Origin of the sequence: Baekduia sp. (genome assembly GCF_035685985.1) — a bacterium.
Classification (GTDB): domain Bacteria; phylum Actinomycetota; class Thermoleophilia; order Solirubrobacterales; family Solirubrobacteraceae; genus Baekduia.
Genome location: NZ_DASRZV010000029.1, coordinates 1 through 228,298 on the forward strand (window position 1 = coordinate 1; position 228,298 = coordinate 228,298).

200 protein-coding genes, 1 tRNA gene and 1 pseudogene (1 of these 202 cut by a window edge) are annotated in these 228,298 nt (G+C 72.3%); 135 read left to right on the forward strand and 67 right to left on the reverse strand.

Features of this window, described 5'->3' with window-relative positions:
* Positions 1-57: 57 nt before the first annotated feature.
* Positions 58-1,884, reverse strand: a complete 1,827-nt coding sequence (locus VFG42_RS19285; protein ID WP_324910412.1) for a methyl-accepting chemotaxis protein — start codon at positions 1,882-1,884, stop codon at positions 58-60.
* Positions 1,885-2,096: 212 nt separating this feature from the next.
* On the opposite strand from VFG42_RS19285, the gene VFG42_RS19290 reads away from it, so the two are divergent.
* Positions 2,097-3,563, forward strand: a complete 1,467-nt coding sequence (locus tag VFG42_RS19290) for an MFS transporter (protein ID WP_324910413.1) — start codon at positions 2,097-2,099, stop codon at positions 3,561-3,563.
* Positions 3,564-3,574: 11 nt separating this feature from the next.
* Positions 3,575-3,859, forward strand: coding sequence for a TfoX/Sxy family DNA transformation protein (locus VFG42_RS19295; protein ID WP_324910414.1), 285 nt, complete (start codon positions 3,575-3,577; stop codon positions 3,857-3,859).
* A gap of 45 nt (positions 3,860-3,904) precedes the next feature.
* Here VFG42_RS19295 and VFG42_RS19300 read toward each other — a convergent pair whose 3' ends face one another.
* Positions 3,905-5,458 (reverse strand): MFS transporter, encoded by a 1,554-nt coding sequence (locus tag VFG42_RS19300; RefSeq protein ID WP_324910415.1) that lies wholly within the window; start codon positions 5,456-5,458, stop codon positions 3,905-3,907.
* An 82-nt stretch (positions 5,459-5,540) separates the two neighbouring features.
* Between VFG42_RS19300 and VFG42_RS19305 the strand changes: the two genes are divergently transcribed.
* Positions 5,541-6,116, forward strand: coding sequence for a TetR/AcrR family transcriptional regulator (locus VFG42_RS19305; protein WP_324910416.1), 576 nt, complete (start codon positions 5,541-5,543; stop codon positions 6,114-6,116).
* Here VFG42_RS19305 and VFG42_RS19310 read toward each other — a convergent pair.
* On the reverse strand, positions 6,113-6,805 hold the full coding sequence (locus VFG42_RS19310) for an SDR family oxidoreductase (RefSeq protein ID WP_324910417.1): 693 nt from the start codon (positions 6,803-6,805) through the stop codon (positions 6,113-6,115). The genes VFG42_RS19305 and VFG42_RS19310 overlap by 4 nt on opposite strands.
* A gap of 36 nt (positions 6,806-6,841) precedes the next feature.
* On the opposite strand from VFG42_RS19310, the gene obgE reads away from it, so the two are divergent.
* The 6 genes from obgE to VFG42_RS19340 all read left to right on the forward strand — a co-directional run bounded on the left by obgE (position 6,842) and on the right by VFG42_RS19340 (position 12,622).
* Entirely contained in the window at positions 6,842-8,179 is a 1,338-nt protein-coding gene (gene obgE, locus VFG42_RS19315) for a GTPase ObgE (RefSeq protein WP_324910418.1), read from the forward strand.
* A 17-nt stretch (positions 8,180-8,196) separates the two neighbouring features.
* Complete coding sequence (proB, locus tag VFG42_RS19320) at positions 8,197-9,300, forward strand: glutamate 5-kinase (protein ID WP_324910419.1); 1,104 nt, start codon at positions 8,197-8,199, stop codon at positions 9,298-9,300.
* A gap of 62 nt (positions 9,301-9,362) precedes the next feature.
* Positions 9,363-10,610 (forward strand): glutamate-5-semialdehyde dehydrogenase, encoded by a 1,248-nt coding sequence (locus tag VFG42_RS19325; RefSeq protein WP_324910420.1) that lies wholly within the window; start codon positions 9,363-9,365, stop codon positions 10,608-10,610.
* A 4-nt stretch (positions 10,611-10,614) separates the two neighbouring features.
* On the forward strand, positions 10,615-11,250 hold the full coding sequence (nadD, locus tag VFG42_RS19330; protein WP_324910421.1) for a nicotinate-nucleotide adenylyltransferase: 636 nt from the start codon (positions 10,615-10,617) through the stop codon (positions 11,248-11,250).
* 20 nt (positions 11,251-11,270) lie between these two features.
* Positions 11,271-11,690 (forward strand): ribosome silencing factor, encoded by a 420-nt coding sequence (gene rsfS, locus VFG42_RS19335; protein ID WP_324910422.1) that lies wholly within the window; start codon positions 11,271-11,273, stop codon positions 11,688-11,690.
* Positions 11,691-11,845: 155 nt separating this feature from the next.
* Positions 11,846-12,622, forward strand: coding sequence for an SGNH/GDSL hydrolase family protein (locus VFG42_RS19340; RefSeq protein WP_324910423.1), 777 nt, complete (start codon positions 11,846-11,848; stop codon positions 12,620-12,622).
* Here VFG42_RS19340 and VFG42_RS19345 read toward each other — a convergent pair.
* Together VFG42_RS19345 and VFG42_RS19350 are read right to left on the reverse strand one after the other, a co-directional pair.
* A complete protein-coding gene (locus tag VFG42_RS19345) occupies positions 12,619-13,815 on the reverse strand; it encodes a helix-turn-helix domain-containing protein (RefSeq protein ID WP_324910424.1) in 1,197 nt (398 codons plus the stop codon). The genes VFG42_RS19340 and VFG42_RS19345 overlap by 4 nt on opposite strands.
* Before the next feature lie 199 nt (positions 13,816-14,014).
* Complete coding sequence (locus VFG42_RS19350) at positions 14,015-14,266, reverse strand: hypothetical protein (RefSeq protein ID WP_324910425.1); 252 nt, start codon at positions 14,264-14,266, stop codon at positions 14,015-14,017.
* A gap of 62 nt (positions 14,267-14,328) precedes the next feature.
* On the opposite strand from VFG42_RS19350, the gene VFG42_RS19355 reads away from it, so the two are divergent.
* Entirely contained in the window at positions 14,329-14,544 is a 216-nt protein-coding gene (locus VFG42_RS19355; protein WP_324910426.1) for a helix-turn-helix transcriptional regulator, read from the forward strand.
* A gap of 130 nt (positions 14,545-14,674) precedes the next feature.
* Here the strand turns inward: VFG42_RS19355 and VFG42_RS19360 are convergent, their stop codons facing one another.
* The 7 genes from VFG42_RS19360 to VFG42_RS19390 all read right to left on the reverse strand — a co-directional run bounded on the left by VFG42_RS19360 (position 14,675) and on the right by VFG42_RS19390 (position 22,282).
* Positions 14,675-16,012 carry an HDOD domain-containing protein gene (locus VFG42_RS19360; protein WP_324910428.1) on the reverse strand — a complete coding sequence of 446 codons (1,338 nt, stop codon included), beginning with the start codon at positions 16,010-16,012 and terminating at the stop codon, positions 14,675-14,677.
* Between the two features lie 93 nt (positions 16,013-16,105).
* Positions 16,106-18,790 carry an SMC family ATPase gene (locus VFG42_RS19365; RefSeq protein ID WP_324910429.1) on the reverse strand — a complete coding sequence of 895 codons (2,685 nt, stop codon included), beginning with the start codon at positions 18,788-18,790 and terminating at the stop codon, positions 16,106-16,108.
* The gene (locus VFG42_RS19370) at positions 18,787-19,932 is read right to left on the reverse strand and encodes an exonuclease SbcCD subunit D (RefSeq protein WP_324910430.1); all 1,146 of its coding nucleotides are present in this window, start codon (positions 19,930-19,932) and stop codon (positions 18,787-18,789) included. The genes VFG42_RS19365 and VFG42_RS19370 overlap by 4 nt, the downstream gene beginning before the upstream one ends.
* Positions 19,929-20,549, reverse strand: coding sequence for an ImmA/IrrE family metallo-endopeptidase (locus tag VFG42_RS19375; RefSeq protein ID WP_324910431.1), 621 nt, complete (start codon positions 20,547-20,549; stop codon positions 19,929-19,931). Before VFG42_RS19375 ends, VFG42_RS19370 begins: the two co-directional genes overlap by 4 nt.
* 4 nt (positions 20,550-20,553) lie before the next feature.
* Positions 20,554-21,219, reverse strand: a complete 666-nt coding sequence (locus VFG42_RS19380; protein ID WP_324910432.1) for a hypothetical protein — start codon at positions 21,217-21,219, stop codon at positions 20,554-20,556.
* Positions 21,216-21,656, reverse strand: coding sequence for a hypothetical protein (locus VFG42_RS19385; protein WP_324910433.1), 441 nt, complete (start codon positions 21,654-21,656; stop codon positions 21,216-21,218). The genes VFG42_RS19380 and VFG42_RS19385 overlap by 4 nt, the downstream gene beginning before the upstream one ends.
* Positions 21,653-22,282: a sigma-70 family RNA polymerase sigma factor gene (locus VFG42_RS19390; RefSeq protein ID WP_324910434.1), complete on the reverse strand. Its 630-nt coding sequence runs from the start codon at positions 22,280-22,282 to the stop codon at positions 21,653-21,655. The genes VFG42_RS19385 and VFG42_RS19390 overlap by 4 nt, the downstream gene beginning before the upstream one ends.
* A gap of 131 nt (positions 22,283-22,413) precedes the next feature.
* Between VFG42_RS19390 and VFG42_RS19395 the strand changes: the two genes are divergently transcribed.
* Positions 22,414-22,632, forward strand: a complete 219-nt coding sequence (locus VFG42_RS19395) for a helix-turn-helix transcriptional regulator (protein WP_324910435.1) — start codon at positions 22,414-22,416, stop codon at positions 22,630-22,632.
* A 43-nt stretch (positions 22,633-22,675) separates the two neighbouring features.
* On the opposite strand, the gene VFG42_RS19400 is transcribed toward VFG42_RS19395, so the two are convergent.
* Positions 22,676-23,908, reverse strand: a complete 1,233-nt coding sequence (locus tag VFG42_RS19400; protein WP_324910436.1) for an NAD(P)/FAD-dependent oxidoreductase — start codon at positions 23,906-23,908, stop codon at positions 22,676-22,678.
* A gap of 72 nt (positions 23,909-23,980) precedes the next feature.
* Between VFG42_RS19400 and VFG42_RS19405 the strand changes: the two genes are divergently transcribed.
* On the forward strand, positions 23,981-24,862 hold the full coding sequence (locus VFG42_RS19405) for an exodeoxyribonuclease III (RefSeq protein WP_324910437.1): 882 nt from the start codon (positions 23,981-23,983) through the stop codon (positions 24,860-24,862).
* A gap of 95 nt (positions 24,863-24,957) precedes the next feature.
* Here VFG42_RS19405 and ligD read toward each other — a convergent pair whose 3' ends face one another.
* A complete protein-coding gene (gene ligD / locus VFG42_RS19410) occupies positions 24,958-26,016 on the reverse strand; it encodes a non-homologous end-joining DNA ligase (RefSeq protein WP_324910438.1) in 1,059 nt (352 codons plus the stop codon).
* Between the two features lie 573 nt (positions 26,017-26,589).
* On the opposite strand from ligD, the gene VFG42_RS19415 reads away from it, so the two are divergent.
* The 11 genes from VFG42_RS19415 (at position 26,590) to VFG42_RS19465 (ending at position 48,006) form a co-directional block, all read left to right on the forward strand.
* Positions 26,590-30,276, forward strand: coding sequence for a nitrate reductase subunit alpha (locus VFG42_RS19415; RefSeq protein WP_324910439.1), 3,687 nt, complete (start codon positions 26,590-26,592; stop codon positions 30,274-30,276).
* Between the two features lie 3 nt (positions 30,277-30,279).
* Positions 30,280-31,824, forward strand: a complete 1,545-nt coding sequence (gene narH, locus VFG42_RS19420) for a nitrate reductase subunit beta (protein WP_324910440.1) — start codon at positions 30,280-30,282, stop codon at positions 31,822-31,824.
* The gene (gene narJ, locus VFG42_RS19425) at positions 31,821-32,426 is read left to right on the forward strand and encodes a nitrate reductase molybdenum cofactor assembly chaperone (RefSeq protein WP_324910441.1); all 606 of its coding nucleotides are present in this window, start codon (positions 31,821-31,823) and stop codon (positions 32,424-32,426) included. The genes narH and narJ overlap by 4 nt, the downstream gene beginning before the upstream one ends.
* Before the next feature lie 55 nt (positions 32,427-32,481).
* Positions 32,482-33,180, forward strand: a complete 699-nt coding sequence (gene narI, locus VFG42_RS19430) for a respiratory nitrate reductase subunit gamma (protein ID WP_324910442.1) — start codon at positions 32,482-32,484, stop codon at positions 33,178-33,180.
* Positions 33,177-34,415, forward strand: a complete 1,239-nt coding sequence (locus tag VFG42_RS19435) for an MFS transporter (RefSeq protein WP_324910443.1) — start codon at positions 33,177-33,179, stop codon at positions 34,413-34,415. Before narI ends, VFG42_RS19435 begins: the two co-directional genes overlap by 4 nt.
* A gap of 116 nt (positions 34,416-34,531) precedes the next feature.
* Positions 34,532-34,972: a hypothetical protein gene (locus tag VFG42_RS19440; protein ID WP_324910444.1), complete on the forward strand. Its 441-nt coding sequence runs from the start codon at positions 34,532-34,534 to the stop codon at positions 34,970-34,972.
* Positions 34,973-35,018: 46 nt separating this feature from the next.
* Positions 35,019-35,786 (forward strand): hypothetical protein, encoded by a 768-nt coding sequence (locus tag VFG42_RS19445; RefSeq protein WP_324910445.1) that lies wholly within the window; start codon positions 35,019-35,021, stop codon positions 35,784-35,786.
* 32 nt (positions 35,787-35,818) lie between these two features.
* Positions 35,819-35,891 (forward strand) — tRNA-Ala (locus VFG42_RS19450).
* Between the two features lie 757 nt (positions 35,892-36,648).
* Positions 36,649-46,257 (forward strand): DNRLRE domain-containing protein, encoded by a 9,609-nt coding sequence (locus VFG42_RS19455; RefSeq protein ID WP_324910446.1) that lies wholly within the window; start codon positions 36,649-36,651, stop codon positions 46,255-46,257.
* Positions 46,254-46,580, forward strand: a complete 327-nt coding sequence (locus VFG42_RS19460) for a hypothetical protein (RefSeq protein WP_324910447.1) — start codon at positions 46,254-46,256, stop codon at positions 46,578-46,580. The genes VFG42_RS19455 and VFG42_RS19460 overlap by 4 nt, the downstream gene beginning before the upstream one ends.
* Positions 46,581-47,226: 646 nt before the next feature.
* Positions 47,227-48,006 carry an SDR family NAD(P)-dependent oxidoreductase gene (locus tag VFG42_RS19465; RefSeq protein ID WP_324910629.1) on the forward strand — a complete coding sequence of 260 codons (780 nt, stop codon included), beginning with the start codon at positions 47,227-47,229 and terminating at the stop codon, positions 48,004-48,006.
* A gap of 28 nt (positions 48,007-48,034) precedes the next feature.
* Here the strand turns inward: VFG42_RS19465 and VFG42_RS19470 are convergent, their stop codons facing one another.
* Positions 48,035-48,301, reverse strand: coding sequence for a ferredoxin family protein (locus VFG42_RS19470; protein WP_324910448.1), 267 nt, complete (start codon positions 48,299-48,301; stop codon positions 48,035-48,037).
* 313 nt (positions 48,302-48,614) lie between these two features.
* Between VFG42_RS19470 and VFG42_RS19475 the strand changes: the two genes are divergently transcribed.
* Positions 48,615-50,030, forward strand: a complete 1,416-nt coding sequence (locus VFG42_RS19475; protein ID WP_324910449.1) for an MmgE/PrpD family protein — start codon at positions 48,615-48,617, stop codon at positions 50,028-50,030.
* Between the two features lie 18 nt (positions 50,031-50,048).
* A complete protein-coding gene (locus VFG42_RS19480) occupies positions 50,049-50,873 on the forward strand; it encodes a Crp/Fnr family transcriptional regulator (RefSeq protein ID WP_324910450.1) in 825 nt (274 codons plus the stop codon).
* Here VFG42_RS19480 and VFG42_RS19485 read toward each other — a convergent pair.
* Positions 50,785-52,251 carry an MmgE/PrpD family protein gene (locus VFG42_RS19485; RefSeq protein ID WP_324910451.1) on the reverse strand — a complete coding sequence of 489 codons (1,467 nt, stop codon included), beginning with the start codon at positions 52,249-52,251 and terminating at the stop codon, positions 50,785-50,787. The two genes, VFG42_RS19480 and VFG42_RS19485, sit on opposite strands and share 89 nt — an antisense overlap.
* A gap of 88 nt (positions 52,252-52,339) precedes the next feature.
* Between VFG42_RS19485 and VFG42_RS19490 the strand changes: the two genes are divergently transcribed.
* Genes VFG42_RS19490 through VFG42_RS19505 form a run of 4 tightly spaced genes read left to right on the forward strand, consistent with a single transcriptional unit; the run spans position 52,340 to position 56,324 of the window.
* Positions 52,340-53,404, forward strand: coding sequence for a TIGR03619 family F420-dependent LLM class oxidoreductase (locus tag VFG42_RS19490; RefSeq protein ID WP_324910452.1), 1,065 nt, complete (start codon positions 52,340-52,342; stop codon positions 53,402-53,404).
* Positions 53,401-54,273: a sugar ABC transporter permease gene (locus VFG42_RS19495; protein ID WP_324910453.1), complete on the forward strand. Its 873-nt coding sequence runs from the start codon at positions 53,401-53,403 to the stop codon at positions 54,271-54,273. The genes VFG42_RS19490 and VFG42_RS19495 overlap by 4 nt, the downstream gene beginning before the upstream one ends.
* A 2-nt stretch (positions 54,274-54,275) precedes the next feature.
* Positions 54,276-55,109 (forward strand): carbohydrate ABC transporter permease, encoded by an 834-nt coding sequence (locus VFG42_RS19500; protein ID WP_324910454.1) that lies wholly within the window; start codon positions 54,276-54,278, stop codon positions 55,107-55,109.
* A 6-nt stretch (positions 55,110-55,115) separates the two neighbouring features.
* Positions 55,116-56,324 (forward strand): sn-glycerol-3-phosphate ABC transporter ATP-binding protein UgpC, encoded by a 1,209-nt coding sequence (locus tag VFG42_RS19505; RefSeq protein WP_324910455.1) that lies wholly within the window; start codon positions 55,116-55,118, stop codon positions 56,322-56,324.
* A gap of 100 nt (positions 56,325-56,424) precedes the next feature.
* Here the strand turns inward: VFG42_RS19505 and VFG42_RS19510 are convergent, their stop codons facing one another.
* The 4 genes from VFG42_RS19510 to VFG42_RS19525 all read right to left on the reverse strand — a co-directional run bounded on the left by VFG42_RS19510 (position 56,425) and on the right by VFG42_RS19525 (position 61,527).
* Positions 56,425-57,708, reverse strand: coding sequence for an ABC transporter substrate-binding protein (locus VFG42_RS19510; protein ID WP_324910456.1), 1,284 nt, complete (start codon positions 57,706-57,708; stop codon positions 56,425-56,427).
* Positions 57,709-57,854: 146 nt separating this feature from the next.
* Complete coding sequence (locus VFG42_RS19515; protein WP_324910457.1) at positions 57,855-59,012, reverse strand: nuclear transport factor 2 family protein; 1,158 nt, start codon at positions 59,010-59,012, stop codon at positions 57,855-57,857.
* Between the two features lie 53 nt (positions 59,013-59,065).
* On the reverse strand, positions 59,066-60,472 hold the full coding sequence (locus tag VFG42_RS19520) for an MmgE/PrpD family protein (RefSeq protein WP_324910458.1): 1,407 nt from the start codon (positions 60,470-60,472) through the stop codon (positions 59,066-59,068).
* Positions 60,469-61,527, reverse strand: a complete 1,059-nt coding sequence (locus VFG42_RS19525) for an LLM class flavin-dependent oxidoreductase (protein ID WP_324910459.1) — start codon at positions 61,525-61,527, stop codon at positions 60,469-60,471. The genes VFG42_RS19520 and VFG42_RS19525 overlap by 4 nt, the downstream gene beginning before the upstream one ends.
* Before the next feature lie 249 nt (positions 61,528-61,776).
* Between VFG42_RS19525 and VFG42_RS19530 the strand changes: the two genes are divergently transcribed.
* The 5 genes from VFG42_RS19530 (at position 61,777) to folD (ending at position 64,977) form a co-directional block, all read left to right on the forward strand.
* A complete protein-coding gene (locus VFG42_RS19530) occupies positions 61,777-62,499 on the forward strand; it encodes an alpha/beta fold hydrolase (RefSeq protein WP_324910461.1) in 723 nt (240 codons plus the stop codon).
* 28 nt (positions 62,500-62,527) lie between these two features.
* On the forward strand, positions 62,528-62,989 hold the full coding sequence (locus VFG42_RS19535) for a nuclear transport factor 2 family protein (protein WP_324910462.1): 462 nt from the start codon (positions 62,528-62,530) through the stop codon (positions 62,987-62,989).
* On the forward strand, positions 62,986-63,147 hold the full coding sequence (locus VFG42_RS19540) for a hypothetical protein (protein WP_324910464.1): 162 nt from the start codon (positions 62,986-62,988) through the stop codon (positions 63,145-63,147). Before VFG42_RS19535 ends, VFG42_RS19540 begins: the two co-directional genes overlap by 4 nt.
* A gap of 79 nt (positions 63,148-63,226) precedes the next feature.
* Positions 63,227-64,123: a formyltetrahydrofolate deformylase gene (gene purU, locus VFG42_RS19545; protein WP_324910465.1), complete on the forward strand. Its 897-nt coding sequence runs from the start codon at positions 63,227-63,229 to the stop codon at positions 64,121-64,123.
* On the forward strand, positions 64,120-64,977 hold the full coding sequence (gene folD / locus VFG42_RS19550; protein WP_349260440.1) for a bifunctional methylenetetrahydrofolate dehydrogenase/methenyltetrahydrofolate cyclohydrolase FolD: 858 nt from the start codon (positions 64,120-64,122) through the stop codon (positions 64,975-64,977). The genes purU and folD overlap by 4 nt, the downstream gene beginning before the upstream one ends.
* A 1-nt stretch (position 64,978) precedes the next feature.
* Here the strand turns inward: folD and VFG42_RS19555 are convergent, their stop codons facing one another.
* The 6 genes from VFG42_RS19555 to VFG42_RS19580 form a co-directional block, all read right to left on the reverse strand.
* Positions 64,979-66,430 (reverse strand): nuclear transport factor 2 family protein, encoded by a 1,452-nt coding sequence (locus VFG42_RS19555; protein WP_324910467.1) that lies wholly within the window; start codon positions 66,428-66,430, stop codon positions 64,979-64,981.
* Positions 66,427-66,909, reverse strand: coding sequence for a hypothetical protein (locus VFG42_RS19560; protein WP_324910468.1), 483 nt, complete (start codon positions 66,907-66,909; stop codon positions 66,427-66,429). The genes VFG42_RS19555 and VFG42_RS19560 overlap by 4 nt, the downstream gene beginning before the upstream one ends.
* A 6-nt stretch (positions 66,910-66,915) precedes the next feature.
* A complete protein-coding gene (gene pcaH, locus VFG42_RS19565; protein ID WP_324910469.1) occupies positions 66,916-67,584 on the reverse strand; it encodes a protocatechuate 3,4-dioxygenase subunit beta in 669 nt (222 codons plus the stop codon).
* A gap of 89 nt (positions 67,585-67,673) precedes the next feature.
* Positions 67,674-68,462 carry an alpha/beta fold hydrolase gene (locus VFG42_RS19570; protein ID WP_324910470.1) on the reverse strand — a complete coding sequence of 263 codons (789 nt, stop codon included), beginning with the start codon at positions 68,460-68,462 and terminating at the stop codon, positions 67,674-67,676.
* The gene (locus tag VFG42_RS19575) at positions 68,455-69,780 is read right to left on the reverse strand and encodes an NtaA/DmoA family FMN-dependent monooxygenase (RefSeq protein WP_324910471.1); all 1,326 of its coding nucleotides are present in this window, start codon (positions 69,778-69,780) and stop codon (positions 68,455-68,457) included. Before VFG42_RS19575 ends, VFG42_RS19570 begins: the two co-directional genes overlap by 8 nt.
* Positions 69,777-70,505 carry an N-acyl homoserine lactonase family protein gene (locus VFG42_RS19580; RefSeq protein ID WP_324910472.1) on the reverse strand — a complete coding sequence of 243 codons (729 nt, stop codon included), beginning with the start codon at positions 70,503-70,505 and terminating at the stop codon, positions 69,777-69,779. The genes VFG42_RS19575 and VFG42_RS19580 overlap by 4 nt, the downstream gene beginning before the upstream one ends.
* Positions 70,506-70,697: 192 nt before the next feature.
* Here VFG42_RS19580 and VFG42_RS19585 point away from each other — a divergent pair, with 192 nt between their 5' ends.
* From VFG42_RS19585 to VFG42_RS19605, 5 genes are all read left to right on the forward strand, one after another.
* Entirely contained in the window at positions 70,698-71,930 is a 1,233-nt protein-coding gene (locus tag VFG42_RS19585; protein WP_324910473.1) for an ABC transporter substrate-binding protein, read from the forward strand.
* 98 nt (positions 71,931-72,028) lie between these two features.
* Complete coding sequence (locus tag VFG42_RS19590) at positions 72,029-72,892, forward strand: hypothetical protein (RefSeq protein WP_324910474.1); 864 nt, start codon at positions 72,029-72,031, stop codon at positions 72,890-72,892.
* A gap of 58 nt (positions 72,893-72,950) precedes the next feature.
* Positions 72,951-74,126 (forward strand): CapA family protein, encoded by a 1,176-nt coding sequence (locus VFG42_RS19595; protein WP_324910475.1) that lies wholly within the window; start codon positions 72,951-72,953, stop codon positions 74,124-74,126.
* A complete protein-coding gene (locus VFG42_RS19600; protein WP_324910476.1) occupies positions 74,123-74,833 on the forward strand; it encodes a protocatechuate 3,4-dioxygenase subunit beta in 711 nt (236 codons plus the stop codon). Before VFG42_RS19595 ends, VFG42_RS19600 begins: the two co-directional genes overlap by 4 nt.
* Positions 74,834-74,880: 47 nt before the next feature.
* The gene (locus VFG42_RS19605; RefSeq protein WP_324910477.1) at positions 74,881-75,351 is read left to right on the forward strand and encodes a hypothetical protein; all 471 of its coding nucleotides are present in this window, start codon (positions 74,881-74,883) and stop codon (positions 75,349-75,351) included.
* A 15-nt stretch (positions 75,352-75,366) separates the two neighbouring features.
* Here the strand turns inward: VFG42_RS19605 and VFG42_RS19610 are convergent, their stop codons facing one another.
* Complete coding sequence (locus VFG42_RS19610; RefSeq protein WP_324910478.1) at positions 75,367-76,284, reverse strand: zinc-binding dehydrogenase; 918 nt, start codon at positions 76,282-76,284, stop codon at positions 75,367-75,369.
* Between the two features lie 87 nt (positions 76,285-76,371).
* Here VFG42_RS19610 and VFG42_RS19615 point away from each other — a divergent pair, with 87 nt between their 5' ends.
* The 4 genes from VFG42_RS19615 to VFG42_RS19630 all read left to right on the forward strand — a co-directional run bounded on the left by VFG42_RS19615 (position 76,372) and on the right by VFG42_RS19630 (position 80,655).
* The gene (locus VFG42_RS19615; RefSeq protein ID WP_324910479.1) at positions 76,372-77,193 is read left to right on the forward strand and encodes a VOC family protein; all 822 of its coding nucleotides are present in this window, start codon (positions 76,372-76,374) and stop codon (positions 77,191-77,193) included.
* 188 nt (positions 77,194-77,381) lie between these two features.
* Positions 77,382-78,557 carry a homogentisate 1,2-dioxygenase gene (locus VFG42_RS19620; RefSeq protein ID WP_324910480.1) on the forward strand — a complete coding sequence of 392 codons (1,176 nt, stop codon included), beginning with the start codon at positions 77,382-77,384 and terminating at the stop codon, positions 78,555-78,557.
* A complete protein-coding gene (locus VFG42_RS19625) occupies positions 78,557-80,092 on the forward strand; it encodes a long-chain fatty acid--CoA ligase (RefSeq protein ID WP_324910481.1) in 1,536 nt (511 codons plus the stop codon). The genes VFG42_RS19620 and VFG42_RS19625 overlap by 1 nt, the downstream gene beginning before the upstream one ends.
* Positions 80,089-80,655, forward strand: coding sequence for a carboxymuconolactone decarboxylase family protein (locus VFG42_RS19630; protein WP_324910482.1), 567 nt, complete (start codon positions 80,089-80,091; stop codon positions 80,653-80,655). Before VFG42_RS19625 ends, VFG42_RS19630 begins: the two co-directional genes overlap by 4 nt.
* 9 nt (positions 80,656-80,664) lie before the next feature.
* Here the strand turns inward: VFG42_RS19630 and VFG42_RS19635 are convergent, their stop codons facing one another.
* Both VFG42_RS19635 and VFG42_RS19640 read right to left on the reverse strand, forming a co-directional pair.
* Entirely contained in the window at positions 80,665-81,957 is a 1,293-nt protein-coding gene (locus VFG42_RS19635) for a hypothetical protein (RefSeq protein ID WP_324910483.1), read from the reverse strand.
* Between the two features lie 71 nt (positions 81,958-82,028).
* Complete coding sequence (locus VFG42_RS19640) at positions 82,029-82,817, reverse strand: Crp/Fnr family transcriptional regulator (protein WP_324910484.1); 789 nt, start codon at positions 82,815-82,817, stop codon at positions 82,029-82,031.
* A 155-nt stretch (positions 82,818-82,972) separates the two neighbouring features.
* On the opposite strand from VFG42_RS19640, the gene VFG42_RS19645 reads away from it, so the two are divergent.
* A complete protein-coding gene (locus VFG42_RS19645) occupies positions 82,973-84,181 on the forward strand; it encodes a cytochrome P450 (protein WP_324910485.1) in 1,209 nt (402 codons plus the stop codon).
* Positions 84,181-85,041 carry an LLM class flavin-dependent oxidoreductase gene (locus VFG42_RS19650; protein WP_324910486.1) on the forward strand — a complete coding sequence of 287 codons (861 nt, stop codon included), beginning with the start codon at positions 84,181-84,183 and terminating at the stop codon, positions 85,039-85,041. The genes VFG42_RS19645 and VFG42_RS19650 overlap by 1 nt, the downstream gene beginning before the upstream one ends.
* Before the next feature lie 13 nt (positions 85,042-85,054).
* Here the strand turns inward: VFG42_RS19650 and VFG42_RS19655 are convergent, their stop codons facing one another.
* Entirely contained in the window at positions 85,055-85,858 is an 804-nt protein-coding gene (locus tag VFG42_RS19655) for a Crp/Fnr family transcriptional regulator (RefSeq protein ID WP_324910487.1), read from the reverse strand.
* Between the two features lie 251 nt (positions 85,859-86,109).
* Here VFG42_RS19655 and VFG42_RS19660 point away from each other — a divergent pair, with 251 nt between their 5' ends.
* The gene (locus tag VFG42_RS19660) at positions 86,110-87,384 is read left to right on the forward strand and encodes a cytochrome P450 (RefSeq protein ID WP_324910488.1); all 1,275 of its coding nucleotides are present in this window, start codon (positions 86,110-86,112) and stop codon (positions 87,382-87,384) included.
* A gap of 2 nt (positions 87,385-87,386) precedes the next feature.
* Positions 87,387-88,163 (forward strand): SDR family NAD(P)-dependent oxidoreductase, encoded by a 777-nt coding sequence (locus VFG42_RS19665; RefSeq protein ID WP_324910489.1) that lies wholly within the window; start codon positions 87,387-87,389, stop codon positions 88,161-88,163.
* Positions 88,164-88,226: 63 nt separating this feature from the next.
* Here the strand turns inward: VFG42_RS19665 and VFG42_RS19670 are convergent, their stop codons facing one another.
* Positions 88,227-89,537 carry a glycine cleavage T C-terminal barrel domain-containing protein gene (locus VFG42_RS19670; protein WP_324910490.1) on the reverse strand — a complete coding sequence of 437 codons (1,311 nt, stop codon included), beginning with the start codon at positions 89,535-89,537 and terminating at the stop codon, positions 88,227-88,229.
* 176 nt (positions 89,538-89,713) lie between these two features.
* Between VFG42_RS19670 and VFG42_RS19675 the strand changes: the two genes are divergently transcribed.
* The 18 genes from VFG42_RS19675 to VFG42_RS19760 all read left to right on the forward strand — a co-directional run bounded on the left by VFG42_RS19675 (position 89,714) and on the right by VFG42_RS19760 (position 107,262).
* Positions 89,714-90,709, forward strand: coding sequence for a VOC family protein (locus tag VFG42_RS19675; RefSeq protein ID WP_324910491.1), 996 nt, complete (start codon positions 89,714-89,716; stop codon positions 90,707-90,709).
* Positions 90,706-91,035 (forward strand): hypothetical protein, encoded by a 330-nt coding sequence (locus VFG42_RS19680; protein ID WP_324910492.1) that lies wholly within the window; start codon positions 90,706-90,708, stop codon positions 91,033-91,035. Before VFG42_RS19675 ends, VFG42_RS19680 begins: the two co-directional genes overlap by 4 nt.
* A gap of 3 nt (positions 91,036-91,038) precedes the next feature.
* Positions 91,039-92,061, forward strand: a complete 1,023-nt coding sequence (locus VFG42_RS19685) for a dihydrodipicolinate synthase family protein (RefSeq protein WP_324910493.1) — start codon at positions 91,039-91,041, stop codon at positions 92,059-92,061.
* Positions 92,058-93,020 (forward strand): hypothetical protein, encoded by a 963-nt coding sequence (locus VFG42_RS19690; protein ID WP_324910494.1) that lies wholly within the window; start codon positions 92,058-92,060, stop codon positions 93,018-93,020. The genes VFG42_RS19685 and VFG42_RS19690 overlap by 4 nt, the downstream gene beginning before the upstream one ends.
* Positions 93,021-93,024: 4 nt before the next feature.
* Positions 93,025-94,128, forward strand: coding sequence for a zinc-binding dehydrogenase (locus VFG42_RS19695; protein WP_324910495.1), 1,104 nt, complete (start codon positions 93,025-93,027; stop codon positions 94,126-94,128).
* A gap of 12 nt (positions 94,129-94,140) precedes the next feature.
* Positions 94,141-95,007, forward strand: coding sequence for a VOC family protein (locus VFG42_RS19700; RefSeq protein ID WP_324910496.1), 867 nt, complete (start codon positions 94,141-94,143; stop codon positions 95,005-95,007).
* Positions 95,008-95,012: 5 nt separating this feature from the next.
* Positions 95,013-95,465: a DoxX family membrane protein gene (locus VFG42_RS19705; protein ID WP_324910497.1), complete on the forward strand. Its 453-nt coding sequence runs from the start codon at positions 95,013-95,015 to the stop codon at positions 95,463-95,465.
* Between the two features lie 23 nt (positions 95,466-95,488).
* Positions 95,489-96,868, forward strand: a complete 1,380-nt coding sequence (locus VFG42_RS19710) for a hypothetical protein (protein ID WP_324910498.1) — start codon at positions 95,489-95,491, stop codon at positions 96,866-96,868.
* Positions 96,865-97,734 carry a fumarylacetoacetate hydrolase family protein gene (locus VFG42_RS19715; RefSeq protein ID WP_324910499.1) on the forward strand — a complete coding sequence of 290 codons (870 nt, stop codon included), beginning with the start codon at positions 96,865-96,867 and terminating at the stop codon, positions 97,732-97,734. Before VFG42_RS19710 ends, VFG42_RS19715 begins: the two co-directional genes overlap by 4 nt.
* Complete coding sequence (locus VFG42_RS19720; protein WP_324910500.1) at positions 97,731-99,200, forward strand: NAD-dependent succinate-semialdehyde dehydrogenase; 1,470 nt, start codon at positions 97,731-97,733, stop codon at positions 99,198-99,200. The genes VFG42_RS19715 and VFG42_RS19720 overlap by 4 nt, the downstream gene beginning before the upstream one ends.
* Positions 99,201-99,293: 93 nt before the next feature.
* Positions 99,294-100,289, forward strand: a complete 996-nt coding sequence (locus tag VFG42_RS19725) for a hypothetical protein (protein WP_324910501.1) — start codon at positions 99,294-99,296, stop codon at positions 100,287-100,289.
* A gap of 108 nt (positions 100,290-100,397) precedes the next feature.
* Positions 100,398-101,132 carry an SDR family NAD(P)-dependent oxidoreductase gene (locus VFG42_RS19730; RefSeq protein WP_324910503.1) on the forward strand — a complete coding sequence of 245 codons (735 nt, stop codon included), beginning with the start codon at positions 100,398-100,400 and terminating at the stop codon, positions 101,130-101,132.
* A gap of 190 nt (positions 101,133-101,322) precedes the next feature.
* Positions 101,323-104,064, forward strand: a complete 2,742-nt coding sequence (locus VFG42_RS19735; RefSeq protein ID WP_324910504.1) for a branched-chain amino acid ABC transporter permease/ATP-binding protein — start codon at positions 101,323-101,325, stop codon at positions 104,062-104,064.
* On the forward strand, positions 104,061-104,786 hold the full coding sequence (locus VFG42_RS19740; protein ID WP_324910505.1) for an ABC transporter ATP-binding protein: 726 nt from the start codon (positions 104,061-104,063) through the stop codon (positions 104,784-104,786). Before VFG42_RS19735 ends, VFG42_RS19740 begins: the two co-directional genes overlap by 4 nt.
* A gap of 66 nt (positions 104,787-104,852) precedes the next feature.
* Positions 104,853-106,112 carry an ABC transporter substrate-binding protein gene (locus VFG42_RS19745; protein ID WP_324910506.1) on the forward strand — a complete coding sequence of 420 codons (1,260 nt, stop codon included), beginning with the start codon at positions 104,853-104,855 and terminating at the stop codon, positions 106,110-106,112.
* Positions 106,113-106,193: 81 nt separating this feature from the next.
* On the forward strand, positions 106,194-106,559 hold the full coding sequence (locus tag VFG42_RS19750; protein WP_324910507.1) for a hypothetical protein: 366 nt from the start codon (positions 106,194-106,196) through the stop codon (positions 106,557-106,559).
* A complete protein-coding gene (locus VFG42_RS19755; protein WP_324910508.1) occupies positions 106,556-106,867 on the forward strand; it encodes a hypothetical protein in 312 nt (103 codons plus the stop codon). Before VFG42_RS19750 ends, VFG42_RS19755 begins: the two co-directional genes overlap by 4 nt.
* Entirely contained in the window at positions 106,828-107,262 is a 435-nt protein-coding gene (locus VFG42_RS19760) for a nitroreductase family deazaflavin-dependent oxidoreductase (RefSeq protein WP_324910509.1), read from the forward strand. The genes VFG42_RS19755 and VFG42_RS19760 overlap by 40 nt, the downstream gene beginning before the upstream one ends.
* On the opposite strand, the gene VFG42_RS19765 is transcribed toward VFG42_RS19760, so the two are convergent.
* A complete protein-coding gene (locus VFG42_RS19765; RefSeq protein ID WP_324910510.1) occupies positions 107,247-108,014 on the reverse strand; it encodes an SDR family NAD(P)-dependent oxidoreductase in 768 nt (255 codons plus the stop codon). The genes VFG42_RS19760 and VFG42_RS19765 overlap by 16 nt on opposite strands.
* An 84-nt stretch (positions 108,015-108,098) precedes the next feature.
* Here VFG42_RS19765 and VFG42_RS19770 point away from each other — a divergent pair, with 84 nt between their 5' ends.
* The 3 genes from VFG42_RS19770 to VFG42_RS19780 are packed head-to-tail and all read left to right on the forward strand — an operon-like array spanning position 108,099 to position 111,451.
* Positions 108,099-110,153 (forward strand): aminodeoxychorismate synthase component I, encoded by a 2,055-nt coding sequence (locus VFG42_RS19770; RefSeq protein WP_324910511.1) that lies wholly within the window; start codon positions 108,099-108,101, stop codon positions 110,151-110,153.
* Positions 110,150-111,013, forward strand: a complete 864-nt coding sequence (folP, locus tag VFG42_RS19775; protein WP_324910512.1) for a dihydropteroate synthase — start codon at positions 110,150-110,152, stop codon at positions 111,011-111,013. Before VFG42_RS19770 ends, folP begins: the two co-directional genes overlap by 4 nt.
* A 21-nt stretch (positions 111,014-111,034) precedes the next feature.
* Entirely contained in the window at positions 111,035-111,451 is a 417-nt protein-coding gene (locus VFG42_RS19780; protein WP_324910513.1) for a nuclear transport factor 2 family protein, read from the forward strand.
* 312 nt (positions 111,452-111,763) lie between these two features.
* Here the strand turns inward: VFG42_RS19780 and VFG42_RS19785 are convergent, their stop codons facing one another.
* On the reverse strand, positions 111,764-112,273 hold the full coding sequence (locus tag VFG42_RS19785; RefSeq protein ID WP_324910514.1) for a flavin reductase family protein: 510 nt from the start codon (positions 112,271-112,273) through the stop codon (positions 111,764-111,766).
* 268 nt (positions 112,274-112,541) lie between these two features.
* Between VFG42_RS19785 and VFG42_RS19790 the strand changes: the two genes are divergently transcribed.
* Both VFG42_RS19790 and VFG42_RS19795 read left to right on the forward strand, forming a co-directional pair.
* The gene (locus VFG42_RS19790) at positions 112,542-115,535 is read left to right on the forward strand and encodes a BTAD domain-containing putative transcriptional regulator (protein WP_324910515.1); all 2,994 of its coding nucleotides are present in this window, start codon (positions 112,542-112,544) and stop codon (positions 115,533-115,535) included.
* Positions 115,536-115,684: 149 nt separating this feature from the next.
* Positions 115,685-116,461 carry a Crp/Fnr family transcriptional regulator gene (locus tag VFG42_RS19795; RefSeq protein ID WP_324910516.1) on the forward strand — a complete coding sequence of 259 codons (777 nt, stop codon included), beginning with the start codon at positions 115,685-115,687 and terminating at the stop codon, positions 116,459-116,461.
* Here VFG42_RS19795 and VFG42_RS19800 read toward each other — a convergent pair.
* Positions 116,416-118,725 (reverse strand): FdhF/YdeP family oxidoreductase, encoded by a 2,310-nt coding sequence (locus VFG42_RS19800; RefSeq protein WP_324910517.1) that lies wholly within the window; start codon positions 118,723-118,725, stop codon positions 116,416-116,418. The two genes, VFG42_RS19795 and VFG42_RS19800, sit on opposite strands and share 46 nt — an antisense overlap.
* Positions 118,726-118,895: 170 nt before the next feature.
* On the opposite strand from VFG42_RS19800, the gene VFG42_RS19805 reads away from it, so the two are divergent.
* The 5 genes from VFG42_RS19805 to VFG42_RS19825 all read left to right on the forward strand — a co-directional run bounded on the left by VFG42_RS19805 (position 118,896) and on the right by VFG42_RS19825 (position 122,324).
* Positions 118,896-119,270: a DoxX family protein gene (locus VFG42_RS19805; RefSeq protein WP_324910518.1), complete on the forward strand. Its 375-nt coding sequence runs from the start codon at positions 118,896-118,898 to the stop codon at positions 119,268-119,270.
* Positions 119,271-119,279: 9 nt separating this feature from the next.
* The gene (locus tag VFG42_RS19810; protein ID WP_324910519.1) at positions 119,280-120,152 is read left to right on the forward strand and encodes a VOC family protein; all 873 of its coding nucleotides are present in this window, start codon (positions 119,280-119,282) and stop codon (positions 120,150-120,152) included.
* A 61-nt stretch (positions 120,153-120,213) separates the two neighbouring features.
* The gene (locus tag VFG42_RS19815) at positions 120,214-120,711 is read left to right on the forward strand and encodes a MarR family winged helix-turn-helix transcriptional regulator (protein ID WP_324910520.1); all 498 of its coding nucleotides are present in this window, start codon (positions 120,214-120,216) and stop codon (positions 120,709-120,711) included.
* Positions 120,712-120,880: 169 nt separating this feature from the next.
* Positions 120,881-121,681, forward strand: coding sequence for a hypothetical protein (locus tag VFG42_RS19820; protein ID WP_324910521.1), 801 nt, complete (start codon positions 120,881-120,883; stop codon positions 121,679-121,681).
* A gap of 103 nt (positions 121,682-121,784) precedes the next feature.
* Entirely contained in the window at positions 121,785-122,324 is a 540-nt protein-coding gene (locus VFG42_RS19825; protein WP_324910522.1) for a TetR/AcrR family transcriptional regulator, read from the forward strand.
* A gap of 146 nt (positions 122,325-122,470) precedes the next feature.
* On the opposite strand, the gene VFG42_RS19830 is transcribed toward VFG42_RS19825, so the two are convergent.
* From VFG42_RS19830 to VFG42_RS19845, 4 genes are read right to left on the reverse strand one after another with little or no spacing between them, the layout of a single operon-like run.
* A complete protein-coding gene (locus VFG42_RS19830) occupies positions 122,471-123,232 on the reverse strand; it encodes a hypothetical protein (protein WP_324910523.1) in 762 nt (253 codons plus the stop codon).
* Positions 123,229-123,531, reverse strand: coding sequence for a hypothetical protein (locus VFG42_RS19835; protein ID WP_324910524.1), 303 nt, complete (start codon positions 123,529-123,531; stop codon positions 123,229-123,231). Before VFG42_RS19835 ends, VFG42_RS19830 begins: the two co-directional genes overlap by 4 nt.
* Entirely contained in the window at positions 123,528-124,934 is a 1,407-nt protein-coding gene (locus tag VFG42_RS19840; RefSeq protein ID WP_324910525.1) for a hypothetical protein, read from the reverse strand. The genes VFG42_RS19835 and VFG42_RS19840 overlap by 4 nt, the downstream gene beginning before the upstream one ends.
* A gap of 6 nt (positions 124,935-124,940) precedes the next feature.
* On the reverse strand, positions 124,941-126,035 hold the full coding sequence (locus VFG42_RS19845; RefSeq protein ID WP_324910526.1) for a hypothetical protein: 1,095 nt from the start codon (positions 126,033-126,035) through the stop codon (positions 124,941-124,943).
* A gap of 621 nt (positions 126,036-126,656) precedes the next feature.
* Between VFG42_RS19845 and VFG42_RS19850 the strand changes: the two genes are divergently transcribed.
* A complete protein-coding gene (locus VFG42_RS19850; RefSeq protein ID WP_349260442.1) occupies positions 126,657-127,301 on the forward strand; it encodes an NAD(P)-dependent oxidoreductase in 645 nt (214 codons plus the stop codon).
* 11 nt (positions 127,302-127,312) lie between these two features.
* Here the strand turns inward: VFG42_RS19850 and VFG42_RS19855 are convergent, their stop codons facing one another.
* A complete protein-coding gene (locus VFG42_RS19855) occupies positions 127,313-128,947 on the reverse strand; it encodes an MFS transporter (protein ID WP_324910528.1) in 1,635 nt (544 codons plus the stop codon).
* Between the two features lie 143 nt (positions 128,948-129,090).
* On the opposite strand from VFG42_RS19855, the gene VFG42_RS19860 reads away from it, so the two are divergent.
* The 3 genes from VFG42_RS19860 to VFG42_RS19870 are packed head-to-tail and all read left to right on the forward strand — an operon-like array spanning position 129,091 to position 132,191.
* Positions 129,091-130,098: an NAD(P)-dependent oxidoreductase gene (locus VFG42_RS19860; protein WP_414642419.1), complete on the forward strand. Its 1,008-nt coding sequence runs from the start codon at positions 129,091-129,093 to the stop codon at positions 130,096-130,098.
* Positions 130,099-130,108: 10 nt separating this feature from the next.
* Complete coding sequence (locus VFG42_RS19865; RefSeq protein WP_324910530.1) at positions 130,109-131,419, forward strand: NAD(P)/FAD-dependent oxidoreductase; 1,311 nt, start codon at positions 130,109-130,111, stop codon at positions 131,417-131,419.
* Between the two features lie 19 nt (positions 131,420-131,438).
* Entirely contained in the window at positions 131,439-132,191 is a 753-nt protein-coding gene (locus VFG42_RS19870; RefSeq protein WP_324910531.1) for a trimeric intracellular cation channel family protein, read from the forward strand.
* 130 nt (positions 132,192-132,321) lie between these two features.
* Here VFG42_RS19870 and VFG42_RS19875 read toward each other — a convergent pair whose 3' ends face one another.
* Positions 132,322-133,617: a glycosyltransferase gene (locus VFG42_RS19875; RefSeq protein WP_324910532.1), complete on the reverse strand. Its 1,296-nt coding sequence runs from the start codon at positions 133,615-133,617 to the stop codon at positions 132,322-132,324.
* Complete coding sequence (locus VFG42_RS19880) at positions 133,614-134,210, reverse strand: TetR/AcrR family transcriptional regulator (RefSeq protein ID WP_324910533.1); 597 nt, start codon at positions 134,208-134,210, stop codon at positions 133,614-133,616. Before VFG42_RS19880 ends, VFG42_RS19875 begins: the two co-directional genes overlap by 4 nt.
* A 229-nt stretch (positions 134,211-134,439) precedes the next feature.
* Between VFG42_RS19880 and VFG42_RS19885 the strand changes: the two genes are divergently transcribed.
* The 12 genes from VFG42_RS19885 to VFG42_RS19940 all read left to right on the forward strand — a co-directional run bounded on the left by VFG42_RS19885 (position 134,440) and on the right by VFG42_RS19940 (position 147,759).
* Entirely contained in the window at positions 134,440-135,549 is a 1,110-nt protein-coding gene (locus VFG42_RS19885; RefSeq protein ID WP_324910534.1) for an amidohydrolase family protein, read from the forward strand.
* Between the two features lies 1 nt (position 135,550).
* Complete coding sequence (locus VFG42_RS19890) at positions 135,551-135,910, forward strand: metal-sulfur cluster assembly factor (RefSeq protein WP_324910535.1); 360 nt, start codon at positions 135,551-135,553, stop codon at positions 135,908-135,910.
* Positions 135,907-136,725 carry a 3-keto-5-aminohexanoate cleavage protein gene (locus tag VFG42_RS19895; RefSeq protein ID WP_324910536.1) on the forward strand — a complete coding sequence of 273 codons (819 nt, stop codon included), beginning with the start codon at positions 135,907-135,909 and terminating at the stop codon, positions 136,723-136,725. The genes VFG42_RS19890 and VFG42_RS19895 overlap by 4 nt, the downstream gene beginning before the upstream one ends.
* 4 nt (positions 136,726-136,729) lie before the next feature.
* Entirely contained in the window at positions 136,730-137,908 is a 1,179-nt protein-coding gene (locus VFG42_RS19900) for a flavin reductase (RefSeq protein WP_324910537.1), read from the forward strand.
* Complete coding sequence (locus VFG42_RS19905) at positions 137,908-138,360, forward strand: SRPBCC family protein (RefSeq protein ID WP_324910538.1); 453 nt, start codon at positions 137,908-137,910, stop codon at positions 138,358-138,360. The genes VFG42_RS19900 and VFG42_RS19905 overlap by 1 nt, the downstream gene beginning before the upstream one ends.
* A 65-nt stretch (positions 138,361-138,425) precedes the next feature.
* Positions 138,426-140,138: an NAD(P)/FAD-dependent oxidoreductase gene (locus VFG42_RS19910; RefSeq protein ID WP_324910539.1), complete on the forward strand. Its 1,713-nt coding sequence runs from the start codon at positions 138,426-138,428 to the stop codon at positions 140,136-140,138.
* 3 nt (positions 140,139-140,141) lie between these two features.
* Entirely contained in the window at positions 140,142-141,047 is a 906-nt protein-coding gene (locus tag VFG42_RS19915; protein ID WP_324910540.1) for an alpha/beta hydrolase, read from the forward strand.
* Between the two features lie 10 nt (positions 141,048-141,057).
* The gene (locus tag VFG42_RS19920; protein WP_324910541.1) at positions 141,058-141,879 is read left to right on the forward strand and encodes an SDR family NAD(P)-dependent oxidoreductase; all 822 of its coding nucleotides are present in this window, start codon (positions 141,058-141,060) and stop codon (positions 141,877-141,879) included.
* 171 nt (positions 141,880-142,050) lie between these two features.
* Positions 142,051-144,774: a branched-chain amino acid ABC transporter permease/ATP-binding protein gene (locus tag VFG42_RS19925; protein ID WP_324910542.1), complete on the forward strand. Its 2,724-nt coding sequence runs from the start codon at positions 142,051-142,053 to the stop codon at positions 144,772-144,774.
* Positions 144,771-145,481, forward strand: a complete 711-nt coding sequence (locus VFG42_RS19930) for an ABC transporter ATP-binding protein (RefSeq protein ID WP_324910543.1) — start codon at positions 144,771-144,773, stop codon at positions 145,479-145,481. The genes VFG42_RS19925 and VFG42_RS19930 overlap by 4 nt, the downstream gene beginning before the upstream one ends.
* A 22-nt stretch (positions 145,482-145,503) precedes the next feature.
* Positions 145,504-146,853 (forward strand): ABC transporter substrate-binding protein, encoded by a 1,350-nt coding sequence (locus VFG42_RS19935; protein WP_324910544.1) that lies wholly within the window; start codon positions 145,504-145,506, stop codon positions 146,851-146,853.
* 3 nt (positions 146,854-146,856) lie between these two features.
* Entirely contained in the window at positions 146,857-147,759 is a 903-nt protein-coding gene (locus VFG42_RS19940) for a TIGR03620 family F420-dependent LLM class oxidoreductase (RefSeq protein WP_324910545.1), read from the forward strand.
* Here VFG42_RS19940 and VFG42_RS19945 read toward each other — a convergent pair.
* The 9 genes from VFG42_RS19945 to VFG42_RS19985 all read right to left on the reverse strand — a co-directional run bounded on the left by VFG42_RS19945 (position 147,743) and on the right by VFG42_RS19985 (position 158,039).
* Positions 147,743-150,052, reverse strand: coding sequence for an ATP-binding protein (locus VFG42_RS19945; RefSeq protein WP_324910546.1), 2,310 nt, complete (start codon positions 150,050-150,052; stop codon positions 147,743-147,745). The genes VFG42_RS19940 and VFG42_RS19945 overlap by 17 nt on opposite strands.
* A 21-nt stretch (positions 150,053-150,073) precedes the next feature.
* A complete protein-coding gene (locus VFG42_RS19950) occupies positions 150,074-150,829 on the reverse strand; it encodes an SDR family oxidoreductase (RefSeq protein WP_324910547.1) in 756 nt (251 codons plus the stop codon).
* Entirely contained in the window at positions 150,829-151,761 is a 933-nt protein-coding gene (locus VFG42_RS19955; protein ID WP_324910548.1) for an alpha/beta hydrolase, read from the reverse strand. Before VFG42_RS19955 ends, VFG42_RS19950 begins: the two co-directional genes overlap by 1 nt.
* Positions 151,761-153,419, reverse strand: coding sequence for an NAD(P)/FAD-dependent oxidoreductase (locus VFG42_RS19960; protein WP_324910549.1), 1,659 nt, complete (start codon positions 153,417-153,419; stop codon positions 151,761-151,763). The genes VFG42_RS19955 and VFG42_RS19960 overlap by 1 nt, the downstream gene beginning before the upstream one ends.
* Positions 153,420-153,529: 110 nt before the next feature.
* Positions 153,530-154,189, reverse strand: coding sequence for a response regulator transcription factor (locus VFG42_RS19965; protein WP_324910550.1), 660 nt, complete (start codon positions 154,187-154,189; stop codon positions 153,530-153,532).
* Positions 154,186-155,661: a histidine kinase gene (locus VFG42_RS19970; protein WP_324910551.1), complete on the reverse strand. Its 1,476-nt coding sequence runs from the start codon at positions 155,659-155,661 to the stop codon at positions 154,186-154,188. The genes VFG42_RS19965 and VFG42_RS19970 overlap by 4 nt, the downstream gene beginning before the upstream one ends.
* 5 nt (positions 155,662-155,666) lie before the next feature.
* A complete protein-coding gene (locus VFG42_RS19975; RefSeq protein ID WP_324910552.1) occupies positions 155,667-156,626 on the reverse strand; it encodes a PDR/VanB family oxidoreductase in 960 nt (319 codons plus the stop codon).
* A complete protein-coding gene (locus VFG42_RS19980; protein ID WP_324910553.1) occupies positions 156,589-156,831 on the reverse strand; it encodes a ferredoxin in 243 nt (80 codons plus the stop codon). Before VFG42_RS19980 ends, VFG42_RS19975 begins: the two co-directional genes overlap by 38 nt.
* Positions 156,828-158,039, reverse strand: coding sequence for a cytochrome P450 (locus VFG42_RS19985; RefSeq protein ID WP_324910554.1), 1,212 nt, complete (start codon positions 158,037-158,039; stop codon positions 156,828-156,830). Before VFG42_RS19985 ends, VFG42_RS19980 begins: the two co-directional genes overlap by 4 nt.
* Before the next feature lie 141 nt (positions 158,040-158,180).
* Between VFG42_RS19985 and VFG42_RS19990 the strand changes: the two genes are divergently transcribed.
* Positions 158,181-158,486 carry an EthD family reductase gene (locus tag VFG42_RS19990; protein WP_324910555.1) on the forward strand — a complete coding sequence of 102 codons (306 nt, stop codon included), beginning with the start codon at positions 158,181-158,183 and terminating at the stop codon, positions 158,484-158,486.
* A gap of 177 nt (positions 158,487-158,663) precedes the next feature.
* Here VFG42_RS19990 and VFG42_RS19995 read toward each other — a convergent pair whose 3' ends face one another.
* A complete protein-coding gene (locus VFG42_RS19995) occupies positions 158,664-159,467 on the reverse strand; it encodes an SDR family oxidoreductase (protein ID WP_324910556.1) in 804 nt (267 codons plus the stop codon).
* Positions 159,468-159,712: 245 nt separating this feature from the next.
* Between VFG42_RS19995 and VFG42_RS20000 the strand changes: the two genes are divergently transcribed.
* The 16 genes from VFG42_RS20000 (at position 159,713) to VFG42_RS20075 (ending at position 182,647) form a co-directional block, all read left to right on the forward strand.
* Positions 159,713-160,534, forward strand: a complete 822-nt coding sequence (locus VFG42_RS20000; protein WP_324910557.1) for an acetoacetate decarboxylase family protein — start codon at positions 159,713-159,715, stop codon at positions 160,532-160,534.
* Positions 160,535-160,541: 7 nt separating this feature from the next.
* On the forward strand, positions 160,542-162,605 hold the full coding sequence (locus tag VFG42_RS20005; protein WP_324910558.1) for a hydantoinase/oxoprolinase family protein: 2,064 nt from the start codon (positions 160,542-160,544) through the stop codon (positions 162,603-162,605).
* 1 nt (position 162,606) lies between these two features.
* Positions 162,607-164,424: a hydantoinase B/oxoprolinase family protein gene (locus VFG42_RS20010; protein ID WP_324910559.1), complete on the forward strand. Its 1,818-nt coding sequence runs from the start codon at positions 162,607-162,609 to the stop codon at positions 164,422-164,424.
* Between the two features lie 47 nt (positions 164,425-164,471).
* Entirely contained in the window at positions 164,472-165,968 is a 1,497-nt protein-coding gene (locus VFG42_RS20015) for a PucR family transcriptional regulator (protein ID WP_324910560.1), read from the forward strand.
* Positions 165,969-166,206: 238 nt separating this feature from the next.
* Positions 166,207-167,364, forward strand: coding sequence for a sugar ABC transporter substrate-binding protein (locus VFG42_RS20020; protein WP_324910561.1), 1,158 nt, complete (start codon positions 166,207-166,209; stop codon positions 167,362-167,364).
* Positions 167,349-168,911, forward strand: a complete 1,563-nt coding sequence (locus VFG42_RS20025; RefSeq protein WP_324910562.1) for a sugar ABC transporter ATP-binding protein — start codon at positions 167,349-167,351, stop codon at positions 168,909-168,911. Before VFG42_RS20020 ends, VFG42_RS20025 begins: the two co-directional genes overlap by 16 nt.
* A complete protein-coding gene (locus VFG42_RS20030) occupies positions 168,908-169,855 on the forward strand; it encodes an ABC transporter permease (protein ID WP_324910563.1) in 948 nt (315 codons plus the stop codon). The genes VFG42_RS20025 and VFG42_RS20030 overlap by 4 nt, the downstream gene beginning before the upstream one ends.
* 41 nt (positions 169,856-169,896) lie before the next feature.
* Positions 169,897-171,381, forward strand: a complete 1,485-nt coding sequence (locus VFG42_RS20035; RefSeq protein WP_324910564.1) for a PucR family transcriptional regulator — start codon at positions 169,897-169,899, stop codon at positions 171,379-171,381.
* Between the two features lie 240 nt (positions 171,382-171,621).
* Complete coding sequence (locus VFG42_RS20040; protein ID WP_324910565.1) at positions 171,622-173,124, forward strand: PucR family transcriptional regulator; 1,503 nt, start codon at positions 171,622-171,624, stop codon at positions 173,122-173,124.
* 110 nt (positions 173,125-173,234) lie between these two features.
* Positions 173,235-175,319: a hydantoinase/oxoprolinase family protein gene (locus VFG42_RS20045; RefSeq protein ID WP_324910566.1), complete on the forward strand. Its 2,085-nt coding sequence runs from the start codon at positions 173,235-173,237 to the stop codon at positions 175,317-175,319.
* Positions 175,320-175,337: 18 nt separating this feature from the next.
* Complete coding sequence (locus VFG42_RS20050) at positions 175,338-177,128, forward strand: hydantoinase B/oxoprolinase family protein (protein WP_324910567.1); 1,791 nt, start codon at positions 175,338-175,340, stop codon at positions 177,126-177,128.
* Positions 177,129-177,361: 233 nt separating this feature from the next.
* On the forward strand, positions 177,362-178,993 hold the full coding sequence (locus tag VFG42_RS20055) for an ABC transporter substrate-binding protein (protein WP_324910631.1): 1,632 nt from the start codon (positions 177,362-177,364) through the stop codon (positions 178,991-178,993).
* Between the two features lie 7 nt (positions 178,994-179,000).
* A complete protein-coding gene (locus tag VFG42_RS20060; RefSeq protein WP_324910568.1) occupies positions 179,001-179,951 on the forward strand; it encodes an ABC transporter permease in 951 nt (316 codons plus the stop codon).
* The gene (locus tag VFG42_RS20065; protein ID WP_324910569.1) at positions 179,948-180,829 is read left to right on the forward strand and encodes an ABC transporter permease; all 882 of its coding nucleotides are present in this window, start codon (positions 179,948-179,950) and stop codon (positions 180,827-180,829) included. The genes VFG42_RS20060 and VFG42_RS20065 overlap by 4 nt, the downstream gene beginning before the upstream one ends.
* Positions 180,826-181,827, forward strand: a complete 1,002-nt coding sequence (locus tag VFG42_RS20070; protein ID WP_324910570.1) for an ABC transporter ATP-binding protein — start codon at positions 180,826-180,828, stop codon at positions 181,825-181,827. The genes VFG42_RS20065 and VFG42_RS20070 overlap by 4 nt, the downstream gene beginning before the upstream one ends.
* On the forward strand, positions 181,790-182,647 hold the full coding sequence (locus VFG42_RS20075) for an ABC transporter ATP-binding protein (protein WP_414642420.1): 858 nt from the start codon (positions 181,790-181,792) through the stop codon (positions 182,645-182,647). The genes VFG42_RS20070 and VFG42_RS20075 overlap by 38 nt, the downstream gene beginning before the upstream one ends.
* On the opposite strand, the gene VFG42_RS20080 is transcribed toward VFG42_RS20075, so the two are convergent.
* A complete protein-coding gene (locus tag VFG42_RS20080; protein WP_324910572.1) occupies positions 182,635-183,417 on the reverse strand; it encodes an acetoacetate decarboxylase family protein in 783 nt (260 codons plus the stop codon). The genes VFG42_RS20075 and VFG42_RS20080 overlap by 13 nt on opposite strands.
* A 185-nt stretch (positions 183,418-183,602) precedes the next feature.
* On the opposite strand from VFG42_RS20080, the gene VFG42_RS20085 reads away from it, so the two are divergent.
* The 7 genes from VFG42_RS20085 to VFG42_RS20115 all read left to right on the forward strand — a co-directional run bounded on the left by VFG42_RS20085 (position 183,603) and on the right by VFG42_RS20115 (position 193,488).
* Positions 183,603-185,150: a PucR family transcriptional regulator gene (locus tag VFG42_RS20085; RefSeq protein WP_324910573.1), complete on the forward strand. Its 1,548-nt coding sequence runs from the start codon at positions 183,603-183,605 to the stop codon at positions 185,148-185,150.
* Positions 185,151-185,193: 43 nt separating this feature from the next.
* Positions 185,194-186,828, forward strand: a complete 1,635-nt coding sequence (locus VFG42_RS20090; protein WP_324910574.1) for an NAD-dependent succinate-semialdehyde dehydrogenase — start codon at positions 185,194-185,196, stop codon at positions 186,826-186,828.
* Between the two features lie 66 nt (positions 186,829-186,894).
* Positions 186,895-188,391, forward strand: coding sequence for an aldehyde dehydrogenase family protein (locus VFG42_RS20095; RefSeq protein WP_324910575.1), 1,497 nt, complete (start codon positions 186,895-186,897; stop codon positions 188,389-188,391).
* Positions 188,384-189,814, forward strand: a complete 1,431-nt coding sequence (locus VFG42_RS20100; RefSeq protein WP_324910576.1) for an FAD-dependent oxidoreductase — start codon at positions 188,384-188,386, stop codon at positions 189,812-189,814. The genes VFG42_RS20095 and VFG42_RS20100 overlap by 8 nt, the downstream gene beginning before the upstream one ends.
* Positions 189,815-189,830: 16 nt before the next feature.
* Positions 189,831-190,670 (forward strand): acetoacetate decarboxylase family protein, encoded by an 840-nt coding sequence (locus VFG42_RS20105; protein WP_324910577.1) that lies wholly within the window; start codon positions 189,831-189,833, stop codon positions 190,668-190,670.
* A 24-nt stretch (positions 190,671-190,694) separates the two neighbouring features.
* A complete protein-coding gene (locus VFG42_RS20110) occupies positions 190,695-191,858 on the forward strand; it encodes an MFS transporter (RefSeq protein WP_324910578.1) in 1,164 nt (387 codons plus the stop codon).
* A gap of 94 nt (positions 191,859-191,952) precedes the next feature.
* Entirely contained in the window at positions 191,953-193,488 is a 1,536-nt protein-coding gene (locus VFG42_RS20115) for a PucR family transcriptional regulator (RefSeq protein WP_324910579.1), read from the forward strand.
* A 40-nt stretch (positions 193,489-193,528) separates the two neighbouring features.
* Here VFG42_RS20115 and solA read toward each other — a convergent pair whose 3' ends face one another.
* Positions 193,529-194,665 (reverse strand): N-methyl-L-tryptophan oxidase, encoded by a 1,137-nt coding sequence (solA, locus tag VFG42_RS20120; RefSeq protein ID WP_324910580.1) that lies wholly within the window; start codon positions 194,663-194,665, stop codon positions 193,529-193,531.
* A 45-nt stretch (positions 194,666-194,710) separates the two neighbouring features.
* Positions 194,711-195,337 (reverse strand): TetR/AcrR family transcriptional regulator, encoded by a 627-nt coding sequence (locus VFG42_RS20125; protein WP_324910581.1) that lies wholly within the window; start codon positions 195,335-195,337, stop codon positions 194,711-194,713.
* Between the two features lie 135 nt (positions 195,338-195,472).
* Between VFG42_RS20125 and VFG42_RS20130 the strand changes: the two genes are divergently transcribed.
* On the forward strand, positions 195,473-196,306 hold the full coding sequence (locus VFG42_RS20130) for an SDR family NAD(P)-dependent oxidoreductase (protein WP_324910582.1): 834 nt from the start codon (positions 195,473-195,475) through the stop codon (positions 196,304-196,306).
* Positions 196,307-196,316: 10 nt separating this feature from the next.
* On the opposite strand, the gene VFG42_RS20135 is transcribed toward VFG42_RS20130, so the two are convergent.
* The 3 genes from VFG42_RS20135 to VFG42_RS20145 form a co-directional block, all read right to left on the reverse strand.
* Positions 196,317-197,351: a hypothetical protein gene (locus tag VFG42_RS20135; protein WP_324910583.1), complete on the reverse strand. Its 1,035-nt coding sequence runs from the start codon at positions 197,349-197,351 to the stop codon at positions 196,317-196,319.
* Positions 197,348-198,535, reverse strand: coding sequence for an acyl-CoA dehydrogenase family protein (locus VFG42_RS20140; protein ID WP_324910584.1), 1,188 nt, complete (start codon positions 198,533-198,535; stop codon positions 197,348-197,350). The genes VFG42_RS20135 and VFG42_RS20140 overlap by 4 nt, the downstream gene beginning before the upstream one ends.
* Before the next feature lie 90 nt (positions 198,536-198,625).
* Entirely contained in the window at positions 198,626-199,261 is a 636-nt protein-coding gene (locus tag VFG42_RS20145) for a TetR/AcrR family transcriptional regulator (RefSeq protein ID WP_324910585.1), read from the reverse strand.
* Between the two features lie 197 nt (positions 199,262-199,458).
* Between VFG42_RS20145 and VFG42_RS20150 the strand changes: the two genes are divergently transcribed.
* From VFG42_RS20150 to VFG42_RS20175, 6 genes are all read left to right on the forward strand, one after another.
* Positions 199,459-200,946, forward strand: a complete 1,488-nt coding sequence (locus tag VFG42_RS20150) for an aldehyde dehydrogenase family protein (RefSeq protein WP_324910586.1) — start codon at positions 199,459-199,461, stop codon at positions 200,944-200,946.
* Positions 200,947-200,966: 20 nt separating this feature from the next.
* On the forward strand, positions 200,967-202,268 hold the full coding sequence (locus VFG42_RS20155; RefSeq protein ID WP_324910587.1) for an NAD(P)/FAD-dependent oxidoreductase: 1,302 nt from the start codon (positions 200,967-200,969) through the stop codon (positions 202,266-202,268).
* A 12-nt stretch (positions 202,269-202,280) separates the two neighbouring features.
* Positions 202,281-203,081: an acetoacetate decarboxylase family protein gene (locus VFG42_RS20160; RefSeq protein WP_324910588.1), complete on the forward strand. Its 801-nt coding sequence runs from the start codon at positions 202,281-202,283 to the stop codon at positions 203,079-203,081.
* A 2-nt stretch (positions 203,082-203,083) separates the two neighbouring features.
* Entirely contained in the window at positions 203,084-203,824 is a 741-nt protein-coding gene (locus tag VFG42_RS20165; protein WP_324910589.1) for an SDR family oxidoreductase, read from the forward strand.
* A gap of 156 nt (positions 203,825-203,980) precedes the next feature.
* On the forward strand, positions 203,981-204,295 hold the full coding sequence (locus tag VFG42_RS20170) for a hypothetical protein (RefSeq protein ID WP_324910590.1): 315 nt from the start codon (positions 203,981-203,983) through the stop codon (positions 204,293-204,295).
* Positions 204,296-204,486: 191 nt separating this feature from the next.
* The gene (locus tag VFG42_RS20175) at positions 204,487-206,073 is read left to right on the forward strand and encodes a long-chain fatty acid--CoA ligase (RefSeq protein WP_324910591.1); all 1,587 of its coding nucleotides are present in this window, start codon (positions 204,487-204,489) and stop codon (positions 206,071-206,073) included.
* On the opposite strand, the gene VFG42_RS20180 is transcribed toward VFG42_RS20175, so the two are convergent.
* From VFG42_RS20180 to VFG42_RS20190, 3 genes are read right to left on the reverse strand one after another with little or no spacing between them, the layout of a single operon-like run.
* Positions 206,043-206,831, reverse strand: coding sequence for an SDR family NAD(P)-dependent oxidoreductase (locus VFG42_RS20180; RefSeq protein WP_324910592.1), 789 nt, complete (start codon positions 206,829-206,831; stop codon positions 206,043-206,045). The genes VFG42_RS20175 and VFG42_RS20180 overlap by 31 nt on opposite strands.
* A complete protein-coding gene (locus VFG42_RS20185) occupies positions 206,828-207,025 on the reverse strand; it encodes a hypothetical protein (protein ID WP_324910593.1) in 198 nt (65 codons plus the stop codon). The genes VFG42_RS20180 and VFG42_RS20185 overlap by 4 nt, the downstream gene beginning before the upstream one ends.
* Positions 207,022-207,774, reverse strand: a complete 753-nt coding sequence (locus tag VFG42_RS20190; protein WP_324910594.1) for a hypothetical protein — start codon at positions 207,772-207,774, stop codon at positions 207,022-207,024. Before VFG42_RS20190 ends, VFG42_RS20185 begins: the two co-directional genes overlap by 4 nt.
* A gap of 223 nt (positions 207,775-207,997) precedes the next feature.
* On the opposite strand from VFG42_RS20190, the gene VFG42_RS20195 reads away from it, so the two are divergent.
* Both VFG42_RS20195 and VFG42_RS20200 read left to right on the forward strand, forming a co-directional pair.
* Positions 207,998-208,789 (forward strand): SDR family NAD(P)-dependent oxidoreductase, encoded by a 792-nt coding sequence (locus tag VFG42_RS20195; protein WP_324910595.1) that lies wholly within the window; start codon positions 207,998-208,000, stop codon positions 208,787-208,789.
* A 185-nt stretch (positions 208,790-208,974) separates the two neighbouring features.
* Entirely contained in the window at positions 208,975-210,474 is a 1,500-nt protein-coding gene (locus VFG42_RS20200) for a sugar ABC transporter ATP-binding protein (RefSeq protein ID WP_324910596.1), read from the forward strand.
* A 187-nt stretch (positions 210,475-210,661) separates the two neighbouring features.
* On the opposite strand, the gene VFG42_RS20205 is transcribed toward VFG42_RS20200, so the two are convergent.
* Positions 210,662-210,871 (reverse strand): hypothetical protein, encoded by a 210-nt coding sequence (locus VFG42_RS20205; protein ID WP_324910597.1) that lies wholly within the window; start codon positions 210,869-210,871, stop codon positions 210,662-210,664.
* Between the two features lie 18 nt (positions 210,872-210,889).
* On the opposite strand from VFG42_RS20205, the gene VFG42_RS20210 reads away from it, so the two are divergent.
* From VFG42_RS20210 to VFG42_RS20250, 9 genes and pseudogenes are all read left to right on the forward strand, one after another.
* A complete protein-coding gene (locus VFG42_RS20210; protein WP_324910598.1) occupies positions 210,890-211,426 on the forward strand; it encodes an acetoacetate decarboxylase family protein in 537 nt (178 codons plus the stop codon).
* The gene (locus VFG42_RS20215; protein WP_324910599.1) at positions 211,423-212,613 is read left to right on the forward strand and encodes a sugar ABC transporter substrate-binding protein; all 1,191 of its coding nucleotides are present in this window, start codon (positions 211,423-211,425) and stop codon (positions 212,611-212,613) included. Before VFG42_RS20210 ends, VFG42_RS20215 begins: the two co-directional genes overlap by 4 nt.
* A gap of 65 nt (positions 212,614-212,678) precedes the next feature.
* On the forward strand, positions 212,679-213,632 hold the full coding sequence (locus tag VFG42_RS20220; RefSeq protein WP_324910600.1) for an ABC transporter permease: 954 nt from the start codon (positions 212,679-212,681) through the stop codon (positions 213,630-213,632).
* Positions 213,633-213,810: 178 nt separating this feature from the next.
* Positions 213,811-215,610, forward strand: coding sequence for a hydantoinase B/oxoprolinase family protein (locus VFG42_RS20225; RefSeq protein ID WP_324910601.1), 1,800 nt, complete (start codon positions 213,811-213,813; stop codon positions 215,608-215,610).
* A complete protein-coding gene (locus VFG42_RS20230; RefSeq protein WP_324910602.1) occupies positions 215,607-216,920 on the forward strand; it encodes an NAD(P)/FAD-dependent oxidoreductase in 1,314 nt (437 codons plus the stop codon). The genes VFG42_RS20225 and VFG42_RS20230 overlap by 4 nt, the downstream gene beginning before the upstream one ends.
* Positions 216,921-216,981: 61 nt before the next feature.
* Positions 216,982-218,505 (forward strand): PucR family transcriptional regulator, encoded by a 1,524-nt coding sequence (locus VFG42_RS20235; RefSeq protein ID WP_324910603.1) that lies wholly within the window; start codon positions 216,982-216,984, stop codon positions 218,503-218,505.
* 347 nt (positions 218,506-218,852) lie between these two features.
* Positions 218,853-219,635, forward strand: a pseudogene (locus VFG42_RS20240) (acyl-CoA dehydrogenase family protein); the annotation flags it as partial.
* Between the two features lie 76 nt (positions 219,636-219,711).
* Positions 219,712-219,945, forward strand: a complete 234-nt coding sequence (locus VFG42_RS20245; RefSeq protein WP_324910632.1) for a hypothetical protein — start codon at positions 219,712-219,714, stop codon at positions 219,943-219,945.
* 123 nt (positions 219,946-220,068) lie between these two features.
* Complete coding sequence (locus tag VFG42_RS20250; protein ID WP_324910606.1) at positions 220,069-220,638, forward strand: YceI family protein; 570 nt, start codon at positions 220,069-220,071, stop codon at positions 220,636-220,638.
* A 74-nt stretch (positions 220,639-220,712) separates the two neighbouring features.
* On the opposite strand, the gene VFG42_RS20255 is transcribed toward VFG42_RS20250, so the two are convergent.
* The 3 genes from VFG42_RS20255 to VFG42_RS20265 form a co-directional block, all read right to left on the reverse strand.
* The gene (locus VFG42_RS20255; protein ID WP_324910607.1) at positions 220,713-222,173 is read right to left on the reverse strand and encodes an MFS transporter; all 1,461 of its coding nucleotides are present in this window, start codon (positions 222,171-222,173) and stop codon (positions 220,713-220,715) included.
* A gap of 93 nt (positions 222,174-222,266) precedes the next feature.
* Positions 222,267-222,614 carry a hypothetical protein gene (locus VFG42_RS20260; protein WP_324910608.1) on the reverse strand — a complete coding sequence of 116 codons (348 nt, stop codon included), beginning with the start codon at positions 222,612-222,614 and terminating at the stop codon, positions 222,267-222,269.
* 209 nt (positions 222,615-222,823) lie between these two features.
* Positions 222,824-224,209, reverse strand: coding sequence for a dihydrolipoyl dehydrogenase family protein (locus VFG42_RS20265; protein WP_324910609.1), 1,386 nt, complete (start codon positions 224,207-224,209; stop codon positions 222,824-222,826).
* Between the two features lie 148 nt (positions 224,210-224,357).
* Between VFG42_RS20265 and VFG42_RS20270 the strand changes: the two genes are divergently transcribed.
* Positions 224,358-225,155, forward strand: a complete 798-nt coding sequence (locus tag VFG42_RS20270) for a helix-turn-helix transcriptional regulator (protein WP_324910610.1) — start codon at positions 224,358-224,360, stop codon at positions 225,153-225,155.
* On the opposite strand, the gene VFG42_RS20275 is transcribed toward VFG42_RS20270, so the two are convergent.
* Entirely contained in the window at positions 225,142-225,708 is a 567-nt protein-coding gene (locus tag VFG42_RS20275; protein ID WP_324910611.1) for a hypothetical protein, read from the reverse strand. The two genes, VFG42_RS20270 and VFG42_RS20275, sit on opposite strands and share 14 nt — an antisense overlap.
* Positions 225,709-225,801: 93 nt before the next feature.
* Between VFG42_RS20275 and VFG42_RS20280 the strand changes: the two genes are divergently transcribed.
* The gene (locus tag VFG42_RS20280) at positions 225,802-227,406 is read left to right on the forward strand and encodes a hypothetical protein (RefSeq protein WP_324910612.1); all 1,605 of its coding nucleotides are present in this window, start codon (positions 225,802-225,804) and stop codon (positions 227,404-227,406) included.
* Between the two features lie 61 nt (positions 227,407-227,467).
* Here the strand turns inward: VFG42_RS20280 and VFG42_RS20285 are convergent, their stop codons facing one another.
* On the reverse strand, positions 227,468-228,157 hold the full coding sequence (locus VFG42_RS20285; RefSeq protein WP_324910613.1) for an anti-sigma factor: 690 nt from the start codon (positions 228,155-228,157) through the stop codon (positions 227,468-227,470).
* Positions 228,154-228,298 carry the 3' portion of a sigma-70 family RNA polymerase sigma factor gene (locus VFG42_RS20290; RefSeq protein WP_324910614.1) on the reverse strand. It continues 443 nt past the right edge of the window, so the window shows 145 of its 588 coding nt (coding positions 444-588); the start codon falls outside the window, past its right edge; its stop codon occupies positions 228,154-228,156. The genes VFG42_RS20285 and VFG42_RS20290 overlap by 4 nt, the downstream gene beginning before the upstream one ends.

Here is a 228,298-nt window from a genome sequence, read left to right on the forward strand (position 1 = left end):
TGCGCGGCGTTCGCGCGCACCACCGCCGGCCGCGGCCCGAGGGGCGGCCCGGCCGCCTCAGCGCGTCAGCTGGAAGCGGCTGACCAGCTCGGCCAGGTGGCCCGCGGTGCCGGCCAGCTCCTGCGCGGAGGCGGCGATCTCCTGGGCGGAGGCGCTGGTCTGCTCGGTGCTGGCGGAGACCTCTTCGCTGGAGGCGGAGGATTGCTCGGCGATCGAGGCGACCTCGCCGATGTCCTGGGTGATGGCGTTGGACGCCTGGGCGATCTCGGCGGCGGTGTCGGCGACCTGGCCGATGCGGTCGTTCATCGACGTCACGCGCTCGGTGATGCGCTCGAACGCCTCGCGCGCCGCGTGGACGGTCTGGGCGCCCTCGGCGGTGCGGGTCGCGCCGCTCTCGACGACCGTGACCGTGTTGGCGGTCTCGGACTGGATCTCGGCGATGAGCGTGGAGATCGAGGCGGCCGCCTGCTGGGACTCCTCGGCGAGCTTGCGGACCTCGTCGGCGACGACCGCGAAGCCGCGGCCCTGCTCGCCGGCGCGGGCGGCCTCGATCGCCGCGTTCAAGGCCAACAGGTTGGTCTGCTCGGCGATCGTCGTGATCGTGTCGACGATCCCGCCGATCTGCTCGCTCTTGGCCCCGAGGGCGCGGATCGCGTCGCTGGCCTGCTGGGCCGAGCCGGTGACCTCGGCCATCATCTCGGTCGCCTGCGCGACCGACGCGGCGCCCTCCGTGGCGACGCGGCCCGCGTCGGCCGCCTCGCCCTGGGCGTCCCGCGCGGCCTGCGCGGACGCCGACGCCGACGCCGACAGCTGCTCGACGCTCGCCTTCGTGGACTCGACCGACCGGACCTGGCGCTCGGAGCCGGCGGCGACCTCGGAGACGGCCTGGGCGATCTCGCTGACCGCGCGGCCGGTCTCCTCGGAGGTGCTCGCCATCTGCTCGGACGCGGTGCTCATCGTCGACGACGCGCCCGCGACGTTGGAGATCATGTCGCGCAGGCCCGCGGTCATCTGCGACAGCGCGTTGCCGAGCACGTCGCGCTCCGAGCGCGCCTGGATCTCGACGGTCAGGTCGCCCTCGGCCACGCGGCTCGCCGCGCCGGCCATGTCCTTGAGGTAGTCCACCATCTCGCCGAACGAGCGGGCGGTCGTGCCGAGCTCGTCGCCGGAGCTGTCGGTGACGTCCTGCTGCACGTCGCCCTGGGCGATGCCCTCGGCGGCCTTGGCGATGCGGCCGACCCGGGAGACGATCGAGCGCGCCAGCAGCCACGCGACCCCGAAGCCCAGCAGCAGGGCCAGGACCGACACGATGATCATGGTCGTGCGGACGGTGCGGTAGGAGGAGGCGGCCTTGCGGACGTCGCCTTCGGCGATCTTGGTGTTGTAGGCGCTCCACTCGGCCACGTGCGCGTCGAGGGCGTCGAAGGACTTGCGGACGTCGGCCCCGAGGAGGACCGCCTTGAGGCGCTCGATCCGGCCCGCCTTGGCCAGCGCGGGGACCGACGCGGTCGTCTTCGTGTAGGCCGCCCACTGGGTGTCGACCTCGTCGTAGTAGCGGCGGTCGGCGCTGTCGCGCAGCAGCTTGCGGTAGTCCGCGAAGTCCCGCGTGAGGGTCGCGCCGCGCTTGGCGAGCTTGGAGAGGTAGCTGTCGCGGATCGCGGGATCCGACGTCGCGGCCAACGCGATCTCGTAGCGGCGGTAGGCCTGCACGTCGGTCTGGAGGTGGTCGATCGCGTCGACCGAGGGCAGATCGCCTCTGGCGATCGTCGTGGCCGACGAGTTGACGCTCGACGCGCCGGTCAGGCCGACGACGGCCACGACCACCAACAACGCGAGCACCGCCCCGAAGGCGGCGAACAGCTTGGAACGAATGGAAAGACGCATGGAGGGCTCCTGGGGAAGGCGGGTGCGGCGAGCCCGCACCTAGGCTGCAGAGATCGGCCAAGCCGCCCTCGGATGGAGAAGTTCCTCAACAAGATCCCCCGGTCGAGGGATGCGGTTGGCACGGGCGAACATGTGTCTGACGCGCGCGGCGTGTTCCGCGCGCGAGCAAGGCGGCGCCGAGGCGATAATTGCGTTTGCAACAATGGACGGGAGTGACCCCCGCCTCCGCCTCTCCCTCCGACGCCACCGCCGCCCGCGCCAAGACGCTCACGCTCGTCCTGTGCTGCCTGGCGCAGTTCATGGTGATCCTCGACGTCTCGATCGTGAACGTCGCGCTCCCGTCGATCCGCGCCGACCTCGACTTCTCCGCCACCGGCCTGCAGTGGGTGGTCAACGCCTACACGTTGGCCTTCGGCGGCTTCCTGCTGCTCGGCGGTCGGGCCGCCGACCTGCTCGGGCGCCGCGAGGTCTTCGCGGGCGGGCTGCTGCTCTTCGGCTTCGCGTCGCTGCTCGGCGGCATCGCCCAGAGCGACGGCCAGCTGATCGCCGCGCGCGCCGCGCAGGGCCTCGGCGGCGCGGTCGTCGCGCCCGCGACGCTGAGCATCCTCACCACCACCTTCACCGAGGGCCGCGAGCGCAACCGCGCGCTCGGGCTCTGGGGCGCGATGGGCGGCGTCGGCGGCGCCACCGGCGCCCTGCTCGGCGGCATCCTCACCCAGACGCTGAGCTGGCGGTGGATCCTGCTCATCAACGTCCCGATCGGGATCGCGGTCGCGCTCGGCGCGCTCGCGGTCGTGCCGCGGACCAAGCGCGACGGCGCGGCACGGCGCTCGTTCGACCTCGCCGGCGCGCTCACGGTGACCGCCGGCCTCGTGGTCCTCACCTACGGCATCGTCGAGACCGACGTCCACGGCTGGGGCTCGGGCCGCACGCTGGTCACGCTCGCGCTCGGCCTGGCGCTGCTGGCGACGTTCGCGTTCATGGAGGGCGCGCTGGCCGATCAGCCGCTGGTCCCGCTGCGGATCTTCCGCAACCGGACGGTGACCGCGGCCAACCTGGTGGTCTTCTGCATGGGCGCCGCGGCGTTCGCCATGTGGTACTTCCTGTCGCTCTACCTGCAGCAGGTGCTGGGCGACGACCCGATCGAGGCGGGGCTGTCGTTCCTGCCGATGACCGCGACGATCGTCGTCACCTCGCAGCTGGCCAGCCGCCTGACCGGGAAGCTCGGCGCGGGCGCGGTGCTCGCGGGCGGCATGGTGCTGATCGCGCTCGGCATGGCCGGCCTGAGCCGCGTGTCGGCCGACGGCAGCTACTGGGCCGAGGTGCTCGTCCCGTCGGTCATCACGGCGGGCGGCATCGGGTTCTCGTTCGTGCCGGTGACGATCGCGGCGACCGCGGGCGTCAAGGGCTCCGAGGCGGGCCTGGCCTCCGGCCTGGTCAACACGTTCCGCCAGGTCGGCGGCTCGATCGGCCTCGCGCTGCTGGCGACGATCGCCACCCAGAAGACCGCCGACGCGCTCGGCAGCCACGGTCCGGCCGCCGCGCTGACCGAGGGCTTCCGCGCGGCGTTCCTGGTCGGCGCCGGGTTCGCGGCGGTCGGCGCGATCCTCAGCGCGACGCTGCTGTGGCGGATCACGTCGCCCCGCCGGGCGATGGCCGCCAAGCGCGAGACCGCGTAACCTTCCGCACAATGCGGGAGCGGTTGGAGGACGCGGTCAACATCGGCCCGGCATTGGCCCACGACCTGCGCGCGATCGGCGTGACCGACCTGGAGTCCTTGCGCGCGTTGGGCGCCGACGAGGCCTGGGTGCGCATGCACGCCGCGGGTGGCCACGACTGCCTCTCGTCGCTGCTGGCCCTCGAAGGCGCCGTCCGCGGCGTCCCCTGGATGCGGATCTCCGCCGACGACCGCGACGCGCTGGCCGCCGCCGCGCGAGCGAAGCTCGCGGCAGCGGCAGCGGCGGCGCTGGCCTAGCCGCCGCCCGGGGGTGCGTGTCGTCTCGTGGTGATCAGCTCACCATCAGGCGACATGGGCCGCGGAGAGGCCGGGACGCTGGGGCTCGCCGGCGCCGGCGCCGGCCTCGGCCGCAGCCTCGGCGTGCGCGTGCGCCGGCACGCCGCGCAGCGTGACCCAGGCGACGGTCGCCGCCAGCGCCATGACGACGCCCGCGCCCAGCGCGGCGACCTGCAGGCCGTGCGTGAACGCCGTGCGCGCGGCGACCAACAAGGCGTGGTCGCCGATCGCCACCGCGCCGCCGAGCGTGTCGTGCGCGGCGCGGGGGACGCCGGAGCCCAGGTCGCCGCGGTAGACCGCGGTCCCGAGCGACCCCAGCAGCGCGACGCCCAGCGCGCCGCCCAGCTCCTGGCCGGTCTCGGCCACCGCGGACGCGGCGCCCGCGCGCGAGGGCGGCGCGGCGGCGAGGATCAGGTCGGTCAGCAGCGTCATCGCGCCGGCCAGGCCCATGGTCGTGATGACCGTGCCGATCAAGGCCACCCACAACCCGTCGGTCTGGGTGAGGATCGCGTAGCCGGTCGCCGCGAGCACGAACGCGGCGGCGACCACCGCGGCCGGGCGGACGCGGGTCGACGCCCACATCGCCAGCGGCGCCACGAAGCCGACCGACAACGGAGCGGGCAGCGTCAGCAGCGCGGCCTCCAGCGGCCCGTAGCCGAGCACCGACTGCAGGTACTGGGTCGTGAACAGCGCGAAGCCCACGAGCCCGAGCATGGCCATCAGGTTGACGCTCAGGGCCCCGCTGAACCGGACGTCGCGGAAGAGCGACAGGTCGATCATCGGGTCCTCGAGCGCGCGCTGGCGGCGGACGAACGCGACGCCGACGGCGGCGCCGATCGCCATCGCCACCACCGGCAGCGCGGCGAGGCCGTCGACCGCCGCGCGCTGCAGCCCGTACACGAACGGCAGGATCGCCGCGAGCGACAGGGCGGCGCTCGCGAGGTCGAAGCGGCCCGCGCCGGGGTCCTTGGACTCGGGCAGCAGCAGCGGCGCGGCGACGACCAGGGCCACCATCACGGGGGCGTTGACGAGGAACACCGAGCCCCACGAGAAGTGCTCCAACAACAGGCCGCCGAGCAGCGGTCCGAGCGCGGCGCCGCCGCTGACGACGCCGGTCCAGATCGCCACGGCCTTGCGCCGCTGGGCGTCGTCGACGAACAGGTTGCGCAGCAGCGCCAGCGACGACGGCATCAGCGTCGCGCCGCCGATGCCCATCACGGCGCGGCAGGCGATCAGCTGGTCGGCGGTCTGCGCGAAGGAGGCCGCGGCGCTCGCGCAGCCGAACAGCGCCGCGCCGAGCAGCAGCACGCGGCGCCGGCCGGTCCGGTCGGCCAGCGAGCCCATCGTGATCAACAGCCCGGCCAGGACGAACCCGTACACGTCGAGCATCCACAGCTGCTGGGTGCCGGTGGGCTCGAGGTCGGCGCTGACGTAGGGCGCGGCGAAGTAGAGGATCGTCACGTCCATCGACACCAACAACACGGCGAGCATCAGGACGCCGAGGCCGAGCCATTCCGCGCGACCGGCGCGGGCGGAGGGGAGAGGGGTCTGAACTTCCATGCCGGGCACCGTACACGAGATTCATACGTTTGTATAGAACGTACGTATGAATGGATCGTCGCGCTAGGATCGTCACCACGACATGGGCCACAAGGACGACCTCCTGGACGGCGCCAAGCGCTGCCTCTACGAGAAGGGCTACGCCCGCACGACCGCGCGCGACATCGTCGCCGCGTCCGGGACCAACCTCGCCTCGATCGGCTACCACTACGGGTCCAAGGAGGCGCTGCTCAACCAGGCGCTGATGAGCGCGACCGAGGACTTCGGCGAGGCGCTCGATCGCCTCGTCGCCACCGCGCCGCCCGCCGCCGACCCGTTCGAGCGCTTCGAGCAGATCTGGGAGCGCGTGATCGCGCTCTACGCCGACCACCGCCCGCTGTGGTCGGCGACCTTCGAGTCGCTGTCGCAGTTGGACCACGCCGAGGAGGTCCGCGCGTTCTTCGCCGGGGTCCAGGGGCTCGCCCACACCGGGCTGTCGGAGCTGTGGTTCGGGCGCGCGGCGGAGGGTGAGGAGGTGACCGACCCGGCGCGGCTGCGGGTCGGCGCGTTCCTGCAGGCGATCCTGATCGGGTTGATGGGGCAGATGCTCATCGACCCGGCCCAGGCGCCGACGGCGAAGGACCTCGCCGCGGCGCTGCGGACGATGGTCGAGTCCTAGTTCGCCTGCGCCGTCGGGCGCACCAGGATCTCGTTGACGTCCACGTGCGGCGGCTGCGAGATGGCGTACATGACGGCGTTGGCGATGTCCTCGGGCCGCAGCCGCCCCTCCGGGTTGGGCTGGTCGAAGAACGGGGTCTCGACGCCGCCGGGCTCGATCACGGTGGTGCGGATGCCGGTGTCGTTGACGTCCTGGCGGATCGCCTCGCCCATGCCGGTCACCGCCCACTTCGTCGCGCTGTAGAGCGAGCCGGCCACGCCGCGGCGGCCGGCGACGCTGCCGGTGATCAAGATGTGGCCCTTGGTCTCCTTCAGCGCGGGCAGCGCGGCGCGCACGGTGTAGGCGGCGCCCAGGACGTTGGTCAGGACCATCGCGCGCCAGTGCTCCGGCGTCTCGCTCAGCCAGCCGCGCGCGGCGCCGAAGCCGGCGTTGGCGAACACGACGTCGAGGCGGCCGAAGGTCTCGGTCGCGGCGGCGACGACCGCCACGTTGTCGTCCCACTCGGTGACGTCGGTGGCGACGGCCAGCGCGCGCTCCGGGCCACCCAACTCGGCGGCCAGCGCCTCGAGCCGGTCGGTCGACCGGGCCGCCAGGACGAGCCGGTGCCCGGCGGCCGCCGCGGCCCGCGCGGTGGCGGCGCCGATCCCGCTGGAGGCGCCGGTGATGAGGAAGACGGGGTCGTCGGCCATGTCTGCGCTCCTTCCCGACTACCGTATTGGCCGAACATGCTGTACGACAAGGCGCGCATCTACGTCCAGGCGGGCGGTGGCGGGAACGGCTGCATGTCGTTCCGACGTGAGGCCCATGTGCCCAAGGGCGGGCCCGACGGCGGGGACGGAGGGCACGGCGGCGACGTCGTGCTGCTCTGCGACGACTCGCTGCGCGACCTGCAGACCTTCAAGCGCAAGGCCCACTACAAGGCCGACCGCGGCCGTCACGGCGAGGGCGCGCTGCGCCACGGCGCCGACGGCGACGACCTCGTCGTCCGCGTGCCGCCGGGCACGCAGGTGACGTCGGAGGACACGGGGGAGACCTGGGACCTCGTCGTGCCGGGGACGCGCGCGGTCGTCGCGCACGGCGGCTCCGGCGGCAAGGGCAACAAGAAGTTCGCGGGCTCCACGCGCCAGGCGCCGCGGTTCGCCGAGCGCGGGCTGGAGGGCTCCGAGGACTGGCTGGACCTGCGCCTGAAGCTGCTGGCCGACGTCGGGCTGGTCGGCCTGCCCAACGCGGGCAAGTCCTCCATGTTGGGCCGGATGACACGCGCCGCGCCGAAGGTCGCCAACTACCCGTTCACGACGCTGGAGCCCGTGCTGGGCACGCTGGACGGCGACGACCGCCAGCTCGTGCTGGCCGACATCCCCGGGCTGATCGAGGGCGCCGCCGGCGGCGCCGGCCTGGGCCACGACTTCCTCGCGCACGTGGAGCGCACGCGGCTGCTCGTCCATGTGCTGGATCTCGCTCCGCTGGACGGCTCGTCGCCGGAGGAGAACTGGGCGACGATCGAGCGCGAGCTGGCCGAGTACGACGAGCGGCTGGCGTCGCTGCCGCGGATCCTCGCGCTGAGCAAGGCCGACCTGGTCTCCGACGAGGAGGCCGAGCTGGCCGCCGAGGTCTGGCGCGAGCGCTTCGCCGCGCAGGCCCCGCCGCGCGAGGCGTGGGAGGAGCCGGCCGACGTGACGCCGGTGCTGATCACGTCGTCGGCGACCGGGCTGGGCCTGGACGAGCTGCGCACCGAGCTGTTCCGGCGCGTCCCGGTGGTCGAGGAGGCGCCGCCGCTGGAGGGCGCCGAGGACCTCGACGAGCACCGCACGTTCCGCCCGCAGCCGCGCCGGCGCCGCGCCGAGTTCGAGATCGCGCGCGACGGCGACGGCGTCTGGCAGGTCGTCGGCGAGGGCGTGGACCGGCTGATCGCCCGGCACGACCTGGAGAACCTGGACGCGCTCGCCCACGTCGAGCGGCGCCTGCACCGCATGGGCGTGATCCGCGCCCTGGAGGAGCATGGGTTCGAGCCAGGGGACGATGTGGCGATCGGCGGCGTCGTGTTCGAGCTGGATCCCTCGTAGGCTTCCGGGCCGTCCCTATGGCCCGCTACGTCATCAAGCTGGGGTCCGGCATCACCGCGTCCGACGACGGGGCGCTGCGGGCCGAGGTCCTGGAAGCGATCTGCGCGGAGGTCGCCGCGCGTCGCCGCGCGGGCGACGACGTCGTGGTGGTGTCGTCGGGCGCGATCGTCCGCGGGCTCGACACGATGGGGATCGCGGGGCGGCCGTCGGCCATCGACGACCTCCAGGCGGCGTCCGCCATCGGCCAGGGCCGGCTGTTCCGGTTCTACGACGAGCTGCTCGCCGCTCGCGGCGTCACGGCCGCGCAGGTGCTGCTGACGTTCTTCGACCTCTCGCACCGCACGCACTACCTCAACGCGCGGCAGGCGCTGCGGCGGCTGCTGGACTGGGGCGTCGTCCCGATCGTCAACGAGAACGACACGACCGCGACCGACGAGATCACGTTCGGCGACAACGACTTCCTCGCCGCGCAGGTCGCGATCCTCGTCGAGGCCGACCGCCTGGTGCTGCTGACCGGGGTCGACGGCGTCTACACCGCGGACCCGAGAACCGACCCGGACGCCGAGATCGTCCGGGAGATCACCGACTTCGAGGAGCTCGCGTCGCGGGCGCGAATCGGCGAGTCGACGAGCGCGCTGGGCAGTGGCGGCATGCGCTCGAAGGTCGTCGCGGCCGAGATGTCGACCGCCGCGGGCATCCCCGCGGCGATCGTCAACGGCCTGCGCCCCGGCGCGCTGCCGCGCGTGCTCGACGGAGCGGTCGACGAGGGCACGCACTTCCCCGCCCGCGACCTCGGCATCTCCTCCTTCAAGCTCTGGCTGCGCTACGCCAAGCCCGCGCACGGGACGGTGACCGTCGACGTCGGCGCCGCCCGCGCGCTGCGCGAGGGCGGGACCTCGCTGCTGCCCGTCGGCGTGACCGGCGTGTCCGGCGACTTCGCCGCCGGCGACGCCGTGACGATCCACTCCGCGCCCGACGACCGCCTGCTCGGCAAGGGCATCGCGAACCTCTCGGCGGCCGAGCTGCGCCGCGTGCGGGGCCTGCAGTCGGCCGAGGTCCGCGAGGTCCTGCCGCACGCGGCCGAGGAGGCCGTGCACCGGGACTACTTCGTCCTGGCGTAGGGGGTGCTCGGCCACTTGGGGTCGGGGTCGTAGAGCGCGGAGGCGGCCGGTACCCTTCGGCCATGGCCATCGCCACCCCTTCCGTGACCGACGTCTGCCGCGCCGCCAAGGCCGCGTCGCGCCGGTTGGCCGCGTTGCCGACGGCCGAGAAGGACGCGGCGCTGCTGGCGATCGCCGACGCGCTGGTCGCCAGGACGCCGGAGATCCTGGAGGCCAACGCGCGGGATCTGGAGGCGGGCCGGGAGGCGGGGCTGAGCGACGCGCTGCTGGACCGGCTGCTGCTGGACGAGGCGCGGGTCGCCGCGATCGCCCAGCAGGTGCGCGACATCGCCGCGCTGCCGGATCCCGTGGGCGAGGTCATCGACGGCTTCCGGCTGCCCAACGGGCTGGACGTCGCCAAGACGCGGACGCCGCTGGGCGTCGTCGCGGTCGTCTACGAGGCGCGGCCGAACGTGACGATCGACGCGGCGGCGCTGTGCCTGAAGTCGGGCAACGCCATCGTGCTGCGCGGGTCGTCGTCGGCGACGCACTCCAACGCGGTGCTGGCGTCGATCGCGGCGGACAACGCGCCGGTCCCCGGCTCCGTCGGCCTCGTCGCCGGCGGCGGCCGCGAGGAGCTGAAGGACCTCGCCACCCAGGACGACCTCGTCGACCTCATCATCCCGCGCGGGGGCGAGGGGCTGAAGCGGGCGCTGACCGAGGTGGCGACCGTCCCCATGATCTTCGCCGCGTCGGGCAACTGCCACGTCTACGTCGACGCCGACGCCGACCTCGCGATGGCGCGCGACATCATCATCAACGCCAAGACCCAGCGGCCCGGCGTGTGCAACGCGGCGGAGACGCTGCTGGTGCACGAGGACGTCGCGGACGCGTTCCTGCCCGACGCGCTGCGCGCGCTGCGCAACGCCGGCGTCGAGCTGCGCGGCGACGAGCGCGTGCGACGCCTCGACGACGCGGTGCTCGCCGCCGGCGATGAGGACTGGGACACCGAGTTCCTGGCGCTGACGCTCGCGGTCGGCGTCGTCGGCTCGGTCGAGGAGGCCATCGACCACGTCAACCGGCACGGCTCGGGCCACTCCGAGGCGATCGTCACCGGCCGCTACGCCTCCGCCCGCGCCTTCGAGCTGGGCGTCGACGCGGCCTGCGTCTACGTCAACGCCTCGACGCGCTTCACCGACGGCGGCGAGTTCGGGTTCGGCGCCGAGATCGGCAACTCCACCCAGAAGCTCCACGCGCGCGGGCCGATCGGCCTGCGCGAGCTGTGCTCGTTCAAGTACGTCGTCCGGGGTGACGGGCACGTCCGCTCCTGACGCCGTGCCGCCGGTCCGCCGCCTGGGCATCCTCGGCGGCACCTTCAACCCGCCGCACCTCGGGCATCTGCTGATCGCCCAGGAGGCCTACGACCAGGTCGGGCTCGACGAGGTCCTCTTCATGCCGGTGGCCGCGCCGCCGCACAAGGAGGTCCACGTCGACCCGGGCGCGGAGGCGCGGCTGGCGATGGTCGCCGCCGCGATCGACGGCGACGAGCGCTTCTCGGCCTGCGACCTGGAGATCCGCCGCGGGGGACCGTCCTACACCGTCGATACGCTCCGCGCACTGCATGCGACGCATCCGGATTCGGAGCTGACGTTCATCGTGGGAGGCGACATGGCCGCAAGCCTTCCCACGTGGCATCGCCCCGCCGAGATCGTGGCCCTGGCGCGCTTGGCGGTCGCCGAGCGCGAAGGCGCGCGCCGGACCGATATCCTGGAGCGGCTGGCGACGATCCCCGGCGCCGTCCAGCGGGTCGACTTCTTCGACCTTCCGCGCATCGACTTCTCGTCCTCGCTGGTTCGGCGGCGGGTGGCCGCGGGCCGGCCGATCACGTACCTGGTCCCCGATCGGGTGGCCGAGTACATCGCGCAGCACGGGCTCTACCAGAGCCCGGTGGGGAGCCCAACATCCGCATGACACGAGAGGAAGCGCTCGTCTTGCCCAGCAGCAGCACCGTCCCGATGACCGACCACCAGCACAACGACGAAGAGATCACGCCCGAGCGGCTCGCCCAGCTCGCGGCGTCCTACGCCGCCGACAAGAAGGCGATCGACCTGCAGGTGATCGACCTGCGGGGCGTCTCGTCCTACACGGACTTCTTCGTCATCTGCTCCGGCAACACCGACCGCCAGACCAAGGCGATCCACGACGCGATCCACGAGGGGCTGAAGAAGGACCACGGCCAGCTCCCGCGGCGCGTCGAGGGCGTCGGCGAGTCGCGGTGGATCCTGATGGACTACTTCGACGTGGTCGTCCACGTCTTCGTCCCCGAGGTGCGCGAGTTCTACCGGCTCGAGCAGCTGTGGGGCGACGTGCCGCGCCTCGACGTCGACCTGCTCGAAGTTCCGCAACGCTGAGACGCGCGGGACGTCGTTTGTGACGCGCCCGACAAGTTCTCGCTCCTGAATCGCGGCGCGCCGGTCAAGAACTCACACCGGCGCGTGCGTAGGCTCGCCGATCGGGTCGCGGTCCCGCGGCCCGGTCCATTTCAGGAGGAGAGAACATGCGGCACATGCTGCGGCGGCTCACGGGAGCCGTCATGCTGGTCTGCGCGCTGGGCGGCCTGGTCACCGCCTCGGCGGTCGCGGACAACTACGTCGCGCTCGGCGACAGCTACTCGGCGGGCACCGGAACGCGCGACTACTCGCTGAACTCCGGCTGCAACCGCGGCCCCTACGCCTACCCGGCGCTGATCAAGGCCGACCGGCCCAACACGAACCTGACGTTCGTGGCCTGCAGCGGGGCCAAGACGACCGACGTCCTCAACAACCAGGTCCAGTCGCTGAGCACGTCCACCAACATCGTGACGATCACGATCGGCGGCAACGACGCGGGCTTCTCGAACGTCATCACGCAGTGCGCGCTGCCGCTGGTGTCGTGCAACAGCGACATCACCAACGCCAACAACTACATCTCCAACACGCTGCCGGGCCAGCTCAACAGCGTGTACTCGCAGATCAAGACGCGGGCGCCCAACGCGACCGTCGTCGTCCTCGGCTACCCGCGCCTGTTCATGGGCGTGGACTGCAACGCGGGCACGTTCTTCTCGACCGACGAGATGACCAAGCTCAACGCGACGGCCGACCTGCTCAAGAGCGTGACGGCGGCGCGCGCGGCGGCCTACGGCTTCACGTTCAAGGACGCGATCCCGTCGTTCACCGGCCACGCGGTCTGCTCGTCGAGCGAGTGGCTGAACGGCCTCTCCAACCCGATCAGCGACAGCTACCACCCCAACCGCACGGGCCACAAGTCGGGCTACGAGGCGCTGGTGCGGCAGGTGATCGGCTAGGGCGCGTCGGCGCCCGCGCCGCGGGCGGCCCGGGCGCGCAGGACGACCTCGAGCTCGAAGCGGGCCTCGGGGTCGTCCAGCGCCGGGCCGAGCAGCTCGCGCAGGCGCGCGAGGCGATAGCGGACGGTCTGCGGGTGGACGTGGAGGTCGGCGGCCATCCGCGGGCCGTTGCCGCGGTGGCGCAGGTAGGCCAGCAGCGTCTGCTCCAGGCGGCTCCGCGCGGAGGGCGTGAGCGCGGCGAGCGGCGCGAGGCGCAGCCCGGCGAGGTCGTCGACCAGCGACGGGTCCTCGGCCAGCAGCAGCTCCAGCAGGTGGTCGTCGGCGTGGTGCAGGCCGTCGGCGGCCTGCCCGCCGCCGGCCACCAGGCGGCGCAGCGCACGGGCGCGGGCCCAGGAGCGGGCGGCGTGCTCGACGGCCACCGGCGGGCCCATCGCGGCGGTGACGCCGCGCAGCGCGGCGGCCAGCTCGCGCGTCCGGCCCGGGCCGTCCGGGTCGGCGACGACCAGGCAGGCGCAGCCGTCGGCAGTGCCGGCCAGGACGTCGGCGGGCAGGCGGTGGGCGCGCAGCTCCTCCGGGTCGCCGAGCGCGATCGCCGCCACCCGCCGCGGCAGCGGCCAGCCGGCCTCCAGCGCGGCGCGCTCCAGCACGGTGCGGTCGGGCGCGGGCGTGGCGACCAGCAGCGCGAGCAGGCGGGCGCGGCGGCGCTCGACCTCGCCCGCGGCGGCGGCCTGGGCGGCGACGAAGCCCTCGACGGTGAGCGCGGCGATCTCGTCGAGGTAGGCGAACAGCGCGTCGGCCAGGACGGCGACGGTCGCCGCGGTGGCGTCGGCGCCGGTGGCCACCGCGGCGATCCGCCGCCAGACCACGCGCGCGCCGACGTGGTAGCCGGACTGGAGGTCGTCGAGCGAGTGGCCGGAGCGCAGCCAGCGCTCGCCGACCGCGACGTAGAGCGCGCGGTCGGGCGTCGGCGGGCGGTGCTGGATGACCGCGGCGAAGTCGTGCAGCGCGTCGGCGACGGCCTGGACGACGTCGCGCCCGAACGGCCCGTCGAGCGTCCGGTAGACCGGGATCGCGGGGCCGAGGACCTCGACCAGCTCGTCGGCGATGCCCGGGATCGCGGCGCTGACCAGCGCGCCGAGGTCGTCCGGCAGCGCGTGCCAGGGGCGCGGGGTGGACCGGACGTCGGACGCCATGGGGCACTCTCGCAGCGCGCCGCTCCGGAAGGCAAGCGATCGGGTTCGCGCGCTCTTTGCGAACCTATGTTCGATCTGACGTGGACACGAACACTTGTTCGTGTCAACCTGTTCGGGTGACGTCGGAGGCCCAGCAGAATCGAGGATGCGGTGTCCCGCCGGGACGGGCCGGCGGGACCTCCACGGAGCGGCCCCGGTCTCAGTCGACCGGACCGCTGGCGATGATCGCCTCGAGGACGTCGTTCAGCGGCCGCCAATCCGCTCGGGCGACGAACTGGTCGTCGTCGTCACGGGTCAACAGGCCGGCTTCCTCGAGCACGGCCAGATGTCGCCGCGCCTCGGCCTCTGACAGGCCGAGGTCGTCCAATGCCCGCGGCGCGACCGAGCACGCCAACAGGATCGGAAGCCGCGCGGGGTGCATCGCCGCGCGGTACGCAATCTCATCGATCACGCCTCGACCCTACGTCATATCTGACGTGGCGCGAACTGACGACCGGCAACAGGGTCGCGACGGTGCTTGACCCGCTCAGAACCTTCACCACTAATTTGCGCCGGAGACGGGCGGAGCTGGGGCTGTCCCAGGAGGCGGTCGCCGCCGAGGCGTCGATGGACCAGAGCCAGTACAGCCGCATCGAGCGCGGCGAGGTCGATCCGTCGATCCGGACGCTCACCCGCGTCGCGCGGGCGCTCCAGTCGACTCCGTCGGAGCTGCTCCGAGGGATCTCGTGACCGCGCGGGCGTCGGGCGTGCCGCCGCCGTGCGGTGGAGGCGACCGGAGGGATGCGCGGGGTGGCGTCCGAGCGCGGGCCGGCGTTCGGACGCCTCGCGGCGCGTCAGGCCGCCCGTCGGGCCCGGCGCGTCAGGCCGCGCGCTGGACGCCGCGCCCGGCGCCCTTGGCCGAGTACAGCGCCTCGTCGGCGCGGCGCAACAGCTCGCTGAGGTCGGCGCCGGGCTCGAGCGCGGTCGCGGACCCGATCGAGACGCTGACCTGCAGCGCCGGGTCGGCGAACGCCGAGTTGACGGCGGCCAGGATGCGCTCGGCGACCTCGCGGTCCGGGTCGGGCTCGGCGGTGATCACCGCGAACTCGTCGCCGCCGAGGCGGCCGGCGAGGCCGTTGGCGCTGAGGATCCGGCCGATCTCCGACAGGACGAAGTCGCCGGTGTGGTGGCCGTGGAAGTCGTTGATGCGCTTGAAGTGGTCGACGTCGCAGATGAGGACGCTCGCGCCCCGCGCGGAGAGCTGCTCGCGCGCGGCCAGCGACCAGTAGCGGCGGTTCAGGAGGTCGGTCAGCTCGTCGGTGCGGGCCTCGCGCTCCAGGCGCGACACCTGCTCGGCGAGGCTCGACGGCTGGGCGGCCTCGGCGACCGCGGTCGGCAGCGCGGTGGTCGCGACCTGGTCGATGTCCTCCATCGTCAGGCCGAGCTCGACGAGGCCGGCCTGCAGCAGCTCGTGGTCGGCGGGGTGGCCGCCGATCAGCGCGACCATCGCGTTGGCGACCTGCACGCAGCGGGCGACCGGCGAGTGGTCCGGCCCCGCGCCGTGGTGGGCGGCGATCGCGTCGACGATCTCCCCCGGCAGCCCGGCCGAGGTGGCGAAGCGCGCGCCCGCCAGCGCGTGGTCCACGCCGAAGGCCTCGCGCTCGGCGTCCGGCCGCTGTGGGCCGGCCGGGGTCGCGCCGGCGATCTCGTCCACGGCGGACGCGCCGAACGCCACGGGCAGCACGAGCTTGCCGAGGTCGTGCAGCAGCCCGGCGAGGTGCGCGGCGCCGGCGTCGGTCCCGGCGCGGCGCGCCAGCTCCGCGGCGCACGCGCCGACCTGCACCGCGTGGACGTGCAGCTGCCCGCGCGCGATCCCGCCGCTGCCGGGCGCCTGCTCGAAGAACGTGCAGACCTGGGCCTCCAGCGCGATCCGGCCGACCGACCGGCGGCCGATCAGCATCACGGCCTGGTGGATCGACGACGCGCGCACCGGGTGCGCGTTGGCGGCCGAGTTGGCGAAGACCAGCAGGTTGGCGGCCAGCGACGCGTCGCTCTGAAGCGCCTCGACCAGCTCGTGGGTGGACGCCTCCGGATCGTCGGAGAGCTCGCGGACGCGCAGAAGGCTGCGATCGAGGACGGGCAGCTCGCCGAGCTCGGCGATGGCCTGGTCGATCTTGGGCAACGCGACGGCGCCGATGGTGGTCGACGGACTGCTCACGGCCTGATGCTCGGCCGGAACGTCCGATGGTTGACACCTCCGGTCGGTTTGCACGGCCTTTGGGCGCGAAGGCGCTCGCGGGCGGACGGGTGTTCAGCGGTGCGGCCCGGACACGGCGCTGACGGCGTCCGGGCCGCGCGCGACGTCGATCGTCAGGTCGCAGTGCTGGACGACGTCGTCGGTGTGGGAGATCACGAAGACCTGGCGGAACTCGGAGTCGGCGATCGCGTGGAGCTGCTCCAGCAGGGTGCGCCGGCGGTCGAGGTCCTGGCTGCCGAAGACCTCGTCGAGCAGGATGAAGCCGGTCTCGGCGCCGCGCTGGCGGGCCAGCGTGCGCGACAGCGCCAGCCGCAGGCAGAGGCCCGCCAGGTCCTGCTCGCCGCCGGAGAAGCGCCGCAGCGGATGCAGGCGGCCCTCGTCGACCAGCTCCAGCTGGTAGTCGGCGGTCAGCGCCACGCCGCCGTAGCGGCCGCGCGTCGTCTGGGCCAGCAGCAGCGCGGTCTCGTGCTCCAGCGTCGGCCGGGCCGCGCGGGACGCCTCCTCGCGGTAAGCCGCCAGCGCGTCGGCGACCTCCTGGCGGACGCGCAGCTCGCGGCGCTGCTCGCGCAGCCGCGCGGTCAGCCGCCGGCCGTCCTGCAGCCGCCGTCGCGCGGCCGCGACCGCCTCGGACTCCGCCGACGCCACGCGGTTGGCCTCGATCAGCGCGGCGGTCGCGGCGTCGACCGCCGCGTCGGCGCCGGCCCGCTCGGCCTCGGCCGCGCTCACGGCCTCCGGCGCGACGCCGTCGGCCTCGGCCGCCGCCCGCAGGCGCCGCGCCGCCGCCTCGGCGTCGGCGCGCACCCGCTGCTGCTCGTCGCGCCGGCGCGCCAGCAGCGGCGCGCCGTCGGCGCGGGCCCGCAGCGCCGCCGCCTGGTGGCGCGCCGCGTTGGCCCGCGCCAGCTCCTCGCGGACGCGCGCGAGCGCGTCGGGGTCGAAGTCGTCGACGCCCAGCTCGGCGCGCTGCGTGGCCAGCCGTCGCGCCTCGCGCTCGGCGGCCGCGCGCTCGGCGACGTAGGCCGCCTGCTGGGCCGCGGCCTCCTGCAACCGGGTCGCCTCCGCGCGCAGCGCGCCGCGCTCGGCCTGCAGCTCGGCGCGGCGGTCGCGCGCCCGGCCCTCGTGGAAGACCAGCTGGGTCAGCTGCTCGTCCAGCGCCGCGCGCTCCTCGCGCTGGGCGGTCAGCTCCTCGGCGCCGGGGACGTCGTCGCCCAGCGCGCGGCGGTCGGCCTCCAGGTGGCGGACGCGCTGCGCGCGCCGCCGCGTCTCGCCCGCCAGCGCGCGGCCCGTCACCAGCTCGGCGTCCAGCTCCTTGAGCCGCTGCTTCGCCGCCGCCAGGTCCGCCTCGTAGCGGGCCAGCACCTCGTCGCGCTCGTCCGCGGAGAACGGACGCCGACAGGTGGGGCAGCGTGCCTCGCGGTCGCCGGCCAGGACCGCGTCGCGGTGCTCGGCGTCGTGGCGGATCGCCTCGGCGAGCTGGTCGCGGCGCGCGCGCTGGGCGTGCAGCGCCTGGTCGGCGGCCTCGGCCGCGGCCTCCGCGTCGCCCAGCGCGGCCAGCTCGCCGTCGATCGTCGCCGCCCGCGCGCCGCGCTCGATCGCCGCGCGCAGGACCGCGACCCGCCGCTCGGCGAGCGTCCGCGTGCGCGCGACCTCCTCCAGCGTGCCGTCCAACCCGTCCAGCTCGGCGTCGATCGCGTCGCCGCGCTCGCGCGCCGCCTCCAGCGCGGCGGCCGGATCCTCGCCCAGCGCGGCGGCGCGGTCGGCGAGCTGGGCGGCCCGCCGCAGCGCCTCGTCCTGCGCGGCGCGCAGCGCCTGGGCGCGCTCGCTCTCGGCCCGCTGGGCGTCGAGCCGCCGCTCCAGCGCGGCCAGCTCGCCGGCGCGCGCCGCGACCGGCTCCAGCTCGGACAGCTGGGCGGTCGCCGCCTCGGCCTCGGCGGCCTGCGCGGCGAGCGTCTCGAACGCCGCCGCCTGGCGCGCGGCCTCCGCGGCGGCGGCCTCGGCCCGCCCGCGGCGCGCCGCGTCCTGGGCCTCGGCGGCGCGCAGCGCGTCGAGGGCGTCGCGCGCCGCGTCGCGCCGCTCCCGCGCCGCGGTCAGCGCCGCCTCGGCCTCCTGGACGACCGGCGCGGCCTCCCGCGCGGCGCGCTCGATCCGGTCGGCCTCCTGCTTCAGGGCCGGGACGTCCGGGGCCTCGGCCTCCAACGACTCCACCAACAAGCGCTGCTCGCGCGCGGCGGTCGCCGCGTGGGCGGCGGCGCGGCGCAGACGCTCGATCCCCAGCAGCAGCTCGACCTGCGCGCGCCGGCGGTCGTTGTCGGACTCCAAGGCCTGGACCTCGCGCTGGCGCGCGTAGAACGTCGCGCGGAACATGTCGCGCGTGAGCCCGAGCAGGATCGCGACCTGGCGGCTGACCGGCTCGCGCCCGCGGACGATCGGCTCCTCGTCGGCGCCGAGGTCGGTCAGCGTCGCGTCCTTGCCGTCGACCCGGTGCGCGCGATAGGCGCGGCCGCCGACCTCGAACTCCACCGCGACCCAGGTGTCCTCGTCCTCGGGCGCGCCGTCGCGCCGGGCGGGCAGCGCGCCGCGCCCGCGCGCGCCGCCGTACAGCCCCCACTCGATCGCGTCGAACAACGTGGTCTTGCCCGCGCCGTTGGGCCCGACGACGGCGATCAACCCATCCACGTTGAGATCGACGTCGAGCGTCGCGAAGGACCGGAAGTGCTGAACGCGCAGCCCCAGCAGCCTCACGTGGCCAGCTCCTCGTCGGCCAGCGCGACGAAGCCCTCGGCACGCGCCACGAAGTCCTCCGGGTCGACGCCGCGCGCCTGCGCGCCCGGCCAGCGCAGCAGGAACTCGCGCAGCGCCGGGACCGCCACCGCGTCGGCGGCGCGCGCGCCGGCCAGCGACCCGCGCGGCTCGGCCCGCCGCTCGAAGTGCAGGCACGCGGCGTAGGCGGCGGCGATCGCGGCGTGGTCGACCGCGTTCCAGTCCGCGGCGGTCACGTTGCGCACCCAGAGGCGGGCGATCGCGCCGCGCAGCGCATCCACGCCGACGTCCTCCGCGCGCGCGACGATCGCCGCGGTGAGGTCGTCGACCTCCGACGCGTCCACGGGCTCCAGCTCGAGCTGCGCCCGCGCGGGCACCGCGTGGCGCCGCAGGTATTCGCGGTCGGTCGGAGCGCGCGCGAGGTCGACCTCGACCAGGCCCTTGACCGGCGCGTCGTCGGCCCACGACAGGCGCTCGGTCGACCCGGCGTAGGCCGCGTTGTCGGCGACCGGCGCGAACTTGTGCAGGTGGCCGAGCGCGACGTAGGAGAAGCCGTGCGCGCCCGCCAGCGCCTCGCCGGAGATGGCCAGCGACGCCTCGGGTCCGACCACGCCGCCCAGCCCGGCCAGGCCGACGTGCGCGACGAGCACCGAGGCCTCGGCGTCCGTGTCCGGCCGCGCGGCGCGGATCGCGTCGGCCATCCGCGCCAGGTCGTTGTCATAGGGGATGCCGTGGACGGCGAGGCCACCGACACGCACGGTCTCCGGCGCGGCGTGGATCGCGTGGACGCCCTCGCCGAAGCGCTCCAGGACGCCGAAGATGTGCTCGGCGGCGGTCGCGCGCGGGGTCTCGTGGTTGCCGGCGATCAAGATGATGGGGATGCGCGCCGCGCGCAGCCGGGCGAGGCCGTCGAGCGCGGTGCCCAGCGCGGCGGCCGACGGGTGGTGGGAGTCGAAGAGGTCGCCGGAGTGGATCACCGCGGCGGGCGCCAGCGCGATCGCGCGGTCGATCGCCGCCGTGAACGCGCGCGCGACGTCCTGCTCGCGGACGTTGCGCCCGGCCTCGTCGACGCGGTTGAGCTGGCGGAAGCCGAGGTGGGTGTCGGAGAGGTGGACGACCCTCATCGCCCGGCATCATCGTCCACGACCGGCGCGGCCGCCATCCACGGCGGCAGCAGCCCGAGCGTCAGGAGCCGCAGCCGCAGCGCGGGGACCGAGACGTCGAAGCGCTCCGCGAGCATCGGCAGGTTGCGCCCGGTCTCCGACGCCTGGGCGACGACGAGCACCTCGGGCATCAGCAGCTCGCGGGCGAACGCGTTGGCCTCGGACTCCAGCCGGCGGCGCCCGCGCGCGCGGGCCGTGCCCTCGTCGTCCTCGGCGACCTCGCCCGCCCGGCAGCCGGGCTCGTGCCGTGCGCCGGTCGTCGCGGGCACGTGCAGGACCCAGTGCGCGATCTCGTGGGCGATCGTGAAGCGGCGCCGGCCCGGGCTGCGCGCGGCCTCGCGGCGGTCCAGCCAGATCGTCTTGGTCGCCGGGTCCAGCAGGCCGGAGAGGCGGCCCTGGTCGGTCGGCGCGCCGGGCAGCGCGCGGACGTCGTCGACCTCCTCGACCAGCAGGCCGAGGTGCGACTCGGCGATGCGCTCGACCGGGACCGGCGGCAGCGTGCCGGGGTCGAAGCGGGACTCGAAGTCGCGCAGCAGCGCCAGCGCCGCCTGGCGGGGATCGGGCTTGCGGATCGCCATCGCGTCAGGCGTCGGGACCGCCGCAGAACAGCCGGGCGACGCGCTCGGCGTCGGGGTCGGGCGCGTCGGCGGCCCGGCGCGGCTCCGACCGGCCGGCCGGGGCGCCGCCGCCCGGTCGCGGTCGCGCGTCGTCGCCCGCGCCGCGGGCCAGCGCCGCGGTCGGCGGGGCGCCGCCGCCCGCCGTGCCGGTCGGCTGGATCGCCGCCACGAAGTCCTCCAGGCGCGCGCCGAGCCGGCGCGCGAGGCTGGCCAGCACGCGGTGCGAGACGCGCGACCCCAGCAGCGTCCCGGTCTCCAGCTGGTGGTAGTAGCGGCGCAGCGCCGGGCGGCCGCCGGGGCCGATCTCCAGCTCGGCGGCGAGGTGGTCCAGGACGTCGTCGCGCTCGACGCCGCGCGCGCGCCGCAGCGCGATCAGCGCCTCGGGCAGGATCCCGGACGGCCCGCCGGCCGCGCGCGTCGCGGCGACCGCGGCCAGCGCGCGCTCGTGGGCCTCGTCCGGGGACACGCCGGCGGGCGACGGCACGCGGCCCGCCATCGCGGCGGTGAGCCGGTCGACGAACTCGTCGCGCCGGTCGGCCGGGACCATCGTGAGGTACTCGTCGGGGTCGGCCAACCGGTCGTGGGCGAGGTCGTCCAGCGCCCGCGCGAAGGCCTGCTCGAAGCCGCTCATGCCGCGCCTCCCTCGATCACGCGCAGGTGGGGACGGCGGTCGGCCAGGCGCGGCGGCGCGGGCGCGGCGCCGGGAGCGGGCGCGGCTCCGGGACCGGAGCCGCCCGCGTGCGCGCGCACGGCGACCGCCGCCACAGTTCGCGCCAGCTCGGTCACCGGCGCCAGCGGCTCGGGCGTGTGCAACCGCATCAACAACGTCACCGCGGCCTCCTCGCCGGCCAGCAGCACCGCGGCGCGCGACAGCCCCGCGGCGTCGCCGAGCCGCACGGTCGTGCGCGCGACGGTCGGCATCGCGCGCGTCATGAGGTGGTCGATGAGCAGCCGGCGGCGGTCGTCGCCGGCGCGCACGAGCGTCCAGCGGCGCCGCTCCAGCGTCGCCTCGTCGGCGGCGGCCAGCGCGGCCTCGTCGTAGCGGACTGGGGTGGAGGGGTCGGTCATGCTGCCTTTCCGTCCGAAGGCGCGGCGCCCGGTCTTTCACCGTCGGCGGGATAGAGCCGCTTGAGCGCGCGGTGGGTCGCGGTGTCCACGGCGCCGCGCGACATGTCCAACAACTCGGCGATCTCCTCGATCGGCCGCCCGACGAAGAAGCGCTCGGTGAGGATCCGCTGGTCGCGCCCCGACAGCTCCTCGATGCGATGGGCGAAGTCCCGCGCCTGGTCGGCCAGCGTGTCGGGATCGGGATCGGCCAGCTCGGCCAGCTCCTCGACCTCGCTCGGGGTCTCGGCGCCGTGGCGCATCCGGCGGCGCACGACGTCCTTGACCTCCCAGTCGACGTTCGCCGCGACCACGTAGCGAAACGCGGTGGTGAACCTCGTCTTGCGCTCCAGGATCTGGGCGAGCCGCAGCAGGACGCCGTTGGCGATCTCCGCGCGGTCCTCCTCGGTGGCGCGCCAGGCGTGCGTCTTCCAGCGGATGCGCTGGTCGATCGCGCCGACATGGCGCTGCAGCAGCTCGGTGGTGACCAGCCCGGCGCTCAGCCCGCCGTCGTCGCGGCGGCGCGCGACGGCCAGCTGCTGGAGCAGGAAGGCGTCGGGATCGTCGGGGAGGTCGTCGTGAAGGGACATGCGCGAAAACAGCCGTTCGGCTACGAACCGTCTGACCTTCCGCACGTCTTACACCGTGCGCGCAGGTCTCATGCGTCCTGACCGGCGGTGAGATTACGGCCAGGCGGCACGGTCGTTCAGCGGCGCTGATGATGCCCGACGACCCACTGGACGCCTTCACGACGAACCTCGCGCGCCGCCGACGCGCGCTCGGCCTCAGCCAGGAGGCCGTCGCGGCCGCTGCGACGATGGACCAGAGCCAGTACAGCCGCATCGAGCGCGGCCGCGTCGACCCGTCGATCCGGACGCTGACGCGCGTGGCGCGGGCGCTGCGGACGACGCCGTCGGAGCTGCTGCGCGGGATCGGGTGAGGCGCGTGCTCGGGATCGGGTGAAGCGTGCGCGGGGTCGCGCGTCAGGCCGGCGCGCGCTCCGGCTTGCGCAGCCCGCCGCCGCCGAAGCGGCCGTGGTCCGCGGCCAGCTCCATGATCGGGTAGGTCGCGGCGCGCATGTCGGCCTCGTAGGCGGCGAGCGCGTCGGCCGTCGGGCGGTCGCCGCGGGCCGCGGTGACGAGCGCGTCGCGCAGCGCGGCGGCGTTGCGCATCGCCATGTTGGCGCCCTTGCCGAGCGTCGGGAGCATCGCGTGGATGCTGTCGCCGACGAGCGTCACGCGCGAGGTCGGCCACGCCGGCGTCGGGTCCAGGCGGCGGAAGGGGTGGGCGAAGATCGAGCCCGGCTCGACGCGCTCGACGAGCCCGCGGATCGCCGGATGCCAGTCGGCGACGACGGCCATCATGCCCGCGTGCATCTGCCGTGGCGTGTCGGCCGTCCACGCGCGCGGGTCGGGCACGGTCGTCCCGGGCCGGATCCCGCCGAGGATCATCATGTAGGGCTCGATCGGGTCGACGCGCACGCCAGGCGCGACTGCGGCCGCCGCGGCGTCCGGGGCCTGGCGCGGAACGTAGCCGCCCATCGCCAGCAGGCCGCCGCGCTCGTCGCGCGCGATCGTGAAGCCGGAGGCGATCGTCTCGGGCAGCGCCGCGAGGATCGCGTCGTCGACCGGCGAGCGCCCGAAGAGGTCCAGGCCGCCGACCGGCGCGGGGACGATCGCCACGTCGGGCAGCAGCGCGCGGCGCACCGCTGAGCCGACGCCGTCGGCGCCGACCAGCACGTCGCCCGTCAGGGTGGATCCATCGGCGAGGATCGCATGCACTCGGTCGTCGTCCTGCTCGAAGCCCGTGACCGCCGCGTCGTGGCGCAGCGTGCCGTCGTCGGCCAGGCCCGCCTCGAGGATCTGGCGGAACACGCGGCGGTCGATCGCGGTGTGCGGGCGGTCGCCGTCGTTGGGCGGGCCGAGGTGGGGCGCGGTCGTCAGCTCGCGGCCCTGGCTGTCGATCACGATCGCGACGTCGTGGCGCTTCGGCGTGACGTGCGACGCGCGCAGGTACAGCTCGTAGAGCGCGGGCGGCAGGCAGGCCTCCAGCGCGTTGCCGCCGTCGGCGTCCAGCGTCAGGCGGTAGCCGGAGCGGCGGCGGTCGGCCGGCTCGCGCTCGAGCACCACGCAGTCGATGCCGGACCGCTTCAGGCCCTGGGCGAGCAGCAGGCCGCTGATGCCGCCGCCGGCGATGAGGACGAGCATGGAGGACATGTCGAGCTATTGCATACAGTTCAGCCAACTGTGTCAAGTCGTCGTCCGTGAGCGGCGGATAGCGTTGCGGGCGTGCGCATCGCGACCTGGAACGTGAACTCGCTCAAGCAGCGGATGCCGCGGGTGCTGCCGTGGCTGGACGAGCGGCAGCCCGACGTCGTCTGCCTGCAGGAGACCAAGCTCAACGACGACGCGTTCGCGGAGGTCGTCGGCGCGGAGCTGGCCGACCGCGGCTACGAGGTCGCCGCCCACGGCGAGTCGGCGTGGAACGGCGTGGCGATCCTCTCGAAGGTCGGGCTGGAGGACGTCGTGCGCGGGATCCCGGACGGGCCGGGCTTCCCGGAGCCCGAGGCGCGCGCGGTGTCGGCGACGTGCGGCGGCCTGCGGATCGTCTCGGTCTACGTGCCCAACGGCCGCTCGGTGGGCAGCGACCACTACACCTACAAGTTGGCGTGGCTGGAGGCGCTGCGCGCCTTCGTGGCGCCGGACGCCGAGCGCGCGGTCGTCTGCGGCGACGTCAACATCGCGCCGACCGACGACGACGTCTTCGACCCGGCTGCCTACGAGGGCCACACGCACGTCACGGCGCCGGAGCGCGAGGCGCTGGCGAGCATCCAGGCGCTCGGGCTGCGCGACGTCGTCCGCGACCGCTGGCCCGACGACGACCGCGTCTTCTCCTACTGGGACTACCGCGCGGGCATGTTCCACCAGGACCTCGGGATGCGCATCGACCTGATCCTGGCCGGCGGCCCGGTGGCCGAGCGCGCGAAGGCGGCGTGGATCGACCGCAAGGCCCGCAAGGGCAAGGGCCCCAGCGACCACGCGCCGGTCATCGTCGACCTCGACGAGGCGCCCGACGGCGACGTCGGCCCGGTCGTCCCGCCCGCCAGCGCGCCCGCGCCGCGCAGGGGCGGCAAGAAGCTGCCGCAGGGGCCGGCGGCGGGCGGGGAGTAGCGCTCGCGGCGCGTCCGCGCCGCGTCGGCGCCGCGTGGCGGCCGTCCGCTCGTGCCGGTCCGGCGGCGCGCCGCTGGCCGCGGACGCGCCGCGCGTCAGTCCCGCGCGCGATCCGTGTCCCGCGACGGCTGCACGCGCTTGGGCTCGCCGGGCATCTTGGGGTAGTCGGGCGGGTAGGGCATGTCGCCCGCCTCGTCCTTCTCATACAGGTCGAGCAGCGGCGTGAGGTCGTGGGCGACGTCGTCGATCGCGGCGTGCTTGTCGCCGACCTCGGCGAAGCGGGCGGGCATCGACCCCACCGTGAAGTCCTCGGGCGCGACGTGCGGCAGCTCGTCCCAGTCGACCGGCGCGGAGACCGGTGCGCCCGGCTTGGGGCGGATCGAGTAGGCGGAGGCGATCGTGCGGTCGCGGGCGTTCTGGTTGTAGTCCACGAAGATCCGCTCGCCGCGCTCCTCCTTCCACCACTTGGTGGTGACCTCGCCGGGCAGGCGGCGCTCCAGCTCGCGGCCGAAGGCGATCGCGGCGTGGCGGACGTCGGTGAACGTCCAGCGCGGCTCGATCCGCACGTAGATGTGGACGCCGCGCCCGCCGCTCGTCTTCGGGAAGCCGACGTAGCCGAGGTCGGCGAGCAGCTCGCGCGCGCACGCGGCGACGCGGACGGCGTCGGTGAAGTCGGTGCCCGGCTGTGGGTCGAGGTCGATGCGCAGCTCGTCGGGATGGTCGACGTCGTCGCGGCGCACCGGCCACGGGTGGAACGTGATCGTCCCCATCTGCGCCGCCCAGCCGACGACCGCGATCTCCGTCGGGCAGACCTCGTCGGCGAAGCGCCCCGACGGGAACGCGATCCGCGCGGTCTCGACGTAGTCGGGCGCGCCGCGCGGGATCCGCTTCTGGAAGAACGCGTCGCCGCCGCCCCGCTCGCGCGTCGAGACCACGATGCCTTCGTGAACGCCCTTCGGCCAGCGCTCCAGCGTCGTCGGCCGGTTCCGCAGCGCGCGCAGGATCCCGTCGTCGACCGACAGGTAGTAGCGCACGACGTCGAGCTTGCTCACCGCCGCCGTGCGCTCGGTCGCCGGGAAGATCACGCGGTCGGGGTTGGACACGCGCAGCTCCCGCCCGCCCGCGTCGATCGTGATGGCCTCGGAGGTCGCCATGATGGACAGGTTCTACCGGCAGGGCCGGTCTCCCGCATCTCCTCGCCTACTCGGCGCTGAGCGGGATGACCGTGATGTGTCGTGCCGTCGTAGGCGGCGAAGACGTCGGGGACCACGGTGGTGCCGTCGACGAGCGCGCCGAAGGTGGCGTTGCCGTTCCCGCTGCCGCAGGCCGGCGTGAGGTCGCCGGTGAGGATCACCAGCGCGCCCGGCCCCTGCGCACCGGCGGCGTCCGCCGGGCCCGGCCGCGCCGGCCACACCCGCCTTGTCCAGCTTCTTGACGACCGCCTTGGCCAGCTTGCCCTCGGTCACCGCGTGGGCCTTGATCCGCGTCGAGCCGACGCTGTTCCTCGGCGGCTTGGCCGCCGCGTAGGACGTGCCGCCCAAGGCGATGAACAACGCGAGCAGGCCGATGTGGTGGCGCTTCAGGTACTCGATCATTCGCGCGCGTGAGCGCATAGACGCCGGCCGACGGCTCGCCTCCGATCGCCCGGAAGGCGGTCTGACACGCGCGTACGCCAACGTACCCACGCGTCGTGTCGGCGCTTGCGCGCGGGGTAAGGTCGGCTCACCATGACCTCCTCCCGGACGGCCGTTGACGGCGCGGTGGTGGCGGCGCACGAGTTCTTCCGGCGCGGCGAGGCCAGCGCGGAAGGGTGGAGCATGCTCATCGGCCGCGGCTGCGACTGGGAGCGCGCGTACCGGGACCGGTGGGCGCACGACAAGGTCGTCCGGTCCACCCACGGCGTCAACTGCACCGGCTCGTGCTCGTGGAACGTGTACGTCAAGGACGGGCTGATCACCTGGGAGACGCAGGCCGTCGACTACCCGCGCACCGACCCGGGCCGTCCCGACCACGAGCCGCGCGGCTGCCCGCGCGGCGCCTCGTTCTCCTGGTACACGTACTCGCCGGTCCGGCTGCGCCACCCGTACGTCCGCGGAAGCCTGCTCACCGCCTACCGCGCCGCGCTGGCCGAGGTCGACGGCGACCCCGTCGCGGCCTTCGCCCGCGTCGCCGCCGACGGCACCTACCGCTCCCACCGCGGCCGCGGAGGGTTCGTGCGCGCCAACTGGGAGGAGGCGGTCGACCTCGTCGCCGCCGCGACCGTCCACGCGATCCGCGAGCACGGCCCCGACCGCGTCGCGGGCTTCACGCCGATCCCGGCGATGTCGCCGGTCTCCTTCAGCGCCGGGAGCCGCTTCGTCTCGCTCATCGGCGGCTCGATGCTCACCTTCTACGACTGGTACGCCGACCTGCCGCCCGCCTCGCCGCAGGTGCTCGGCGACCAGACCGACGTGCCCGAGTCCGCCGACTGGTGGGACGCCGGCTACCTGATCATCTGGGGCACGAACCTCCCGATGACGCGCACGCCCGACGCGCACTTCATGACCGAGGCGCGCTACCGCGGGCAGAAGGTCGTCGTCGTCTCGCCCGACTACTCCGACCACGTCAAGTTCGCCGACGACTGGCTGCCCGCCCAGCCCGGCACCGACGGCGCGCTGGCGATGGGGATGGGCCACGTGATCCTCAAGGAGACGTGGGTCGACCAGCCCGTCGCGCGCTTCTCCGAGTACGGGCGCAAGTACACCGACCTGCCCATGTTGGTGTCGTTGACCGAGCGCGACGGCGCCTACGTCCCCGCCGGCTTCCTCACCGCCGCCGACCTCGGCGAGACCGGCGAGAACGCCGAGTGGAAGACCGCCGTGCTCGACGCGGCCACCGGCGCGCCCGTCGTCCCCAACGGGTCGATCGGCTTCCGCCACGGCGAGGCGGGCGTCGGCCGCTGGAACCTCGACCTCGGCGACGTCGAGCCCCTGCTGACGCTGCTGCACCGCCCGGACGGCGAGGCGGTCGAGGTGCTGCTGCCGCGCTTCGACGTCGGCACCGGCGAGGACGGCGGCCAGGGCGGCGGCGTGATGCGCCGCGGCGTCCCGGCGATCCGCGTCGGCGACCGCCTCGTCACCACGGTCCTGGACCTCACGCTGGCCACCTACGGCGTGCGGCGCGACGGCCTGCCCGGCGCGTGGCCGGCCGACTACGACGACGCCTCCCAGCCCTACACGCCCGCCTGGCAGGAGGCGATCACGACCGTCGACCGCCACCTGGCGGTCAAGGTCGCGCGCGAGTTCGCGCGCAACGCCGAGGTCTCCGGCGGGCGCTCGATGATCTGCATGGGCGCCGGGACCAACCACTGGTTCCACTCCGACCAGACCTACCGCTCGTTCATGTCGCTGTTGCTGATGTGCGGGTGCATCGGCGTCAACGGCGGCGGCTGGGCGCACTACGTCGGCCAGGAGAAGATCCGCACGTTCGCCGGCTGGCAGATGGTCTCCGGCGCGGCCGACTGGGGCGGCCCGCCGCGCCAGGCCCAGGGCACGTCGTGGTTCTACACGCACACCGAGCAGTGGCGCTACGACCGCCTGCGCCCCGAGCGCTTCGCCTCGCCGCTGGGCGACGGCCTGCTCGCCGGCCAGACCGCGATCGACGCCCACGCCAAGGCCGTGCGGATGGGGTGGATGCCGTCGTTCCCGACCTTCGACGCCAACCCGCTGGACCTCGGCGACGAGCTGCACGAGCAGGGTGTCGACGCCGGCGCCGAGGTCGCCGCGCGCCTGAAGGACGGCCGCCTCACGTTCGCCGTCGACGACCCCAGCGCGCCGACGAGCTTCCCGCGCGTCCTGTACGTCTGGCGCTCGAACCTGCTCGGCTCCTCGGGCAAGGGCCAGGAGTACTTCTTCTGGCACCTGCTCGGCGCGCCGCAGGAGCACCCGCTGGCGCAGGAGCTACCTCCCGACGAGCGCCCGCGCGACGTCGCCTGGCGCGACGAGGCGCCGCGCGGCAAGCTCGACCTGCTCGTCACGCTCGACTTCCGGATGACGACGACCGGCTCGTTCTCCGACGTCGTCCTGCCGGCGGCCACGTGGTACGAGAAGCACGACCTGTCGATGACCGACATGCACCCGTTCGTGCACGCGTTCTCGCAGGCCGTGCCGCCGCCGTGGGAGGCGCGCAGCGACTGGGACTGCTTCGGCGCGATCTCGCGCCGCTTCTCCGAGCTGGCCGCCGACCGGCTCGGCGTCCGCCACGACGTCGTCGCCACACCCGTCCAGCACGACACGCCCGGCGAGATCGCCCAGCCCGGCGGCGTCGTGCGCGACTGGCGCGCCGGCGAGTGCGAGCCGATCCCGGGCCGGACGATGCCCGCGATCGCCGTCGTCGAGCGCGACTACGGTGCGGTCGGCGACAAGTGGGCGGCGCTCGGCCCGCGCGCGGAGTCCGTCGGCTCGACGGTCAAGAGCGCGAAGTGGATCCCCGACGAGGAGGTCGCGTGGCTGGCGCGGCGCAACGGCCGCGCGGTCGGCGGCGCCGCCGACGGCCGCCCGTCGCTGGCCCGCGCCGAGCACGCCGCGGAGGCCATGCTGCGGCTGTCGGCGGTGACCAACGGCCGCTTGGCGGTCGCGGGCTTCCGGACGCTGCAGGAGCGCTGCGGCGTCGAGCTGGCCTCGCTGGCCGAGCCCGCCGAGGACGTGCGGATCACGTTCCAGGACACCCAGGTCCAGCCGCGCCACGTCATCACCTCGCCGGAGTGGTCGGGCATCGACGAGGAGGGCCGCGCCTACGCCGCGTTCACCATCAACCTGCGACGCGGCAAGCCGTGGCACACGCTCAGCGGCCGCATGCACTTCTACCTCGACCACGCGTGGATGCGCGAGCTGGGCGAGGCCCTGCCCGCCTACCGGCCGCCGATCGACCCCAGGATGATGCTCGCGGGTGGGGTGGAGGTCGGCCCCAACGGCGCGCCGGAGATCGCGCTGCGCTACCTGACGCCGCACTCCAAGTGGTCGATCCACTCCGAGTACCAGGACAACCTGCACATGTTGACGCTGTTCCGCGGCGGCTCCGGCGTCTGGCTGAGCCCGGACGACGCGGAGGCGATCGGCGTCAAGGACAACGACTGGGTCGAGGCGTTCAACAAGAACGGCGTCGTCGTGGCGCGCGCGGTCGTCTCGCACCGCGTGCCGCGCGGCGTGTGCCTGCTCTATCACTCCAAGGACCGCCAGATCAACACGCCGCGCAGCGAGATCGACGGCCGCCGCGGCGGGACCGAGAACGCGCTGACGACGATCGCGATGAAGCCCACGCACATGATCGGCGGCTACGCCCAGCTGTCGTTCAGCCCCAACTACTACGGGCCGACCGGCTCCAACCGCGACTCGGTCGCGGTCGTCCGACGGCGCGCGAGCGAGGTCAGGTTCTAGGCCATGAACGTCAAGGCGCAGATGGCGATGGTCATGAACCTCGACAAGTGCATCGGGTGCCACACCTGCTCGGTCACCTGCAAGCAGGTCTGGACCAACCGGCCGGGCACCGAGTACGTGTGGTTCAACAACGTCGAGACCGCGCCCGGCCAGGGCTACCCGCGCCAGTGGGCGTCGCAGGACCGCTGGCGCGGCGGCTGGGAGCTGGACCGCCGCGGGCGGCTGCGCCTGCGCGCGGGCGGGCGCGTCAAGAAGCTGCTGACGATCTTCTCCAACCCCGACCTGCCCGGGTTGGACGACTACTACGAGCCGTGGACCTACGACTACGAGACGCTCGTCACCGCGCCGCTGGGCGACCGCGACCCGGTCGCGCGACCGCGCTCGCAGATCACGGGGGAGGCGGTCGACCTCGCCTGGGGCCCGAACTGGGACGAGGGCCTGGCCGGCGCGCCCGAGCACGCGCACAAGGACCCGCACCTGGACGGCCTGCAGGAGCGCGTGCGCATGACCTACGAGCAGGCCTTCATGTTCTTCCTGCCGCGGATCTGCGAGCACTGCCTGAACCCGTCGTGCGTCGCGTCGTGCCCCTCGGGCGCGATGTACAAGCGCGAGGAGGACGGGATCGTGCTCGTCGACCAGGACCGCTGCCGCGGCTGGCGCTACTGCGTCTCGGGCTGCCCCTACAAGAAGGTCTACTTCAACCACAACACGGGCAAGGCCGAGAAGTGCACGCTCTGCTACCCGCGCATCGAGCACGGGCAGCCGACGATCTGCTCGGAGACCTGCGTCGGGCGGATCCGGTACCTGGGGTTGGTGCTCTACGACGCCGACCGCGTGGAGGCGGCGGCGTCGACCCCCGACGAGCGCGACCTGCTCGCCGCGCAGCGCTCGGTCTTCCTCGACCCCGAGGACCCCGAGGTGATCGCCGCCGCGCGCGCGGCCGGGATCCCCGAGGACTGGCTGGACGCCGCGCGGCGCTCGCCGGTCTACGACCTGGCGATCCGCTGGGGCGTGGCGCTGCCGCTGCACCCGGAGTTCCGCACGCTGCCGATGGTCTGGTACGTGCCGCCGCTGTCGCCGGTCGTCTCGACGCTGGAGCACGACGGCTACGAGGCCGACCCCGACGACGTCTTCGGCGCGATCGACGCGCTGCGGATCCCGATGGAGTACCTGGCCAACCTGCTGGCCGCCGGCGACGTCGAGACGATCCGCGGCGTGTTGCACCGGCTGGCGTCGATGCGGGCGTTCATGCGCAAGCGCGAGGTCTTGGGGATCAAGGACGACATGTTGCCCGACCACGCCGGGCTGACCGCGGCCGAGCTGGAGCGGATGTACCACCTGCTGGCGATCGCCAACTACGAGGACCGCTACGTGATCCCGCTCGCGCACGCCGAGCTGGGCGACCGGCTGATGGAGCAGCAGGGCGCCTGCGGGCTGGACTTCGAGGACGGGCCGGGCAACTGCGGCGCGGTCGAGCGACCGCCGGTGACGTCGTCGCCCGAGGTCACCAACTTCCACCTGATCGACCTCCTGGAGGGCGGGCGATGAGCCGGGCGGCCGCCGCCCCGCCGCCGTGGGCGTTGTTGTCGCTGATGCTGCGCTACCCGGAGGACATCCCGCCGGGCGCTTTGGAGGCGGGCGTCGCTGAGCTGCCGCGACGCGGCGCGCCCGCGCGGGCGCTGTTGGAGCGCTTCCTGGCCGAGTGGGACGCGGACCCCGCGACCTACGTCGCGACGTTCGACCTGCGCCGTCGCGCGTCGCTGGAGCTGACGTTCTACCGCTACGGCGACACGCGCGAGCGCGGCCCGGCGCTGTTGCGCATCAAGAAGCTCTACCGCGCCGCCGGGCTGCCGCTGGACAGCGCGCAGCTGCCCGACCACCTCACGGTGATGCTCGCGTTCGCCGCGCTGGCGCCCGACGGCTACGGCGCGGCGCTGCTGGCCGAGCACCTGCCCGCGCTGGAGCTGCTGCGCCGCTCGCTGCACGACCTCGACAGCCCGTACGCCCACGTGGTGGACGCGGTGATGACCGGCCTGCCGCCGCTGGACGTCCACGAGCGGGCCGAGGTCGTCAAGCTCGCGCGCGAGGGGCCGCCGGAGGAGGCGGTCGGCCTCGAGCCCTACGGGCCGCCGGAGGCGATGCCGCGATGAGCTTGGCGCACAGCCGCTCGGCCTCGCGGCGCCCCTTTCGGAGGAGGTGGCCGGCATGAGCGCCGGGGCGATCCTGTTGTGGATCATCCTGCCCTACGTCGCGATCGCGACGTTCGTCGTCGGCCACTGGTGGCGCTATCGCACCGACCAGGTCGGCTGGACGAGCCACTCCACGCAGATCTTCGAGCACAAGATCCTCGGCTGGGCCGGGCCGTTGTTTCACTACGGCGCGCTGGCCGCGGTCGGCGGGCACGTCATCGGCCTGCTGATCCCCAAGTCCTTCACCTCGGCGATCGGGATGTCGGAGTCGACCTACCGCTGGTTCAGCGCGATCGCCGGCGCGATCGCGGGCGCGATCTGCGTGGTCGGCTTCGTCGGCCTCTGCTGGCGGCGGTCGACCAACGCCCGCGTGCGCAAGACGACGTCGCGGACCGACCTGGTGGTCTACGGGTTGTTGACGATCTTGATCGGGCTGGGCTGCTGGATGACCTACGCCCACAACCTGATCGCGGCCTCGCCCTACGACTACCGCGAGACCGTCTCGCTGTGGTGGCGCTCGCTGTTCACGCTGCGGCCGAACGTCGGCGCGGTGCAGCACGCCAACACCGTCTACCAGGTGCACGCGATCGTCGCCTGGGCCTTCTGGGCGCTGTTCCCGTTCTCGCGGCTGGTGCACGCGTGGTCGATCCCGCTGCAGTACCTCGGGCGGCCGTACATCCTCTACCGGCGCCGCTACCCGGCGCGAGCGCGATGAGCGACGACGCGACGGCGGCGGCGGCGGCGGCGACGACGACGACGGCGCGCGACGCCGAGGCCACGCGCCAGCTCGTCCTGGCGACCGTCGCCTTCACCGTCTGCTTCTTCGCGTGGTCGCTGCTCGGCCCGCTGGCGCCCGACCTCCAGGACGACCTGGGGCTGTCGAACTTCGAGTCCTCCGTGATGGTCGCGGTCCCGGTGCTGCTGGGCTCGGTCATGCGGATCCCGCTGGGCTGGCTGACCGACCGGCTCGGTGGCCGGCCGATCTTCATCGCGCTGATGGCCTTCACGGTCCTGCCGCTGCTGGGCCTCATCGTCTGGCACGACTCGCTCGGCGTGCTGCTGCTCTTCGGCCTCCTGCTCGGCCTCGCCGGCGCGTCGTTCGCGGTCGGCGTCCCGATGGTCAACGGGTGGTACCCGCCCGCGCGCCAGGGCTTCGCGCTCGGCGTCTACGGCATGGGCATGGGCGGGACGACGCTGGCCGGGCTGATCGCGCCGCGCATGGGCTCGATCACCGCGCCGTTCTGGGTGGCCATCGGCGCGTTGTTGGTGACGATGGCGTTGTTCGTGGCCTTCGCGCGCGACGCGCCGCGCCCGCCGCGCGAGGGTCCGGCGCCCGGCATGTTCGCCGCGCTGGGGATCTTCAAGACCTCGGGCCGCGCGTGGGCGCTGACGTTGTTCTACTTCCTGGCCTTCGGCGGCTTCGTGGCGATGTTCCTGTACCTGCCCAAGCTGCTGACCGGCGTGCACCACCTGTCGAAGTCCGACGCGGGCGCGCGGGCCGCCGGCTTCGCGCTGCTGGCGGTGATCGGGCGGCCGACGGGCGGCTGGCTGTCGGACCGCATCGGCGCCGCGCGCGTCCTGCACGTCTGCTTCGTCGGGACCGCCGTCCTGGCCGCGGTGCTGGCGTTCACCTACAAGCACATGGTGCCGCTGACGATCGCCTGCCTGGCGATGGCCGTCGTCCTGGGCCTGGGCACCGGTGCGGTCTTCAAGCTCGTCCCCGACTGGTTCCCGGACCGCGTCGGCTCGGTCACCGGCGTCGTCGGCGCCGCGGGCGGGCTGGGCGGCTTCTTCCCGCCGCTGGTCATGGGCGTCGTGAAGTCGGCGACCGGCAACTTCATCATCGGGTTCCTGCTGATGGCGCTGGTCGCCGTGGTCTGCGAGCTGGTGCTCTCCGTCGTTATGCGCAGCAAAGCTGCGCAACCGGCGGTCCGCGCGCGGTCGGCGTGACGGTCGACGGGACCGTGCGGCCCGGGCGGCGGCGCGCGGCGCGTCCGTAGTTCGCCGCAGCGGGTTCGCGGGTCGTCGCCGATGGCGGGCGGGGCGAGGGCTGCGAGGGTTGGGGCATGGTCGCCAAGCCCATCGTCGTCGCCGTGGCCGCCACCGGGCGGTCCGGGACGCCGGACGTCCTCGCCTGCGCCGTCGCGGCCGCGCGCCTGCTGCGGGCGCCGCTGGTGCTGGCCGGGATCGCGGTCGGCGAGCGGCCGGCGGACGCGGGGGAGCGGCCGGACGCGCTGCGCGCCGCGGTCGCGCGCGAGCTGCACCGGCAGGCCGACGTGGTGCCGGACGACGTGCCGTGCACGGTCCACGCGCGGCGGGCGGCGAGCGTGCCCGAGGGGCTGCGCGCGGTCGCCGCGGAGGAGGACGCGCAGCTGCTGGTCGTGGGGAACGGCGATCGGGTGCCGCGGGGCGCGAGCTGCCCGGTGCTGGTGACGCCGGCGGGAACGAGCGCGCCGGAGCGGCCGGCGGTGGCGGCGGCCCCGGCCCCGGCGGCCGCCCCGGCCTGACCGCGTTCTTGCGGGCGCGCGGGCGCCGCGCGCCTACCATCGGGGCATGGCCTCCGACGACGGCCGAGACCCCGAGCTGGACGAGCCGCTCTCGTCGCTGGACGACGAGGCGGGCACGCGACGCCTGTCCGAGATCTCGGTGGCGTCGGCGAAGGTCGCCGCGATCGTCGAGGCCGCCGAGCGCGCCGCCGAGGAGATGCGGATCAAGACCGAGGAGAAGGTCCGGTCGCGCATCGCCGAGGCCGACCGGGCCGTCGACCTGCGCGTCGAGGCCGCCGAGGCCGAGGCCCGCGAGATCCTCGACGCCGCCCGCGCCGAGGCGGCCGGGGTGGAGGCCGAGGCGCGCGAGAGCGTGCGGGCGATCCACGAGCGCGCCGCGCAGGCCCGCGAGGAGGGCGAGCGGCGTCGGTCCGAGCTGATCGCCGAAGCTCAGGCCGAGGCGACCCGCCTCCGCGACGACGCCGCCATCGCCGCCGAGCAGACGACCCGCGACGCCCGCGACGAGGCCCGCGCGATCCTGGCCGAGGCCAACGCCGCCGCCCGCGGGGTGCTCGCGGACGGCACCGAGCTCTCCGGCCACCTGTCCGAGCTGAGCGAGTCCCTGCGCCGCAACGCCGAGCGCCTCCTCAACGACGTCAAGCTCGCCCACGCCCGCCTGACCGCCGACCTCGACCAGGGCACGCCGCCCGGCACCTCGATCGACACCGCGCCTTCCGCCTCACGCCCTTCCGCCACACCCTCCGGCCGCCGCCGCGCCGTCGGCCCATCCGACGACGACTTCGAAGTGCCGGAATTCGTGCCCGGCCGCCGCTGAGCCGCCGACGCTGTTAAGATGTCTCTCTACCTGGGGCCATAGCTCAGCTGGGAGAGCGCCTGCATGGCATGCAGGAGGTCGGGGGTTCGAGCCCCCCTGGCTCCATCGGTACGAAAGCCCTGCATATGCGGGGCTTTCGTCGTTCTTGGGGCGGTGGTTTCGGGGCGGTCGATCGCGCTTGGTCCTGCGCGCGGTTTTCAGGCACTGGTGCCTTCGTTCGCGAACTTGGCCGTGGATTGCGGTCGATCGCGGTCGTTTCGGCTACCGCTTTCTCGTCCGCCGAGCCAGCGCCGGCGCTCCGGCCCGATCGTCGGCGAAGAGCGTCCCGCGACCGTTGGAGCAGCCCGGTGGCATGGCCCACGGAGAACGACCTCCATGGACGACAAGAACCGTACTTGCTGTGCCACGGCTGCTGCGTGTGACTTCGGCGAATGGGGAGAGGACGTGCGCGCACACGTGTCGCACGCTGCGCGGACGCTCGACGTCTTCCGGTTGGTGACCCCCGACCGCCTTCCAAGGCGCTTAGCTTGCCGACAACGCGCTGCGATGGGCCGAGTACCCGCGCGAGCAGCCACTGACCCTGGAGACGGTCGGCGACTGCTCGTCCGACTTGGCGAGCTCAGGGAGCTGGTCAAGGTGCGAGACCGGGCGGCCCGGCACCTCGGGCTGGTCGCGTATGTCGCACGCGGTGGTGGTCGGTCCGCTGCTGACGTTGGGCGGCACCGCGGAAGGAGCGCCGCTCGCCGGGGCTGGGTCCATACGATCGGGGGAGGATCCTTGACTAAGGAGTCCTTAGCGTAGAGGGTGTCGCACTGTCCACCGCGGCACGCGGTATCTCTCACCAGGGAAGGTCTTGACTCCGATGAATCTCGTCACGGAGCGACTCGGTTGTCGCGCGCTGGCCGTTCTCGCGCTGCTCGTGATCGGTTCGGGCGTGCTGGGCGTGTTCCTGTTGGGTGTGTCGCGCTCCTCGGCGCAGGAGGGGAACGCGGTGCCCGAGCCGCGTGGCTCGGTCGACCGGTTGCTCGATGGCGCGGAGCCGGTTCCGTCGATGTCGACGGCGACGTCGCGGACGTATCGGCGTGGGGACGGCACGTACATCTCGCGGGTGTTCGCTCAGGCGCCGACCTACAAGGCCGCCGACGGCGAGGAGCGCGAGGTCGACGACACGCTGCGGCCGGTCTCGGGTGGGTTCGAGACGACGGCCGATCGTTGGACCACCTTCTTCCCATCGAGCCTGGCGGAGCCGATCCGCATCCGCCGTGGTTCGGACTGGGCGTCGATGGAGCTGCAGGGCGCGAGCGGTGCGGGCGCGGTCGACGGCGAGAGGATCACCTACGCGGGGGCGTTGCGGGATGCCGATGTCGAGTACCGCGTGTCCAGTGGTGCGATCGGTGAGGAGATCCACCTCCATGGCGCCGACGCGCCTTCCCGGTACGTCTTCGATCTCCGGGCGGCCGATGGCGTGCGCGCCGAGGAGCAGAAGAACGGCACGATCTCTCTCGAGGACGCCGACGGCGACACGGTGCTGGCGTTGTCGCCCTCCTATGCCTTCGCCGACGTGGACCGCACGGCGACCAAGAAGGTGTCGACCGATCTCGATCGCACCGAAGACGGTTGGCGGGTCACGCTGACCGTCGAGGACGAGGCGTGGCTGCGGGAGGCGCTGCGCTCCGGCTCTGTGACGATCGACCCGACGGTCGCGCTGCAGACCCCGACCAAGGACTGCGGGCTGAGCTCCGACACGCCGGCGACGAGCTTCTGCTCGGGCAGCCAGCTCTGGGCCGGCTGGTCCGGTGATCACGATCATCACACGTTGATCCGCTGGGATCTCAGCGCGGTGCCGGCCGATGCGGTCACGCTGTGGGGTGACGTCGGCCTCTATCAGCCCAGCGGGTGGAGCATCTCCACCAGCAAGCAGCTCACGCTGCATCCGCTGACGCGCAACTGGACCAACGGCGCGTCGTGGAGCACCTACGACGGCACCAACACCTGGTCCACGCCCGGCGGTGACTTCGATCCGACCCCCGCGGCGAGCACGACCGTCCCGGCGCATCACACGGGCTGGACCGACTGGTCGGTCACCGGGCTGGTCCGGCGCTGGGTGGAGGGATCGCTGCCCAACTACGGCATCGCGATCCAGGACAAGGCCGGCCCGCACGTCGTCGGAGAGGAGGACTTCCTCTCCACCGAGGGCAGCACGGCCAACCAGGCGCCCGAGCTCGACATCGTCTGGATCCCGCGGACCGGTCGTCCCACGTCGTCGACGTTCGAGGCCCAGCAGCTCGACAGCAAGACCAACGCCGCGGTCAACGTCGCCAACGGCAACCTGCTGCTGGACACCAGCGACCTCGCCGTCCCCGGCACGGGCCTCGATCTCCGGCTCGACCACTATCACAACAGCCTGGCCAGCGCGACCGAGCTGCAGGGCATCGGCATCCGCGGCACCGCCAGCCTCGGTCGTGATCTGCACCTGAAGGCCTTCGACGCGCAGACGATCGCCTTCTACCGCGGCGACGGCCTCGCGCTGCCGTTCCTGGACCCGCAGGCCGACGGCACGATCACGACCTACAGCAGCCCTGCCGAGTTGGCCTCGGCCACGCTCACCAAGAGCGCGACGACCAACAAGTACACGTTGCGCCTGCCCGATGGGCTGCCGACCTACCCGAACGCCGACCTGACGCTGACCTTCGGCTCCGACGGCCGCCTGCTGACCCTCGCCGACGCCGCCGGCCACGCGATCGCGTTCTCCTACTACAGCGACGGCGACACCGAGATCCCCGCGTTGAACGGCATCACCGATGCCAACGGCGCCGCCTACCGCGTCACGCGCAACTACGTCGGCGACGGCTACATCCAGGACATCTTCGACACCGCCGGCCACACGTGGAACTTCCTCTACGGCCACGTCGACAGCGACTACCTGACGCGCTACACCGCCGGCGACGGCGCGATCAGCCGCTACGCCTACGACGCGCGCAACCGGCTGAAGTCGATCACGACGCCCGACGGCAACGTGACGCTCGTGACCTACAACGGGACGACGTCGCAGGTCGCGTCGATGGTCCGCACCAACAACGCGACGCACACCACCGGCCCGACCACGACCTTCACCTACAGCTCGCCGAGCACGCCGTGCGTGACGACCGGCGCGGACTTCGCCAAGACCGTCGTCCAGCGGCCCGACGGCACGTCCACCACCTACTGCGCCAACAACCACGCGCAGGTCACGTACGACAGCGACCCGCCCACCGCCTCGCCCTTCGGGGCCTGGCACGATCTGCGCGACCACTACACCAACGGCACCGGCACGCAGTCGATCACGCTGGCCGGCACCGACGCGGGCTCGGGCGTCAAGAAGCTCGCGCTCGAGGTCGTCGGCGGCGCCGAGGTGGCTGCCTCCACGCTGCCCTGCGACCCGCGCGCCGCGACCGACCCCACGGCCTGCCCCCACAGCACCAGCGCGACGCTGACCTTCGACCCCAGCGCCATCGGCGAAGGCCACCGGCCGTTCCGCCAGACCACGACGGACTTCGCCGGCAACGTCAAGGGCTCGTCCGCGTGGACGGTCGCGATCGATCGCACCCCGCCGCCCGCGCCGACCAACATGCAGGTGGAGTCCTACAACTCGACCACCGACGTGGCGCGGATCACCTGGGAGGCACGCGTCGATCCGGCGCTTGCCGACGGCAGCGCCGGCTCTGGCCTGGACCACGCGCAGGCCCGCTACCGACGAGCCGGTGGCGACTGGACCGCGTGGGCGACGGCCGACGCGCTGGGCCACTTCGACCTGCCCAGCGCTGCCACCGGCCAGCCGGTCACCGTGCAGGTCCGCACGGTCGACGCCGTCGGCAACGCCTCCGACAGCGCGTCGCTGGACGCGAGCGTCGACATGTCCGCGCCCGCGAACACGACCGAGCCCTCGATCTCCGGCACGCCGATCGACGGGCAGGCGCTGACCGTCGATAGCGGCGCGTGGGCCGGCACCGAGCCGATCGCCTACGCCCGTCAGTGGCAGCGTTGCGATGCGACGGGCGGTGGCTGCGTTCCGATCTCGGGCGCGACCGACGACACCTACACCTTGACGCCGGACGACGTCGGCGCGCGGCTGCGGGTCGCGGTCACGGCGAGCAACGCGGTCGCGTCGGTGACGGCGACGAGCGCGCCGACCGCTGCCGTCGAGGCGCTTCCGCCGGCCAACACGCAGCGGCCGACGATCGTGGGTTCGGCGATCGAGGGTCATACGCTCACCACGCACAACGGCACCTGGCAGGGCACCGCGCCGTTGACGTACGCCTACCAGTGGCGCCGCTGCGCGGCCGACGGCACGAGCTGCTCGGACATCGCCGGCGCGACCGACGCGAGCTACGTCGTGACGACCGCGGACGTCGACTCGGCGCTGCGCGTGGCGGTCACCGCCACCAACATGGCCGGTACCGACGCCGGCGAGAGCGAGCCCACCGCGGTCGCGACCGGCGCGCTCGCCGTGCCCGCGCTGCCGCGTCACGAGACCACCGACGTCGGCGATGCCACGTCCTTCCTGTACTCGGGCGACGATCCGGTGCAGCAGGGTGTCGCCGCGGGCACGATCGTCCACCAGCGTGCCGCGGTCGTTCGCGGCCGTGTGCTCGACGCCGACGGCGCGCCGCTGGCGGGTGTCACCGCCAGCGTGGTCGATCACCCCGAGCTGGGCAGCATGGCCACGGCTGCCGATGGCCAGGTGTCCCTTGCGGTCAACGGCGGTGGGCGCCTGCGCATCCGCCTGGAGCGTGCCGGCGACCTTCCGGTCGAGCGTCAGGTCGACGTGCCGTGGCAGGACTACGCGTGGTTCGACGACGTGCGGCTGGTGGCGCTGGACACGCACGTCACCGACGTCGACCTCTCCTCGCCGTTGGCGCCCGCGCAGGTCGCCCGCGGGTCGCAGGAGACCGACGATGCCGGCACGCGCCGCGCCACGCTGCTGTTCGGCGCCGGCACGCAGGCGACGATGAGGTTGCCCGGCGGCGGCTCGCTGCCGCTGTCGCACCTCAACGTGCGCGCGACCGAGTACACGGTCGGCGCGCACGGCGACGAGGCGATGCCCGCGCACCTGCCCCCGACCAGCATCTACACCTACGCGGTCGACTACACGGTCGACGAGGCGCTGGCCGCGGGTGCGACCGAGGTCGACTTCGACAAGCCCGTCGTCACCTACACCGACAACTTCATCGGCTTTGACGTCGGCGCGCGGGTGCCGGTCGGCTACTACGACGCCCAGCGCGGCGCGTGGGTGCCGTCCGACGACGGGCGCGTCGTCAAGGTGCTGTCGGAGTCCGACGGCGTCGCGACGCTGGACGTCGACGGCGACGGCGATCCCGCGACGACCGCTGAGCTCGAAGATCTCGGCGTCACCGACGACGAGCTGGCCCAGGTCGCCGATCTCTATGCGCCCGGCGACACGCTGTGGCGCGTCGCGGTCACGCACTTCACGCCCTACGACTACAACGCGGGCGTCTGGTGGCCGGCGGGCGCGCCCAACCCGGACGGGTCGCCGATCCTGGGCCTCTTCGGTGGCGGTGGGTGCTCCAGCGGCGGCTCGGTCATCGGATGCGACGACCAGACGCTCGGCGAGGACGTCGCGCTTTCGGGCACCGGCACCGCGCTGCACTACCGCAGCGACCGCGCGCCCGGTCGCGTCGTGGGCAACACGATGGAGTTGCAGGTCACGCCCGACGACCCCGGGCCGTTGCGCCGCGCGCAGATGACGATCGACGTCGCGGGCCAGCGGATCGTCCGGCAGTTCGACAACCGGGCCGGCCAGTTCTCGAAGTTCATCTGGGACGGCAAGGACGGCTTCGGTCGCGACGTCAACGGCGCAACCGAGGCGACGGTGACGCTGAGCTGGATCTACCAATCGCAGTACGCGCTGGACGACCGGTCCGGCGGCCGGGCCTTCGCCCAGGCGGGCGGCGCTTCCACCGGCATCCCGTCCCGCATGGAGGGCGGGATGGACGAGACGTTCAAGGTCACGCTCGGCGGCGCGGACGAAGCGCCCGACGACCTCGGCGGTTGGACGCTGGACGGCCACAACAGCTACGACCCGACGGCCAAGGTCCTGCGCCTCGGCGACGGCTCGCAGGTCAGCACCGACGAGGTCGGCTCGTCGGTCACGCGGATCGCGGGCGACCCGAGCTCGGTCATCATCAACAACCGCGCCTCGACCGCGCACCGCGACGCCGGCGACTCCGACGGCTGGGGCGACGGCGGCCCGGCGAAGGACGCGCTCTTCCTGAACCTCGGCGGCGGCGCCGCAGGCCCAGACGGCAGCCTCTACATCGCCGACACCGGGCACCATCGCGTGCGGCGGATCGCGCCCGACGGGACGATCTCGACGTTCGCGGGCGGTGGCGATCCGGGCCCGGACGACGCCGACGCGGGCGACGGCGGGCCGGCGACCGACGCCTACATCGACGCGCCGCTGAGCGTCGCGGTGGGCCCGGACGGCACGGTCTACATCGCCGCCCTCTTCAGCGTCCGCGCGGTCGGGGACGACGGGGTCATCCGGACGGTCGCGGGAACCGGAGGGGGCGGGACGCCGTCGGGCGACGACGGCCGGGCGACCGACGCGGTCCTCAGGGCCAACGCGGTTGCGGTGACGCCCGACGGCACGCTCTACATCGACGACTTCAACCACCACCAGATCCGACGCGTCGCGCCCGACGGCATCATCAGCCGCTTCGCGGGCACCGGCACATCGGGCTTCTCCGGTGACGACGGCCCGGCGGATGACGCCGAGCTCAACTACCCCTCGGGCGTGGCGGTCGGCCAGGACGGCGCCGTCTACATCGGCGATTCCTCCAACTATCGCGTGCGGCGCGTGGGCACCGACGGCATCATCACGACGGTCGCGGGCGACGGCGGACCCGGCCGGTCGGGCAACGGCCTGCCCGGGACCCAGGCGCATCTGCTGTACCCGGCGACGGTCTCGGTCGGCCAGGACGGGACGCTGTACATCGGCGAGACCGGTGACATCCGGCGACTGGACTCCTCCGGCGTCATCTCGGCGCTGGCCGGCGGCGGCAACCAGGACCCGGGCGCGGGCGGCGTCGCCGGGGCCGCGTGGCTGGAGTGCCCCAATGCGGTGATCCCGATGCCGGACGGTGCCAGCACCTACGTGACCGACAGCTGCGACGCGTCGCTGTACCGCGTCGGCCCAGCGCTGCCCGGGGTGGGCGCGGACGGCTACACGATCCCGTCGCCCGACGGCACCGCGGTGTTCCAGTTCGACCGCCACGGCCGCCAGACGCGCACGCTCAACGCGCGCACCGGCGCGGTCGCCGGCACGTTCGCCTACGACGGCGCGGGGCGGCTGACGTCGATCACCGACGGTGACGGCAACCAGACGCGGGTCGAGCGCGCCTCCGACGGCCACCCGACCGCGATCGTCGCGCCGTTCGGGCAGCGCACCGACCTGCACCTCGACGCCCACGGCCGGCTGTCGGGCGTCGAGGATCCCAACGGCCACACGACCTCGATGACCACGTCGAGCGACGGGCTGCTGAGATCGTTCCAGTCACCGCGCGGCGCGACCAGCACCTTCCAGTACGACGACGAGGGCCGTCTGACGCGCGACGCCGACGCGGTCGGCGGCGCCAAGTCGCTCGCTCGTGCCACGCACAACGGCGGCGCGACGGTCACGATGACCACCGCGGGCGGCCACGCGAGCAGCTACGCGCTGACCCGCGACCGCGACGGCGTCACGACGCGCGGCTACACCAGCCCGCAGGGCCAGACCGGCGGCACCAGCAAGGGCACCGACGGCGTCCTCACCCGCACGCTGCCCGACGGGTCCACCGTGACCAACCAGCGCCAAGCCGACCCGATCTTCGGCCTGGCGGCGCCGCTGACCAGCGGCTCGGTCTCCACACCGGGCGGCCGGACCTACTCCGTGACGACCAGCCGCGACACCGAGCTGTCCGACGACGACGACCCGCTGTCGCTCTCGAGCTCCGACGACGAGGCGGAGATCAACGGCAAGACGTGGCAGGTCCGCTTCGACCGCGGGACGACGACGCTGACGACCCTCTCCCCCGAGGGTCGGACGACCACGGCGGCGCTCGACGGGCAGGGGCGGCCGACCGCGAGCACGCAGCCAGGCGTCCTGGCGGCGACGACGAGCTACGACGACCGCGGACGGGTGAGCCAGACCGTCCAGGGCGCCCGAACGAGGACCTACCACTACAACTCGGCCGGCCTGGTGTCGGAGGTCGACGCGCCGCTCGGCGCGGTTACGTCGTACCTGTATGACGCGGGCGGCCGTGTCACGTCCAAGACGCTGCCCGGCAGCGCTTCGATCGCGTACACCTATGACGCCGACGGCAACCTCGCGTCGATCACGCCGCCCGGCCGCCCGGTGCACGTGTTCACCTCGACGGCGCTCGACCAGCCCAAGAGCTACACGGCGCCCGACGTTGGCGACGGCGCGACGCCCGTCACCTACCACTACGACGCGGACCGTCTGCTGACGTCGCTGGACCGCGCGGACGGCACCTCGCTCCAGTACGACTACAACGCCCACGGGAGCCTGGCGTCGATCGCTTCCGGCGGCGACGAGGTCCACTACCACTACAACTCCACGACGGGCCAGGTCACCAGCATCGACGGGTCCGACGGCGAGGACCTGTCCTTCGGCTACGACGGCGGCCTGGCGACGAGCGACACGCTGTCCGGCGCGGTCTCGGGCACGGTGACACGGACGTTCAACGACGACTTCCGCGTCTCGCGCGTGCAGGTGGCCGATGGCGCGACGGTCGACTACGCCTATGACGACGACGGGCTGCTGACGCAGGCCGGGCCGGTCACGGTCACCCGCGCCCCGGCTACGGGGATCATCACCAGGACGATCGCGGGTCGGGTGGCCACGACCGCCACCGTGGACGACTACGCCGAAGGCACCGGCTGGAGCGCGTCGGGCGCCCAGACGACGCTGCTATCCGCGACGTACGCACGCGACGAGCGCGGGCGGATCGTCTCCGAAGACGAGACCGACGAGGACGGGACGACCCACCGCACGTACGGGTATGACGACTCCGGGCGGCTGGAGGAAGTCCATCAGGACGGAGCGCTCATTGCGCACTATGCCTACGACGCCAACGGCAACCGCACGGCGGTGACGACGCCCGACGGCACGACGTCAGCGACGTTCGACGCGCAGGATCGACTGATCGGCGCCGGCGACGTTGCCTATACCTACGACAAGAACGGGCAGCTGACCGGCCGCCAATACGGCAGCGCGGTCACCACCTACACCTACAACCGCTTCGGAGCACTGCACGGCGCCCACCTGGCCGACGGCCGCGAGGTGGAGTACGTCCTCGACGGGCAGAACCGCCGTGTCGGCAAGAAGGTGGACGGGGACCTGGTCGAGGGCTTCCTGTATGGGAAGGCGCTGAACCCGGTCGCGGAGCTCGACGCCGATGGCGACGTGCGCAGCACGTTCGTCTACGGCGCCGACGGGACGACGCCGTCGCTGATGGTGCGCGGCGACACGACCTACCGGTTCGTAACCGACGAGCACGGCAGCGTCCGCTTGGTCGTCGATGTCGCCACCGGGACGGTCGCTCAGCGCATCGACTACGACGCCTACGGGCGGATCACGCTCGACACGAGCCCGGGCTTCCAACCCTTCGGCTACGCGGGCGGGCTCTACGACGCGGACACCGGCCTGACGCAGATGGGCCAGCGGCAGTATGACGCCGAGACGGGGCGGTTCACGACCAAGGATCCGGCGGGCTTCGGATCGGGCGCGACCAACCTCTATGAGTACGCGTTCGGCAACCCGATTAACCTCGCGGACGCGACCGGCGACGGGCTGGCCGACGCGATCGGCGGTCTAGTCGGGAGCATGGCTGGGGGTGCGGCGGGTGCCGTCTCGATGGTCGGCAACGCGATGGCGACGGCGGTCAACGCCGCGCCGGACTTCGCCGCCGGGGCGCTTGACGGCCTCACCGCGGGGCTCAGCACCCAGATCGCCGGCAGCCTCTTCGGGTTCAACCCGTCCTGCGCGGACTTTGGCACCGCGGGCGGCGTCGGCCAGGGCATCGGCATGGTCGCCTCGATGTGGGACGGCGCCGGCGCGGCGCGGCTCGCGGAGGAGGCGGCAGAGGAGACGGTGCGTGTCGGACGGTGGATGTCGGCCGAGGAGGAGGCGGCGATGCGCGAGAACGGTGTGGTCCAGGTCGGGGGCGGCGGCACCACCCACGTTGCCTATCCGGCCAACCCCAGCGCGTACGAGCGCCAGGCCAAGCCTGGCTCGCGATACGTTGAGTTCGACGTCCCGTCCGGCAGCGTCCACCCCGGCGGCCGCGCGGACTGGGGGCAGATCCCCAGCCCCGACAGCCCGGCGGGCCGGAATGCGGCGAGGAAGGGCAAGCCGGTGCAGTACCCCGTCCCCACAAGCAACGTCTCGCACGTCTCCACGAAACTGCCATGACCGACCCGTTCCTCGACTACCTCGAGCGCTGGACCACCAGTTTGCAGCGCCCAGAGCTGATGGTGCAGTTCACGGCCGGCCCGACTGACCGACCTAAGCGCGCAGCGTGGGCCGAGCTAACCGGCCCGAACGTCACGGGCGGCTTTTCGGTCTGGGAGTCCGGCGAGGTCGAGGTCGAGGGCTTCGAGGTCGCGACCGGCCGACGGATCATGGTGAAGAGCACGAAGGTCGGCTCACCGGCTGAGCTAGACCCGCTGCTGGAAAGGTTCGCCGAGACGTGCGCGTTGCGGCGCGAGGCGGCGGCGAAGCTGGAGAGTGTGTAGGCGGGCGTCGAGCCGCGATCCGGCATGTCGCGGCTGCTCGCAGCGGCTTGCGCCTGCCGTGGACGCGCACGCAGAAGTCTGAGGGCACCGCAGGAACATCCCGCTGGTCGAGCGCGAGCTCATGCCCGACAACCGCCGCCGGTTGTCCTTGTTGCGTGCGGTGCCGTTGGAGGTCGGGAAGACGGGGTCGTCGCGGCCGCTGTGCGCGCTGCGGGCCTTGTGCGCGAGCAGCTCGAGATGCAGCGCGGGGACCATCGGGATCTCGCGCAGGCCGGCCTGGGTCTTTGAGCGCCCGATGGAGATGCGCCGGTTGGCGAAGTCGATGTCGCGCCAGAGCAGGTGGCAGAGCTCGGTCGCGCGCGGGGCCGGCCCGTGCTGACCGAGGACGTCGACACGCGCGAGCTGGTGATGGCCTAGTCATGTCCTACGCCTTGATGATCGCCGGCGCCGTCGCGGACCTCGGGTAGCTCATCGCCACCGCGGTCGGCCTGGCCCTGGCCGTCTGGGTGGCCGGCGGCGTCCTGTCGCGCGTCGGCGGCGCCTGCCTGGTCGTCGCCGGCGCCCAGCTGCTCGCCGCATTGCCTCGGAAAGCCGGCCGGACCGGACCTAGGTCACGGTTTCTCGTAAGACGGGCCACTAGGTGTTCATGATGCGCTTTCGAGACAAGGTGGCGATCGTCACCGGTAGCAGTCGGAACATTGGACGGGAGATCGCGGCCGGGATCGTCCGCGAAGGGGGACGAGTCGTGATCAACGCGCGCGAGTCGGCCGATGAGCTCGACGGGACCGCCGAGGAGCTGCGTGCCGCCGGCGGCGACGTGTTGTCCGTGCTCGCCGACCTCGCGGTGCGTGGCGCCGTGGACCGCATGGTGGCTGAAGCGATCGAGGCCTACAAGAAGATCGACGTCCTGGTCATCAACCACTCGATCCGGCCGGCGAAGGGCCTTCTGGACATCACCGACGAGGAGCTGGACCTGGTGCTCGGCGTGAACCTGCGCGCGACGTTCCATCTGCTGCAGGCGGTGCTGCCGGGGATGGTCGAGCGTGGAGCGGGCTCGGTCGTGATGCTCGGCTACCCGCCGGCCGGCGGTCGCGCCGGCGTGGTCGCCGAGCCGCGGGCCCACTCGCTCGCATCGCTGGCGGCCAAGCACGCCGTGATCCGGTCGGCGATGTACGAGTTCTCGCCGCACGGGATCCGGTTCAACTGGGTCAGCCCCGGCATGACCGACACCTTGCGCAAGCACCCTGAGTGGTACCCGGACGCGGGCGGCCAGCTTCAGGCGCGCGAGGACATGCTTCGCCTCGTTCCGATGCGCCGGCCGGGGCAGCCTGGGGAGGTCGCAGCCGCGGTGCTGTTCCTCGCCTCCGACGACGCGTCGTACGTCAACGGCACGATGATCGGGGCGGACGGGGGCTTTCCGCTGTAGGCGATCAGCGACCAGGCACCGGCCGGGTTCAGCTCCCGTGCCCGAAGTGCTCGCGGTTGAGCGCGGCGAAGCGCGCCCACTCAGGTGGGAGCATGTCCTCGGCGAACGCCGCGTCGACAGGACAGGCCTCGACGCACGCGTCGCAGTCGATGCACTCCTCCGGGTCGATGTAGAGCTGCTCGGCCTCGGCGAATCCGGGCTCCTCGGGCGTGGGGTGGATGCAGCTCACCGGGCAGACTTCCGAGCAGGACGCGTCCTTGTTGCCGATGCACGGTTCGGCGATCACGTAGGCCATCGGGCGACCCTAAAGGCGGCGCGGCTCACCGCACGGCGACTCAGGTCACAGGCTCGGGACGCTCGTCGAGCAGTGAACCGGGTCCTCGCGCCGCACGGCGGGCGAGGGAAGCCGGCGACTGATTCCAACATCCGATCCGCGACGTCATGGTGTCCCTGACGCCCGCGTCCAGACGAGCGCCCGCTCATGAACCACCACGAGGTCATCGACGTGACGACGCTGCCGTGACCGCTCGCGGGGTAGGGACATCGTCCCTGCCCCGCAGCGACTTTGGTCGTTTGTCGGAGGCGGGCCGCGGGCTACCGTCGCGACGATGGACGCCCGACCCGTCGCCGAGGCGCTCGCGGACTTCGCCGCGGGCTTCGACCTGACCACCGACGATCGCCGCGACGCGCTGCTCGCCCGAGCGCGCCTGCACGTGCTCGACACCGTCGGTCTCGCGCTCGCCGGCTGGCGGGCCGAGGACGGTGTCGGCGATGCGCTCGTCGCCGGGCTTCTGGGTGCCGAGGAGCGCGGTGGTTCGACGATCATCGGCTCGGATGTCGGGGGCACCGCACCGATGTCGGCCATGGTCAACGGCGCGCTGGCCACGGTCTGGACCTTCGACGACATCGACCCAGGCACCGTCATGCACTGCGAGGCGTTCGCGACCGCCGCGACGCTCGCGGTCGCCGAGCAGACGGGCGCGTCCGGCTTGGAGCTGTTGGAGGGCTTCGTCGTGGCGACGGAGGTCGCGTTGCGGCTGGCGTCCGCCGCGCACGGCGAGTCCGGCCTGTACTTCTCCGGCTTCCACGGGACCTCGGTCTTCGGCACGGTCGGTGCGGCGGCCGGAGCGGCCAAGCTCCACGGTCTCGACGCGAATGGCATCGCCGACGCGATCGCGCTCTCGGCGAGCATGGCCGGCGGGACGTCGGCGGGGTGGACCGCGGCGTCGGGGCGCAACAAGACGATGCACCCGGGCTGGGCGGCGCAGGCCGGCGTGGTGGCCGCGCGTCTGGCGGCGGCCGGCTACGGCTGCAGCCACGACACGATCGACGGCGAACGTGGTCTGCTCGAGGCGCACACGTGGCGCGAAGGCTGGTCGCCGGAACCGATCCTCGCGGGCATCGGCGAGGACTGGCGCCTCTTCGACCTGTACGTCAAGCTGCATCCGACGGGCTCGTCGACGCAGGCGACCGCCGACGCCGCGTCGATCCTCTTCGAGGAGCACGGCATCCGCGCCGGCGACGTCCAGAGCGGGACGATCATCGTGCCCGCGCAGCTCGCTCAGATCCTGGAGGACATCGGCGACAGCCTCTACCGGCCGTCCACCGGCTCCGCGTCGATCGGCGCGTTCCCGCTGCTCGTCGCGCGCATCTTGATGGAGGGCGGCTACACGCTCGCGCATCGCACCGACGCGGCGGTCCGCGAGCCCGAGCTGCTCGCGCTGGGCGATCGCTTCGCGGTCCGCGCCGACGACGAGCACCTCGACCTGGCGCCCGAAGACCGGCCGACGACCGTCGAGGTGGTCACCGCCGACCGAACGGTGCGTGCGACGACCACGTCGAAGGCCAAGGACTTCCCACACGACTCGATCGTGCGCAAGTTCCACGCCAACGCAGGGCTCGCGCTCGGACCGGCGCAGGTCGACGACCTCGCGGCGACGTTGCTCGCGCTCGACGAGCTGCCGGACGTCCGCGAGCTCACCGCGCGCCTGGCGGTGCGTGCTGACGCGACCGCGCTCGGCTAGCGCGCGCAAACCCGGGACGTGACCGCGGTCACGGATTCCACGCCGTCCTTCGCGCTAGTTGTAGGACGCTGTCGTCGTTGTCGGAGGGAGTCGGAGATGAGCGTTGCCGTTGCGGCAGACGTGGGCGCGGACGAGGCGTGGCGGGATGGACCGTTGGCCGGCCTGCCGCCGTCGACCGTCGCGTTGCTGCTGGAGGACGCTCGCGTGCTGGAGCTCGCGGCGGGCGAGAGCCTCTACAGGAACGGGGCGGACCCGGTGCAGCTGATGCTGATCGCCGACGGGATGATGCGCATGTGCATCACGCGCGACGACGGCCGCCGCCTGACGATGCGCTACGCCGACCGTGGCGCGCTCGTCGGCCTGTCGGCGGTCCTCTCGACCCCCACCGATCATCGGCAGGAGCGGACGTGGTCGGAGATCAGCGGAGCGCGCCGCAGTTGCGACGCGCTCCGCGACACGGTGGTCCTCGTCCTGCGCACCGAGCGCTTCCTGCGTCTCCTGCGCACCGATCACCAGGTCGCCGACGCGATGCTCCGCTACCTCGCGCGCCTGGTGGACGAGGGGCAGCGCTGGCTCGGGTCCGACGTTCTGCTCTCGGTGCGCGAGCGCCTCGCCCGGCACTTGCTGAGCCTGGCCGAGCGGGTGGACGGCGAGTTCGCCGTGCGGGCGACCAACCAGGAGCTCGCTGACTCGGTGGGCTCGGTGCGGGACGTGGTGTCGCGCGTGCTCGGGGACCTGCAGGCCGATGGGCTCGTCAAACGCCGCGGTCGCCGGCTCGTGCTGCTCGCGCCCGCGAGCCTGCATCGCCTGGCGGTCGGTCGGCCGGTCGTGTCAGGGCCGTGAGCTCTCGGACGTCGCCGACCTGCGAGAGGCCGAGCGCGAGGCGCTCGATCGGCTCGGGGTCCGGCGAGAAGGGGGCGAACGCCGCGCACTCGCGGAACTTGGCGACGACCCCCTCACGGTCGAGCCGCCGGGGATGGCCGGGCTCGATCCCGACGGCGTGGGTGACCGTGCCACGCGGGGTCGTGATCGTCACGGTGACCGGGTGCTCGTCGGTCGGCACGTCGTCGCGTGGTGTGTCGAGTCGCAAGGCGAAGCGGTCGGCCAGGGCCTGGAGCTCCGGGCTGCGCACGGACGCGTCGGTGCGGTGTTCCAGCTGGTAGCGCCCGCTGAGCACGATGCGCGCGGCCGTGCACGGCACGGAGTAGAACGACGCGGCGGCCGACGGCGGGCGGTAGAGCGCATCGCCGAGAGCCATGATCGCGCCGTAGCGCGGGGGCAGCACGATCTCGGCTTCCAGCACCTCGTCGGGCCGGATCTGATGCTCGGCCACCAGCGTCGTCACGCACTCCGGGATCGACTGCGCCGCGCCGCCGGGCAGGAGCAGCTTGATGCCGAGGTCGAGGACGCGCCAACGCTCGCCGAGACCGTCCACGACCGGCCCGGGGTCGATCGAGCGGCCACGGAGGTGGCTGAACACGAGCCCGCGCGGCCCGGAGAGCGTGTCAGCGCCGACGCCTATGCCGCAGGCGGCCATCTGCGCGGCGATCACCCCCGATCGTGCCGCCCAGCCCGCGTTGAGCGGCTTGTTGCGTGCCGTGCCCTGCATCCAGCCGACAGCCGAGCCGCTCGCGAAGCTCACGGCGAGCGCCAGCGCCTCGGCGGATCGACGTGCGTCCAGCCGAAGCAACCGGGCCGCGGCCGCCGCGGCGCCGCACGCCCCGAAGATCGACATGTTGTGGAACCCGTAGCGTGCGGTGCCGTGCTCGATGCCGTCGCTGGTGGTCGCCAGTCGCTGAGCGACCTCCGCGCCGATGATGTAGGCGTCGAGCAGCGCCGCGCCGTCGGCTCCTCGCAGCTCGGCGATCGCGAGTGCCGCCGGCAGGACGGTCGGCTCGCAGTGCATCGCCGTTCCGATGGCGATGTCCTCGAAGTCCCAGCTGTGGATGAGCGTCCCGTTGACGAGCGCCGCGGTCGCCGCGCCGGCGCGGTCGGTCGTGCCGATGATCGTGCACGGCCGGTCGTCACCGACGTCGTCGCCCTGGGCGCGCAGCAGCTTCTGGGCGAAGCGGTCGTCGGCCGACCACGCCGCGAGCGCCAGGCCCAGGCCGTCGAGGACGAACCACCCGCCACGCTCCAGCAGGGCCGGTGTCGACGCGGCGCGCGGCGCGCTGCCGGCGACGAACGCGCCGAGGCGCTGGGTGAGGTCGACGGTGCTCATCGCGGGGCGGCGACGGTACAGGGGGCGGCGCTCGCCGGCATCGACTTAGGTCATGGAGTCGCGGTGGGTGCGCTCGTACGCTCGCCCGATGAAGTTCGGGGTCAAGCTGCCACACACCGGGCCGTTCGCCAGTGCGGAGGCCATCGCTCGCACGGCGGTCGCCTGCGAGGAGCTCGGGTACCACTCGCTCTGGGTGCGTGACTCGCTCACCCGCAAGCCGATGGACGTGAAGTTCCATTTCACCGCCGGGTCGATGGCGGCGTGGGAACGCCACGAGGGGCCGATCGTGCCCGACATGTATGAGTCGGTGTCGACGCTGTGCTACGTCGCGGGGATGACGAGCCGGATGGAGCTGGGCAGCTCGGTGGTGATCCTCCCGCTCCGCCATCCGGTGTGGCTGGCCAAGACCTACGCAACCCTCGATCGCTTCTGCGGCGGCCGCTCGATCCTCGGCGTCGGCATCGGGTCGCCGCCGTACGCCAAGCAGGAGTTCGCCGCCCTTGGCGAGACCCGCTTCATGGGCAGGCGCGGTGCGGTCGTCGACGAGTGGATCGCGATCATGCGCCAGACCTGGGAGCAGGACTCGGTCGACTACGACGGGCAGTTCATCACGATCCGGGACGCGGTCGTCTACCCGAAGCCCGTCCAGGATCGACTGCCCATCGTCTACGGCGGGATGGGCGACGCGGTGATGCATCGCATCGCCCGCGACCTCGACGGTTGGTACATCCAGTGGTTGCCTCCCGAGCGTCTGGCCCGCGAGTGGGCTGAGCTTCAGGGCTTGGCCGCCGGGTACGGGCGAGCCCCGTCCGAGTTGGTGCTCTACACGGAGTACTGGATGGCGATCGACGAGGACGGCGACCGGGCGCGCGCCGAGGAGCAGGCGATCAGCCGTGCGTCGTTCGACTACGGCGGCACCCGCGACATGCCGACGCTCACGCCCGAGCAGCGGGAGATCTTCGAGCACGCGTCGCGCGTGAGCCTCGCCGGGAACGGCCAGGAGGTCTTGGAGAAGGTCGTCGAGTACGGCGACGCCGGGGTCGATCACATGGTCCTGCGGCCGGTGGCGGACGACGTCGAGCACATGATCGATCGGCTCACGCAGTTCAAGGAGCAGGTGATGGACCGCTACCCGGGCACCGTGGCCGCGTGAGCGCCGGCCCGCGCCGGGTCCCGTGGCTGGTCGCTCTGCCGGGCGTCCTCTTCCTCCTCGCGTTTCACATCGTGCCGACGATCGTCGGCGGTCGCTACGCGTTCACGGACTGGAACGGCATCGACCAAGCCCATGGTGTTGGGCTGGGCAACTTCCGTGAGATCTTCCGCGACCCGGTCACCGAGCACTCGCTCTGGAACACGCTGAAGTTCGCGGGCGTGTTCTTCGTCGCGGTGAACGCGATCGGCCTGGCGCTGGCGCTGGCGCTGCGGCGGACGCTCAAGTCGCGCAGCGTCCTGCGCGCGCTGTTCTTCGCGCCGGTCGTGATCAGCCCGCTGGCCGTCGGGTTCCTGTGGCGGTACATCGCCGACGCCGAGGGCGGCTTCAACGACGTGCTCGGAAAGCTCGGCCTCGCGTCGTGGGAACACGCCTGGACGGGAGATCCGAAGTGGGCGATGTGGACGATCGTCGTCGTCCTCGTCTGGCAGTACTCGGGCCTGACGATGGTCATCTACCTGGCTGGGCTGGAGGGGATCAGCGATGAGCTGATCGAGGCCGCCACGGTCGATGGTGCCGGGCCCTGGCTGCGGTTCCGTCGCGTCGTGTTGCCGCTGCTGGCCCCGGCGATCACGGTCGCGGCGACCATCAGCCTGATCTTCGGGCTGCGGCTGTTCGACCAGATCCTGTCGGTCACCGGCGGTGGTCCGGCCAACGCCACCGAGACGCTCGCGACCCAGGTCTACACGCAGACCTTCGTCAACGGACGGTTCGGGTACGGGGCGGCGCTCGCGCTCGTCCTGACCGTGCTGATCGCCGCGCTCTCGATCGTGCAGATGGTCGTGCTGCGGCTCCGGGAAAGGGCGATGTGACGATGTTCCGCTACACCATCAAGAGCTTCGGGCGCGAGCTGACGGTGCTGGCCGGCGCGGCGGTGTTCGCGTTCCCGGTCTACGTGCTGGTCGTGATGGCGTTGAAGGGCGATCAGCAGGCGGCGTCCGATCCGCTCGGACTTCCGTCGCCGGTCAGGGCGAGCAACTTGAAGGACGCCTGGGAGGGCGGTGGCACCGCCGGCCTCGGCCACGCGTTGACGAGCAGCTTGATCATCACGATCGGCTCGGTGGTCTGCCTGGTCGCGATCGGGTCGCTGTGCGCCTACGCGATCGCGCGACGCCCCTCGCGGCTCGGCACCGGCCTGTACATCTTGTTCATGGTCGGCATCATGCTGCCGCTCCAGCTCGGCGTCGTGCCTCTGTTCGTCGCCTTCCGCAACCTCGGGCTGACCGGCAGCTACGTCGGCATGATCGTGCTCTACACCGGGTTGTTCATGCCCTTCACCGTGTTCCTGTACACCGGCTTCATCCGGGCGCTTCCCAAGGAGTACGAGGAAGCCGCGCAGGTCGACGGCGCTGGGTTGGTGCGGACCTACCTGCGCGTCGTGTTCCCGCTGCTGCGCCCGATCACCGGCACCGTGGGGATCCTCGCCGGGCTGCTGATCTGGAACGACTTCTTCGTCCCGCTGGTCTTCCTCTCGGGCAGCGACAAGGAGACGCTGCCCCTCGCGCTGTACTCGTTCGTCGGGGAGAACACCTCGGCGTGGAACCTCATCATGGCGGCGGTGGTCATCTCGATCGCGCCGATCATGGTGTTCTACCTGTTCGCCCAACGGCAGCTCATCAAGGGCTTCGCGGGCGGGCTCCGGGGGTGATTCGCGTTGGCGACGCTGACGTTCGACGGCATCGGCAAGGTCTACCCGGGCGGCATGCGCGCGGTGAAGGACCTCAACTTGGAACTGGACCACGGCGAGTTCATGGTGGTCATCGGGCCGTCCGGGTGCGGCAAGACGACCGCGCTGCGGATGGTCGCTGGGCTTGAGGAGATCTCCGAGGGCGAGTTGCGCGTCGACGGCGAGGTCGTCAACGCGCTCGATCCACGGCGGCGCGACGTGGCGATGGTCTTCCAGAACTACGCCATCTACCCGCACATGTCGATCTTCGAGAACATCGCGTTCCCCCTGCGGGCGCAGCGAATGCCGAAGGACGAGGTGCGCGACCGCGTCGAGCGCGTCGCCGGCCTGCTGGGCCTGGAAGCCGTCCTGTCGCGCAAGCCGCGGACGCTCTCGGGCGGGCAGCGCCAGCGCGTTGCGATGGGCCGCGCCTTCGTGCGACGCCCGCGGGTCTTCCTGATGGACGAGCCGCTCTCGAACCTCGACGCGAAGCTGCGCGTCCAGGTGCGCGCGGAGATCGCCCAGCTGCAGCGCGAGCTGGAGGTCACGACGCTGTACGTGACACACGACCAGGTCGAGGCGATGACGATGGGGACCCGCGTCGCGCTCATGCGCAAGGGCGTCCTGCAGCAGGTCGCGGCGCCACAGGACATCTACGACAACCCGGTGAACCTGTTCGTCGCGACGTTCATCGGGTCGCCGGCGATGAACCTGGTCACCGCCACGCTCGACCGCGATGACACGGGCCTGATCGTCCGGGTCGGCGAGCAGGTCGTCCGCGTGCCCGCCGCCACGGCGGCACGGCGCCCCGCGCTGGCCGGTCAACGGGACCGGCCGATCGCGCTGGGCATCCGCCCGGAGCATCTGAGCGACGCCGCGCTGAGCGGTGGGGGCGAGGCGGATCTCCGACTGCGCGGTGACGTCACGCTGGTGGAGACGCTCGGATCCGAGCGCCTCGTGCACTTCGGGGTGCCGGGTCAGCCGGTGCTCACCGACGAGGTCGTGGAGGTCAACCGCGACGCCGACGCCGCGCTGGCCGACGCGGCAGAGCGCGGCGCGCAGGAGAGCACCGTCCCCATGGTCGCCCGGGTCGACATCCGGTCGCGGCTCGAGCGCGGTGAGACCGCCGAGCTGGTCATCGACGCCGGGCACCTGCACTTCTTCGACCTGGCCACTGGCGCCGCGATCACCGGCTGACGCGCGGCTCGCATGCGGCGCCAACGCACGAACGGCCCGGGCTGAGCCCGGGCCGTTCGCGTCGTCCCAACAACAGGACAGGTGACGTGCGCGGAGTCGCTCAGCCGACGGGGCCCTTGTCCCAGGCCTGGTCCATCGTCTTGAGGACCTGCTCGGTGCTCATCTGGCCGGTCAGCACGCCGGCGGCGCCCGTCGCGGCCGCGAGCGCGACGTCGGGGCTCTGGAACAGCCCGAAGTTGCTCACCGCGACCCTGTCGGCGTCGATGAGCTTCTGGAACGGCGCGAAGTCGGCCGGGTACTTGCCCGCGTTGATGTCGTAGGGCGACACGCTCTGGTTGGCCTCCGCGAACTGCCTCGACGCGCTCGGCGAAGCGAGGTAGTCGAGGAACGCGTCGGCCGCGGGGAGGTTCTTGGCATGGGCGTTGATCGAGAGGGCCGCCGACGGCGTCGAGGCGATGATCTGCGACTCGGCGGTGTCGCCCGGCAGCGGAGCCAAGCCGATCTCGCCCTTCTTGCCGAGGGCGGTCGAGGCCGTTCCCAGCTGGTTCGGCGTCGCCATGACCGACAGCGCCTTGCCCTGGGCCAGCTCCTGCATGCTCTGGTCCAGCGTCTGCACGGTCTGCGGCGACCGTCCCAGGCACCTGGCGTCGTTCATCGCCTTGGTGTGGTCGAACACCGCCGTCCAGCCCTTGTCGCCGGCGAAGGTGACCTTGTTCGCCTTGCGCTGCTCGATGAAGTCCGGCTCGGCGGCGGAGACGAGCTCGGCCGACCAGCCCGCGGGGTAGCTGACGACGTTGGTCGACAGCAGGTACTTGCCCTTGGCGGCGACCTGCTTGCACTGGGCCAGCAGCTCGGAGAACGTGGTCGCCGGCGTCAGACCGTACTGCTGGTACAGCGTCTTGTTGTAGAGGATGGCCGCGATCGAGGTGTCCAGCGGCCAAGCGTAGATCTTGCCGTTGGCGGTGATCAGCGGCTTGGCGATGCCGAGCACGTCCTTCGCCCACGGTCGGCTGCTGAGGTCTTGGACCCGACCGGCCTGGGCGAGCGGCAACACCGCGGCCGCGTCGGCGCTGCCGGGCCGCGTGAAGAACACGTCGGGCCCGCCGCCGGACGCGAGCTGCGTGCGGATCAGCGTCCCGGCCTGCGCCGACGGGACGTACTGGACGTTGAGCTTCACGCCCGGGTACTTCTGCTTGAAGCCGGGCAGCACGCTCTCGAACCCGGCCTTGCGCGAGGACTCGAGGAGCACGCGCAGCTGGCCGGAGGGCTGCTTGGCGTCGGCCGCGGTGGACTTCGAGCTGTCGTCGCTCGATGACCCGCAGGCCGACAGCGTCCCGGCGATCGCGGTGGTCAGCACCGCCCCGACGAGCACGTTCTTGTTCACGGGATCTCCTCCCTGATGCGCGGTGACGGCCCGGCGCGGTGCTCCTGCGCACCGCCGGCCTGCACGACGCTGGTTGACCCCGGCGACTCTCGTCGGCGGCGCCGCTCATGGCCATGACATAAGTCTCGACGGACGACGCGACCGGTTCAGCCGCGCGCGTAGGTCGGATCGTCGCGGTCGCGACGGGCGCGCGCGCCTCGCGCGTGCAGGAAGGCCGCCATGCCCGCGTCGTCGAGGTCGGCGCGCCAGAGCGGGGTGGAGGTCGCGCTCGTGATGCGCCAGACGTCGTTCGTCCGCTCCAACTCCACCAGCTCGCGCGCGCCCTCGAGCGTCGTGGCTCCAGGACCGGCGCTGCGCATGACGAGGACCGGCGCCTCGTGGCGGGCGTAGTCGCCTGCGACGTCGGTCGTCCCGTCGAGCACATGGTGCTGCGTGGCCGCGGCGTCACGCGCGCGTTCGAGGACGGATCGGCCGGCTCCGGGGTAGGCGTGCACCTCGTCGAGCAGTTGGGTGTCGAGGCGATCCAGCGCGCGTGCTCGCGCAAGGACCCGCTCTTCGACTTCGGCGACGTCGTGCGTGTGTCCCTGTTCGTCGCGCCTGGTCGTCTGGCCGGTCACCGCCGGCGTCTGGGCGGTGATCTCGCCGGTCAGCTGGACGGCCCAGTCGGCCACGGAACGGCGCTCCTCCAAGACCCATGCCGAAGGGCCGCGCACCCAATCGGCGGAGATGCGCCCGCCGGCCATCGTGAGGCCGTCGCGCGACGCGCGGACGTCCAAGCTGTAGGACTCGGTGTTGGCGTGCTGATCTCCGAAGCAGTCCAGGCTGTTGCTGGTGCAGGCTGCCGCGGCCGGAGCATCGCCGGGCTCGAGCGACGGCGCGGTGGCGTGCCACTCCGCGATCATCTGACGATGGGCGATGCGCCACTGCCCATCGCGCCGCTCGAAGCGATCGGCGTAGCGCCCGGCCATGAACGTCGCCGTCCAGGGGACCTCGGCCGCGCGCAGCGGGAGCATCGTCGCCAGGTAGTAGGCCTCCGACCAGGCGACGTCACCGGACCGGTCGACGCGGTGGTTGGTGATCACGTGGCGACCGAGGGTCAGCGTGCCGGAGGCCGCGACCATCGCTTCGGCGAAGCCGTCCACGGTGATCTCCGTCCCGACCGGGCCCATCTCGATCACGGCGTGGGGGTGGAACGAGGAGCGCAGCAGCGCCTCGTCTCCTTGGTCGATGGCGCGTCCGTAGCGCATCAGGCACGTGCGGATGGCGGTCCGGTCCGTGACGGCAGGCAGGGCGGTGTCGGTCATCGGCCCATTCGAGCCGCTGGAGGGCGCACCCGCCATGACATACATCAGAGTGTTCAGCAGTGTGGTGCAACCAGGTGCAGGTCACCGAAGACGGAGCGTGCGTCCGCTGCCTCGTCGCATCGGAGGACGCGGTCCTCGACGGCCGTCACCGCCTCCGTGTCGAGGACCGCGCCGGCGGTGCGTCGGAACTTGCCGATGACGCGCTCGCGGGTGAGCACGCCGGGATGTCCGCGATCGCGTTCCATCCGGCCCTCGAACGTGCCGCGCCGGGTGCGGACGGTGATGGTGACCGGGCGCGCCGCGGGGTCGGCGGCCGGGGCCGGAGGTGCGGTGCTCAGCTCGATCCGATCGGCGAGCGCGAGCATCACGGGGTCGCGCACCGCGGCATCGGTCCGGTGCTCCAGCCAGAACGATCCGTCGAGCAGGACCCGCGCGAGGATGCACGGCACCGATCCGATCGACGCGGCTCCGGTCGGTGGGCGCCAGAGGCTCTGGCCGACGTCACGGAGGACCGGGGCGTAGGCGTCCGGGAGCACCACCTCGACGCTGAGGACCTCGTCGGCGGCGATGCCGTGCGTGGCGACCATCTCCTCCATGAGCTGTGCGGCCGGCTGCGGCAGCGTGCCGCAGGGCAGGAGCTTGATGCCGACGTCCATGGTGCGCCAGCGATCGCCGAGGGCGGCCAGCGCCTGCGCTCGCCGAGGCGCCTTCCCGCGGGTGTGAGCCTCGTAGAAGCCGCGTGGTCCGTCGAGGGTGGAGTCCGGGCAGCCATACCCGGTGGCGGCGAGGTGCGCGGCGGAGATCCCGGCGTGTGCGGCCCAGCCCACCTGCGCCGGCTTGTGGCGCCCGGTGCCCAGCGTCCAGGCGGCCGACGTTCCGCTCGCGAACGAGGCGGTCAGCGCCAACGCGTTGGTCGCCTCGCGTTCGTCGAGGCCGAGCAGCCATGCGGCGGCGGCCGCGGCGCCGAAGGCGCCGAACAGCGAGGTGTTGTGGAAACCCGCCGAGTAGGTGCCATGCTCGCCGGCGGCGCCATCCGCCAGGCGCACGGAGACCTCGCACGCGAGCACGATGGCGGCCAGCAGCGCGGCGCCGCTGCGCTGCTGCTCCTCGGCGACCGCGAGCGCGGCGGCGACCGCGAACGACTCGCAGTGCATGATCGTGTCGAGGAAGAAGTCGTCGAAGTCCCAGCCGTGGGCCAGGGTGCCGTTGACGAACGCGGCGGCCGGAGCGCCGAGCGGCCGGGGGCTGCCGATCACGGTGCACGGGCCGAGGTGCCCGGCCCGCGCCGAGGCCGTCCTCGCCGCGAACCCGTCCTCGGCCGTCCAGGCGACGAGCGCGAGCCCTGCGGTGTCGAGCAGCAGCCAGCGGGCGCGTTCGAGCAGCTCGGCGCGGTGAGCAGAAGCCTCGAGGTCGAACCCCGCGACGAACGCCCCCAGCTCGGCGGCGAGCGGCGTGCTCACGCTCCGACCGGAGCCTTGGCGCGCGGGATGAGCTCGCCCAGCAGCTCGAGCTCGCGCGGAGAGTCGACGAGGCAGGTGATCTGGTCCACACCGCGGGCCGCCAGCGTCCGCATGCGCTCGACGACCTGGTCCGGAGTCCCCACGATCGCGAACCGCTCCAGGAAGTACTCCGTCAACCCGAGCTCGTTCATCAGGTCGACGTTGTCGTAGCCCGAACCCGGGAGCGGGTTCTTCCGTGCCCAGTCGTAGCGGCGGTGGTACTCGGCGAGCGGCTCCCAGAGCTCGGGCGGTACGCCGCGCTCGGCGAAGTCGGCGCCGCGCAGCGAGTGGTTGCCCATCGACGTGAGGCTCTCGGCGATCGTCGCCACGGCCTCCTCATAGGTGTCGCCGATCGCGAACCGCGTGACCCACCACACGTCAGGACGGGCCCGCCCGGCGGCGTCGGCGCCGGCGTCCAGCCACGCATGCGCGCGGGCGATGTTGTCGGGCGTCACGCCCGTGGCGACGTATGCGCCATCAGCGACCTCGCCGGCGACGCGCATCATCTTGGGCCCGCCGGCGACCAGGTAGAGCGGGACGCGCGGTCCGGGCGCGTCGGGCCACGGCAGTCGGACGTGGCGGTCTCCGATCCGGGCTTCGCGGTCGGTCAGCAACGCGCGGATCGCCAGCAGCGCCTCGCGCGTCTCGCGGATCGTGTGGGGCCTCAACCCAAGGTTCTTGACGACGCCGTCGCCGCGGCCGAGCACCATGAACGCGCGCCCGCCGGTGACCGCGTCCAGCGATGCCAACGAGGCGGCGTGGAGACCGGGATCGCGCGTGGCGGCGGTCGTCACGAACGCGCCGACCGCGGGCCGGCGTGCCAGGGCGGCGAAGTACCCGAGGCCGAGGTACTGCTCCAGCGAGTAGCCCTGGACGTCGCCGGTGGACAGCCGGTCGACGTCATAGGCGTCGATCGCCGACAGCATCGCCTCCAGGCTGGACGTGCCTGGCAGGCCGTCGTGATCCGGGCGGGCGACGATCGGGACGTGGATCGCCTTGACCGGAGCTTGCTCCATGCCGCGAACGTAGGGAGGCACGCCGGACAGGGCGATGACGAAAGTCGTTCTCGGACTCGCGAGCGGGAGACCTCCACCTGAATCGGAGATCTCCCGCCACGGGCACGGGCCGCGCTCCTGCGCACTTGGGGCACGCCCGCGATGGCCGGGCCGTCCGCGCAGGTCATGAAGTACCCGGTCGGTGGGGTCCTGGGACCTATGTCACGGACCGCGGCCGACGGCGCTGCGATGGTGGCGAGCAACCTCATCATGTCGGTCCGAACCGTCTACATCCCGCCCGTCGGGCTCGACGCCGGGAGCTGGTGGCTGGTGCCCGAGGCTCGGGACGGCGTCCTGCACGAGCTGCCCGGCTTTGGTTCCGCGCGGCGAGCTGATGTCCAGCCCACGATGGGCGATCTCGCCGATGCGCTCGTCGAGGCGCACGACGGTGCGCTCCACTTGGTCGGCGTCTCGATGGGCGGCATGGTCGCCCTCCACGCGGCGGCGCGGCATCCGGACCGTGTCGTGTCCGTGCTCGTGGCCTGCACTGGCGCGCGTGCGAACCCGGACACCATGCTCGCTCGCGCGGCGGCGGCCGAGAGCGGCGGCATGGCGGCGGTCCTCGACAGCACGCTCGCGCGCTGGTTCACGCCGCGGGCGCTCGCGACGCCGGGGCACCCGGGGGTGCGCTACGCCCGGCGGACGCTGCTGGCCCTCGAACCCGGCGCGTACGCCGACGGCTGGCGTGCGATCGCGACGCACGACGTCACGCCGTGGCTCGGCGAGCTCCGCGTTCCGGTGACGGCCGTGGCCGGCGCCTGCGACACAGCGTCGCCGAAGGCGCGGTCGGCGGCGATCGCCGAGCGGGTGCCGGGCGGGAGGCTGGTCGTCGTCGACGACGCCCCGCACATGATCCACCTCGAGCGGCCGAGGCAGTTCTCCGCGGTCGTGCGCGAGCACCTGGCACGCGCCATGACCTCGGTCACTGACTGAGCGCGTGAGCGCATCCAGGATGGTGGTCATGGCTTCGCAGACGCCGCCGTCCACGCTGGAGGAGCAGGTCCGTTGGCTGCTGGACCGCGCGGCGATCAACGACCTGCTCGTCGAGCACGCACGATGCCTCGACGACAAGGACTGGGACGGTTTGCAGGCGCTGTTCACCGAGGACGGGTACCTGCAACTGCCGTTCGGGCGGATCGAGGCTGACGCGATGGGCTCTACAAGCGCCACGCACCTCGACAGCTACTTCGCCACCCACCACATGAGCTCCAACTACGCGATCGAGCTCGACGGCGACACGGCCAACGCGCGGTCGTACTTCTCGGCGGCGCACGTGCCGTCGAGTGAGGATCTCTGGGCCCATGGCGACATCGGCGGCTGGTACCAGACGACGTTCCGGCGTGTGGACGGGCGGTGGCGGATCGCGACGATCGACGAGACGTTCCTCTGGCGCATCGGACGCGGGGCGCCCGACGACCGATGAGCGTCGCGGTCCTTTGCGGCAACCCGAACCCGCGGTCGCGCACGCTGACGGTCGCCGAGGCGGTCGCCGGCCGGATCGCGGATGCGCTCGGCGCGCCGATCGGACCGGTGATCGACCTCCACGACCGTGGGGCCGCCCTCGCGGCCCGCGCCGGGTGACAAAAGTCGCTGTCGGTGAGGGCGGGCGTTGGTTGCATGGCCTGGCCCATCCGGGCCAAGACCCGACCCACCTCCTCGCATGACCGACACCACCACCTTGACCATCGACCCTCAGACCGCCGCTCCCGCCACGACGCGGATGCGGTTGCTCGTGACGTGTCCCGACCGCCCGGGGATCGTGGCCGCCGTCTCGCGGTTCGTGTTCGAGTCGGGCGGCAACATCATCAGCTCTGACCAGTACTCGTCCAACCCGAGCGAAGGGACGTTCTTCCTGCGCGTCGAGTTCACGCTGCCCCAGGGCGACCGCGCGTCGTTCTCGGAGCGCTTCGGGCTCACGGTGGCCGAGCGGTTCGGCATGAGCTGGCGCCTTTGGGACGCCGGACACAAGAAGCGCATCGCGGTGCTCGTCTCCCGCTACGGCCACTGCCTGCAGGACCTGCTGTGGCGCTGGCGCCAGGGTGAGCTGGACGGCGAGCTGGTCCTGGTCGCCTCCAACCACGAGGACTTCCGCGCCGATGTCGAAGCGGCCGGCCTCCCGTTCCACCACGTGCCGGTGGAGAAGGGCAAGAAGGCCGAGGCCGAGCGCGAGCTCGTCGAGCTGCTCGAGGGCCGGTGCGACCTCGCGGTGCTCGCCCGCTACATGCAGATCCTCAGCGGCGACTTCCTCGAGCAGGTCGGGGTGCCGGTCATCAACATCCATCACTCGTTCCTGCCCGCCTTCGCGGGCGCCGGGCCGTATGAGCGGGCCAAGGAGCGCGGCGTCAAGCTGATCGGCGCCACCGCCCACTACGTCACCGAGGAGCTCGACGCCGGCCCGATCATCGAGCAGGACGTCGCCCGCGTCACCCACCGCCAGAGCGCCGAGGAGATGGTCGTCGCCGGCGCCGACGTCGAGCGCAACGTGCTCGCGCGAGCGGTGCAGTGGCATTGCCAGGATCGCGTCCTGCGCCACGGCAACACGACCGTCGTCTTCTGAGCGTGGCCGACATCATCGACGGGCGGGCGGTCTCGCAGCGCCTGCGGGCCGCGATCGCCGCCGACGTCGCGCGGCTGGACGAGGCGCCGGGCCTCGCGACGATCCTGGTCGGCGACGATCCCGCCTCGGCGGTCTACGTGGCATCGAAGCGCAAGGCCTGCGCGGAGGCCGGGATCACGAGCGTTCACCACCCGCTGCCCGCTGCGACCCAGTTGCCGGAGCTGCTCGGGCTGATCGACGAGCTGAACGCCGACCCGTGCGTGTCGGGGATCCTGTGCCAGCTTCCGCTGCCCGCGCACCTCGACGCGGCCGTCGTGATCGAGCGCATCGACCCCGACAAGGACGTCGACGGCCTCACGGTCGCCAACGCCGGACGGCTGGCCCTCGGTCAGCCCGGGCTGCGTCCGTGCACGCCCGCCGGCGTGATGGACCTGCTCGCCGAAGCCGGGGCCGAGTTGCGCGGCGGCGAGGCGGTCGTCATCGGCCGCTCGAACCTCTTCGGCAAGCCGATGGCCCAGATGCTCCTTGCGGCGGACGCGACCGTGACGTGCTGCCACCGATACACGCGCGCGTTGAACGAGCAGTGCGCCCGCGCCGACGTGCTGATCGCCGCCGTCGGGCAGCCGGGCCTCGTCCGCGGCACCTGGATCAAGCCGGGCGCGACGGTGATCGACGTCGGCATCAACCGCACCGACGACGGCCTGGTCGGCGACGTCGAGTTCGAGGCGGCCGCCGAGATCGCCGGGGCGATCACGCCCGTTCCGGGCGGCGTCGGCCCGATGACGATCGCGTGCCTGCTGCGCAACACCCTGATCAGCGCCTCACGCACCCAGCGGGCGCGCGAGGCGGCCTGATCTAGGATGCGGTTGCAGCCGAGAGCGGGGCGGGGGCGACCCCGCTCCACTCCGGCAGCGTTGTCCAGCCGGCGATGCGCCACTCGTCGCCGCGTCGCTCGAAGTCGTAGAGCACGCGGCTGCTGTGGAGCAGGACCTCGCCGGGGCGCGCGATGCCGCCGACGAGCTCGGCGCCGGCGGCGAGCGCGGTCGCGATGAGCACGCAGGCCTCCGAACGCGCCACGCCGTCGCCGATCTCGACGAGGTGGTTGAACACGTGGTGCACCTTGGCGACGCTGCCCTGGTCCGAGCCCGCGTGGGCGAGGACGCCGGCGATGTCGTGCCAGCAGGCGCCCTGGGCGAGCGCCACGTCGCCGATGTCGATCCCGGTCACGAGCCGCAGCGCCGCGTCGTGGATCGCCTCGCGGTCGAGCGCCGCGCCGACCGGGTCTCTCGTGGTGGCCGGAGCGAGCGCCTCCCGGTAGGACGGGTCCTGCTGGTCACGCGTCGGCCGCTGAGCGGTGGCAGGCGCGTGGGCGGTCCGCAGGCCGTCGATCGTCGTGAACGACTCGCCGAGCAGCTCGCGCGACACGAGCTTCCAGCCGTCCTCGCGTCGTTCCAGCCGATCCGCGTAGCGGATGCCCGAGAGCGTCAGCTCGCCGGCCGGCGCGCCGTCGGGTCGCGGCATGAACGCGTGCTGCTCACCCTCGTTGAGCATGACTGCGCCGAGCAGATAGGACTCGACGTAGGCGACGTCGCCGTCCTGCTCGATGTGGTGGTTGGCGATGAGGTGCTGGGTCACCGCCCGCGCTGCTGCGAGGCCGTGTGAGCCTGCCCAGAACGCCTCGGCCGGGATCACGTTTGGGCCCATCAGGAACTGGAGATCGGCCGACGTCGCGGCGAGGATCTCCTCGTCGAGGCGGTCCGTCCCGCGCATGTAGCGCAGCAGCGCGTCGCGGATCGCGTCGCGATCGGCGAGCGCCGCGGGGTCGAAGGAGGTCGCGGGTGCGACCGCCGGATGGTCGTAGGTCGCGTCGTCGCGGTCCCGGGTGCCGCGGTTACGCATCACCGCGAGGTACGGGGCCGTGAAGGCGCCGTCGCCCGAGGCCTCCCAGACCCGGGAGACCTCACGCGCGCTGATGCGCCACTCGCCCGCGCGACGGTCGAGCCGGTCGACGACCCGATCCCCGGAGAGCGCGACCACGGGCTGCTCGCCGGCGGGGACGGTGATCGTCAGCAGGTAGGCCTCCGACGTCGCGGTGGCTCCGTCCAGCTCGATGCGGTCGTTGGTGACGAAGCGCTGGCGCGAGACGACCGCGTCGCCGTCGGCGTCGAGCGGCACCAGGGCCGGGTCCTGCAGCGCCGAGGCCAGCAGGCCCGCGTCCGCGCGATCGAGGCCGCGGATCGACCGCAGCACGCAGTGGCGGATCGCCTCGCGGTCGAGACGATCCTGCAGCGCGTTCTGCTGGCTCATTCGGTGTCGAAGAACGGCGTCTCGTCGTCGCTGGCGACGCGGATGTCGAAGCGGTATCCGCCATCGACGGGCTCGGCCGTGACGCCGGCGCGCTGGGTCTCGTCGAGCTGGGCGAAGACAGGATCGCCCGCGTTGGCCTCGGTCTCGTCGCCGAAGTACAGCCGCGTGAATGCGGGGCGGATCTGGCTGACGATCAACATCAGGATGCTGATGTGCGGCGCCTGCCCGTCCACGGCAGCGGGCTTGACCGTGACCAGCTCGAAGCCGCCCTCGAGGTCGGTGACCAGACGGCCGCGGCCATCGGGCTGGAAGGTCTCGAGCATCGTGTAGCCGATGCCCTTGCCCTCGCCGTCGAGGACGCGGCCGGTGATGCGGATCGTGTTCGCGGTGCCCGGGTCGACGACGTTCGGCTGCGCCGGAAGGGCAAGCGTGTAGTACGGCCCGATGACCGTGCGCGGGGTGTGGATGGTGGTCGGCATCGTGTTCTAGTCCTCGTCGAGCGGGGTCGGGTTCGCGCCGCCGAGCACGATGTCGTAGCGGTAGGCGATGGCCTTCTCGGGGACGGTGCGCTCCCAGTCCAGCGAGCTGATGTTGAGGTCGCGGGCCTTCTCATCGCGGACTGCGAGGTACACCGGGTCGAGCGCCAGGAGCGGGTCGCCCGGGAAGTACATCTGCGTGATCAGACGGTCGGTGATGCCGCGACCGGTCAGCGAGAAGTGGATGTGGCGCGCGCGCCACGAACGCGGGTCCGTCCACCAGGGGTAGGCGCCGGGCATGATCGAGGTGAAGGTGTAGCGGCCCTCGTCGTCGGTGACCGTGCGGCCCGCGCCCGTGAAGTTGGGGTCCTTCGGGCTGGGGTACTGGTCGGCTTCGTGCACGTACTTGCCCGCCGAGTTGGCCTGCCAGATCTCGATCAACGTGTTGCGGACGGGCTTGCCGATGCTGTCCGTCACGCGCCCCGTGATGACGATGCGCTCGCCGAGCGGCGACCCGGAGTGATGGGCGGTGAGGTCGTTGTCGTGCTCGCCGACGCGGTTGCTGCCGTACACCGGCGCGGCCTCGTCGAGGAGGCGCTCCGGGATGATGACCAGGGGCTTCTTGGGCGTCCAGAGCGCGGTCGACATGTAGTCGGGCTCCTCGAACGCGTCAGGCATCGTGTTGTGCCAGGGTTCGGTGTGCATCGGCCGGGTATATCTGCGGCCCGCAGCGGTCGCGGTGACAACAGTCACCACGACCGCGCGCGCTACACGACGCTTCCGAGGAAGTCGAGCAGAAGCCCGTTGAAGCGCGAAGGTCGCTCCCACGGCGCGGAGTGGCCGGCGTCGGCGATCTCGGCCATCCGCGCCCCGGGGATGTGCCGCGCGACCTCCCGGACGGCCGGCGCCGGGAGGATCAGGTCCGCGCCGCCGCCGACGAGCAGCACCGGCATCGCGAGCTGCCCGAGGCGCTCCCAGGTGATGTCGTTCCGGAGATCCTGGGCGACCATGGAGGCGCCGTCGTAGGCCAGCGCGTGGAGGCGGTTCCACTCGGCCACACCCTCGGGGTCCTCGGCGCGGTAGCTGGGGCCCAGCTCGAGGAAGTCGTGCGGGAGGTCCATGAACCCGGGGAAGGACAAGGAGCGCACGCGCGCCTGCCACTCCGGCTCGGAGATGCCCATCAGGCTGGAGACGATCGTCAGGCTGCGCACGCGCTCCGGTCGAGAGAGCGCGAAGTCGGTGGCGAAGTAGCCGCCGCCGGCCGCGGCCACGGCATGGAACGGCTCCAGCTCGAGCGCGCGGGTCAGCGCGCCGAGGTCGTCGGCTCCGCAGCCAGGGGCGTCGGGCGTCAGCGGCGAGGATCGGTGGTGGCCGCGCCGCGAGTACGCGACCACCCGGTAGCCCGCGGCGATCAGCGGATCACGTTGTTGGGGCCAGCTGAGCGCCGAGCCGGTGCCGGCGTGCAGGAGGACCACCGGCGGCCCGTCGCCGCCGGTGTCCCAGTACCAGAGGTGGCCCTCGGGGAGCTCGACCGTTCCCTCGCGTGGCTCAGGCATGTGAGGGCGCCGCGCTCGGGCGGGAGAGCCCGAGGTTCTCGCGCAGCGTCGCCCCCTCGTAGTTGGAGCGGAACAGCCCGCGTCGCTGCAGCTCGGGCACGACGAGCTCGGCGAAGTAGGTCAACGACGGCTCGGGGTCGGCGATCCGGACGACGAAGCCGTCGGCCGCGCCCGCTTCCTGCCACTCCTGCATGAAGTCGGCCAGGGACTGCGGCGTGCCGGCGTGGAACAGCCCGACGGTCCGCGCGAAGTGCTGGACCAGCTGGCGGATGCTGAGATCCTCCTCGTGGGCGCGCTGCAGGAGCACGGCCTGGACGGTCTGGCCGCCGGCGGTCTTCTCGGGCTCCGGCACCGGGCCGTCGAGCGGGTGCTGCGAGAGGTCGACGGCGAGGAAGCGCGAGAGATCCGGGAGGAGCCGGTCGATGTCGACCAGGCCGTCCAGCTGAGCGAGCCGGGCGTCGACCTCGTCCCGCGTGCGGCCGAGCAGGATCGTCAGATCGGGCAGGTACTTGACCTGCTCCGGGTCCCGGCCGTTGCCTGCGGCCATCTCCTTCAACGTGGTCCGGAACTCGCGAGCGGCGGCGATCGTCAGCGGCATGCCGAAGACGACGTCGCCGACGCGCGCCGCGAGGGCCTTGCCCGGGCCGGACGCGCCGGCCTGCGCGATGACGGGGTGGCCCTGTGGCGGCCGCGCGACGTTCAGGGGGCCGCGGGAGCTGACGAACTCGCCGCGCAGGCCGAGCACGTGGACCTTGTCCGGGTCGTAGAACCGGTTGCCCTCACGGTCGAGGACGAACGCGTCGTCGTCGAACGAGTCCCAGAGCCCGCGGACGGCGTCGACGAACTCCTCCGCGCGCTCGTAGCGCGTGTCGTGCGGCACGGGCTCGAGGCCGAAGTTCGGGGCGTCGTCGACCGCGCCGCCCGCCACGACGTTCCAGGCCAGCCGGCCGCCGCTGAGGTGGTCGGCGGTCGCCAGCCGGCGCGCGACGTGGTACGGGTGGTCGTAGGTCGTCGCCGAGGTGATCAGCAGGCCGATCTGCTCGGTGTGCTGCGAGAGCGCCGAGATCATCGTGGACGGCTCGAGCGTGAGGTGCTCGGGCATCGTGCTGGCGATCGTCATGTCCTCGCCGCCGACGATCGCGACGCGATCGGCGATGAAGTACATGTGGAGCTTCGCGCGCTCGCAGATCTGCGCCCAGCGCCGGTGCGTGGCGAACAGCTGGGCCGGGTCGATCGGTGTCTCTGGCAGTCGCCACGCCGCGCGGTGGGTGCCGCCCCAGCTCGGGAAGTAGGCGAGGATCAGCCGGCGGTCGCTCATTCGTAGACCTCTGGGGCCTGGCGAAGGGTCGTCCACTGCGGTCCGTCGTGGCCGTGGATGAGGGTCGCGCCGGTCTGCGCGGCGATGTCGCGGACGCGCTGGGCGCTGGCCACGGCGTCGTCGACGTTCGTCCCCGTGTTGGGGATCTCGTCCTCCATCTTGATCGCGTCGACCGCGAGCAGGATCGGCCCGCTGCGAGGCAGGTCGACCAGGAGCGAGAAGTGCCCGGGCGTGTGGCCGGGGGTCGAGAGCAGCTTGATGCCGGGACGCAGCTCCTGGTCCTCCTGCTCGATCAGCGTGTAGTCGCGCTCGGGCCAGGCGTCGTAGTAGCCGGGGTTCGTCGGCGCCGGGACGTCGAGCTCACGCTCGACGCGGCTGAGCAGGATCGGGACCGACTCCGGGATGAAGTCGATCCCGCCGAGGTGGTCGAGGTCGCTGTGGGTGAGCAGGAGCAGGTCGATGTCGTCGACCGTCAGCCCGATGAGCGCCAGCTGGCCCGGCACCGTGTGCTCCGGCCCGAACTCGAGCGGCCGGACGAAGTTCGCCATGCCGTCGCGCTCCAGCGCGGCGTTGATGTCCTCGCCCCAATAGCCGGGCAGGCCGGTGTCGACGAGGATGTTCTCGCCCTCGTCGGTCTGGATGAGATAGCCGCGCATCGAACGCGATCGGGGGTCAGGCCCCGCGAGCGGCTCGAGCAGGCCGAAGTGCAGGAAGTAGAGCTTCACGCGCTCGAGGGTCACAACACGCGCCGCGGGTCGCAGCGACCTAAGTCACGGCCATTGCGCGGCATGACTTTGGTCACTGTTCTCGTGCCGCGCTGCCCGAAGACTCCGTCACCGCTCGAACTCACGCCTCAATCGGTGAAGGAAGTAGGAATGTTCAGGATCACAGGCCCAGCGCTCCGCGTCCCCGGAGCGTTGCTCGCGACCGCGGTGGCGCTGGCCGCCGCCGGCTGCGGCGACAAGTCGGACAACGCCTCGGGCTCGGGTGGCGGGTCGTCGTCGCCGACGACGACCGCGGCGGCCAAGCCCGCCGGCACGCCGTTCAAGGTCATGGTCGACTCGGTCACCGGCAGCCCGATCGCGTCGTTCCCTGGCGTCTACGGCGCGGCCAAGGCGGCCGCCAAGGCCGTCAACGACGGCGGCGGCGTCAACGGCCACCCGATCGAGATCGTCACCTGCAACAACCAGCTGACGCCCAACGGCGCGGCGGCCTGCGGTCGCAAGGCGGTCAGCGAGAAGGTCGCCGCCTACGCCGGCTTCGAGGCGCAGGGGCCGCAGATCTACCCGCTGCTGAAGAAGGCCGGGATCCCGTCGGTCAACATGGTGCAGTCGCCTGCTGACGCCGCGGCGCCGCTGCACTACCCCATCTCCTCGGCGGGCGTGTCGGAGGAGATCGGCCTCGCCTTCGCGGCCGCGAAGGCCGGGGCGAAGACGGCTGCCCTGGTCCTCCTGCAGTTCCCGGGGTACGAGGCGATCGTCGATGAGGTCAAGGCCGGCGCCGCGGCCGCGGGCGTGAACCTGTCGAAGGTGATCTCGATCCCCGCGACGCAGAACACCTACGACAGCGTCGTTGCCAACGCCAAGGGCGCGAAGACCGACGCCGTGCTGCTCTCGCTCGGGCCGGCGCAGACGCTGAGCATGCTCAAGGCGGCGCAGGCCGTGGCGTTTCGCCCGAAGTGGGTGACCTACGCGGGCGCCCTCCAGCCCGAGCAGGTCAAGCAGCTCGGCCAGATGACGCCCGACCTCCAGCTCACCAGCGGCGTGCCGCCGGCCGACGCCTCCTCGTTCGCCGGCATCAAGACGATGAACGCCGAGCTCGACGCCGCAGGCAAGGCGGGCGTCTCGGACACCGGCGCGGGGGACCGCAGCGAAGGCGCGATCGACACCTGGCTGCAGATCCACGCGCTCGCCGACGTCGCCAAGGGCATCAAGGGCGACATCACCGCGGCGAGCCTTCTGAGGGCCATCCAGGCGAGCGCGCCGATCAAGTTGTACGACATCACCACCTGGGACCCCGCGAGCCAGGGGCCCAAGCCGTACCCGTCGCTGCGCGACGGCGGCGCCGTCTACTTCGGCCCGGTCAAGGACGGCACGTTCCAGCCGGCGGCCGAGCCGCTGAAGGTGTTCGACGCGCTGAAGCTCCAGTAGGACCCTGGAGGTCACGATCCCGGCGCGGCCCGGCTGCCGCCCCGGGCCGTGACCAGGGTCGCTGACAGCGAGCGCCGAAGCGGCGAGCCTGCGCGCCCATGGCCCGCATCAGCTCCATTCAGGACGGCCTCGACGTGTCGAACCCGGACGTCACGACGCCCGCGGAGATCGCCGCGTTCCACGCCGAGTACGAGCGTACCAAGAAGGGTCGCCTGGACTCGTTCGAGTTCTGGATCGAGTTCCGCCCGGACGTCCTCAAGCGCCACAAGGCACGGTCGCGCCACTTCTTCGGCGACGAGGCGGTCGGCTTCCCCCTCCCGGTCCAGCTGCTGGCCATCCACCAGTACGCGATCGAGGCGTTCCACGGCGGGATCGGCTACGAGATCCGCCTTGCGCGCAGCAACGGCGCGCAGCGCACCGACATCCTCGACGCGCTGTCGGTCGCGTTCATCCACTCCGGGCACGCCGGCATGTACGCCGCGCGCTCCGCGGCGGCGCAGGCCCTACGCGACTACGAGGACCCGCCGCTCTGCGATCGCTTCCCGCCGGGCTGGGAGGTGGATCCGCGTGCGTTCGACTCCGGCATGGACTACGCGCGACGCGACGCGACCCCCAAGGACATGGCGGCGTTGATGGGGTGGTACGAGCGCACGCTGGGCGAGGTGCCGCGATCGGCGCAGCTGCTCGCGCGACACCGTCCGGGCCTGCTCAAGGCCTACCGGAACCGCTACGAGCACGCGATCCGCGACACGCTGCCCAAGCAGATGCTGCCCTACCTGCTCATCAACCACAACGTGGTCCGCGGCCACGCCGATGGCATCCGCGAGCATGTCCTCCTCGGGCGCGCGATGGGGTTGACGACCGAGCAGATGCTCGACGCCGTCGGGCTGGCGGTGCTGTTCGCGGGGATCGAGGTCCTCGGGCTGGTCGAGGAGGTTGCCGGGGACCTGCTCGACCTGTAGGCGTCGCTGGAACCCTGGTCACTGAGGACCGGATCCTCACGGCGCAGAGTGGCAGGCGATGCCGGACTCCACTTCCTCCATCTCGGTCTACTCGGTCGGCGACGTCTTCGCCGACGTCGAAGACGGGCGCGCGGCGTTTCGCCCGCTGGAGCCGCTGCTCGCCGGTGGCGACGTCGTCTTCGGCAACTGCGAGGGGGTCTACTGCGATCGACCCGCGAAGTCGCCGAGCCACAAGCACTACATGGGGACGACGCGGGAGCGCGGCTCGTTCTTCGGCGACGTCGGCTTCGACGTCATGTCGCTGGCCAACAACCACATGATCGACGGCGGCTACGTCGGCCTGCAGGACACGGCCGACCTGCTGCGCTCACAAGGGATCGCGACGACCGGCGCGGGGGAGGACCTGGCCGCCGCGCTCGCGCCGGCGATCCTGGAGCGCGACGGCACACGCGTCGCCTTCCTCGGGGTCTGCAGCGTCTACCCCAAGGGCTACGAGGCGCGCCCCAAGCGCCCGGGCATCGCGCCGCTGCGCGTCATGACCTCGTACCTGGACCCCGACGAGAACTTCTGGGAGCCCGGCATCGACCCGGCGGTGCTGACGAGCGTCGTCACCTCGGACCTCGAGGCGGTCCGCGCGGCGGTCGTGGCCGCGCGCGAGCTGGCCGACGTGGTCGTGATCGCTCCGCATTGGGGCTACTCGAGCCGGCTGGAGCTGCTGCACGACTATGAGCTGGAGCTGGCGCGCGCGATGGTCGACGCCGGGGCCGACGCCGTCCTCTGCTGCCACCACCACGCGGTGCGCCCGATCGAGTTCCACGCCGGCCGGCCGATCTTCTACGGGCTCGGCGCGCTCGTGCACCACTTCCAGGGCACGGCGCTGACGCCGGAGATGCGCGCCGATCGCGATCGCCGGTACGGCCGGTACTCGTCGTTCACCATGCCGGCGGTCGAGTTCCCGTTGTGGCCGTTCGCGGAGGACTCGCGCAAGACCATGGTGTCGGTCCTCGACGTCGGCCAGGACGGCCGGATCGAGGTGGGGTTCTTCCCGGCGCACATGGAGGTCGACGGCTCGACCGTGCCGCTCACGCCGGAGGACACGCGAGCCGAGGCGGTCGCTGCCTACGTCGAGCGCATCTCCCAGGAGGCCGGGTTCGGCACCGGGTTCGAGCTGGCCCAGCGCGACGGCTGGGCGTACGTCAGGGTCCTCGACACGACAAGAGGGAGCGCAGCATGAGCCTCGTCAGCACGCCGGTGGTCGACGCCAACCCGCCGTACTTCTTCCCCGACTACGTCATCACGACCAAGCGCAGCCCGCGCCGGCGCCTGGTGGAGCTGCCGCACGGCTGGTTCCACACCATGCCCGGCCCGGTGTTCGGGCAGATCGCGGTCCGAGCCACCGACAACGACCTGACGATCCAGCACCCGGGCGCGCCCCAGGGGCAGCGGATCCACCTCACCGGCCGGGTGCTCGACAGCGACGGCCGCGGCGTGCCCAACACGCTGATCGAGATCTGGCAGGCCAACGCGGCCGGGCGCTACGTCGATCCCGCCGACCCGGGCTTCATGCCATTGGACCCCAACTTCACGGGCGCCGGGCGGTGCATCACCGACAACGACGGCAACTACCGGTTCGTCACGATCCGGCCCGCGGCCTACGCCGGTCCGAAGGGCACGATGTTCCGCCCGTCCCACATCCACTTCTCGCTGTTCGGTCGGGGTCTGAGCGAGCGCCTCATCACCCAGTGCTACTTCGACGGCGACCCGCTGATCGACCACGACCCCATCATCAACGCGGTCCCGGACCCGGACGGCCGACGCCGGCTGGTCGCCACGTTCGACCACGAGACGACACCGCTGACCTCGGGCGGCGACACCTCGGCGTTGGCCTACACCTGGGACATCGTCCTCCGTGGCCGGGGCGTCACCCCGATGGAAGGCTGAGATCGATGGGCTACTCAGGACAATCCCCCTCGCAGACCATCGGGCCGATGTACGGCTTCGCCCTCCAGCAGGAGGGCATGGAGCGCTCGGTCGCCGACGACGATCCCGCCGCCCTGCGGATCGAAGGCGTCGTGCTGGACGGCGCCGGCGAGCCGCTGTGCTACCCGGATGCGCTCGTCGAGGTCTGGCACGGCGACCAGTTCACGCGCGCGCGGACGGACCCGTTCGGCGCGTGGCACGTCGTCGTTCGCAAGCCCGCCGATCCGGGCGCCCTGCCCGACGGCCGCACGCTCGCTCCGTACCTGCACGTGACGGTGTGGGCCCGCGGCCTGATGAAGCAGGCCGAGACGCGCCTGTACTTCCCCGACGAGCAGGTGGCCAACGCGCTGGACCCGGTGCTCGCGCTGGTGGAGGAGGGCCGGCGGGACCTGCTGGTGGCTCGCCGCCAGGACGACGGCAGCCTGCGGTTCGACATCCACCTTCAGGGCGAGCGCGAGATGGTGTTCTTCGGCTTCTGACGCCGCGGCGGCGGCTCAGCTCACGGTCAGCACGGCGTTGCCGCGGACCTCTCCGCCGAGGAACCGCACGATGACCTCACCGGTCGCCGACCAGTCCTCGACGACCCCGATCTCCGGGTGCAGGCGACCGGTCGCGACGAGCCGCACCAGAGCCGCGAGGTCGTCGGCGTCGGTGGCGGTCGCGTCGGGCCAGTACGAGAAGCGGCGGATGGTCGGGTTGACGCCCGCGCCGACGCGCGAGAAGAAGTCGAGGCCGGCCGGCTCGCCGCCGGCCTGGCCCATCCACACGATGAGCCCGTCGTCGGCCACCAGCTGGTAGGCGCGCTCCAGCGTGGCGCCGCCGACGGTCTCGACGATCACGTCGTAGGTGCCCGCGGCGTCCTGCGCCGCGGCGATCACCCGCTCGGCCCCGAGGGCGAGCAGCCGGTCCGGGACACGGCGCGTGACCGCGGTGATCCGCGCCCCGACCCCCGCGGCCAGCTCGGTGAAGAGGTGCCCCACGCCACCGCCCGCGCCGGTGATCAGGACGCGACCGCCGACGAGGCGACTGCCGATGGCGCGCACCAGCCGCAAGGCCGTCAACCCGGCCATCGGCAACGCCGCCGCCTGGGTGAGCTCGACCCCGTCGGGCAGCACCGCGAGCTGGTCGGCCGGCACGCAGACCCGCTGCGCCCAGGAGCCGGCGAGCACGTGCCCGACCACTCGGGCGCCGGGCTGCAGCCGGTCGCCGGCGGGCGACAGGACCCGTCCGGCGACGTCCTGGCCGGGCCGATCCCCGCGGCGTCGCCGGCGGAGCAGGCGCAGCACCTCGCCACGGTTGAGCGAGTAGCCGTCGACAGCGACGAGGACCTCGCCGGGAGCGGGCCGCGGGTCGTCGACCCGGGACAGGACGACCGGTCGCTCCGGGCGGCCGGTCGAGGTGAAGGCGTACATGTCGGGCGAAGCCTGCACGCTCGGCGGGGCCAGGCAAGTGACCAGGGTCGCTGTGCGCGCGGCCACGGCACGACAGCGTTGCGCGCCATGAGCGCTGTCCGCGGCCTGCACCACTTCGCCCTCACCGTGGGCGATGTCGACGATGAGATCACCTTCCACGAGCGCGTGCTCGGCCTGACCGTCGTGCGGCGAACGCCGATCGACGCGCGCGGCCGGGCGGCCGAGGTGCTGGAGCTCGGGACGTCGGCCGGTGAGTCGGGCTTCCTGCACAGCATCTGCCTGGGATCCGTCGGCCCCGTCGGCCGTCTCGGCAGCAACGGCCCGCGGTCGGCCAACCTCGCGGTCCCGCCCGGCTCGCTCGGGTTCTGGCGGACGCGCCTGTTCGACGCCCACATCGCTGCCGAGCACGTGACGCGGCTTGGCACCGAGCGCCTCGAGCTCACCCATCCCGCGGGCGTGCTGCTGTCGCTCGTCGAGGCCGACGACCCACGACCGGCCGGAAACGGCGCGATCGGTCCGGACCACGCGATCCGCGGGCTGCACAGCGTCACGCTCTCGCTGATGGACGTGCGCGAGACCCACGATTTCCTCGTCGGGGTGCTCGACGCCGACCACGACCTGCAGGACCTCGCCTGGGGGCGCTACCGGCTCGGCGAGGACCCCGGCGCGACGATCGAGCTCCTGCACGAGCCCTACCGGGCGCCCGGCACCTGGACGTTCGCCGTGGGCACGCCGCACCACGTCGCGTTCGACGCCGGAACGATCGTAGATCGCGAGCGGTTGTGCGCGCGCTTGCGTCAGGCCGGCTACGCGGACGTCTCACCGGAGGTCGCCGATGGCGACAGCACCTCGGTGTGGGTGCGGACGCCGGGCGGGACGCTCGTCGACCTCTGCTGCTCGGTCAGGTGAGGACGCCGAGCGCTCGTCCAGGACCCCGAGAGCTGCCCGGTGGCGTGGAGGGCTGTCTCACCTCTCCCGCGGCCCCTCCGCGTCACCGGCGACGGGTCCACCGGGTCCGCGCTCATGATCCAGGTCACTGCCGGTGCCGTTCGTCTGGCCTAGCGTGACGCCGCCTTCCCCTCGACCACGGAGACCACATGGCATCGGTTCTGCGCCGCGGGCACGTCCCGCACCCGCCCTCGGGCATGAGCGAGTTCCTCGACGAGGTGTACACCGTCAAGGGCTTCTACGGCCCTTGGGCGTCGCTCTACCGCCGTCGCAACACCGCGCACCCGGTCGCGGTCTCCGACCCGGCGCTGCTGTTCCAGGGGCTCGCGCTCGGCGCGCTCGCACCCAGCGACGCGACCGATCCGGCCGGTGAGCCGCTGACGCTGATGGAGGGCCCTGACGCCGCCATCAAGATCTCGGGCCGCACGCTGGCGCCGCCGTTCGCGGAGCGTCATGTCGAGCGCCACCAGATCCGCTTCTACCACCAGGGCGAGTACCGGCTGGAGACGGAGTTCGGCCCGTTCGACGTCGGGCCGGGCGACTTCGTCGTGATCCCGGCCGGGATCATCTACCGCGAGACGCCGGTCACCGAGGGCGCGCCCGGCACGATCCTGATCTTCGAAATGGACCAGCCCGTCCACCTCGCCGAGGAGCTCTGGGACAAGGTCGGCTTCGCGGGCTTCTACCGCGAGTACTCGCAGATGGAGCTGCCCGAGCCGCCCGATCGCGGCGTCGGCGAGCCCACGCGTGTGCGGCTGCGCTACGACGAGCGGTGGCACTGGTTCGACTACGACTTCGACCCGTGCTCCGACGTCGTCGGCTGGCTCGGCGACCCGGTCGTCTACAAGCTCAACGTCTGGGACATGCCGGCGATCGGGACGGCCGACGGCTTCCTGACGCCGCCGTCCAACGCGGTGCTCTGGGGCGAGGACTACAACTGGTTCTTCAATGTCCTCGGGCCGCCGGCGTTCCCCTCGTCGCCGCCGCCGAAGGGGAGCATGGGCGCCCCGGCGCACCTCAACGACTACGACGAGGTCTGGTTCCAACACGCCTCGGAGTTCATGCCGGAGAGCGCGGGTGACCTGTGGTCGCTGCCGCGGACGGTGCCGCACCCCGGGCTCAAGCGCGAGGTCGCGTTCCCGCCGAACCCGCCGCGTCGCATCAACGAGATGAAGCTCAACTTCGACACCAAGTCGAAGCTCTACTGGACTGACGCGGCCAAGGCGGCGTGGTTCCCGGACCCGCACGTGCAGCTCTACACCAGCCTCTACGGCACGCACGTCGGGATGGTCCCCGACGAGGCCAAGGCGGTGCGCAAGCACTGATGTCGATGGTCAACGTCGCCACGATGCTCAGCCGCACCGCGCGGCTGCATCCGGATCGTCCGGCTCTGCGCTACGGCGAGCGGCGCATGACGTACGCGGAGCTGGACGGCGCGGTAGCTCGGTTCGCGTCCGGCCTGCGGACCACCGGCCTCGAGCCCGGCGACCGGGTCGCGGTCTTCGCGAAGAACTGCCCGGAGTGCGTGATCGCCATGTACGGCGCGTTCGCCGCCGGGATGACGATCGTGCCGGTCAACGCCAAGCTCGCCGCTCCCGAGCTCGCCGTCATTCTGGAAGACAGCGGCGCGCGGGCCCTCGTCCACGATCACGCCTCGGCCGCGCTGGTCGATGCGGCGGGCACGCCCGGGCTCGACCTCGTGCTGGAGACCGGCGCGGCCTTCGACGCCTTCCTGGCCGGTGGGGACGCCGGCCAGGCGCCGGCCGAGGTCACCGACGACGCCGTGGCATGGTTGTTCTACACGTCGGGCACGACCGGGCGGCCGAAGGGCGCCGAGCTGACGCATCGCAACCTCACCGCGATGACCTGGCTGGAGCTGGCCGACGTCTGCGACTTCCACGCCGACGACGTCGTCCTGCACGTCGCGCCGCTCTCCCACGGCGGCGGCCTGTATCTGCTCGGCGCGATCGCCCGCGGCGCCGAGAACCTGATCTACGACCGGTCCTCGTTCGACGCTGTCGACGTGATGCGGCTGATCGAGCGCGAGGCGGTGACCGTGATCGCGTTCCTGGCGCCGACCATGATCGTGATGCTGCTCGACGCCGACGACGAGGCCGGCGCGGACACCTCGTCCCTGCGCCGCGCGGTGTACGGCGGCGCCCCGATCCACCTCGAGCACGCCCGCCGCATGGTCCAGCGCTTCGGCCCGGCCTTCGTGCAGATCTACGGCCAGGGCGAGTCGCCGATGACCATCACCTACCTCGACACGGCCGCCCCTGGCACGGACGAGCCGGACCTGCTGATCGCGGCCGGCGTCGCGCACGCGGGCGTCGAGGTCGCGGTGCTCGACGCCGACGACCGTCCGCTGCCCGTCGGCGCCGAAGGTGAGGTGTGCGTGCGCGGAGACACCGTGATGCGCGGCTACCGCAACAACCCCGAGGCCACGGCGGCAGCGCTGCGTGGCGGGTGGCTGCACACCGGCGACATCGGCCGGTTCGACGATCGCGGCCGGCTGTTCCTGCTCGATCGCAGCAAGGACACCATCATCTCTGGCGGCACGAACATCTACCCGCGCGAGGTGGAGGAGGTCCTGGTCCAGCATGACGCCGTCGACGAGGTCGTGGTCTTCGGCGAGCCGGACGAGCTGTGGGGCGAGAGCGTCGTCGCCGCGGTCGTGTCCCCGGCGGGCGACCGCCCCAGCGAGGACGAGCTGATCGCGCTGTGCCGCAGCCGGCTGGCGAGCTTCAAGAAGCCCAAGCGCATCGTCTTCGTCGACGCGCTGCCCAAGAACGCCTACGGCAAGATCCTGCGTCGCGAGGTCCGTGACCAGCTCACCGGCGGGGAAGGCGCAGGGACGTGACGGGCGGGGCGCGGGTCCCGCTGGTCGCGCTCGACGATCCCGACTCGGCCGTTCAGCGGGTCTTCGCGACGTTCGCCGCGGAAGGCCGCGAGCCGATCGCGCTCTATCGCGTGCTGGCCAACGCTCCGTGGTTGTTGGAGGCCTACAGCGGCCTGGCTCGCGCGCTGCGCTACGAGGCCACGCTCCCGCGCGCGTTGCGCGAGCTGGTGATCCTGCGCAACGCGCAGTTGACCGGCTCGGACTATGAGTGGTCGCACCACCGCGCCCTCGCCGAGAAGGCCGGCGTTCCCGACGAGAAGGTCGCCGAGCTCGAACGCTGGCGCGACAGCGACCGCTTCGGCGCGAACGAGCGCGTCGCGCTGGACTGCGCCGAGAAGGTGCACCGCCTCGGTCTCGACGACGCCACCTTCGCGGCGGTCCGCGCCGAGCTCGGTGAGCCCGGCGCGGTCGAGTTGATCTTCCTCTGCGGGTTCTACGAGCTGGTCGGCCGGGTCCTGCAGGGCCTCGCCGTCGCCGTCGAACCGGCCTACGAGCCCTACCTCAAGCTTCGCCCGACCGCCTGAGCCCGTTGGTCAGGCAGGCGCAGGCGCCTGCAGGGCGGAGACGTCGGCGCGCCGGTTGTCCGTCTTGTACGGCGCCGGCGCGACCGTCGCGCGGATCTCCTTCTGCGGCGACCCCGGATCGCCCCAGACGACGACGACCTCCGTGCCGGGCTCGGTGTGGGCGACGTCGATCGTGCACAGCGAGAGCATCTCCTTGAAGTACTCGCTGAAGCCGCGGGACGTCGAGACGCCGACATCGGTGCCGTCGGGGAGGAGGACGCGGTCGGCCCACATGTAGCCCTTGAGGTCGCGGGGGATCTCCATGTACTGGTACCGCGGGCCGTCGGTCGAGAGCTGCGAGCGGTAGACGTCGGTGACGTCGTCGGCGTTCCAGCGCAGCGTGACGATCTCGCGTCGCGGGGCGGTGACCTCGCGCTGCAGCGCGTCTCGGCCGACGAAGTCGTGGTCGAACTTGACGTTCCGGCCCCAGCCCAGCTCGACGGGGTTGCGGTACCAGTCGGCGATCTCCGTGCCCTCGAAGCTGCCCTTGACGCGGAACAGCTGCGACAGGAACGGCAGGGCCGCCTCGAGCTCCGCGTAGTACGGCGTCCCGTGGATCGCCGGGACGTAGTCGAAGGTCAGCGTCGGGAAGCAAGCCTCCAGGTGGTTGATCATCGCCACCCGCGCGCCCATCCGGCGGATGCCGAACGGCTGCCCGGCGGCGAGCACCGCCTGGTAGACGTCGTCGCCATGCTCGCGCGCGCCGATCAGCTCGTAGCCGATCTCGCCGGCCATGCCCTGGCGCATCGCCTTGACGCGGTGGCCGGCGATCGTGATGTCGCCCGCGTGCATGAACTTGACGTCGCGCAGGCTCTGGCCGGCGGCGGCCTCGACGGCGAACAGCGCCTTCGGTCCTGACACCTGGTAGTTGAACCAGTCCTCGGAGACGGCCTCGGCGTCATAGCCGCCGGCCCGCAGGCGGTGCGCCAGGTAGAACCCGCCCATGCCGAAGCTGAGGAACTCCTCCTCGCCGAGGCGGAGCACGATGCCCTCGTGGATGATCTGGCCGCGCTCGTCGCACTGGATCGTGTGCTTGGCCTGGCCGACGGCGAACGTGGCGAAGCTGTTGACGGAGTGGTCGGCGATGAGCTTGAGCGCCTCCGGCCCGGTGAAGCGCCACTCCCAGAGGAAGGTCCAGTCCCCGATGTAGCAGTCGGTCTTCCAGGACAGCTGCTCGTCCTGCCAGGTCGTGTACTCCAGACCGCCCCACAGGCCGGAGGTGTCGCCGATCAGCGGCTGGCGGAGCTCGTGCACGGTCGTCATGTCGCGCATCCTCGGCCGTGATCGCGGCGCCGCAAATGACCTGGGTCACAGCGGATGCGCGTGCGCGATCCTCAGGCCGCGCGATCGACGTGACCGTGGGCGATCCTGTGCAGCCCGGCGCTGTCGACGATCCGGAGGTGGCCCGCCGGTCCGCCCACGCGCTCGACGAAGCCGTCGCGCTCCAGCCGCTTGAGCTCGCGCGAGACGACCTCCCGGACCGAGCCCATCGCGGCCGCGATCGCCTCGTGCCGGCTGTGGACGACCAGCTCGCGCCCGGAGCGCTCGGCGAGGTTGAGCAGGTGGCTGGCGATCCGCGAGCGGACCGGGAGGAACAGCTCGGCGGCCAGCTGGAGCTGGGCCTCGGCGAGTTGACCGACCAAGTGCTGGGACAACGCCCAGGCGGCGGTGGCGTCGCGCTGGACGACCGCGCGGAAGCGCGCGGGCCTGAACTGGAGCATCGTCGTGTCGCGGACCGCCTGCGCGTCGCGGGCGTCGCCGCCGAGCAGCTGCCACATCTTCGCCGCGGAAGCGGGCGTGCCCGGGCCCGCCATCAACACCGCCGGCAGTCCGACGACGGTCCCGGGCGGTGCGTAGCGGACCGTGACCTGGCGACCGGCCTGCTCCTTGAGCAGGATCCGGACGAGGCCGTCGACGACGAGCCCGAGCGTGAGCGTGGAGTCGTGGTGGGCGCCGCGGTAGAACACCTCGCCCGCCTCGATCCGGCGGATGCGGGCGTCGACCATGAGCTGTTCGATGACGGCGGGCGGGAAGCCCGCCATGAAGCTGTCGTCGAGCGCGTCGCGCACGTGGCTGTCGACGACGCCGGGCTCGTGGCCGCCCCCTGAAGTGCGATCCCGCATCTTGACCCCTCCTCCTCAGACCCGCGCGTCCCGGACGCGGACGCGGCTCAGGCCAGCCTTGCACGTACCGAACTCCGTACGAAACCGGGTTGGCGGCCCGTGGGCGGTGACCCAGGTCACGGCTGGCCCGATCGAGGCGGCCGTAGCGTCGCTTCATGGCCAACGAGACGAACCTGAACACCGTCGACTGGGACCCGGAGGCCGATCGCGGCGGCGGGGAGCGCGGGGCCGGCTCGCGTTCGGCGCAGCGGCTGGCCGAGTACGACCGTCTGCGCGAGCGGTGCCCGGTGGCCTGGTCGGACCGCTATGACGGGTTCTGGACGCTGACGCGCTTCGACGACATCACAGCGGCCGCGCGCGACCACCGGCGCTTCCGCTCGGGCGCGCCGTTCGTGGCGCTCCCGGAGTTCGGCCATCAGATCCCGATCTCGCTCAACCCGCCCGACCACGCGCCCTACCGGCGCATGTTGAACAAGTACTTCGCGCAGGACCGGATGGACGCGCTGGAGCCCCGGATGCGGGAGTTCGTGCGCGAGCACCTGGCGCCGCTCATCGCGGGCGAGGGCGGCGACGTCATCCCGGCGCTCTGCCAGCCGCTGCCGGCGCGGGCCCTGGGCGTCCTGATGAACCTGCCGGACGCGGCCTACACCGATCTGGTCGCACACATCGCGGGCTTCGAGCAGATGGGCTGGGACCCACAGCGGGTCGGTGAGGTCATCTTCGAGGTCTTCAGCACCCACATCGCGCGGGTCGTCGCCGAGCGGCGCGAGCATCCGCTCGACCCGGAGCAGGACCTCCTCAGCGGCTCGATGGCGATGGAGATCGACGGACAGCCGCTGGCCGACGAGGACGTGATCCAGATCGGCGTGCAGATGATCGCCGCGGGCCACGCCACGACCGCGGACGCGCTGGGCAGCGCGATCTACCGGTTGGCCACCAACCCCGACATCCAGATGCGCCTGCGCCGCCAGCCCGAGCTGATCCCGAGCGCCGCCGAGGAGTTCCTGCGGATCGAGACCCCGCTGCCCGAGCTGTGCCGTCGCGCGGGCACGGACATGGAGCTCGGTGGTCGCACGATCCACGAAGGGGACCTCATCGCGCTCAACTACGGGGCGGCCAACCGGGACCCCAAGGCCTTCCCCCATCCGGAGGCGTGCATCATCGACCGCTCGCCGAACAAGCACCTCGCGTTCGGCCACGGCATCCACAAGTGCCTCGGTGCGCCGTTGGCGCGGCTCGAGTTGCAGGTGGCGCTCGAGGAGCTGCTGGCGTCGACCGCCGAGATCGAGCTCGCCGAGGCGCCGGAGGTCACGACCGGGCTGATGCTGACGGGGTTCACCAAGCTGGTGGTGAAGATCCGCTGATGGACATCGCCGTCGGGGTGCCGTCCCATGTCCCGGGAGCGCGTTCGCGTGATCTCCTTGCGTGGGCGCGCCGGGCGGAGGAGCTCGGGTTCTCCTCCCTGGTCATCACCGATCGCTTCGCGTACGACCAGCTCGAGCCGCTGGCCGTCGCCGCGGCGCTCGGCGCCGTCACGTCGCGGATCGGCCTCCGGCTCAGCGTCGTCCTCGTGCCCAACCGGGGCAGCGCGGGGCAGCTCGCCAAGCAGCTGGCCACGGTGCAGGTCCTGGCTGACGGCCGTCTGGTCGCGGGCGTCGGCGTCGGTGACCGCGAGATCGACTACCGGCTCGCCGGGACCGAGCATCGAGGACGACACGCACGGCTGGAGGCGATGCTCGACGAGATGCTCGCCGTCTGGTCGGGAGCCGACGCGGAGCGCGCCGCCATCGGACCCCGGCCTGCGGGCGGGCAGTTGCCGCTGATGATCGGCGGCAGCGGCGAGCCGACGTGGCGCCGGGTCGCCCGGTACGCGGACGGCTGGACCATGGCGGTCGGGCGCCCCGAGGACTTCGCCGCGGGTGCGGGGGCGGTTCGTGAGGCGTGGTCGGCGGCCGGGCGCGGCGGGCGCCCGCTGCTGACCGCCCAGCGCTACTTCGGCCTCGGCGCCGCGAACGTCGCGGCGGCCGAGGGGTTCCTGCGCGACTACTTCGCGTTCCTCGGCCCGGCGACCGAGCTGGTCGTGCGCTCGGCGCCGACCGACGAGGAGGCGGTGACGGCGGCGGTCACGGCCTTCGCGGCGGCCGGCGCGGATGAGCTGGCGTTCCTTCCGACCAGCGCCGGGCTCGACCAGCTCGAAGCGCTGGCCGAGCTCCTGCTCATCTGAGCGCGCTGGGCGATCAGGCGGCGTGCAGCGCGCCGTCGTCGGCGTTGGAGGCCAAGCGGTGCAGCGCTGCCGGATCGATGAGCCGCAGGCACCCGTAGGCGCCGTCGATCCTCTCGACGAGGCCGTCGTTCTCCATGCGCTTGAGCGTGCGCGAGACGACCTCGCGCACCGAGCCGATCGACGCGGCGATGCTCTGGTGGTTGCTGCGCACGATCAGCGCGTGGCCGTCCCGCTCGGCGAGGTTGAGCAGGTGCCCGGCAACACGCGAGCGCACCGGAAGGAACAGGTCGGCCGCCAGCGTCTTGTGGGCTTGCGAGAGGCGCTCGGCGAGGTGCACGGCGAGCGTCGCGGCGACGGCCGGGTCCTGCTGCACGGCGGTGCGCCAGCACGCCGGGCGCAGGCGGAGGATGACGCTGTCGCGGATCGCCTCGCCGTCGAGCGCCTCGCCGCCGAGCATCCGGAAGCGCTCCAGCGCGCCGCCCCCGCTCGCCTCACCGACGGCGAGCAGGCACGCGGGCAGCCCGATCATCGAGCCCGGGGAGGCGTAGTGCAGCGTCACCTGGCGACCGTCGGCCGACTTCATGTACATGCGCACCAGGCCATCGACGACGAGCGCCAGGGTCGCCGTCTCCTCGTGGAACGCGCCGCGGTAGAAGATCTCGCCGGCATCGAGCCGCGCGACACGCGCTCCATCGACGAGCCGCGCGACCGAGGCCTGCGGCAGCCGCGCCAGGAAGCTGTCCTCCCAGGCGTCGACGACCATCGGTGGAAACCCGTCCAGCGCGTTCGAGCCTTGAGACCCGACGACTGTGTCCATGCTCTCCTCCTTCAACCCGTGGCGCGCTTCGAGTGGGGACGTCCGCACGCCGTGACCTGACCATCAGTCTCGGACAAGGACGGAAAGAACCCCGAAAAGCGCTCCCGTTGCGCGCCTCCGAGGTGGGCCCTCCTTCGCCCGACGGCGCAGGGTCTCACCGAGGACGGGCAGGGTTCCGTGACCTGGGTCCGCACCACGGCTCAGGACTCAGGTCACAGCTTCGGCGCGCGCACGGCCCGTAGCGTCGGGCCATGTCAACCCACGTGGCCGCGCCGACGCTCGACGGGTTCGAGCCGTTCTCCCCCGAGTACCTGAAGGATCCGCCGGCCGCGCTCCAGGACCTGATGCGGGAGACGCCGGTGGGCTTTCATCCGCCGCTCGGCGCCTACGTGGTGATGCGCTACGACGACATGCGCGCGGTCATCAACGACTTCGAGACGTTCTCGTCCAACGCCTACAAGGCGCTGCCGATCGGTGCGGATCTTCGGGACCGCGTGCCGGAGGAGTACGAGCGCGCGGCGCAGGTGATCATCGGGACGATGGCGCTGATCCTCGACCCGCCGGCGCACACGGTGCAGCGCAAGGCGCAGCAGCGCACGTTCACGCGACCGCGCATCGCCGCGGCGGCGGACGACATCGAGGCCAAGGCCAACGCGCTGATCGACGCGTTCGTGGACGAGGGCAGCTGCGACCTCCTCCAGGACTTCGCCTACCAGCTGACCTTGTCGGTGGTCGGCGACCTCATCGGCTTGCCCCGCGACCAGCTGCCGGGCTTCCACGCCTGGATCGGCGACGTGTTCGGGTTGATGGCGCCGATCGACGCCGAGCCCGGGCAGCTCACGCGGCCCGAGGAGGAGGTGGTCGCGGCCTACCAGCGGATGCACGGCGCCTACACCACCTACCTCGAGATGGTCGCGGAGCGGCGCCGCAACCCCGGCGACGACGTCACCTCCGCGCTGCTGCAGCTGACCGACGACGCCGGCGCGCCCCTGTTGTCGGACGAGGCTGTCCTCTCGCACATGGTCGGCATCACGGTCGCGGGCACCGACACCACGGCGAACCTGATCGCGAGCGTCGTCCGCCAGCTCACCGCCGACCCCGGTCTCTTGGCGGAGGTTCGCGCCGACGAGTCGTTGTGGACGAACCTGGTCGAGGAGGGCCTGCGGCGGACCGGGATCGCGATCCACCTCTTCCGGCGCACGACCAGGGACACCGAGGTCCGCGGGGTCCCGATCCCGGCCGGGTCGATGGTATGCCTGCCGCTGTCCGGGGCGAACACGGACCCGGACAAGTTCCCCGATCCCCTGGCGTTCGACATCCATCGGCCGAACCTCAGCGAGCACATGGCCTTCGGCCTCGGCCGGCACTTCTGCCTCGGGGCGCCGCTCGCCCGCCCGGAGGCGGCGATCGCGCTGCAGACGCTGTACCGCCGCCTGCCGAGCCTGAAGGCGGACCTCGACCAGGAGCTCGAGTTCATCCCGGCCTTGACCGTCCGCGGCGTCCTGCACCAGCGCGTCACATGGTGACCATGCCCGCCCGCGACGACTACGCCGGCCAGGTCGCGATCGTCACCGGCGCCGCCCAGGGCATTGGCCGGGCGACGGCCGAGCTGCTCGCCGCGCGCGGCGCCGCCGTGGTCCTGGCCGACGTCGACGCGGCCAAGGCCGAGGCGGCCGCGGCCGAGCTGACCTCCGCGGGCATGATCGCCGAGCCGGCCGTCGCCGACTTGACCGTGGAGGAGCAGGTCGCCGCGCTGGTCGACGGCGTCGTCGCACGCCATGGGCGCCTGGACGTGCTCGTCAACCTCGCCGCGATCTACCCGTTCGTGCCGTTCGCGGACATGACGCTCGACGTCTGGCACACGGTGACCAGAGCGAACATGGACACGACGTTCCTCTGCTGCCGCGCCGCCGTGCCGCACATGCGACGCCGGGGCTACGGCCGGATCGTCAACACGTCGTCAGGCACGTTCAACATGGGCAGTCCGGCCGGCCAGACCGCGTACGTGGCGTCCAAGGGCGGCGTCATCGGCTTCACCCGGGTCCTGGCGCGGGAGGTGGGGGAGGACGGGATCACCGCGAACGTGATCATGCCGGGCCTGACGCCGACGGCCACGCTGCTGTCGGGCTTCCCGGACGAGGCGGCGGTCGACGCGTTCTTCGCGGGCTTCATGGCGCAGCAGTGCGTCAAGCGCCGCAGTCGCCCGGAGGACACCGCGGTCGGCATCGCCTTCCTCGCCGGCTCGGAGGCGAGCTTCATCACCGGCCAGACGTTGAACGTCGACGGCGGGATGTCGTTCGTCTAGAGAGCCCAGGGTCCTCCGGCCGGTCGCCAGCTCCTCCTGGCGACCGGCCGCCTGGGACCGCGGCTATGCCGCTGCGGTCGCCGGGAGCGCGGTGAGATCCGCGCGGCGGTTGTCGGGCTTGTACGGCGCGGGCGCGACCTTCGCGCGGACGCGCTTCTGCGGCTCGCCCGGGTTGCCCCAGAGCACCGTGACCTCGGTGCCGATCTCGGCGTGCGACGGGGCGATCGTCGCGATCGAGATCATCTCGCGGAAGAAGTAGCTGTACCCGCGCGAGGTGGTCTCGCCGACGAGCGTGCCGTCGGCGGCGAGGACCTGGTCGGTCCACATGTACCAATGCGGCTCCATCGGGATCTCCATGAAGTGGTACGGCTGCTCCTCCTTGCGGAAGAACGAGGCGTACACGTCGATCAGGTCCTCGGGGTTCCACACGAGCGTGCGCGGCAGCCGGCGCGGGCTCTCGAGCTCGACCCGCAAGGCGTCGGCGCCCTTGAAGTCGTGGTCGAACTTGATGTTCTTGCCCCAACCGAACTCGACCGGGCTGCGGTACCAGTCACGAACGTCGTCGGACTCGTAGCTGCCGGCGACCCGGAAGCCGACGTCGAAGATCATCGGGAACACCTGGCTGATGACGTCGCGCCAGCCCGACATCTCCTCGGTGAAGACGGCGGGCAGGTAGTCCTTGCCGCCGGTCGGGAAGTAGGCCTCGAGGTGGTTCTGCATGACGGTGCGGCCGCCGAGCTTGCGCATGCCGAGCTCCTGCCCGGCCTCCCACACCGCGTCGTAGACCTCCTGGGCGATCGCGCGGGGGCCCTGCAGCTCGAAGCCGACCTCGCCCGCCATGCCCTGGCGGAGCGCGATGACCTCGTGGCCGGCGATCGTCACGTTGCGGAAGTGCATGAACTTGATGTCGCGCACGCTCTCGCCACAGACCTTCTCGATCGCGTGGATGGCGGTCGGCCCCGAGACCTGGAAGAGGAACATGTCGGCCGGCTCGTGCCGGGCGTCGTAGCGGCCGGTCTGCACCTCGTGGTGAGCGACCCACATCGGCGTCGAGTGCAGCAGGTACTCCTGCTCGCCGACCGGCATCGCGATGCCCTCGCCGATGATCTTGCCGCGCTCGTCGCACTGGACGATGTGCTTCGCGCGGCCGACGGGGAACGACTCGAAGGTGTTGACCGACGTGTCGGAGAGCAGCTTGAGCGCGTCGGGCCCGGTCAGCCGGCCCTTGGGCATGCCCGACCAGTCGCCGATGTAGCACGTGGTCTTCCACGAGAGCTGCTCGTCGATCCAGCCGGTGTTCTCGTACATGCCCCACGAGTCGGTGAGGTAGCCCTGGATGGGACGCCGGAGGGCCTCGATGGTCGGGTTCGTCATGGCGCGGCAAGGTAGGTCTGGTCGCCGGCACCGGCTGTGACTTCTGTCCTCTGTGCCCGCGCCCGGGACAACGACGCAGGTCGTGACCTCGGTCACCAACGTCGAGGGCGCCGTCATCCACGATGCGAGCCGTGTCGTCACGTCTCTCGAAGGATGCTCAGGAGGAGGTCCGTCCCGTGTTCCGTGGTCTCATCTCGCAGCTCGCCCATGTCGAGCTGCACAGCCCCAAGCCCAGCGAGTCGCTGGAGTTCTTCACCAACGTGCTCGGGCTGTCGGTCACCGAGCAGGCCGGCGGGTCGGCCTACCTGCGCGCGTGGGGCGAGCACTTCCACCACAGCCTGGTGATCACCGAGGCGGCGGAGCCGCATCTCGCGCACATCGCGTGGCGCGCCGCGGGCGAGGAGGAGCTGCAGGAGGCGGTGCGCCGCCTCGAGGCCCGCGGTCTGGGCGAGGGCTGGCACGAGGACGGCGCCGGGCACGGCCCCGCCTACCGCTACCGGTCGCCGGGCGGGCACCTGCACGAGATCTTCTGGGAGGTCGAGCGCTACGAGGCTCCGAACGATCAGCAGTCGTCGTTTCCGATCCGCCCACAGAGGATCGGCGCCACGGGCGCCGCGGTCCGGCAGATCGACCACGTGACGGTCGGCACGCCGGCGATCAACGACGACGTCGCCTTCTGGGCCGAGGTCTTCGGCACGCGCTTCATGGAGGCCGCACAGCCGACCGCCGACGCCGAGTTCCCGTTCTTCGCCGCGATGAGCAACAACGAGCAGGCGCACGATCACGGCCTCGTCGTGGATCCCGGCCACCGCGGCCGCACGCACCACGTCGCCTACTGGGTCGACAACCCCATCGACATCTTCCGCTCGACCGACATCGTGATCGAGAGCGGTGTGCCGATCGAGTTCGGCCCGGCCAAGCACGGCCACGGCGAGAACACCTACGTCTACTTCCGCGATCCGGGCAGCAACCACCGCGTCGAGCTGTTCTCGGGCGGCTACCGCAACTACCAGCCCGACTGGGAGACGCGGCGCTGGGTCGGAGGGGTGAGCGAGACCGGTGGCTTCGAGATGTACCGCTCGCTCGCGCTGCCCGCGTCCCTTCGCGAGCTGTTCCCCGGCGGGGAGGCCGACCTCCCCGAAGCCGACCAGATCACCGCGAGCCACGCGTGAGCGGATACGACGACTTCGAGTCTTACACGGTCGTCGTCTACCAGCAGGAGCGGCCGGCCGGCGCCCCAGACCTCGACGAGGACGGGCGCCGGGAGCTGCTCGCCGGCCACCGCGCGTTCCTCGCCGAGATGCGTGCCGCTGGGGAGCTGCTGCACAACGGCCGGTTCGTGGGCGGCGGCGGGCTGTGCTTCTACGCCTGCGACGTCGAGAAGACACGCGCGCTGGTCCAGCGGGACCCCTACCTGATCGTTGGCGATCGGGAGGTCGAGATCTACACGTGGCAGTGCCCGCCGGGCGTCGTCTCGTTCAACACGGAAAGGAACTAGCTGATGCCGCGAGCATTCGGTGCGGGGGAGGCCCGGTCCTGGGCCCTCGAGAACCTCAAGGGGCAGTGCGGGTGCATCCTGCCCACCTTCACGTCGGACCTGAAGGACATCAACGAGGACGCGATCCGGCACGACGTGCGGCGCGAGAAGGAGCTCGGCATGTCCGGCGTCCTGATCGTGTCGGAGTGCGGGACCACGTTCGAAGAGCTCGAGCGCGTCACCGAGATCGTCGTGGACGAGGCGGCCGGCGAGCTGCACACGATCGCGCACGGGGCCCTCGCGACGCTGGAGGACAACGTCCGGCTCGCGCAGCTCTCGGAGGCCGCGGGCGTGGACGGGATCCTCTGCTCGTACCCGCTCATGTTCTATCCGACGAGCGAGGACGAGGTCTACGAGTACACCAAGAAGCTCGCTGACTCCTCCAACCTGGGGTTGATCATCTTCGCGATCAACCTGTGGAACTTCCGCCGGCTGCACCCGAGCGACTTCAACCCCGACCTGATCGGTCGGCTGATCGACGACGCGCCGAACGTCATGGCGGTCAAGACCGAGATCGGCCTGCCGTCCGCCGCCGGCGTGGCGCAGATCTTCGAGCGCTACGGCGATCGCGTCGTCGTGACCGATCCGCTGGAGCCCAACGCGCCGATCTGGCAGCGCAACTACGGCATGCAGTGGATGGGGACCTCCAACTACGAGGCCATGGGCGGCGAGCTGCCCAAGTACTTCAAGCTGCTCCAGGAGGACAAGTACGAAGAGGCCATGGAGATCTACTGGCGCCTCCATCCGCTCCGCCTGGTCAACGGCACCATCAACTGGGGCGCCGTGCAGGGGACCTCGCTCGTGCACCGGCTGGTGTGGAAGTACCAGGGGTGGCTGAACGGCTTCAACGGCGGTCCGATCCGCAGCCCGCAGATGCGGCTCGACGACGCGCAGATGCGACAGCTCCGCGCGGCGGCGATCCAGGCCGGCCTGGACGTGACCGACGAGCCGGACTCCGCGTTCTTCGTCGGGCGGAACCCGCGTTGACGCGCATCCTCCGCGACGAGGACGTACGCCGCGCCGCGCTGTTCCCGGAGACCGTCCACCGGCTCGCCGACGACCTGCGCGCCGACCGCGACGCGCCGGAGGGCGCCAAGGCCCGCTCGATCGTCCGGGTCGAGGGCGGCTGGCTGCGGATCATGAGCGGGGTGCTCCCGAACCACGACCTGCTCGGGTTCAAGGCGTTCCACATGATCGGCGACACGATCCGCTACCTGACGACGCTCTACCGGCTGAGCACCGGTGAGCCCTTGGCGGCGGTCGACGCGGCGCATCTCACGGTCGCGCGCACGAGCGCGGCCGCGGCCGCGGCCGCGCACCACTTCTGGGACGACGACCCGATCAGCGTCGCGGTGATCGGCACCGGGCTGCAGGCCACCGACGGCATCCGTGCGCTGGCGTCGGTGTGCCGGATCACCTCGGTGACCGTGTTCAGCCCGCGTGAGGAGAGCCGGCGGGCGTTCGTCGAGACGCTGGACGACGAGCTGCCGTTCCCGATCAGGGCGGCAGCCTCGGCGCGCGACGCGTGCGCGGGCGTCGACATGGTGCTGTGCGGGACGCTGACGCGCGGGCGCGTCGCGCTCGATCGCGACGACGTCGACCCCCAGACCAAGTACATCAGCTCGATCAGCTCGACGCTGCCGGTCCAGCGCGAGATCGACGGCCGGATCATCGCCGACGCCGACGTCCTGATCGTCGACACCGAGGATGCCCTCGAGGAGTCCGGGGACCTGCTCGACGCACGGGAGCACGGTCTCGACCACGAGCGGGTGGTCCTGCTGAGCGAGTACCTCTCGGAACCCGTCGACGAGCGTCCGCGCACGGTGTACAAGTCGATCGGCAGCGTCGAGCAGGACCTGTCGATCGCCTACGCCGCGCTGGTGGCGAGCGATGGGGACTCGATCGGCGCCGACATCGCGGAGATCGAATCCGCGCGGGTGGTCTGAGGACATGGCCTCGCCGGAAACGATGAAGGCGATGGGCTTCCACGCGTTCGGTGGCCCCGAGGTGCTGGAGGTCGTCGAGATCCCGCGCCCCGTGCCCGGGGCCGGCGAGGTCGTCGTCGCCGTGCGCGCCGTGAGCGTCGGGCGCACGCTCGACATCGCGGCGCGGGCAGGGCGGCTCCCGTTCGCCAAGCTCGTGCCGCCGCACGTCCTCGGCGCCGACCATGCGGGTGTCATCGCCGACGTCGGTCCCGGAGTCGAGGGCCATGCGGTCGGCGATCGCGTCGCCGTGTTCCCGGTCGTGCCGTGTGACGAGTGCGCGCCGTGCCGGGCGGGAGCCGAAGAGGCATGCGTCCGCCTCGAGTTCCTGGGCATCCACCGCCAGGGCGCCTACGCGGAGTACTCGCTCGTTCCCGCCAAGCAGTTGCATCGCCTCGCCGACGACGTGTCGTTCGTCGACGGCGCGGCGCTGGCCCTGCTGGCTCCGTTGGCCTACAACCAGCTCGCCGCGGCCGGACCGCTGGATGAAGGGACCTGGCTGATGGTCCAGAGCGGAGGCTCCGCGGCCGGGACGATGGTGATCGCGTTGGCGCGGCACCGGGGCCTGCGCGTGATCGCGACCTCGCGCAGCGAGGGCAAGCGCGAGGGCCTGCGAGCGCTGGGCGTGGAAGCGGCCTTGGACTGGCGGGAGCCAGGCTTTCGCGACGAGGTGCTGGGGCTGACCGGCGGCGCCGGCGTGACGGCCGTGATCGACAACACCGGCGCCAAGGACCTGTTCGCCACGACGCTCGGCGTCCTGTCGCCGCGCGGGCGCGTCGTGATCTCGGGCGCCTTCGTCGGGGAGCGCCCTGAGCTCGACCTGCAGTCCCTCTACACGTCGAACCAGAGCATCCTCGGAGTCCGCACGGCCAACCGCGCCGGCGTCGCCGGTGCCTGGCAGGAGGTCGACGGCGGCCTGCGGCCGGTGATCGACGCCACCTTCCCGCTCTTCGAAGGCGCCGTCGAGGCGCATCCCCGAGTCGAGTCGGACCAGGGCCTGGGCCGTGTCGTGCTGACGGTCGGGGAGCCAGAACACGATCGCGCCGGTTCGGCGCTCAAGGAGAACAAGTAGATGGTCATCCGCATGGGTTCGGTGGGCATGTGCGTCACCGACATCGACGCCTCCGTGGCCTTCGCGCAGGACGTCCTGGGCCTGCGCGAGGTCGAGCGCGTCGGCAGCACGGTCTACCTGACCTGCAACGAGCGCCACCACGAGCTCGTGCTGATCGCCACCGACTCCGCCGGGCTGGACCATGTCGCGCTGCAGGTCGCGGACGGGCAGGCCCTGAACGACGTCCGCGCGCGCGTCGAGCGGCTCGGCGGCGAGATCCTGCCCAACCGCGCCGACGAGGCCGGCGTCGCCGAGACGTTGCGGTTCGCCTCCCCCGAGGGGCACGTGTACGAGGTCTTCCACGGCATCGCGTCCGAGGAGCCCGCCAAGTACGCGCACATCGGCGTGCGCCCGCGGAAGTTCGCCCACGTCACGCTCAAGACGCCGGACATCTCCAAGACCGAGGCCTTCTTGGAGGAGGCGCTCGGCTTCCGCGTGTCGGACCGCATGGGCGACGCGATGAGCTGGCTGCGCTGCAACGCCGACCACCACGGGATCGGGCTGGTCGACGGCGCCGCCTCGCTGCACCACTACGCCTTCGAGCTGGAGGGCTGGTCGAGCCTCGGCGTGCTCGGCGACCTGCTGCTCTCGCGCGACCTGCAGTTCATCTTCGGTCCCGGCCGCCACGGGCCCGGCAACAACCTGTACACCTACTTCCTCGACCCCGCCGGCGCGATGGTCGAGTACATGGCCGACATCCAGCAGGTCGACGACGAGGCCGTCCACCGGCCGGGCGCGTGGCCGGCCGACCCGCTGACCGTCAACCGCTGGGGCGTCGCGCCGCCGGAGGTGTTCTTCCAGCAGGAGCACCCGCTGGTGCGCGCCGGCATCCCGGCCTGACGACGGTGGGCGCCAACGATCCGAGCACCGGCGTCGACGTCCTGCTCGTCGTCGCGCGCGTGTTCCTGGCCCTGGTCTTCCTCCACGGCGGCCTGCGCCAGATCCGCTTCCCGGAGCTGGTCGCGGAGGTCGCCCGCAACGCGCGCCCCGGTAAGGGGCCGCCTGAGGCTGTCGTGCGGCTCGCGGGCGTGGTGGCGACCGTCGCTGCGGCCGGGATCGTGCTCGGGGTCTGGATCGACCTCGCCGCGATCGCGCTGATCGCGTACCTGCTGCCGGTGACCGTCCAAGTCCATGCCTTCTGGCGCCACACCGAGCCGCGCAAGCGGCGGATGGTGCGGACCGAGTTCCTCATGAACGTCTGCGTCGTGGGCGGGCTGCTGATGCTGCTCGTCTGGACGAACCAAGCCCAACACGCGCCGCTGGCGCTGACCGACACACCCGCGCTCGGCCGCTGGTGAGCAACCAAGATCGGAGAAGGAACATGACCCCGCAACCCTTCATGCAGCACAGCCCCTACATCCCGGTCGATCCGTCCGTCGGCGCCTACGTCACGACGTTCGGGCACCTCAGCCCGCTGACCTACACCGGCTGGAAGGACGAGGTCATGTCCTTCAAGGAGTCGTGCTACATCCACGGTGGTCTCAACCCCCCGGCGCCGTTCCGCGTGACGGGTCCCGAGGCCACCAAGATGCTCAACGAGGTCTGCGTCAACAACGTCGAGAACCTCAAGGTCGGCAAGTCGACGCACGCGATCCTGTGCGCCCCGACGGGCAACATCATCGAGCACGGGATGCTGCTGCGCCTCGGCGAGCAGGAGTACCTCAGCTACTTCCTGTCGCCGCCGCTGGCCTACTACGGCTCGACCGGCCGCTGGAACGCGACGGTCGAGGACCTCACCGGTCAGGTGTTCGTCTTCCAGGTCGCGGGGCCGCGCTCGTTGGAAGTCCTCGAGACGGCGTTCGGCCAGGAGCTGCGCGACATCCCCTACCTCGGCCACCGCCAGGGGCTGCGCCTCGTCGACCAGACGGTCGAGACGGGCGAGCTGCAGGTCCTGCGGATCGGCATGGCCGGCGTCCTCAGCTACGAGGTCGGCGGCAACATCGCGGACGCGATCGCCGTCTACGACGCGCTGGAGGCCGCCGGGCAGGAGTTCGGCATCCGCCGCTTCAGCCTCGGGACCTGGTTCCCGTTCCAGCACACCGAGAACGGCTTCGCGCAGAGCATCGGCCACTTCCAGCTCGCCTTCGACGACGACCCCGGCCTGAGCGCCTGGCTCAGCGAGACGCTGCCGCCGTCGTGGCCCACGCACCCGAACCTCCACGGCAGCATGGGGCCGGACCTCCGCAAGCGCTACATCAACCCGGTCGACGTGGGCTGGGACTACCTCGTCAAGCTCGACCACGACTTCGTCGGCCGCGAGGCGCTCGAGCCGTTGAAGGCCAACCCCACCAAGAAGATGGTCACGTTGGAGTGGAACGTCGAGGACATCCTCGACACCTACCGCTCGCACTTCGAGCCCGGCGAGGAGCACCAGCTCATCGGCTTCCCGACCGACAGCCCGTTCGAGAACCCGGGCTGGAGCGCCTACAACGACCAGGTCCTCAAGGACGGCGTCTACGTCGGCATGTCGATGGGGCGCGTCTACTCCTACTACTACCGGAAGATGATCTCGATCTGCCCGATCGACGTCGCGTGCGGCGAGCCGGGCACGGAGGTCAGCGTCCTGTGGGGCGAGCCCGGCACGCGCCAGAAGGAGATCCGCGCGACCGTGTCGGCCTTCCCGATCCTCGACCTGCCACGCAACGAGCAGATCGACGTCAGCACGCTGCCGCGCGTGGTGTCGGCCGGGGGCGCGGCATGAGGCTGGTGAGCTACCGCGACGGCGACGGTTGGCGACCGGGAGTGCTGGTCGGCGACTCGGTCGTCGACGTGGACCGCTGCGGCGGGACGTGGGGCAGCGTGAAGGAGCTGATCGCCACCGCGTCGGCCACGGACCTGGGAAAGCTGGCGTCCGAGGCCGAGCGCGTGGGGGCCGACGCCGGAATCGCGCTGGCCGACGTCGTGCTCGGACCGCCGATCCCCGATCCCGAGAAGGTGCTCTGCATCGGGCTCAACTACCGCGACCACGTCGAGGAGGCCAAGGACGTGGTCGGCGCGGTCCCCGACCCGGTGGTCTTCGCGAAATTCCCCAACGCCCTCGTCGGCGACGGGGCCGATGTGGTCCTGCCCGCCGCGGCCCCGGACCAGGTCGACTACGAGGGCGAGCTCGCGGTCGTGATCGGCAAGACCGCGTCGCGGGTGTCGCAGGCCGACGCGCTCGACCACGTCGCGGGCTACATGAACATGAACGACGTCAGCGCCCGGGACCTGCAGCTCGGCAGCCCGCAGTGGACGATGGGCAAGGCGTTCGACACCTCGGGTCCGTGCGGCCCGGCGCTCGTCACGCGCGACGAGGTGCCGGACCCGCAGGATCTGGAGCTGGAGACGATCCTCAACGGCGAGATCGTGCAGTCGACGTCGACGGGCCTGATGATCCACTCGATCGCGCGCCTGGTCGAGTACATCAGCTCGGTCATCACGCTGGTGCCCGGCGACATCATCTCCACCGGCACGCCGGCCGGTGTCGGCCTGACGCGGGACCCGAAGCTGTTCATGCGCGACGGCGACTCGGTCACGGTCCGGATCACCGGGTTGGGCGAGCTGACCAACCCGGTCGTCGCGGCATGACCTCGCTCCTCGGGGCGCAGGAGCGCGCGGTGCTCGACGCCGTGCCCAGGCAGCTCTACATCGGCGGTCGGTGGCGCGACGGCGAGCAGGGGACCATGGCGGTCGAGGACCCGGCCACCGGTGAGGATCTGTGTGAGGTCGCGAACGCGTCGCCGGCCGACGCGATGGCCGCGCTCGACGCGGCGGTCGCCGCCCAGCCGACATGGGCGCAGCATGCGCCGCGCGAGCGCGGCGAGATCCTGCGCCGGGCCTTCGAGGCGATCATGGACCGCTCCGACGAGCTGGCCCTGTTGATGACGTTGGAGATGGGCAAGCCGCTCGCCGAGGCGCGGGCCGAGGTCCTCTACGGCGCGGAGTTCCTGCGGTGGTTCGCCGAGGAGGCGGTGCGGATCGACGGCCGGTTCGCGGCCGCACCAACGGGGCGCGGGCGGCTGCTCACGATGAAGCAGCCGGTGGGTCCCTGCCTGCTCATCACGCCGTGGAACTTCCCGCTGGCGATGGGCACACGGAAGGTCGGGCCCGCGGTCGCCGCCGGCTGCACCATGGTGGTCAAGCCCGCCCAGCAGACCCCGCTGTCGATGCTCGCCTTCGTGCGGATCATGGAGGAGGCCGGCCTGCCGGGAGGCGTGCTGAACGTCGTCATGTCGTCGCAGGCCGGGGCGACGATGGGCCCGCTGATCGCCGACTCGCGACTGCGCAAGCTCTCGTTCACCGGGTCGACCGAGGTCGGTCGCCGGCTGATGGAGCAGGGCTCGGCGAACCTCCTGCGCCTGTCGATGGAGCTCGGAGGCAACGCGCCGTTCCTGGTCTTCGAGGACGCCGATCTCGAAGACGCCGTCGGAGGCGCGCTGCTGGCCAAGATGCGCAACATGGGGGAGGCCTGCACCGCCGCCAACCGGTTCTACGTCCAGGCGTCGGTCGCGGACGAGTTCGCGACGCTGCTCGCCGAGCGGATGGGCGCGATGCGCGTCGGCCGGGGGAGCGACGCGGCGACCGAGGTCGGTCCGATGATCGACGCCGCGCAGCAGGCCAAGGTCGCGGCGCTGGTCGACGATGCGGTCGGCCGCGGGGCGCGCGCTCTCGTCGGTGGGCGGGTGCCCGAGGGCGCGGGGTACTTCTACGGGCCGACCGTGCTGTCCAACGTGCCCGCCGACGCCGAGCTCCTGCGCGAGGAGATCTTCGGGCCGGTCGCGCCGGTGCTGTCGTTCGCCGATGAGGACGCCGCGATCGCCGCGGCCAACAGCACCAACTACGGTCTGGTGGCGTACGTGTACACCCGCGATCTGGAGCGGGCCTTCAGGGTGACCGAGCGCCTGGAGACGGGCATGGTGGGGCTCAACCAGGGCATCGTGTCCAACGCCGCGGCGCCGTTCGGCGGCGTCAAGCACTCCGGCTTCGGACGGGAGGGCGGCCGTGAGGGGATCGACGAGTACCTCGAGACCAAGTACGTGGCCATGAGGCTCTGAGCGGGAGAACCGCTCACCACGGTCCAGGACCGTAGTCACTGGTTGGCCCGCGGAGTCGTATTAGCGTCCGCCGCTGATCGGTAAGGAGAACGAATGCGGCTGGTTCGCGGCGTGCACCATCTCGCGTTGGCGGTGGGGCACGCGCAGGAGGACTACGACTTCCATACGCAGGTGCTCGGGCTGCGCAGCGTCAAGAAGACGGTGCGCATCGTCGGCAGGGTCCCGGTCTACCACCTGTTCTACGGCAACGCGGGCGGGGATCCGGGATCGCTGCTGACGACGATGCCCTACGGCCGTGTCGGGTTCAAGGGCCGGCGCGGGTCCAATCAGGTCAAGGTCATCAACCTCGCGGTACCGCCGGGCAGCCTGCCGTTCTGGGCCCGGCGCCTCGACGCGTTCGGGATCGGGACGGCCGAAGCCGAGTGGCTCGGGCGGGAGCGGCTGCTGTTCGCCCATCCGTGTGGCATCGAGTACGCGTTCGTCGAGACGCCGACCGTCGACGCCTCCTCGCCGTGGGAGGTCGCGGGTGTCACGGCGCGCAACGCGATCCGCCGGGTTCACGGTGCGACGATCTCCACGCTCGCGATCGACGAGATGTCGGAGTTCCTGGTGCATGGGCTGGGCGCGGTGGAAGCCGGCCGCGACGGCTCGGCCTTGGCCTTCCGCTGTGGAGCCCGCGGGCGCAGCGGGCTGATCGAGCTGATCCATGAACCTGGCCGTGAGCCGGGGACGTGGAAGTTCGGGTCGGGGACCGTCCATCGCCTCGCGCTCGACGTCGGGACGTGCGCCAACCTGCTCGAGGTGAAGGACTGGCTGGAAGGGCTCGGCTACTGCGACGTCTCCGAGCCCAAGTCGGACCGCTACTACTCGTCGTGCTTCGTGCGGACCCCGAGCGGGGTGATGCTGGAGCTGACGGCGGCGACCGAGCTGGGGTTGCTCGCCGACGAGGAGCCGCAGTCGCTCGGCGAGGTCTTCCACCTGCCCGAGGACTTCGAAGGGCGCCCGGCCGAGCTGATGGCGGCCCTCGATCCCATCGAGCTCCGGGATCTGATCGTCCCGGAGACGGGTGGTCCCGCGGCCGGGACCTAGATCACGGCCACGCGCCCGATCCCGCCGTAGCGTCGCCGCTTTCGCAGTCCTAGAACCAGGAGAGCAGACGTGCCAGCAGCACAGCGTTTCGGAGATCGGGTCGCGATCGTGACCGGCGGTGCCGCCGGAATCGGCTACGCCACCGCCAAGGCCTATGCCCGGCTGGGCGCGACGGTCGTGATCGCGGACGTCGACGAGGCCAAGTTGGAGGCCGTGAAGGCCGAGCTCGGGGTCGACGGGATCGCCGGCGACCTGTCGCAAGAGGTGGACGCGGAGCGCCTCGTCTCCTACGCCGTCGAGCGTCACGGCAAGGTCGACATCCTCGTCAACCTCGCCTCGATCTACCCGCCGGGACCCGTCGAGCAGGAGACCGTCGAGGGCTGGCGCAGGGTCATCGGCATCAACCTCGACAGCACGTTCTTGTGCACGCAGAAGGTCCTGCCGCACATGCGTGAGCGCGGCTACGGACGCATCGTCAACACGTCGTCGTCGACCTTCAACAACGGCCAGCCCGGCATGGTGGCCTACGTCACCTCGAAGGGCGGCGTCGTCGCGTTCAGCCGCGTCGTCGCCACCGAGGTCGGCGAGCATGGCATCACGGTCAACACGATCATGCCCGGGCTGATCGCCACCCAGCATGTGCTCGACATGTTCGGGGGCGACCCGACCGCGCGCCAGGCCAACGACGAGTTCTTCGACGTGGCGATCGCGCAGCAGGCCGTGAAGCGGCGCGGGGAACCCGAGGACATCGCCAACGGCATCTTGTTCCTGACCGATGAGGCCTCTGGCTTCATCAGCGGCCAGGTCCTGCAGGTCGACGGCGGCTGGTCCTTCACCGCCTGACTCCGGTCCGGCGCGCCGGGGTTGCTGTCCGACTCCGGCGCGCCCGCTTCGGGACCTAGGTCACTGAGTGACCGTCTCGTCGGCGAGAAGGTCGCGGCGGTCTGGTCAACGACGGACACGATCGGAGGAGAGTGTCAAAGGTCCGTTCCACCCCCATGGGCGACGCGCGCCCGAAGGTCCGTGAGCTCGCATGACGACGTTCTTCCAGTTCGTGGTCATCGGGATCGCGACCGGGGCGGTATACGCGCTCCTCGCGCAGGGCGTGGTGATGATCCATCGCGCATCGGGGATCGTGAACTTCGCGCAGGGCGCGTTCGCCGTCATCGCCGGCTTCGAGTTCGCATCGTTGACCCAGGAGCACGGCTGGTCGGTCTGGCCGGCGTTCGCGTTCCTGGTGGTGGTGGCGGCGCTGTTCGGCGTGGTCATGTACCACGTCGCGGTCCGGCCGCTGCGCGGCGCGTCGCAGCTGACGCAGGTCGTCGCGACGCTCGCGGTGCTCCTGGTCCTCCAGGCCTTGGCCACCCTGCACTGGGCCGACAACACCGTGTTGGTCGACCAGTACCTGTCGGCGTCGACGTTCACGATCGGTGGCGTCACGATCCAGGTCAGCCAGGCCATCCTCGTCGGCGTCGCCTGCGGGCTGACGTCGGTGCTCTGGCTCGCCACGAGGTTCTCCCTCGCCGGGCTCGCGATCCGTGGGGTTGCCGAGAACCGTCGGGCCACCGCCGCGCTGGGATGGTCGCCCGACCTCATCGCGATGGGGGCCTGGGCGATCGGTGCCGCGCTCGGCGCCGCCGCGGGCATGCTCATCGCCCCGGTCGCGGGCGTGCAGATCAGCAACATGGCGTTGTTGCTCGTCGCCACGCTGGCGGCGGCGCTGATCGGCGGCTTCACGTCGTTTCCGCTCGCGCTCGCCGGCGCGATGTTCATCGGCGTCGGCCAGGCCGAGATCAGCAACTACGTCACCGGCATCCAGGGGGCGGCCAACGCGTTCCCGTTCCTGGCGATCGTCGTGGTGCTCATGATCCGTGGCCAGGGACTGCCGATTCGCGGGCACGTCGTCGAGCGGTTCGCCGACCTCGGAAGCGGCAAGGTCCGGCCGCGCGTCGTGCTCCCCGCCGCCACGGTGGCGATCTTGCTGATCCTCGTCGCGTTCGGCGACGAGTTCAACGCCGCGCTGGCCGCGTCGCTGATGTTCGCCATCGTCCTGCTGTCGGTCGTCGTCCTCACCGGATACACCGGGCAGCTGTCGCTCGCGCAGATGAGCTTCGGCGGCATCGGCGCGCTGATCGCCGGGCGGCTGGTCGAGAGCGCCGGGTTCGGGTTCCTCCCGGCCGCGGTCGTCGCGACCGTCGCGACCGTCCCGGTCGGCGTGCTGTTCGCGCTGCCCGCGCTCCGGACACGCGGCATGACGCTGGCGATCGTCACGTTCGGCCTCGGCTCTGCTGTCAGCGAGGTGGTCTTCAACAACGAGAAGTACGTCGGCGGTTCCTCGGGCACGCCCGTCAAGCCGCCGAAGATCCTTGGCCTGGAGGTCGACTCGGTCTCGCACCCGGCGCGCTATGCCGCGCTGTCGCTGATCCTGTTCGTCGCCTGCGCGCTCGTCGTGGCCAACGTCCGCCGCGGTCGCGTCGGCCGGCGCATGATCGCGGTGCGCTCCAACGAGCGGGCCGCCGCCGCGCTCGGCGTCAACGTCTACGGCGTCAAGCTGTATGCCTTCGGGCTCTCGGCCGCGATCGCCGCCATCGGCGGCATCCTGCTCGGGTTCCAGTTCGAGACGATCCAGTACGGGAGCTTCGACCCCTTCAACTCGGTCTTGGCTGCCAGCTACGCGGTGATCGGTGGGGTCGGCTGGGTGATCGGCGCGCTGTTCAGCGCGCCGCTCGCGACCGGGGGCGTCGGCACGTGGCTGCTCGACCAGCTCGGCACCGACGTCGAGAACTACCTGGCGCTGATCGGCGGCATCGGCCTCCTCGGCATGTTGTTGCAGAACCCGAACGGGCTGGCCAGCGACGCGTCGCGGGTCCTCGGGCGGCTCGAGCGACGCCGCGGCCGGCCGCAACGCGACGCGGAAGTCGGCGCGCTCACGGAGGCTGCGGTCGAGAGGGTGCGCGAGGCCGAGCTCGGCATCGAGGGCCTCGAGGTCCGCTACGGCGGCGTCGTGGCGGTCGACGGCGTGACGTTCACGCTGCGGCCCGGGCGCATCACCGGGTTGATCGGCCCCAACGGAGCAGGCAAGACGACGGTGATCGACGCGATCACCGGCTTCGTGCGCCCCGCCGGCGGCCGGATCGTGCTCGCCGGGCAGGACGTGACCCGCTGGCCCACCTATCGTCGCGCCCGCGCGGGCGTCAGCCGCTCGTTCCAATCCCTGGAGCTGTTCGAAGGCGCCACCGTACGCGAGAACCTGCTCGCCGCCTGTGAGGACCGGTCGGCGGTCGCCTACGGCACCGATCTCATCGTCCCTGGTCGCCAGCCGCTGACGGCCGCTGCGGCTGCCGCGGTCCGTGAGTTCGGCCTGGAGGACGACCTCGATCGGCTGCCCTCGGAGCTGTCCTACGGGCGGCGGCGCCTGGTGGCGATCGCGCGGGCCGTGGCCGCGCGACCCCCGGTCCTGCTGTTGGACGAGCCTGCCGCTGGGCTCGATGAGCAAGAGGCGCGCGAGATCTCGCACCTCGTCCGGCGTCTCGCCAGCTCGTGGGGGATCGCGATCCTGCTCGTCGAGCACGACATGCAGTTCGTGATGAGCGTCTGCGACGACATCACGGTGATCGAGTTCGGGCGCCAGATCGCCCAGGGCACGCCTGGCGAGGTGCGGCGCGACCCGAAGGTGATCGCCGCCTACCTCGGCGAGGCCGACGACGAAGCGGGGTCGAGCTCGGACGCGCACGCGTCGACCGGCAACGGCGAGCCGGCGGGGAGCGCTCGATGACCGCGCTGCTGGCCGCCAAGGACCTGGCCGCGGGCTACGACGGGCATCCCGTCGTGCATGGGTTCGACCTCGAGATCCGCGAGGGCGAGGTGATCGCGCTGCTCGGGCCCAACGGGGCGGGCAAGAGCACCACGATGCTCACGCTGGCCGGTGACCTGCCGCAGATCGGCGGCACGGTCGAGATCCTCGGCCAGGCGACCACCGCGCCACTGCACCGGCGTGCCAAGCGCGGCCTGGCGTTCGTGACCGAGGAGCGCTCGGTCCTCATGGGGCTCACCGTGGCGGAGAACCTCCGGCTCGGCCGTTGCGACATCGCGCGCGTGCTGGCGCTGTTCCCGGAGCTGGAGCGGTTGATGAACCGCCGGTGCGGGCTGCTCTCGGGCGGCGAGCAGCAGATCGTCACGCTCGCGCGCGCGCTCGCGCGGCGCCCGCGCGTGTTGCTGGCCGACGAGCTGTCGCTCGGCCTGGCCCCGCTCATCGTCAAGCGGCTGCTGCAGGCGGTGCGCCAGGCAGCCGACGAGGACGGCATCGGCGTGCTGCTCGTCGAGCAGCACGTCACGCAGGTCCTCCGGGTCGCCGACCGGGCCTACGTCATGAGACGCGGGAGGGTCGTGCTCAGCGGTGACGCCGCCGACGTGTCGGCGCGCGTGACGGAGCTGGAGAGCTCCTACATCGTCGAGCAGCAGGATGCCGCAGGGGCGGCGGATCCGGTCTCGCAGTAACCCAACAACAGGAGGAGCACCTCAATGTCCGTACGCGCGCCCCATCGGGCTCGCTCGATCGTCGCTGTGTCCGTCGCGGCGACCGCCGCGCTGGCCATCTCCGCTTGCGGCGGCAGCAGCAGCAACAGCAGCGGCGACAAGGCCGCGGCGGCGACCACCGCGTCGTCGTCAACGAAGACGACCGCCGCCCAGAAGCCCACAGGCACCCCGATCAAGATCCTCGTCGACTCGGGCGTCGGCTCGCCGCTCGGCAGCTTCCCCGGCGTGTGGGCGACCGCGCAGGTCGCGGCCGACAACATCAACAACGCCGGCGGCGTCAACGGCCAGCCGATCGAGATCGTCCAGTGCAACAACCGCATCGAGCCGAACTCCGCCGCCAAGTGCGGCCGCCAGGCGGTCAAGGAACAGGTCACGGCCGTAACCGGTCAGGACGTCTACACGCCGGCGATCTACCCGGCTCTGCAGAAGGCCGGGATCCCGGCCATGTACATGTCGATCACGGCGCCGGACATCGAGGTGCCGATCAGCCACCCCATCTCCGGCGGCGGTGCGGCCGAGCTGTTCGGCGTCCCGCACGCGGCCGCGAAGGCCGGCGCCAAGAGCATCGCCTTCCTGACGATCCAGATCCCGGGCTTCGACGTGGTGCAGAAGAACGCCATCGCCGAGGCCGAGAAGATCGGGCTGAAGGTCGTCAAGACGATCCCCGTGTCGCCGACGTCCACGAGTTTCGCGGCGCCGGTCCAGCAGGCGCGGTCATCGGGTGCCGATGCGGTTGCGCTGCTGGTCGCCGCGCCGCAGATCGCCGGCATCCTCCAGGCCGCGCAGCAGCAGGGGTACAAGCCGAAGTGGGCGGGCGATGCCGGGACGTTCAACACCGAGCAGCTCCAGGCGGCGTCCAAGCTGGCTCCCGACAACCTCTTCCTGGTGTCGAGCATGCCGCCCTCCGGTGCCGGCGATCAGTTCGACGGCATCAAGCGCTTCAACGCGCAGATGGACGCGGCTGCTGCTGCCGGCAACAAGGACGCGGGCGCCAGCGAGCGCTACGAGAACGTGGTGGTCACCTGGGCGACCGTCTACGCGATCGCGGAGATCGGCAAGTCGATCAAGGGCGAGATCAACGCCAAGTCCTTGACGCAGGCGCTGGAGTCCCCGGACACCGTGGCCGAGGTGCCCGGCCTCCTGACGTTCAAGCCCGGCGCAGCCGGTGATGCCAAGTACCCGGCGCTCAAGGACAACGGCCCCTTGTACGTGGGGCAGGTCAAGGACGGCCAGCTGCAAGTGGACAAGCAGACCGTCGCCTCGACCGAGGGCGTGACGCTGCAATAGCGGTCGGTGGTGGCCGGGCGCGTTGTGCGCGTCCGGCCACCCGCCGTCGCCTCTCCCGAGGACTCCGAGATGCTGAACGTCTTGACCGCCTTCACGACGGCGAACGACTCCGCCGGGGCGGTGTACGAGGCCGCTGAGCTGGCGCGCCGCTACGGCGCCCGGCTGACCGTCGCCGCCGGCCGCGAGCAGCCACTGTTCATGACGCTCGTCCCCGAAGGGGTGCTGGCCGCGGAAGACTTGTGGCACCACCTCACCACGTCCCTGCGGGCGGCCATCGACGAGCTTCCTGACGACGTGTCGGTCCGTTGGTCGCTCGACGACGTCTCGTTGCGCAGCGCTGTCGTGTCGGCGATGCGCCGCGAGACCTACGACGTGCTCGTCATCCCGCGATCGGCGGTCCGGCGCCGCTGGCTGCGGCGGCTCGACATCGAGGTCCGCGCGGTATGACCGGCAAGCGCGTTGCCGCGCGGCTGCGCCGGGTCGACGAGGGCTTCCGGCCCGGCGCGCCGGTGGTGCACCGGCGCTTCCTGGTTGGCCGGGACACCGAGCTGGAGCTGCTGACCGCCGACGGCGCGCCGCGGGCTGCGATCGCGCTTCACGGCGAGCCGGGCGTCGGCATGACGTCGTTGGCGCACGTGGCGGCCGCCGCCGCGCCTGGACGGCGTGGCGGCCGCCGCCGCGCCTGGACGGTCGCGACCGCATCGCGCGGGCCGATGTGGACGTCGCCATCAACCAGGTCTGGAACGCGACGCTGATCGCCGAGCTGCGCGAGAACGGCGGCCGGGCCGGTGGTCGCTTCTCCGGCGCGCCGCTGCTGATCCTCCACACGCGCGGTGCGCGGACGGGCGATCCGCGCGAGCACCCGCTCACGTACCAGCGCGTCGACGGCGACTACGCGGTGTTCGCGTCCAACGCCGGCGCGCCGACCCATCCCGCCTGGCTCCACAACCTGCTCGCGCACCCGGTGGCGCGCATCGAAGTGGACGGCGAATCCGTCGAGGTGGTCGCGCGGGTGGCGGACGAGTCCGACTGGGCGCCGATCTGGGAGCGCCAGAAGCAGACGATGCCGTCCCTGGCCCAGTACGAGGCGCAGACCGATCGCCGTTTCCCGGTCGTGCTCCTCCGGCCGCTGTTTCAGACGACCGTGTAGCCGCCGTCGACGACGAGGTTCTCGCCCGTGATGAAGGCGGCGTCGTCGGAGACCAGGAACAGCGCCGCCTTGGCGATGTCCTGGGGCAGGCCGGCGCGCTTGACGATCTGGTGCGCAAGGAACGCCTCGACCAGCCCTTCGGCCTCGGTCATGGCCTCGGTGGCGGGGCTGATGATGAGCCCCGGGCTGATCGCGTTGACGCGGATCCCGTGAGGCCCACCCTCGAGCGCCAGCTCGCGGGTCATGCCGATCACCCCGTGCTTGGCCGCGGCGTGCACGAACCCACCGGGCGCGGAGGTGATCGCGTTGATGCCCTGCATGGACGCGATGTTCACGATCGACCCGCCGCCGCGGGCGACGAGGTGTGGCCACACCGCCTGGGTGACGTGGAAGACGACGTCGAGCTCGTTGCGCAGCGAGGTGCTCCAATCCTCGGCGCTGAGGTCGCCGATCGAGCCGAAGCGCGGCGCAGACGCGTTGTTGTACAAGATGTCGAGCGGCCCGTGGTCGCGGACCGTCTCTTCCACCCACGCCCGGACGGCGTCGCGGTCGCCGAGGTCCAGCGGGTGGGTCGAGTGCATCGTCCCGCCGCGCTCGCGCACCATGGCGACCGTCTCCTCGGCGCCGTCGGCCTTGAGGTCGCAGCCGATGATGCGGGCCCCCTCGGCGGCGAAGAGCAGCGCGGCCTCGCGGCCTTGGCCGCCGCCGGTGCCGGTGATGATCGCGGTCTTGCCCTCCAGACGTCCTGACATGACGCCGGACGCTATGGCCGCTGCGAGTCGGCGCATGTGACCAAAGTCCCCGCCGGTCCTGCCGTGGGGTCGTACGTTGACGCCGTGACCGCGGCGATCCGCATCGCGCTCGAGTCCGCGCGGCCGCCTGGCGACGTGCTGCGTCTCCTGGCTTGCGACCGGCGCCCGTTCGCGCTGGTCGGTAGCTGGGCCGGCGGCGGCGCGATCATCGGCTCCGAGCCGGTCCGGGAGGTCCTAGGGCCCACCGCGCTCGACGCCATCGACATGGACGGGCTCGAGGCTCCGTCGGGGTTCGTCGGGGGCGGCTGGTTCGGGTACTGGGGCTTCGGCCTCGCCGCCTCGATCGAGCGGTTGCCGCCGCCGCCCGCGCGGCCCGCGGCGCTCCCGGCCGCCGATCTGGCCTTCTACGACCACGTCCTCCGCCTCGACCCGGAAGGCCGGTGGTGGTTCGAGGCCCTGCACGAGGATGCGACGGCGCGGCGACTCGACGAGCTCCGGGCGCGGCTCGCCGCTCCCGTGTCCCGGCGGGCGTGGCGGGTCGGTCCGCTGCGGGTGCACGGGGCGGGCGGCGCGGGCCACCGCGCCGCCGTGGCCGACTGCGTGAACCGGATCGCGGCGGGCGAGCTGTTCCAGGCCAACCTCTGCCTGCGTCTCGACGGTCGCGCGACCGGCAGCATGGCCGACGCCTTCGCGGACGCCGCCGGCGAGCTGCAGCCAACCTACGGTGCGTTCATGGGGCTGGATCGTACGGCGTTGCTCAGCTTCTCGCCTGAGCTGTTCCTGCGTCGGCGCGGTCGCGAGGTGGAGACGGCGCCGATCAAGGGGACGAGCGCACGAACGGACGACGACGAGGCCGCTGCCGTCAGCCGGGCCGCGCTCGCGACCTCGGTCAAGGACGCCGCGGAGCACGTGATGATCGTCGACCTGATGCGCAACGACCTCGGGCGTGTCGCGGCGGTCGGGACCGTGCACGCCGACCGCGCCCCTGCCGTCGAAGCTCACCCCGGGGTGTGGCATCTCGTCAGCCGTGTCCGGGCGCGGCTCCGCGACGAGGTCACCGACAGCGCGCTGTTGCGGGCGACGTTCCCGCCAGGATCGGTCACCGGCGCGCCGAAGATCCAGGCCTTGAAGGTGATCGCGGCGTTGGAAGGGACGGGCCGCGAGGTCTACACGGGCGCGATCGGCTTTGTGAGCCCGGCGGCCGGGCTCGAGCTCAACGTGGCGATCCGGACGCTCGAGGTGCGCGACGGCCGAGCCTGGCTCGGATGCGGAGGGGGGATCGTCGCGGACTCGGACCCCGCGCGCGAGCTGGCCGAGGCGCTCGACAAGGCCGCGCCGATCGCCGCGGCCCTGCACACGACGATCGCCGATCGCCGCGGTCCGCGCCGTCGTCGGGCGCCGGCCGAGCTGCCGGGGCTCGGACGTCGACCGGACCTTGCCCAGGGCGTTCTGGAGACCGTCCTCGTCCGCGACCGGCGCGCGGTCGACCTCGGGCGCCATCTCGAACGCATGGCCGCGAGCGCGCGAGCGGCACTCGACCGTGAGCTGCCCTCGACGACGCGGGCGCAAGCCGAGGCCGCGGCGGTGCTCTCGCGCTCGGGGGCGAGCCGCCTGCGGCTGGCGCTCGGCGCGGACGGTCGCTTGGAGGTCGAGACCCATCCCGCGCCGCCCGCGCGTGACCTCCGGCTGCGCCCGGTCGTCCTTGCCGGCGGCCTCGGTGCGCACAAGCTCGTCGATCGGACGCCGTGGGAGGACTACGAGCGCGGCGGTGACGCGGCGCTCATCTGCGACCTCGACGGCGCCGCGCTCGAGGCGTCCAGCGCCAACCTGTGGGCGTTGATCGGACGCCGCCTCGTGACGCCACCGGCCGACGGCCGGATCCTCGACGGGCTCGTGCGACGCCGGTTGCTCGACCTCGGCGCGGTCGAGGGCGTCACGCTCGTCACCGAGCCGCTGTGGTTCGAGCAGGTGAGGGGTGCGGATGCGCTGGTGGTGACGTCGAGCGTCCGTGGCGCCGTCGCCGCCGGGATCGGTCATGCGCCGACGCAACGGGCGCGGGCCCTCGCTGATGCGATGCGGACGGCGCTGCGGCATGACACCGGTGCGGCCCGCGCTCGTGCAGGAGGAGGGCTGCGGTGATCGAGCCGAGCACGACGCGGCCTGCGGTCATGGGCATCGTCAACGTGACGCCCGACAGCTTCTCCGGTGACGGGCTGTTCGGGGACGGCGCGCGCGCCGAGCGACGGGCACGAGCGATGGTCGCGCAGGGCGCCGCCGTCGTCGACGTGGGCGGCGAGTCCACCCGACCTGGTGCCGAACCGGTCGGCGTCGATGACGAGCTGCGACGGGTCGTGCCGCTGCTGGAGCGCATCGGCGACCTCCCGGTCTCGATCGACACGCGGCACGCGGAGGTCGCGCGGACCGCGATCGCGCTCGGCGCGACGATGGTCAACGACGTGACCGCGATGGAGGGCGACCCCGCGATGGCGGCAGTCGTCGCAGGGGCCGACGTCGACGTGTGCCTGGTGCACATGCAGGGTGACCCACGGACGATGCAGCGGGCGCCGCGATACGACGACGTCGTCGACGAGGTCGCCGCCTACCTCGAGCGCCGCATGCTCGCCGCGGCGGCGGCGGGGATCCGCGAGGAGCGGATCTGGCTGGATCCCGGGATCGGGTTCGGCAAGACCCCACAGCAGAACTTCCGGCTGCTCGGCCGGCTGGAGGTCATCGCCGGAATCGGGCGACCGCTGCTGCTCGGCGTCTCCCGCAAGCGCTCGCTGGCCTGGGCGGAGGGGCGCGACGGCACGGTCGGCTCTGTCGCCGCCGGCGTGGCGGCCGCGGTCGCCGCCTTTCATCGCGGCGCGACGATGCTGCGCGCGCACGACGTACCCGAGCACGTCGCGGCGCTTGCCGTGGCCCGGGAGGTGGAGACCGCCGCCCGGACCTGGGTCACTGCCGGGCCGGGCGCCTCTGTCGAGGGTGTGCGGGCACGCTGATCCCATGTTGAGGAGACACCCATGACGCCGAGTGCCACGTCCGCCGCCCTGGACACCGTCAAGCGCTACTACGCCCTGATCGACGGTGGTGACGCCGAGCAGTCCTACCTTCTCTTCGCCGAGGACGCCGTGGTTCGCTTCGGCGACCATCCCGAGTTGAGCGGCCGCGACGCGATCGCGGACCGCGTCCGCACGATGGTCGCCCTCGGCCGCTCGGTCGAGCACGTCATCAAGCGCTCCTACGAGGTGCCGGGCCCCGAGGACCGGACGACGGTGATCTGCGAGGTCACCGTCACCTACGTGATGCTCCGCTCGGGCAACGTGATCCCGCACAACGGCGTCACGATCCACGAGGTCGACCTGCAGGGCCGCATCGTCCGGCAGCGCAATGTGGGCGATCTCCGGCCGGTGATCGAGGATCACGCGGCGCACGCCTGACCGAGCGGGCACGCTGTCGGCCGCAGTCGATGCGTTCGCCGGTGGTCGCCCGGCGCACGTCCACCTCGCCCCTGCCGCCCATCTGTCGTTGCGCAGAGGTATGGCGCCATCGCGTCGTGACCGCAGTCGCTGAGGGGCGGTGGCGTCCAGACGTCCGAAGGCTTGGGTGATCTGGGCGGCCATCCGGGCCTGCTCGGCAGCGCTGAGACCGTTCACGTTCGCCGATCGGGACATGAGCGCCGGTCCTTGACCCGGATCGGAGCGGCGTGAATTGAGCCGGTGATCGTCCTGGTGCAAGGGCGGATGTGTGACTCACGTCCCTGGCAGGTCCGCGAGCAGCCGCCCGAATTGCCCGCGGAAGTAGGCCAGGGGCGCACCGGGGCGGGCGGCTCCCGTGACCGCGTGCGCGAGGAAGACCGTATGGGTTCCGCCGATCGTGGTCCGATCCACGCGGCATTCGAAGGTGGCCAGCGCGTCGTCCAGGAGCGGCTGTCCGTACGCGCCGGCCGTGACCGCGACGTCGTCGAACCTGTCGGGGCCCTTGCCGGCGAAGCGCACGGCGATGCCGGCGTGGGCCTCGGCCAGGATGTTGACCGCGAAGCGTCTCGACCGTCCGATGGCCCGGCCGGTCTCGGACTGCTGGTGCATGCAGACGACGAGCATCGGTGGCTCCAGGGAGAGCGACGTGACCGCGCTGGCGGTGGTCCCGAAGCGCCGCCCGTCGTGCTCGGTCGTGATGACGGTGACCCCGGTCGCGAAGTGCCCGATGAGGTCGCGGAACTCGTCGGCGGCGAGCGGTCGGCGGCCCTGGAGATCCTGCATCGCCGCAACGTCGCCGCTCCTTGGTCGCCGGGCAGTGACCTGGGTTCTGCCCTCGGCGGACGGATGTCACCGCGGACGTCGCCGGTCCGTGGTCGAATGCCAGCACCTCCGGCACTCCTGTCGAATCCGCACCGTCACGGGACGACGGTGGAGGTTCCGGCACGCCGTACGGCAGCTCGGGGCGCGGTCGTCCTCCTCTCGACCGCGCCTCGAGGTCGGGACCCTCTCGCCGCACGGCGTCGCACTATCGTTGGGGGCGCTGGACGCCATGGACGTCATCGGGTCGAAGCTGGAGCCGCCACCGATCTCGGCGGAGGTGATCGCCCGGCCACGTCTGGACCGCCGCCTGCAGCAGCTGCTCGATCGCTTCCGCGTCCTGGTCGTCGCCGCGACCGCGGGCTCGGGCAAGACGACCGCGGTCCAGCAGGCGGCGCGCCGGCGGGACCTGCCTTTCGCCTGGCTGACGCTCGACGACACCGACGGCGCGCCGGGCCGTCTTGTCACCTACCTCGAAGCCGCGGTCGTCCGAGGGCGGCCCGCGGTGGCCGGTGTCGCGACGGGCGCGCTGGCGGCCGGGCTGTCGCACGGCGAAGCGGCCGGCCTGCTCGCGGACGCGATCGGAGACGAGCCGCTCGTGCTCGTGCTCGACAACGCTGAGCGGCTGGATGACTCGTCGGCCGCGTGGGCGGTGATCGGATCGTTCGTCCGCCATGCGGCGGCGTCGGTCCGGGTCATCGTCATCACGCGCCGGGACTCGCTGGCCGTCCTCGCCGCGTTGCCTTCGCCCGACCAGACCGCATGGCTCGACGACGACGACCTCGCGTTCACCACCGACGAGGCCTCGTCGGCGCTCGAGCACCGCGGCGTGACCGAGGTCGACATCGAGGAGGCGGTCCGCGCCGTCGGAGGGTGGGTGACGGGCGTCCTGTTCGAGGCATGGCGCTCGGACGGGCACATCTCGGGCGCCGGGGGCGAGAGCGACCCGCTCTACGGCTACTTCTCATCGCACATCGTCGCCGTTCTCGCTCCGGCGGACCGCGACTTCCTGGTCGTGACCTCGCTCCTGCCCGAGGTCGACGTCGAGCGCGCGTCGGCGCTTGGCGTCACCGACGCTGCCGCGCGGCTGGCGTCGCTGCGGACGGCGCGGGTTCCGGTCACATGGGATCGTCGGCGCCAGGTGATGCGGTGTCACCCGCGGTTCCGTGAGTACCTGCTCGACCACCTCCAACGCCGTCCTCCCGCGGAGCTGGCCGGGCTCCGCCGGCGCAACGGCGCGCAGTTGCTCGCGGCAGGGCACGATGAGGAGGCGACCGAGGAGCTGCTGCGCGCGGGCGATCTCGAGCAGGCGACGATCGCTGCCGAGCGCGTGATCGTCGCGGTCGTCGAGCGCCAGGATCTCGAGATCGCCGACCGCTGGCTCTCGGCCCTGGGCAGCACGGTGGTCGCGCGGTCGCCGACGTTCGCCAGCGCGGAGCTGATGGTCTGCTGGGCCCGGGAGCGCTACGGCGAGGCGATTGCCTTCGCCGACGACCTCGCGCGCGAGGGTCGCCGCGACGAGCTGATCTCAGCGTCGGTGCGCGCCGCCGGCCTGCTGGCCTGGTGCTACATCGTGACCGGCCACCTCCGTGAGGCCGATCTCGTCATCGAGCGGATGCAGCCCGGCCCGGAGCTGGACGCCGTGCGTTACGCCTCCGACGTGATCCGAGGCGAGGCGGTCGCCGGCGTCCCGCTCGTCGGCGGGACGTTCGATGCCGCGGTCCTGACCGCCACGTACTTCGCGGGCCGGTACTCGGAGCTCGTCGAGGAGACGTCGTCGGCGTGGGCGCGCGCGGTTGCCGGCCCGTGGCGGGTCGCGGGACTGCGCGCGTTGGGGCGCACCGAGGAGGCCCTGACGCTGCACGCCCATGCGACGGAGATCGGTGCGTCCGGGTTCAGCCATCGCTACGTCGTCCCGGAGCTGCTGGCCGATGCCGGCCGCGAGCCCGAGGCGCTCGAGAGCGCGGACGCCGGCCGCCGTCGGGCGGTCGAGGAGCGCGCCTCGACCTACGCCGTGGGGATGACCCTCGTCCAGGCGAAGCTCCTGCTGCGACTCAACCGCGACCCGGCCAACGCGCGGCGGCTGCTCGAACCGATCCGGACCGAGGTCGAGAGCATCGGGGCGGGCCTGATGCTCGCCCAGGTCAACATCTGGCTCGGGCTGGCCGCGCTGCTGGATGACCAGGACGACGAGGCGCGAGCCCGCCTCCGGCAGGCGGTCGACGTCCTGCGCACCTCGGACATCATCCATGAGCTCCCCGCTGCGGGCGTGTACCTGGCCGAGGCCGAGTGGCGGGCCGGGGAGGAGGGGCTCGCCGACGAGGCCGCCGACGTTGCCCTCCGGGCGGCCGATCGGCAGGGCACGAGCCACCTGCTGCTGCAGGCGCTCGCGGACTTCCCGGCCGTGCTCTCGCGACGCATCGACGCCGAGCCGCTCGTGGACTCCGTCTGGCACGACCTCGGTCGCGCGCTGTCGGCGCAGCGGCGCGACCTGGCGATCTCCGTCGCGCCGCGGATCTTCCTGCGTGAGTTCGGTGAGATGACCCTGTGCGTCGATGGGGAGGACGTCGACCCGGGGATGACCAAGAGCCTCGAGCTGCTGGCGTTCCTGGCGACGCGCACGTCGATGTCCGCATCGCGCGCCGAGCTGTTGGAGGCGCTCTTCGAGGGGCGGGAGGACGAGTCGGCCAAGGCGTACCTCCGGCAGGCGCTGCGCCGGCTGCGCCGGGTGCTTCCCGACGACGCGGTGCTGACCGACAAGGGCCACGTCCGGATCGCGGACCGCGCCGTCGTGACGGTCGAGTCGACAGCGCTCGAGGCCAAGCTCGCCGAAGCCGTCCGCTTGCGCGGTAAGGCCCGCCTGGCCGCGACGCAGGAGGCCCTGGCGCTCGTAGACCGTGGGGAGTACCTCTCCCAGCTGCGCTCGCTCTGGGCCGAAGACCGCCGCCGCGACCTCTCACAGGCAGCGGCCGATGCGCGCTTCGATGCCGCAGATCTCCTCTTCCGGTCCGGCCGCTTCGACGAGGCGCGCCTGCTCTGCGAGCGCGCGCTGCGCGAAGAGCCGCTGCGCGAGCGCGGATGGCGCCAGCTGATGCGGATCGCCGGGTCGACCGGGGACGACGACGCCCTGCTGGCCGTCTTCCAGGCCTGCCAGGAGGCACTCGGCGAGTTCGGCGTCACGCCCGCGCCGAGCACGACGCAGCTGCTCGACCAGTTGCGGCGCTAGGCGTACGGCCGGCGGCCCGGTGGGTGGGAGCCGGAACCAGCTTTGCAAGCCACCTCTTCTCGCGTTTTCGGGCGCTGTCACGGACGGGCGACATGCTGGGACGACCGGGTCAACGAAGGAGGCGGACGATCGTGCGAGAGGCGAGCAGCGTGAGCGGCGTCGGGACGGAGCGGTTCCCGTGGGCCGTGCGCGAGGCGTGGGAGGACAGCTTCCTGGCGCGCCTGCCCGATCCTGCCGCGCGACTGCTCCTCGACGACGCCCGCCTCACGCGCCTGGCCGCCGGCGAGATCTTCTACCGCGGCGCGCACCACGAGGAGACCGTGACGCTCGCGTTGGTCGTCGACGGCCTGCTGAGAAGCTACGTCAACGGACGCGACCGCCAGGTGACCGTTCGCTACGCGTCCTCGGGCGCGGTCGTCGGCCTCGAGGAGATGCTGCTCGGCGGCACCGGCGAGCTCGGGCGGCGCTCCTCGGAGCGCTGGCGCATGCTCGGTGGCGCGGCGCACGACGGCGAGGCGCTACGGGACAGCCTGGTCCTCAAGATCCGGCCGGCGCGGCTGCGCGCCGCGATGGAGCACGACGTTGCCGTCACGCGCGAGGTCACCGTCCATCTCGCGACGCGGCTGGCCGAGACGCACCGCTCGCTGGCGGCCGACCTCTTCCTGCCGGTCAGCGGCCGGGTCGCTCACCACCTCCTCAACCTGGCCGAGTGGGACGGCTGCGCGATGGTGGTGCGCAAGAGCCATCACCACATCGCCGGCGCGGTCGGCTCGGTCCGCGAGGTCGTGTCCCGCGCCCTGAAGCGCATGGAGCACGACGGGCTGGTCGATCGCGTCGGCGGCCCGGCCGGGCCGCTGCGCCTGGTCGACCCGGCGGCCCTTCATCGTCTCGCCGCGGGCGGCGCGGGAGACGAGCTGGCCGCCTGAGCTCTGTGGGGCGTGAGCCTGACGGGCACCGACTTCGAGGTCGGGGTGCCGGACTCCAGCGCGACGCTGTCGAGGGGCACCAACGCGTTGGTCTCGGGGTAGTAGGCGGCAGCGCAGCCGCGCGGCGTGTCGTAGGCGATGAGGCGGAAGCGCTCGGCGACGCGGTCGCCGGGGCCGACGAGGTCGACCACGTCGCCGTCGGCGAACCCGAGGTCGCGCAGGTCGTGGGCGTTGATCAGGACGACGCGGCGCCCGGCCTTGATCCCGCGGTATCGGTCGTTGAGCCCGTAGATGGTGGTGTTGTACTGGTCGTGCGAGCGGAACGTCTGCAGCAGCAGGTGGCCGTCCGGGACCTCGACGACCTCCTGCGGGTTGACCATCAGCTGCGCGCGCCCGTTCGGCGTCCGGAATTCACGCGCGTCCCGCGGGGGATGGGGGAGGACGAAGCCGTCTTCGGCGCGGTTGTTGAAGTCCTCGAAGCCCGCGATCGCCCCGGCGATCGCGTCGCGGATCATGTTGTAGTCGTCAGCCCATGACAGCCACGGGACCGGGACACGGTCCGGGCCGAGCACCTCGTGGGCCAGCTCGCAGACGATCGCGACCTCGGACTTGACCTCACCCGACGGCGGCTTGAGCCTGCCCCGCGAGGCGTGCACGGCGCTCATCGAGTCCTCTACCGTGACGAACTGCTCGCGCCCGGCGCGCACGTCGACGTCCGTGCGGCCCAGGGCCGGCAGGAGCAGCGCCTCACGCCCGCAGGTCAGGTGCGCGCGGTTGGGCTTGGTCGCGACGTGGACGGTCAGCTCGCAGCGGCGCAGCGCGGCGTCGGTCGCGCCGGTGTCGGGCGAGGCGGACAGGAAGTTGCCGCCCATGGCGATCAACACCTTCACCTTGCCGTCGCGCATGTGCTCGATCGTCTCGACGACGTCGACGCCGTGCTCGCGGGGCATCGGGAAGCCGAGCGCGGCCTCCATCCGGTCCAGGAACTCGGTCGTGGGCTTCTCCCAGATCCCCATCGTGCGGTCGCCCTGCACGTTGGAGTGGCCGCGAACGGGGCACGCGCCGGCGCCGGGCTTGCCGATCATCCCGCGTAACAGCAGGGTGTTGACGACCTCGCGGATCGTCGCGACCGAGTTGCGGTGCTGGGTCAGGCCCATGGCCCAGCAGGCGATCGTGCGCTCGGAGGCCATGACGAGGCGTGCGAGCTCCTCGACCTCCGCGCGCGCCAGGCCCGTGACGCGCGCGGTCTCGTCCCAGTCGATGGTGGCCAGCTCTGCGCGTAGAGCCTCAAGGCCATCGACGTGGGCGGCCAGGAACGCGTGGTCGAGGGTGTCGGCGGCCAAGATGAGGTGGTTGACCGCGCGGAACAGCGCGAGGTCGCCGTTGATGCGGATCGGCAGGTGCAGGTCGGCCAGATGCGCCCCGCGCGCGAGCATGCCGCGGACCTTCTGCGGGTTGTCGAAGCGCGTCAGACCCGCCTCACGCAGCGGGTTGATCGAGACGATCTTCGCGCCGCGCCTCTTGGCCGCCTCCAAGGACGACAACATACGCGGGTGGTTCGTTCCCGGGTTCTGGCCGACGACGAGCAGCAGGTCGGCGTGCTCGACGTCTTGCAGGGAGACCGAGCCCTTGCCGATCCCGATCGTCTGCGTCAGCGCCACGCCCGAGGACTCGTGGCACATGTTGGAGCAGTCGGGCAGGTTGTTGGTGCCCAACGCGCGGACGAGCGCCTGGTAGGCGAAGGCGGCCTCGTTGGACGTGCGCCCGGACGTGTAGAACGCGGCCTCGTCCGGCGAGTCGAGGGCCTTGAGACGGTCGGAGATCAGCCGGTAGGCGTCATCCCAGGAGATCGGCACGTAGGAGTCGGCGCCGGGCGCGAGGTGCAACGGGTGCGTGAGGCGACCCTGCTTGCCGATCCAGTAGTCGCTCTGGGCCGCCATCTCGGCGACGGGCCATTGCGCGAAGAGGTCCGGGCCGGCGCGCAGGAGCGTGGCCTCCTCGGAGACCGCCTTGGCGCCGTTCTCGCAGAACTCCGCGTGGTGGCGGTGCTCGGGGTCGGGCCACGCGCAGCCCATGCAGTCGAAGCCGCCGGCTTGGTTGATCAGCGACAGCGTTCGCGCGGTCCGGGCGACGCCCATCTCGCGCAGGGAGTGGCGCATCGCCGAGAGGACGGCCGGGAGCCCGGCGGCGTGACCGCTCGCACCCGAGACCGTCGGCGGCCGCTCGTCGGATCCGGCGCCGGGACGTGGTGGGCGGCGGGTCAACGCCGGGTGGCGCGCATCGCGTGTCGGCGCATCGGCCTGAGGCTACAGGCCGCGCGTCGCGGTCCCTGTGACCGTGGTCCCGGCGAGCGCCGGGCCCCTGAAACTTGTCATGTCAAGCTCTTTCGCTATTCTCTTGTCATGACAAGTAAATTGGACGCAGGGACGCTCTGATGGAAGCCGTGATCTGGATCGTGCAGATCCTGCTCGCCACCGTGTTCCTCCTCGCCGGGCTCACGAAGCTCGGCCAGCCGCGCGAGAAGCTCGTTGAAGGCCCGATGGCTTGGGCCGGAGACTTCTCCGACGTGCAGGTCAAGGGGATCGGCGCGCTCGAAGTCCTGGCGGCGATCGGCCTCATCCTCCCGGCGGCGCTCGGTGTCGTGCCGGTCCTCACGGCGCTTGCCGCCGCCGGGCTCGTGCTGGTGATGATCGGCGCGGCGCGCACGCACGTCGGTCGAGGCGAGGCGCAGATGGTCCCCGCCAACCTGGTCCTGGGTGCCCTCGCCCTCTTCGTGGCCATCGAGCGCTTCGGCCCGCATTCGCTGTAGGGGGCCGCGATGTCCCCCATGGCTCCAGCCCGTCGACCGAGCGCCGCCCGCACGACGGCCGAGGACGCGCTCACGCTCGGCCCCGTGCACCTCGACATCACCGATGAGGCCCGCTCCCGAGGCTTCTGGCAGGGCCTGATCGGCCTCCGGGAGGTCGATCGTCGCGGCGAGGCCATCCATCTCGGTGTCGACGACGCCGAGTTGGTGGTGCTGCACCCCGGCGCGGTCCGCCCGGCGGCCGGCCGCGGGCGCACCGGCCTCTACCACCTGGCGATCCACCTCTCGAGCGAGGCCGACTTCGCGCGCGTGCTCGGCCGCATCGCCCAGGCCCGCTACCCGCAGTCGCCGACCGATCACGTCATGCACTGGGCCACGTACCTCGACGATCCCGACGGCATCGGCCTCGAGCTGAGCTTCGAGACGATCGACCGGGTCGACCAGTTCACGACCGTCGGTGGGCGCCCGATGGTCGTCGATCGCGACGGACGTCTGCGATCCGGGGTCGAGGCGCTCGACCTGCAGGAGGTCTTCGCGCATCTCGGCGACGGCTCGTACGAGAGGCCGATGGCGCCCGAGGCGCGGATCGGCCACGTCCACCTGACGGTCTCGGACCTGGAGCGGTCGCTGGCGTTCTACGCCGACGTGGTCGGCTTCACGCCTGCCATCGTCGCCCCGGCCCATGGGGCCGGAGACATGTCGGCGGGTGGCAGCTTCCCGCACCGCCTGGCCCTGAACGTCTGGCAGGGACCCGACGCGCGGCCCGCTCCGCCCGGCACGGCGGGCCTGCGCCATTTCGAGATCCGCGCCCACGACGGCAGCGGCAGAGCCGACGGTGCGCTGCGGCACGACCCAGCGGGCAACGCTTTCACCCTGTCAGCCTAAGCTGGCAGGGACGATGAGCGCCACCGACGACACCGACGCGGCCCGTCGCGCGACCTACGTGATGGGCGACGGCATCGCAGCCGACTGGGCGCCTGAGCGGCTCGCCGCCTGGACGGCGTTCGTCGAGCTCGCCGGCCGGATCAAGCAGGTTCACGACAAGGAGTTCGAGGCCGAGCACGCTCTGAGCCTGAGCATGATCGGGCTGATGGGCCGGTTGGCGGTGGCCGAGCGCCGCACGCTCCGCCTGACCGACCTTGCCACGGCGATGGGTCTCAGCCTGGGTCGCGTGTCACGCATCGTCGACATCCTGGAGCGCCGCGGGTTGGTCGAGCGAGGTCCGTGCCCGTCGGACGCTCGGGCCATCAACGCCCACCTGACGCGGCGCGGCCTCGCGCAGGTGCGCAAGGCCCAGGCGACCGTCCGCGCCGCGGTCGAGCGCGACTTCGCGTTCGCGCTGGACGACGACGAGACCGCCGCGCTTGCCGGCGCGCTGGCGCGGATGCTCGCGCGGCTCGGTGGGGGCGACGACGGGGCCGACACCTGCTCCGGCGTGGGCTAGCTGACGCCCTTGCACCTTTGCGGCCGGCTTGGGCGGCATTCCTTCTGCTCGGGCGTTCGGCGCCGGCGGCGCCGCGGCTCGGGGCTCGCATCCTTAAAGCTAGAACGCTAGCTTTAATCTCGTTCGGGAAATGGCCGCGAAGCGCGGTCGGTCGAGGAGGGAGAGCGCGGTGAGCGTCGAGACGTATGTGGGCGGGCGACTCGTGTCCGTCGATGTGATCCACGAGTGGGAGCTTCGGCGCATCGTGCGTGTCGCGCGTTCGTTGCGACGCGCGTTCGGTCTGCCCAAGGCCGACATCGCCCGTGACGAGCGGGGCAGAGCGCGCGACGTCGCCGAGATGCGCGACGCGCTGGTCGATCTGAAGCTCGGCATTGGTGTCGACGCACTGCGGTCGAAGATGCGGCGCCAGGTGGATCTCACCGCGGGCTCGACCAAGGTCATGAACATGGCCGGTCGCGGTCGGCGCCGGTCGAGCGTGATCGAGATGTTCGTGCACGGCTGCGTGGCCGCCGACATGCGGGATCGCTACTTCGGGTTGATGTTGCACAACTCGCGACGCAACCGGCACATGACGCTCGCGGCGAACCCGGACCACCATGTCCTCGAGGCTCATGAGGGCAGTGTTCAGGAGGTCGTCGAGACGACGGGCGGTTCGCCGATGGCCTCACGGTTCTTCGTGCGCTACGGCGTCGAAGACGGTCTGACCTCGCGTCCCGACCCGCTGTTTCCCGAGCAGATCGTTGGCGTCTGCTGCCTCGCCGACGGGACCGAGATCGGCGGTGTTCGTCATCAGCTCCGCGATCACCAGGACGGAATGCACGCTCGCCTGGAGGTCGAGTTCCCCGCCTTGCTGCTGCCGCACATGATTCAGCAGCATCAGATGCATCTCGCCTGCGAGTTCCACCGCTGGTTCAGCGACCTGCTGATCCCGATCAACTACGAGCCCGAGGCGCTTCCGCCCGGACCATGAAGGAGCTGCGCGTGGTCACCGCCGTCTCTGGTGACCTGGCAGGGTGGACGCGGTGAGCTCGGAACCCACTCGCAGATCCCGGCCGGGGGGCCGGTCGGCGCGCGTGCGCGCGGCGGTCCTGGACGCCGCGCTCGCGGCACTGCTCGAGCACGGCTACGACGGGATGAACGTCGCCGACATCGCCCGGACGGCCGGTGTCGCGGAGACCACGGTGTACCGCCGCTGGGCGACGAAGGCCGACCTGGCAGCGGCCGCCATCGGTGAGTTGGCAGTTGTCGAGAACCCGCTGCCCGACACGGGATCGCTGCGTGGCGACTTGCGCGCGCTTCTGGCGCAGATCATGGCTCTGCTGCGCCGGCCGGAGGTTGAGCGGCTGGCACGGGCCGCGGTCGCGCTCGCCGGGGATGATCCGCGCAGGTCCGAAGCCCGCACCGCGTTTTATCGGGCCCGGACCGCAGGCTCAGCGACGGTCGCCGTCCGCGCCATCGAACGCGGCGAGCTGCCCGCGGGCGCCGACGCCGAAGCGGTCATCGAGTACCTGGTCGCGCCCGCCTACCTGCGCCTGCTCCTGACCGGTGGCCCGCTGGACGAGGTGCTCCTGGACGACAGCGTCGATCGGACGATCGCGGCGTTTGCACGCTGAGCGTCGCCTCGGTCCAGGCCTGGAGCAGCCGCACCGACCGCAAAGGCCTGCGGGGCTTTCCTCGTTCTGCGGCGAAACCTGCGTGCCACGCGGATCGCGTGCGGCTTGACCCAGGAGCAGGTCGCGCTCGGCGCGCGGATGGCCCGTCAGCGGGTGACGCGGAACCGCTTGGTGGCCGAGGCGATCTTGTGCCCGGCCTGGCGCAGCGTGACGGTTGCGGTGTAGGTGCCGCGCGGCAGGCGGCCGCGGTGCAGGCGCAGGTCGACGAGGCTGCCGGGAAGGATGCGCTGGGCGGCGATCGTGTCGCGCAGCGTCCCGGAGGCGGAGACGATGCGGCTCGCGCCGCTGATCGGCTCGACCGTGTTGCCGAGGTTGCGCACCGCAAGGACGGCGTTGGTGCCGTCGGCGCTCGCCGGCCCGACGCGTACGCGGAGCTTGCGCCGGGCCGGCGTCGGGCTCAGGCGCAGGCCGCCGAGCAGCCGGTAGCGGACCTTGACGCCGTTGGCCGTGCTGCCTCCCTTCGGCGTTCCGAGGACCTCGATGGCGCCGTAGAGCGAGTCCGATCCGGGGCGTGAGAGCAGCGTCGCCGCCACGGTGCGCGCCTCGCCCGGCGCGAGCGTGAACGCGGTGGCGCCGAGGCGGATCTGAGGGAGCGTCCGGCGGCTGTCGGCGTCGACCGCGCCGGAGCGCGCCTGCACCCATGGGCGCGCGCGGATCCGAACCGCGATCGACCGGTTCGACCCGTTGGCGACCCGCAGCTGCCCGACGGCGCCCGGTGCGGCGGTGTGCTCGATGATGGCGGGCGAGATCGCCAGGCCGCCGGAGGCGGTCGTGGTCGCGGCGGACGCGGCGGCCCCGCCGATGGCGGCGGTCAGGAACGCGAGCGCGGCGATGTGAGTGCGGGTCATGGGCTCTGAGGTCCGTAGGTGATGGTCAACTCGGTCGTGCCGCGGGCGCGTGCGGCGGCGCGGGCGCCGGTGATCGGCTTGTCGTAGGTGTGGAGCTCTCGCCCGTCGGCGCTGAGCCGCGTGGGGGCGACGGTGGCGGTGACGGTCGCCTCCACTCGGTCGGGCGCGGTGCGCTTCAGCGACAGCTCGACCATGCCGTCGACGGTCCCGGTCACGCCCGTGCCGGCCGCGCCGCCTGCGGCCGCGACGAGCGCCGCGGCCACCGCTCCGACGACCCCGAGCGCGATCCGCCGCCTCACCGCGCGGCCTTTTTCGTGCTCTTGGCCACGACGATCACGATCCGCACCTCGCTGGTGCCCTTCGCCGAGCGGTGCCGGAAGATCAGCGTGCGCGACGACGTGTAGGACAGGATCACGGTCAGCTTCCCGCCCGTCGCCGTCGTGGCGCCGGTCACGCCGAACGTGTGCCGGCCGACCTTGTTGAGGATCTCGACCGGAACGCCGCGCGGCGCGCTGCGACGCACTCCGGCGGCCACGCAGGTGAGCCTGCCACGGAAGCGGTAACGGCCACCCGCGCGCAGGACCGGATGGCCGTGCGAGATGCGCCGCGGGCGCTGGTCCAACATCATCGACAACCGCGGGCGTAGGCACTGCGGGAACACCCCGGTGGCCGGGGTCGCCGGGGTGCCCGCGCCGCCGACCGGCCCCGCGGACGCGTCCGCGGCCGGCGCGTGCGGGTCTCCGACCACCACGTTGACGCTCGAGGCGAACGCCGGATCCGCACCGGCGACCGCGATCTCGCCGTCGTAGACGGCGGCCGCGTTGCCGGCGCCGTCGAGCACGCGGACGACGAGGTGGTGGGTGCCGGGCGGGATGTGGCTGAGGTCGACGCGCATCGGAACGCCTGTGACTTGGTGGGCGCACCCCGCGAGCGGGAGGTCTGGCTCTGCGGTCGCGCCGCCGTCGAGGTCGGCGCAGCGGTCGTCGAGCGCGACCTCGCTTGCCGGCTGCCCGTCGAGCAGGGCCTGGGCGCGGGCGACGCCAACGCCTGCGTCGGCGGCGTTGACGGTCAGCGACAGCGCGCCTCGCGCTGGGCTGACGACGCCGCCGACCGAGCCGCTCGGCGCGTCGGCGTCGTCGACCTCCAGCACGAGGGCATCGACCCGCACCGCGCCGGCCGAGCCGGCGCCGCAGCGCTCGCCCGCGGGCCGCGCGCACTCAACGCCGGCCGCGACCCAGCCGCCACTCGCCGCGGCGCCGAAGGCGCCGGGCGGCGTTGCCCACGCGTCGAGCAGGTTGACGGACTCGAGCGTCGCGAGGCTGCTGCGCAGCCGGTAGCGCTGCGGCGTTCCGTCGGCGTAGGGCGCCGTCGCCGGGACGATCGTCCGGACCAGCTGAGCGCCGGTCAGCGTCGTGCCGTTCGGGACGTCGGCGCGCCAGCCCGCCGTCGAACCGCCGGCCGGGTCGGGCCGCGAGAACGACGCGACCAGCGGCGCGCCGCCATCGCACACGCTCGGGGACGTCGCGGTCCCGTCCCCGCCCGTGGTCGTGGCCAGGCCCGCGGCGCCGAGCGGCTGGCCGACCGGCCCGTGGCAGCCCCAGAGCGCCACGGGCCGAGCCTGGGCGGTGGCGCCCGCGCCGAGCGCGAGCACCACCGCGGAGAGCCCGGCGATCCGGGTCGAGCTTCCGATGCGGATCGCCATCCCTCGCTACGGCGTGCCGGCCGACAGGGTGAACGTCAGCGTCTTGCCGTAGGTGCCGGCCGTCAGCACGTCGGTCGCGCCGATCGCCTGGCGCAGGCCGACGGTCAGCGGGGCCGCCACGACGCTGGACGGGAACGCCAGCAGCTGCTGGGCGGTCGCGCCGACCGTCGAGTACGAGCACGTCGGCGCCGCGCTGGTGGTCGCGCACGCCTTCAGCGCGGCGGCCAGCGGCGTGGTGCCGTTCAGCAGGAAGCCGGCGTTCGCGCCGGTGTCGCGGACCGTCAGGACCGACGGGCCGGTCGACGTCGCCGTGCCGGTGATCGACGCGTCGTAGTTGTTGGCCACGCCCGGGACGAAGCTCCCGAGGCTCGCCGCCGTCGTGTTGAGCTTCAGGTCGAGCACGCTGCCGACCGTGCCGCTGACGCCGAGCGTCTGGTCCGAGCCCGTCGGGGCCGGCGGCGTCGGCGGGTCCTCGGCCTTCGGCGCGAACGTCACGCTGAACGACTGGTTCGGCCGGTCGATCGTGAACCACGTGCGGATGCTGTCGAACACGGTCGAGGAGCTCAGGAAGCTCGTCGGCGCGGCCGCGGGCGTGCCGGACGGGATCAGGTTGCTGATCGTGTACGACCCGTCGGGATTGACCGTCGTCTGGGCCTGCGTGCCGTCGAGCGCGAAGACCGTCTGGCGCGCGGCGGTGGTGCCGTAGTCGGCCGGCGGCGTGTTGGAGCCGATCGCGCCCGCGGCGATCTGGCCGTTGGCGATCAGCCGGACCGACTGGGGTGCGTCGAACTGCAGCCGCGGGTTGACGACCGACCAGAACGTCTGGCCGTGCGCCGTGAACGTCAGCGTGCCGGCGAAGTTGATGGCGCCGGTCTTGGCCACCGGGTCATACGTGCCCGACGTGCCCGCTGTCGTCGCGGGGCTGCCGGTGGTCGTGGTCGGGAAGATGTAGGGGTACTTCACCCCAGCGCCCGCCGCCGGCTGCGAGCCCGCCGTGATCGTCGCACCGGCCGCCGGTGACGTCGCCGTGACGCTGCCGCCGCCGATGCCAACCGCGTAGTTCGAAAGCGTGCCGGTCCCCGGAGACGGCTCGTGCGGCACGTTCCAGGTCAGGCTCCCCGACCCGACGTCAAACGAGGCCGCGAGGGCCGTCGAGGGTCCGGACATGAGCGCTGAGGCGGCAATGGCGCCCACCACCAGCGTGCCCGTCCGGCACCGCCCGGCCCCACGGATCATCCTTGTCATTGTTGTTGGTGCTCCTGGTTTGAGAGGGATGTGCGTTCCCGCGCTGTTCCCGCTGCGTCATTAGGTCGCCCTAACGTCGCGCACAGTAGCCGATGCTTCGCTCACATGTAGGGCCCCCTAACTCGTACTGGTCGAAGGTCTAGGGGTGTATGTATTAGGGTGCCCTAAGGCACGCCGCGGCGGCCGCGCTCGCCGCCAAACCGTTCCCGCGGGCGGCGGGCGCGACCAGCGCGGCGAGGCTGTGCCTTGCCGGGCGGCCGATGCTCCACGCCGCTTGGTCGTCGATGGTCGAGCGAGGCGCTTGGCGGGCAGGGGTGCCGCGCAGGCTTCATCGCCGCCCGCTGGAGAGGTGGCCGCCGTGCATCACCGTTGAGTGCTGCGTTCCGCTGTTCGGTCGAGCCGGCATGCCTTGGTTTGGCCGACCCGCGGCGACCCGGCGTATCGTCCGTGGGCACACATCGGCGAACGGAGGGCGGTATGAACGTCGGAATCATCGGGGCGACGGGCAACGCCGGACGGGCGATCTTCGCGGAGGCCGTCGGCCGCGGGCATGAGGCGACCGCGATCGTGCGGCATCCGGAGAAGGCGCGGGAGCTGCTCGGTGGCGACGTCCCGGTACTCGACCGTGACGCCTTCGCCCTCGTTCGCGAAGACCTGGTCGCGTTCGACGTCGTCGTCGACGCGTTCTCCACGGCGCCGGCGCAGGCGTACCGGCACCTGGACCTCGCGGCCCGCGTCATAGGCCTCCTGCGCGAGACGACGGCGCCCCGGCTGGTCTTCATCGTCGGCGCGGGGAGCCTGATGACCGGAGAGGATCACCACCTGCTGGTGGAGGATCTCCGCAAGGCCCCCGAAGCGCGGGCATGGATCGCGACGCCGGAGAGCCAGCTCAAGGAGCTGCGGTTCCTCGAGTGGGTCGACAACGTCGAATGGGTTGCCGTGTCTCCTTCCGAGACGTTCGTTCCCGGCGAGGCCGGCGAGGTGGTGCTCGGACGCGACGAGCTGCTCGTCGCACCGGACGGCGCTTCGCGGGTGACCACGGGGACGATGGCGATGGCGATCCTCGACGAGATCGAGCGCCCCGCTCACCGTCAGGAGCGCTTCACCGTCCGCGACGCGTAGACCAGCCCGGGTCAGTCGGGGACGTCCACGGAGATGAGGTGGCTGGTTTCCGGCGGCGTCTCCGCGAGGTCGATCGTGCGCCGCTGGAAGTCACGGTCGGTTCCGGTGAGCCGCTCGTGGTGCTGGCGCTGGTGCTCCTCCCATGTGGGGACGGCGAACAGCTCGACGTAGGACTCACCGTCTTCGCCTTGCCGGTACAGACCCCATCTGATCGCTCCGGTCCGATAGCGCGATTCGCGCACGCGTGCCATCGCCTCCAGGAATCGCGGTGCGTTCGCCGGCGCGACCCTGTAGAGGACCGTGACCACGACGGGCCTTCCGGCGGCGTCGACGTCTGCGGCGAGCTGCGGCTCGGGCCAGTAGACGACGGTGCTGCGGTCCATCCCGCTGGTGTCGATGAACGGCCAGATGCGAATCGTGGCGGCCGCGGCGGCCGCGATCCCGGCGGCGATCAGCAGCGCCTGCACAAGGCCCAGCCCGCCCGCGAGGGCTCCGAACAGCAAAGCGCCGAGCGCCTGGCTTCCGAACAGGACCACCTGGTAGGCAGCCAGGCTGCGCCCGCGAACCCAGGCCGGCAGGAACAGCTGCAGCGAAGCGTTCACGTTGGACAGCACGACGACCCACGCGATGCCGGCGGGCACCAGCACCACCACCGCAGGCACGACGTCTCGCAGCACGGCGATCACCGCGAGCGCGACGGCGTAGACGCCGCCGGCGGCCGTGATCATCTCGTTGGCCGACATCCGCGAGCGGACCCAGGGCAAGAGCAACGCGCCCCCGATCGCCCCGGCCCCGAGCGCGGCCAGCAACAGGCCATAGCCTCCGGACCCGAGCCCGAGCCGCTGCGAGGCGATCAGGGGCAGCAGCGCGAAGAGCGAACTGGCGGGTACGAGGAACAAGGCCGCGCGAAACATGATCCGCCGGACCACCGGCGCATGGCGCACGTACCGCTCTCCGGCCCGCATGGCCGCGCTGAACGGCTCGGGGGTCCTCACCTTCGCCTCTGGCGGCCGCCAGAGGGCGACCACCCCCGCGTAGCAGAGGGCGCAGGCCGCACCGACCGCGAAGGTCTCGCCCACTCCGGCCTGGGCGATCAGCACCCCGGCAATCGCCGGGCCGACCGCCCGGGCGGCGTTGATGGCGATCGAGTTGAGCGCGGCCGCGGCCGGGACCTCCGAGCGGGGGACGAGCTCTGGGAGCAGCGACTGGTAGGCCGGGTTCCCGAGCACGGCGCCCGAGCCCATCAGGAACATCAACAGAAGCAAGAGCGCCGGGGGCATCTTGTCCGCGAGCGTCAGCACCGCCAGGAGCGCGCCGAACGCCGCCACGCCCGCCTGCGTCGCGATCAACAACCGGCGACGGTCGAGCGTGTCCGCCAGCACCCCGGCGATCAGGCCGAAGAACACGAACGGGAGTGCGTTCGCCGTCTGCACGAGCGCCACGAGGACCGACGCGTGCGGACGGTGCACGAGCAGCCACTGCGCACCGACCGTCTGCAACCAGCTCCCGGTGACGCCGGCCAACGACGCCAGCCACAGGGCACGGAACACCGCGATCCGCAGCGGCGCCCACGGCGATCCCTCGGCGCTCTTGTCGCTTCGATGGGGCGCTGGCGCGCTGATGACGACAGGGTGAACGCCGGCCACGCCGGGTTCAAGCCGCGCCGTGCCATCGGCCCGCGGTCACCGACGCGTCGGCATGCGTCTCGCCGGGATGGAACGTCGCGTCGGCCGCGACTCGCTGGGAAGCAGGGGAAGCAGCGCGAAGAGTCGAGGTCGGCCGCCGTGAGGTGCACGGGGCCCATGGTCGTGGCCGCCGATGCGCCGGTGTCCGCGACGTTCGGGCATCGGTCGCGTCTGCGCGCGCCGCCGACCGGGAACCACGGTCGCGACGACGCCGGAACCGAGCTGACGAGGAGGTCGTCATGAGTGGAGCCGACCGGCCGGTCGCCGTGCTGGGCACCGGCCTGATGGGAACGGCGATGGCCCATCGGATGCTGGACCAGGGTCTGGCGGTCGTCGTCTGGGACCGCACGATCGACCACGCGCGGCCGCTGGCCGAGCGCGGGGCCGAGGTCGCCGCGACGGCGGCCGAGGCGGTGCGCGACGCGCGGGCGGTGATCACGATGCTGCCGACGGCCGACATCGTCCTGGACGTCGTCGAGCCGCTGCTCGACGACTGGCCGCAGACGACGATCTGGCTGCAGATGAGCAGCGTCGGGGCCGGCGAGGCCGACCGCCTCACCGAGATCGCCACCGCGCACGGCGTGACGCTGGTCGACGCGCCGGTCTCGGGCAGCACCCATCCCGCCGAGGAGGGGCTGCTGACGATCCTCGCCTCCGGACCGGACTCCACGCACGCGCCGCTGGAGCCGGTGTTCGCCGCGCTCGGGTCGCGTGTCCAGTGGGTCGGTCCGGCGGGTATGGGCTCGCGCCTGAAGCTGGCGGCCAACCACTGGATGATCGCGATGGTCGCGGCGCTGGCCGAGACGATGCATCTGTGTGGGCTGATGGGGCTCGACGATCGGTATTTCGTCGAGCTGCTCGACGGCGGGCCGCTGGGCTGCTCCTACGGCGTGGAGAAGCTCGGCGAGATGCGGCGCGAGGAGTACCCGGCCGGGTTCCCGGTCCGGCTCGCGCTCAAGGACCTCAAGCTGGTCCGGGAGGTCGCGAGCGCCAACTCGGTCGAGCTGCCGGTGCTCGACGCCGTCCTGGAGCGGATCGGCGACGTGTCCCGAACCCACGCCGACGACGACCTCGCCGCGGTGTACGAGATGAAGCTCCCGGCCGCCGGGTAGCCCGGGCGGCATGGCGGTGGGCGTCCATCGCGTGGTGATCGTCGGCTCCGGCTTCGCGGGGCTGTTCGCCGCTCGCCGCCTGGAGGGGGCGCCGTGCGAGGTGACGGTCGTCGACCGCCGGACCTACCACCTCTTCCAGCCGCTGCTCTACCAGGTCGCCACCGGGATCCTGTCCGAGGGCGACGTCGCGCCGCCGACGCGCGAGGTCCTGCGCCGCCAGCCCAACGCGCGCGTCGTGCTGGGCGAGGTCGTCGACGTCGACGCCGCCGCGCGCGTCGTGACCGCCCGCTCGCCGGTCGGCGAGACGGCGCTGGGCTACGACAGCCTGATCGTCGCCGCCGGCTCCGCGCCGTCCTACTTCGGCCACGACGAGTTCGCCGTCCACGCCCCGGGCCTGAAGTCGCTGGACGACGCGCTGGAGGTCCGCGGCCGGATCTTCGGCGCGTTCGAGATGGCCGAGAGCGAGCCGGACCCCGAGCGGCGCGCCGCGTGGCTGACGTTCGCGCTGGTCGGCGCCGGGCCGACCGGGGTGGAGCTGGCCGGCCAGATCGCCGAGCTGTCGCGGCAGAGCCTGCGCGGGCGCTACCGCGCGATCGACCCGGCGACGGCGCGGATCGTGCTGCTCGACGGCGCGCCGCGGATCCTGCCCGCCTTCGACGAGCGCCTGTCGGCGCGGGCGGCCGACCGGCTGCGCGAGCTGGGGGTGGAGATCGAGCCGTCGGCGATGGTCGTCGGCGTCGACGCCGACGGGATCGACGTCCAGGGGTCTGACGGGGCACGGCGCCGGCTGGTCACGCGGACCAAGGTCTGGTCGGCCGGCGTGCAGGCCTCGCCGCTGGGCGCGCTGCTCGCGCGGCGCGCCGGGGCCGCGCTCGGCCGCCACGGGCAGGTCGAGGTCGAGCCCGACTGCACCCTGCCCGGCCATCCCGAGATCTTCGTCGTCGGCGACCTGATGTCCTTGGACGGGCTGCCGGGCCTGGCGGAGGTCGCGATGCAGTCCGGGCTGCACGCCGCGTCGGAGATCGACCGGCGGCTGGGCGGCGATCCCCGGCCGCGTCGCTTTCAGTACCGCGACCTCGGATCGCTGGCGGCGATCTCGCGCGGGTACGCGATCGGCCAGCGCGGCCGCGTCCAGGTGTGGGGACGGCCCGGGTGGGTGATCTGGCTCACGGTGCACTTGGTGTTCCTAACTGGTTTCAAGAGTCGCGTGGCCGCGCTGTTCCACTGGGTCTTCAGCCTCTTCGGCCGGGCGCGCTACGAGCAGTCGACGACCCTGCGGCAGGTGACGGCCCGGACCGCGTCGCCGTCGCGGCCCGGCTGAGGCGAGGTTCTCCGCGGCGATGGACATCCCGGCCGGCTTCAACCCGTCGCTGATCCTGGCGCTCAACCTCGCGGGCACGTTCATCTTCGGGCTGAGCGGCGGGCTGGCCGCGGTCCGCGCCAAGCTGGACATGTTCGGCGTCGTCGTGCTCGCCGCCGTCGTGGCGCTGGCGGGCGGGATCACGCGCGACCTGCTGATCGGGACGCCGCCGGCGACGTTCCGCGACTGGCGCTACCTGGTGGCCGCGGGGGCCGCCGGGCTCGTCTCGTTCTTCGCGCGGCCGCTGCTGGACCGCGTCAACCGCAGCGTGCTGGTCTTCGACGCGTTCGGCCTCGGCCTCTTCTGCGTCACCGGCTCCACCAAGGCCTTGGACTTCCGGCTGGGCCCGGCGCAGGCGATCCTGCTCGGGGCGATCACCGGGATCGGCGGCGGCATGCTCCGCGACGTCCTGCTGCGCGAGGTGCCGACCGTCCTGCGGCAGGAGCTGTACGCGATCCCGGCGCTGCTGGGGGCGGGCGTGCTCGTGCTCGCCCAGAAGACGGGCCACACGGGGCCGGTCTTCCCGATCCTCGGCGTGGCCGTGTGCGTCGTCGTGCGGCTCGTCAGCCTCCACTACGACGTCAGCGTCCCGATCGCGCCCAGCGAGCGCGAGGGCGGGCAGGGCGACGGGCGGCTGAGCCAGGCCGCGAGCCGGCTGCGCCGTCAGGGGTCGGAGCGATGGAGGCGCCGCTCGTCCTCCGGCGGGCGGTCCTCGCGGCCGGGCGGCCCGTAGGTCGTGCGCGACCGCCGCCTTGGCCGCTCACCGACGCTCCCCCGCGGCCGGCGGGTTTGGCGTCACCTCGAGTGACGCTCGCCGCGCATCGTCGAGCACCACGTCCTGCGCAGGCGTGAGTGCTTCGCTCCTATGCGGGCGTCCGTTGGCGCCGGGCCGGGGGCAGTGGCCAACGCAGCCAGTCCTCGAAGATCCGACCGGCCGCGGCCAGGCCGTCGCCCTCCGCTCGGATCGAGGCACCGAAGGCCTCGGCGCGCCCGGCGACTCCTGGAGCGCGTAGCGTGGTCAGTCCGGCGCGGAGGCGGTCGCGGTCGAGATCCCGGAACGGGACATGCGCGCCGATGCCGAGGCGGACGATGTGCTCTCCCCACCAGGGCTGGTCGCCGAGGATGGAGCAGACCATCGTCGGCAGGCCGGCGCCGAGCGAGGCGTGCAGCGTGCCGATGCCGCCGTGGTGCACCGCGGCGGAGCAGCGGGTGAAGAGGCGGTCGTGGTCGACGGTGCCGGCCGCGAAGAGATGGTCCGGCAGCTCGTCGTCGGCGGGCACGCAGTTCTCGCTGACGATCGCCCGCAGGCCGAGCCCCTCGGTGACGGCGGCGATGTCGTCGAGCAGGGGGCGCGGGTCGAGCACGGGCATGCTGCCGAAGCCGAGGAAGACGGGCGGTTCGCCCGCGTCGAGCCAGGCTTCCAGGTCTGCCGGCAGGGTCTCCCCGAGATCGTCGCGCAGCTCCGCCGGCAGGGTCCAGGGCGCCGTCACCGCGATGTGGTCGGGCCAGTCGGAGGGCCGCGGGAAGAGGCTCGAGCTGAGCGCGTACAGCGCCAGGTGGCGGGGGTCGCGCATCAGCCGTCGGATGGTCGGCGCCGCGCTCGGCGCGAGTCCCAGCTCCGCCCGGAACGCGTCGACCGGACCGGACACCTCGCGCCACCAGACCCGGATGGACAGCTCGTGCGCGGCCATGCGCAGCGTGGGCGAGCGCAGCCGGCCGCGCGTCGTGAACGGCGCGTACTCGCGCGACGGCGCCAGCGGGAACGGCACGTAGATCGCGACCGGGACACGGAGCGCGTCGCCGAGCGCGACGGCGCGGTCGATCGTGATGTGGTTGCCGACCAGCACGTCGGCGCCCTCTGCGGCGGCGCGGTGCGCGGCGTCGAGCTCGGGCGCGTGGTGCCGGTACTCCTGCGCCCAGCGGCGCATGAAGGTGAGGCCGCCGGTCTGGAGCAGCTGCTGCCCCTCTGGCGTCCGCAGCCATGCCATCATGTCCAAGGGCAGTGGCGCGGCTCGGAGGCCGGTCTGCTCGACGAAGGCGCGGAACTCCTCGGGCACCGCGACCGTGACGTCGTGGCCACCCCGGGTGAGCACCCAGCCGAGCGCGACGATCGGCGCGACGTCGCCGCGGGTGCCGTGGGCGAACAGCACGATCCTCATGGGTGCAGCGCCTCCACCAGCTCGCGGATGGCCTTCTTCGTCGCTGCCGCGCCGAGACCGCGGTCGCGGCGCAGCAACTTCCAGGTGTACACGTCGGTCGCGCAGGCGAGCAGGTCCAGCCGGCGCTGCCGCGCGGCGCCCCGCAGCCCCGTCAACGCCGCGGGGAAGGATGCCTCGACCCAGCGGCGGTGGTCCGCCCGCCCGCCGTCGAGGAACGTGCGCAGCGCCGGCCTTCGCACCTCGAGCGCGAGCGCCCGGATCACGGCGTCGCCGACGTGCTCGTAGTTATCGATGAGGATGTCGATCGCGCCCGCCACGTCATCCGGCGTCGCGGGCGGCCGTGCCAGCCGGCCCTCGGCCTGATACTCGAGCACCGCCGCCGCGACGTCCTCCTTGGTGCCGAAGTGGTTCACGACCGTCTGCAGCGCCACGCCCGCCCGCGCGGCGATCTGCTTGAGCGTGATGTCGTCGAACCACTGCTCCAGGTACAGCTCGAGGGTCGCATCGATGATCCGCTGCCGGGTGGCGGCGGTCGACGCGGCGCGCTCTCGCATGCGGTACTGCCGGGTCTTGGGCCGCTCCGGCAAATTCATTTGAAAACGATGCTAGTGAAATGGTGGGCACAGGGCAAGCCCGGCGTGCGCCGACTTCGGCCGCACGTTCCGTGTCGCGTCCAACCTCGCGTTCGCCGCGTCGACGTTCACGGGGTTTGGTGCCGCGGCTCCCCGCGACAAATGACGTGCCGGCGTTGCCATGTCGGCCGGTGGCCGATCCGTCGGGTGCCTGATGACGCGGCGGGCGCTGCCCGGCAGCATCGCCGGCATGGCCGACAAAGACTTCTTCGTGTTGGACGCGGTCGTCCATCCGTTCAACTTCGACAAGAGCAACTACGCCGAGCCCGAGGGCGCGCGTGCCATGGCGGAGATGGCCGCGGCGTTCGCCAGCACGGCGGCCGACGAGGGCTACCAGCTGGACCGCGAGCTGTTCATGCGCGACTGGACGGTCGACGAGCTGGCGAACATCTTGTTCCGGGAGAGCCGCACCGACGCGGCGGTCATCATGTCGCTGCCGGTCTTCTCGTTCAAGGACGGCCTCAGCTCGCTGGAGAAGTCGCTCGACGCTCTGGAGCGCTACCCGACGCGGTTCGTCGGCGGCTACGCGTGCGTGGACCCGATGCGCGGCAAGGACGCGCTCGTCGAGCTCGAGCGCCAGGTCGAGCTGTTCAAGCCCTACGGCGGCGCGCTGGGCCTGAAGATGTACCCGGCCAGCTGGCACGACGGCAAGATCGAGTCGTGGAAGATGAACGACCCCAAGATCGCCTATCCGGTGATCGAGAAGGCGCTCGAGCTGGGCCTGCGCCACGTCGCGGTGCACAAGTCGATCCCGATCGAGCCGATCGAGTTCGGCGACGCCTTCAACCCGAGCGACTTCGAGGGCGCGGCGGTCCACTTCCCGGAGATGAACTTCGAGATCGTCCACGGCGGCGTCGCGTTCATCGAGGAGACCGCCCTGCTGCTGGCCCGGTTCCCCAACATCTACGTGAACATGGAGAACCTCAACATGGTCGTCGCGCGCCGGCCGCGCGTGATGGCCCAGATCATGTTGGGGCTGATGCACGAGGGCGGCCAGGCCGTCATGCAGAAGCTGTTCTGGGGCACGGGCACGACGCAGTACCACCCGCGCCCGTGCGTCGAGGCGATGAAGGCCTTCACCTTCCCGGAGGACCTCCTGGAGCGCTACGGCCTGTACATCCCGCTGGAGCAGATCACCGACGAGGACAAGCAGGGCCTGTTCGCCGGCAACTTCTGCCGCCTGCACGGCCTGGACCTCGACGCGATCAAGGCCGGCCAGCGGGGCGACGCCTTCTCCGACGTCACCGAGCTCGAGGCGCCGTGGTCCAACGCCCGGCCCCTGACGCCCGCGGCGGCCTGAGATGGCTGCCGAGCTGCAGGCGCGGATCTACGGCTGCCTCGAGCAGATCGTGGATCCGTGCAGCGCCGCGACCGTCTCGCCGATGAACCTCGTCGAGATGGGGCTGATCAAGGACGTGCGCATCTCCGAGGGCGCCGACCGCGTCGACGTCGACCTGCGGCTCAGCTCGCCGCAGTGCCTGATGGTGGCCTACATGACCAAGGAGGCGCGGCGGCTGATCCTCGAGCTCCCGGGCGTGGAGCAGGTCGAGGTGCACTCCGACGCCGGGCTGGACTGGTCGCCCGACGACATCCACCCGCGCGCGCGGGCGCGCCGACGCCGCCTGCTCGCGGCTCGCGCGGCCGAGGCGGGCGTCCGATGACCGCCGTCATCACGGTCGCGCCGACGGGGCCGATCGCCTCCCGGGCCGACAACCCCACGCTCCCGGTCACCCCGGAGGAGATCGCCGACGCGGTCGCCGAGGCGCATGACCTCGGCGCGGCCGTCGCGCACCTCCACCTGCGCGGGCCCGACGAGCGGCCCACGACCGACCCGGACATCATCCGGCGGGCGATGGACCTGATCGCCGAGCGCTGCGACATCCTGATCCAGCTCTCGACCGGCGTCGGCCTCGGCGTCCCGCTCAGCGAGCGCGCGCGGCTCGTCGAGCTGCGGCCCGAGATGGCCACGTTGAACGTGTGCTCGATGACGTTCGGCCGGGCTGAGTTCTCCAACCCGCTGCCCGACGTCGAGCGCCTCGCCGGCCGCATGCTCGAGCTGGGCGTCAAGCCGGAGCTCGAGATCTACGACACCGGCCACCTCGACGTCTGCCTCCGCCTGCGCGACGCCGGCCTGCTCGCCGATCCGCTGCAGTTCAGCGTCGTGCTCGGCGTCCCGGGCGGCATGGCCGCGACGCCGGAGAACCTCCTGCTCATGGCCTCACGCATCCCCAGCGACGCCAACTGGCAGGTGATCGCGATCGGCAAGGCAAACCTCCAGCTGACGGCGATGGGCCTCGCGCTGGGCGGCAACGCCCGCGCCGGCCTCGAGGACGCGCTGCACATCAGCAAGGGCGTGCTCGCCGACGGCAACGCGCCGCTCGTGCGCCGCGCGGTCCAGCTGGCCGAGGGCCTCGGCCGGCCGGCCGCCGGCCCGGCGCAGGCGCGCGAGATCCTGGCCCTGCCGGCGGTGGTCTGAGGCCATGTCCGACGGCATCGCGCCCGCCCCCGGGGTGCTTGCGTCGCGCGAGAGCCTCCACGAGTCGGTCGCGCACGACGCCCTCGTGCATCTCGGGCGCACCGACGCGGCGGTCACCGTGGCCTTCGGCGGCACCCTGATCGGGCGCCTCGCCCGCACGGTGTCGACGATCTCCCACGATCCGCCGCGGCTGCTCGTCGCGCTGGACGGCGAGGGCCGGACCGCCGAGGGCCTCGACGCCGTCGGCGCGTTCGCCGTCAACCTCCTCGACGGCCCCGCCGACGCCATGACCCGGCGCTTCGCCGGCAACGGCGACGTGGGCCTGGAGTGGTTCTCGGTCGCGCGCGGCTCGTCGAGCGGCACCCCGCTGCTGCGCGAGGCCGCGGCGCAGCTGGAGTGCGTCGTGCAGGACGCGTGCACGGTCGGCGACGTACGGGTCTACGTCGCCGGCGTCGTCGACGTGCGCGCTCGGACCGGCGCCTCGTTGCGCGCACTCGACGACGGCCTGCGCAGCCTCGTCGCCTCGCGCGACGACGAGACCTACCACGCGCTCCGCAAGCTCGTGCTCGCGCGCGAGATCCCGCTCGACAACGAGCTGCTGGTCGAGGACGTCGTCGAGCATCTGGGCGTCGAGCGCGCCAACGTCACCTATGCCTTGGCGCGGCTCACGCACGAGGGCCTCGTCACGCGTCAGTCGTCCGAGCGGTACCTGATCACCCCCGTCGACGAGCACCTCCTGGTCACGCTGCTGCACGCCCGCCGGACGCTGCTCATGGGCGTGACCGACGCGCTGATCGACGAGCTCACCGACGAGGAGATCGCGACGGTCGTCGAGGCGGCCGAGGCCACGCGGCGCCCGAAGGGGACGACCGACTTCGGCTTGGAGAACGACCGCTCCGCTCAGATCTTCCGCGCGTTCAACGAGGTCATCGTCGGCCTGTCGGGCAACTCGGTCCTCCTGGACGAGTACCGGCGCCTGAGCGTCCCGACGGTGATGGGCCGCATCCTGTGGCGCATGGACTGGTCGACGCTGCACGACCGGCTCAGCGAGCACGCGATCGAGTTCGCCACCGCGCTGGCCGCTCGGGACCGGGCCGACGCCATCCGCGCGATCCGCGCGTTCAACGACTCGGTGCACAAGTACGCGGTCGGCGTGCTGGAGGCGACCGGAGGGCGGCTCTGATGGCGCGGTCCTACGCGAGCGGGATCGTCGCCGCCCCGGTCGACGACGTCTGGCGCCTGGTGCGCCGCTTCGACGGCCTGCCCGAGTGGCATCCGTTCGTGGAGACGTGTGACATGGTCGACGGCGCCGACCCGGCGGCGGTGGGAGCCCATCGGCGGCAACGCCTGGCCAACGGCGGCGTGGCGCGAGCCCGCCTGGCCGGCCTCGACGACGAGCATCGCTCGCTCGTGTACGAGATGCTCGACGGACCGTGGCCCGTGCGGAACTACCTCGCCACGATCCGCGTCTTCCCGATCACCACGACGGGCGACACGTTCGTCGAGTGGAGCGGGCGCTACGACGCCGATGCCGCCGTCGAGCCGGAGCTTGCCCACGACTTCGGCGTGGCGACGTACGACGCCGGCGTGCGGGCGCTCCAGGAGTGGTTCGCCACCACGCGCCCGAAGGCGTAGCTCCGCTGCGTCCTCTGACGCGGAGCAACACGTCGTTTGACCGATGAACGCCGTCGCGTGGGCTGGTGAGCTTGCCATGGGTCGTCCGCCAGGGCGCGATCGCCAACGTGGAGGAAGAGATGGGACAGGAGAGCATGGACTCGGCACCGGACTTCGACGCGGTCATCATCGGAGCCGGCTACAGCGGCATGCGCATGCTCGTCGAGCTCAGACGGCTGGGCATGACGGCACGCATCTTCGAGACCGGTGCGGAGGTCGGCGGCACGTGGTACTGGAACCGGTACCCCGGCGCGCGCACCGACAGCGAGGCGTGGGTCTACTGCTATGACTTCGACGACGACCTGCTGGACGAGTGGGACTGGGCCGAGCGCTACCCCACGCAGGCGCAGTCGCTCGCCTACCTGACGCACGTCGCCGATCGCTTCGACCTGCGTCGCGACATCACGTTCAACACCACCGTGACCGGCGCGCGCTGGTCGGACGAGACGGCGGCCTGGGTCGTCGAGACGTCGGACGGCGCGAGCACGACCGCTCGCTTCCTGGTCAGCGCGATGGGGCAGCAGTGCGTCGTCGTCGACCCGCCGTTCCCGGGCGCCACGACCTTTCAGGGCGAGTCCTACAACAGCAACCGGTGGCCGGACCGGAACACCGACTTCGCGGGCAAGCGCGTGGCGATCGTCGGCGCCGGCGCCACGGCGATCCAGATGATCCCGATCGTCGCCGAGGAGGCGGCCGAGCTGGTCGTCTTCCAGCGCACGCCCAACTACGTCCTGCCGGCGCGCAACTACGTGACCACCGAGGAGCAGCGCAACTCGATCAAGCGCCAGTACCGCGCGGTGTGGGACCACGCGTACAACCATCCGTTCGGGCAGTACTTCCCGCCCGCCAACCGCGTCAGCGCGGACGTCCCGGACCCGGAGGAACGGCGCCGGATCTTCGAGTACGGGTGGGAGCGTGGTGGGTTCCGCTTCCTGTTCGAGACGTTCGACGACCTGACCACGAACCAGGCCTGCAACGACGAGGCCTCGGAGTTCGTCCGCGACCGGATCCGCGCCATCGTCCACGACCCGGAGACCGCGGAGCGGCTGTGCCCGAAGGACTACCCGTTGGGCGGCAAGCGTCCGCCCGCCGGGCACTTCTACTACGAGACGTTCAACCTCCCGCACGTCAAGTTGGTGTCGTTGCCCGAGACGCCGATCGCCGAGGTCACGCCGACCGGCATCCGGATGGAGGACGGGACGCTGCACGAGGTCGACGTGATCATCTGGGCGCTCGGCTTCGACGCCGTGACCGGAGCGCTGATCCGCCTCGGCGTGGAGGGGCGCGACGGCGTCACGATCGGCGAGGCGTGGGACTCGGACAAGCCGGCGCAGCACTTCGGGCTGACGACGCCGGGCTTCCCGAACATGTTCGCCCTCGCGGGACCGCAGGGCGCGTTCGGCAACTTCCAGTCGTTCATGACCAAGCAGGTCGAGTGGGTCGGCAGCGTCATGGCCCACATGGCCGACAGCGGCGACGCGGCGGTCGAGGTGACCAGGGAGTGCGCGTACGACTGGGCCGAGGCGTGCGAGGAGGCCATCGACGCGACCGTGCTGATGGGCGGCGTGGCCGGGCACTCGTGGTTCCTCGGCGCGAACGTCGAGGGGAAGAAGGCGCGGGTGATGTTCTACTTCGGCGGGGTCAACACCTACAACAAGATGTTGGCCGAGTCCACCGAGAACGGCTTTCCGGGCTACGAGTTCCGGGCCGCCCGCGCCACCGCGACCGTGGAGGCCTGAGCCATGTCCAGCGTGGAGAACGAGGGCGTCCACCGCCTGAACAACGAGCTCCGGGACGCCTGGCAGGCGCAGGCCGTGCCCGGCTACCCCGAGACCCGGCGGATCTTCGACGAGTGGCTGGCGCAGCTGGCCGTGCCCGAGACGGCGCGGTTCTCGCCCGGCTACGCCGGCCGCGTGCCGGTGCTCCACGTCGGCACCCCGGAGAGCGAGGGCTCGTCGCGGACGGTCCTGCACTTCCACTCGGGCGGCTACCTGATGGGATCGGCGCACGGCTACCGGTCGTTCGGCGGGTACCTCAGCGCGCACACGCGGTCGCGCGTCGTGCTCCCCGACTACCGGCTGGCGCCCGAGAACCCGTTCCCGGCGGCGATCGAGGACGGCCTCGAGGTCTACACGCGGCTGCTGGAGGAGGGGCGCGCGGCCGACTCGATCGTCCTGTCGGGCGACTCGGCCGGCGGTGGGCTGGTGTGCGTGCTCGTCCAGTGGATCCGCGACCACGGGCTGCCGCTGCCCGCCGGCGTCGTGAGCCTGTCGCCGGTCGCCGACTACACGCACTCGGGCGCCTCGCGGACCGAGAACGACGGGAAGGACCCGCTCGTGCTCCGCGACCTGCTGCTCGGGATGGGCGCCGACTACTTCGGGGACCGCGACCCGCGTGCGCCCGGCCTCTCACCGGTGTTCGGCAACTGGGCCGGCCTGCCGCCGATGCGTTTCTACGCCGGCTCGATCGAGGTGCTGCGCGACGACGCGAAGCTCTGCGCGGAGGCGGCGGCGGCCGCGGGCGTCGACGCCACCTACACCGAGGGCGAGGACATGGCGCACATCTGGACGCTGTTCGCCGACCGGCTGCCGGAGGCCCGCGCGACGCTCGACGAGATCGGCGACTTCGTCGAGCGCGTCTGCGCGTAGGAGCAGGCCCGTGACCAGCATCGCGGAGCTGCGCGCCGGTTGCGCGGTCGTGACCGGCGCCGGTTCCGGCATCGGCGCGGCCGCGGCGACCCACGCGGCCTCCGAGCTCGGCCTGCCCGTCGCCGTCCTGGACGTCGTGGGCGACCGCGCCGAGACGACCGCGGCGGAGATCACGGCCGCCGGTGGCACCGCGGTCGCGTGGACGGCCGACGTCGCCGACGCGGCGGCGGTCGACGCGGTCGCGGAGGCGGTCCGGGCGCGGCTGGGGCCGGTCACCTTGTTGATGGCCAACGCCGGCGTCGAGCACGCCGGCGCGGTCTGGACGATGCCCGCCGACCAGTGGCGGCGCGTCCAGGACGTCAACGTCAACGGGGTGTTCAACACGCTGCGCGCGTTCGTCGGGCCGATGGTCGAGGCCCGGCGAAGAGCCCACGTCGTGTGCGTCGCCTCGATCGGCGCGCTCGCGATCCGCCCGGAGATGAGCGCGTACATCGTGAGCAAGCACGCGACGCTGGCGCTGGCCGAGTCGCTGACCGTCGACCTCGCGGCGGCCGGGGCGGACATCGGCGTCTCGGTCCTCCTGCCGGGACCGGTGGCGACGCGCATCGCCGTCGACGCGCTGGTCGCCCCGACCGACGGGGCCGAGCCGGCCCGTCGCCGGTTGGCGACGCTGCTGGACGCCGAGGGGCTGGCCCCGAGCGAGATCGCCGCGACCGCGTTCGCCGGCGTCGCCGAGGACCGCGAGTGGATCTACACGCATCCGCGGCTGACCGGCGTGACGGTCGCGGAGCGCGTCGCCAAGCTCGAGGCGAGCGTCGCGCGTCCGATCTAGTGTCGCCTCCGTACGGGACGAATGACCCACTGCCCGGTGCGACTCGCGGCGCAGCCGGGGTCGGGTCAAACGCCCGATGGCAGGCCCTGGGCAAGCTGGTTGGCTGGCCCTGATGTCGTCGCACACACACCGTCGCCGTCGTACGGCGACCTCGCTCAAGGACGCAGCCTGATGCTCTGGCCGTTCATCATCACCGGTCTGGTCAGCGGCGCCGTGTACGGCCTCGCCGGGGTCGGCCTGGTGTTGACGTACAAGACCTCCGCCGTCTTCAACTTCGCCCACGGCGCGCTGGCCACCGTATCGGCCTTCCTGTTCTACGCGATGTCGGTCCAGCACGGCCTGGCCTGGCCCGTCGCCGCCGCGATCGCGATCCTCGTCGTCGGGCCGCTGCTGGCGCTGGGGCTCGAGTACCTGACGCGGTCGATCGTCGGCGAGAACCTCGCGGTGCAGGTGACGGCGACGGTCGGCGTCCTGCTGATCGTCCAGGCGATCTTCGTGCTGATCTACGGCGTCACCCAGACGCGTTCGGTGCCGGTGTTCCTCGCGTCGGGCCAGACGCGCATCGGCTCCACCTTCATCCAGCACTCGGACATCATCACGTTCGCGTTCTCGCTCGTGGCGACGGCGGGGCTCTACCTCTTCTTCCGGTTCGGGCGGATGGGCACCGCGATGCGCGCGGTCGTCGACGATCCGTCGCTCGTCGAGATCTCCGGCATGAGCACGACGCGGGTGCGGCGCGTCGCGTGGCTGATCGGCGTCGTCTTCGCCTCGGCGTGCGGCGTGCTGTTCGCGCCGTTGGTGCAGTTGGACTCGACGGTGATCACGCTGCTCGTCGTCCAGGCCTTCGGCGCCGCCGCGCTGGGGGCGTTCCGCAGCCTGCCGCTGACGTTCGCGGGCGGCCTGCTGATCGGCGTGCTCGCGTCCCTGTGCACGAAGTGGTTCACCAGCGGCGTCCTCGCCGGCCTGCCTCCGGCCGTGCCGTTCATCGTCCTGTTCGTCGCGCTGCTGGTCTTCCCGAAGCGCTACCTGGTCGAGCAGTCGCGGTCGATCCCGCTGCCGCGGCCGGCGTGGACGGCGCCGATGCCGATGCAGATCGGGCTCGGCGGCGCCGTCGTCGTCGTGCTCCTGCTGGTGCCGACGTTCGCCGGCGTCCATCTCGACGACTGGACGACGGCGCTGGGCACGATCATCCTCTTCCTGTCGCTGGGCCTGCTCGTCCGGACCTCGGGCCAGGTGTCGCTGTGCCACGTCGGCTTCGCCGCGATCGGCGTCGCCGCGTTCGCGCACTTCACGACCGACCTCTCGATCCCGTGGCTGCCCGCCCTGCTCCTCGCCGGGCTGGTCGCCGTGCCGATCGGCGCGCTGCTGGCCATCCCGGCGATGCGGCTCACCGGCCTCTACCTGGCGATCGCGACGTTCGGCTTCGGGATCGCGCTGTCGTACATGGCCTACACGCAGAGCTTCATGTTCGGCGACGTCGGCGGTGGGTTGACGCCGCCGCGGCCGCACCTGTCGTGGCTGCCGATCGACACCGACACGGGGTTCTACTACTTGTTGTTGTTCTTCGTGATCCTCAGCGCGCTGTTCGTCGTCGCGTTGACGCGCAGCCGCCTCGGCCGCCTGCTCCAGGGCCTCGCCGACTCGCCGCGCGCGCTCATGACCACGGGCGTCTCGATCAACGTCACGCGGTTGATGGTGTTCTGCATCTCGGCGTTCCTCGCCGCGATCGGCGGCGCGCTGATCGGGGTCGGGCAGGGCGCGGTCTCGGCCAACTCCTACCCGCCGCTGCTGTCGCTCACCTACCTGGTGCTGGTCGTCATCGTCGGCGGTCGCGCCCCGTGGTACGCCGTCGTCGCGGGCCTCGCGCTGGTGGTGGTCCCGTCCTACGTCTCCGGGTTCAACACCTCCTATTGGCTGCAGCTCGTCTTCGGGGCCTCCGCGGTGATCTACGCGCTCACGCCGCCGGAGGCCCGCGGGATGCCGATCCCGCTGCGGCGGCTGATCGACCGGCTCATGCGCCGCCACGACGTGCGGCAGCGGTCGGGGCGTCCCGCCGATCTCGGCCCCGCTCCGGCGGCGAGGGCGTCCGGCCAGCTGGAGGTCCGCGGCGTCACCGTCCGCTTCGGCGGCGTGGTGGCCGTCGACGACGTGTCGCTGACCGTGCCCCAGGGCCGCGTCACCGGGCTGATCGGTCCCAACGGCGCGGGCAAGACCACGCTGTTCAACGCGGCCTCGGGCCTGCGCCGGCCCGAGGAGGCGCAGATCGTCCTCAACGCCCACGACGTCACCCGGCGTGGTCCGGCGGCGCGGGCGCGGCTCGGGCTGGGACGGACGTTCCAGCACGCCGAGCTGTTCGACTCGCTGACCGTCTTCGAGAACGTGGCGCTCGGCTACGAGGGCTCGCGGGCGGGCGGCAACCCGCTCACGCAGCTGGTGACCCGCCGCGCCGAGCGGGCCGACACGGTCCGCGCCGCGTGGAGCGCGCTCGAGCTGTGCGGGATCGCCGAGCTGGCCGACCTGCGGGCGGGGGACCTGTCGACCGGTCGTCGCCGGCTCGTCGACCTGGCCCGTTGCCTGGCCGGCCCCTACAACATCCTGCTGCTCGACGAGCCATCGTCGGGCCTGGACGTCGCCGAGAGCCGGGCGTTCGGCGACGTGCTCGAACGGGTCGTCGCGGAGCGCGGCGTCGGGATCCTGCTGGTCGAGCACGACATGTCGCTCGTCATGCGGCTGTGCGAGCACATCCACGTCGTGGACTTCGGCAAGGAGATCTTCACCGGCTCGCCCGGCGAGGTCCGCGCCGCACCGGTCGTCCGCGACGCCTACCTGGGCGACGCCGGCGTCGAAGAACACCTGCCGGCCGCCCACGGCGTGGGCGCGGGGGAGGCGTCATGAGCGTGCTCGAAGTGCAGGGCCTGGCCGCCGGCTACGGCGACACGGACGTGGTCTCGGGCCTCGACCTCGTCGTCGACCCGGGATCGGTCACCGCGCTCCTCGGCGCCAACGGCGCCGGGAAGACGACGCTGCTGCGCGCGATCTCCGGCCTGCTGCCGGCACGCGCCGGCCGGGTCGCCGTCGGCGGGCACGACGTCACGACCGCCAAGCCGCACGCCCGGGCGCGGCGCGGTCTGTGCCTGATCCCCGAGGGGCGCAGCGTCTACCCGACGCTGACCGTGGCCGAGAACCTGCTGATGGCCAAGCCGGCGTGGCTGAGCGAGGACCGTCGCGATCTCGCGCTCGACGCGTTCCCGATCCTGAAGGAGCGGCTCAAGCAGCGGGCCGGAACCATGTCGGGCGGCCAGCAGCAGATGCTCGCGCTCGCGCGCTGCTTCATCGCGAACCCCACGATCGTGCTCCTCGACGAGGTGTCGATGGGGCTCGCGCCCCGGATCGTGGACGAGATCTTCGTGGCGCTCGAACGACTGGCCGCCACCGGAACCGCACTGCTCCTGGTCGAGCAGTACGTCCACCGCGCGCTGACGATGGCCGACGCCGTCCATCTGATGTCGCGCGGCTCGATCACCTACTCAGGACCGCCGAGCGGCGTCGACGAGGAGTCGTTGACGCGGGGCTACCTGGGTGCGGAGCTCGAGACCGAGTAGGAACACCAACGGAGGAGACACCATGCGCAGTTCGTCGTTGAGAAGGACGGGCGGCTTCGCGCTGCTCGCGCTGCTGCTCGTCGCGGCGTTGTTCGCCGCCGGATGCGGGTCGTCGGACGACGACGGCGGCGGAGGCTCGAGCGCCGCCGCGGCCGACGCGCCGGCCCCGGCCGACACCACGAGCGCCGGCGGCGCCGCCACCACGTCGGAGCCGCCCGCCAAGGCCGCGACCGGCGACCCGATCGTGATCGGCACCATCTGCAGCTGCACCGGCGCGGTGTCGTCGACGACCGCGACCGACCCCGACACGATCCAGGCGTGGGCGAAGTGGACCAACGCCCACGGCGGCATCAACGGCCACCCGGTCAAGGTCATCGTCAAGGACGACGCGCTCAACGCGGGCACGACCGTCAAGGCCGCGCACGAGCTGGTCGAGAAGGACAAGGTCCAGGCCATCGTCGGAGAGACGAGCAACCTCGACTTCCTGTGGGCCAAGTACGTCCAGTCCAAGGGCGTGCCGGTGATCGGCGCGGCGACGTTCGAGTCGGTCTATGAGTTCAACCCCATGTTCTTCGCGACCGGGGCGCAGAACCCGACGATGGTCTACGGGACGCTGGCCCAGATCAAGAACGCGGGCAAGGCGAAGGTCGGGCTCATGTACTGCGCCGAGTCGCCGTCCTGCGCCCAGTACGCGGCGCTCATGACGAAGGTCGGCAAGGTGCTCGGCGGGCTCGACGTGGTGACCAACCAGAAGATCACGGCGACGCAGCCGAACTACACCGCCGCGTGCCTGTCGGCCAAGAGCAAGGGCGCCGACGCGTTGATCATCCTGCACGCCTCGGCGATCGTCACCCGCGTGACGCAGTCGTGCGCGCAGCAGGGCTTCACGCCGCCGCAGTTCAACTTCAGCTTCACGCCCGGCGTGGACTGGCAGAAGGACCCGAACATGCAGGGGCTGCTGGCGATCTCGCCCAACCAGTCGCTGTGGGACGACTCGGTCCCGGCGACGCAGACCTACAACAAGGCGATGGACCAGTACGCGCCCGGCATCAAGGACCGCCCCGAGTACAACCCGTCCAACGCGTCGGTGTGGGGTGCGGCCGAGGTGTTCCGGGTCGCGGCGGAACGGGGCAAGGTGACGCCGACCTCGACGCCCGCCGCCGTCCTGAACGGCCTGTACACGTTCAAGGACGAGACCGTGGACGGCCTGGTCCCGCCGCTCACCTACACCAAGGGCAAGAACAACCTTGTCGGCTGCTACTTCCTGTCGGCCATCAAGGACCAGAAGTGGACGGCACCCAACGGCGGCAAGCCCGTCTGCGTGCCCGACGACGTCCTGCCGCAGCTCGAAGCCCTCATGGCCAGGTCCTAGGCCATGACGTCGGTGGTCGCCCAGAACGCCGGCCCCGTCGGCGTGTGGACGTGGACCTTGGATCCGCGTCCGCACGCCGAGACGGTCGAGCTCGCGCGGCTCGTCGAGTCGCTCGGCTACGGAGCCCTCTGGTTCAAGGAGGACTTCGGGCGGGACGGGCTGGCCGCCGCCTCGGTGCTGCTGGCCGCCACGGAGCGGTTGGTCATCGCCAACGGCGTCGCGAGCATGTACGCGCGCGACGCCGTGGCGATGCGCAGCGCGCAGCGCGTGCTCGGCGAGGCGCACCCCGGCCGGCACCTGCTCGGCGTCGGGGTCAGCCACGCCGCGCACGTCGAGGCGCGCGGGCAGCGCTACGGCTCGCCGGTCGACACCGCGACGCGCTACCTGCAGACGATGCGGGAGGCGGCGTTCATCTCGCCCGAGCCCGCCGTGCCGACGCTCACGCTGCTGGCGGCGCTCGGCCCGCGGATGCTCGACGTCGCGGCGCGACACGCCGATGGCGTGCACGCGTTCGGGATCACGCCCGGGCACACCCGCGCCGTCCGGGCCGCCCTCGGCCCCGACGCGTTCCTCGCGCCGGTCGCGCCGGTGGTCCTGGACGACGACGTCGAGCGCGGCCGCGTCACCGCGCGCGCGTACGTCGGGCTGCTCGCCGGCCTCGAGAACTACCGCCGGGCGTGGCGTCGGCTGGGCTTCGGCGACGAGGACCTCGCCGGCGGCGGCAGCGACCGGCTCGTCGACGCGCTCGTCGCGGTCGGCGACGAGGACGTCGTGAGCGCGCGCGTCGCCGCCCACCAGGACGCCGGCGCCGACCACGTCGCGATCCAGTTCCTCAGCGCCGACCTGCAGACGCCGCCCGCGGCGGCGTGGACGCGGTACGCGGCGCGGCTCAGCGCTCGCGGCTGAGCATCCAGGCGGCGATCTGGCCGCGCGAGTTCATCCCGAGCTTGCCGCGGATGTGCTCGGCGTGGCTCTCGGCGGTGCGCTCGGAGATCACGAGCTCGGCCGCGACCTGGCGGTTGGTCATGCCGCGGGCGATCAGCGTCGCGACCTCGAACTCGCGCGCGGTCAGCGGGCCGGCCTCGGCCGCGTCCGGTGCCGGCGGGCGCGCGTCGTCGTCGCCTCCGAGCGCCAGCTCGACGGCCTCGACCGTGCTCAACCGGGCACCGCGGTCGGCCGCGGCCTCATAGCGGCGATGGCCGACCTCCGCGCGGGCGGTGCGCTCGCACGCCTCGGAGTCCCGCAGGACCGCCGTCCAGCCGAAGAGGCGGTTGCCGCCGGTCGAGCGCCACAGCCGGCGTGCGGCGCCGCCCAGCCGCGCCGACAGGTCCGGATCGCCCTCGGTCTGCGCGATGCAGGCCGCCAGCTCGAGGCAGGCCGCGATCCCGACGTCGTCGTCGAGGTCGGCCTTGGCGCGCAGCGCGCGCTCGGTCGCGGCCTTGGCCGCTGGGAGGTCCTGGCCGAACCACGACGAGCACGCCAGCAGCCACAAGGCCCAGGACCGGCACCAGAGGTCGCCGGAGGCGGTGGCGGCCTCCACGCCGGTGGTCGCCAGCGCGAGGCCCTCGTCAGCAGGCCCGGCGAGCACGAGGGCGACGCCCAGCTGCCCGATCGCGATGATCGTCGCCGGGTGCCGTTCGGCCGTCCGCTCGAAGTAGCCCACCGACGTCTCGAGCAGCGCGATGGCCGACGGCAGGTCGTCGGCGAACATGTGGGTGACGCCCAGCAGCTGCGCGGCCTGCGCCGCGAGCGCCTCGTCGGCGAGGTCGCGGGCCAGCTCCTGGCACTGCGCGAACAGGGACGCGGCCTCCTGCAGGTCGCCGGCGGTGAGCGCCACGTAGCCCGCCGTCCACAGCGCGCGGGCGCGGTCGACCGACGGCGCGACGTTGGCGCGCAGCGCGCGGTCGAGCCAGTGGCGTCCCTCACCGGTCGCGCCGCTGACCCACAGGAACCACAGCGCACCGCACATCCGCAGCGCGTCGGTGGAGCTGTCGGGCTGGTTCAGCGCGACGTCCAGCGCGAGCCAGAGGTTGGGGCGCTCGTCGCGCATGCGCAGCAGCCACGCCGCCTGCCCGGACCCGTGGTTCTGCTCGGCCGCGCGCTCGGCGAGCGCGAGGTAGTGCGCGCACACGCGCCGCATGAGCGCGTCGCGCTCGCCGCTCTCGGCGAGTCGCTCGCGGCCGAACTCGCGCAGGGTCTCCAGCATCCGGAAGCGCACCGTGCCGCGGGCGTGCTCGCTGGTGAGGACGGACATCGCGGTCAGCGCCTCGAGCGCGGACAGGACCTCGATCGGCGAGCGGCCATCGGCGAGGCTGGCCGCCGCGTCGAGGTCGAAGCTCCCCGGCAGGACCGACAGCTGCATCCAGAGCTCCTGCTCGCGCGGCGAGCACAGCTCGTAGCTCCACTCGACGGCGGCGCGCAGGCTGCGATGACGCCGCGGCGCGTCCGCCGGCCCGTTGCGGAGCACGTCGTAGCGGTGGTCCAGCGCGTGCAGCAGTTGCTCGACCGACATCACCCGCAGCCGCGTCGCGGCGAGCTCGATGGCCAGCGGCAGGCCTTCGAGCTTGCGGCAGAGGTCCTCGGCCGCGGCGCGATTGCTGTCGTCGAGCACGAGCCCGGGGCTGCTGGCGGCGGCGCGGTCGAGGAGGAGCGCCAGCGCCTCGGTCGGCTCGCCCGTGGCGTCGTCGCCGGCCACCCCCAGCGGCGGCACGGGCCAAGAGTGCTCGCCGGCGAGGCCGAGCGGGATGCGGCTGGTGGCCAGGACACGGAGCTCGGGCGCGACGCGCAGCAGCGACGCGATCAGCCGGCCGGCGGCCTCGACGAGGTGCTCGCAGTTGTCGAGCACCAGCAGCGCGCGACGATGGCGGAGGTGCTCGCGCAGCACCTCCTCGGGATCGTGGGTCGAGGGGACCGGCAGGTGGAGCGCCGCGGAGACCGCGTGGCCGGCGAGCTCCGGGTCGGTGACCGTGTCGAGCGCGACGAACCACACGCCGTCGCGGAAGGCGCGGCTGTGCCGGCGGGCGAGCGCGAGGGCGAGTCGCGATTTGCCGACGCCGCCCGGCCCGGTCAGCGTGACCAGGCGCGAGCTGCCCAGGACCTGCTGCAGCGCACGGAGCTCATCGGCGCGGCCGACGAAGGTCGTGACGTCGCACGGAAGACCGGACCCAGGGTCGCTCGGCTGCTTCGTCAAGGGGTTCAAGGGACAGGGGGCTCGCGTCCATCATGCCAGCCGGACGTGCGTCACGCCGCAATCGACGTGGAGCTCGGTGCCGGTCGTCGACCGCGCCTGGGGGCCGGCCAGGAACAGGATCGCCGCCGCGACCTCGGCGGTGCTGACCAGCGTCCGCGTCGGCTGCCGCGCCTCGAGCCGCGCGCGGACCTGCGCTCCGTCGGCGCCTTCCAGCCGCGAGGCCAACCACGGGCTGTCGACGGTGGCTGGGCTGACGCAGTTGACGCGGATGCCGTGCCGGACGCCGTCGGCGGCCATGGCGAACGTCAGCGCGCGCACGGCGCCCTTGGTCGCCGAGTAGAGCGCGAGGCCCGGCATCCCGGTCGTCGCGGCGATCGAGCAGGTGTTGACGATCGCCGCCGAGTCCGAGCGCAGGAGGTGGGGCATGGCGGCGCGGGTGGCGCGGACCATGCCGAGCACGTTGACGTCGAGGACGCGGCGCCACTCGTCGTCGTCGTTGTCGGTGATCGTCCCGTGCGCGGGAACGCCCGCGTTGTTGACGAGGACGTCGATGCCGCCCAGCGCGTGGGCCGCGCCGGCGACGGCCGCGTCGACCGAGCCGGCGTCGGCGACGTCGCAGGGCCAGGACGCGATGCCGTCGGGGACCTGGCCGGCGTCGAGGTCGAGGACCGCGACCCGCGCGCCGGCGGCGGCCAGCGCCGTGGCGGTGGCCAGCCCGATGCCGGAGCCGCCGCCGGTGACGATCGCCGCGAGACCATCGAACGATTGAGGAACTTGAGCGATCATCAGCTCACTCCGACCAGCCGGCGCGTCGCGGCGGCGGTCTCGTCGAGCGCGACGCGGGCGACGTCGAGCCGATCGCCGAAGGCCAAAAAGCCGTGGAACATGCCCTCGTAGCAGCGCGCGTGGACCGGGACGCCCGCCCGCTCGAGCCGGGCGGCGTAGGCGTTGCCCTCGTCGCGCAAGGGGTCAAGCGCGGCGGTGACGACGATCGCCGGCGGGAGCCCCGCGAGATCGACGGCGGCCGCGGGCGCGGCCAGCGCGTCGTCGGCGGCGTCCGGGTCGGCGAGGTACTGCGACCAGAACCAGCGCAGGTGCGCGGCGGTGATGTAGAAGCCTTCGGCGTTTTCCGTGAACGAGCCGGTGGCGCACCCGGCGTCGAGGACGGGGTAGAGCAGGATCTGCGCCGCGATCCGCGGACGGTTGTCCCTCGCGCGCGCGTAGAGACAGGCCGCGGCCGCGAGGTTGGCGCCGGCGCTGTCGCCCGCGACGACGAGCCGCGAGCCCGGCGCCAAGGACCTCGCGGCGTGGTCCAGCGAGGCCAGCGCGTCGCGCAGCGGCGCGGGGTAGGGGTGCTCGGGCGCGCGGCGGTAGTCGACGGCGACGACGGTCGCGTCCAGCGCGACGGCGAGCCGCCGGACGAGCTCGTCGTGGCTGTCGAGGCCGCCGAGGACCCAGCCGCCGCCGTGAAGGTAGACGACGGTCAGCTCCGTGGTGCCGCCGGAGCCGCGAGGGGCGTAGCGGCGCACCGCCAACGTGCCGCCGGCGCCGTCGGGCCAGCGCTCGTCGGTGACATGGGCGACCGGCGTCGGCGTCTCCGGCGGGCGGCGCAGGCCGTCGAAGATCCGGCGCGCCTCGACGGCGTCCACCACGTCGGTGCCCAGCGCCGGGAACGCGGCGTTCAGGCGGTCCAGCAGCGCCGCGACGTCGGGGTCCATCACGTCTCGACCGTCGCGGCCACGTCCGCGGCGAAGCGGAAGCCCTCGAAGTCGCGTCCGAGGATCTCGGCGCACTCGGCCTCGAACTCGACCATGCCGGCGGCGTACGGCACGAACCGGCTGGGCTTCCCCGGGATGTTCGATCCCGAATACCACGAACGCGACTGCCCGACGAGCGTGCCGGCGGCGATCGTCGTGACGTGCTCGGCCCAGCGCTCCTCGGCGGCGGCGTCGACCTCGACCGCGAGGGGGGCCCGTCGCAGCGCCTCGTCGAGGACGGCGAGCATCAGCTCGACGTGCTGCTCGATCGAGACGGCGACGTTGCACAGGATCGACGGGCTCCCGGGTCCGGTGAGGACGAAGAGGTTCGGGAAGCCGGCGCAGCACAGGCCGAGGTAGGCGGTCGCGCCGTCGGCCCAGTGGTCCTTGAGCGTGGCGCCGTCGCGGCCGCGGACGTCGATGGCGTTGAGCGTGCCGGTGATCGCGTCGTAGCCGGTGGCGACGATCACCAGGTCCAGGTCGTGCTCGCCGGCGGTCGTCCGGACGCCGTGGGGGAGGAACTCGACGATCGGTGTCTCCTTGAGGTCGACGAGCTCGACGTTGTCGCGGTTGAACGTCTCGAAGTAGCCGGAGTCCACGCACGGGCGCTTGCCGCCGAGCGGGTGGTCGTGCGGCGCGAGCCGCTCGGCCACCGCGGGGTCGTCGACGATCGCGCGGATCTTGTCGCGGACGAACTCGCTGGCGATCGCGTTGGCCTCCGCGTCGGTGGCGAGATCGCCGAAGGTCGCCGTGAAGATCGCGCCGCCGTTGTCCCACCCGCGCTCCAGGCGCTCCTGCTGCTCGGCGGGCTCGAACGCGAAGATCGACTCCGTCGTCACCGTGGCCGGCAGCGGGAACCCGCGACGGGTGCGCCGCGCCTCGGCACGCCGCTCCGGGTAGGTGGCCTTGATGGCGTCCATCGTCGGGGCGTCGAGCGGGTGGTTGTGGGCGGGCATGCTGTAGTTCGCCGTGCGCTGGAAGACGACGAGCCGCTCGACGTCGGCCGCCAGCGCGGTGACGAGCTGGATGCCGGTCGAGCCCGTGCCGAGGACCCCGACCCGCTTGCCGTGCCAGTCGACCTCGCGATCGCGCGGCCAACGACCCGGATGGATCAGCTCGCCGGCGAAGCCGTCGATGCCGGGGTAGTCGGGGACGTTGGTCGTCGACAGGTTGCCGGTGGCCATCACGCAGATCCGCGCGCGCACGGCCTCGCCACCGTCGGTGGTCACCAGCCACGTGAGCGAGGCCTCGTCGAAGACGGCGCTGACGACGCGGGTGTCGAAGGTGATCGCCTCGCGCAGGGCCAGACGGTCGGCGACGTGCTCGACGTAGCGCAGGATCTCGGGTTGGGCGGCGTACCGCTCCGTCCAGGTCCACTCCTGCTGGAGCTGCTCGTCGAAGCCGAACGAGTAGTCGATGCTCTCGACGTCGCAGCGCGCGCCGGGGTAGCAGTTCCAGAACCACGTGCCGCCGACGTTGCCGCCGACCTCGAAGGCCCGCACGCTCAACCCGCGCGAGCGGAGCTGGTGGATGGCGCAGAGCCCGCCGAGTCCCGCGCCGACGACGATGGCGTCGACATCCGGCGTGGGGTCCGACGGGGTGGGGAGCGGATCGGTCATGGACTTCGCATCGTGTCGGCCGGTGGTGCTCCTGACATCGGAGCATCGACCCGATCGGCGCTCGGCGGTGGCGGCAGGTGGGCTCGCGACAAACGACGTACCGCCTCGGCTCAGACGGACAGCCCAGCGACGCCGTTCTTGATCGCCCACAGCGCGGCCTGGGTGCGCGACTGGAGCCGCAGCTTGAGCAGCACGGCGCTGACGTGGGAGCGTGCGGTGCGCTCGCTGATCACCAGCTTGTCGGCGATCTCGCGGTTGGAGTAGCCCATGCCGACGAGCGCGAGGACCTCGCGCTCGCGCGGGGACAGGGGCTCGGCGAGCGACTGCTCGTTGAGCATGGACGCCGTCAGGCGGCGCGCGACCGCCGCGTCGAGGTAGAGCTCGCCGGCCAGCGCCGCGGAGATCGCCTTGGCGACCTCGTCGGCGTCGGCGTCCTTCAGCAGGTAGCCGGTCGCCCCGGCCGCGAGCGCCGCCCGGACGCGCTCGGGCTCGCCGAAGCTGGTCATGATGATCACCTGCAGGTCGGGCAGGTGCTCCTTGAGCTTCCGCGTCGTGGCGACGCCGTCCAGGCCGGGCATCATGAGGTCCATCAGGACGACGTCGGGGGTACGGCCCTCGGCGGCGAGCAGGCGGATCAGCCGGACGGCGTCCTCGCCGTGCGGCGCCGAGCCGACGACCTCCATCGCCGGCAGCTCGGACACGTAGGCCTGGATGCCCTGCCGGACGACGGCGTGGTCGTCCACGATGAAGATCTGCACGGGGTCGCTCACGGGGTCTCCCTTGTGGTGATGACCGCGCGCACCGAGGTGCCGGTCGCGGTGCTGTCGATGGTCAGGTGGCCGCCGAGGTGCTCGCAGCGCTCGCGCATCGTCGCCAGCCCGAAGTGCCCGGGGCGGAGCTGTGCCGGGTCGAAGCCCTTGCCGTCGTCCTCGATGGAGATCTCGACGGCGTCGGCGTCGGCGTCGTGGCGGCGCAGCACGACGTGGACGTGGCGGGCCTCGGCGTGGTGGATCGCGTTGCTCAGCGCCTCCTGCAGGATGCGGAACGCCTCGACCTCGGACCGCCCCGCCAGCGGCGGCAGGTCGGGGCCGTCGTCGACGGAGATCGCCACGTCGCAGCGCGCGGCGAGCGTGTCGGCCAGCCGGCGCGCGGCGCCGGCCAGACCGTCGTCCTGGAGCTGCTCCGGCCGCAGCTCGGCGATCAGCACCCGCATCTCGGCGAGCACGGAGGACGTGAGCTCGCGCACCTCGGCCAGGCCGGCGCCGACGCGGTCGTGACGCTCGGGATCGTCGCTCTGATGAGCAAGGCTCAGCGCCTTCGTGCGGAGGCTGAGCGAGAAGAGCGACTGGGTCACCGAGTCGTGGAGGTCCCGGGCGATGCGGTGCCGTTCCACGAGCGTCGCCTTCTGCTCGAGCGCGGCGAGCAGGCGGTGGTTGCGCACGGCCACGGCGACGAGCGCGCCGATCGACAGCAGGAACGACACCTCCTCGGCGTTCGGCGCCTGCCCGCCGCGGTAGAACGCGGTCAGCGCGCCGATCGGCCGCTCGGCGGTCATGACCGGCACCGCGCACAGCGCGTTCCAGTCCTGCCCGCGGATCACGGGGTGCATCGGAGCCCAGCGTGGGTCCGCGAGGACGCGCCGGCCCCAGTTGGTGGACACGAACGGCTCCCGCTGGGTGTAGGCCAGCCACGACGCCAACGGCGCGCCGCGGCGCCGGCAGCCCTCGAGGCGCCGGCCGTAGTCCTCGGGGTAGCCGCCCGCCGTGCCGATCTGCTCGAAGCCCCGAGTGGTCGCGTCGTAGAGGACGACCGTGCAGGCCGCCGTCCCGGTGGCCTCCAGGAGCGCCGCGGCGACCGTGTCGAGGACGCCCTGGAGCGTCGCGTCGCCGACCATCGAGCCGGCGGTGCGGGCGAACGCCGCCAGGCGCAGCGCGTCGCGATCGCGGTCGGTCGCGTCGCTGAACACGACGATCGTGTGGTCGCCGTGAGCGTGCTCGCGTCGCTGGAGCGTGCGCGCGCCGTCGACTCCCGGGACGCTGACGGTGGTCGTGGGGCCGGGAGCGTCGAAGACGAGCGCCGGCTGGCCGAGCACCCGCTCGGGATCGACGCCCAGGACGATCGCGCCGGCGGGGTTGAGGTAGACGAAGCGTCGTTCGTGGTCGACGATCGCCAGCCCGTCGCCGGAGACGGCGGCGAGCTGCGCCATGAGCTCGATCGGCGCGTCGGTGTGCACGGCCGGCATCGCGGTCACGTGTCCAGGACCAGCCGCGAGGACTTCGCCCGCGACACGCAGACCATCATCGACCGGCTCGCGGCCCGCTCGGCACGTGTCAGCACGTGGTCGCGGTGGTCGACCTCGCCTTCGAGGACCTGGCACTCGCAGCTGCCGCAGAGGCCCTCTTCGCAGTCGGTGAACACGTCAACGCCGGCGGCCCGCAGGCACTCGAGCACGGTCTGATCGGCGCCGACGGTGAGCGTCGTGCCGGTCTGTGCGAGCACGACCTCGAACGCGCCGTCCGCTCCCTCGGCGGTCTCGCCGTCGCCGAGCGGCGCGACGCCGTCAGCGGCGAACCGCTCGTAGCGGACGGCGTCCGCGCGGCCGCGTCGAGCGGCCTCGTCGGTGACGGCGGAGATCAGGCCCGTCGGCCCGCAGACGTAGACCAGCTCGTCGTCGGCGAGCCCGTCGAGCGCGCGGGCCACGTCGATCGGCCCGTCGGTGTCCTCGGGGTGGATGCGCGCGTGCGCGGACTCCGGCAGCGCGTCGAGGAAGGCCATCGACGACCGCGCGCGCCCGCCGTAGTCCAGCGACCACGGCGTGCCGGCGCGCCGGCACGCGCCGATCATCGCGATGATCGGGGTGATCCCGATCCCGCCGGCGACGAACCGGTGCCGGGCGGCCGGCTCGAGCCGGAAGTGGTTGCGCGGTCCGCCGATCTCGACCCTGGCGTCCTCGTGCAGCCGGTCGTGGACGTACGCCGACCCGCCGCGGCCACGACCCTCGGCCTCGCGCAGCACGGCGATCCTGTAGACCGAGCGCTGCGCGGGATCGCCGCACAGCGAGTACTGCCGCGTCAGGCCGTTGCCCAGCCGGACGTCGATGTGGGCGCCGGGCTCCCAGGCGGGCAGCGCGGCGTCGTCGTCGGCGCCGAGGTCGAGGACGAGGACGTCGTCAGCGACGCGGAGCCGGCGCAGGACCCGAAGCGTCATCGTCGCTCTCCTCGACGACCAGGGCGCGCAGGGGACAGGCCTCCGCGCCCTCCCGCGCCTCTCCCTCGAGCCCGGCCGGCACGCGCGCCGGGGGCTGCCCGACGAGCGCGTTGTAGCCGGACCCGTCCAACTCATAGGCGTTGGGCGCGAGATCGGCGCAGAAGCCGTAGCCCTTGCACTTGCCCTCGCGGACGGCGACCTTCACGACGACGCTCCGGCACGCTTGGTGAACGACAACCGCACGGCGCGAGGGCTGCGGATCTGCGTCGCGGTGAACTCGACGGGCGCGGTCAGCGCGAGGTCGTCGAGGCGCTCGATCAGCCGGCCGAACGCCGTGCGCAGGGTCATGCGGGCGAGGTTGGAGCCCAGGCACCGGTGCATCCCCGCGCCGAAGCTCACGGCCTCCTTGGCGTTGGGTCGATCGAGCGAGAAGCGGTTCGGCTCCGGGAACGCGTCGGGGTCCCGGTTGGCCGCGGGGAAGACGATCAGCACGCGGTCGCCCGCGCGGAGATCCTGATCGCTCAGCCTGGCGTCGCGGGTCACCGTGCGCATGAGCGCCGTCGGCGAGGCCAGGCGGATGATCTCCTCGACCGCGGTCGGCAGGAGGCTCGGGTCGGCGCGCACCCGCGCCTGGATCTCCGGGTTCTCCACCAGCAGCACCGTGCCGTAGCCGATCACGCTCGACGCGGTCTCCAGCCCGCCGATCGTCACCGACATCAGCGCGGAGACCTGCTCGTCGTGCGTCATCGCGCGATCGAAGACGCGGCCGCGGATGAGCCCGTCGATGAGGTCGTCGCGGCGCTCGGCCGCCTCGCGGCGCCGGATCAGGTCCGAGCACCACTGCTTGAGCGCGTCGAAGCCGGCCTCGACCTCCTCCAGGGTCTCGGAGCTCATCGCCGCCTCGACGTGATGGTTGGCCTCGACCTCGTCGTCGCCGCGGACGTCGAGGATCAGGCGCAGGAACACCTGGTTGGGGAGCGGCTGGGCGAACTCGCCGTAGAGCTCGCAGGTGCCGCGGTCGATGAAGGCGTCGATCAGCTCGTCGGCGGTGCGGCGGATCTCCGGCTCCAGCGGAGCGACACGGGCCGCCGACAGGTAGCCGTCGATCAGCCGCCGGAACTCGCGCTGCAGCGGCGGGTCGACGTCGGTCGGGATGAGGCGCTGGTTCCCGGGCAGCGGCGTCAGGAAGACACCGCCCTCGCTCGAGTAGGTCTCGTGGTCGCGCAGCACCGACATGATGTCGTCGTGCTTGGTGAGCACGTAGTAGCCGCTCTGATGCCGGCTGTGCAGCACCGGGCAGCGCGAGCGGATGTGGTCCTGCAGGCCGTGGAAGTCCTCGCTCCACAGCGGGTGCGTGATGTCGAAGTCCTCGAGGGCACGGTCGTACGCCTCGACGTGATCGGTGGCGGCCATCTCTCCTCCTGCGAACGCCTGGGGCTGGTCGGGACAGGACGACCGACCTTGAAGCGACGACCGAGCCGCGACAACGGCAGAACTACCTAGGTAGTACCGAACCTCGGTATCGGTAGTGCGGTTCACCTATAGGTTGGCCGCATGATCAAGCTGGTGGTCGGCTATCACGCGCCCGACGACGCGGTGGCGTTCGAGGCGCACTACGCCGGCACGCACGTCGGCCTGGCCGAGGCGATCCCCGGCCTGCGCCGGTTCGAGTGGGGGCGGGTCCTCGGGACTCCGGACGGGAGCGTGCCGCCGTACGCGTACCTCGCCGAGCTCTGCTTCGACGACGAGACCGCGATGAACGCCGCGCTCACGAGTCCCGAGGGATCGGCGGCAGGGGCGGACGTCGCGAACTTCGCGTCGGGCGGCGCGACGTTGATGGTCGCCGAGGTACGGGAATGACCACGACGTCACGCCACGAGCTGTCCCGGATCGACCGGGCGTTTGGGACTGGGGCGTCGGGCGCGGCGGTCGGTCAGTCGGTCACCCACGGTCGAACCGCGGGAGCGGAGCGGCGGCGGGGACGCGGTGAGGCCGCACGGGCATCGACATCAACTTGATCGCGTCTGTCTCGCGCGGTCATCCCTGTGCTCCGAACGAGAGCGAGAACGACCCGGCGGTCAGCCCGCCGTCCGCCACGTAGACGTGGCCGTTGGTGAACGACGCCTCGTCGCCGACGAGATGCGCGACGGCGGCCGCCATCTCGTCGGCGGTGGCGAAGCGGCCGAGGGGATGGGCGGCCAGGAGCGCGCGGCGCTGGTCCTCGGTCATCTGCCCGAGCGATCGGTCGTGTGCCGGCGTGATCGTCTCGCCCGGGCAGAGGGCGTTGCTGCGCACGCCGGCGGGGCCGTGATCGAGCGCCATCGAGCGCACGAGCGCCACGACCCCGGCCTTGGCGGCGTTGTAGACCGCCAGGTCGCGGGCGGGCCGGATGCCGGCGACCGAGGAGACCGCGACGAACGCTCCGCGCGTCGCGATCAGGTGGGGGAGCACGGCTCTTGCGAGCATGTAGGTGCCGTTCAACGTGATGTCGACCGCGCGCCGCCACGCGTCCTCGTCGGTCTCCAACACGGTGCCCACGGTGTCCTGGTCGGCGGCGCAGGCGACGGCCGCGTTCACGGTGCCGAACCGGTGCTCGGTCTCGGCCACCGCGTGCCGCATCGCGTCCTTGGAGGTCACGTCGCAGCCGAACGCCAGGGCCGGCAAGCCGGCCTGCGTCAGCTCGGTGGCCAGCCGCCCGGCCGCCTCGGCGTTGATGTCCAAGATCGAGACCGCCCATCCGGCGTTGGCCAGGCGGATCGCGCTCGCACGACCGATGCCCGACGCTGCCCCGGTGATGACGACGGCGTTCCGCGCGCCGTCTGCTCCTGCTCCGTTGGTCATGCGGCGACGCTAGACGCGCGCCGGGAGCCGTTTCCCTCATACGTCCGCACCAAAGGGGACCGGCGATTCGGAAGGCGGCACGACGGCCCTGAGGTGCGGATCCGGCCTCATACGATCCGTCAGTCGACCGGTCTCGAACGCTTGCCCTTCGATCGATTGTCCGGGCTGGAGGGCGGACCTAGCGTTCTCTCAGCGTCGAGCAGCCGATTCGAGCGCTGCTCGGGAAGAGAGAAAGGGAGTCCGACATGGCCTACGTCAAGACCGCGGAAGAGCTGGCCCGGTACCGGCAGTACCACAGCTCCTACGAGGAGCACTTCCAGCGCCTCACCGTCCAGTTCAGCACGACCGAGGCGTTCGCGCGCGAGGTGCTGCCCCCGTGCTTCGAGGTGCCCGCCGAGCCGACCGGCAGCGTCTCGATCGGTGCCGCGCGCGTGTCCTACGACGGCAGCATGATCACCGACGAGTCCGAGTACGCGACGTTGAAGCTGCGGGCCGGCCATCGCGGCGTGGAGGGCAACTTCGTCCTGTCGGCGATCGTCAACGGCGACATGATGATCTCGCTTGGTCGCGAGGCCTGGGGCATGCCCAAGAAGCGTGGCGAGACCCGGCTGTACGACGACGGCAAGGTCATGTACGGGTTCAGCGAGCGCCGGGGGACGCGGCTGATCGAGCTGGAGGCGGCGGTCGGCCCGGACGCCGGGCCGCAGCCCGAGGCGTCCTATCGCTTCTTCGAGCTCAAGGCGTGGATGGCGCCCGGCGGCGCCGGGCTGCACCACCCGCCGGAGGTCGTGGCCTTCGACGGCGTCGCGCGGCAGCACGTCCTGCGCGAGGGCGACCCGGAGTCCGTCCGCCTGCGGCTGACCGGAACGGCGGCCGACCCGGTGGACACCGTGCCGGTCCTCGGGATCAACCGCGTGTTCGCGGAGTACGGCGTGAGCGTCACGACGCTCGCCTACGCGGAGACGCTGACCGACGCCGACTACGAGCCGTGGGTGTACGGGCGCAGCTGGGACGACCTCGGCGACCCGGCGCTGCGTCCCTTCGCGCCCGCCGCGGCGCTGGCCTGACGACCGGATGCGCTGCCGTATCTCCGTCGACATCGGAGGCACCTTCACCGACCTGGTGCTCGCCGAGGCGACGGGCACGATCCACGTCGGCAAGGCGCCGACCAAGCATGCGCGCGTGTTCGAGGGCATCTGGGACGCGCTGCGCATGGTGGCCGAGAAGCTCGACATGCCCGCGGCGAACCTGCTGCGGGACTGCGAGGCGTTCGTGTACGCGTCGACGCGCGCCACCAACGCGATCCTCGAGGGCAAGACGGCGCGCACCGCGCTGCTCACCACCGAGGGGTTCCCGGACACCCTCGTGCTTCGCGAGGGCGGCAAGCAGGCGGCGTTCGACTTCCGGACGCCGTACCCGGAGCCCTATGTCCCGCGCCGGCTGACGTTCGAGATCCGTGAGCGGATCACCTCGGAGGGCGAGGTCGCCGTGCCGCTCGACGAGCAGCGGTCGCGCACGACGCTGCGGGGGCTCGCCGCGCGGCGGATCGAGGCGATCGCCGTGTGCCTGCTCTGGTCGCCGGTCAACGCCGAGCACGAGATCGCGCTCGGACGTCTCATCGATGAGGAGCTGCCAGGGGTTCCGTACACCCTGTCGCACCAGCTCAACCCGATCCTCCGTGAGTATCGCCGCGCCTCGTCGACGGCGATCGACGCCTCCCTGAAGCCGCTGATGGAGGATCACCTGCGCGGCCTGGAGGCCGACCTCGTCGACGCGGGCTTCGCGGGCCGGCTGCTGGCGGCCGTCTCGTCGGGTGGGGTGACGCCGTTCGACGAGCTCATGCGCCGGCCGATCTACAGCGTGCGCTCGGGCCCGGCGCTCGCGCCCGTCGCCGGACAGGCGGAGGTGGCCGCCGACGGAGCGGACGGCGACCTCATCGTCTGCGACACCGGAGGGACGAGCTTCGACGTGAGCGTCGTGCGCGACGGTCGCATCAAGCTCACGCGCGAGACCTGGCTGGGCGAGCGGTTCACCGGCCACCTGACGGGCCTCTCCTCGGTCGATGCGCGCAGCATCGGCGCGGGCGGCGGGTCGATCGCGTGGATCGACGCCGGCGGGCTGCTCCGGGTCGGACCTCAGAGCGCGGGCTCGGAGCCCGGGCCGGCGTGCTACGGACGCGGCGGGACCCTGCCCACCGTGACCGACGCGGCGGCGGTGGTGGGGTACCTCGACCCGGACTTCTTCCTGGGCGGGCGCATGCGCCTCGACCTCGACACGGCACGCGCGGCGCTGGGCGAGCTGGCGATCGCCTTGGACCGCTCGATCGAGGAGACGGCGATCGCGATCCTCGCCGTGGCCAACGAGCACATGGTCGGGGCGATCCAGGACATCACGGTCAACGAGGGCATCGATCCTCGCGAGTCGCTGGTCGTCGCCGGCGGCGGGGCGGCGGGCATGAACATCGTGAAGATCGCTCGCGAGCTCGGGTGCCGGCGGGTCTTCGTGCCGCGCGCCGCCGGTGCGCTGAGCGCGGTCGGAGCGCACCACTCGGACCTCGTCAGCGAGGTCAGCGTGAGCGAGTACGCGCGATCCGACATCCCGGACCTGGAGACCCTCAACGCCCGGCTCGCGGAGCTCGACGCGTCGCTCGACGCGTTGCAGCGCGACCTCGGTGGGCGCGGCGTGTCCCGCTTCGACCGGGCCTTCAGCGTCGAGGCCCGCTACCTCAACCAGATCTGGGAGCTGCAGATCCCGGTGGCGGATCGCCGTCTCGACGAGGCGGCCGTCGAGCGCCTGGTCGAGGGGTTCCACGAGGAGCACGAGCGCGTGTTCGCGGTGCGCGACGGCGGAGCCGCCGTCGAGTTCATGCTCTGGCGCGGTCGGCTGATCGGTGAGCGTGGCCGCTCGGTCCTGACCATGGGCCGCGACCCTGGCGCGAACGGGCACGGCACCCGCCCGGTCTTCTTCGCGGACGCCGGCCTCCTGCCCGCGACGATCGTGCACGGGCCCTCGGCGCCGCTGGGGTCCGTCATCGAGGGCCCGGCCGTGATCGAGGAGCCCACGACCACGGTGGTGGTCTACCCGGACAGCCGTGCGACGGTCACGGACGAAGGCAACTACATGATCGAGGTGGACTGAGATGGCGCACGCGATGGCCGACCGCGCGGGAACGCCTGAGGTGGAGGACCGCTTCGACCCGGTGCTCATGGCCGTGCTCGCCAACCGCTTCGACGCGATCGTGCGCGAGATGACCAACACGCTGCTGCGGGCGGGGCGCTCGACCGTCCTCGCCGTGGCGCGCGACTTCTCCTGCTCGATCGTGACGGCCGAGGACGAGCTGCTGGCCGGCGCCGAGGGCCTCCCGGTGCACATGTTCAGCTCGCACCTGCAGACCGAGGTCATGTCGAAGCTGCACGACGACGTCGCCGACGGCGACGCGTTCTTGGACAACGATCCGTACCTGGCGGGAACGCACCACGCCGATCACACGCTGCTCGTCCCCGTGTTCGTCGACGGCGTCCACCTGTTCACGACGGTCGCCAAGGCGCACCAGGCGGACTGCGGCAACAGCACGGCGACGACGTTCACCCCACGCCCGAGGGACCTCTACCAGGAGGGGGCCCTCAGCTTCCCCTGCGTGCGCATCCAGCGCGACCGCCGCGACGTCGAGGACATCATCCGCATGTGCCGCCGACGGATCCGGGTCCCGGACCAGTGGTACGGCGACTACCTGGCGTCGCTCGGGGCCGCCCGCGTCGGCGAGCGGCGTCTGCAGGAGCTGGTCCGGCGCTACGGCGTGGACACGATCCGGGAGTTCACCTCGGCGTGGTTCGACTACTCGGAGCGTCGCATGGCGGCGGCGATCCGCTCGCTGCCGCACGGCACCGTCCGGGCGAGCGGACGGCACGATCCGGTCGATGAGCTTCCGGACGGCGTGCCGATCAACGTCGAGGTCCAGGTCGACGCCGACCAGGGCCGCGTGACGATCGACCTCCGCGACAACGTCGACTGCGTCCCGGCCGGGCTCAACCAGAGCAGGGCGACGGCCACCAACAACGCGATGACGGGGCTCTTCAACGTCCTCGAGCCCGACCTGCCGCACAACGCCGGGAGCTTTCGGCGCGTCGAGGTCCTGCTGCGCGAGAACTGCGTCGTCGGGATCCCGGTGCACCCGGCGTCGTGCTCCGCCGCCACCACGAACATCGGCGACCGGTTGGTCGGCATCATCCAGTCGGCCTTCGCCCAGTACGGGCTCGGCCACGGCCTGGCTCAGAGCGGCGGGAGCCAGAACCTCAGCGCGGCCATGTTGTACGGGAACGACGCCCGGCGCGGCGGCGAGCCGTTCGTGAACATGATCGTGGTGAGCAACCACGGTGGGCCGGCGTCCCCGCACTGCGACGGGTGGCTGACGTTCGCCACGCCGGTGTGCGCCGGGCTGCTGTACCGCGACTCGATCGAGATCGACGAGCTCCGATACCCGATCCACTTCGAGTCGCTGCGTCTCGTCGAGGACTCCGGCGGCGCGGGGCGGTTCCGGGGCGGCGCGGCCGGGACGGTCAAGTACACCGCCAAGAACGAGCCGATCGACTACGAGTGGGCGATCGACTGGGCGGTCAACCCGGCGCAAGGCGTCCTCGGCGGCCATACCGGGCAGATCGCCGGCGCTCGGAAGATCGCCCCCGACGGCGAGGTCGTCGACCTCCCGCAGTTCGGCGGCGGACGGCTCGAGCCTGGGCAGTGGCTGGTCTCGATCGACGCGGGCGGCTGCGGGTACGGCGACCCGCTCGACCGGGAGCCGGCGCTCGTGCTGCACGACGTGCTCGAGCGCTGGGTCTCGCGCGCCGCGGCCGAGGAGATCTACGGCTGCGCGTTCACCGGGTCGGTCGACGACGAGACGCTCGCCGTGGACGAGGCGGGCACGACCGAGCGGCGAAGCCAGATGCGAGAACGGCGGTGACCGAGGCTCGCGGTCCGGGCCGGCCGAGGGGCCGGCACGGACCGCGCATGAACGTCGGGGACCTGCTCGGCCTGCCGGGCGCGCACGCCAGGGCGCTGGCGGGCGAGCAGGGCCTCGGGCGGCGGGTCGCGTGGGCGCACGCGATGGAGTTCGCCCATCCCCATGAGTGGCTGGCGCGCGACGAGCTCGTGATGACGAGCGGGCTGAACCTCCCCGCCGGCGCGCGGGCGCAACGCAAGTACATCGACAACCTCGAGGGCGTGGGCGCGGCGGCGATGGTGATCCTGGACGATCGCCGAGGGCCGCCGCTGACCAACGAGCTGCTCGCGCGGGCGGACGAGCTGGGCTTCCCGGTGCTCGAGGTCACGTCGCCCGCGGCGTTCCCGGCGATCGCCAAGGCCGTGGCCGAGGCAGGTCGCGGCGCCGCGGCCGACGCGCTGCTCGCCGCGGAGCAGATGTACAACGCCCTGCGCGCGGCGACCGTGGCGAACGTCGCCGGCGGGTGCCTCATCGCCGACGTCGCGGCGTCGCACGGCTGCACCGCCGCGGTCCTGGACCGGGCCACCGGACGGGTTCTCCTGCGTGACCCCGATCGCCCGGTGGCCCCGGCGCTGATCGCCCAGGCGGCGGCCGCGGTGCGCGTGGAGCGTGAGATCCCGGCCCACGCCATCCGGGTGCGCGATGGCGATGACCATGGGCTGGCGGTGTCGCTCGCCCTCGCCGGCGGTGCGCTGCTGCTCGTGGGCCACCAGCCGGCCGACGACCCCGACCCCATCGCGATGCATCACCTGGCGACGATCGCCACCGCCGAGCACGAGCGCCTGCTCGTCGCGCGCCGGCGCGACCAGGACCGCGGCGCGGATCTGCTCGCCGCCGCGATGGACGAGGCCAAGCCGCCCGAGATCCTCGCCGTCGAGCTGGCCGCGAGCGGGATCGCCGGCCCCTACGAGGTCGCCGCGCTGGATCCCGTGCCCGGCGACCCAGGGCTGCGGGCGCTGTACTTCGCGCTGGCGGAGGAGGGCATCGCCGCGCTGACCCGGGTGGGCCCAGATCGGTGCTACGTGCTGGTCTCGGCGGACGGCGGCGCGCTGCGGGGCCTGCTCTCGCTGGTGAGCGAGACGTCCCGTGTCGGTGTCTCGGCGCCGGTCGCGGATCCGGAGCGCGTCGCGCACGCGACGCAGCAGGCGCGGTGGACGCTCAACCTCGCGCGCCAGGGCGGGGAGCGGGTGGTCCGGCACGTCGACGAGCGGCTGGCGGCGTTCGTGCCCGAGTCGCTCGACGACGCCCAGGGGATCGTCGACGCGCTGCTCGGCCGGCTGATCGCCTACGACGCGGAGAAGGAGGTCGACCTCCTGCACTCCCTGCGCACGTTCCTCGAGGAGAACCGGTCGTGGCAGCGCGCCTCGGCACGCCTGTTCGTCCACAAGCAGACGCTCGTCTACCGCATGCGCAAGGTCGAGGAGCTGACCCGGCTTCGCCTCGACGACACCGAGGACGTCACGCAGCTCTGGCTGGCGCTGCGCACGCGCGACATGCTCGGGTGACCGGTCGGGCGTTCCGTCGCGCGGACGAGACGGCGCGGTGGGTCGGGCGGCCGACGTCGCCGCCGGTCATACGATCCCACGACGGCACTCCGGAATCGCTGCCATTTCGACTGATTGCTGGCGGCGGGCACCTCACCTTAACGTCCCTTCAGGCCGTCGCCCTCCCGCTGGCATTGGGCGCGGCGGCCGACGGCGGGACGCGTCGTGCGCCCCGGTCGCACATCTGGAGGAGAGAGAGATGACAGCAAGACGTCTGACGGACGTCGGCGTCGCCGTGCTCGCGTGCGCCTTCTTGGCCGCGGGCATCTCGGCGTGTGGCAGCAGTGACGCGACGAGCACCGCCTCCGGCGGCGCGTCGTCGGGCGCGGCGCCGCAGGGCGACACCACCGCCCTGCGGAAGGCCGACAGCACGTGGGCGACCGGCACGCCGCCCGCGCGTGAGCAGGCGTTCGCGAAGGCTGACAACGGCAAGAAGGTCCGCATCGCGTACTTCGTCGCCGCGGCCGCCAATCCGTTCTGGGCGAAGACCACCGCCGCGCTGCAGGAGGTCGCCAAGGCGCGCAACGCGACGGTCAAGGTGTTCGACGGCGGCTTCGACCCCGCCAAGCAGCAGAGCCAGATGCAGGACGCGCTCACCAGCGGCCGCTACGACGCGTTCGTCGTCGTCCCGGTCGCCAACACGAACCTGATCCCGATCGCCGCGCAGGCCAAGGCGAAGAAGGTCCCCGTCGTCGTGACCGGCGACTTCCCGCTGGGCCCGAGGTTCGACACGGTCGAGCCGCAGGTGCCGGGCGTCGTGGGCGTCGCGATGACGCCACCGCAGTCCATCACCGACGCCGTCGTCGAGGGCGTGCTCCAGGCGTGCAAGGGCATCGATCCCTGCGAGATCGCGCAGATCTCCGGTGGGTTCAAGCTCCCCGTGGAGGCCAACATCTACAAGTCGCTCCAGGCCGGCGTCGCGAAGATCCCCGGCGGGAAGATCGTCGCGCGCGAGGAGGGCGGCTACCTGGTCGACCCGGCGCGGACCGCCATGCAGAACATCCTGACGGCGCACCCCGCCGTCGACGTGGTCATGACGACCTCGGACGCGATGGCGGCGGGCGCGGAGACCGCGATCAAGCAGGGCGGCAAGCTGGGCAAGATCAAGTTGAACGGCGACGCGGGCTCGCAGGAGGGCGTCGCGGCGGTCCGGGACGGGCGCTGGTTCATGACCGCGCTTCAGCTTCCGTACGACAACGGCCTCTACGCCGGCGACCTGGCGCTGAGGGCGGCGCGCGGGCAGACGATCGACGACACGAGCATCGACACGATCCAGAAGTCCGGGCTCGAGATCGTGGGGACGAAGGTCTCGTTGGCGAAGACACCTGACTTCTCCGGACAATGGAAGAACGGCTGACGATGCGCGACGTGGGCGGGGCCGGCACGGCCCCGCCCCTCGTCTCGCTCCGCGGGGCGCACAAGCACTTCGGCGGCGTGCGGGCCCTGCGCGACGTGAGCGTGGACATCGCCGTCGGCAGCGTGCACGCCCTCGTCGGCGAGAACGGCGCCGGCAAGTCGACGCTCGGCAAGATCGTCGGCGGCGTCCTCCAGCTCGACGGCGGGGAGCTGCGCGTCTCCGGCGAGCCGGTGCGCTTCGCCGCGCCGCGTCAGGCGCTGAGCGCGGGGATCGCCGTCATCGCCCAGGAGCTCGCGCTCGTCGGCGACGCCACGGTCCTGGAGAACGTGTTCCTCGGCATCGAGCGCCACCGGGCCTCCGTCGTCCAGCAGGCGCCGATGCGGCAGCGCTTCGCGGAGCTCCTGGAGCTCTGCGAGTTCCACGGGCTCTCCGCGGACGCGCGGGTGGGCGGCCTGAACGTCGCCGACCAGCAGAAGGTCGAGATCCTCAGGGCGATCGCGCGCGACGCGCGCCTGATCGTGATGGACGAGCCCACGGCGCGCCTGTCGGGGGACGAGGCGCTGCACCTGCGCCGGGCGATCGCGCGACTGCGCGACCGCGGGACCACCGTCGTGTACGTGTCGCACTTCCTCAGCGAGGTGCTCGCCGTCGCCGACACGGTGACGGTCCTGCGCGACGGCGGGCTCGTCGGCACGCTCCCGGCCGCCGACCTGGACGTCGACCGCCTGGCCGAGATGATGGTCGGCCGAGCGGTGCTCTTGGAGCGCGCCGCCGACCACCGGACCGACCCGCCGTCCGGCGCTCCGTGCCTCGCGGTGGAGGGGCTCGCGCGCGGCGGCCGCTTCGCGGACGTCTCGTTCGCGGTGCGCCCCGGCGAGATCCTGGCGATCACGGGCCTCGTCGGAGCCGGCCGCAGCGAGGTCGCGCACGCGATCTTCGGATCGGCGCCCGCGGACGCGGGAACCGTGTGGCTCCACGGCGAGCGCTTCGACCGGCGCTCGCCGCCCGCGTCGCTCCGCCGTGGCCTGGCGTTGGTGCCCGAGAGCCGCAAGGACCAAGGGCTGGTGATGACCGACAGCGTCCTGGAGAACATCTCGGGCGCCACGCTGGCGCGCGTCAGCGCCCACGGGATCCTGCGCAAGCGTGCCGAGCGGAGAAGGGCGCTGGAGGTCGCCGACCGCGTGGGTCTCGACCGTGGGCTGCTGACCAGGCCGGTGTCCCTGCTGTCGGGCGGCAACCAGCAGAAGGTGCTGTTCGCCAAGTGGCTGGTGGCCGAGCCCTCGGTGCTCGTCGTCGACGAGCCGACTCGCGGTGTCGACGTCGGGGCGAAGGAGTCGATCTACGAGCTGCTGCGCGGCGCCGCCCACGCCGGCGCCGGCGTCGTCGTCATCTCGTCGGAGATCGAGGAGGTCCTCAGCCTGGCCGACCGGGTGCTCGTGATGCGTCGCGGGCGGATCGTGGCCGAGCTCACCGGCGATGACATCGCGGAAGATCCGATCACGCGCGCCGGCCTCGGCGCGAGCAGCCTGCGGGAGGAAGCGGCATGATGAACACACAGGGCGTGCCGAGCGCGCGCCTGCGCGACTACGGCGTCCTGGGCACGTTCCTCGTGCTCTTCATCGGGTTGAGCGTCTCCGCCGACGCGTTCCTCACGAAGGACAATCTGATCAACATCCTTGATCAGTGGGCGCCGGTCGGGATCGTCGGCTGCGCGGCGACCTTGGTGATCGTCGCGGGCGGCTTCGACCTGTCCGCCGGGGCCGTCGCGGCGGTCGCGGGGATCGCCGGCACCAAGGTCGCCGCCTCCGGGAGCACCGAGCTCGGGATCCTCGCGGGCGTCGGCGTGGGCGCGGCGCTGGGGGTGCTCAACGGCGTCCTGGTGACCGCGGGACGCGTCAACTCGTTCATCGGGACGCTCGCCTCCAGCATCGTGCTGCGCGGCGTCGCGCTCACCGCCACGGGAGGCGCGCTCATCACCGTCAGCGACCCGAGCTTCACCAAGCTCGGGCTGGGGCGGCTCCTGGGCGTCCCCTACACCGTGTGGATCCTCGCGGCGTTCTTCGCGCTGACCTGGTTCGCGCTGTCCTCGACGACCTTCGGCCGCTACGTCCGAGCGGTCGGTGGCAACGCCGAGGCCGCGCGCCTCTCCGGCGTGCGGGTCAACCTCGTCCGCGCCTCGGCGTTCGTGATCTCGGGCGTCGCGGCGGGGGTCGCGGGCATGATCCTCGCGTCGCGCGGCGGCACCGCCCAGCCCGACGCGGCCACGGGCCTCGAGCTGACGGCCATCGCCGCGGTGGTCATCGGTGGCACGAGCATCGCCGGCGGCCGCGGCGCCGTCTGGCGGACGATGGTCGGCCTGCTCATCCTCGCCCTGATCGGCAACGGGTTCACGCTGCTCGGGCTCGACAACACCTACCAGCAGATCGTGCAGGGCGCGATCATCATCGGCGCCGTCATGCTCGACGCGTGGCTCCGACGACCGGGGACGTGATGCCACGGGCACCGGGCCCGGGGCGGCGCCGGAGCATGACCGTGCGGGAGCTGGTGGCCACGCCGCATCTCAGGACGCGCGTGCTGGCGGGCGAGGCGGGAACCGGCCGGACGATCAGCTGGGCGCACGTGTACGACGGCCCGGCGCCGTGGGAATGGCTCGGCGAAGGCGAGCTGGTGATGGCGAGCGGGCTGGGCATCCCCGCGCAGGCGCGGGCCCAGCGCGCGTTCGTCGAGCGCTTGGACGAGGCCGGGGCCACCGGGCTGACGATCTCCGAGCACCACCTCGGTCCGCCCGTGACCGGCGAGATGCTGGCCGCGGCGGACCGCCTGGGGTTCCCGCTGCTCGAGACGGCGTGGGAGGTCTCCTACGGCGCGCTGGCGCGTGCCGTCGCGGACGTGGGACACCGGGCGGCGATCGCGCTGGCGAGCACCGAGCGGATCTACAGCGCCCTCCACGCCGCGACGCTGGCCGACCGGTCCGGGGGCCGGCTCATCGCGGAGGTCGCGGCCTCCCAGCACTGCACCGCCGCCGTGCTGGACCGGGACAGCGGACGGATCCTGATGAGCGATCCTGACCGGCGGGTGCCGGCGCCGTTGATCGCCGCGGTCGCCGCCTCGTCACGGGGGGAGCGCCGCCGCCGGCCGGCGCCGACCGACGTCGTCGCCGGAGGCGATCGCGGCGTGGTCGTCCCGCTGGCGCTGCCCCGGGACGCGATCCTGGTGGTGGCGCACAGCGGAGGCGACGAGCCCGATCCGGTCGTGCTGCGCCACCTGGCCACCGTCGTGATGGCAGAGCACGAGCGGAGCGTCTCCTGCCGCCGCCGCGAGCAGGACCGCGGCGCCGAGGTGCTCACGCGCGCGCTGACCGCGTCGGTGCCGCCCGCCGTGGTCGCCGCGGAGGTCGCCGAGCGAGGGCTCGACGGTCCGCTGTGCCTGGTCACCATCGACCGCGCCGCCACCGACCCGGACCTCCGCGATCTCTACTTCCTGCTCGCGGAGGCCGGCGTGCCGGCGCTCACCGCGCTCGGCCGCGCGCAGGCCAGCGTCGTCCTGCCCTCCGGTGCCGAGCCGGTCGGCCTGCTGCTGGGCATGCTCGACGAGGAGCAGCACGCCGGCGTCTCGGAGCCGTTCGCGGACTGCGGCGAGCTGGCGCACGCCGCGCGACAGGCGCGATGGACGCTGAGCCTCGCCCGGGTGACCGGGCGGCGCGTCGTCCGTCACGCCGACCATCGGCTCGCCGCGTTCCTGCCGCAGGCGCGCGAGGACGCGCGCTCCGTGACCGAGCGGATCCTCGGGCCGCTGGCCGAGTACGACGGCAAGGGCGTCGAGCTGGTCTCCTCCCTGCGCGCGTTCCTGGAGGAGAACCGGTCGTGGCAGCGGGCGGCGGCCCGGCTGCGGGTGCACAAGCAGACGCTGGTCTATCGCATGCGCCGCGTCGAGGAGCTGACCGGGCTGCACCTCGACCGCACCGAGGACGTCTCCCAGCTCTGGCTCGCGCTGCGAACGCGCGACCTGCTCGGGTGAGCGCCGCCGATCGCGTCAGACGATCGAACGAGGGATGGCTCACGCGGCTGGGACCTTCGCCCAATTCCGGTCGTCCCGGCGCGAACGTACGGTCGCGACTGGCAACCGAACGGGAGGCGAAGCATGCGAGGACGGAGGGGGCGCACCGCCACGCCGGCCACCACGAGCCGCCGGAGCGGACCTTCGGCCGAGCGGGGGCCCGGCACGCGGAACCGCCGTCGCCTGACGGTGCGGGAGCTGGTGGCGATCCCCCACCTCGGGACGCGCGTGCTCGCCGGCGAGGCCGGGCTGGATCGCGAGATCTCGTGGGCCCGGGTGGTCGACCACACCGAGCCGTGGATCTGGATGGAGCACGACGAGCTCGTGCTCACCTCGGGGCCGACGCTGGTCGCGGGGGCGCGAGCGCAGGGGGAGTACCTCGCGCGGCTCGCCGAAGGGGGCGCGGCGGCGCTGTCGGTCGGCGAGCACCACCTGGGCCCGCGACTGACGACCCAGATGCTGGCGACGGCGGACCGGCTGGCCTTCCCCTTGCTGGAGACCGCTTGGGAGGTCCCCTGGGCGGCGCTGGCCCGCACCGTGTCCGACGCCGGCCGGGACGAGGCCGTGGTCGCCCTGGCCGCCGTCGAGCGGGTGTACAGCGCGCTGCGCGCCGCGACGCTCGCGGGCCTCGCGGGCGGACGGCTCATCGCCGAGGTCGCCGCCTCGCAGAACTGCGTCGCCGCGGTCCTGGACCGGGCCAAGGGCCGGATCGTCCTCCAGGATCCGCGGCGGCCCGTGTCGCCGCGGATCCACCAGCGCGCGCAGCGGGCGCTGGGGCGGCCGGGACCGCAGGGGCTCCCGGCACACCCGCGCTTCACGGCCGGCGGGCAGCGCGGCATCCTCCTGCCGCTGCCGCACGACCGAGAGGCGATGCTCCTGGTGGAGCACACCGGCCGGCGCGACCCCGGCCCGATCGTCCTGCGGCATCTGACGACGGTCGCCTCGGGCGAGCTCGCTCAATCCCTCGTCAGCCGCCGCCGCGAGCAGGAGCGCGGGGCGGACCTCCTGGAGCGCGTGCTCGCGCAGCGCTTGCCTCCGGAGCTGGCCGGCCCCGAGCTCGCCGAGCTGGGGCTCCGGGACCACCTGCAGGTGGCCGCGATCGACCCGCCGGTCGACGGGGCGCTGCTGGCCGCGACGCACTGGACCCTCGCCGAGGCCGGGGTCCCGATGCTGGCGACCGCCGATGGCGATGGCGCGCTGGTGCTCCTGCCCGCGACGTCGCGCTCGCTGGACGCCCTGCTCGACGCGCTCCCCGCGCGCGCCCGGCTCGGGGTCTCCGACCCCGCGGACTCCGCCCTGCGCCTGGGCGAGCTGGTCCATCAGGCGCGCTGGGCGCTCAGCGTCGCGCGCGCCTCGGGAGCGCGCGTGGTCCACCACGAGGACCAGGTGGTCACGGCGTTCCTGCCCCGGAGCGTCGAGGACGCCGGGTTCGTGGTGGAGCAGCTGCTCGGCCCGCTCGAGGCGCACGACGCCGACGGCCGCCCCATGGACCTCCTGCACTCGCTGCGGACGTTCTTGGAGGAGAACCGGTCGTGGCAGCGCGCGGCCACGCGCCTGTTCGTGCACAAGCAGACGCTCGTGCATCGCATGAAGCGCGTCGAGCAGCTGACCGGATTGCGGCTGGACAGCACCGAGGACGTGGCGCAGCTGTGGCTCGCCCTGCGCACGCGGGACATGGTGCGAAGCCGTCGTACGATCGACTGACGACGTCGATCGAGCGCTGCGGCTTCGACGCATTGTCGGCGCCCTGTGGCACGCCCTAGGTTCACCGGCAGGTCGTCGACGACGGCGGCCTCGTGAGGAAAGGATCTGCTGTGCCTGCACCTGCCGTGCGCCTGGCCGTCGATACCGGCGGCACGTTCACCGATCTCGTCGTCGAGGACGCCGAGGGCGTTCTCGAGGTCTACAAGAGCCCGACGGTCCCCGCGGATCCGGTCCAGGGAGTCCTCGACGTCGTCGCCCACGCGGCGCAGGAGCGTGGCGTCACCACGGACCAGCTGCTCGGTGAGTCGAAGTTGTTCATCTACGGCACGACCCACGCGATCAACGCGATCCTGACCGGGCGCACGGCGAAGACCGCCCTCCTGGTCAGCGAGGGCCATCGCGACATCCTGCTGCTGCGCGAGGGCGGGCGGATCGAGCCGTTCGACACGACGCGCCCGTACCCGAAGCCCTACATCCCTCGCGCGCTGACCTTCGGCGTGCCGGAGCGCATCGGCTCCGAGGGCGAGGTCGTGCTCGACCTCGACGAGGCGGCGGTGATCGACGTCCTCGGGACCCTGCGCGAGGAGGGCGTCGAGGCGATCGCCGTCTCGCTGCTGTGGTCGTTCGTCAACGACGCGCACGAGCGGCGGATCGGCGAGCTGATCGAGGAGCACCTCCCGGGCGTGCCCTACACGCTGTCGTCGAAGCTCAACCCGATCATCCGCGAGTACCGGCGCACCTCCTCGACGGCCATCGACGCGTCGCTGAAGCCGCTGATGGCCGAGCACATGGGCAGCCTCAGCTCCCGTCTGCAGGCCGCCGGCTTCTCCGGCCGCCTGCTGGTCATCGCCTCCAGCGGCGGCGCGCTCGACGCCGCCGACATCGCCGAGGCTCCCATCCACTGCCTGAACTCCGGGCCGTCGATGGCGCCGATCGCCGGCCGCTACTACGCGCAGCGCGACTGCGGGCGCAGCAGCGCGATCGTGGCCGACACGGGCGGCACGAGCTACGACGTCAGCCTGATCCGCAAGGGCCAGATCCCGCGCAGCTCGGAGACCTGGCTCGGCGAGGAGTGGTTCGGCCACATGACCGGCTTCCCGTCGGTCGACGTCAAGAGCATCGGGGCCGGCGGCGGAAGCATCGCGTCGGTCGACTCCGGCGGGCTGCTGCACGTGGGCCCCGCGAGCGCGGGGTCCGACCCGGGGCCGGTCTGCTACCGCCGCGGCGGCACGATGCCGACGCTCACCGACGCCTGCGTGGTGCTCGGCTACATCGACCCCGAGTACTTCGCCGGGGGCCGGATCAAGCTCGACGTCGAGGCGGCCCGCGAGGCGATCGACCGGGAGGTCGCGAGCAAGCTCGGGATCTCCGTCGACGAGGCGGCCGAGGCCGTCGTCCGCGTCTCGACCGAGAACATGGTCGGGATCATCGAGGACATCACGATCGACCAGGGCGTCGACCCTCGCGGGGCGCTGCTGGTCGGCGGAGGCGGGGCCGCGGGGCTCAACTCGGTGGGCATCGCGCGCCGCCTGGGCTGCAAGACGCTGCTCGTGCCCGAGACCGGGGCGGCGCTGAGCGCGGCCGGGGCCCTGATGTCCGACCTCTCCGCGGACTTCTCCGGCACGTTCATGACGAGCTCCAAGGGGTTCGACTTCGACGGGCTCAACGCGGCGCTCGCCACGCTCGAGGCGCGCGGCGCGGAGTTCGCCTCCGGCCCCGGGGCCGACGCGATCGCGGTGCGCTACGAGTACTACGCCGAGGCGCGCTACGAGAACCAGGTCTGGGACCTGGAGCTGCGGCTCCCGGACGATCGCGTCGAGGACGAGGACGGGCTCGCCCGGCTGGTGGAGAGCTTCCACCACCTGCACCGCGACGTGTTCGCCATCGCCGAGCCTGAGACGCCGGTCACCATCAACCGCCTGCGCGTGCGGGTCAACTGCCGTCTCCGCGACGCGCCGCCACAGGTGACGATCGCCGAGGCCGAGCGCCTGCGCGGGACGCGCGAGGTGCACTTCCCCGACACCGGCCGGACCCAGGTCCCGGTCGTCCACGTCGCCGCGCTCGGAGTCGGCGAGGTGATCGACGGTCCGGTGATCGTCGAGTCGCCGGTGACGACGGTCGTCGTGAACCCCGGCGCCACCGCCACCCGCACCGAGGGCGGCGGCCTGTCCATCGACGTCAGCGCCGGGCGCTGACCCGCGGAGCTGACCGACATGAGCACCACCGAGAGCACCACGACCGCGCCGCCCACCGTCGACGGCGTCCGACTGGCGATCCTGACCAACCGGTTCCAGGGCATCGTCCGGAAGATGACCAACACGCTGTTCCGCACCGCGCGGTCCGGCGTGATCAGCAACGCGAAGGACTTCTCGTGTTGCATCGTCACCGCCGAGCACGAGCTGCTCGTCGCGGCCGAGAGCCTGCCGATCCACGTGATGTCCGGCCCGGACCTCATCAGCCGGCACATCGCCGAGTGGCATCCGGAGATGCGCCGCGGCGACGCGTTCCTCCACAACTCGCCCTACCACGGCAACTCGCACGCCGGGGACCACTGCCTGCTGGTGCCGATCATCGACGACGAGGGCAACCACCGGTTCTCGGCGATCGTCAAGGCCCACCTCGCCGACATCGGCAACTCCCAGCCGAGCACGATCGTCCCGACGGTCCGCGACGTCTACGAGGAGGGCGCGCTGATCTTCCCGGGCGTGCAGGTCCAGCGCGACTACCGCGACATCGACGACATCATCAGGATGTGCGAGGTCCGGATCCGCGTGCCGGACTTCTGGCGCGGCGACTTCAACGGCATGGTCGGCGCCGCCCGCATCGCCGAGCGCGAGGTGATGCAGCTCGCGGAGGAGGTCGGCTGGGAGGCGCTCGGGCAGTACGTCGGCGAATGGTTCGACTACTCCGAGCACCGGATGGTCGAGGCCATCCGCGCGATCCCGCGGGGCACGGCCACGGCCGAGACCGCGCACGACCCGTTCGGCGAGTTCCCCGAGGTGCGCGTCAAGGCGACGGTGACCGTCGCCCACGACGATCCGAAGATCACCGTCGACCTGCGGGACAACCCGGACTGCCTGCCGTTCGGGATGAACCTGACCGAGGCGACGGCGCGGACCACCGCGATGGTGGGCACGTTCATGAGCATCGACGCGTCGGTGCCCCCGAACGCGGGCAGCGCCCGGCGCCTCGACATCCTCCTGCGGGACGGGTGCGTGGTGGGCAAGCCGGCGCACCCGTTCTCCTGCTCGGGCGCCACGACCAACATCGCCGACCGCGCGACCAACGCCGTGCAGATGGCGTTCGCCGAGCTGGGCGACAACACGGGGCTCGCGGAGATCGGCGGCGTCATGCCGCCCGCCGCGCCGGTCGTCTCGGGCAAGGACCCGCGCAAGGGCGACGCGCCGTTCGTGGACATGTTGATCATGGGCATGACCGGCGGTGCCGGCGCGCCGGAGGCCGACGCCTGGCTGACCGCCGTGCACGCCGGCAACAACGGCGCGATCCGTCGCAACAGCACCGAGGCCACCGAGCTGCTGCTGCCGCTCCGGATCTGGGTCGACGAGATCGCGCCGGACACCGAAGGGGCCGGCCGGCACCGCGGAGCGCCCGGCAACCTCGTCGAGTGGAGCCCGAACAACACGCGCGTCGAGGCGATGTGGATCTCCGACGGCACGGTGAACCCGGCGCGCGGCGTGCGCGGCGGCCAGGACGGCCATCTGGGCGACCAGTGGATCCGCGAGGCCGACGGCGAGCTGGCTCACACGGCGGCCTTCAACCGCCTGTGGGTCGAGGCCGACCAGCGCGTCGTCTCGCTGTCGCCGGGTGGCGGCGGCTACGGGTCCCCGCTCGAGCGCGATCCCGAGGCGGTGGCGCAGGACGTGCGCGAGGGCTGGGTCACCGCCGACCGCGCGCGTGAGACCTACGGCGTGGTCGTGGCCTCGGACGGCGTCGTCGACGAGGCTGCGACCGGCGCACGGCGCGCCGAGGCGGGTCGCCGGTAGCCCGGACGCAGCACCGGCGGGCCGGGGTCGCTCCTCCTCCGGCCCCGGCCCGCCCGATGGTTCATACGAGCGCACGAACCATCGCTTCGGCTTTGCACAGGCGACACAGTGGCGCCGTCCCCGGCGTCGGGCAACAATCGCTCTCGTGTCGTGAAGGAACGTTCGTTCAGGCATTCGACGATGCCGACGGCGCTCCGGCAGAACCCTCGATCAGCGGAGTCACCGCCTTGAAGATGAAGAAGTCGGCCGCGTGGATGCTCGTGGCCCTCGCAAGCAGCGCGGCCGTCACGGCCTGCGGCTCGACCAAGGGCGCGGCGGCTCCCGACACGGGTCACCTGACGACGACCACCGCCGCGGCGGTCGCCGACGCCGGCGACGTCACCTGGGCCCTGAACTACGAGCCCCAGTCGATCGACCCGATCCACGCCTACGCGGAGTCGGAGAGCGCGGTCGGGGCGAACCTGTGCGAGGCGCTGATCCACGTCAACCCGGATCTCACGACGAGCCCGGGGCTCGCGACGCCGTCGCGCCCCGACCCGACGACGTTCGTGTACGACCTGCGCTCGGGCGTCAAGTTCTGGGACGGCCATCCGCTCACCGCCGACGACGTCGTCTACAGCCTCCGGCGGAACATCGAAGCGGACCAGGGGTCCTACTACGCGGACTACTTCCGGCGCGTCAAGAGCATCGAGAAGACCGGCCCGATGCAGGTCACGATCAAGCTCACCGAGCCCGACTCGCTGCTGTGGCAGGTCATGGGCGTCCTCGGCGCGGCCGTGGTGGAGAAGGACTACGCCCAGAAGGCGGGCGACCGCCTCGGAACCGCCAAGGGCGGCCTGATGTGCACCGGGCCCTACAAGCTCGACGGCTGGCAGCCCGGCTCGTCGATCCGCCTGGTCCGCAACGACGCCTACTGGAACGCGAGCGCGCGCGCGAAGAACCGCTCGATCACGTTCCGCTTCCTCAGCGACCCGTCCGCGGCGACGAACGCGCTCGTCACCGGGACGGTCGATGGCATGTACGACCCGCCCGCGTCCGGGCTGAGCCGCCTGCAGCGCTCGCCGGGCACGCTGACGCTCGGCGAGAACACCTACGTGCACTTCCTGCTGCCGACCGAGTCCAAGAGCGTGCTGCGCGACGTCGACGTCCGCAAGGCCCTGTCGATGGCGATCGACCGCCAGGCGATCGCCAAGACGGTCTACGCCGGCACGGCCCAGCCGGCCCGGACGTTCGTGACGCCGTTCTCCTGGGGCCCGAACGCGCAGATCAGGAAGCTCTATGAGGACGGGGCGTGGCGGCAGGCCGGGGAGCCGAAGGTCGATCTCGACGGCGCCAAGGCCCTCGTCGAGAAGGCCGGCGCGTCGGGTCGGTCGATCACCATCGGGTTCCCGACGGGCGGGTTCGAGGAGCAGCTGATGCTCGCGGTCGCCGACGCCGCCAAGCGCATCGGCCTGGACGTCAAGCTGCACGGCATCGCGCCCGAGGCGTACGCGAACATCTACTTCGATCCGAAGGCGCGCAAGGGCCTCGACGCCATCTTCGGGCCGTTCTCGGTGGACAGCCCGGACCCGATGGCGTTCTACCTGACCTTCCTGCCCGAGATCCAGTCCGTCTACAACTACCCGCGCTACTCGAACGCCTCGGCGTCGAAGCTGCTCCGCCGCGCGTGGGAGACCTACGAGCCCGTCGAACGCGCACGGCTGTCCGTGGAGGCCGAGGAGAAGATCATGGCGGACCTGCCGTTCATCCCGCTCGTGATCCCGGCGACCAACCTGTACATGAAGAAGGGGATCACCGGCGCGGTGCCCACCTACGCCTTCATGCACAGCGCGTGGGCCGCCGGAGTCGGCGCCTCGGGTCAGTGACGTGCCGATGGCGCGCTTCGTCCTCATCCGCCTCGCGTCGATGGTCGCCACCGTCGCGGTGGCGAGCATGGCCATCTTCGCGGCGCTGTTCCTGGCGCCCGGCAGCCCGATCTCGTTCATCGTGGGCGGCCGCAGCGTCTCGCCCGAGCGGCTCGCGCAGCTCAACCAGCAGTACCACCTCGACGACCCGTTCCTCGTGCGCTGGTGGGATTGGTCCCGCGGCGCCGTCCACGGGGACTTCGGCCAGTCGATCGTGCGCCGCACGGACGTCTGGTCGGTGGTCGAGCCGCGCCTCGGAGCGTCGGTGATCCTGGTGATCTACTCAGCGATCCTCATCATGATTGTCGGGGTCGCGCTCGGGATGCTCTCGGGGCTGCGCGGCGGGTGGGTGGATCGCTCGGTCACCTTCGTCACCAGCTTGGGCCTGGCGACGCCCGCCTTCGTCGCGGCGATCGTCCTCATCTGGCTCTTCGCCGTCGAGCTCCCGCTGTTCCCGGTCTTCGGCGGCGGCAGCGGCCTGGCCGACCAGCTCTACCACCTGACCTTGCCCGCCGTGGCGCTCGCCCTGGCCGGCGGCGCCTACGTCGCCCGTGTGACGCGCGCCGCGGTGCGCGAGGAGAACCAGCGCGAGCACGTCGAGACGGCCCGCGCCCGGGGGCTCCCGGAACGGCTGGTGATCCGCCGCCACGTCGTGCGCAACGCGATGATCCCGATCACGACCGTCGCCGGCCTGACGGTGGCGTCGCTGATCGCCGGGACGGTGGTCGTGGAGACCGCGTTCGGGATCGACGGGATCGGATCGTTGCTGGTCCAGTCGGTGCAGCAGAAGGACTTCGCCGTGGTCCAGGCCGTCACGCTGCTGATGGTCGTGGCCTTCGTCGTGCTCAACACGGTGGTCGACCTCCTGTACTCGGTCCTCGATCCACGGCTCTCCCTCGGTCGCGGGGCCCGCGGATGAGCGTCACCGCGGACGCGCCCGCCACGGTCGCGACGGCCCGCCGGGCCGGTCGGGTCGCCGCGTGGCGCCGTGAGATCGGCACGCCGGCGACCTGTGCCGCCGGCGTGATCGTCCTGCTCATGTCGGTCGCGCTGCTCGCGCCGGTGCTGGCGCCGCACGACCCGGCGGCCGTCGACCTGTCCCAGGCCTACGCCGGCCCGTCCGGCGATCACCTGCTCGGCGCCGACGGCTCCGGACGCGACCTCCTGTCGCGGTTGATCTGGGGCAGCCGGACCGCGCTGCTGGGCCCGATGGCGCTCGTCCTGATCGCGACCGTCGTCGGTGCGGCGATCGCGCTCGTCAGCGCCTGGCTCGGCGGACCGTTCGACTCCGTGATCTCGCGCGTGCTGGACATCGTGTTCGCGTTCCCCGCCGTGCTCCTGGCGCTCGTCGTCGCGGCGATGTTCGGGCCGGGGCTCACCGCCGCGGTCATCGCGCTGGCGATCGCCTACGTGCCGTACGTCGCGCGGATCACGCGCTCGGAGGCGATCCGCCAGCGGCACATGGCCTACATCCAGGCCGGTGAGCTGCAGGGCCTGTCGGGCTGGGTCATCGCCCGCCGGCATCTCCTGCCCAACGTGATGCCGCTGATCGTGGCGCAGATGACCGTGTCCTTCGGCTATGCGATGGTCGACCTCGCCGCCCTGTCCTACCTCGGGGTCGGCGTCCAGGCGCCGACCGCCGACTGGGGCGCGATGGTCGCCAGCGGGCAGCAGGGCGTGATCCAGGGCCGGCCGGCGGAGTCGCTGTGGGCCGGCGGCCTGGTCGTGGTGGTCGTGGTCGCGGCGATGCTCCTGGGCGATCGCGTCGGCGCCCGTGACCCGGAGCTGACGCGATGACCGCGCCGGCGCTCGAGCTCCGGCGGCTGACCGTCGACCTCCCGACCCGTGAGGGCCTCCGGCGCGTGGTCCGCGACGTCTCGTTGCGCATCGACGCGGGCGAGGCGGTCGGCCTGGTGGGCGAGTCCGGCTCAGGGAAGTCGATGACGGCGCGATCGGCGATGCGGTTGCTTCCGGCCGGCGCCGTCGTCGGCGGGACGATCGCGGCGTTCGGCGACGCGGTGCAGGACATGAGCGCCCAGCGTCTGCGCGAGCTCCGTCGCGAGGACGTCGCGATGGTCTTCCAGGACCCGCGGGCGCACGTGAACCCGGTGCGGACCGTCGGCGACTTCCTGACCGAGGGCCTGCGGTACGCGGGCGCGGGCAACGCCGAGGCGCTCCGGCGTGCCGAAGGGCTGCTGGCCGAGGTGCTGATCGCCGATCCGGGGCGCGTCCTGCGCCGCTATCCGCATCAGCTCTCCGGCGGCATGCTGCAGCGCGTGATGATCGCGTCGGCGCTGGCGACGTCGCCCCGGCTGCTGCTCGCCGACGAGCCGACGACCGCGCTGGACGTCACCACGCAGGCCGAGATCGCGGCGATCCTCGACCGGCTCCGCCGCGAGCGCGGGCTGGCGATGCTCTTCATCACGCACGACCTCGACCTGGCCGCGGCGATCTGCGACCGGACCGCCGTGATGTACGCCGGCGAGCTGGTCGAGGTCCAGCGCTCCCGGTCGCTGCACCACGAGCCGCGTCACCCCTACACGTCCGGCCTGATCGCGTCGCGGCCGAGCGTCTCCGCCACGGCCGAGCGCCTGCCCATGCTGTCGGGCCGGTCGATCGGCGCGTGGGAGGTCGAGGGCGGCTGTGGCTTCAGCGACCGGTGTCGCCATGCGCAGGACGCCTGTCGCGTCGAGCCGCAGTCCCTCCGTGCCGTCAACCAGGGCGAGGTGGCGTGCCGCCGCGCCGAGGAGATCCAGCATGACCTCCACTCGCGGATCGAGGCCACCGTTGACTGATCCAGCCGCTCCGGTGGTGCGCGCGACGTCGCTGCGCAAGGTCTTCGGTGGACCCGCCGGCCAAGCCGACGTCGTCGCGGTCGACGACGTCTCGTTCGCGTTGGCACGCGGCGAGTCGCTGGCCGTGGTCGGGGAGTCCGGCTCGGGCAAGACGACGGTGGCCCGGATGCTCGTCGGGCTCGAGCGCCCGACCGCCGGCGAGATCGAGTTCGAAGGCCGCCGCCGCGAGCACGGGCGGCGGATGCCGACGCGCGCGCGCCGGGAGTGGGCGCGGATCGTCCAGATGGTCTTCCAGGACAGCTACTCGTCGCTGGACCCACGGCAGACGATCGCCGACGGCCTCGACGAGATCGTCGGGCTGCACGAGGGCGGCGCGCCCGCGGCGCGGCAGGCGCGGGTCGCCGAGCTGCTGGATCAGGTCGGTCTGTTCGAGCGGGTCGGCCGGGCGCGACCGGCGAACCTGTCGGGCGGTCAGCGACAGCGCGCGGCGATCGCGAAGGCGCTCGCCGCCCGGCCGAAGGTGCTGGTGCTCGACGAGTCGGTCTCGGCCCTCGACGTCTCGGTCCAGGCGCAGGTGCTCAACCTGCTGGCCGACATCCGGCAGGCGACGCGGATGTCGTACATCTTCATCTCGCACGACCTGGCCGTCGTCCGCCAGGTCGCCGACCGCGTCATCGTGATGCGCGGCGGCGTCGTGGTGGAGGAGGGCCGGACGGCCGCCGTCCTGGACCGTCCCGTCGACGCCTACACGCGCCGCCTGCGCGAGTCGGTGCCGCGCCCGGGCGGGCGCCCGGGCGCGGCGGTGGCTCAGGCCGAGTAGAACCGGCCCAGGACGTAGGGCGCGTAGTCGTGCCCGTCGCCCTCGAGCTCGACCACTTCCCGGATCTTGTAGTTGTCGACGCCGGCGACGTTCACGCCGTCGCGGAACGCGCCGACCGGGATGGTCGCCACCCCGGGGTCGAACGGCGACTCGAACAGCGTGAGGTCGACGTCCACCAGCGGCTGGGAGCGGTGGAGGTTCGTCTCGATGTCGGTGATCACGAGCTGGGGGTTGGACATCGACATCCCCGTCGGCGCGAGGTAGCCCCGCAGCTCGAAGTACACGGCATGGTGCGTCTCGGCCGGATCGACCTGCTCGGCCGCGCCGAGCGTGCCGCGCAGCTCGACCAGCCGGTGGTGCTTGCGGTCGACGAAGGCGTACAGGTCCTTGCCGTCGTCGAAGAGGTCGACCGCGCCGAGCTTCTTCGGCATCCCCCAGAGCTCACGGCCCTTCTCGATGTTGATCTCCTCGGTCTCGATGACCGTGAGGCAGTACAGGCCCTCCTCGCCGTCGTGGACCGCGTTGATCCCGACCATCGCGGCGCGGTCGCGCTGGGCGACGCTCGGGACGCCGTTGCGCCAGTCCATGAAGGCCATGGCGGAGACCGACAGCGTCGGGTCGGGAGCCGGCTCGAGGCACGGCGGCAGCACGCTCCGGGAGAACTCCTCGGTCGTGGCGAAGGTGGCGAGCGCCGTCATGTGGCGAAACGGCAGCGAGTACGGCGTGGGGTAGTGGCCGCGGATCTGCTCCGGCGTCCAGAGGTAGCTCATCGGTGTCCTCGTGTCGTGGTTCGATGCATCGACTGGCGATCGTCACGACGGGCATGTCCCGGAGCAACCGACTCATACGACAACGCCGGTCGCGGGCGATCGTCGTTGCGTACGAACGCTGCTTGAACGAACGTTAAGTCATGTGCTACGGTCGTCCGGTCACCAAGTGCACCGGAGGAGGTCGCATGGGTCGCACGGTTGCCAACGCCAAGGTCATCGACCTGGCCTCGCGCCGACCTGGAATCGTCGTGGGGGACCTGCTCGGGATGGCGCATCTCCGCACGCGCTGCGTCGCCGGGGCGCGCGGCCTCGATCGCGTCGCCACCTGGGCGCACGTCTATGACGTCCCGGAGCCGTGGGAGTGGCTGGCCCCGGGCGAGCTGGTGCTCAGCAACGGGTTCGGCATCCCGGCGGGAGCGCGGGCGCAGCGGGAGTACCTGACGCGCCTCGACGACGCCGGGGCGGTGGGCCTGGCGATCGCCGAGGGCCATCACGGGCCGCCGCTGACCGACGAGCTGCGAGCGACGGCCGACCGGCTCGCCTTCCCGTTGCTGGAGACCGCGTGGGAGGTCTCCTACGCGATGATCGCCCGCGCGGTCGCCGAGGCCGGGCGAGATCAGTCCGGCGATCTCCTCGCCCGCACTCAGCGCGTCTACGGGGCGCTGAGCGCCGCCGCCGCGGCCGGGCGCTCCGGTGGCGACCTGCTCGCCGAGGTCGCCGCATCGCAAGGCTGCCGGGCGGTCGTGCTGGACCGGCGGACGGGGCAGCCGCTCATGGGCACCGGCACGGTCGCGCGCCCGCTCATCGACCAGGCCGTGGCGTCGATGCGCGGCGACGGCCGGTCCGCGGCCAACGCCATCCGCGTGACGTGCGGTCAGGAGCGCGGCTACGGCGTCGGGCTGCCGCGCGAGCAGGACGCGATGCTCCTGATCTGCCATCGGCACGGGCGGGCGCCGGAGCCGGTGATCGCCCGGCACCTCGCGGCCGTCGCGGCGGGCGAGCTGGAGCGCATGACGGTGGAGCGGAGGCGGGAGCAGGACCGTGGCGCGGTGGTGCTGCGGGACATCGTCGCGGGCGAGAGCGCGGGCGACCTCGTCATGACCGAGCTCGAGCAGCGCGCGCTCGTCGGAGAGCTGCTGGTCGCCGCGGTCGACGTCGTCGACCGCGACCCGGAGCTGCGCCGCCTGTACCTGGCGCTCAGCGAGCTCGGGGCGGCGCCGCTGACGCTGCTGTGCGGCGACCGCGCCCTCTTGGTGATCACGACCGACGCCGCGGTGACCGAGCGGATGCTCGCGATGGTCGACGACCCCCGGCACATCGGGATCTCCGAGCCGTTCGCGGACGCCGGCCGCATCGTGCAGGCCGTGCAGCAGGCCCTGTGGTCGCTCGGGCTGGCCCGGACGACCGGCGAGCGCGTCGTCCGCCACGCCGAGCAGCGACTCGCCGCGTTCCTGCCCGCCAGCGTGGGGGAGGCCCGGCAGGTGGTCGACCGGATCCTCGGCGCGGTCATCGCCCACGACGAGGAGAAGGGGGCCGGGCTGGTGGAGTCGCTGCGCGTCTTCCTCGCCTGCAACCGGTCGTGGCAGAACGCCTCCCGCCAGCTGTTCATGCACAAGCAGACCCTCGTCTACCGCATGCACAAGGTGGAGGAGCTCACCGGCCTCAAGCTCGACCGCACCGACGACGTCACGCAGCTGTGGCTCGCGCTGCGCACCCGCGAGCTGCTGCTGTGACGGCCCGCGCCGGCCGGCCCCCGCGTACGCCATCGCCAAGCTCATGTACAACAACAACATCGAACATGCCGCGCTCGACGAGATCGGGCCGAAGCCAGGGGCGACGGAGGGACAGCCGGTCGAGTCCCTCGTGACCCTGCACGACGACGGCCGCGTCCACCGCGGGGTGTGGCAACGCACGCCCGGCACGTTCCCGTCGGCGCGCGGCCGGGCAGCCGCCGTCGTGGGCCCGCTGCTGCGCGATCGCGCCTTCGTCGGCGGCCGCTGGATCGAGGCTGACGACGGTGCGTCGTTCGCGGTGTCCGACCCTGCGACGGGCGCGGTCGTCGGGCGCGTTCCCGCGCTCGGCGCCGCGGAGACGCGGCGGGCGATCGACTCGGCCGCAGGTGCATTCGGTCGGTGGGCCGAGCGGCCCGCGGCTCAGCGCGGCCGCCTGCTGCGCACGTGGGCGGATCGCCTGGTGGAGCGCGCGGAAGCGCTGGCGACGCTGATCGTGCTCGAGCAGGGCAAGCCGCTCGCGGAGGCGCGCGCCGAGGTCGCCTACGCCGCCGCCTACCTCGAGTGGTTCGGCGAGGAGGCCAAGCGTGCCTACGGCGAGACCATCCCGGCGCCCGAGCGAGACCGGCGGCTGATCGTCGTCAAGCAGCCGGTCGGCGTCGGTGCCGGCATCACCCCGTGGAACTTCCCGGCGGCGATGGTCGCGCGCAAGGTCGCGCCGGCGCTCGCCGCCGGGTGCCCGATCGTCATCAAGCCGGCGGAGCAGACGCCGCTGACGGCGCTGGCGCTGGCCGCCATCGCCGAGGAGGCGGGCCTGCCTCCGGGGCTGCTGCACGTCGTCACCACCGATCGCGGCGGCGCGCCCGCGGTCGGCCGGGAGCTCACCTCGAACCGCGCGGTGCGGAAGCTGAGCTTCACCGGCTCGACCCCGGTCGGCAAGGCGCTCGCGACCGGGTGTGCCGGGGGCGTCAAGCGCGTCTCGCTGGAGCTCGGCGGCAACGCCCCGTTCATCGTGTTCGACGACGCCGACCTGGACGCCGCGGTCGACGGCCTGCTCGTCGCCAAGCTCCGCAACGCGGGGCAGACGTGCGTGGCCGCCAACCGCATCCTCGTCCACGCGGCCGTCCATGACGAGCTCGTGGATCGCTTCGCCACGGCGGTCGCGCGGCTCCGCGTCGGCGACGGCCTCGACGACGGCACGGATCTCGGTCCGCTCATCGACGCGCGAGCCGGCGAGAAGGTCGCCGGGCACCTGGCCGACGCGCTGGACCGCGGCGCGACGCTCGTCGCCGGCGGCGACCACGACGGGCCGTGGTTCTCGCCGGCGATCGTCACCGGCGTGACCCCGGGGATGCGCGTCGCGTCCGAGGAGACGTTCGGGCCGCTGGCGGCGATCACCCGCTTCGACGACGAGGACCAGGCGATCGCGCTCGCCAACGGCACGCCGTTCGGGCTCGTGGCCTACGTCTACACGCGCGACGCCGGCCGGGTCTGGCGCGCGGGCGAGGCGCTCGAGGTGGGGATGGTGGGCGTCAACACCGGCGTGGTCTCGACGGAGGTCGCCCCGTTCGGCGGCGTCAAGGAGTCCGGGATCGGGCGCGAGGGCTCGCGCCACGGCCTCGACGAGTGGCTCGATCTCAAGTACATGGCCATGGGGGGCGCCGGTCGTTCCTTGGTATGAACGCTGGGCGAGGGCCGTCCCATCGACCGATGGCCGCGGCCGTCGCCGGCCAGCAGGCTGGTGCCCATGACCGCACCCCCTGTTCCTGACCTGGACACCGACCTGTTCATCGGCGGAGAGCTCGTGTCCAGCGACGGCGTGCCCATCGCGGTGGAGAACCCGGCCACCGAGGAGCACCTCGCCGACGTGCCGGACGCGACGCCGGGGGACATCGATCGCGCGGTCGCGGCGGCGCGGCAGGCGCAGCGGGCCTGGGCCAAGGTCGACCCGCTGTCGCGCGCGGAGCTGCTGCACGAGTGCGCCGGCCGGTTGCACGACGCGCGGTCGGCGCTCGGCCGGACGCTCACGCTGGAGTCGGGCAAGACGCTGAAGGAGTCCGTCGACGAGGTCGAGTGGTGCGTGACGGCGTTCCGGCACCTGGCGGAGACGGCGCGGGCGTCGGGTGGCCGGGTCGTCGGCCCGACCAAGCCGGGGCAGATGAACTTCGTGGTGCACGACCCGGTCGGCGTCGCGGTGCTGATCATGCCCTTCAACTATCCGCTGGCGCTCCTGGCCTGGCAGGCGGCGGCGGCGCTCGCCACGGGCAACGCGTGCATCGTCAAGCCCTCGGAGCTGACGCCGCTGGCGACGCTCCAGATGGCGCGGGTGCTGGACTGCCTGCCGCCGGGGACCTTCAACGTGGTGACGGCGACCGGGGCCGGCGCCGCCAGGCTCGTCGATCATCCGGGCACCGACATGATCGCGTTCACCGGGTCGGTCGCCACCGGGGCGCGCATCATGGCCGCGGCCGCGCCGCGCATCAAGAAGCTGCTGCTCGAGCTCGGCGGGTCCGACCCGTTCATCGTGGCCGGCGACGCGCCGCTGGAGACCGCGGTGCCGGGCGCGGCGTTCGCGGCGTTCCTCAACGCCGGCCAGGTGTGCACGTCCGCCGAGCGGTTCTACGTCGAGCGCCCGCTCTACGACGAGTTCATGTCGCGGCTGCTCGACACGACCGCGCGGATCCGCGTCGGCGACCCGCTGGCCGACGTCGACGTCGGCTCCATGATCTCCGGGCCGGCGCGCGATCGCATCGCCCGGACGCTCGATCGACTGCATGACCGCGGCGCCACGGTGCTGGCCGGGGGCGGGGTTCCCACCGGGCTGGATCGCGGGTACTTCCACGAGCTGACCATCGTGGAGGTCGGTGACCCGGCCGGGCAGGCTCCAGAAGGTGAGGTCTTCGGACCGCTGGCGACCGTCACGCCGGTCGACTCCGTCGACCAGGCCATCGAGCTCGCCAACGCCTCCCCGTTCGGGCTGGGCGCCAACATCTACACCACGTCGTTGCGGACCGCCATGCGTGCCGCGACCGAGCTGCGGGCGGGAACCGTCTGGATCAACGATCCGCTCAAGGACAACGACGCCGCGCCGTTCGGCGGGCAGAAGATGAGCGGCCTCGGCCGGGAGCTGGGCTCCGAGGGCATCACGGCCTTCTGCGAGCCCAAGCACGTCCACATGGACTTCGAGGCGGCGCCGTCGCCGGAGTGGTGGTTCCCGTACGAGCGGCCGGACGTCGATGCCTGACCTCGCGTCGATCGCTCCCAGGCCCTGGTGGGTCGAAGAGGCGCTCGCCGTCGACCCGGGTCCTGAGACCGCGCCGCTCGACGAGCAGGTGTCCGCCGACGTCTGCATCGTCGGTGGCGGCTACGCCGGGCTGTGGACCGCGTTGCGCATCAACGAGCTGCGGCCGGATACGCGCATCGTGCTGGTGGAGGCCGACATCTGCGGCGGCGCCGCGTCCGGTCGCAACGGTGGCATGGCGCTCACGTGGTGGCCCAAGATCGAGACGCTGATCAAGCGTCTCGGCCGGTGGGAGGCCTATGAGGTGGCGCGGTGCTCCGAGCAGGAGATCGCGCATGTCGGGCGTTTCTGCCGGCAGGAGGGCATCGACGCCCACTACCGGCAGGGAGGCTGGCTGTGGACGGCCACGGCCGGCGCCCAGCGCGGGGCGTGGGCCGGCGCGCTGCGGCTCGCGAGCGCCGAAGGCGACGAGCCCTTCGTGCGGTTGGGCGTCGAGGAGGTCCGCGCGCGCCTGGGCTCCGACGCGCACCTCGGCGGCGTGTTCGAGCCGGCCGCCGCCACCGTCCAGCCGGCGCTGCTGGCGCGGGGCCTGCGACGGGTCGCGATCGACCGCGGCATCCGGATCTACGAGCACACCGCGATGCGCGAGCTGCGCCGCCGTCCGCTGGCGGTCGTCACCGACCGGGGGGCGGTGCGCGCGGAGTCCGTCGTGCTGGCGACCAACGCCTGGGCCTCGCAGGACCTGGGGCTGCGATCCGCCCTCGTGCCGATCTCCAGCGACGTCGTGGCGACCGAGCCCGTGCCGGAGCTGCTGGAGCGGATCGGCTGGACGGGGGACGAGTCGGTGTCCAACAGCCGGCTCATGGTCGACTACTACCGCACGACGGCCGACGGCCGGATCGTCTTCGGGCGGGGCGGTGGCGCCCTCGCCTTCCGCGGGCGCTTCGGCCCGGGCTGGAACGCCGACCGCGGTCGCGCCGCGGCGACGATCGCGGCTCTGCATCGGCTCGTGCCCGCCGCGCGCGACGCGCGCATCACGCACTACTGGGGCGGCGCCGTGGATCGCAGCACGGACGGGCTCCCGTTCGTGCGCCGCGACCCGCGTGGGGCGCCCATCTTCCACGTGGCGGGGTTCTCCGGCAACGGGGTCGCGGCGGCGCCGCTCATGGCGCGGGTGGCCGCGTCCTGCGCGCTGGAGCGCACCGACCGCTGGAGCGGCAGCGGGCTGGCGTCCGGGGTGCCCGGGCGGTTTCCCCCGGAGCCGATCCGCTACCTGGGCGGACGGCTGGTGCGGGAGGCCGTGCGCCGCAAGGAAGAGCGCGACGACTCGGGCCGTCCCGTCGATCGGGCCACGCTCCGGCTGGCCGCCCTGGCGCCGTCCGGCTTCTTCAAGGTCGGCCATGACGAGCCCGACACCATCAACTAGAGGCGAGGAGCCTGCGATGAGCTATGTCTGGACCCCCGAGCAGGTCGAGCGCTACCGCTCGTACTACGACGACATCAGGACGCACCACACGTACTCCTACGTGACCTTCGCCACGACGGAGGCGTTCGTCCGGAGCGTGCTGCCCCCGTGCCTGGAGCCGTCGGCGCAGCCGACGGTGACCGTCGCGGTCATGGCGTTCATGGAGTGGATCGGCGGCGTGCCCAACCGCGCCGGCCGCGACCGCGCCGCGTCCATCGCGGTCGGGGCCCGCTACGGCGACGAGGAGGGCGTGTACTACCTGACGGTGATCGAGTCCGAGGAGGTCAACATCGTCACCGGGCGCGAGCTCTGGGGCATGCCCAAGAAGGAGGGCTCGATCGACCTCTTCGAGGACGGTGAGCAGCTCTTCGCCGTCGTCGAGCGCAAGGACCACCGGTTGATCGAGCTGCAGGCGGCGCTCGGCGAGCCGCAGCACGTCGGGCCCGAGGAGGAGACCGAGATCTACTTCGAGCTCCGGGGGCACTTCGGCCCGAACCTCAAGGGCCTGTCGAACGTCCAGCTCGTCGTGTTCGAGAACCGCACGCTGACGAAGCGGTTGCAGGCGCTCACCGTGGCGCACGTCGGGCTGACCGGCTCGCCGTTCGATCCGGGCGTCGGGACCGTGCCGCTGGGCGAGCAGGTGGACGGCGCTCACCTCGGCGGCGAGACCTCCTACATCATCCGCGACGTCGTCGACCTCGACGGCGACGGCAACGACTACACGCCGTACCTCGCGGGGCGGCTCTACGACGACTGGCCCGACGTGCGGGCCACGGACGGCCGCGTGATCGGCAGCGCCGACGCCGCGGTCGCCTGAGCGCGGGCGCGAGCGTCCCGCGCGATGATCGTCGAGGAGCGGCCGGAGGGTCCTGTCACGGCTCCGCGCCGGCTGCTCGTCGCGATCGCCGCGGTGCTCGCGCTGGACGCGACGTTCTACTCGGCCGTCACGCCGCTGCTGCCGACCCTCGAGCGCCAGTTCGGGCTGACGGCGTCGGCGGCCGGCCTGCTGGTCGCGACGTACGCGCTCGGCCTGCTGGCGGCGGCGCTTCCCGCCGGGTGGCTCGCCGCCCGGATCGGCTGTCGTCCGGCGATGGTGCTGAGCCTGATCCTCTTCGCGATCGCGAGCGCCGCGTTCGGGCTCGGGACCTCCGCGACGGTCCTCGACGCGACGCGCGGACTGCAGGGCGTCGCGGCCGCCGTGACCTGGGCGGCGGGCTTCGCGTGGCTCGTCGCGGTCGGTCCTCGCGAGCGACAGGGCGCGCTGCTCGGCGCCGCGATGTCGGCGGCGGTCGCCGGAAGCCTCTGCGGCCCGATGCTCGGCGCGCTCGCGGCAAGCGGGGGACGCGGCCCCGTGTTCTGCGCGATCGCCGTCGGCGCCGTGGCGCTGGCGGTCGTGATGCGGCGGCTCCCGGCGCCGCCTCGGAGCGGTGACCTGCGCCTTGGGCCGACCGTCCGCGCCCTGGCGGCCGGCGCCGGTGCGACCGGCGGGTGGGTCGTGCTGCTCGCCGGCCTGATGGTCGGCGGCATGGCGGTGGCCGCGCCGCTCACGCTGGACGGACTGGGCGCCGGCCCGGCGGGGATCGGCATGGTGTTCGTGCTGGCGGCGATCGGCGAGGTCGCGATCGGGCCGGCGGTCGGTCGCCTCGTCGATGCGCGCGGAGCGGGTCCGCCGATTCGCCTGACGCTCATCCTGATGGCGTCGCTCCTGGTGCTCCTCAGCCTCGCCGCGACGCTGACGCTCACCGTCGCGCTGCTCATCGTGGTGCTGCCGCTGGCCATCGCGCTGCTCACCCCGGGGTACGCGCTGATCGGAGGGGTGGCCGAGCTCCGCGGGATCGCGCCCGCGGGGCTGTTCGGCGCGGGGAACCTCGCCTGGGCGGGCGGAGAGGGGCTCGGTGCGCTGGCCGCCGGATGGCTCGCGAGCGGCGGCCGGCCCGACCTCATGTACTTGGCCGTTGGTGCGCTCGCGCTGTTGACGGCGGTGGCGCTTCGTACGAAGGTCTGAACCTGGGCCGAGCGCCCACGCTCCGGACGTATGCTGCGGTGGCGGCGCTGCGCAAGCCGTCGCTTCTGTCGGACCGCCGGAGGAGGGCGACGTCGTGGCGTTCACTGTCCGGGACCTCGTCGAGGTCCCGTTCCTGAAGACGCGGGTCCTGGCCGGTCGTGACGGCGCTGGACACGCCATCCACTGGGCGCACAGCTGCGAGCTCGCGGCCCCGTGGGACTGGCTGGGGCGCGGCGATCTGCTGATGACGAACGGGTTCGCGATCCCGGCCGACCGCGACCAGCAGGTCGTGTTCGTCCGCAAGCTGGAACAGACCGGCATCGCCGGCGTCGCCATCGGCGAAGGGCTCCACGCGCCGCCGCTGGCGGGCGCGATGCTCGCGGAGGCCGATCGCCTCGGCTTCCCGGTGCTGAGCACCGCCTATGACGTGCCGTTCATCGCCGTCGCTCAGGCCGTGGCACAGGCCAACCGCCATGGCGAGCAGGAGCGCATGACGCGCACCATGCGCATCTACGAGGCGGTGCGTCAGGGCGCGCACGAGACCCCGGCGGAGATCGTGCGCCGCATCGGGGCGGACCTCGCGACCCGCCTGCACATCGTCGACCGGGCGGGCGCGCCGCTGCTCGACGTCGATCCCCTGGAACCCCGTCTGCGCGAGCAGATCGTGGCCGTGGTCGATGAGCGGGACGGCAGCCTCCCGGCGATCACGCGCGTGCCGGACGGCGCGCGCCAGGCCCTCGTCGCGCCGGTGCCGGCGTCGGAGTTCGCGTGTCTCGTCGCACGGCCGCGCGGCGACGCCGCCCCGGCGCTCTCGGTGCTGCAGCACGTGGCCGCGGTGGTGGCGATCGAGATCGAGCGGAGCGTCGCGCAGCAGGAGGCGCAGCGCCGGCTGGGCAGCGAGCTTCTGGCCCATCTGATCGATCGCCGCATCGACGCCGAGTCCGGAGGCCGGCGGCTGGCCGACTTCGGCCTCGGCGGCGTCGAGCTCGTGCTGCTGGCCGTCGACGCCGACGGCCACGCGGGTCCGGAGATGCTGAACCGGGCGTTGCGCCGGGACGGCGTTCCCACCCTGCAGCTGCGCCGCTCGAGCATCATGTACGTGTTGCTCCCCAGCGGCTCGGCCGACGACGTCGGCGCCGTGCTCGACGCGGAGCTCGTGGTCGGGGCGAGCGCCCCGCTGAGCGGCGTCGGGCAGGTCCCGGACGCGGCGAAGGAGGCCCGCTGGGCGCTCGAGGCGGCGCGCGGTCGCCAGCGAGGGTTGACGCGCTACGGGCAGGAGCCGCCGCCGTTCATGCCACGGACGGTGACCGAGGCGCGCTCGTCCGCCGACGCGGTGCTGGGCGATCTCCTCGCCTACGACGCGGAGCACTCGGGCGACCTGGTCCGCTCGCTGCGCCTGTTCCTGGCGGAGAACCGCTCATGGCAGCGTGCCTCGACCGCGATCGGCGTCCACAAGCAGACGCTCGTCTACCGGATGCGGCGCGTCGAGGAGCTGACCGGCCGGCGCCTCGACGACACGGGCGACGTCGCCTATCTCTGGCTGGCCCTGAGCGCCCACGACCTGCTCTCGCACGCGGACGAGCCCATCGGCCTGCAGCCGGCCGCCGCAGCCGGTGGACCTTCAGGCTGAGCGAGCGCCTCGAAGACCTGCCGGACGCGGTTCTCGGCGCTCAGCCGCTCGTGACCGGCGGCGCGCCGAAGCGGCCGGGCGCGAAGATGCCGGTGCCGGGGCGTTGGCCCTCCACCAGGTCGGCGAGGATCTCGCCGACGACGGGGGCGAGCTTGAACCCGTGTCCCGAGTCGCCGGTGGCGATCAGCACGGCAGGGGCGTCGGGGTGCTCGCCGAGCACGAAGTTCACGTCGGGCGCGTTGGTGTAGCGGCAGGTGTAGCTCTCGACCGGGCGGGCGGGAAGCCCGGGTAGGCGGGCGCGGACGTAGGTGTCGATCAGCGCGAGGTCGTCGGGCGTGACCGCGGCGAGGAACGCGTCGCCGTCCTGGCCGAGCAGGCCGCCGTGGTGGATGCTCGCCTTGAAGCGGCCGCGTCCCTCGGGCAGTCCATAGAAGCACTCGCCGTGCTCGGAGGGGACGGCGATCGGCGCCATCCGCGCGGCGTCCGGCGTCTCGTAGACGGCGACGACCTGCCGCTCGACGTCGATCGGCAGCTCCGCGTGGAGCAGGCTGGGCGCCGCGACGCCGACCGTGAGGACGAGCCGCGCCGCGCGCCGCTCGCCCCTCGTGGTGGTGACCCGGACGCCGGCGTCGTCCGGCGCCCAGTCGAGGACCGGCTCGTCGCAGCGGACCTCGGCGCCGAGCCCGGTCGCCAGGGCGAGCTGCGCGCGGATCGCCGGCTCGGGCCGGAGCACCCCGCCGCTGGGCTCGAACACGACGAGCTCGTCGGGCGCCAGCGCCAACCACGGGAACCGCGCCGCGGCGGCACGCCGGTCGAGCACGTCGTGCGGAACGTCGCCGGCCCGGTAGCTGGCCAGCGCGCCCTCGACGATCGCGTGGCCGGCGGGGCCGGCCGAGATCGCTCCCGGCGTCACGAGGAGCTCCGTGCGGCTGGTGCGCTCGAGCTCGCGCCACAGGGCGTAGGCCCGGGTCATGAGCGGCGCGTACTCGGGAGACTCCGGGCTGGTCATGCGGATCACCCGCCCGTCGCCGTGGTGCGACCCGTGACGATGGGGCGGCCGGCGAGCGTCGACGCCGAGGACGCGATGGCCGCGGGCGGCCAGGCACCGCAGCGTGGCGCTGCCCCAGGCACCGAGCCCCGCGACGATGACGTCGAAGGTCTCTGCGTCGTCGTGCATGACGAGCTTGAGTCTATGCCGGGGCGCCGGCTCCGCCGGTGCCCGTCAGCCCGCCCGCACCATGGCGAGGACGAGCTCGGCGTAGCGCTCGGCGACGTCGTCGGGGGACAGCTCGCCGGTCGGGTCGTACCACGACTGGACGTGCTCGCAGAGCGTGATGATCGCGAACGCCGTCACCCGGATGTCCTCGATCACGAACGCGCCGCCGGCGACGCCCGCGTCGAGGATCCCGCGCAGGCGATCGAGATGGCGCCGCTGCTTGGCGACGAGCGAGCGCCGGTGGCGCGGCGACAGCGTGTGGACGATGTCGCGCATGCCCAGGGCCATCGTGTAGGCGCCGGCCGCCTCGCGCTGCTCGAGCTTCCACACGGCATGCGCGGTCACGAACTGCCGCAGGAGCGCGGGCGGCGTCGCGCCCGTCAGGCGCGCTTCGACGCTTGCCATGAAGGTCTCGAGCAGGTGCTCCATGGAGGCCAGGAAGAGATGCTGCTTGCTCTCGAAATGCCAGTAGAGGGCCGGTGGGGACATCCCGACCTGCTCCGCGATCGCCTTCAGGCTCGTGGCCCGATACCCGTCGCGGACGAAGAGGGCCGTCGCCGCATCGATGATGCGCTCGCGGCTGTCGCCATGTCGGTCGTCGTCGGTGACGATTGTTGCGCGGACGTCGGTCATGTCGGATCTGCTCGAACGAACGATCAGGTTAGACGGTGGGCGGGATGGACGCGAGCGATGTTCGTTCCAACTCGACCGAGGTTCTGTCGATGTTGTCGTTGACACCGCCGTGGTGGCTACCTATGGTCACGCCCCGTGAATGAACGAACGTTAAGGAACGAGGGCGCGACGATGGAGGCCGATCCGCGGGAGCGCCCGCTGGGGGCGCCGCCGGACCTCCGTCTCGACGGTCTGGTCGCGTGGGTCACCGGCGCCAGCCAGGGGGTGGGCCGCAGCCTGGCGCTCGCGATGGCGGCCGCCGGCGCCGACCTCGTCCTGACCGCTCGCAACGAGGGCGCGCTCACGGACCTCGCCGAGCGGATCCGTGCCGGCGGCCGCGCGGTCGAGGTGGTCGCGGGCTCGGTCGGCGACCCGGCCGACGTCGCCGCGGCCGTCGCGGCCGCGGAGCGCACCTGGGGGCGGCTGGACGTCTTGGTCAACAACGCCGGCATCGGGTCCAGCTACCGGCGCGTCGAGCAGGTCGACGACCAGGAGTGGGAGCGGGTGCTGGGCGTGAACCTCGGTGGCGCGTTCGCCTGCTGCCGTGCGGCGCTCCCGCTCCTCAGCCGGTCGGACGCCGCGAGCGTGGTCAACGTGTCGTCGGTCCACGGCGCGGTGGGCGGCGAGCGGCTCGCCGCCTACTCGGCGAGCAAGGGCGGCCTGGAGATGCTGACGCGGTCCCTGGCGCTCGAGTGGGCGGCCAAGGGGATCCGCGTCAACTCGATCGCTCCCGGCTACCTGCGGACGGAGATGACCACGGGCCTGCGCGAGCACGAGCAGCTGGGCTCCGAGCTGCTCGCGCGGATCCCGATGGGCCGGTTCGGCGAGCCGTCCGAGATCGCCGCCGCCGTCCTGTTCCTCGCGGGCCGCGCGTCGAGCTACGTCACGGGCACCACGCTCTTCGCCGACGGAGGCTGGACGGCGCGCTGACGGCGCGCGCTCAGCGCGGCCGCAGCAGCGGCCCGGGTCGGAACCGGGGCGGGGGAAGGCGATCCACGGTGACCAGGCCGGGTGGCGCGGCCAGGACGTCGGGGACGCGGTTGACGACGGTCGCGCACGTGACCATGCGCCCCGGGAAGTCGTCGTTGAGCAGCTGCAGCGACGGCTCGCCGTCGATCCACCAGGCGTTCACGGGCCGCTCGTCGGGCGCGAGCACGAGGCCGGACATCTCGAGCTCGAGGTCGATGCCCTCGGCGGTCGGCACGCGCACGATCTCCGAGACCCCGCTGACCGCACCCGGAGGGATCGTCACCTCCAGGCTCTGGGACCGGATCTCCGTCGCCGCGACGACGGGGGCGAGCCGGCCCTCGAATCCCGTCGGGGTCAGCCCCGCCAGGGCGGCCAGCGCCTCCAGCGCCGATCGGCCGACCATCGGCCCCCACTCGCCGGGCAGCGCGGCGGTCGCCGCGGCGGGATCGCCGCCGATGTGCAGGTGCTCGGCGACCTCCGGCCCGTACTCGTCGGCGCGCCACGTCGACCGGCCGCGCACCCGTCGGATCACGTGGGCGGAGGCCATCAGCGAGACCGGCAGCCGCGACCAGAAGACGTCCTGCATGCCGGAGGCCATGAGCGTCGCGCCACGGTCGCGCGCCAGGGCATCGAGGTCGGCGGCGAGCGATGGCGAGGACCGCCACGGGTGGAAGCACTCCTCCTCGAGCGTGATGACGTCGACCCCATGGGCCAGGCAGACGCGGAAGTGCGAGGCCATCGCCGCGATCGAGCTCGACACGGCCATGACGGCGACGTCGGCGTCGCACCGCGCCAGCAGCGCCTCGGGGTCGTCGGTCACGCGCACGCCGAGATCGCGGCCCAGGCCCGCGAGCTCCCCGAGGTCGCGCCCGACCTTCGCGGGGCTGCGACCCACCGCTCCGGCCACCGTGGCCCCCTTGTCCACGAGCATGCGCGTCAGCAGCAGCCCCATCTCGCCGACGCCGTAGACGACGACCCGGACCGGGCGCGGCTCGGCGGCGCTCATCGGGCGGCGGCCTGCGGTCCGCCGGTGCGCGGCGCGTCGCCCAGCGCGAGCGACCGGCCGATGATCTCCTTCATGATCTCGTTCGTGCCGCCGTAGATCCGCGTGACGCGGGCGTCGGCGTAGGCCCGGCTGATCGGGTATTCGGTCATGTAGCCGTAGCCGCCGTGCAGCTGGAGGCAGCGGTCGATCGCGCGGCCCTGGAGGTCCGTGCACCACCACTTCGCCATCGCCGCCCGCTCGGCGGACAGCCGGCCGGCGTTGATCGCCAGGATGCACTCGTCGACGAACGCCTGCGCGACCTCGACGTCGGTGGCGACCTCGGCGAGGACGAAGCGCGTGTTCTGGAACTGGCCGATCGCCTGGCCGAACGCGTTGCGGCCGCGCACGTAGTCCGTCGTCCAGTCCAGCGCCGCACGCGCCGCCGCCACGCCCGCGACGGCGATCGCGAGCCGCTCGCGCGCGAGGTTGTGGGTCAGGTAGCCGAAGCCCGCGTTCTCGTGGCCGAGGAGGTTCTCGGCCGGCACCTGTGCGTCCTGGAAGAACAGCTCGGCGGTGTCCTGCGAGTGCATGCCGAGCTTGTCGAGGTTGCGACCGCGCTCGAACCCCGGCGTTCCGCGCTCCACGCCGAAGAGGCTCAGGCCCGCGCGTCCCGCGCCGCGGCTGGTCCGGGCCGCGGTGATGATCACGTCGGCGTTGCTGCCGTTGGTGATGAACGTCTTGGCGCCGTTGAGCAGGTAGTGGTCGCCGCGGCGTTCGGCGTTGGTGGAGATCGAGGCGAGGTCGGACCCGGTCCCGGGCTCGGTCAGCGCGAGACCCGCGATCAGGTCGCCGGCGACCAGGCCGGGAAGCCAGCGCTGCCGTTGGGCCTCGTCCGCGTAGGCCAGGAAGTAGGGGATGCAGATGTCGTTGTGCATCGACATCCCCGCGGACAGGGCGCCGAATCCGGCCGCGCCCATGGCCTCCAGCATGACGGCGTTGAACCGGTAGTCCTCGACCTCGGCGCCGCCGAACACCTCCGGCACGTCCACGCCCAGGAAGCCCGCCTCGCCGGCGGCGGCGAAGACCTCGCGCGGCGTGGTCCCGGCCCGCTCCCACTCGTCGTATCGCGGGGCGACGTGGCTTGCGAGGAACGCCTCGAAGCTCTCGCGGAAGAAGCGATGGTCGTCGTCGTAGATCTCGCGCACCCGATGCTCCGTTCAACCGGTCGGCCAATACCTGACTTTACGATCGTTAAGGTAGCAGGAGGAGCCGGGCGGAGCCGGTCGCCGGCGTCGTCAGCGACGGCGCGACGTCGGGCGCTTGGCGGGCACGCCACCCCCGACCATGGCCACGACGAGGTCGGCGTACAGCGTGCCGACGGTCTCGGGCGCGAGCTCGCCGGTGGGGTCGTACCACGTGTGGACGTACTCGCACATCGTGATGATCGCGAAGCCGGTGACGCGGGCATCCTCGATGTGGAAGGCCCCGGCGGCGACGCCCGCGTCGAGGATCTCGCGGAGGAAGTTGAGGTACCCGCGCTGCTTGTCGACGAGCCGGCGCCGGTGCTTGGCCGGGAGGGTGCGGACGAGGTCGCGCATGCCGACGGTGGTGGCGTAGGCGCCGGCGGACTCGCGCTCGTCCAGCTGCCAGCGGACATGGGCGGTCGTGAACTGACGCAGCCGGTCCACCGGGTCCTCGGCGTCGACGCTCTGCACCACGCTGTCGATGAAGGCGGTCAGCAGCTGCTCCATGCACGCGAGGAAGAGATCCTGCTTGGACGGGAAGTGCCAGTAGAGCGCGGGCGGCGAGACGCCGACGTCCTTCGCGATGGACTTGATGCTCGTGGCCTTGTAGCCGTCGCGCACGAAGAGCGCCGTCGCGGTGTCGATGATGCGCTGCCGGCTGTCGCTGCGGCTCTGCTGTTCGGGCACCTCCGGATCGTATCCGCTCGTCGGATGGTGCTCCGGCGGTGGTCCGCCCGGCGCGATGCCCGTCGGGTGACGGGCATGTCTTGACACCCCGTTCAGGCCGCTCTATGGTCGCCTGACCGAACATTCGTTAAGGTGATTCTGGGCGCGCGGGCATCGGTGCTCGCCGGCGCCGGGATCGAGGAGACCGAGGAGACGTGATGAGCGCAACCAGCGAGACGCCGACCAGCGAGGGCGGCGCTCCCGGGGCATCGCCGGCGGTCGCCCGCTGCCACATCGATGGCCACTGGGTCGACGGCGCGGGGGACACGGCCGAGCGCCGGAGCCCCGCGACGAACACCGTCGTCACGCGGATGACCTGCGCGACGCCCGGCGACGTCGACGCGGCCGTCGCGGCCGCGCGGCGCGCGCGCCACGACTGGGCGAACACCGCGGCCCTGCGGCGGGCCGAGATCCTCCATCGCGCGGCGGGCCTCCTGCGCGAGCGCAAGGAGGAGGCCGCTCGGCTGATCTCCCTCGAGATGGGCAAGACGTACGCGGAGTCGCTCGAGGACGTGGAGTACGGCGCGGACGACCTCGACTTCTCCGCCGAGGACGCGATCCGCAACGCCGGCCAGGTCGCGGCCACGAACACGACCGAGCCCGGGACCAAGCGCAAGCGGATCCTGACGATCAACGTCCCGGTCGGCGTCGCCGCGCTCCTGTCCCCCTGGAACTTCCCGATCGCCATCCCGTGCGAGCTGCTGGGTCCCGCGCTGGCGTGCGGCAACACCGTGGTGTGGAAGCCGAGCGAGGCGAGCCCGGCGAGCGGTCAGCTGCTGGCCGAGGTGCTCGTCGCGGCGGGGCTCCCGGCCGGGGTCTTCAACTGCCTGCAGGGGGCCGGGGACGTCGGCGCGCGGATGGTGACCCATCCGGGCACCGACATGGTGGGCTTCGTGGGAAGCACCGCCACCGGTGAGCACATCTCCCGTTCCGCGGGCGTCAAGAAGCTCTTGCTCGAGCTGGGGGGCAACGGGCCGCTCGTGGTCATGGACGACGCCGATCTGGACAAGGCGGTGGAGGCGACCGTCACCGGCGCGTTCTACTGCGGCGGCCAGGTCTGCACCGCGGCGGAGCGGGTGCTGGTGCACGACGCGGTCCACGACGCCTACGTCGAGAAGCTCGTCGCGCGGACCGCGCGGGTGCGGCTCGGCGACCCGCTCGACCCGGCGACCGACATGGGTCCGCTCGCGATCGCCAGCAGCCTGGAGAAGACGCGCGCGCACCTCGACGACGCCGTCGGCAAGGGCGCGCGGATCGTCGCCGGCGGCGCCCACGACGGCCTCTACCACGAGCCGACGGTGATCGTCGGCGTCACGTCGGACATGGACATCGCCCAGGAGGAGACGTTCGGTCCGGTCGTGCCGATCATGCGCTTCGCGGATCGCGACGAGGCGGTCCGGGTCGCCAACGAGACCAAGTACGGCCTCACCGGGGCCGTGTTCACCGAGTCGATGTCCCACGCCTGGTTCCTGGCGGAGGGCATCGAGTGCGGGACCGTCCACGTCAACGAGACGACCAACCACTGGGAGCTGCTGGCGCCGTTCGGCGGCATGAAGCAGAGCGGCGTCGGTCGCATCCTCGGCGATCAGTCGGTCGCCGCGTTCACGAACCCCAAGCAGATCACGTTCGAGCTCGGCGACCGCTGAGACAGGAGCCAGAGATCAACATGTACGACACGATCGTCATCGGCGCCGGCTTCGCCGGCCTGACCGCGGCCCGCGACCTCGCCGAGGCGGGGAGGTCGGTGCTCGTCCTGGAGGCCCGGGACCGGATCGCCGGCCGCACCCACTACGCCAAGCTCGACCCGCTGGACCAGAAGGTCGAGTACGGAGGCACGTGGATCGTGCCCCGGTACCAGCCCCATGTCGCCCGCGAGATCGACCGCTACGGGCTCGAGCTCACCAACAGCCCGACGCCCGAGAGCTACGCCTGGGTCTTCGGCGGCGAGCGCAAGGTCGGCGGGCTCCCGTTCCCCGACGAGGAGATCCCCGACTGCGAGCGCGCGGTCGCGCTGGCGATCGCCGACGCCCGGCGCATCGAGTTCGGCACGCCGTTCGAGGAGCAGGGGCTCGAGGATCTCGACGTCCCGTACGAGGAGTGGCTCGATCGTCACGAGATCCACGGGTCCACGCGCGAGCTGTTCGCGTCCTACGGCGGCGCGCTGTGCTTCGGCGTCGCGCCCAAGGACGTGTCCGCGCTGCACGTGCTCTCCTGGGTCGCCGGCCTGGGCAACAGCGCCTGGAACCTGTTCACGGCGCCGAGCGCGAAGTTCGCCAAGGGCACCGGCGCGCTCGCGGCCGCCATGGCCGAGAGCCTCGACGTCCGGCTCTCGACGCCCGTGACCGCGATCGCGCAGCACGGCGACGCCGTCGAGGTGACCACGGCCGGCGGGGAGACCGTCGCGGCGCGGACGGCCGTCGTCGCCGTCCCGCTCAACGTCTGGAAGGACATCAGCTTCACGCCCGCGCTGAGCGCCGGGAAGACGGCCTTCACCCAGGAGGAGCTGGCCGGCAAGGCCGTCAAGGTCTGGGTCCAGGCGCGCACGACGCCGCGGTTCTTCGCCGGCCTCGGATGGAACACCCCGCTGCAGTGGCTGTCGACCGAGTTCGAGCGCGACGAAGGGGCGGTCATGGTCGGCTTCGGCATCTCCCAGGGCGACGTCGACGCCGGCGATCGGGCGTCCGTCGAGGCGGCGGTCAAGGCCTACGTGCCGGACGCCGAGGTGCTCGACTGGTGGAGCGAGGACTGGAACGGCGACCCCTACTCACAGGGGACGTGGACGGCCTTCCGGCCCGGCCAGATCTCACGGCTCGCCGCCGCCGGCCGGGCGTCCGAGGGCCGGCTCGCGTTCGCCACGGCCGACGTCGCGATCGGGTTCTCGGGATGGATCGAGGGCGCGATCGAGTCCGGCGCAACGGCGGCCGCGACGACCCAGGCGATGCTGACCGCGGCGGGGGCCGCGGTCTAGGGCGCGCGCGACATGGGCTACGTCAGGACCCCCGAGGAGATCGAGCGCATGCGGGCGCTGCTCTCCCCGGCGCTCTTCACGCTGGAAGGCGTCTCCGTCGAGTTCGAGACCACCGAGGCGTTCGCCCGCCAGGTCCTGCCGCCGTGCTTCGAGCCCGACGGCGCGCGCGGCCTGGCCACCGTGTCGCGGTGGCAGGCCGGCGTGTGCGGCGAGTTCGACTCGGCGGCGGTCATGCTCTTCGCGCGGTACGGCGAGGTGGTCGGGACGTACTTCTTGACGCTCGTGGTGTCCGGGGACATGCCGGTCACCATCGGCCGCGAGTTCTGGGGCGAGCCCAAGAAGCTCGGCGCGGCGCACTTCTATCGCGACGGGGACGACGTCTACGCGTTCGGGGAGCGCAACGGCACGCGCATCATCGAGATCGAGGCGACGTTCGGGCCGGACCTGGGCCCGCAGGAGGGCCGATCCCACACGCTCGAGGTGACCGCGCCGCTGTCGCACGACGCGAGCCTGGCGGGTGACCCGGTCGCCCTGGTGTTCGACGTCCGGCGCTCGTTCACCAGCACGCGCGAGGGCACCGGGCTGCTCCGGCTCAACGGCACCCCGTTCGACCCCGTCGACGAGATCCCGATCGTGAGCGTCGGCGCCGCCAACCACTACACGGGCGAGTCGTCGTACGACGAGATCGCGCGCGACGCGCTCCCCGACCGCGAGCGCTACCTCCCGTACATCCTCGGGCGCAGCTTCGACGACCTGGCGCGCTTCCCGAGGCCGAGGCGCCACCAGCACCCGGCGACCGACCTGGCGGTGTGACGATGGCGGTCCTCGTCTGCGGAGGGAGCCGCGGCATCGGCCGCGCCATCGCCGCCGGACTCGCGGAGCCGGGCGGCACGGTCTTCATCAACTACGCCGGCTCCGGCGACGAGGCCGAGACGGCGGCGGCCGATGTCAGGGCGCGCGGGGCGACCGCCGTCCTCGTCGCGGGCGACATCGCGACGCCCGCGGGCGCCGCGACGGTCATCGAGCGGGTCCGCGCGGTCACCGACCGGATCGACACGCTCGTGCACTGCGCCGTGACGACGGTGTCGGGACCCGTCCTCGAGGCGGACCCGCGGGCGTTCCTGCGGGCCGTCGAGGTCAACGCCATGTCGTTGTTGTACGTCGTGCAGGCGGCGCTCCCGCTGATCGGGGAAGGCAGCTCGATCGTGTTCCTCTCCAGCCGCGGAAGCCGCGTGGCGCTCAAGGACTACGCGTCGGTCGGCGCGCCGAAGGCCTTCGCCGAGGGGCTGGTCCGCTACATGGCGGTCGAGCTCGCGGCGCGTGGCGCGCGAGCCAACTGCGTCTCGCCGACGGCGCAGGACACCGACGCGTTCCGGGCGGTCTTCCCGGAGGACCACGAGGAGCGTCTCGCCGCCGCCGCGCGCAACAGCCCGAGCGGTCGCGCCGTCGGGCTCGACGACATCGTCGGGACCGTGCGCTTCCTCGCGTCGCCGGCGGCATCGATGGTGCAGGGCCAGGTCCTCGTCCTCGACGGTGCGAGCACGCTGGCCGCGTGACCGGCGCCAGGTCGCCGGGAGACGACCTGGTGGACCCGAAGTGTCCCCAACAGGCCCGGCGGCATCGCGGTCTACGCGCACGAGGCGTGGCGCAAGCGCTTCTCGCCGATCGGCCCTCTGGCCACGTTCGGCTACTGGCTGTCGTGGTCGCTGTCGATGTCCTTCCTGGCCATCGTCGACCTCGGCCTTCCGCAGTTCATCGCCCTGGGCCTCGTGTTCCTCGTGTGGCTGTCCAACGTGCTCGGCGTGCGGATCGCGGTCGGCGTCAACAAGGCGATCAACGCGGCCCTCGCGCTCGTGCTGATCGGGGTCACGGGGTGTGGACCATGTCCCGCATGCCCAGCGCCGCCGTGTAGGCGCCGGCCGAACAAGGCCGTCGCGGCGTCGACGATGCGGTCCCGGCTTCCACCGGGCAGGCCTTCAACGGCGGCCTCATCGGGAGGACGATCGGTCACGGGGACTCCTTGCTGAAGGGACGTTCAGCTTACACCCGCCCCGGCGGGCCCTGTGCCCGGTCGACGCCTTGCCTTAACGTGCGTTAGGGAATCTGTTACGCTCCGCGAGCCGTGGGCGAAGGCGCTCATCCGGCGCCGGAGCGTCAACTGATCGAATCTTCGTTCGATCCACGGCAGGGTCTCATACGATCAGGAAAGGGCTGGCAGATGCGTTCGGGGTTGATGATGGAGCGCCCGATGCTCGTCTCGACGATCGCGGAGCGTGCCGAGCGGGTGTTCGGCGCTCGCGAGGTGGTCGGCAGAACCGCGCTCGGGATCGAGCGGAGCACCTACGCCGAGGTCGTGCGGCGCGCCCGGCGTCTGGCCGACGCGCTGAGCCGGATGAGGGTCGGGCCCGGCGACCGCGTCGCGACCTTCGGGTGGAACAGCCTGCGGCACCTGGAGCTCTACCTGGCCGTGCCGTCGATGGGGGCGGTGCTGCACACGCTCAACATCCGCCTGTCGGAGGATGACCTGAAGTACATCGTCGAGCACGCCGGCGACCGCGTGATCTTCCTCGACGCGTCGCTCGCGGCGTCGCTCCCGCGCTTCGACGGCGTCGAGCACGAGGTGCTGATGCCCGACGACGAGGCCGTCCGCGCCGGAGCGATGCCGTACGAGGACCTCGTCGCCGGCGGCGACCCCGGCTTCGCGTTCCCGGAGCTCGACGAGAGCGCGGCCGCCGCCATGTGCTACACGAGCGGCACCACGGGTCGGCCCAAGGGCGTGGTCTACTCGCACCGGTCGATCGCCCTCTACTCGCTCATGGCCAACCAGCCCGACGCGTTCGGCATCCACGAGCGTGACTCGGTCATGCCGGTCGTGCCGATGTTCCACGCCAACGCGTGGGGCCTGCCGTTCATCTCCGCGATGGCGGGTGCCCGCCAGGTGATGCCCGGACCGTCCCCGACCCCGGCGATCATCGCCGACCTCATGCGCTCCGAGGACGTCACGGTCTCGGCGGCGGTGCCGACGGTGTGGCAGGGGCTCGCCGATCTCGACCCGCGGCCCGACCTGTCGTCGGTGAGGGAGCTGATCTGTGGCGGGGCCGCGGTCCCCGAGCAGCTGATCCGCACCTTCGACGAGCGTTTCGACGTGCCGGTCGTCCAGGGCTGGGGCATGACCGAGACCAGCCCGCTGGCCGCGATCTCGCGGCTTCCGGTCGACGCGCCGGAGGCCGCGGACGAGCGCTACGCGCTGCGCGCCAAGCAGGGTCGCGTGCTGTCGTTCATCTCGGCGCGGCTCGACGCGGAGAACGGCGGCGAGCTTCAGGTCCGCGGCCCGAGCGTCGCGCGCGCCTACTACGGCGGTGAGGGCGAAGGCAGCTTCACCGACGACGGGTGGCTGCGCACCGGCGACGTCGCGGAGATCGATGACCGGGCGTTCGTCAAGCTCGTGGACCGGACCAAGGACCTGGTGAAGTCCGGCGGCGAGTGGATCTCGTCGGTGGAGCTGGAGACCGCGGTGCTGTTCCATCCGGGCGTGCTGGAGGCCGCGGTCGTCGCGATGCCCGACAGCAAGTGGGGAGAGCGACCGTGCATGTTCGTCGTGGCGCGGGAGGGGGCGCGGCTCGACGGCGCGGAGCTGCGCTCGTTCCTGGGGGAGCGCTTCCCCTCGTGGTGGTTGCCCGATCGCTTCGAGCTCGTCGCGGAGCTGCCCAAGACGTCGGTGGGCAAGTTGGACAAGAAGGTGCTGCGGCGCCGGCTCCTCGGCGACGGCGACGGTCAGTCGCGGTCGAGCGTCTCGGCGACGTAGACGTTGGCGGTCACGCCGCCGTCGACGATCAACGAGGCGCCGGTGATCGCCGACGCGTCCGCAGAAGCGAGGAACGCGACCGCGGAGGCGATCTCGTGCGGTTCGACCATCCGCCCGAGCGGAGCGCGAGGGAACCGGCTGTGGATGCTCTCCCAGTCGGCGTCCGAGGCGTCGCGGCGGACCATGTCGGTGGCCGTGAAGCCGGGCAGCACGGCGTTGGAGCGGATCCCGTGGGGCGCGAGCTCGACCGCCATCGTGCGCATCAGGCCGAGGAGCCCGGCCTTCGCCGCGTTGTAGCCGACGAAGTCTCCGTCGGCGAAGAACGAGTCGATCGACGCGATGTGGACGACGGCGCCGCGACCCCGCGCCACCATGAACGGCACGAGCGCCTGGGAGAGCGCGAACGGCGCGGTGAGGTTGACCGCGACGACCCGGTCCCACGCCTCGCGTGGGTGCTCCAGGAACGGCTGCTTGTGGGCGATGCCGGCGTTGTTGACCAAGACGTCGAGCCCGTCCCAGCGCTCGCGAACCTCCGACACCACGGCGGCGACGCCGTCGTCGGTGGACAGCTCGGCGGCGCAGGTCCGGACGGGACCATCGAGCGCGGCGAGCTCCGCCTGCGCCCGCTGGAGGCTGGGGAGGTCCCGGTCGACCAGGAGGACCTCGTCGCCATCGGCGGCGAACCGCCGCGCGATCGCGGCGCCGATCCCGCGGCCGGCACCGGTGACGACGACACGGCGGAAGGGCTCAGCGCTCATGCGACCGCTCCATGGAGGCGAGCGTCTCGCGGCCGACCCGGCTGCAGGTCGCGGAGGTCGTCGAGGTGCGCGGCCCACGTGGGCTCGCGGCGCAGCCCGGCCGCGAGGTCGGCGGCGTCGGCGTGCGCGTCGAGCAACTCGTGCACCAGCGTCCCGCCGGCAGCGCTCGCGATGCCGTGCAAGGGCAGCATCATGGGACGAGTCGCGCGAGCGCGAGCTCGAGGTCGACCTGACGGTAGCGCTGGGTGGACAGCCCATCTCGGCGCCGCGCCCGGTAGGTGTCGGCGACACGCCGTCGCACGGCCGGCGGCACCTCCTCCAGCCGCTCTCGCACGGCGGCGACCCAGCGCGTGAAGTCGTGGTCCGCGCGCAGCTGCTCGATGAGCGCGCCATCGGCGCCGAGCGCGGCGTCGACGTAGGCCTCCATGTCGAGCGCGCCTTCCGCGTTCTCCTCCGTGGCTGGTCTGGTGCCGGCGATGACGATCTCGCCGTCCCGCACCGCTCCGTCCGCCGCGTACGCCCATGCGCTGCGGATCCTGTTGGTCGCGCTGTTGCGTTCGGGCCACAGCAGCGAGTGGTCTCGCGGCACGCCGTCGGGCACCGCGAGCCGCGTGATGCCACGCGCGTTGACCGCGTGCATGACGGCGCGGGGGTCCGCGTCGACGACGACCTCCTTGTGCCGCGGCCAGAAGTCATAGGCGCTGAGGTCGCCGTGCGGGCCGCCGACGTGGAAGGCGTAGATCTCCGGGTACATCGGCACGGCGTCGAGGGCGTTCGCTCGCCGGTGCTCGAAGAACCGGACGGTCGCGGCCTGGATGAGATGGCTCGCCCCGAGCGCCCCGAGCGGTTCGTGCACCACGACGCCGAACCGGTCGTGCTCGTGCCATCCGGGAAGCAGGTCGGCCATGGAGGCGGGCCGGTCCGCCAGCTCGACGGAGAACATGCTGCTGCTCAACTCGATCGTGTGCATCGATGGATCGCTCGTTTCGGGGGGAACGGACATGCCGCGGCGGACATGCTCATGCTACCTGGCATGAATGAACGTTCAGTCGTCGTCGATGACAGATCGACGGGGCGGGCGTTGCTCGATCGTCTGAACGTTCGCCTGCGCGCTCGCCGGGCGGTTCGAGCCGGCAGTTGAACGAACGAACGTTAAGGTGCGTGTCATGGTCACACGCGACGATCGTGCAGATGAGGGAACGGGCGTCTCGGGCGCCGTGCTCGTGACCGGTGCCGGATCCGGGATCGGTCGAGCGGTGGCGATCCGGATGAGCCGTCAAGGGGCATGCCTGGGCCTCCTCGATCGCGACGCGGCCGGGTTGGGCGCGACGGCGGAGCGGGTCCGCGCGTGCGGGGCCGTGGCGCTCGAGCTGCCGGGCGACGTCACGCTCGACGCGGATCTCGCGGGCGCGGTGGCGCGCGTCGAAGACGCCGCGGGCGCGATCGCGGGTGTGGTCGCCGCGGCGGGCATCTGGGCTCCCGGAACCGTGGAGACGCTTGCACCGCCGGCATGGAGCCGGGCGCTGGCCGTCAACGTCACGGGCGTGTACCTCACGGCACGCCACGCGATCCCGGCGCTGCGTCGCGCCGGGGGCGGCGCGTTCGTCGCGCTGGCGTCCGACGTCGGCGTGCACGCCGCCCGGGAGTGCGCCGCCTACGTGGCGACGAAGCATGCGGTCGTCGGGCTCATCCGCGCCCTGGCGCTCGACCACGGCCCGGACGGCATCCGCAGCAACGCGGTGTGCCCCGGGTTCGTCGAGACGCCGATGCTCGACCGCATCTTCGACGTCGAGCGCCCATCCGGTCGCGAGACGCGCCGGGCCCAGGTACCGCTCGGCCGCTTCGCGACTCCGGAGGACGTCGCCGGGCTGGTGGAGTTCCTCCTCTCGGGCGCGGGGTCCTACGTCAATGGCGAGGCCTTGCTGCTCGACGGCGGCGCGGCGGCGGGGCCGCTCTAGTTCGTTCGTCCGATCGGACGGCGACACCGCGCTCGTCCACGGCTTCGACCCATTGCCGGGCCGTGCGCACGCACGTACGGTCGAGGTCCGCCGAGGGCGGCGCCCGGACGCGCCGACGACGGCTCGGCACAGCACGCATGACACCCATCACTTCTTCTGACCCGGCGACCGCCGCGTGTGCCGCGTTGAGCGTTCACGGGCTGACCAAGGCCTTCGCGGGCGTGCCGGCGCTGGACGGGGTCTCGCTCTCGCTCGAGGCCGGCACGGTGCACGCGCTGCTCGGAGGCAACGGCTCGGGCAAGTCGACCACCATCAAGATCCTCGCCGGCGTGTGCCAGGCTGACGCCGGCACGGTGAGCATCGGGGACCGGCGGTTCGAGGCCGCCGACCTCACGCCGTCCGCGGTACGCGAAGCCGGTCTGCGGTTCGTGCACCAGCAGCCGTCGACGTTCGCGGACCTCACCGTGGCCGAGAACCTGTGGATCGGGCACCGGTCCGGCCGCAGCGCGGTGCGACCGATCGCCTGGCGAGCGCTGAACGCGGCGGCGGCCCGGACGCTCGAGCGCTTCCGCGTGCGCGCAAGCCCGGGCGATCGCGTCGGCGACTTGAGCCTGGCGACGCAGACGATGGTCGCGATCGCGCGCGCGCTGCAGGACGTCGACGAGGCGGACGGCGGCATTCTCGTCCTGGACGAGCCCACGGCGGCCTTGCCGCCGGCCGAGGTGGACAACCTGCTCGACGACCTCCTCGAGTTCGCCCGCGGTGGCCAGACCATCCTGTACGTGACGCATCGCCTCGAGGAGGTGGTGCACGTGGCCGATGCGGCCACGGTGCTGCGGGACGGGTCCGTGGCGGCGACGGTGGGGGCGGACGCCGGCCAGGATCAGCTCGTCGAGCTCATCACGGGGCGGAAGCTCGACCGATTCGTGTCTCGCCCGACGCGCGATCGCGCCGGCCGGCCCTCTCTGGTGGTCGACGGCCTCGTCGCGGGCTCCGTCCGCGGCGTCGACCTCGAACTTCGTCCTGGCGAGATCGTCGGCGTGGCCGGGCTGTTGGGCACGGGCCGCTCGACGTTGCTGCGCGCCTTGTTCGGGCTCCTGAACGTCGAGGCCGGCACGGTGACGCTCGATGGCCGGCCATACGCGGCCGCGAGTCCGGCCGCCGCGATGCGCGAGGGGTTCGCCTACGTTCCGGAGGACCGCGCGCGAGACGCCGCCTTCTCGGATCTGACCGTCACGGAGAACATCGGCATGACGGTCACCACCGCCTATTTCGCCCGAGGGCGGCTGCGTCATCGCCGGGAACGCGCCGACACGGCGCGCCTGCTGGAGGACTACCTCGTCAAGGCCGCATCCGAGGACGTCCCGCTGGCGACGCTCTCCGGCGGCAACCAGCAGAAGGTCATCCTGGCTCGATGGCTGCGCCGGTCGCCACGAGTCCTGCTGCTCGACGAGCCCACGCAGGGGGTCGACATCGGTGCCCGCGCGGAGATCTGGGAGCTCATCCGGCGTGCCGTGGACGGCGGGGCGGCGGCCCTCGTCGTGTCGTCGGACTTCGAAGAGCTTGCCCGCGTGTCGGATCGCGCGCTCGTCATGCGCGGTGGACGCGTGATCGCCGAGCTGGCGCGCGAGGACCTCGACGCCCATCGGCTCCAGCAGGCGCTGCTCACCGCGGGGCAGGACTGACGAAGGCGGGCGCCGGCGCCCCGGCGCCCGCGTTCGTACGAACCATCGGCCTCGGCGGCGCATGTGGTTCATCTCCGTCGTTGTCGCCGTGCGATCCGCCGCATACGGTGATCGCTCCGCAACATCGAACACGGAGCAAGCTTGCGCAGATGAGTTACCTCTGGACACCGGAGCAGGTCGAGAACCACTACCCCGCGTCGCGGGCCGTGGCGTTCCACCACACGACCACGAGCATCACCTTCAGCACCACCGAGGAGTTCGTCCGCAGCGTGCTCCCGCCCTGTCTCGACCCGGCGCCAGAGCCGCAGGTCGCCATCAGCGTCATGGCGATGCTGACCTCGCGCGAACGCGAGCTGAACCCCGCGTCGCGCGACCGTGCCGCGACGATCAGCGTCAACGCCAGTCACGGGGCGAGGTGGGCCGGTACTGCCTCACCGTCATCGAGGTCGAGGAGGTCAACGTCGAGAAGGGACGCGAGATCTGGGGGATGCCGAAGAAGCTCGGATCCATCGACTTGGTCGACGACGGAGCGCGGGTCCACGCGTACGTCGAGCGGAAGGGCCACCTCCTCGTCGAGCTGACCGCGCAGATCGCCGACGGCCCACAGGTCTCCTCGGCCGAGACGAGCGCGTCGACCTACTTCGAGCTCAAGGGGCACCTGGCGGCCAACGGCGTGGAGGTCCGGGACCCCGAGCTCGTCGTCACCGACATCGCGTCGACCGTCCGCCGCGTGCAGGCGGTCGCGGGCGCCGACGTGAGGCTCGGCCACTCGCCGTTCGACCCCGGCGTCGCGACGATCCCGGTGGGGGACTTCCTCGACGGCTGCACCGTCGCCGGCGTGAGCGACTACGCCCTCCGCGAGGTCATCCCGCTCGCCGGCGACGGGCACGACTACACGCCGTACGTCTTCGGGCGCCTGTACTCGCCCCTCGTGTTCGAGCCCCGCCCATGAGCTCGCTCGCACGCGGCGCGCAGAAGCTCGTGGCGACGATCCTCGCCGCGCTGCTCGGGACGGCCGCGCTCGCCGGATGTGGATCGAGCGCACCGGCGGGCACCGGGCGGAGCACGGCCGGATCCGGCGACGCGCTCGCGCGGTCGGCCACGATCGACAAGGCCGTGAGCGACGCCTTTCACGGCTCGACGTTCCGGCGCCCCGCGGAGGGCTCCCCGGCGGCCGTGCCCGGCAAGACGGTCTGGCTGATCAGCGCCGGCCTGGGGATCCCGGAGACCGTCGACTACGCGCAGCACTTCCGAGCCGCCGCGAAGGCACTCGGCTGGAACGCGCGCGTCTACGACGGCAAGTTCGAGCCCAACGAGCAGCTGACCGGGGTCCGCGGCGCCGTGCAGGCGAAGGTGGACGCCATCTTGTTGTACGCCATTGACTGCGCGCCGGTGCGCGCCGGCCTGGAGCAGGCCCGGCGGGCCGGGATCGTGATCGTCGGATCCGAGTCGGCCGACTGCGATCGCGTGACACCGCCCGGGCCGCACCTCTTCAGCGGAGAGACCCGGTACACGCAGGGCGATCTCTTCGCCTGGGAGCGGTTCATCGGCCGGCTGCAGGCCGACTACGTGCTGTGGAAGACGAAGGGCGCGGCCGAGGTCGTGGTGCTCGACGAGACGGACTCGGCCCTGACGCGCCTGAACTACGAGGGCTTCGCGGCGGAGATGAAGGCGCAGTGCCCGGCGTGCGCGTCGCATCCGGTCGAGATCACCGGAGCCGACATCGGTCCCGCGCTGCAGCAGAAGGTCCGCCAGGCGCTTCTGCGCTATCCCCGGGCCAACGCGTTCGTGGCGCCCTACGACGGCCTCATGACGGGCGGGGCGGCCGGTGCCATCCGGGCGTCGGGACGCAACGACCGCATCCTCAGCGTCGCCGGCGTGGGCCAGCCGTCGGCGATCAGCCTCATCCGGAGCGACGGCGGGCTGGATGCCGGCTACGGCGTGCCGCTGGGCTGGGAAGCGTATGACTCGATGGACATCATCAACAGGATCTTCGCGAAGGCGAAGCTGAGACCCTCCGGGATCGGGCTCTCCCTCTATGACGCAGGCGAGGGCTTGCCGGCCAAGGGCAAGGGCTACGTGCCGCCGATCGACTACGTGTCCGCCTACGAGGCGGCGTGGGCCGGGGGCTCGCGATGAGCCCCGTGCGGGCATTGGACGCCGCAGGCCGGACGCGGACGACGCCTATGCCGCCCCGGCGTCGCGTGACGCACCAACTCGAGAGCTACGCGCTCGTCGGCCTGTGGGCCGCCGTCGCGGTCGCCTTCAGCGTCTGGTCGAAGACGTCGACCGCGTTCTTCACCATGGACAACGTCCGTGCGATCCTGATCAGCCAGTCGGTCACGGCGATCGTCGCGCTGGGCGCCCTGGTGCCCCTGGTCACGAACGAGTGGGACCTCTCGGTCGGCGTCGCGTCCGGCCTGGCGGCGGTCGTGTCGGCGAGCCTGATGTCCAATGGCGTGCCGCTGGTGCTCGCCGCGGCGGCATCGATCGTCCTCTGCCTCGCCATCGGCGGGTTGAACGGGGGCATCGTGACGCGGCTTCGCGTCAACGCGGTGATCACGACGCTCGGCGTCGCGACCATCCTCGATGGCGTCATCAATCAGAAGACCGGCGGAAGCGCCGTCGTCGCCGACCTGCCCGAGGGCCTCATCAGCTTCGGGTCGAGCACCTGGATCGGGATCCCGAAGCCCGCGTACGTCATGGCCGCCGCTGCCGGTGGCGTCTACTACCTGCTCCGGCACACCCCGTTCGGGCGCTACCTGTATGCCTTGGGATCCAATCCCTCGGCGGGCGTGCTCGTGGGCCTTCGCACGAAGCTGCTGCTGACGGGCGCGTTCGCCTGCGCGGGCCTCCTCGCGGGCGGCGCCGGGGTCTTGGAGGTCGCGGTCGCCGGCGGCGCCGATCCGCGGGTGGGCGACTCCTTCACCCTGCCGGCCCTCGCGGCCGCGTTCCTCAGCGCCGCGTCGATCACGCCAGGGCGCTACAACGTCGGCGGCACGCTCGTCGCGATCTTCTTCCTGGCGACGCTCAACAGCGGCCTGAACTTCGCCGGCGCGCCACCGTACGTCGGGAACTACGTCAACGGCGTGGCGCTCATCGCAGGGGTGGGCCTCGGCGCGTTCCTCGGCAGGAAGCGGACGCTCGGCGTGACGTAGCACCGAGGCGGCGCCGCTTCGTACGAACGGTCGACCGGGTCGCACGCGCCCATCGGTTCGACCGATTGCCGGCACCACCGGCACGCAGGTACCAGTTCTGGACCCGAACGCCCGTGTGAACGGGCGAGAGAGGCATCGCATGCCCGCAGGGAGATCGGCCGCGAGTCTGGCCGTGGACATGAAGGAGGGCGCCACCAGGCGCCAGACGGTCGACGGCGTTCAGCTGGCGATCCTCGCCAGCCGGTTCCAGCGGATCGTGCGCAAGATGACGAACACGCTCTTCCGCACCGCCCGCTCCGGGGTCATCAGCAATGCCCGTGACTTCTCGTGCTGCATCGTGACGGCCGACCACGAGCTGCTCGTGGCCGCCGAGAGCCTGCCGATCCACGTGATGGCCGGTCCTGACCTGATCAGCCGGTACCTGGCCGAGGTGCACCCGGTCCTCCGGCGCGGGGACGCCTTCCTGCACAACTCGCCGTACCACGGCAACTCCCATGCCGGCGACCACTGCCTGCTGGTCCCCGTCATCGACGACGACGGCCACCATCGCTTCACCGCGGTGGTGAAGGCGCACATGGCCGACGTCGGCAACGCCGAGCCCAGCACGATCGTCCCGGCCGTCCGTGACGTCTACGAGGAAGGCGCGCTCATCTTCCCCGCCGTGCAGGTGCAGCGCGACTTCCGGGACATCGACGACGTCATCCGGATGTGCGAGGTGCGCGTCCGCGTCCCGCGGTCCTGGCGCGGCGACTACAACGGGATGGTCGGCGCGGCGCGCATCGCCGAGCGGGAGATCCTCGCGCTCGCCGGAGAGGTCGGCTGGGACGCGCTCGAGACGTTCGTCGACGACTGGTTCGACTACTCCGAGCATCGGATGGTCGAGGCGATCCGCGCGATGCCCGACGGCACGGCGACCGCCCAGACGGCGCATGACGCGTTCGAAGGGTTCCCCGAGGTGCGGGTGAACGCGACCGTCGCGGTCGATCACGACGACCCGCGCATCACCGTGGACCTCCGCGACAACCCCGACTGCCTGCCCTTCGGCCTCAACTTGACCGAGGCCACCAGCTTGACGACGGCGATGGTCGGCACGTTCATGAGCATCGACGCGTCGGTGCCCGCCAACGCGGGGAGCTTCCGGCGGCTCGACGTGAAGCTGCGCGACGGCTGCATCGTCGGCAGGCCCGTTCACCCGTTCTCCTGCTCCGGCGCCACCACCAACGTCGCCGATCGCATGACCAACGCCGTCCAGATGGCGTTCGCCAGGCTCGGGGGAGCGGTGGGCCTGGCCGAGATCGGCAGCGTCGGACCGCCGTCGTCGGCCGTTGTCTCGGGCCATGACCCGAGAAAGGGCGGCGCGCCGTACATCGACATGATGGTCTTGGGCATGACGGGAGGGGCTGGTGCACCGGCCGCGGACGGCTGGCTGACGGCGGTCCACGCCGGCAGCAACGGCTCGATCATGCGCAACAGCACGGAGGCCACCGAGCACCTGCTGCCGATCCGCATCTGGGTCGACGAGATCATCGTGGACTCGGAGGGTGCGGGGAAGCACCGGGGCGCCCCGGCGAACCTCGTGGAGTGGGGCCCGAACGAGACGCGCGTCGAGGCGATCTGGTTCTCCGACGGCACCGTCAACCCCGCGCTCGGCGTCTGTGGCGGAGGTGCTGGAGCGCTGGCGGATCAGTGGATCCGCCAGGGCGACGGGTCGGTCGAGCGGGCGGCCGCGTGCCACCGCGTCTGGGTCGAGCCCGACCAGCGCGTCGTCTCCCTCTCGCCTGGCGGAGGCGGGTACGGCGATCCGCTCGAGCGCGATCCGGCGTCCGTCGCCGAGGACGTGCGCGAGGGCTGGATCACCGTCGAGCGCGCCCGCGAGACCTACGGCGTCGTCATCGGACCGGAGGGCGGCGCCGAGCCCGCCGCCACGGCTGCCCGCCGCGCCGAGGCCAAGCACGACCGGAAGGACGCGAGCCGATGAGCAGGGATGCCGACGCGATCGTCATCGGGGCCGGACTCGGTGGGCTGACGGCGGCGCGCGAGCTCCGTCGCCGCGGTCATTCGGTCCTGGTCCTCGAGGCCCGCGAGCGGATCGGTGGGCGACTCTGGACCACGGAGTTCGCCGGCCGTGAGGTCGAGCTCGGCGGTGGCTACGTGCACTGGTTCCAGCCGCACGTCTTCGCGGAGATGACCCGGCTCGGGATCGACTACGAGCACGGCCCTCACTTCGAGGAGTGGTGGTGGTGGAACGGCGACGACCTCAACAAGGACTCCGCGGAGGACGTCGTGGCTCGCCTGGACGAGCTGTTCGCGCGCGTCTTTCACGACGCGCGCGCGACCTATCCCAAGCCGTTCGACGTCTTCGCCGGAGGCGAGGCCTTCGCGGCGAACGACGTCGTCTCGCTCGCGCAGCGACTCGACGACGTCGGCCTGACGGCGGACGAGCGGACGATGCTCGGCTCGCACGCCGGGACCCTCAACTCCGCGTACAGCCATGAGGCCGCCCTGACCGCCGTGATGCACTGGTACGCGCTGTCGGACTGCAGCTTCCGGCTGATGCTCGACGCCGTCGGCATGTACGTCATGCGCACCACGGCCAAGCTCGTCGACGGGATCGCGGAGGAGGCCGACGCGGACCTCCGGCTCGGCGCACCCGTCGCGGCCGTCGACGCGGACGATGGCGGCGTCGCGGTCACGACGCGTGACGGGGCCCGGTTCACGGCCGGCGCCGCCGTCGTCGCGGTGCCGCTCAACACGCTCGGCGCCATCCGGTTCGCTGGGCCGTCCACCGGCGGTCTGCGCGACGCGCACGCCGTGACCCAAGCCTCGCACGGACTCAAGACCTGGATCGAGATCCGCGGGGCGCTCGCGCCGCTGGTCGTCTCGGCGCCGGAAGCCGCGGCGCTGACCTCGATCGAGACCGTGTACGAGGTGCCGGACGGTCAGATCCTGCTCGGCTTCGGGCCGGACGCGGCCAAGCTCGACCCGACGGACCGCGAGGCGGTCGCGGCGGTGGTCCACCGGCTCGTTCCCGGCGACTTCGAGGTCGTGGCGGTCGCTGGGCACGACTGGACGGCGGACGAGTTCTCGCGCGGCACGTGGTGCATCACCCGCCCGGGTCAGCGTCTCGGCCGGCTGCGCGGGCTCCAGACGCGGCACGGCCGGATCATGCTTGCCGGCAGCGACGTGGCCGGCGGTTGGAACGGCTTCATGGACGGTGCGATCGAGTCGGGGCAACGGGTCGGTCGCGAGATCGCGACGCTCCTCGAGGCCGACGGCGCGGTGGTCTGACCGGCAGGCCGTTGGAGCGCGTCCGGGCAGGCGATAGGTGCCGCTGACTGTTGGAGAGCTCGTGGAGATCCCGACCCTGAGGTCGCGGTTCCTGGCGGGCGGCGGCGGATCGGGGCGCACGATCGACTGGGCTCACGTCGGCGAGCTGATGTCGCCCTGGGAGTGGCTCGGCCGCGGCCACCTCCTCATGACGAACGCGACCAACATCCCGGTCGACGCGCCGGGGCAGGTCGCGTTCGTGCGCCAGCTCGTCGACTCCGGGGTCGTGGGGCTGGCCGTCCCTGACCTGCCGTCCATCGTCGTCGCGTTGCGGGCGCTGCTTGCGGAGGCCGAGCAGCTGCGGTTCCCGGTGCTCGGGACGGCCTACCACGTGCCGTGGATCGCCATCGCGCAGGCCGTCGCGCAGGCGAACCAGCGGGCCGAGCAGGCGCGCATGACGGCGACGATGCGGATCTACGAGGTGGTGAGGGAAGCCGCGCATCGTGGGCCGTCTGAGGTCGTGCGCCGGATCGGCGCCAACCTCGGGACGCGCCTCCACGTCGTCGACCGCTCCGGCCACCCGCTGCTCGGCCTCGAGGCACTCGACGATCGCCTCCGCGACACCGTCAGCTCGATCGTCGACGAGCGGGCCGAGCGGCTTCCGGCGGTCCTGCGCGTGCCCGATGGGGTGGGGCAGGCGACCATCGTGCCGATGCTCGCGACGCGGTTCGCCTGCCTGGTCGCGCGCCATCGCGCGGACAGGTCCGTCGAGCTGTCCATCCTGCAGCACGTCGCCGCTGTCGTCGCCATCGAGCTGGAGCGGTCCATCGCCCAGCAGGAGGAGCGTCGTCGACGCGGTGGCGAGCTGCTGGAGCAGCTGATCGAGCGGCGCATCGACGCCGAGTCCGGCTCCTGGCGGCTGTCGTTCTTCGACCTGGGCGACGGCGGCGACGGCGGCTTGCGGCTCGTGGCGATCGACGTCGTCCGCGACGACGTCGTCATGGACGTGATGGATCGTCGTCTGCGGCGGGCCGGACTGCCGAACCTCCAGCTGGTCCGAGCGTCGACGGCCTACGTCCTGGTCCCGGAGAGCGCCGCGCCCGACATCGAGCACGTGCTGGACAACGGGCCGCCGGCCGGTCTCAGCGGCCCCATCACCACCGTCGGTCAGGTACCCGACGCGGCGAAGGAGGCCCGGTGGGCATTGGAGGCCTCGCGCGTGCGTGAGCGAGGCCTGACCCGCTACGGAGACGACGTGCCGCCCTTCTTGCCACGAACCGTCACCGAAGCCGGGATCGTCGCGGACCAGGTCGTCGGGGTCCTGGTGGCCTACGACGCCGAGCACGGCAGCGACCTCGTCGGCTCGCTTCGCCAGTTCCTCGCCGCGAACCGCTCGTGGCAACGAGCGGAGCAGGCCACCGGCGTGCCGAAGCAGACGCTGGTCTACCGCATGCGGCGGGTCGAGCAGCTGACCGGCCGGCGCCTCGACGACACCGAAGACGTCATGCAGATCTGGCTCGCCCTCAAGGCCTACAATCTGGTGTCGCTCGCCGACGAGCCGGTGCGCGCCGCGGAGACGACGCGCCGCAAGGGGCGGGAGGACTAGGTCCGGCCGGCCAGCGTCTCGGCGGCCGTGGCGTCGCCGCGGCAGCAGGAACGTCGAAGCGACGTCTCAGATCGGGCGCCCGCAGGCAACCGCGCGGATCGGTCAGAGGTTCGTGCGCGTCCCCAAACGGCCGGGCGAGGTTTGGAGGTCGCTCAGCTGAGCGTGCCGGTTCGCTCGCGCATCATGCGTGGCCGAGGCACCGGCTCTCGTCTCCTCCGAGGCGCCGCGCCCCGAAGGCCTCCGCCCGAAGACGGGAGAGGCCCTCCTTCCGCTGAGGTCGGGCCGCTCTCGGGCGGCCCGGCCGCGGACCTCCGTCGCCCTCCCGCTACGCAAGGAGCCGATCCCCGTTGTCCACCACCGCCACCGCGCCCGTCGCGGTTCGCCCGAGCGACTTCCTCGACATCGACCATCTGCTCTCCGAGGAGGAGCGCGACATCCGCGACACCATCCGCGCGTTCGTCCGCGACCAGGTCGTGCCCAACGTGGGGGAGTGGTTCGAGGAGGCCGTCATCCCTCGCGAGCTGGCACCGGCGCTGGGCAAGTTGGGGGTGTTGGGGATGCACCTGGAGGGCTACGGCTGCGCGGGCGCGTCGGCCACCGCCTACGGTCTGGCGTGCCTGGAGCTGGAGGCCGGGGACTCCGGCGTCCGCAGCCTCGTCTCGGTGCAGGGGTCGTTGGCGATGTTCGCGATCTGGCGCTGGGGCAGCGAGGAGCAGAAGCAGGAGTGGCTTCCGCGGATGGCCGCGGGCGAGGCGATCGGGTGCTTCGGGCTGACCGAGCCGGATGCGGGGTCCGACCCCGGCGCGATGCGCACGCGCGCGCGGCGCGATGGCGACGACTGGGTCCTGCACGGCCAGAAGATGTGGATCACCAACGGCAGCGTCAGCGACGTCGCCGTCGTGTGGGCGGCGACCGACGAGGGGATCCGTGGCTTCGTGGTCCCGACGGGCACGCCGGGGTTCACGACGCAGGACATCCACAAGAAGCTCAGCCTGCGCGCCTCCGTCACGAGCGAGCTGCTACTCGACGACGTCCGCCTGCCCGCCGGCGCGATGCTCCCCGAGGCCACGTCGCTGCGCGGCCCGTTGAGCTGCCTCAACGAGGCCCGCTACGGGATCGTGTGGGGCGCCTGGCGTTCGGCAAGCCGATCGATCACGTGTCGGGCTCCACCCGCCGGCGTCCGAGCTGGCGACCGCGGCCAAGGTCATCGCATCAGAGACCGCGGTCTGGGCGGTCGAATGCGCGTCGCGGCTGGCCGCAAGCCGCTCGTACGTCGGGATGACCGAGCTGGCCCGCCTGCGCCGTGACGCACCACAGACCCAGATCGGCGAGGGCGCCAACGACGCGCTCCTGCTCGCATCGGGCAAGACGATGCTCAAGGAGCATGCGCGAGCGACGACGTCGCTGCTCTCGCCGCGGACGCCGCGGCCGACGTCGTAGGGTGGCGCGGCCCCACACGAGCTGACGGGCGTCGACGGAGCCGACCGCGATCGTCGTTTCCGGTTGCGGTACTCCGTTGACGGAGTACCGTGTCGATGACCCAGCGTCTCCTTGGAGGTGACCATGGCTTCGAGCACCGGGACCCGCAGTGCCCCGTTGATCCCGACCGGTACGTGGACGGTCGACCCTGGGCACTCGAGCGTGAGGTTCTCCGTGAAGCACATGGGGATCGCCAACGTCCGCGGCAAGTTCAGCGAGTTCGAGGGCACGCTGGAGATGAAGGAGAGCCTCGCTGACTGCCGTGCACACGGCACGGTGACCGTGGCGTCGGTCGACACGGGCGAGGCACAGCGAGACGACCATCTGCGCTCGGCGGACTTCTTCGACGTCGAAGCGTTCCCCGAGATCACGTTCGAGTCGACGCGTGTCGAGGCGATCGATGACGAGTCCTCGCGCGTGGTGGGCAACCTCACGATGCACGGGATCACGAAGGAGGTCACGCTCGAGGTGGTGATCCAGGGCACCGACACCGATCCCTGGGGCAACACGCGTGCGGGGCTGGAGGTCGTCGGCAAGCTGCTGCGCTCGGACTTCGACATGAAGTTCAACCAGGCGCTGGGCAGCGGCAACATGATGGTCGGCGACAAGGTCGGGCTCACGCTGGACATCTCGGCGGTGCTGCAGAGCCCGTAGCGCGAGCGTCGACGACCGGGGCGCGGACGTCGAGCCGGCGAAACCGGGCCCGTGGTCGTCACGACCGCCGGCGCTCAGCTCCCGAAGCTGGGCGAGGCCGGGACCTGCGGCCGCGCGGCGCGCTGCTCGTCAGGCTGAGCCTCCGGCACGGCCACGATGATCGAGATCAGCGCGACGAGGCACATGAAGACGTTGAAGAGCAGCCCCAGCCCGCCGCCGAACCGCAGGGCGACGTTGCTCTGGCGACCGAAGAAGATGTGCGGCACGAGGTGAGGCGGAACGTGCGCCGCCGCGGTGTAGATGGCCGCGGAGATCGCGACGCCGAAGGCCGACCCGAGCGACGAGGCCATCTTGTAGAGGCCGGCCGCCTCTCCCGCCCTGTCGTCGGACACGCTCGACATCGCGGCGTCGGTCGACGGGGTCGCGTAGAACCCGAGCCCGACGCCGTACAGGGTGAACCCGATGAAGGCGACCACCGTGTACTGCCCGATCAACAGAAAGGTCAGCGAGGTCAGGATGATGCCGACGGCGGTGATCGACGTTCCCCACATCATCGGCCGCTTCGGACCGTACCTCTGCAGGAGCTTCTCTCCCACCCGGATCGTGGCGACGATCGCGACCAGGTACCCCAGCGTGAGCAGGCCTGCGTGCAGGGAGGACCAACCGGCGGCGTGCTGCACCAAGCCGAGCGCCACCACGAGCGTCCCCGCCGACCCGTTGAGCAGGAAGTTCGAAAGGGTGGCTCCGGCGAACGTCTTGTTGTCGAAGATGCTCAGGTCGACGAACGGTCCCGGCTTGTGCGTCTCGACCCAGAAGAACGCCAGGATGAAGACGACGAACGCGACGATCAGCCCGAGCGACGCGCCCGAGAACCAGCCGAGCCGCGGGCCTTGGGAGATGACGATGTTGATCGCGAGCATCGCCAGGACGAACGCGATCAGGCCCGACCAGTCGAATCGATGGGGCGTCGCGGTGCCGGCGACCCGAGAGACCGGCGTGTCCCTGGTCAGGTAGAGCGCGAGGGCGGCGACCGCGATCGAGATCCAGAAGATCGAGCGCCAGCCGAGGAACGACACGGCCATCAAGCCGCCGAACAGGGAGCAGAAGCCCGAACCGCCCCAGGAGCCGATCGACCAGAAGGACAACGCCCGCTCCCGCGCGTGTCCGTCGTAGAAGTCTTTGATCAGCGCGAGCGACGATGGCATCACGCAGGCGGCAGACAGCCCCTGCACGATCCGGCCGGCCATGATCATCGTGGCGGTCAGCGCCCCCTGCTTCGCCGGGGTGAGGGCGATCAGCAGCGAGCCGGCGATGGACAGCGCGATTCCGAGGCGGAGGATCGTCCCGCGTCCGACGTGATCGGCCAGCCCGCCGAACACCACGATGAACAGGCCCGACATGAGCGCCGTGACCGACACGGCCAGGTTGGCGACCGTGGACTTCAGCCCGAGGGACCCCTGGATGGCCGGTATCACGTTGAGCAGGGTCTGGGCGAACAGCCAGAACGTGACGATCGCGAAGATGATCCCCAGCAACCACCGGTCGCTCGCCCTCCAGGCTCCCGCATCGCCACCGGCAGGCTGTTCGACAGCGCTCATGTCGAGATCACAGGTGGCAGCGTGAGGCCGCTACGACCAGATGTACTCCTCGGCGATCGCCCCGTCCTTCCACTTCGCCACGGTCACCATGCGGCCTCCGCCTTCGAACTCGCCGACGACGCAGGTCCATTCTCCGGATCCGAACGCGATCGGGTGGGCGGCGATCCGGGGTGGTGTGCCGCCCGCTGAATCGACATACGCCTTCATGGCGTCGATGTGCGCCTCGATCCCGTGGGTGGGCGCTTGTCCCTTCCAGTCGACGTCGACGTCGTCGGTGTGGTGGTGGGCGAACACGCCGTGCCAGTCGGCGTTGTTCCATCCCGTGAAGTCGAGGTCATCCATGCCCTCGAGGTTGGCCGCGACCTGATCCTGTTCCACGAGTCTCTCCCGTTCGTACGAGGGGATGTCGCCGAAGGTCTACCCGTACCGGTGACCGTGTACAGCACCTTGGAGCCGATCGTCGGAAGCGGCGGACCGACGCCCGCGTGGGGCCGACTCAGAAGACCAAGGGATCCCCACGACCCCAGCTCCGGGGACCGCCGACTCCGGCTCGGCGCCGGCGACGCGCTCGGTGCGCCCGTGGTCGTTCACGGGTCCGTCCAGGCGGCGAACAGCTGGTTGAGGCCCTCGGCCATGGTCGGATGCGCCAGGATGCCGTCGCGCAGCGCCGACGAGGGGAGACCTCCGAGCATCGCGACTTGGACGGTGGCGATCACCTCGCCGCCGTGGGCGGCCAGGATGGCGGCTCCGAGGATCCGGTCGCTGCCCCGGTCGACGACCGCCTTCAGCAACCCACGGGGCGCGTCGAGCGTCTTGGCGCGGGGGATCGCGGAGGCGGGCAGCTTGGCGACCCGCACGTCATGCCCTCGCCGACGGGCTTCTCGTTCGGTCAGGCCGACGCGGCCGAGCTCGGGGTCGAGGAACACGCAGTAGGGCACCAGGCGCTCGGCGGTGCTGCGGGCGCCTCCGTCGAGGTTGGCCTTGACCAGGCGGTAGTCGTCGAGCGAGACATGGGTGAACTGCGGCCCGCCCGTGATGTCGCCGACGGCGAACGTGCCCGGCGCGGTCGTGCGCAGGTGCTCGTCGACGCGCACGAAGCCGTGCTCGTCGAGCTCCACCCCGGCGGCCTCCAGGTCGATCCCGTCGCTGGCCGGCCGGCGGCCGAGCGCGGCGAGCACGTCGTCGCCGATGAGCTCGCGCCCGCCGTCGACGCTGACGCGGACGCTGCCGTCCTGGCCCCGACCGACTCGTTCGACCGTCGCACCGAGCACGACCTCGATGCCGTCTTCGCCCAGGATGTCCGCGACCGCGCCGGCGACGTCCTCGTCCTCGCGTCCCAGCAGCTGGGGGCCGCGCTCGATCAGCGTCACGTGGCTACCGAGCCGATGCATCGCCTGGCCGAGCTCGACGCCCACGTAGCTGCCGCCGATGATCAGCAGGCGCGACGGGATGCGCCGCAGATCGAGCAGCGTCTCACTGGTCAGCGGCGCGGCGTCGACCAGGCCGGGGATGTCCGGCAGCGCCGGCCGCGTGCCGAGGTCGATCACGGCGCGCTCGCCCTCCAGCACCCGTGCGCCGTCGGCGGTGCGCACCTCCACGCGGCGCGGGCCGACGAAGCGGGCGGAGCCGATGACCAGCTCCATGCCGCTCGCCCGGAACTGGTCGAGGTTCATCGCGCGCATCCCGTGGACCACCGAGCCGACGCGTCGGCGCAGCGCCGGCGCGGCGAGCGCGCCCAGCGTCGCGTCGATCCCGAGCTCCGGTGCCCGGCGCACCAGCTCGGCGACCTCGGCCGAGCGGATCAGCGTCTTGGTCGGGATGCACGCCAGGTTGATGCAGGTGCCGCCGATCATCTCCGGCACGCGCTCGACCATCGCCACCCGGCGTCCGGCCGTGGCGAGGTCCATCGCGAGCGTCTTGCCGCCCTTGCCGCCCGCGACGACCAGCAGCTCGAAGTGCTCCGGCTGGGTCATCGTCGCTGGTCTCCGTTCGGAACTGCGGGTCCGACCGAGCGTACTCCTCCTCGTCGGGAACCGAGCGACGCCAGACGGAGCATCGTGGTGCCCCTGGCCGGCGGCAAGTCCGCCCCACCGGCCGGCGGCCTCGTATGCTGGCCGGCGCATGGAAGACGCGTCCGACGCCGCCCGCGCGCTCACGTTCGTGGGGGAGATCCATGGGTACCTCGACGTGCGGGAGTTCCGGAGCGGGCTGCTCGATGCGCTGGCTCGGCTCGTGCCCTCCGAGTGGGCGTCGCTGAACGAGATGGGGCGGGCGTCGGACGAGGTGGTGTTCGTCACCTCGCCCGAACCCGCGGACGAGTACCGCGAGGCCTTCACGCGCCTCGCCGGCCAGAACCCGCTCGTCGAGCGCTTCCTGCGCACGCTGGACGGGCGGTCGTATCGCTTCTCCGACGTGGTGTCGCGCGATGAGCTCCACGCGCTCGACCTGTACCGCGAGGTCTACGCGCATATCGACGTCGAGCACCAGATCGCCTTCGTCGTGGAGACGGCCTCCGAGACCTTCCTCGCGGTGGCGCTGAGCCGGCGCGACCCGGACTACACCGACGCCGAGCGCGCGCTGCTGGACCGCGTCCGCCCGGCGATCATCCAGGCGCATCGCCATGCGGTCGCGCACATGCGCCTGCGGTACGCGCTGACGCGCGAGCAGTCCCAGGCGACGATCGCCACCGCGCTCCGGGACGCGGGGCTGACCGTGCGCGAGGCCGAGATCGTGAGCCTGCTCGCCGTCGGCCACTCGAACGCCTCGCTGGCGACCGCGCTCGGGATCAGCGTTCGAACGGTGAACAAGCATCTGCAGACCGCCTACCGCAAGCTCGCCGTGGGCGGGAGGTCATCGGCGGCCGCGGCGGCTTGGGACCTGGTCCCGCACCTGGATCCCGGGGCTCTCACGACTTCTTGACGTACACGGCGACGGCCTGGAAGCCGTAGATCCCGAGCGTCTTGCCCGCGAAGACGCTGAGGTCCTGGTCGTCGGATCCCAGGAGCTTCGGCGTGCGGACCTTGATGGCCTCCTTGCCCTTGGCGGCGGTCGAGCCGCTGTACGGGTCCGACGTGTAGGACACCCACGCGAGCAGCTCGCCGCCCTTGGTGTCGGGGCCCGCCAGCGCCGCGTACGCCTCGACCCCGCAGATCCGGTACCCCTTCTTCGCCTTCCAGCTGAAGGTCGGGAAGCCGCCGGTGTTCACGGTGAACGTGACGCGCCGGTGGGTGCTGGGCGTGGTCGTCGGCGCCCCGCTCGTCAGGGAGGTCGGGAACCACTGCTCGTCCGAGAGGCGGCACCCGTGGAACCGGGAGGTCGACGACTGGCCGCCGAAGTAGTGGCCGGCGCCGTCGGCCGGCCCGAGGCGCTGGTCGGTCTCCGGATCGGAGCGGGGCTTGGCGGCGGCGAGCGCCGGCGAGGCGCTGAGGCACACGACGGTCGCAACGGTCAGGACGCGGACGAATGGGCGCATCGGACGAACCTACTCCAGGCCTGCCAGATGTCTACGCGTTTTCCGGCACCGGCCCCGTTGATCCGGCGGCGAGGACCTGGCACGGTGGCGGCCATGCCCGACACGACGCGACGCACGGCGCCGACCCTGATCACCGCGCCGGCCGCGCTGCTCCTGGCGGCGACGCTCGCGTGGGCGTCCGGGCCCCCGCGGGCACACGCCGCCGCGAGGGCGCCGCTCAGCTGGGGCGCGCGCCTGCCCGTGGACACCGCCGACGGGCTGCGGTCCGTCGCGTGCCCGACCACGACCCTGTGCGTCGCCGGGGCGAACGCCGACACGGCCGACGGTGCCGTGCGGATCGCCACGACGTCGACCCCCGGCGTCGCCGGCGGTTGGACGACCACCACCGTCCCGGTCCCCGCGCCGAGCGGCGGCCTGGTCAGCACGTCATGCCCCACGGCCGACCTCTGCGTGGCGGTGGACGGCTACGGCCACGTCCTCTCGTCGACGAACCCGACCGGCGGGGCGGCGGCCTGGCGGGTGGACACCCTCACGACCGACGGGACGCACCCGCGCCGGTTCACGAGCGTGTCGTGCCCGACCGTGACGCGGTGCGTCGCCATCGACGGCAGCAATGCCGTCCTCACCACCGCGACGCCGGCCTCCGGGAACTGGTCCGCCTCCGGCACGGGCGTCACGTGGGGCCGCGTCTCATGCACGGCCACCCTGTGCGCGGCCACCAACGGCCCGAACGTCTTCACGACCACGACCCCTGCGGGCGGAGCCTCGGCCTGGAGCAAGGCGACGATCGTCCCGTCGGGCTCCGGCGGCATCGCGCAGGGCGCGCTGAGCGGCGTGGCGTGCATCCCCACCCTCTGCGTGACCGCGGACGCCGGCAGCGCCACCACCGACAGCGGCACCTGGAGCTCGACGCATCCGCTCGACGGCGCGTCGAGCTGGACCAAGGCGTCCAACCCCACGATGGACGGGCTGACCTGCGTCCAGGGCTCCGTCAGCGACCTGTGCGCCGGATGGTCGAGCTACGGCGCGTACGTCACGGCCACCACCAATCCGGCCGGATCGAGCGGCGACTGGGTCAGCACCGAGAACGTCGCCGACCCGGCGACCTCCGACCACGTCGCGGACGTCAGCTGCCCGGCGGTCGGCCTGTGCGTCGCGGTCACCACCCGAGGCGCCGCGGTCGTGGGGACGAGCGGCGACAGCGGAGGCGGGGACTCCCCGACCGGCCCGACCACGGAGCCGCCCGCCACCACGCCGACGACGCCGACGACGCCGAGCACGACCGTCGGCGGCTCGCCCGGCCCGGCGACGCTGCCCGCGTCCGGATACCCCGGCGCCGGCCTCGTCGGGAACGACGTGTACGCGGTGACGGGCAACGCCGTGTCGTTCGCGCTGAACAGCGCCAACGACGTCACGGGCAGCATCGCCGCCGCCACCGTGTCGAGCTACGCGACGACCGCGAGCCGCGCCGCGACCGCGCGCGCCAAGCGCAAGCCGGTGCGCGTCGGCTCGGCCCGCTTCACCCTGAAGGCCCACGTGACGAAGCGCGTCCGGCTCGTCATGAGCAAGCCGGCGCGCAGGCTGCTCGCCGCCAAGCGCAGCCTGCGGGTCCGGGTCACGATCACCGCCCGCACGAGCGCCGGCGTCACGAAGGTGCGCGCCGAGGTGGTGACGCTGAAGCTGAAGCGGCGGCGGTGACGGAGCCGACGCGACCGGAGACCACCGGCAGCCTCGGCGTCGTGGCCGTCGCCGACCGCCGTCACAGGTGGGCGCGGAAGACCGAGATGGCCGAGTGGGCCGGGTTGCCGTCGTCGCGTTCGAGCGAGACGTCGATCAAGGCATAGGCGCTGAGGTCCACCACGATGGCCATGCGGACGTCGACGCGCCCGGACGGGCTGACGCGGAAGGTGCCCATCGACACCATGCGGCCGCGGTCGTCGGCGAGCCAGGCCTCGTAGTGGTCGTGGGGTCCGCTGGGGCGCAGGCCCGTCCCGAGCAGCTCGGCGTGGGTGCGGGTCCCGTCGAGCTTGAGCTCCGCCTGGCCCTTGATGCCGGGCAGGGGATGCAGGGCGAGCGTCGTGGCGAGCGGCGCCGGCGCGCCGTCGCGATCGTGCAGGGCCACCCAGCCCGCGAAGCAGGCCGCCAGGAGCGCGGCCGCGGACGAGGCCGCCAGGACCAGGCGGCGCGCCCGTGCGGTCCGCCGCGGCGGCGCGGCGGGGGCCGCGGCGGGGCGGACCTCGGCGAGGGGCCGCAGCGGCGGAGCCGGGGCGAGGGCCCACTGGCGCTCGTCGAGGCGACCGAGCGCGCTGCCGGTCGCGCGCAGGCGCTCGACCTCGCCGCGGAAGCGCGCGTCGTCCGCGAGCAGGCGCGCGGCGAGGTCCGCCTCGCTCGCGTCGACGAGGCCGAGCGCCACGGCGGCGGGGGAGACGGGCCAGGAGCGGCCGGTCATTGGAGGCCCTCCTCGTCGAGCAGGTCGCGCAGCCGCTCGAGCCCGCGGACCATCCGGCTCTTGACGGTGCCGAGCGGGAGGTCGGTGCGCGCGGCGATCTCGGTCTGCGACAGCTCGGCGTAGAAGCGCAGCTGCAACAGC

Bases quoted from the DNA above. Each gene is read 5' to 3' on its own strand.
- obgE (WP_324910418.1), top strand. From the start codon at position 6,842: ATGCTGTACGACAAGGCGCGCATCTACGTCCAGGCGGGCGGTGGCGGG.
- VFG42_RS19960 (WP_324910549.1), bottom strand. From the start codon at position 153,419: ATGACCGATCCGCTCCCCACCCCGTCGGACCCCACGCCGGATGTCGAC.
- VFG42_RS20195 (WP_324910595.1), top strand. From the start codon at position 207,998: ATGGTCACACGCGACGATCGTGCAGATGAGGGAACGGGCGTCTCGGGC.
- VFG42_RS20165 (WP_324910589.1), top strand. From the start codon at position 203,084: ATGGCGGTCCTCGTCTGCGGAGGGAGCCGCGGCATCGGCCGCGCCATC.
- VFG42_RS19465 (WP_324910629.1), top strand. From the start codon at position 47,227: ATGATGCGCTTTCGAGACAAGGTGGCGATCGTCACCGGTAGCAGTCGG.
- VFG42_RS19555 (WP_324910467.1), bottom strand. From the start codon at position 66,430: ATGAGCCAGCAGAACGCGCTGCAGGATCGTCTCGACCGCGAGGCGATC.
- VFG42_RS20060 (WP_324910568.1), top strand. From the start codon at position 179,001: ATGGCGCGCTTCGTCCTCATCCGCCTCGCGTCGATGGTCGCCACCGTC.
- VFG42_RS19370 (WP_324910430.1), bottom strand. From the start codon at position 19,932: ATGAGGGTCGTCCACCTCTCCGACACCCACCTCGGCTTCCGCCAGCTC.
- VFG42_RS20070 (WP_324910570.1), top strand. From the start codon at position 180,826: ATGACCGCGCCGGCGCTCGAGCTCCGGCGGCTGACCGTCGACCTCCCG.
- VFG42_RS20175 (WP_324910591.1), top strand. From the start codon at position 204,487: ATGCGTTCGGGGTTGATGATGGAGCGCCCGATGCTCGTCTCGACGATC.
- VFG42_RS19440 (WP_324910444.1), top strand. From the start codon at position 34,532: ATGGTCGCCAAGCCCATCGTCGTCGCCGTGGCCGCCACCGGGCGGTCC.
- VFG42_RS19655 (WP_324910487.1), bottom strand. From the start codon at position 85,858: ATGGACACAGTCGTCGGGTCTCAAGGCTCGAACGCGCTGGACGGGTTT.
- VFG42_RS19720 (WP_324910500.1), top strand. From the start codon at position 97,731: ATGACCTCGCTCCTCGGGGCGCAGGAGCGCGCGGTGCTCGACGCCGTG.
- VFG42_RS20010 (WP_324910559.1), top strand. From the start codon at position 162,607: ATGGCGCACGCGATGGCCGACCGCGCGGGAACGCCTGAGGTGGAGGAC.
- VFG42_RS19530 (WP_324910461.1), top strand. From the start codon at position 61,777: ATGTCGGTCCGAACCGTCTACATCCCGCCCGTCGGGCTCGACGCCGGG.
- VFG42_RS20000 (WP_324910557.1), top strand. From the start codon at position 159,713: ATGGCCTACGTCAAGACCGCGGAAGAGCTGGCCCGGTACCGGCAGTAC.
- VFG42_RS20275 (WP_324910611.1), bottom strand. From the start codon at position 225,708: ATGCGCCCATTCGTCCGCGTCCTGACCGTTGCGACCGTCGTGTGCCTC.
- VFG42_RS20180 (WP_324910592.1), bottom strand. From the start codon at position 206,831: ATGAGCGCTGAGCCCTTCCGCCGTGTCGTCGTCACCGGTGCCGGCCGC.
- VFG42_RS20170 (WP_324910590.1), top strand. From the start codon at position 203,981: ATGTCCTTCCTGGCCATCGTCGACCTCGGCCTTCCGCAGTTCATCGCC.
- VFG42_RS19340 (WP_324910423.1), top strand. From the start codon at position 11,846: ATGCTGCGGCGGCTCACGGGAGCCGTCATGCTGGTCTGCGCGCTGGGC.
- VFG42_RS19490 (WP_324910452.1), top strand. From the start codon at position 52,340: ATGAAGTTCGGGGTCAAGCTGCCACACACCGGGCCGTTCGCCAGTGCG.
- VFG42_RS20090 (WP_324910574.1), top strand. From the start codon at position 185,194: ATGTACAACAACAACATCGAACATGCCGCGCTCGACGAGATCGGGCCG.
- VFG42_RS20265 (WP_324910609.1), bottom strand. From the start codon at position 224,209: ATGACCCAGCCGGAGCACTTCGAGCTGCTGGTCGTCGCGGGCGGCAAG.
- VFG42_RS19930 (WP_324910543.1), top strand. From the start codon at position 144,771: ATGAGCGTGCTCGAAGTGCAGGGCCTGGCCGCCGGCTACGGCGACACG.
- VFG42_RS19875 (WP_324910532.1), bottom strand. From the start codon at position 133,617: ATGAGGATCGTGCTGTTCGCCCACGGCACCCGCGGCGACGTCGCGCCG.
- VFG42_RS20230 (WP_324910602.1), top strand. From the start codon at position 215,607: ATGAGCAGGGATGCCGACGCGATCGTCATCGGGGCCGGACTCGGTGGG.
- VFG42_RS19695 (WP_324910495.1), top strand. From the start codon at position 93,025: ATGGCCTCGCCGGAAACGATGAAGGCGATGGGCTTCCACGCGTTCGGT.
- VFG42_RS20085 (WP_324910573.1), top strand. From the start codon at position 183,603: ATGGGTCGCACGGTTGCCAACGCCAAGGTCATCGACCTGGCCTCGCGC.
- VFG42_RS19620 (WP_324910480.1), top strand. From the start codon at position 77,382: ATGGCATCGGTTCTGCGCCGCGGGCACGTCCCGCACCCGCCCTCGGGC.
- VFG42_RS20105 (WP_324910577.1), top strand. From the start codon at position 189,831: ATGAGCTATGTCTGGACCCCCGAGCAGGTCGAGCGCTACCGCTCGTAC.
- VFG42_RS19295 (WP_324910414.1), top strand. From the start codon at position 3,575: ATGCGGGAGCGGTTGGAGGACGCGGTCAACATCGGCCCGGCATTGGCC.
- VFG42_RS19485 (WP_324910451.1), bottom strand. From the start codon at position 52,251: ATGAGCACCGTCGACCTCACCCAGCGCCTCGGCGCGTTCGTCGCCGGC.
- VFG42_RS19790 (WP_324910515.1), top strand. From the start codon at position 112,542: ATGGACGTCATCGGGTCGAAGCTGGAGCCGCCACCGATCTCGGCGGAG.
- VFG42_RS19785 (WP_324910514.1), bottom strand. From the start codon at position 112,273: ATGCAGGATCTCCAGGGCCGCCGACCGCTCGCCGCCGACGAGTTCCGC.
- VFG42_RS19640 (WP_324910484.1), bottom strand. From the start codon at position 82,817: ATGCGGGATCGCACTTCAGGGGGCGGCCACGAGCCCGGCGTCGTCGAC.
- narJ (WP_324910441.1), top strand. From the start codon at position 31,821: ATGAGCCGGGCGGCCGCCGCCCCGCCGCCGTGGGCGTTGTTGTCGCTG.
- VFG42_RS19395 (WP_324910435.1), top strand. From the start codon at position 22,414: ATGCCCGACGACCCACTGGACGCCTTCACGACGAACCTCGCGCGCCGC.
- VFG42_RS19540 (WP_324910464.1), top strand. From the start codon at position 62,986: ATGAGCGTCGCGGTCCTTTGCGGCAACCCGAACCCGCGGTCGCGCACG.
- VFG42_RS19755 (WP_324910508.1), top strand. From the start codon at position 106,556: ATGACCGGCAAGCGCGTTGCCGCGCGGCTGCGCCGGGTCGACGAGGGC.
- VFG42_RS20110 (WP_324910578.1), top strand. From the start codon at position 190,695: ATGATCGTCGAGGAGCGGCCGGAGGGTCCTGTCACGGCTCCGCGCCGG.
- narH (WP_324910440.1), top strand. From the start codon at position 30,280: ATGAACGTCAAGGCGCAGATGGCGATGGTCATGAACCTCGACAAGTGC.
- VFG42_RS19385 (WP_324910433.1), bottom strand. From the start codon at position 21,656: ATGACCGACCCCTCCACCCCAGTCCGCTACGACGAGGCCGCGCTGGCC.
- VFG42_RS19515 (WP_324910457.1), bottom strand. From the start codon at position 59,012: ATGACCGACACCGCCCTGCCTGCCGTCACGGACCGGACCGCCATCCGC.
- VFG42_RS20285 (WP_324910613.1), bottom strand. From the start codon at position 228,157: ATGACCGGCCGCTCCTGGCCCGTCTCCCCCGCCGCCGTGGCGCTCGGC.
- VFG42_RS19815 (WP_324910520.1), top strand. From the start codon at position 120,214: ATGGGCGACGGCATCGCAGCCGACTGGGCGCCTGAGCGGCTCGCCGCC.
- VFG42_RS20280 (WP_324910612.1), top strand. From the start codon at position 225,802: ATGCCCGACACGACGCGACGCACGGCGCCGACCCTGATCACCGCGCCG.
- VFG42_RS19415 (WP_324910439.1), top strand. From the start codon at position 26,590: ATGACCTCCTCCCGGACGGCCGTTGACGGCGCGGTGGTGGCGGCGCAC.
- VFG42_RS19525 (WP_324910459.1), bottom strand. From the start codon at position 61,527: ATGGAGCAAGCTCCGGTCAAGGCGATCCACGTCCCGATCGTCGCCCGC.
- VFG42_RS19925 (WP_324910542.1), top strand. From the start codon at position 142,051: ATGCTCTGGCCGTTCATCATCACCGGTCTGGTCAGCGGCGCCGTGTAC.
- VFG42_RS19595 (WP_324910475.1), top strand. From the start codon at position 72,951: ATGCCGGACTCCACTTCCTCCATCTCGGTCTACTCGGTCGGCGACGTC.
- VFG42_RS19985 (WP_324910554.1), bottom strand. From the start codon at position 158,039: ATGGCCGCCACCGATCACGTCGAGGCGTACGACCGTGCCCTCGAGGAC.
- VFG42_RS19535 (WP_324910462.1), top strand. From the start codon at position 62,528: ATGGCTTCGCAGACGCCGCCGTCCACGCTGGAGGAGCAGGTCCGTTGG.
- VFG42_RS19570 (WP_324910470.1), bottom strand. From the start codon at position 68,462: ATGCCTGAGCCACGCGAGGGAACGGTCGAGCTCCCCGAGGGCCACCTC.
- pcaH (WP_324910469.1), bottom strand. From the start codon at position 67,584: ATGCCTGACGCGTTCGAGGAGCCCGACTACATGTCGACCGCGCTCTGG.
- VFG42_RS20095 (WP_324910575.1), top strand. From the start codon at position 186,895: ATGACCGCACCCCCTGTTCCTGACCTGGACACCGACCTGTTCATCGGC.
- VFG42_RS19610 (WP_324910478.1), bottom strand. From the start codon at position 76,284: ATGTACGCCTTCACCTCGACCGGCCGCCCGGAGCGACCGGTCGTCCTG.
- VFG42_RS19700 (WP_324910496.1), top strand. From the start codon at position 94,141: ATGGGTTCGGTGGGCATGTGCGTCACCGACATCGACGCCTCCGTGGCC.
- purU (WP_324910465.1), top strand. From the start codon at position 63,227: ATGACCGACACCACCACCTTGACCATCGACCCTCAGACCGCCGCTCCC.
- narI (WP_324910442.1), top strand. From the start codon at position 32,482: ATGAGCGCCGGGGCGATCCTGTTGTGGATCATCCTGCCCTACGTCGCG.
- VFG42_RS19635 (WP_324910483.1), bottom strand. From the start codon at position 81,957: ATGACGACCGTGCACGAGCTCCGCCAGCCGCTGATCGGCGACACCTCC.
- VFG42_RS20215 (WP_324910599.1), top strand. From the start codon at position 211,423: ATGAGCTCGCTCGCACGCGGCGCGCAGAAGCTCGTGGCGACGATCCTC.
- VFG42_RS19880 (WP_324910533.1), bottom strand. From the start codon at position 134,210: ATGAATTTGCCGGAGCGGCCCAAGACCCGGCAGTACCGCATGCGAGAG.
- VFG42_RS20135 (WP_324910583.1), bottom strand. From the start codon at position 197,351: ATGAGCGCCGCCGAGCCGCGCCCGGTCCGGGTCGTCGTCTACGGCGTC.
- VFG42_RS19625 (WP_324910481.1), top strand. From the start codon at position 78,557: ATGTCGATGGTCAACGTCGCCACGATGCTCAGCCGCACCGCGCGGCTG.
- VFG42_RS20160 (WP_324910588.1), top strand. From the start codon at position 202,281: ATGGGCTACGTCAGGACCCCCGAGGAGATCGAGCGCATGCGGGCGCTG.
- VFG42_RS19605 (WP_324910477.1), top strand. From the start codon at position 74,881: ATGTACGGCTTCGCCCTCCAGCAGGAGGGCATGGAGCGCTCGGTCGCC.
- VFG42_RS19305 (WP_324910416.1), top strand. From the start codon at position 5,541: ATGGGCCACAAGGACGACCTCCTGGACGGCGCCAAGCGCTGCCTCTAC.
- VFG42_RS19710 (WP_324910498.1), top strand. From the start codon at position 95,489: ATGACCCCGCAACCCTTCATGCAGCACAGCCCCTACATCCCGGTCGAT.
- VFG42_RS19735 (WP_324910504.1), top strand. From the start codon at position 101,323: ATGACGACGTTCTTCCAGTTCGTGGTCATCGGGATCGCGACCGGGGCG.
- VFG42_RS19325 (WP_324910420.1), top strand. From the start codon at position 9,363: ATGGCCATCGCCACCCCTTCCGTGACCGACGTCTGCCGCGCCGCCAAG.
- VFG42_RS19300 (WP_324910415.1), bottom strand. From the start codon at position 5,458: ATGGAAGTTCAGACCCCTCTCCCCTCCGCCCGCGCCGGTCGCGCGGAA.
- VFG42_RS20270 (WP_324910610.1), top strand. From the start codon at position 224,358: ATGGAAGACGCGTCCGACGCCGCCCGCGCGCTCACGTTCGTGGGGGAG.
- VFG42_RS19685 (WP_324910493.1), top strand. From the start codon at position 91,039: ATGCCGCGAGCATTCGGTGCGGGGGAGGCCCGGTCCTGGGCCCTCGAG.
- VFG42_RS19590 (WP_324910474.1), top strand. From the start codon at position 72,029: ATGGCCCGCATCAGCTCCATTCAGGACGGCCTCGACGTGTCGAACCCG.
- VFG42_RS20100 (WP_324910576.1), top strand. From the start codon at position 188,384: ATGCCTGACCTCGCGTCGATCGCTCCCAGGCCCTGGTGGGTCGAAGAG.
- VFG42_RS19560 (WP_324910468.1), bottom strand. From the start codon at position 66,909: ATGCCGACCACCATCCACACCCCGCGCACGGTCATCGGGCCGTACTAC.
- VFG42_RS19895 (WP_324910536.1), top strand. From the start codon at position 135,907: ATGACCGCCGTCATCACGGTCGCGCCGACGGGGCCGATCGCCTCCCGG.
- VFG42_RS20185 (WP_324910593.1), bottom strand. From the start codon at position 207,025: ATGATGCTGCCCTTGCACGGCATCGCGAGCGCTGCCGGCGGGACGCTG.
- VFG42_RS19975 (WP_324910552.1), bottom strand. From the start codon at position 156,626: ATGACGCTTCGGGTCCTGCGCCGGCTCCGCGTCGCTGACGACGTCCTC.
- VFG42_RS19890 (WP_324910535.1), top strand. From the start codon at position 135,551: ATGGCTGCCGAGCTGCAGGCGCGGATCTACGGCTGCCTCGAGCAGATC.
- VFG42_RS20030 (WP_324910563.1), top strand. From the start codon at position 168,908: ATGATGAACACACAGGGCGTGCCGAGCGCGCGCCTGCGCGACTACGGC.
- VFG42_RS19445 (WP_324910445.1), top strand. From the start codon at position 35,019: ATGGCCTCCGACGACGGCCGAGACCCCGAGCTGGACGAGCCGCTCTCG.
- solA (WP_324910580.1), bottom strand. From the start codon at position 194,665: ATGCACGACGACGCAGAGACCTTCGACGTCATCGTCGCGGGGCTCGGT.
- VFG42_RS19285 (WP_324910412.1), bottom strand. From the start codon at position 1,884: ATGCGTCTTTCCATTCGTTCCAAGCTGTTCGCCGCCTTCGGGGCGGTG.
- VFG42_RS20155 (WP_324910587.1), top strand. From the start codon at position 200,967: ATGTACGACACGATCGTCATCGGCGCCGGCTTCGCCGGCCTGACCGCG.
- VFG42_RS19470 (WP_324910448.1), bottom strand. From the start codon at position 48,301: ATGGCCTACGTGATCGCCGAACCGTGCATCGGCAACAAGGACGCGTCC.
- VFG42_RS19670 (WP_324910490.1), bottom strand. From the start codon at position 89,537: ATGACGAACCCGACCATCGAGGCCCTCCGGCGTCCCATCCAGGGCTAC.
- VFG42_RS20065 (WP_324910569.1), top strand. From the start codon at position 179,948: ATGAGCGTCACCGCGGACGCGCCCGCCACGGTCGCGACGGCCCGCCGG.
- VFG42_RS20005 (WP_324910558.1), top strand. From the start codon at position 160,542: ATGCGCTGCCGTATCTCCGTCGACATCGGAGGCACCTTCACCGACCTG.
- VFG42_RS20025 (WP_324910562.1), top strand. From the start codon at position 167,349: ATGGAAGAACGGCTGACGATGCGCGACGTGGGCGGGGCCGGCACGGCC.
- VFG42_RS19460 (WP_324910447.1), top strand. From the start codon at position 46,254: ATGACCGACCCGTTCCTCGACTACCTCGAGCGCTGGACCACCAGTTTG.
- VFG42_RS19955 (WP_324910548.1), bottom strand. From the start codon at position 151,761: ATGGACCCCGACGTCGCGGCGCTGCTGGACCGCCTGAACGCCGCGTTC.
- VFG42_RS19810 (WP_324910519.1), top strand. From the start codon at position 119,280: ATGTCCCCCATGGCTCCAGCCCGTCGACCGAGCGCCGCCCGCACGACG.
- VFG42_RS19995 (WP_324910556.1), bottom strand. From the start codon at position 159,467: ATGACCAACGGAGCAGGAGCAGACGGCGCGCGGAACGCCGTCGTCATC.
- VFG42_RS19990 (WP_324910555.1), top strand. From the start codon at position 158,181: ATGATCAAGCTGGTGGTCGGCTATCACGCGCCCGACGACGCGGTGGCG.
- VFG42_RS19805 (WP_324910518.1), top strand. From the start codon at position 118,896: ATGGAAGCCGTGATCTGGATCGTGCAGATCCTGCTCGCCACCGTGTTC.
- VFG42_RS19660 (WP_324910488.1), top strand. From the start codon at position 86,110: ATGTCAACCCACGTGGCCGCGCCGACGCTCGACGGGTTCGAGCCGTTC.
- VFG42_RS19870 (WP_324910531.1), top strand. From the start codon at position 131,439: ATGGACATCCCGGCCGGCTTCAACCCGTCGCTGATCCTGGCGCTCAAC.
- VFG42_RS19575 (WP_324910471.1), bottom strand. From the start codon at position 69,780: ATGAGCGACCGCCGGCTGATCCTCGCCTACTTCCCGAGCTGGGGCGGC.
- proB (WP_324910419.1), top strand. From the start codon at position 8,197: ATGGCCCGCTACGTCATCAAGCTGGGGTCCGGCATCACCGCGTCCGAC.
- VFG42_RS19950 (WP_324910547.1), bottom strand. From the start codon at position 150,829: ATGATCGCTCAAGTTCCTCAATCGTTCGATGGTCTCGCGGCGATCGTC.
- VFG42_RS19740 (WP_324910505.1), top strand. From the start codon at position 104,061: ATGACCGCGCTGCTGGCCGCCAAGGACCTGGCCGCGGGCTACGACGGG.
- VFG42_RS20075 (WP_414642420.1), top strand. From the start codon at position 181,790: ATGACCTCCACTCGCGGATCGAGGCCACCGTTGACTGATCCAGCCGCT.
- VFG42_RS19940 (WP_324910545.1), top strand. From the start codon at position 146,857: ATGACGTCGGTGGTCGCCCAGAACGCCGGCCCCGTCGGCGTGTGGACG.
- VFG42_RS20080 (WP_324910572.1), bottom strand. From the start codon at position 183,417: ATGAGCTACCTCTGGACGCCGGAGCAGATCCGCGGCCACTACCCCACG.
- VFG42_RS19400 (WP_324910436.1), bottom strand. From the start codon at position 23,908: ATGTCCTCCATGCTCGTCCTCATCGCCGGCGGCGGCATCAGCGGCCTG.
- VFG42_RS20125 (WP_324910581.1), bottom strand. From the start codon at position 195,337: ATGACCGACGTCCGCGCAACAATCGTCACCGACGACGACCGACATGGC.
- VFG42_RS19390 (WP_324910434.1), bottom strand. From the start codon at position 22,282: ATGTCCCTTCACGACGACCTCCCCGACGATCCCGACGCCTTCCTGCTC.
- VFG42_RS19650 (WP_324910486.1), top strand. From the start codon at position 84,181: ATGGACATCGCCGTCGGGGTGCCGTCCCATGTCCCGGGAGCGCGTTCG.
- VFG42_RS19915 (WP_324910540.1), top strand. From the start codon at position 140,142: ATGTCCAGCGTGGAGAACGAGGGCGTCCACCGCCTGAACAACGAGCTC.
- VFG42_RS19665 (WP_324910489.1), top strand. From the start codon at position 87,387: ATGCCCGCCCGCGACGACTACGCCGGCCAGGTCGCGATCGTCACCGGC.
- VFG42_RS19840 (WP_324910525.1), bottom strand. From the start codon at position 124,934: ATGGCGATCCGCATCGGAAGCTCGACCCGGATCGCCGGGCTCTCCGCG.
- VFG42_RS19885 (WP_324910534.1), top strand. From the start codon at position 134,440: ATGGCCGACAAAGACTTCTTCGTGTTGGACGCGGTCGTCCATCCGTTC.
- VFG42_RS19780 (WP_324910513.1), top strand. From the start codon at position 111,035: ATGACGCCGAGTGCCACGTCCGCCGCCCTGGACACCGTCAAGCGCTAC.
- VFG42_RS19455 (WP_324910446.1), top strand. From the start codon at position 36,649: ATGAATCTCGTCACGGAGCGACTCGGTTGTCGCGCGCTGGCCGTTCTC.
- VFG42_RS19935 (WP_324910544.1), top strand. From the start codon at position 145,504: ATGCGCAGTTCGTCGTTGAGAAGGACGGGCGGCTTCGCGCTGCTCGCG.
- VFG42_RS19375 (WP_324910431.1), bottom strand. From the start codon at position 20,549: ATGGCGATCCGCAAGCCCGATCCCCGCCAGGCGGCGCTGGCGCTGCTG.
- VFG42_RS20015 (WP_324910560.1), top strand. From the start codon at position 164,472: ATGAACGTCGGGGACCTGCTCGGCCTGCCGGGCGCGCACGCCAGGGCG.
- VFG42_RS19645 (WP_324910485.1), top strand. From the start codon at position 82,973: ATGGCCAACGAGACGAACCTGAACACCGTCGACTGGGACCCGGAGGCC.
- VFG42_RS19500 (WP_324910454.1), top strand. From the start codon at position 54,276: ATGTTCCGCTACACCATCAAGAGCTTCGGGCGCGAGCTGACGGTGCTG.
- VFG42_RS19830 (WP_324910523.1), bottom strand. From the start codon at position 123,232: ATGACCCGCACTCACATCGCCGCGCTCGCGTTCCTGACCGCCGCCATC.
- VFG42_RS19715 (WP_324910499.1), top strand. From the start codon at position 96,865: ATGAGGCTGGTGAGCTACCGCGACGGCGACGGTTGGCGACCGGGAGTG.
- VFG42_RS20020 (WP_324910561.1), top strand. From the start codon at position 166,207: ATGACAGCAAGACGTCTGACGGACGTCGGCGTCGCCGTGCTCGCGTGC.
- ligD (WP_324910438.1), bottom strand. From the start codon at position 26,016: ATGGCGACCTCCGAGGCCATCACGATCGACGCGGGCGGGCGGGAGCTG.
- VFG42_RS19725 (WP_324910501.1), top strand. From the start codon at position 99,294: ATGCGGCTGGTTCGCGGCGTGCACCATCTCGCGTTGGCGGTGGGGCAC.
- VFG42_RS20150 (WP_324910586.1), top strand. From the start codon at position 199,459: ATGAGCGCAACCAGCGAGACGCCGACCAGCGAGGGCGGCGCTCCCGGG.
- VFG42_RS19850 (WP_349260442.1), top strand. From the start codon at position 126,657: ATGAACGTCGGAATCATCGGGGCGACGGGCAACGCCGGACGGGCGATC.
- VFG42_RS20250 (WP_324910606.1), top strand. From the start codon at position 220,069: ATGGCTTCGAGCACCGGGACCCGCAGTGCCCCGTTGATCCCGACCGGT.
- VFG42_RS19345 (WP_324910424.1), bottom strand. From the start codon at position 13,815: ATGGCGTCCGACGTCCGGTCCACCCCGCGCCCCTGGCACGCGCTGCCG.
- VFG42_RS20050 (WP_324910567.1), top strand. From the start codon at position 175,338: ATGAGCACCACCGAGAGCACCACGACCGCGCCGCCCACCGTCGACGGC.
- VFG42_RS20225 (WP_324910601.1), top strand. From the start codon at position 213,811: ATGAAGGAGGGCGCCACCAGGCGCCAGACGGTCGACGGCGTTCAGCTG.
- VFG42_RS19310 (WP_324910417.1), bottom strand. From the start codon at position 6,805: ATGGCCGACGACCCCGTCTTCCTCATCACCGGCGCCTCCAGCGGGATC.
- VFG42_RS19905 (WP_324910538.1), top strand. From the start codon at position 137,908: ATGGCGCGGTCCTACGCGAGCGGGATCGTCGCCGCCCCGGTCGACGAC.
- VFG42_RS19380 (WP_324910432.1), bottom strand. From the start codon at position 21,219: ATGAGCGGCTTCGAGCAGGCCTTCGCGCGGGCGCTGGACGACCTCGCC.
- VFG42_RS19970 (WP_324910551.1), bottom strand. From the start codon at position 155,661: ATGCCGGCCGTGCACACCGACGCGCCGATCGAGCTCATGGCGCAGCTC.
- VFG42_RS19765 (WP_324910510.1), bottom strand. From the start codon at position 108,014: ATGTCAGGACGTCTGGAGGGCAAGACCGCGATCATCACCGGCACCGGC.
- VFG42_RS19435 (WP_324910443.1), top strand. From the start codon at position 33,177: ATGAGCGACGACGCGACGGCGGCGGCGGCGGCGGCGACGACGACGACG.
- VFG42_RS19475 (WP_324910449.1), top strand. From the start codon at position 48,615: ATGGACGCCCGACCCGTCGCCGAGGCGCTCGCGGACTTCGCCGCGGGC.
- VFG42_RS19865 (WP_324910530.1), top strand. From the start codon at position 130,109: ATGGCGGTGGGCGTCCATCGCGTGGTGATCGTCGGCTCCGGCTTCGCG.
- VFG42_RS19600 (WP_324910476.1), top strand. From the start codon at position 74,123: ATGAGCCTCGTCAGCACGCCGGTGGTCGACGCCAACCCGCCGTACTTC.
- VFG42_RS19615 (WP_324910479.1), top strand. From the start codon at position 76,372: ATGAGCGCTGTCCGCGGCCTGCACCACTTCGCCCTCACCGTGGGCGAT.
- VFG42_RS19900 (WP_324910537.1), top strand. From the start codon at position 136,730: ATGTCCGACGGCATCGCGCCCGCCCCCGGGGTGCTTGCGTCGCGCGAG.
- VFG42_RS20055 (WP_324910631.1), top strand. From the start codon at position 177,362: ATGAAGAAGTCGGCCGCGTGGATGCTCGTGGCCCTCGCAAGCAGCGCG.
- VFG42_RS20190 (WP_324910594.1), bottom strand. From the start codon at position 207,774: ATGTTCTCCGTCGAGCTGGCGGACCGGCCCGCCTCCATGGCCGACCTG.